Here is a 230686-nt window from a genome sequence, read left to right on the forward strand (position 1 = left end):
GACAACCACCTTCGCCCGCGGTGCGCGTCCTGGCTAGCCGGAATCGGACGGCGCGTCCGGGGAACGGGTCCGGGCCCCGCCCCGAGCGTCTCGGGCCGGGGCGCGGGGGACGACGGCAGGGCTCGGGGCACCCGGAGGGGTCCGGGCCCCGCCCCGAGCGTCTCGGCCGGGGCGCGGGGGACGACGGCAGGGCTCGGGGCACCCGGAGGGGTCCGGGCCCCGCCCCGAGCGTCTCGGGCCGGGGCGCGTGGGACATCGACCGGGCTCGGCGCACCCGGTGGGGCCGTCGCGCCCGCGTCCCCACGGGTACTCTCGACCGTCGTGCGCGTCTATTCCGGCATCCAGCCCACCGGTCGCAAGCACCTGGGCAACTACCTCGGCGCGATCCGCCACTACGTCACCGGGCAGGAGGAGGCCCAGGCGGCGGGGGACGAGTCGATCTTCTGCGTCGTCGACCTCCACGCCACGACGGTCGCCTACGACCCCGCGGAGCTCCGCGACCGGACGTACGACACGATCGCGCTGCTGATGGCCGCGGGCATCGACCCCGAGCGGTCGGTGCTCTACCGCCAGGGCGACGTGCCCGAGGTCCCCGAGCTGATGTGGCTCCTGACCGCGGTCACGGCCCACGGCGACCTCAACCGCATGCACCAGTTCAAGGAGAAGTCGGGCCAGCAGCGGGACCTCGTCTCCGCCGGGCTGTTCCTCTACCCGGTGCTCATGGCCGCCGACGTGCTCGCGTTCCGCGCCGATCGGATCCCCGTCGGCGACGACCAGCGCCAGCACGTCGAGCTCATGCGCGACATCGCGCTGCGGTTCAACGCCCGCTTCGGCGGCGGCGACCCGCAGGACCCGAGCAAGCCCGGCGAGCAGATCCTGACCGTGCCGGAGGGCACCTACCCGACGGTCGCGGCGCGGATCATGGACCTGCAGGCCCCCGAGAAGAAGATGTCGACGTCGTCGGGCTCCGTCGAGGGCACGCTGTACCTGCTCGACGACCCGAAGGCCGCGGAGAAGAAGCTCAAGCGCGCCGTCACGGACTCCGAGGACCCGCCCGTCATCCGCCGCGGCCCGGACAAGGCCGGGGTGTCGAACCTCATCGACATCCTCGCCGCCACCACGGACCGCACCCCGGACGAGGTCGAGGCCTCGCTCGTCGACGCCCGCGGCTACGGAGACCTGAAGAAGGCGGCCGCCGACGCCGTCACGACGATGCTCGCCCCGATCCAGGAGCGCTACCGCGCCCTGCGTGAGGACGAGGCCGCGATCGAGGACGCCCTGGCGACCGGCGCCGAGAAGGCGCGCGCCATCGCCCGCCCGGTGCTCGCCGACGTGCGCGAGGCGATGGGCGTGGGCCCGCGGCGCTGACCGGCCGCGACGACCGGGTCGGGCGCTAGCGTTCGACGGGTGCGTGCGACCGCCTACGTCGCGGGGCTCGAGCTCGACCTGGAGGTCTTCAGCGGGCCCTTCGACCTGCTGCTGACCCTGATCCTGAAGGAGGAGGTCGACCTGCTCGAGGTCGATCTCGCCGACGTCGTCCTGACGTATCTCGACCACCTCGAGGCGCGGGGCGAGCTCGACCTCGAGGTGGCCACGGAGTTCCTCGTCCTCATCGCGTCGCTGCTCGAGCTGAAGTCCCGGCTCCTGCTGCCGCGCGAGGACGAGGACGAGCTGGGCGACCTGCAGCCCGAGGAGGCCGCGGAGGAGCTCATGGAGCGCATGCTCCAGGCCCGCCGCTACCGCCACGCCGCCGAGCACCTGACGGACCGCCTGGGGCGCGAGGACGGCAAGCGCTTCCGCTCCGCGCCGCTTCCGAGGCACCTGCGGCGCTTCACGGAGGCCGACGCCGTCGCCGTGCACAGCGCCGCCCGCCTGGGCAAGGCCATCGGTGGACTGCTGCGGATGCCGCCCCGGGTCGACCTGCACCACGTGACCCTGCAGCGCGTGAGCCTGGCCGAGCGCCTCGCGCACGTGCGCTCCCTGCTGCGCCGCGGCAGCTTCACGTTCTCCGAGGCCGTGGGCGACGCCGACCGGACCACGGTGGCCGTCACCCTGTGGGCGCTGCTCGAGCTCTACAAGCAGGGGGAGGCGGACTGGACGCAGGACGAGCCGTTCGCCGAGATCCACGTGGCGGGCGTCGCCGCCGGCGCTCCCCGCTGGTCGGCGCGCGGCGACGTGGAGGCCGTCGCGTGAGCGGCCCGGAGCCGTTCGACGTCGACGGCACCGCCGACGAGCTGCCGGGACCGGACGTCCCCGGACCCGACGTCCCGGACCCCGACGCCCCGCTGCCGCCGGAGCAGTCGGGTCTGGCGTCCATGATCGAGTCGCTCCTGTTCCTCTCCTCGGAGCCCGTGCGTCTCGACGCCCTGGCGATCGCGTGCGACACGGGTCCGGAGGAGGTCGCCGCCGCGCTCCGCGAGCTGCGCCGCGTCTTCGCCCCGGGCCGCCGCGGGCTCCTGCTGCGCGAGGTCGGCGGCGGGTTCCTCCTGTCCTCCGCGCCCGAGACCGAGCCGGCGGCGCGTCGGCTGCTGACCGCGCCGCGCACCCCGCCGCTCACGCCGGCCCAGGCGGAGACGCTGGCGATCGTCGCGTACCTTCAGCCCGTGAGCCGACCGGAGATCACGCGGATCCGCGGCGTCGCGGCCGACTCGGCCTGCGCCACGCTGGTGGAGCGCGGCATGATCGAGGAGGCCGGGCGCTCGCAGTTCGGGGCGGTGCTCTACCGCACGACCGGGCTGTTCCTCAAGCTCTTCGGCCTCGACGGCCTGGGCGACCTGCCCGACACCGCGGCGTGGGATCCGACGCCGGAGGAGACGGCGACGCTCCGGGAGCGCCTGATGATCGCCGGCGACGCGCGCTCGGGCGCCGACGCCACCGCGGGCGACGATCCCGCCGCCCGGCCCGCGTTCGACCTCTCCGGGGCCGGCATGGTCGAGGGCGGCGATCCGCGTGACGCCGCACCGGATCGGTCGGCGGACGGCCCGGGCGACGCCCGGCCGTCCGAGGACTGATATCCCGTGCGGTGATGCCGCCCCGCCATCTCTTCGTCACGCGTGGCGACCTCACCGCGCTGCACTGCGACGCGTGGGTGCTGCCCACGGACCGGGAGGGCAACGTCACCGCCCCGTGGGTGCCGGCGCTCGAGGCGATGGGCCGGGGGCGCGCCGACGCCTACGGCGGACGGCTGGACGAGGCGGCCCGCGAGGACCTGCGCCGCGACGGCGCCACCGTCCTGCGGCGACCGTCGAGCACGGAGCCGGGGGTCGTGGCCTGCGACACCGCCGTGGCGCACGGCGACGTCGCCGCCTGCGCGGCCGCGGCGTCGACGGCGATCGCCCGGCTCGACGAGCTCGTGCGGTCGGCCGAGACCCACCCCACGGCCGTCATCGAGCAGCCGCGTGCGCGCCCGCTCGTGGCGCTGCCGACCGTCGGGGTGGGGGCGGGTGGCGGTCGTGACGTCCGCGGCGCGGTGCTCGCGGGCCAGATCGACGCCGCGTGGACGGCGCTGGCGGACGCGCCGGACGGCCCCGACGTCGTGCTCGTCTGCTTCGACCGCGGCCACTACGCCGCCGCGCAGCGCGCCCGCCGGGCCGCCGGCCTCGGCGGCCGGCTCCCCGCCCTGATCGGCGAGGAGCTCGACGGCCGGGTCCGCGCGCTGGCCCAGCACGCGCGCAACGGGCGGCTCGTGCCGTTCGTGGGCGCCGGCGTCAGCATGGGCGCCGGCCTGCCCTCGTGGGTCGGGCTGCTCGACGAGCTGATCGCCGAGGCCGGGATGGAGGCCGACCGCGCCGCGCTGGACCGCATCGACCTGCGGGACCGCGCGGCGCTGATCCAGAGCCGCCTGGGTGTGGGCGAGCTCGACCGCATCCTGCTCGAGCGGCTCACCGCGGCGTCGCACGTGGCGCTCCAGCACCAGCTGCTCGCGTCGCTCCCGGTGATGGAGGCCGCGACGACGAACTGGGACGACCTCTTCGAGCGCGCGTGGCGGGACGCGGGGGCGGGGCGCATCGCCCAGCTGCCCGAGGACGGCCAGGCCGGCGCGGACCACTGGATCGTCAAGCTGCACGGCACCGTCCGTGACGGCCGCCTGCACAACGTCGTCCTGACCCGCGACGACTACCTCCGGTTCGGAGCCGAGCGCAACGCGCTGGCCGGCGTCGTCCAGGCGCTGCTGCTCACCCGCCACATGCTCTTCGTCGGCTTCGGCCTGAGCGACGAGACGTTCCACCGCATCGCGCACGACGTGCGTCAGGTGCTCGACACCACCGCCCAGATGCGGGAGCGCGACGGCGCGTACGCCACGAGCCTCTCGCCGTCGCGGCACGCGGTCACCGCCGAGCTCTGGAAGGGCCAGCTCGACGTCGTCTCCACGCGCATGCCGGAGGACGGCGCCGGCCGGGCGGGCACCGCACCCGCCGCCCGCCGGCTCGAGGTCGCGCTCGACGCCCTCGGGATGCTCGCCGTCGACCCGCTCGGCCACCTGCTGGACCCGTCCTTCGACGGCGCCCTCACCCAGGACGAGCGGCTGCTCGCGGAGACGCTGCGCCGCTTCGCCCGCGACGCCGACCCGTTGCTCGAGGGCGCCGGCGCGACCGGCAGGGCGATCGGGCGCTGGCTCGAGCGGATGCGCGGCAGCTGAGCCCCGGGCCCCGGCCGGACCGCCCCGCCGCTCAGGTCACGAGCGCGGCGAGCAGCCAGCCCGCCGCCGCGGCCCCGATGAGCGCGGCGACTCGCAGGGCGAGCGGCCACGCCGACCACGGGGTCCGCATCCCCGGGGCGTCGCCCGCGCGACCGGGGTCCCGCGGACCGCGCCGGTCGCGCCGGCGGTCCTTCAGCCGCAGCACGAACCCCAGCACGATGGGCGAGAGGGCGAGCACGACGAAGACCCCGATCGCCAACGTCGTCGAGACGCCCTCGCCGCTTCCGAACGACAGCCCCAGCGGGACGAGGGCGGCTGCCGTGGGGCTCACGGGCCGCAGCCTATGGCGTCCGGCGGCGGACTCGCCCGAACGACGGCGCCTCGGTCCGGTGCGCCGCGCGGGGTCTGCGGGGGCACTCGGGTCTCGGCTTGGTCCTATTCCTGATCGGCCTTGTGGAATTCCGTCGAGGCATTCCCTAATATGCCGAATCTCGATCAGGCATTCGCCGCGACCGGGCTTCCGAGCCCTCTTCCAAGGCAGCAGACCATGCGCATACCTCCCCGACTCCTCGCGCCGACGGCGCTCCTGGCGACCGCGGTCCTCGCCGGCTGCGGCGGCGCGAGCGACAGCGTGGGCGGCGACGAGGTCGCGGCGAGCGACGGGAGCGGCGCGAAGCTCTCCCTCGTGGCCTACGCGGTGCCGAAGGTCGGCTTCGACAAGCAGGTCCCGGCGTTCCAGGGGACCGAGGCCGGCAAGGGCGTCACGTTCGCGCAGTCCTACGGCGCCTCGGGCGACCAGAGCCGCGCGGTCGAGCAGGGCCAGCCCGCCGACCTCGTGAACTTCTCGCTCGAGCCCGACGTCACGCGGCTCGTCGACTCCGGCCAGGTCGACCCCTCCTGGAACGAGAACGCCCACAAGGGGATCGTCTCGAGCTCCGTCGTCACGATCGTCGTCCGCAGGGGCAACCCGAAGGGCATCCGGGACTGGGACGACCTGCTGAAGCCCGGGGTCGAGGTCGTGACGCCGAACGTCTTCAGCTCGGGCTCGGCGAAGTGGAACCTGCTCGCCCCGTACGCCGACAAGAGCGACGGCGGGAAGGACAAGGCGGCGGGCCTGCAGTACGTCGGCGACCTGCTGAAGAACATCAAGACGCAGCCGAAGTCCGGCCGCGAGGCGACGCAGACGTTCCTCCAGGGGAAGGCCGACGCGCTGCTCTCCTACGAGAACGAGGCGCTGAACATCGAGGGGCAGGGCGAGGACGTCCAGCACGTCACGCCGCCGAAGACCCTGCGGATCGAGAACCCGTTCGCGATCCTGAAGACGTCGGAGCACCCGAAGGAGGCCAAGGCGTTCTCGGACTTCCTGTTCTCCGCCGAAGGCCAGCGGATCTGGGGCGAGGCCGGGTTCCGCCCCGTCGACCCCGAGGTCGCGAAGGAGTTCGCCGACAAGTACCCCGCGCCCGAGCGCCTCTTCACGGTCGCCGAGCTCGGCGGCTGGAAGGCGCTGAACGCGACGTTGTTCGAGCCCGACACGGGCGAGATCGCCAAGCTCTACGAGGCCTCGGGTGCCGCGACCGGCGACTGACGCGGTCGGCGGCGCCGGCGGCCCCGGGCCGTCGCTGCCGCCCTCCGCACCCGTCGCGCGCCGCCGCTCGCGGCGCGCCGTCGGTGGCGTCGGGCCCCTCGGGCTCGGCGTCGCCACGCTGTGGCTCAGCCTCATCGTCCTGCTGCCGCTGGCGGCCGTGCTCGTGTCCTCGCTCGAGGGTGGGCTCGCCGGATTCTGGGACGCGGTCTCCTCGCCTCCGGCCCAGCGGGCGCTGAAGCTGACGCTCACGGTCTCCGCGGTCGTCACGGTGATCAACGCGGTCATGGGGACCCTGATCGCGTGGGTGCTCGTCCGCGACGAGTTCCGGGGCAAGGCCATCGTCAACGCGCTGATCGACCTGCCCTTCGCGTTGCCGACGATCGTCGCGTCGATCGTGCTGCTCGCGCTCATCGGCGCCAACAGCCCGATCGGCCTCGACCTCGTCGCCACGCACTGGGCCATCGGCATCGCGCTGCTGTTCGTGACGCTGCCCTTCGTCGTGCGCAGCGTGCAGCCCGTGATGCTCGAGCTCGACCGCGACGCGGAGCAGGCCGCCGCCTCGCTGGGGGCGTCGAACGCCACGATCTTCCGGCGCATCGTGCTGCCGGCGCTGGCGCCCGCGCTGATCTCGGGCGCCGGCCTGGCGTTCGCCCGGGCGGTGGGGGAGTACGGGTCGGTCGTCCTGGTCTCGGGCAACACGCCCCGCAACCAGGTGGCGTCCCAGTACATCGCGGACCGCATCGAGACCGACCAGCCCGCGGCCGCCGCCGCGATGTCGGTGACGCTGCTCCTCATCACCTTCGCCGTGCTGCTCGTGCTGCGCGTCGTGGCGCACCGGAGGACGAGCCGTGAAGGTTGAGCGCGCACCCCGGATCGCGCTGCGGACGGTCGCCCTGGCGTACCTCTTCGTCCTCCTGCTCGTCCCCGTCGGGCTGATCCTCTTCCGCACGTTCGAGAACGGCATCGGCGCGTTCTGGGACCAGGTCACGACGCCCGCGTCGATCTCGGCGATGGCGCTGACGCTCGAGATCGTCGCGATCGTCGTACCCCTCAACGTCGTCTTCGGCATCTTCGTCGCGCTGGCGCTCGTCCGCGGGAGGTTCCGCGGCCGCGGGTTCATGCAGGCGATCGTCGACCTGCCCTTCGCGGTCTCGCCCGTCATCGTCGGCGTCTCGCTCGTCCTGCTCTGGGGCGTCAACGGCTGGTTCGGCGGGCTCGCCGAGGTCGGCATCCGCGTGATCTTCTCGCTGCCCGGCATGGTGCTCGCCACGCTCTTCGTGACGCTCCCCTTCGTGGTGCGCGAGGTCGAGCCGGTGCTGCACGAGATCGGCGACGAGCAGGAGCAGGCCGCGGCCACGCTCGGCGCGAACGGGTGGCAGACGTTCTGGCGGATCACCCTCCCGTCCATCCGCTGGGGCCTGGCCTACGGCGTCGTCCTCACCGTCGCCCGCGCGCTCGGCGAGTTCGGCGCGGTCTCCGTCGTCTCCAACGGCGTCTCGGGCCAGTCCGAGACGCTCACCCTCCTCGTCGCCAACCGCTTCGAGGACCTCAATCTGTTCGGCAGCTACGCCGCCGCGACGGTGCTCATGGGCTTCGCGCTCGTGGCGCTCGTCCTCATGACCGTCTTCGAGCGCAGGAGCACACGCGCATGATCGCCGCCCACGGCATCCACAAGCACTACGGGGACTTCCACGCGCTGCGGGACGTCTCCATCGAGATCCCCGACGGGTCGCTGACCGCCCTGCTGGGTCCCAGCGGCTCGGGCAAGTCGACGCTCCTGCGGGTGATCGCCGGGCTCGAGGCGCCCGACGAGGGCGTGATCGCGATCGCCGGCAACGACGTCACGCGCCTGGCGCCGCAGGGCCGGGGGATCGGGTTCGTCTTCCAGCACTACGCCGCGTTCAAGCACATGACGGTGCGCGACAACGTCGCGTTCGGCCTGAAGATCCGCAAGCGCCCGAAGGCGGAGATCGCGTCCCGCGTCGACGAGCTGCTCGAGATCGTCGGCCTCGCCGGCTACCAGGGGCGCTACCCGTCCCAGCTCTCCGGCGGCCAGCGCCAGCGGATGGCGCTCGCGCGCGCCCTGGCCGTCGAGCCGCGGGTGCTGCTCCTGGACGAGCCGTTCGGCGCGCTGGACGCGAAGGTCCGCGAGGACCTGCGCAAGTGGCTGCGCCGGCTGCACGACGAGGTCCACGTCACCACCGTCCTGGTCACCCACGACCAGGAGGAGGCGATGGACGTCGCCGACCGCATCGCCGTCATGAACGCCGGGCGTATCGAGCAGGTCGGCGCACCCCGCGATCTCTACGACGCGCCGGCGACGGAGTTCGTCATGTCGTTCCTCGGACCCACGGCCACGCTCGGTGGGCGGCTCGTCCGCCCGCACGACCTCGTGCTCTCGCGGGGTCCGGCCGAGGACGCCGTCCCCGTCACCGTCGAGCGGGTCGTCCACCTCGGCTTCGAGGTCCGCGTGGAGCTGCGCGACGGCGACGACGCCCAGCTCTCCGCCCAGACGACCCGGGCCGAGGCCGCGGCGCTCGACGTCGAGGCGGGCCAGAGCCTCTTCGTGCGCGCGGAGCGGCCGGCCGTCGCGGCCTGAGGGCCGGCCAAGGGATGGACGTTCGCCCGTACAACCGGCGAACGTCGGAAACGCTTTCCGGCGCCTTGTCCCGTGTATCGATACGTGGGACACTTCGGCCGTGCAGGGTATCGACATCCTCGTGGCGCTGGACCTCGCCGAACGTCGCACTGGCGACTGGACCGTCCGGGCCGTCGCTTCGGATCTCGGCGTGGCGCCGGCGACGGTGCAGCGTGCGGTGGTGCGGCTGACCGCGACGCCCGTGGTCGATGCGGTCACGCGACGGGTCAACACGACCGAGCTCGAGCGCCTTCTGGTCGACGCGGTCCGCTTCGTGTTCCCGGCGCAGCTCGGTGCAGAGACTCGAGGGGTGCCGACCGCATGGGGTGCCGCGCCGCTGAGCGGCGCGATCGCTTCCGGGGAATCGGCGATTCCCGTCTGGCCCTCGGCGACGGGGAGCGCCCGGGGTTTCGCGATCGAACCGCTCCACCGGGCGGCGGTCGCGCTCAGTCGCGATCGGCCCTCGATCTATGGGCGGCTGGTGCTCGTGGATGCCCTCAGGCTCGGTGACGCGCGGATCCGCGGAGTCGCCGGAGAGCTCCTTCGGAGCGACTTGACGCGGGTTCCGGTCTCGTGACTGACGGGATGCTCGACGCTGCGGCCGCGGCGCTCGGGCCCCTCGCAGCGGAGGTGGTGTTCGTCGGTGGGGCGACCGTCGGCGTGTGGATCACGGATGCCGCAGCGCCTCCGCCGCGCCCGACGCTTGACGTAGTCGTCGAGGTGGCCTCACGCGGTCGGTTTGCCGAGTTCGAGGAGCGGCTCCGCAACCAGGGGTTCTTCGAGGACCAGGACAGCGGCGTCATCTGCCGGTGGCAGCACGAAGCCTCGCCGCTGATCCTCGACGTGATGCGTCAGACCCCGAGATTCTCGGGTTCGCCAGCCGCTGGTACGGCATGGTAGTCCGCGATCCTCGACGCCACGAATTGCCCTCGGGCCGTTCCGTCGCGGTCGTCGCGCCCGCGTTGTTCCTCGCTACGAAGCTCGAGGCGTTCCGCGGAAGGGGAGGGGGCGACTTCTACGCCAGCCGCGACTTCGGCGATGTCGTGACACTCCTCGACGGTCGAGCCGAGACCGTGGAGGACGTCCTCGGGGCAACAGACGACCTCCGCGAGTACTGCGTCGAGCAACTCCGCACGCTGCTCGAGGACCGTCGCTTCGTGGACGGTATCTACGGCGCGCTCCGGGGCGACGCTGCGAGCCAGGCGCGGGCCGAGACCGTCGTGCTCCCCAGGGTGCGGGCAATGCCGACGTTTGATTCGCGACGTCGTCGTGACCCCTTCGATCGCTGGTTGCGGCGCCCGCTGCACCGCGGTCGCGTCGCGGATCGGGTCCTACCCGTGTCGCCCTCAGGCCAGCGCGACCTTCAGGCGGGCCATGCCCTCGCGGATCTCGTCCGGCGCGTGGGTGGTGAAAGAGAGGCGCAGCGTGCGCGGGTCCGGGGTCGTCGCGTAGAAGGGCGCGCCGGGCACGTAGGCGACCTGCTGCTCGATGGCACGGGGGAGGAGCGCGGTGGCGTCCCGGCCCTCCGGCAGGCGGACCCAGAGGAACATGCCGCCGTCGGGGCGGTTGAACGTCGAGCCCTCCGGCAGCGTGCTCGGCAGCGCCTCGAGCATCGCGTCGCGGCGCTCCCGGTAGACGTGGCGCAGCCGGCCGAGGTGCGCGTCGAGGTCGACGTGCGCGAGCCAGTGCGCCGTCGCCGCCTGGTCGACGGTCGACGAGTGCAGGTCCGCCGCCTGCTTCGCGATCGTGAGCGGGGTCCGCAGGCTCGGCGGGGTGCGGACCCAGCCGATCCGCAGCCCGGGCGCGGCGACCTTGGACAGCGTGGAGAGCGCCAGCGTGCGCTCCGCGGCACCGGGGATGGCGGCCAGCGGCGTCGACGGCTCGCCGGCGTAGCGCAGCTCGCCGTAGGGGTCGTCCTCGATCGCCCACAGGTTCGTGCGCTCCATGACCTCGGCCAGCGCCCGGCGGCGCTCCTCCGTCAGCGTGCGGCCCGTCGGGTTGTGGAACGTCGGGACGACGTAGAGCAGCTTGGGCCGGTGCTCGGCGACGAGGCGCTCGACGGCGTCGGGGTCGATGCCGTCCTCGTCGCACGGGACGGGGATCGGGATGGCGCCCGCGAGCTGGAACGCCTGGAGCGCCGCGAGGTAGCTCGGGTCCTCCACGAGCACGCGGTCGCCCGGCTCGAGGAAGACGGCGGCGATGAGCGTCAGCGCCTGCTGGGAGCCGCTCGTGATCAGCAGCTCCTCCGGCCCCGTCGGCAGCCCGCGGCGCGACAGCCGGTCGGCGACCCGCCGCCGCAGCTCGGGATCGCCCTCCGTCGTCGAGTACTGCAGGGAGCGGCCGGCGCGGCCCGGCGCGAGCACCGCCGCGAACGCTTCGCCCAGGCCCTCGTGGTCGAAGAGCTCCGGGGCCGGCAGGCCCCCCGCGAAGGACAGCACCCCCGGCTTCTCCGTCAGGGCCAGGATCTCGCGTACCGGCGAGCTCGCGACGCCGCGCAGGCGCGCGGCGACCGGAGCTGACGGACCGGGAGGCGAGAACGACATAGCGGCCCAGGATACGCGGCCGGAGGGCGCCCCGCCGCGCGACGTTTGGCCCGTACAACCGCCGCCGGGCTCAGGACCGGAAGAGGCCCTCGCCGACGAACCCGCCGCGGCGGATCCCGGGCGGGACGGCGAACAGGCCCGAGCCCGTGTGGCGGATGTACTCGTTCAGGGCGTCGCCGACGCCGAGCTTCTTCTGGATCGCCACGAACTGGCGCTCCGGGTCCTGCTGGAAGGCGATGAAGAACAGGCCCGCGTCGAGCTGCGCCGTGCGCGGGTCGATGCCGTCCGTGTAGGAGTAGCCGCGGCGCAGCAGGTGCTGGCCGTCGTTGACGGCAGGGGCGGCGAGGCGGATGTGGGCGTTCGGCGGGATCACCGTGACGCCGTCGCTGCCCTTGATGTCGAGGTCGACCGGGTCGAACTCCGCCTGCCCGGTGAGCGGGGCGCCGGAGACTTTGGACCGGCCGAAGACGGCCTCCTGGTCGCCCAGCCGGTCGCGGTCCCAGTTCTCGATGAGCATCCGGATGCGGCGGGCGACGAGGTAGGTGCCGCCGCGGAACCACGCCTGGGGCTCCTCGCGGCCGACCCACACGAAGCGGTCCATGCCCTTCGTGTCCTCGGCGCGCAGGTTGTTCGTGCCGTCCTTGAACCCGAAGAGGTTGCGCGGCGTGACCTGGCCGCGGGTCGTCGAGGACGTGCGGCCGAAGCCGAGCTGCATCCACCGCAACGCCGCCGTGCCCGAGGCGATGCGGGCCAGGTTGCGTACGGCGTGGAAGGCGACCTGGGGGTCGTTCGAGCACGCCTGCACGCAGAGGTCGCCGCCGGAGCGGTTCGGGTCGAGCTCATCGCCGGGCAGCGCGCCCAGCGGCTGCAGAGCGCTCGGGCGCTTCGCGGCCAGGCCGAAGCGGTCCTTCCCGTCCTGCTCGAAGACCGTGGGGCCGAACCCGATGGTGATGGTGAGCTGCGCCGGCGGCAGCCCCGCGGCCTCGCCCGTGTCCTGCGGCGGAACCTCCGGGTGGCCGGCGACGGCACCCGTGGGGCGCCCCGCGCACATGAGCTCGGCGGCGGCGGTCCACTCCCGCAGGAGCTCGCGCAGCATCGCCGGGCTCTCCGTGGTGAGGTCGAAGGCCCCGAACGCCAGGCGGTCCTGGGCAGGGGTCGCGATGCCCGCCTGGTGCTCCCCGTGGAAGGGCACCGCGCCCTTCGCGGCGCCGGCCGGCGCGCTCGCCTCGGCGTGCCCCGTCGCGTAGCCGGCCCCGCCGGCCGCCGCGAGCCCGAGCAGCCCGCCGCCCGCGAAGAGCGCGCGGCGGCGGGTCATCCCGCGGCCGCCGCGCTCCGTGCGCGCGTCCGGCGAGCTCTCCTCCGGCGTGCCGGCGCCGGCCTGCGGGGCGTCGTCGTGGCGCTCGGTCATGGGGCTACTCCAGCACCTTGCCCGCGACGAGGGACAGCGGGTCGGCCAGCGCGTTGATCTGCGTGGCGAACTGCTTGCGGTCCGCGTCCGTCAGCTCGTCGTAGAGGGCGAAGCCCAGCGGGGTGTCGCGCTTGTACTCGTCCAGGCCCTTCTGCACGTCGGCGAAGCGCGGCTCGATCTCGTCGACCAGCGCCTGCTCCTTGCGGGCCGCCAGGGCGGGCTTGAGCAGGTCGAACGCCTTCTTCGAGCCCTCGAGGTTGCCCTGGAAGTCCGAGAGGTCCGTGTGCGAGTAGCGATCCTCCTCGCCGGTGATCTTGCCGGCGGAGACCTCGTTGAGCAGCGTCACCGCGCCGTTGGCGAGCTGGGCGGCCTGCAGGTCGATGGAGCGGATTTTGCGGTCGAGCTCCTGCGTGTCGGCGACGAGCTGGTCGGCGAGCTCGGCCGTGCCCTTCGTGGTGTCCTTCGTCCACAGGATCTGCTCGATCTTGTGGAAGCCCGTCCACTCGTCGCCCTCGGCGACGTCGTTCACGCGGGCATCGATGCGCGGGTCGAGGTCGCCGAACGCCTCGGCGACGGGCTCGATCCGCTCGAACGGCATGCGGGCGGGGCCGAAGAGGTCCTTCGCCTTCTCCGTGTCGCCGGCCTTCAACGCCTTGGCGAAGCCCTTCGCCCGGGTGACGAGCAGGTCGGACTGCTCCTGGACGTAGGTGTCGTAGCCCTTCACGGCCTCCGTCAGCGCGGGGTCGGTCGGCTTCTCCGCCGTGACGGGCTTGCCGGTGACGGTGAGCTTGCCGGCCTTGCGGTCCAGGTCGCCGGGGACGGCGCAGTACACGACGTACTCGCCCGGGTCGAGCTGCAGGGAGAAGTCGCCCGAGAGGCCCGGGGTCAGGTTCTCGCGCTCGCCCAGGATGATGCCCTCGCTGTTCTTCAGCTCGACCTCGGTGGTCTTCGACGTGCCGTTGTTGACGGCCTCGAAGCGCACCTTGCCCGCCGGGGCGGTCATCGAGGCCGGCGTGCAACCGGCGTCAGTGAGCTCGACCTTCAGGTTCGTGGCGCCCGACCCGGAGCCGCCCTCGTCGTCTCCTCCGCACGCGGCGAGGCCCAGCGTGGCGGCGGCGGCCGCGGCGAGGGCGAGGGAGCGGGTGCCTGAACGGCGGGTGCTGCGGGTCATGCGGTGACCTCGTGGTCGGTGGCGGTGCCCGTGGGGGCAGAAGGGGTGGAGGGCGCCGACGGGGTGGTCGGCGTCGTGCTCGGCCGGCGGGCGGGCCAGAGGACGAACGCGAGCATGGGGATCGCGTAGACGAGCCACGCCGTGACCTCGGCGACGTTCGGGAACGGCTGCAGGCCCAGCAGGCCGGTGAGCAGGCCGGAGACCACGGAGTCGGCCTCGGGCTTGACGACGGCGCTCAGGTCGAGGACCTGGTGCTGGCCGAACGTGAACCAGCCGCCCGCGTTGCCCGTGTGCATCGCGCCGGCCAGCAGGCCCGCGGCGATGATCACGAGGAAGACCGCCGTGACGCGGAAGAAGCGCTGGAGGTTCAGGCGCACGCCGCCGCGGTAGATGCCCCAGCCGATGAGAACGGCGATCGCGACGCCGAGCAGCGCGCCGAACGAGGCCGCGGCGGTCGAGATCTGCGTCGACTCGGCCTGGAACGTCGCCAGGAGGAAGAACGCGGTCTCGACGCCCTCGCGAAAGACGGAGAGGAACGCCATGGCGATCAGGCCCCACGCGGAGCCGTTCGCCAGGGCGCCGGCGGTGCTCGCCCGCAGGTCGCGGCCCATGGAGCGGGCGTTGCGGCGCATCCACACGATCATCCCCGTGACCATCACGACGGCGATCAGGGCGACAGCCGTCTCGAGCTGCTCCTGCTGCTTCTGCGGCAGGTTCTCGTTGACGATCTGCAGGCCCGCGGCGATCGCGACGCAGACGGCGACGGCCGCGAGCACGCCGATCCACATGTACCGGAGCGCGTCGCGGCGGCCCTCCTGCACGAGGAACGCGGCGACGATCCCGACGATCAGCGAGGCCTCGACGCCCTCCCGTAGACCGATGACGAACTGGACGGTGGGGAGGGCGGCGAGCAGGGTCATGGAGGCGGCGTCGGCCGGGGTAGGGTCCCCTCACTCGACGCGTGGACGCTAGCAGGGTAAGGGCACCCGAATACCCGACCCGCGTACTCCGTTCGTCGAGGTGGCGCGCTGCCGCTCGCGAGGTGGCGCGCCGGCGCTCGGTGCGTGGCGCGCCGCCGCTCGCTTCGCGGCCTGCCGTCGCTCCGCGCGGACCTGCGGCCGGACCGTTCCGGCCCGCGCGGCGCTGCGGCGGCGGGGCGCGCCGGCCCGTCTGTCAGGCTCGCGGGCATGCCCGCCGGACCCCTGGAGCACGTCGACGCCTGCCTCTTCGACATGGACGGCGTCCTGACGGACACGGCCCGGATCCACTCCGCCGCGTGGAGGGAGACGTTCGACGCGTTCCTCGCCGCCCGGCCGGAGGCCGCGGGGGAGGACCACCGCCCGTTCTCCGACGACGACTACGCCGCGAACGTCGACGGGCTGCCGCGCGAGGACGGCGTGCGGAACTTCCTGGCCTCCCGCGGCGTGGCGCTCCCGGAGGGCACGCCGGAGGACGGGCCCGACGCGGGGACGGTCCACGGGCTCGGTCAGCGCAAGAACGCCCTGGTCGGCCGGCTCATCGACGAGGGTGGCGTCGTGGTGTACCCCGGGACCCTGGCGCTGCTCGACGTCCTGCGCGATCGCGGGACGCCGTGCGCCGTCGTCTCCTCCAGCGCGAACACGAAGCGGGTCCTGACCGCCGCCGGCGTGCTCGACCGCTTCTCCGCCGTGGTCGACGGGAGCACCCTGCAGGTGCGGGGCCTGAAGGGCAAGCCGGCGCCCGACACGTTCCTCGCCGCCGCGGCCGACCTCGGCGTGCCGCCCGACCGCGCCGCCGTCTTCGAGGACGCGCTCGCGGGCGTCGAGGCGGGCCGCGCCGGGGCGTTCGGACTCGTCGTCGGCGTCGACCGCGTCGGGCACGCCGACGCGCTGCGCGAGCACGGCGCCGACCTCGTCGTCGCCGACCTGCAGGAGCTCGCGTGATCGGTCACGACGTCTTCCCCGTCGAGCCCTGGGGGCTGCGGGAGCGTCGCCTGGACCTCGATCTGCTGAACGAGACGGAGTCGATCTTCGCCCTCGCCAACGGCCACCTCGGCCTGCGGGGCAACCTCGACGAGGGCGAGCCGCGCGGCCACAGCGGCACGTACCTCGGCGGCTTCTACGAGTCCTACCCCCTGAGCTACGGCGAGAAGGGCTACGGGTTCCCCGAGGACGGCCAGGCGGTCGTCGACGTCACGGACGGCAAGATCATCCGGATCCTCGTGGAGGACGAGCCGCTCGACGTCCACCGCGGGCGGCTCGAGGAGCACGAGCGCCACCTCGACTTCCGCACGGGCGTGCTCGAGCGGACGATGAAGTGGACGTCCGAGGCGGGCCGCTGCGTGCGGGTGCGCAGCCGCCGGATGGTCTCCTTCGCGCACCGCAGCGTCGCGGTGATCCGGTACGAGATCGAGTCCGGCGACGGCGAGCCCGTCCGCGTGGCGGTGCAGTCCAACCTGCTCGCCAACCAGCGGCAGCAGCAGCGGGGGAACGACGACCCCCGGAGCGCCGCCGAGCTCGGCGCGGTGCTCGAGGGGCGGCTGTCCACCCAGCACGACCTGCGCGTCGTCCTGGCGCACACCACGCGCGCCTCGCAGCTCTCGCTCGCGGCCGGCATGGACCACACGATCGAGGTCGACGACCACCCGACGACGCTCACGCAGATCGACGAGGACCTCGGCCGGGTCACGATCTCGGCGCGGCTCGAGCCGGGCAAGCCCCTCGTGCTCACGAAGTTCCTGGCGTACCACTGGTCCTCGCAGCAGTCCGTGGAGTGGCTGCGCGACCAGGTCGACGCGAGCCTGGAGAGCGCCATGGCCGAGGGCTTCGACGGCCTCGTCGCGTCGCAGCGGCGCATCCTGGACGACTGGTGGGAGGTCGGCGACGTCGAGCTCGAGGGCGACGAGGAGGTGCAGCAGGGCCTGCGCTACGCCCTCTTCCAGCTCCTGCAGGCCGGCGCACGCGCCGAGCGCCAGCCGATCCCCGCCAAGGGCCTGACGGGCGCGGGGTACGACGGGCACGCGTTCTGGGACACGGAGGGCTACGTGCTCCCCGTCCTGACCTACACGCGCCCGCGGCTCGTGCGCGACGCGCTGCGGTGGCGGCACGACACGCTGCCGCAGGCCCGGGAGCGCGCACGGCAGCTCGGGCTGCGCGGCGCGGCGTTCCCGTGGCGCACGATCCACGGCGAGGAGTGCTCGGGCTACTGGCCCGCGGGGACGGCGGCGTTCCACGTCAACGCCGGGATCGCCGACGCCGTCCGCCGCTACGGCAACGCGACGGGGGACGAGACCTTCGACCGCGAGGTCGGCGTCGAGCTGCTCGTCGAGACGGCCCGGCTGTGGGCGAGCCTGGGGCACCACGGTCCGGACGGGAGCTTCCGCATCGACGGCGTCACCGGGCCCGACGAGTACTCGGCGATCGTGGACGACAACGTCTACACGAACCTTATGGCGCAGCAGAACCTGCTCGTCGCCGCCGAGGCCACGGAGCGCCACCCCGACGTGGCGCGCGACCTCGGGGTGCGGCACGACGAGATCTCGGCGTGGCGGACGGCGGCGCACGCGATGCACGTCCCCTTCGACGAGCGGCTGGGCATCCACCCGCAGGACCAGGACTTCCTCCAGCACGCACGGTGGGACTTCGACGCGACGCCGCCCGACGCGTACCCGCTGCTGCTGTCCCACCCGTACTTCGCGCTCTACCGCACGCAGGTCGTCAAGCAGGCCGACCTCGTGCTCGCGATGTTCCGGCGCGGCGACGCGTTCACGCCCGAGCAGAAGCGGCGCAACTTCGAGTACTACGAGGGCGTGACGGTGCGCGACTCGTCGCTGTCGGCGTCCGTGCAGGCCGTGATGGCCGCCGAGGTCGGGCACCTCGAGCTCGCCCACGACTACCTGGCCGAGGCGGCGCTGACCGACCTGCGCGACCTGCGGGGCGACGTCGGCAACGGGGTCCACGTCGCCTCGCTCGCGGGCGCGCTGACGGCGGTCGTCAACGGCTTCGGCGGGCTGCGCGACCACGGTCACGGGCTCGAGTTCCGCCCGCGCCTGCCGGAGCACCTGCCGCGCCTGCGGTTCCCGATCGTGTGGCGGGGGCGGCGGCTCGTCGTCGAGGTGCGCCCGGGGGAGGCCGTCTACGCGCTCGACCCGGTCGCGGGTGCGGACGGGGCGGAGGACGGTGGTGCGCCGGTCGACGAGGGGATCGAGATCGCCCACTGGGGCGAGACCTTCACGGTGCGCGCCGGCCACGAGGAGCGGCGCGCCATCCCCGCCCCGCCCGAGGGCCTGCGCCGCCCGCTCCAACCGCACGGCCGGGAGCCGCGACGGCGGCTGGACGAGCTGCGCCGCGGCGCCTCGGGCCCCCGGGGCTAGGCCTCGGCGGGCGCGGCCGGACGGCGCCCGTCGTTTCCTCGCCGCAGGCCACGGGTACCCGAGAGGTATGCGCGTCGTCGTCACCGGGGCCACCGGCAACGTGGGGAGCGCCCTCCTCCGACTGCTGGGCGAGGAGCCGGAGGTGGAGGAGATCGTCGGGTTCGCCCGGCGCGTGCCGGACGTCGAGCTGCCGAAGGTCCGCTGGGTCGCGGGTGACGTCCTCGACCACGACCTCGTCGAGCTGTTCCGCGGCGCGGCGGCCGTCATCCACCTGGCGTGGCTGATCCAGCCGGCGCACGACCGCGAGCAGGTGCGTCGGGTCAACGTGGACGGCAGCGCCCGGGTGTTCGACGCCGTGGGCGAGGCGCGGGTGCCCACCCTGATCCACGCGTCGTCCCTCGGCGCCTACGGGCCGGGACCCTCGGACGACGAGGAGCGCCGGGTCGACGAGACGTGGCCGACCACGGGGATCCCCACGTCGTACTACTCCGTCGACAAGGTCGCCGCGGAGGAGCTGCTCTACGCGTTCGAGGAGCAGCACTCCGCCGTCCGCATCGTCCGGCTGCGCCCCGGGCTGATCTTCCAGCGCTCCGCCGCGCAGGAGATCCGCCGCTACTTCCTCGGGCCGTTCTGGCCGAGCCCGCTCGTCCGGCCCGGTCGCATGCCGATCGCGCCGGTACCCCAGGGGCTGCGGTTCCAGGTCGTCCACACGGACGACATCGCCGAGGCCTACCGCCTGGTCCTCGTGCACCCGAACGCGCGCGGCGCCTACAACGTGGCCGCCGACCCGCCCATCACGCCGAGCCGTCTGCGCGAGGTCCTGGGTGGCATTCCCGTCCCCGTGCCGCGCGGGCTGCTGCGCGCGGGTGCCGCGCTGTCGTGGCGTGGCCGCCTGCAGCCCGCGGCTCCCGGCTGGGTCGACATGGGCTACGAGTCGCCGCTCATGGACACCTCGCGCATCCGCGACCTGGGCTGGACGCCGAAGCACAGCGGCCCCGAGACGCTCTTCGAGCTGCTGGCCGGCCTGCGCGACCGCTCCGGCGGCGCGACCCCACCGCTGCGCGCCGACGCCGGCGGCCCGCTGCGCACGGGCGAGATCCGCTCGCGCGTCGGCGGGCGGCTGAACTAAGGGCCGGGCCCCGTCCCGAGCGTCGCGGGTTCGGGCCGCGTCGGACTGCGGCGAGGCTCGGGCCACCCGGTGAGAGGCCGGGCCCCGTCCCGAGCGTCGCGGGTTCGGGCCGCGTCGGACTGCGGCGAGGCTCGGGCCACCCGGTGAGGGGTCCGAGCTAGACCGCGGCGGCCGCGGCGACCGCGAGCTGGTCCGCGCGGTCGTTGAACGCCTTGTGGGCATGGGCGTCGCCGGTCTCGTGCCCGCGGACCCAGTGCCAGCGGACGGCGGCGTGGCGGCGGATCTCGTCGTCCAGGGCGGTGACGAGGTCCTGGTTCTTCACGGGCTGGCCCGAGGCCGTCTTCCAGCCCTTGCGCTTCCAGCCCTCGATCCACTGCGTCATCGAGTTGAGCATGAGCTGCGAGTCGGTGACGATGCAGACCGTCGAGCCGTCGGGCAGCGAGCGCAGACCCTCGAGGGCGGCCGTGAACTCCATGCGGTTGTTCGTCGTGTCGGGCTCGCCGCCGGAGAGCTCGACGGGCGGCAGGCCGCTCTCCGCGGGCGGCACGACGATCGCGGCCCAGCCGCCGGGGCCGGGGTTGCCCTTGCAGGCGCCGTCGGTCCAGATCAGCGTCTCGCCGGGGGCCTGCTCGACGGGGGTCTCGACGATCTTCTTGCGGGGTGCGCGGCGACGGGCGGGAGGCATCGGCGGGGGAGCATAACGCCGACGCCGGGGCGTACTCGGAACGCTCAGAGGAAGGCGTGGCCCTCGCCGCGGTAGCTCGGGACCTCGTCCACGACGCGGTCGCCGGCGACGAGGTGGACGCGGTCGAAGCGCTCGAAGAGCTCACCCGCCTTCGTGTGGCGCATCCACACCCGGTCGCCGATCGCCAGGCCGTCGGCGCCCGGGCCGATCAGCGGGGTCTGTGCCTCGCCTGCGCCCTCGAGCGGGGTCAGCGACAGCCCTGCGGGGTAGGTCGGGCGGGGCAGCCGATCCGAGCCCGCGGCACCCGAGGCCGCGTAGCCGCCGCCGAGCGCCGTGACGACACCCGGTCCCGGCCGGCGGACCACGGGCAGCGCGAAGAACGCCGCCGGCGTCGGCGTGAAGCGCGAGTACGTGTCGAAGAGCGCGGGTGCCACGAGCCCGGAGCCCGCGGCGACCTCGGTCACCGCCCGCTCGGACGAGGAGGTCTCGAGGCTGCCCGTCCCGCCGGCGTTGACGAACCGCAGGGGGCCCGCGACGTCCTCGACCGCCCGGACGGTCGCGGCCCGGCGGCGGCGGAGCTCGGCCGCGGAGAGCGCCTGCATCGCCCCGACGACCCGCCCGTAGGCCGAGCGGCCCGGGGGCCGGTCGCCCACGCCGGCGATCTGCGACTCGTAGCCCATGAGGCCCACGAGCTCGAGCGCCGGGCGCCGGACGACCTCGGCCGCGAGCGCCGCGACCTGCTCGGGCGTGTGCAGCGGGCTGCGGCGGGCGCCGAGCTGGATCCGCGCGCCGAGCAGCTCGAGGCCGGCGTCGAGCTCGATGCACACCTCGACGGGGTGTTCGGGCCGGGCACCGGCGGCCTCGATCGCGTCGAGGTGCGCCACGTCGTCGACCATCACGGCCACGTGCCGGCCGTCCTCCCGCGCGGCGAGCCGGCGCAGGGCGCCGCGGTCGACGGTGGGGTAGGCCACGACGAGGTCGTCGAAGCCCTCATCCGCGAGCCACAGCGCCTCGGACAGCGTGAGGCCGAGGATCCCCCGGAACGCCCGGTCCTCGTGGTCGAGGGCGCGGTGCAGCAGCGCCCGGACCCGGACGGACTTCGACGCCAGCCGGATCGGGGTGCCGCCCGCGCGGCGGACGAGGTCGGCGCGGTTGTGATCGAACGCGTCGAGGTCGACGACGGCGAAGGGGGCGTCGAGGTCTGCGGTCGCCCGCTCCAGGCGGGCGTGCTGGTCGGCCTGCGCGGGCGTGAGCTGGACGCCGGTGCCGCGGCGGCGGCCGGACCGGACCCCGTCGGCGCTCATGCGGCCACCGGGCCCAGGACGCGGTCGACGTAGGCGTTGGCGAACCGGCCCTCGGGGTCCAGCCGCGCGCGCACGGCGGCGAAGCGCTGCCAGCCCGGGTAGCGGGGCGCGAGCGTGTCGGCCGTCTGGAAGTGCCGCTTGCCCCAGTGCGGCCGCCCGCCGTGCTCGTCCGCGATCGCCTCGACGGCGCGGAAGTACGGGCCCCACTCCATGTCGCGGTACGTGTGGACGGCGAGGTAGGCGGTGTCGCGGCCGTGGGCGGGGGAGAGCAGCGCGTCGTCGCCGGCCACGAACCGCATCTCGATCGGGAAGTTCACGGCGAACCGTCCCCGGTCGATCGCCGCGAGGATCGCCCGCAGCGCCGGCTCGGCGGCGGCGCGCGGCAGGGCGTACTCCATCTCGACGAACGGGACGTGGCGGGGGCTGGCGAAGATCCGGTCGGAGCGGTCGGTGCGCACGCTCGTGCCGGCCAGCCGGGTGACGAGGCGGTTCAGGCGCGGGATCGCTCGCGGGACGGCGCGGCCGGCCTCGCTGAGCCCCGCCAGCGCGCCGGTCTCGAGCACGCCCTGGCGGAGCCAGCGGGAGAGCGCGCTCGGCGGCTGCGCCGGGCCGTCGACCACGGTGTTCGTGCGCGTCAGGGCGAGGGGCGCGTGGGGGAAGACGTAGGCCTCGAAGTGCCGGGCGGCCGCGTTGCGCTCGTCGAGGGTGGCCAGCACCTCGTCGACGGGCTCCGTCGTGTCGACGCCGTGGAGCACGTAGGCGGGGACCGCCTGCAGCGTCACCGCCGTGACGACGCCGAGCGCGCCGACGGAGACGCGGGCGGCCAGGAGGCCCTCGGGGTCGGCGACGGCGTCGAGCTCGACGACCTCGCCCGTCCCCGTCACGAGCTGCATCGCCCGCACCTGCGTCGAGATGTTGCCCAGCCCCGCACCGGTCCCGTGGGTGCCGGTGGCCAGCGCGCCGGCGAGGGTCTGCTCGTCGATGTCGCCGAGGTTCTCCATGCCCAGCCCGAGCGTGGCCAGGGCGGCGGAGAGCGCGTGGATCGTGATGCCCGCCTCCACGCGCACCAGGCCGGTCGCGGCGTCGGCGTGGAGGATCCGGTGCATGCCCGCCACGTCGATCATCACGTCGTCGGTCAGTGCCGCATCCGTGAAGGAATGACCGCTGCCGACGGCGCGGACGCCGAGCCCGTCGCGTGCCGCGGCGTGCACGGCGGAGGCGACCTCATCGACGCTGCGGGCGTGGACGATCCGCGCGGGCGCGCAGCGCTGCTCGCCCGACCAGTTGCGCCACGTGCCGGCCCGGACGGTGCTGCTGCTCATCGCGCTCCCCGCTGCTCCATCCGGCGACCGTACGCCGTCGCGGCCGCCGTATGAAACACCCGGCCCGCCGCCGATCCACATCATGCGCGTGCTGGATCGCGGGGGGCCGGGACGTCTCGGCCCTCGATGACGGCGACGAGCTCGGGGTGCCGGGCCTTCGTCTCGCGCAGCAGTTCGAGCACGGAGCGGACGAGCGGGCCGTCCTCGCCGACGCGCCAGCCCGCGGCGAGGACCGAGCGGGGCAGGCCCTCCACGCTGAGGTACGAGACGCCGGGGTGCGGGGTGAACCGGGCAGAGGCGGCGGGCGTGACCATGATCCCGACGCCCGCGGCGACGACGTCGATCTCCTCCGTGTGCGAGCTCGTGCGCATCGAGATCGGCGCGGGTCGGCCGCCGCGCAGCGCCTCGAGGGTCCAGTGCGCCTGCCAGCGGCGGTCCGGGCTGCGGCCGACCACGATGGGCTCGTCGAGCACGTCCTCCACCCGGACCCGCGCGCGGCTCGTCAGCGGATGGCCGGTCCGGACGGCCACGAGCAGCGGCTCGGAGAGCACGGCCTCGAGCTCCAGGCCGTCCCCGGAGAACGGCGGCCGGGTCAGCGCGACGTCGGCCCACCCCGAGACGAGCCCGGCGGACGGCTCGTCGAACCCGAACTCCCGCAGCTCGACGGCCACGTCAGGGTGCCGCTCGCGGATCGCGTCGAGCAGCGGCCCGGTGAGCTCGAGCGCCGCCCCGGGCTGGAACCCGATCCGCAGCACGCCGGCCTCGCCGCGGGAGAGCCGCCCGGCCCGGTCGACGCCGGCGTCGAGCACGGAGAGCGCGTGGCGGGCCGACTCGAGGAACGCCGCGCCGGCGGGGGTCAGCGTCACCCGCCGCGTGGTGCGGTCCAGGAGCTTGGCGTCCAGCCGGGTCTCGAGGTCGCGGATCTGCCGGCTCAGGGCCTGCTGGGCGACGAACAGCCGCGCGGCGGCGCGGGTGAAGTGCAGCTCCTCGGCGAGGACGACGAAGGCGCGCAGCTGGCGGGTCGAGAGATCCACAACAACGGCAGCGTAGATGACGGCGCACACCGTGTTGGCGCGGCGCCCACGGGCGGGCCTAGGGTCTCGCGAACCCGAGAGAGAGCCCGATGACCCCAGAGAGCACCGCCCGGCATGGACGCACCCGCTGGATCCCGGTCGTGGCGTTCGCCGCGGTGGCCGGCCTGAACCAGACGCTGTGGCTCACGTTCGCGCCGATCACCACGGTCAGCGCGGAGCACTACGGGGTGTCCGAGGGGGCGATCGGCTGGCTCGCGCAGATCTACCCGCTGCTCTACGTCGTCCTCGCGCTGCCCGCGGGCGTCGCGCTCGACCGCTGGTTCCGGCCTGCGCTCGCGTTCGGCACGGCGGTGACCGCCCTGGGGGCCGTGGTGCGGCTGGGCGGGGACACCTATGCGTGGGCCCTGGTCGGGCAGGTGCTGGCCGGGATCGCGCAGCCGTTCGTCCTCAACGCGGTCGGCAAGCTCGCCGGTGGCACGCTCAGCACCGCGGACCGGCCGGCGGGCATCGCCATCGGCTCGGCCGGGCTCGTGATCGGGCAGCTGCTCGGGTTGCTGCTGGGACCGCTGTTGGGCAGCGCCGAGAGCCTGACGACGCTGCTGGTGGTGCAGGCCGTGATGGCGTGCGTCGCGGCCGCCGGCCTGCTGCTCGTCCTCCGCCGGCCGGGCGCGGTGCGCGACGAGGGCGGCGCGGCCGTCGGGGCGCTGCGCACCGTGTGGTCGGACCGCCGGATCCGCCTGCTGGCGGCGCTCACCTTCGTCGGATTCGGCGTGTTCATCGCGCTGACGACCTGGCTGCAGGCGCTGCTGGAGCCCTTCGGCGTCTCGGACGACACCGCGGGGATCATGCTCGCCGCCATGCTGCTCGTCGGCGTGGGGGCCACCGCCGCGACGCCGCGGCTCGTGGTCGCGCCGGGCCGCGAGCGGGCGTTCCTCGGCGGGGTGCTCGCCGTGGCGGCGCTGGGGTGCGCCGTGCTGTCGACCGCCGCGGGCGTGGGCGCCGACGCGGCGGCGGTGGTGGTGGTCGGGGCGCTGCTGGCGGGCTCGCTGCCCGTCATCTTCGAGCTGACGGAGCGCCGCGCGGGGAGCCACGGGGGCAGCGCGGTGGCGCTGATGTGGCTGGCGGGCAACGTCGGCGGGCTGCTCGTCGCGGTGGTCGTGGGCGGGCTGCTCGACCACCGCACGACGGCGTTCCTCGTGCTCGGGGCCGTCGCGCTGGCGGGCGTGCCGCTGGCCCGTCGGTTGCGGGCGGACGCGGGCCCGGCGGCCTAGGCCACCGGGCCGAGGGTCCGGGGCCGGCCACCGGCTGCCGGCTGGCCGCCCCGGCTCCGGGGCGGGCTGGACCGGCTACCGGCCCCGGCTCCGGGACGGGCTGGACCGGCTACCGATTCCGGCCGCCTTCCCTGCCGCGGTCAGTCCGTCGGGCGCACCACGCCGGCCGAGCCACCGCCGCGGCGGACGGGCTCGGCGACGGCCTGCCAGCGACCCTTCGTGCCGCGCTCGAGTGCGGCGACGGCGCCGATCTCGGGATCGGGGGAGAACGTCTTCGGGGCCTCGACGAACTTGTGGCCGAGCGCCTCGAGGGGCGCGCGGTCGGCCGAGGTCAGGAACGACGGCTCAGCCTCCGTGGCGGCCGCGTTGCGCTGCGAGAGGCGCGGGGCCGCGACGGCGTCGGGCAGGCTCATCCCGCGATCGATCCGGTTGAACAGGGTCTGCAGGACGGTCGTGATGATCGTCGCGCCGCCGGGGCTGCCGACGGCGATCCACGGGCGGCCCTCCTTCAGCACGATCGTCGGGCTCATCGAGCTGCGCGGGCGCTTGCCCGGCGCCGGCAGGTTCGGGTCGGTCTGCGCGGTGAGGCCCGCGGCGGGCGCCGCGTCGAAGTCCGTCAGCTCGTTGTTCAGCAGGAACCCGCGCCCCGGGACGACGATGCCCGAGCCGCCGGTCTGCTCGATCGTGAGGGTGTAGGAGACGACGTTGCCCCAGCGGTCGGACGCGACGAGGTGGGTCGTCGACTCGCCCTCGCGGTCGGAGGCCCCGCCCTGCGGGGCGACGCTGCCGCACGTCGGCGAGTTCGGGTTGCCCGCCACCTGCGGGTGGCCGAGCACGCCGGTGGGCTTGATGAGGCACGCCCGGCTGCGCGCGTAGCCCTGCGAGACGAGTGCGCCGCGCGGGACCTTCACGAAGCGGTCGTCGCCGACCCAGCGGTTGCGGTCGGCGTAGGCCAGGCGGCTGGCCTCGAGGTAGCGGTGGGTGGCCTCCGCCCGGTCGCTCGGGGAGGGCCCGAGCGCCTCGATGATGTTCAGCGCCTCGGCGACCGCGATGCCGCCGGACGAGCTGGGCGGCATGCCGAGCACGTCGAGCCCGCGGAACGTGCTGCGCACCGCCCCGCGGCGGCGCACGGCGTAGCTCCGCAGGTCCTTCGTCGTCATCCCGCCCTTGAGCACGCGGCCCTTCCGGACCGGAGGCTTGCGGACGGTGCGCACGACGTCGCGCCCGATCGCGCCGCGGTAGAGCGCGCTCACGCCGTCGCGCGCCAGCGTGCGGTAGGTGCGGGCGAGGTCGGGGTTCTTCAGCCGGCGGCCGATCGGGGTGGGCTCGCCGCCCGGGAGGAACAGCTTGCGCGTGGAGGAGAAGCGGGCGAAGCGCTCCTGGTTCTGCATCGTCTGGTCGCGGAACGTCTTGTCGACGAGGAACCCGTCGCGGGCCAGGCGGGTGGCGGGGGCGAGGCTCGCGGCCAGCGACAACCGGCCGTAGCGCCGCGAGGCCTGCGCCCAGGTGGCGGGGGTGCCGGGGACGCCGACGGAGAGTCCGCTCGAGACGAGCTGGTCGAACGGGTACGGCTTGTCCGTCCTGGGGTTCACGAAGCCGGTGGGGCCGAGGGAGCGCGGGGCGGTCTCGCGGCCGTCGATCGTGACGGCGCGCTTCTGCTTCGCGTCCCACAGCACGAGGAAGCCGCCGCCGCCGATGCCCGCGGAGTACGGCTCGGTGACGCCGAGTGCGGCGGCGGTCGCGATGGCGGCGTCGACGGCGTTGCCGCCGCGCTTGAGGACGGCGAGCCCGGCCTTCGTGGCGTTCGCGTCGACGGAGGCGACGGCGCCGCCGGTGCCGGTCGCCGAGGCGGGGCGGTCGGCGAGCGCGGAGGGCGCGAGGACGGCGGAGGCGCTGAGGGCACCGACGACCGCCAGGGGGAGGAGCGTGCGTGGGGGGTGGGGGACCATCCCTGATCTCTTGCAGGTTCCGGCCCCGATGGCAAGACCCGGACGGTCGGAACCGGCCCAGGCGGGCCCCCTCCCTACTCGCGTTCGTCGTGGACGAGGCCCGCGAGGGTCTCCTCCGCCACGACCTGGGCGTCGTCGCCGTCGATGGTGCGGATGGCGATCGCACCGTCGGCCTCGACCGGGGTCTTCGTGGCGATGGTCGAGAGGGCGCCGATGGCGGCGTCGAGGCCGAGGAACTCCGCCCACCGGCGCGCGAGCGCGCGGTGGCGGCCGCGCTCCTCCTCGTCCAGCGTGTCCCAGTCGGCGCCGTAGGCCTGGGCGGCGAGGCGGGCGCCCCGCTCGGTCGCCTTCGCGAGCAGCTCGTGCTGGGTGCTCATGCGCGCGCTCCGTCGGTGCCGGTGGCCGTGTCCGCCGCCTCGCCCGTGCCCGAGGCCTCGGCGGTGTCCGCCCGCTCGTCGGGGCTGGCGTCGCCCGCGGCCGGCGCGTCGGCGCGGCAGCGGTAGATCAGCGTCTCGCCGTCCTCGGCGCCGTCGAGCTCGTAGAGGAGGTGGTCCGGGGCGTCCGGGCGGTCGATGTGCAGGCGGGCGAAGAACGCCTCGTCCGGACCGGGCATCTGCACGAACGGCAGGCGGTGGGCCAGGAGGTGCGTCTCACCGTCGAGCGGGCCGCCCACGAAACGCGCGTTGGTCGGTTCGGGCTGGATCACCCCAGGGATCGTGCCACGTCGGCCCCCGGCTCACGCCCCGACGGGCGACGGGCGGTGGGTCGCGTACGCCGCCCGACGGCGTGCGCGCCGCAGATGGGTGCGCGCGCAACCGGTTAACGCCGTGTCGTCCGTCCGTCCGGGCTCCTCAAGGTCCTGCAGCGTCGTCCGACCACCCGGGACGTCCACCCGACCCTCTTCAAGGACCCCTCCACCGTGCGTCTTCCCATAGCCGCCAAGCTGGCCGCCGCCTTCGCGGCCATCCTGGTCATCACCGCCGTCATCGGCATCTACGCGGTCAACCGCACCGCCGCGATGAGCGATGCCACCAGCCGCCTGAGCGACAACGTCGTGCCCGCGAGCACGCTCATCGGCAACGTAAAGGACAAGACCGGCGCGTACCGCCGCAACCAGATCCTCTACGTCGCCGGCCAGAGCGAGCAGAAGGAGCTCGACGAGAACACCGCCGACGTCACCGCGTTCGTCGCCGACTACCGGAAGAACCTGGCCAGTGGCGCGAGCGACACGCAGGCGATGAACGCGTTCGTGACCGCGTGGGCGACGTACCGCGACAAGACGAAGGGCATCGCGGACGTCCCGGAGAACGACATCGCCGGCGCGATGAACATCCTGGCGCAGGGCGAGGGCGACGCCGCCTGGGAGGCCCTGAAGGAGTCCATCGCCACCTGGGGCGAGGCGAACGCGAAGGTCGCCGACGCCGCCGAGGCCGAGGCCCGCGACACCGCGTCGACGACCCGCACGACGACGATCGTCCTGCTCATCGTCGGCATCCTCGTCGCCATCGTCCTCGCGACGCTGCTCGTCCGCTCCATCTCGCGCGGCCTCCGCAGCATCGTGGCGGCCGCCCGCGGCATCGCCGAGGGCGACGTGGAGCAGAACGTCGACCTGACGTCGAACGACGAGCTCGGCGACGCCGGCAAGGCGTTCGGCGGCATGGTCGAGTACCTGCAGGAGAGCGTCGTCGTCGCCGACCGCATCGCGGCGGGCGACGTGTCCGTCGACCACCAGCCGCGCTCGGAGCGCGATGCGCTGGGTCACGCCTTCGTCGGCATGACGGAGAGCCTCCGCAGCGCCCTGGGCGACGTCGCCGGCTCGGTCACGACGGTCAGCTCCGCGTCGCACGAGATGTCCAGCGCCGCCGACGAGGCCGGCCGCGCGGTTGGCGAGATCGCCGAGGCCATCGCGGACATCGCTCGCGGTGCCGAGACGCAGGCCACGTCGTTGGCCGAGACCCGCGAGCTCGTGGGCCAGGTCAGCCTCGACATCGACGAGTCGGCCAAGGCCGCCGAGCAGACCGCCCGCGCGGCGGACGACGCCAGCGCGATCGCCCACGAGGGCGTCGGCGCGGCCGAGGAGGCCACGGCCGCCATGCGGATCCTGCGCGACTCCTCCACGGAGGTCGCCACGGCCATCCGCGACCTCGGCGCGAAGTCGGACGAGATCGGCGGCATCGTCGAGACCATCACCGGCATCGCCGGGCAGACGAACCTCCTCGCGCTGAACGCCGCGATCGAGGCCGCCCGTGCCGGCGAGCAGGGCCGCGGGTTCGCGGTCGTCGCCGAGCAGGTGCGCAAGCTGGCCGAGGAGTCCCAGACGGCCGCCGCGCACATCTCGGAGCTCATCGGTCACATGCAGAGCGAGACCCACAAGGTCGTCGACGTCGTCGAGCGCACCGCCGAGCGCACCGCCGCCGGCGCCGACACCGTCGAGCACGCCCGCGCCGCCTTCGAGCGGATCGGCGCCTCGGTCGACGACATGGGCGTTCGCGTCCGCGAGATCGCGACGCTGACGGACCGGATCCACACGGGTGCCGCGAACGTCGACGAGCGCATCCGCGAGGTCGCGGAGCTGGCCACGAAGTCCTCCGCCGCCACGGAGGACGTCTCGGCCGCGACGGAGCAGACCTCGGCGTCGGCCCAGGAGATCGCCGCGTCGACCGACTCGCTGGCCACCACGGCCGACGAGGTCGCCGGCATCGTCGGGCGTTTCCGCCTGACGGCCTAGTCGCCCCGGCGAACCCCCGCAGGACCGAGGGGCGGCGCCGGTGGCGCCGCCCCTCCTGCGTTCGGGCGTCCTTGTGCGGCCCCGCCGGCGGCTGGCGCCTCAGGCGTCGTCGGACAGGCGGACGGCCGGCGGCGGCACGTGTCCGTCCACCCCGGGGACGACGGCGAACAGCCGGCCGGCCTGCGGCTGCCCCGCGAGCGCGTCGGCGTCGAGGCCCTTGCGCGAGGTCGTGACGTAGAGCGTGCGGGCGTCCGGCCCGCCCCACGCGGGACGGCTGGGCTGCGCGACCGGCAGCCGGATCTCGTCCAGGAGCGCGCCCTCGGGGGAGAAGCAGCGGACGGCCCCGCCGCCCCAGAAGGCGACCCACAGGTTGCCCGCGGCGTCGACGGTCATCCCGTCGGGATGCCCCTCCCGTCCCTGGGTGTCGACGGCGACGCGGCCGGCGCCGAGCTCGCCGGTTGCGGCGTCGTAGGCGTAGGCGCGGATCCGTCCCGTGGGGGTGTCCGTGAAGTACATCGTCGTGCCGTCCGGCGACCAGACCGGGCCGTTGGGCACGCTGAGGTCGTGCAGCACCGGCGTCGCGCGCCCGGGTCCGTCGAGCCGGTAGAGGGCGCCGACGGCCTCCTCCTCGGCGCGGTCCATCGTGCCGAACCAGACGCGCCCGGCGGGATCGGTGCCTGCATCGTTGGTCCGCAGGGCCACGGGGCCGGCGGGCGTGTCGACCACCTGCGCGACGCCGTCCTCCGGCAGTCCGACCGAGAGCACGGCCCGGCCGGCACCCACGAGCAGTCCGCCGCCCTCCTGCGGCACGGCGAAACCCACGTCGTCGGGCAGGCCGACGGTCGTCGTGGTGCCGTCCGGGGCGGTGCGGTGCACGCAGCGGCCGAGGATGTCGATCCACAGGAGCGTGCCGTCGGCGGCGTCCCAGACGGCACCCTCGCCGTGGTGGGCGCGGACGGTGCCGACGGGGGCGGGCTCGGTGCTCACGGCCATGGGAGCACGATAGGTGCTCGGCCGAACGGGCGGCCTCGAGCATTCCGGGGAGGAATGTGGCGGGGGCCAAGGAGTCGTGGTGGACTGCGGATCCGTGCGGGATGCTCCATCGGTGTCCGGAACGCTCGTCGCCGTCGCTCCCCACCCGTCCGCTGCGCCTGCCGCGACGGCGCCCACGGACGGTCCGCTCGCGCGGATCGGCCCGAACTGGTTCACGGCGGTGATGGGCACCGGCATCGTCGCCAACGCCGCCGAGCTCCTGCCGCACCGCACGCCGGCCCTGCACGACTTCGCGGTCGTCGTGTGGCTCGCCGCCGCGGCACTGCTCGCGGTTCTCGTCGTCGCCACGGCGCTGCACTGGGTGCGCTATCCGGCCGTGGCGCGTGGTCACCTCGCGGATCCCGCGATGGCCCCGCTCTACGGCGCCCCGCCCATGGCGCTCCTCACCGTCGGTGCCGGCAGCCTGCTCGTCGGCCGCGACGTCCTCGGGCCGGACGCGGCCGTCGTGGTCGCGTCGGTGCTGTGGGCGGCCGGAACGCTCGGCGGGGTGCTGTGCGCGGCCGTCGTGCCCTACCGGCTCTTCACCCGGGTCGGGTTCGGCGCGGGCGGTGCGCCCGCGACGTGGCTGCTCCCCGTCGTCCCGCCGATGGTGTCGGCCGCCACCGGCGCGGCGCTCGTGCCGCACGTGGCCGCGGGGCAGGGCCGAGAGGCGTTGCTGCTCGGCCTCTACGCGCTGTTCGGCGTAAGCCTCCTGGCCTCGCTCGTGACGATCGCGCTGGTGGTGCTGCGGCTGGTCGCCACGGGCGCGGGCGAGGCGCTCGCCGTTCCGTCGCTGTTCGTCGTCCTCGGCCCGCTCGGGCAGTCCGTCACCGCCGCGAACCTGCTGGGGGCCCAGGCGCACGGGGCGATCGGCGCGCCGTACGCCGGCGGACTCCAGGCGCTGGGCGTCGTCTACGGCGCTCCGGTCTGGGGCTTCGCGATGCTCTGGCTCGCGATCGCCGCCGCCGTCGTCCTGCGGGCGGCACGCGAGCACCTGCCGTTCTCACTGGGCTGGTGGAGCTTCACGTTCCCCGTGGGCACCGTCGTGACGGGCACCTCCGTGCTCGCCCGGGACGCGGGCCTCGCGCCGCTCTCGTGGGTCGCCGTGGCGCTGTTCGTGCTCCTGGTGGCCGCCTGGGCGACGGTCGCGGCGCGGACGGTCCACGGTGCGGCGCGGCGCGGGGGACTGCTGCGCGCGGCGTGAGCCGTGCAGGAGTCGCGACGGCCGGCGGCGCGGCGAGCGGCGTGCGCAGGCACCTCCGCCACGGCACCGCGGCCGGTCGCTCGGGATACCCTGCGCCCGTGAGCGAGCTCCCCGACGACGACCCGCTGCTGGGCGAGCCGGGGGGCGACTACGACCAGCGTCGGCCCCTGGACCAGCGGGACTTCACCCGCCGGACGCTCCTGGCCAACGAGCGCACGTACCTCGCGTGGTGGCGCACCGGCCTGACGACGCTGACGGTCGCCCTCGCCGGCGCGAGGGTCATCCCCGAGCTCTCGGACTCCGGCACGCGGTGGCCCTACACCGCACTGGGCGTCGTCTTCGCGCTCCTCGGCGTCCTCTGCATGGTCTACGCGGAGAAGCGCCGGCGCGACGTCGCCGCCGCCGTGCGTCGCGGCACGTTCGTCGACGCCGACGGGCGGCTCACGCTCGCGCTGAGTGCGGTCGGCGCGCTGGCGGGCGTCGCGACGGTGCTGCTGATCCTGCTCGACACCTAGCCGCCCGAGGGCGCGGCGGCGGCGACCCTAGTCGTCCACCCCGGCTGAAGGGTTTCGGCCCTCGGGCCGATTGGTACGGGCATCTCATGACTGACCAGGACCCATTCGACCTCGAGCGCTTCGTCGACGCACAAGACGCCGGCGACAACTACGAGCACGCCCTCCAGGAGCTCGGCGCGGGCCGCAAGGAGACCCACTGGATGTGGTTCGTCTTCCCGCAGATGAGGGGCCTCGGGCAGAGCGCCACCGCCCAGCGCTTCGGCATCGGGTCCCTCGAGGAGGCCGACGCGTACCTCCGCCACCCCATCCTCGGCACCCGCCTGCTGGAGTGCACCGACCTCGTCGCCCAGATCGAGGGCCGCACCGCCCGCGACATCTTCGGCTCCATGGACGAGATGAAGCTGCGCTCCTCCATGACGCTGTTCTCACGCGCCGACCCGAACGAGCCGCTGTTCCTGGCCGTGCTGGAGCGCTACTTCGACGGCGCCCCGGACCGCCCGACCGAGCTCCTGCTCAACGCCTGAGCGGGGGCGGGGGCGACCCCGTCGGCAGCCGCGTCGGCGTCCCCCGGGCGTCGACCGGAACGACGTGCCCCGGGGTGCGGGACGGTCGGCGCCGCCGCGACGGGCGCGACTCCGGCCCAGCCGTCCGCTGCGTCGGTGCTGCGCGCCGGTGTCCGCGGCGCCCTCAACGTCCGTTGTAGTGGCGACGGCCCCGAACGGCCAGACGCCGTCCAGAAGGATCCACCGACGCCGATCAACGGACTGTGATGGACATCACAACCGTTCTCGAGGGCCGGTACGCCGGCCTGCCGGACCCGTACAAGGTCGCGCTCTGCATCGAGGGCGGCGGCATGCGCGGGGTCGTCTCCGCCGGGATGGTGGCGGCGCTGCAGGACCTGGGCGCGGCCCGGCTGTTCGACCACGTCTACGGCTCCTCGGCCGGCGCGCTCAACGGGGCGTACCTGCTCGCCGGCCAGGCCGACGAGGGCTTGCCGATCTACTCCGAGATCCTGCCCGCGCGCCACTTCGTGTGGTGGCGGCGGTACCTGCGCGGCGGCCCGCTGCTCGACCTGGACGACCTGCTGGACGTCGTGATGGGCGAGCTGCGACCCCTCGACTGGTCCGCGCTGTCCCGCAGCCGCCCGACGTTCCACGCCCTGGCCTACGACATCGCCGCGCGCCGTAGCGTCGCCCTGCCGGACCCCCGCAGCCGCGACCAGCTCTTCGGCGCCCTGCGCGCCACCTGCCGGGTGCCGATCGTGGGCGGCCCGCCCGTGGAGCACGACGCCCACCGCTGGTGCGACCCCGCCCTGGACGAGCCCGTCCCGTGCCACACGCCCCTGTCGCACGGCGCCACCCACCTCGTCGTCCTGTCGACCCGCCCCGCGGCGACGCTCGCCCGGGCGCTCTCGCGGGCCCGCGCGGCGCAGGCGCGTGCCGCGGCCGCCCGCGCCGCCACCGCCCGCACGGCGGCCCTGCGCCGCCGGGTCGGCGATCGCCTGCTCACCCGGTGGGAGCCCGAGCTCGCGGGGGTGCCCCTGTCGAACGCCTCGGCCAACGAGCGCGAGACCTCCGTGCTCGCCGAGCTCGTGGCGTCGGGCCGGGCGCTCATCGTCGCCCCGGAGGGCGCGGTGGTCGGACGCCTCGAGATGGACCCGGAGCGGCTGCGGCGCGGGGCGGACCAGGGGCGGACCGCCGTGATGCGCAGCGCGCTCGCGACGCTGGGGTCGGGGCCGCGGCTCGGGATGGCCGAGCCGGCGCTCGCCGCGTAGGGCGCATCACCGTCGCGCCTCGACACGGCCGGGCCACGACCGTAGGCTGCCCGCGGAACCGACGGGGGCAGGGACGACATGGCCGGATCACGCACGCTCGCCACGCTGCAGGACGGAGGGGCGTTCTTCGAGTGCCCGCGGTGGCACGACGGTCGCTGGTGGGCCGTCGACTTCTACCGTCACGGCGTCTTCTCCTACGACGCGGACGGCACCGAGACGCTCGAGCTCGAGGTGCCCGCGCAGCCGTCCGGGCTCGGCTGGCTGCCCGACGGGGATCTGCTCGTCGTCTCCATGCGCGACCGGCGCGTGCTTCGCCGCGGTGCCGACGGCGCGGTGCGGACGCACGCCGAGCTGGGCGCCCTGGTGACGGGGCACCTCAACGACATGGTCGTGGACCGCGCGGGACGGGCGTACGTCGGCAACTTCGGCTTCGACCTCATGGGCGGTGCGGACCCTGCGCCGACGAACATCGTGCGCGTGGACCCCGACGGGACGGCGACCGTCGCCGCGGAGGGCCTGTCGTTCCCGAACGGCACCGTGATCACCGACGACGGCACCCTGATCGTCGCGGAGACCCTCGCCGGGCGCCTGACCGCCTTCACCGTCGGCGCCGACGGGGCGCTCACGGACCGGCGGGCCTTCGCCGACATCGGCCCGACCCCCGAGGGGGCCGTCGGCGCCGTCCTCGGGGGCCTGACCTTCGCGCCCGACGGCATCGCGCTCGACGCCGAGGGCCACGTGTGGGCGGCGGATGCCGTGGGTCGCCGAGCCTGCCGGGTAGCAGCGGGCGGCGAGGTCGTCGACGAGGTCGTCATGCCCGACGGCCTGGGCGTCTACGCCTGCGGCCTGGGCGGCGAGGACGGCCGGACCCTGGTGTGCTGCGCGGCTCCGGACTTCTACGAGCAGGCCCGCAGCGCGGCCCGGGAAGGCGTGCTGCTGACGACGACGGTCGACGTGCCCCACGCGGGCACGCCGTAGGACCGGGCACCCGCGCAGGCACGGGCGCCCGGTCCGCGAGCGCGCCGAACGGCGGCCACGCCCGGTCCGCTACCGCGTCAGGCGCACGCTCCGCCTCACGGTGCGGACGTTGCCGGCGGCGTCGACGACGCGGACGGTGAGCCTGGCGGTCACGGCGGTGCCCCTGCGCGCTGCCGTCCGGATGCGACGGAACGCGGCGGCGGCGACGGCCTTCCGACCCCTCGGCCGGACCGTCGGGGCGGCGCTCCCGCCGGCGGCGATCCGTGCGGTCGCGGTCGTGAGCGGAACCGTCCGGCGCTGGCCCGCGATCCGCACGCTGCCGCGCACCGTCACGACGACCCGCCCGGCGGCCGGGGCGCGGACGTTCGTGGCGATGGAGAGCCGCGTGCCCCCGAGCCGCTGACGCGCGCTGCCGGCGACGACCGCACGGGCCGCGGGAGCCACCCCGGGGGCGCCCGGGGGGCTCGGCGCCGGGCCGGGCACGAGCACCGGGGCCGGCACCTTCTCGGCGGTGGCGCCCGCTACCGGATCGCTGGGGGCCGGGGGAGGCGCCACGACTCCGCTGCCGCCCGGCAGCGGCGCCGGGACGCCGGCGACCGTGAGGGCCTGCGAGGCGCGCCCGAGGTTGCCCGCGGGGTCCGGCACGGAGACCTCCACCGCCCACGTCCCCGGGCCGACGGGGGTCGGCGTGGCGTTCCAGATGCCCGTCGACTGCACGAGCGCCGCGATCGTCTGGCCCGCGATCGCGACGGTGACGACGGTGCCGGCGGCGGCGTCGGAGGTCCCGGTGATCGTCGGCGTGGTGTCCGGCGTCGAGGCCGCGGCTCCGCCGTCGATCGTCACGCGCGGGGCGATGGTGTCGACGGTGAGGATCTGGGTGACGCTCGCCGTGTTGCCGGCCGGGTCCGCGACGGTCACGGCCACGCGGCGGGGGCCCTCGGCCTGCGGCGACGCGCGAGTCGACCAGGCGTGGTTCCCGTCGACGACGGGGAAGAGGGTCTCGTCGGCGAGGGCGACGGTCACCACGGTGTCGGCCGGGACGTCCGCGGTGCCCGACAGCCTGGGGGTCGCGTCGTTCGTGAGCGCGGCCGCACCACCGGTGATGCTCAGACCGGGGGCGATCGTGTCGACCACGAGCGCCTGGCTGGCGGTGCCGTCGTTGCCCGCGGGGTCGGTGACCGAGGCCACGACGGTCCGCGCACCGTCGGTGAGCGTTGCGGGCGTGACGTTCCATTCGCCGTCGGCGCGCACGACCGCCGTCAGCGCCTGCGTGCCGACGGCGACCCGCACGATGGAGCCGGCGGCCACGTCGCTCGTGCCCGAGATCGTCGGGGTCGGGTCGTTCGTCAGCACGGTCGGGCCGCCGTCGAGCGTCACGACGGGCAGCACCGTGTCGACGGTGAGGCTCTGCGTGGCCCTCGTGACGTTGCCCGCGCCGTCCGTGACCGTCGCGACGACGGCGTAGGTGCCGTTGGGGAGCAGGCCCGAGGTCGCGGACCACGCGCCGTCGACGGGGGTGGCCGCGAGGGTCTGACCGCCGACGGTCACGGTCACGGCGTCCGTGCCGGTCACGTCCGTCGTTCCGGTCACGGTGGGCGTGGTGTCCGTGGTGGTGGCGTTCGCCCCGCCGCCGAGCGTCACGACCGGGGGTGCGCCGTAGACCTCGTTCGCGTCGAGCGTGAGCGCCCCGCCCAGTGCCAGCGCCCGGCCGTTGACGACGGTGCTGTTGCCGACGCCGACGGCGTCGAGGGCCATGAGGGTGCCGGCGAACGCGGCGTTCGCGCCGACCGCGCCGGCGCCCTTGACCTGCCAGAACACCCGCGAGGCCCGCGCCCCGCCGGCCAGGACGACCTTGCTGCCGGCGGCCATCGCCAGCGCCCCGTTGACCTGGAAGACGAAGACGGCGTCGGGGTCGCCGCCGGCGTCGAGCGTGACCGTCGTGGTGTTCGACACCGCCTCGGGCACGGCGTGGAGGCCCGGCCCGATCGTCGTGCCCGCGAGTGCGCCGGCGAGCGGTGCGCCGCCGGTCCGGCCCGCGACCTCGGTGTACGCCGCGACGAGGTCGTCGTGGGCGGCGATCGCGGCGGCGTTGCCGACGTTCTTCGCCCCGGTGACGATCCCGGGCGGGAAGCCCGTCGGCTGCGCGTTGGCCTTCACGCCGAGGTCGCCCCGCAACGTGGTGTGCGGCGCACCCGGGGCGCTGACGGTGTTGCCGACGGACGCGCCGCTGAGGGCGGCGTAGGTGGACGCGGCGCCGAGGTCGACCATCTCGGGCGGTGCGGCGGACGCCGGGGCGGCGGCGCCGAGCCCGACGACGAGCACGACGCCGGTCAGACGCGCGAGTCGCCGGAGCGCCCGGGGGCCGGGGTGTCGTCGCGACCGGGGGGCCGCACGACGGGACAGGGAACGCAGCTCGGACACGGGGAAGTGCCTCCAGAGGGGGATGCTGGGGCTGTCCGAGCCCGGCGGGATTATGTGCTGTCACAAGAGTGGTCGACGGCTTCGCCGCGGACCATGAGCCCCCGGGGCGCGCGCGGACGGACGGCGGCCGGAGCACGCCCCGAACCGCATTCGCCGCCGGCTGCCGGCCCGCGCCGGCGCCTCGCCACCGGCCGATCCCCTACCGTGCCCCGCGATGCGCGCATGGTGGATCCGGGTGGCCGTGTTCGCCAGCGGGGTGGTGACGCTCGCCGTCGAGTTCCTCGGCCAGCGGATGCTCTCGCCGCGCTTCGGGGACACGATCGACGTCTGGGGCATCACGATCGCGGCGGTGCTCGTGGCGATCGCCGCCGGGACCGCCTTCGGAGGTCGTCTCGCCGACCGGGTCCCGCACGCCCGCGCGATCGGACCCGTGCTGCTGGTCTCCTGCGCCCTCCTCGCGGCGAGCGCGTTGCTGGGCCCGCCGGTCCTCGACTGGCTGAGCCCGCGGACGGGCGACCGCGTCGGAGCCCTGCTCGGGGCGCTCGTCGTGATCGTGCCCGGGTGCACCGCCCTCTCCCTCGTCACGCCGATGGCCGTCCGGGCGAGCGTCCGCGAGCAGCTCGTGGGACGGGCGGCCGGCGACCTCAGCGCGCTGGCGACGCTCGGCGCCGTGCTCGGCTCGCTCATCACCCCGTTCTGGCTCATCGGCCTGCTGCCGATCGAGACGCTGATGCTGCTGTGCGCGCTGCCCATCGGGCTGCTGGGCGTGCCCGCGCTCTCCCGCAGACCGGGTGCGGCGATCGCGGCCGTCGGAGCGCTCGCGGTCCTCGCGTTCGTCACCGCCCTGCCGACCGGGGGCACGGTCGAGCCTGGCGACCGGGATGCGATCGGCACGGTGCGGGCGGCCGTCGACAGCCGCCTGGCCCGCATCGTCGTCTCCGAGACCGACGACGGCAAGCGGGCCATGTACTTCGACCGCCCGCAGGTCGTGCAGTCCGTCGTCGATCCGCGGCGGCCGCAGGTCCCGGAGTCGGAGTACATCCGGGCCGCGACGACGCTGGTCTGTCCGCGACCGCCGCGCCGCGTCCTGGTGATCGGCCTGGGCGGCGGCGCGCTGCTCGAGCCGCTGCGGCGCCTCGTCCCCGGGGTGCGGATCGACGCCGTCGAGCTCGACGCGCAGGTCATCGCCCTGGCGCGCGAGTGGATGGGGGCCCGCGAGCGGCCGGGGGACCGGTTCGTCGAGGGCGACGGACGCCGCTACCTGCAGGGCACGAACCGCCGCTACGACCTGATCTACGTCGACGCGTTCTCCGGCGACCGCATGCCCGCCTCGCTGTCGACGACGGAGTTCACGCGCCTGGCCGCGTCGCGTCTGCGCCCGGGCGGCACCCTGGCCTTCAACGTGCTGACGACCCCCGGGGCGCCCTTGACGGACGCGCTCGCGGCCTCGACCCGCGCGAGCTTCGGCCAGGTCAGCGCCCAGGAGGCCTCGCCGCCCAACCGGCTGCAGAACACCCTGCTGCGCACGGGCCCGCCGCCGCAGCCGGCGTGCGTGGAACGCGTGCGGAGCACCCTGGGGCTGCCCGAGCTCCCGCTCGTCGCGCGGCCGCTGCGGGCGCACCCGCCGCTGACCGACGCGAACGCGCCGGTGGACGAGCTCGCGGGCCTCTGAGGGCCGTCGGGCTACCCGGGATCTGAGGGCCGGCGGACGTCCCCGGGGCGGGGAGCGATCGGGGCCGTCCCAGCCGCGGCGGAGCGATCGGCCCGGGGCAGGGCAGCCCCGGGAGGGCGGTCAGACCTTGCGGAACCGCGCGTCGGCGACGGAGTAGGCGGCGAAGCCGAGGAGCCCGACGGCCACGAGCCCCAGCAGCCACGGCCCGTACGAGGCCTGGGAGAGCTGGGCGAGCGCCCCGTCGAGCCCGATGGCCTCGTCGGCGTCGTACGAGACCGCGGCCTTGACCAGCCCGTAAGCCATGAGCCCGAAGACCACGGCGCGGGCCACGTGGCCGAACACGCCGAGGCCGGTGAAGACCTTCCTGACCTGCGGGCTCATCTGCTCGGTCTTGGACTTCTTCAGGAACTTCTTGAGGACGCCCTTGCGGGCCTGGTCGGCGGCCACGACGAAGAGGACGACCCCGGCGAGGCCGACGAGGATCGGTCCGCCCGTCCAATCGAGCACACCGCCGGTGGCGCCCTTCGGCGAGCCCGATCCCGTGCTGGCACCGGAGAGGATCTTGACCGCGGTGACGCAGAGGAGGGCGTAGGAGATGCCGCTGGCGGCACCCCCGATGCGCTCCTTCGTGTCGTCGGACTGCTCCGGACCGTGACCGAGGGCGGCACGCAGGAGCCGCCAGAACGCGTAGCCGGCCAGCCCGATCGCCATGGCGACGAGCAGCGCCTTCCCGAACGGCTGCGCGGCGATCTCCTTCAGGGCACCCTGCTGGTTCTCGGCCTCGCCGCCGCCGCTGCCGACGGCGAGCTTCACGGCCAGCACCCCGACGATGGCGTAGACCACGCCCCGCGCCACCAGCCCGGCCCGGGCGAGCACCTCGAACAGCGGGTGGCGGGCCACCTGCTCGCCGCCCTCCTGGGCGTCGTCGATCGGTGAGTCCGAGGTGCTGGTCATCGCGGTGCTTCCCCTGTGGCAGTGCACCTCCGCGCGGGACGCAGACGGACGACGCGTGAGGACCCTATCTGGGCGACCGGCGTGGCCCGTCGACCGCCCCGCTACGACGAGCGGGTGAAGGCGCGGCGCTTGGCCGGGTGGCTGTGGGCGATCTGGGCCATCAGGGCGTTGACCGTGACGACCCCGACGCCCGCAGCGATGTTCAGGTTGCCGAGCAGCCCGAGCGAGCGCTGGATGCGGGCGGCGGCGGGCGGGGTCTCCTGGGCGGGCTCGGTGCCCGTCTCCACGGGCACGGCGCCGTCGGGCCCCTGCTTGGCCAGCCGCGCACCCTGGACGGCGCTGAGCGTGCCCGTCAGGAGCGAGACGCCCATCAGCACGTCCTTGACCTGCGCCAGCGTCTGCTCCGTCGAGGTCAGGTTCGGGTCGGCGGTCTCGGTCAGCCGCGACGTGCCCCACCCGAACGCGGCCGCACCCAGGCCCGCGATGTTGATGGCGTTGTAGCCGTTCCAGGCCGCGTTGACGACCGCGCCGCGCTCGGAGTGCGCGGAGATGCGGGCCACGGACGGGTTGTGGGCGAACTTGCCGAACATGGCGCCGCCGAGCCAGGCGGCGAGCCCGACGTCGTGGGCGGCACGGGTGACGTAGGCAAGGGAATCGGGGACGATCATGGTCATGCGCTCCGGAGGCGAAGAGGGGTGGAGCCCGGTGGCTACCCGCTCGCCCGCAGGACAACCTTCGCGAGCACCGCGGGATTCGATCCGGTCGCGACGTGGCCTCCGCGACCCAGCGAGCCGGGACCCCGGGGTAGGGTCCGGGCATTCGCCTCTTCGGACCCTGGACCCGCCGGAGGAGCGTGCTGCTGGCGGCGACGACGCTGATCGCGGTGGCAGTGGCGGGCGTCGTCGTGCTCGTGACGTCGGGGACCCGCGAGCGAACGTTCGAGTTCGGGCACGTCGCGGCGATCGACGATCGCGTGTCGTCGAAGGTCACGGTGTCCGTTCCCGACCGTCACACGATCCGGGTGACGTTCGCCGACGCCCAATCCGCACCGCCGGAGGGCCGCCCGAACCTCCACACGTTCGGCGCGATCACGGAGATGTTCGTCACCGCGTCCGACGAGGGAGAGTGTCCCGGCCCGCCCGGGCGGCGGCTCTTCTCGTACCAGCGGTCGTGGGAGCCGGGAGAGCGCGTGGCGTACGACCAGACCACGGGCGGGGACCCTTCGTTCGCCTTCGGGTCCCGCTCCCGCGCGAACCTCTCCGCCGGAGCGCACGTGGACCTGCCGGTCCGCCAGGGCGTTCCCGATCACCTCTGCGTGGACCTGCTGGTGCGGGTCCTCTCCCCGCAGAGCGACGGTACCGAGGTCTACCGGAGCATCCGGGACCAGCCGTTGTGACGCCGCGCGGCCCCAGGGACGTCGCTCTCGCGGCTGGCGTGTCGTTCGTCCTCGCCGTCCTCGCCTTGCTGATCACGCAGGCCGGCGCGGCGCTGCTGATGCTCCCCGGCCTCGGTCTGACGGCGGCGGCCGGCATGGTCGGGACGACGGCGCGGCCGAGCATCGCACGCGTCGTGGCGCTCGCGGTCGGCGTGCTCGGGGCGGCGTCGTTGGCCACGTACGCCGGCCTCCTCTTGATCTTCGCCGGCTACGGGCCGGCGTCGCGGACCGCCGATGTCGTCTCCGCGGTGCTCGCGCTGGTCGGCGCCGGCGTCGTCGCCACCGCGTCCGCGTACGCGTGGCGGTGGGCCGGCCGCCGGGCGTCACAACCTGTCGCGGGTCGGGGCGCGCTCCTGGCGCCCGCCGCCGGCGTCTGGGCCGCCGTGGTCCTCGCCGTGGTCCTGACCGGCTAGACGTTCGCGTTGCTCAACGGTCCACCGCTCGGTCCGGCTCGGGGGACGAGCGGTGCGCCCCGCCCCGGAACGGCGAAAGCCCCGTCGTGGACGGGGCTTTCGGTGATGCCGGAGGAGGGACTTGAACCCCCGACACGCGGATTATGATTCCGCTGCTCTAACCGACTGAGCTACTCCGGCGGGGCGGCGGCGAAGTCTAGCGGGAGATCGCGCAGGACGTCCGCCGGAGGCCGCTTCGTCGCCGCGGAGGCCACCGCGCGCTGCAGTCCGTCGGCCGTGGCGGCGTCGAGATGGCGCACGATCCCGTGGCGCTTCGTGGCCAGGACGACGTCGAATGCAGCCAGCCCCGCGCGGCGCTGGAACGGGTTGCTGCGCGCCGCGACGAGCTGGGCCCGGCGGGGGAGGGCGAGCAGCGTGGTGCGGGCCAGGAGCTGGCTGCGGACGGCGATGGTGTCCGTCCCCAGGTGCCATCCCGCGCCGCGCCAGCGGCCGTCGCCGATCGCGGCTGCGACGAGCACCGGCAGGATGCCGGCGACCTTCCAGGCGTCGGGCAGCCAGATCACCGCCGCCGCGGCCGGCACGAGCGCCCACAGCACGGGCACGACCCAGTAGCGCCGTCGGGCGCGCGCGGGCGGGCCTTCGAGCTCGGCGTCGGGCCACGTCAGCTCGGGCAGGATCCGCGCCAACAGCGCGGGCAGCTCGCCCCGGCGGACGAGCGGCACGAGGGTGCGCATGGTGTCGCTGCCCCCGCGGTAGCCGGCGACCTCGACCTGGACGGTGGCGTAGCCCAGCGGCCGGCGCACCAGGCCCTCGACGATCCGCACCCCGTGGACGCGGTCGAGCGGGATCGTGCCGGTGCGTTCCGTCAGCAGGCCACGCCGCACCCGCAGACGACGATCGTCGCGCCGCACCGTGAACTCGGCGAACGCCAGGACGGTGCCGACCACCGCCAGTGCAGCGGCGAGCAGCAACGCGATCACGACGAGGACGAACACGGTCACGGCGTCGGCTCCCGTGACGACGTCCCCGGCCCGGTCCTTCAGGCCGCGCGGCAGGAGCTCTTCGAACTGGGTGAACAGGGAGACGACGACGACCGCGACGAGGGTGATCTGGGGGCCGGTCAGCGCGGCGATCACCAGCTCACGACCCGTGATGGCGTAGACGACCGATGCGTCGTCGGCCTCGCCGGTCGCGTCCGGCCACACGGGAGGACGAACCGCGGTACCGGCCGGTCCGGGAACGCCCCCCGCGTCCTGGTCGAGCGTCGACGGGGCGTCGGACGTCGCAGCTTCGAGGTCCGGGATCGCCCCGGCGGCAGGCGCGGCGGCGCTCGCGGCCCGGTCGTGGCCGAGGGCGGCTCGCAACCGCTCGGCCTCCTCCGTGCTCAGCGCGTCCAGGCGGAGCTCGGCCTCCTTGCCGCCCCCGGCGGTCTGCACCTCGAGCGAGACGAGCCCGAAGGCGCGCTGCACGATGCCGCGGGTCGTGTCGAGGGCTGAGATGCGGCTCGCGGGGACGACGCGCTCTGAGCGGTTGAACACGCCGCTGCGCAGGCGCAACGACCCGCCCGCGACGGCGTACCGGGTGGTGCGCCAGCGCAGGGTCAGCACGCCGAGTTCGAGCAGGACGATCGCGAACGCGGCGGGCACGGCCCACGCACGGAGGCCGACCCCGAGGGCGATGAACGCCGGGAGGAAGTTCTTCAGCTCGGCGATGCCCTTCGCCAGGATCCACGCCGGGTGCATCCGCCGCTCGCCCTCATCGGCTGCGCGACCGGGGTCCGCGGGCACGGGGCCTCCAGGCGCGGGGGGAGCCGTGTCGGGGCGCTCGAGGGACTCCCGCGCCGCGTCGGGCTCAGAGGTCATCGGGCACCCGGGCGAGCACGGAGACCTGCTGGCGGATCCGCTCCGCCTCGTCGCGGTCCAGCGCCGGGATCGTCACGGACCCCGCGGCGGTGTGGAGCTCGATCTCCGCGAGCCCGAGCCGGGTCGAGATCGGTCCACGGTGCAGGTCGACGTGCTGCACGCGCACCATCGGTACGACGGTGCGGGTGATCACGAGCAGGCCCTCCCGCAGGTCGACCTCCTCCTCGCCGATCGCGTACCACCAGATCCCGCGCCGCACGGGCGGGACGACGACCACGACGGCGAGCGCCGCCACCCACGCCGCGGCGACGACCGCCGCGGTGAGGGCGGACGACAGGTCCAGGAGGACCGCGGCCACCGTGGCGATCGTGGCCGCCGGCACCGCGTAGAGGGCGAGCTGGATCCGCCAGTAGGGCACTGCGCGTTCCGAGAGCTGTCGGCGGCCGTCGTCCGCCGGCAGGGGCGCCTCGTCACGGCCGGGCAGACGCGGGGCCACCGACGGGGCGCCGGGAACCGTGGGGTGCTCGGCCGGCGCGCGCGGCGGATCCGGGCGCGCGGGGACCGGCCCGGGGCCGGGCGGGGACGGGGACATGGGCCGCAGATTAGAGACGGCGTCGGCTAGCGTCCGCGGCGATGCCCGACGCCCCGGCCCCGACGCTGCCCTCGACCGCCGCCGACCCGCGGCTGCTGCTCGCGGTCCCGAACGTCAGCGAGGGTCGTGACGTCGCGACGATCGCCGCGATCGGTGGCGCGTACGACCGTGGCGGCGCCGCCCGGGCCCGGGTGCTCGACGTACACGCCGACCCGGACCACCACCGCACCGTGCACACGCTCGCGGGCGTCGCCGGGGCGCTTGCCGACGCGCTCCTGGCCGGGGCGGAGGAGGCGATCGCCCGTATCGACCTCGGCGCGCCGCGCGGCCTGCACCCGCACGTCGGCGCGCTCGACGTCTGCCCGGTGGTGCACCTCGACGACGCGCGGCGCGGCGCGGCGATCCTCGAGGCGCTCGCCGTCGCCGACGGGCTGGGCCGGCTCGGGCTGCCGGTGTTCCTCTACGGCGAGCTCGGGGAGGGACGAACACGCGCCGAGGTCCGTCGCGGCGGACCGGTCGAGGTCGCGCGGCGGATGGCGGCCGGCGAGCTCGTGCCGGACTTCGGCCCCGACCGCCCGCACCCGACGGCCGGCGCGGTGCTCGTCGCGGCCCGTCCGCCGCTGCTGGCGTTCAACGTCGAGCTCGCCGCCCCGGCAACGGTCGAGCACGCCCGCGCGATCGCCGCCGCGGTGCGCGAGGGTGGGAGCGACGGCCTGCCGGGCGTCCGCGCCATCGGGCTGGGCCTGGAGCACGCGGAGGGCCTGGCCGCTGGCGGCGTGCCCGTCGCACAGGTGTCCTGCAACGTCGAGGACCACCGCGCGGTGCCGCTGGCCGACCTCGTCCGCCGCATCGCGCTCCACGCCCCGGTCGCCGCCTGCGAGGTCGTGGGCCTGCCGCCGGAGGAGGCGTTCGCCGGGTTCCCCGAGGGCGTGCTCGTGCGCAACCGCCGGACGATCGAGGACGCCGTCGCGGGGGTCGCGGCGAGCTAGGCCGCCGGTCCCACGGGCCGCGGAGGCTCAGCCGCCGCGGAGGCGGTCGATCTCGTCCGGCACGTCGTCGCTCGGCCCGCCGGCCGTGGACGGGTCGTTCTGGATCGCCTCGGGGCTCGACGGGTCCTCGGCGTCGGTCGCCGTGTCGCCGCCCTCGCCCGAGGTGCCGCCGCCGGCGTCGCCGCCCTCCGTCTCCGGGTCCGGGTCGCGCGGGGGGACGTCGCCGGGGTGCTCGTCGTGCGGTTCGGTGTTCATGGTCCGGCGGCTACCCGGGCCGGCCGGAACGGATGCGCGCCGGCGACCCTCAGCTCCGGTTGAGCGCCCCGCGGCGCGGCGCCGGGCGCCCCACGAGCGCGACCTCGCCGGCCACCGTGCGGCGCATGAGCGCCCGGGTGCGGGCGGCGTCGCCGCCCGTCACGGCCAGCGCCCACATGAGCTTGACGGTCGCGGCGTGGCTCAGGACGCCGGGGAGGAAGTTGATGCCCGCGCCGGTCAGGGTCGGGAGGGAGGGGTAGTACGAGCCGGCGACGTCCGGGGCGGCGGACACGGTGCCGACGACGACGCCGCCGCGGGCGGTGACGAACTCGGCGAAGCGGGAGAGGGAGGAGTCGTCGTCGCCCGTCGGGCCCGTCGCGCAGGGGTAGAGTTCGGCGACCACGCCGAGCAGGCCGCCGGCCGCAACCGCGGCCTCGAGCGCCGCGAAGGGCAGGCCCGGGTGCACGCGCAGCTCGAGCACCCGCGCGTCGAAGCGGGCGACCGTCGGGTGACCGGCGGGGGCACCGTCGGCGTCGCGGGCGAAGCCCTCGCGGGCCAGCAGCGGCTGCGGCTCGGAGAACGGGACGAGCCGCGTGAGCCGGCCGTGCTCGACGGTCGCCACGGGGCCGCCGTTGGGCGAGACGAACGCGCGGCCCGACGCGCGCTCCTTGCGCACGCGGGTGCCGAGGTGCACCAGCGCCGAGCTCTCGGGGTCCCCGGCGAAGACGAGGTAGACGCCGCGGGGGAGGGTGCGCAGGGCGACGAGCGCGCTGCCCACGTTGTTGCGGGCGTCGCTCTCCGGGTCGTCCGGGGGCAGGTTGGAGCCGGTGAGGACGACGGGGATCTCGAGGTCCGCCAGCGCGAAGGACAGCGCCGCGGCGGTGTGGGCCATCGTGTCGGAGCCGTGGAGGATGCAGATGGCCTCCGCGCCGCGCGCGGCGAGCCGCCGGCAGGACGCCGCGATGGCCTCCCAGTCCGCTGGGCGGGCCTCCTCCGAATGCAGCTCGACGGGACGGGCCACCGTCAGCTGGTGCGCCCCGAAGGCGGCGAGCGGGCCGGCCAGCCAGCCGGGCATGCCGCCCGCGTTGGGGCCGCGGACGAGGCGGACCACGTCCGCGTCGCCGGGGGAGGTCGATCCGATCGTCCCCCCGGTCAGGACGAGTCCGAGGCGCTGTCGGAGCATCCCGTCCAACATACGCGAGCGCGCTGCGCGGACGGCGGCGCGCGGGCGCCGCTAGTCTGGACCGTCCAGATGGCCCGCCCGACGAAGCGCAAGACCAAGCACCGCGGCAACGCCGCGGGGATGATCGAGGCGCGGGGCGTGACCCACGCCCGCTCCGGGGGCTCGTCCGGAGCCCGCGGGGGCGGCCGCGTCGACCCGCGGATGCGCGAGCCGACGTGGAAGAGCGCCTTCATCCGTGCGGTCTTCGCGGCCGCGATCTTCGCCGTCGTGATGCTGCTCGTCCTGAAGGGCAAGCCGCTCAGCGTGCTCTTCACCGCGATCTTCCTCGTCGCGCTGTACACGCCGTTCGGCTTCTACTTCGACAGCTTCATCTACCGGCGCCGCCTGGCGAAGCTCGGCATCGCCGCGCCCGGGGCGAAGCCGTCGACGGGTTCCAAGCCGTCGGGCGGCTCGAAGGCGTCGGCCGGCTCCAAGACGCCGCCCGGCCCGAAGCCGCCGAAGTCCAAGCGCTGACCCGCACGCCACCCGCAATCGCCGGAGGGACCCCCATGGACGTCCGCATGTACACCGTCGGAGCCATCCAGGAGAACTGCTTCCTGGTCAGCCACGAGGGCGCGAAGGAGGCCGTGATCGTCGACCCCGGCGAGGAGGCCCCGAAGTTGCTCGCCGCGCTCGAGGAGCACGGCCTGACGCTCGCCGGGATCCTGGTCACCCACACGCACTTCGACCACATCGGCGCCGTCGCGGATCTGCACGACGCCACGGGCGCCGAGGTCTGGTGCCCCGCGGGCGAGGCCGAGACGCTGAAGGACCCCAACGCCGTGATGCGCTGGGAGGGCTTCGGTCCGTTCCGCGGCTACGAGGCCGAGCACCTCGTGAAGGGCGGCGACGTCGTCTCGCTCGCCGGGCTGGACTTCCAGGTCGTCTCGACGCCCGGCCACAGCCCGGACCACGTCACCTACGCGCTGCCGGACGAGGGCGTCCTCTTCTCGGGCGACGTGCTCTTCCAGGGCTCGGTCGGCCGCACCGATCTGCCGGGCGCCGACCACGACACGCTGATGCGGTCGATCAAGGAGCTGCTGGACCGCTTCGACGACGCGATCACCGTCTGCCCGGGTCACATGGGCCCGACGACCCTGGGCCAGGAGCGCCGCACGAACCCGTTCGTGCTCGACCTGCTGTCGAAGGGCAACGCGTGAGCTCCAAGGTCACCGCGCCGCGCGGCACCCACGACGTCCTCCCGGACGAGCAGGACCTGCGCCGCCGCGTCGAGGACGTCGCGCGCCTGGTGCTCGAGGGCGCCGGGTACCGGCGGATCGAGACGCCGATCTTCGAGGCCACGGAGCTCTTCGCCCGCGGCGTCGGGGCGTCGACGGACGTGGTCCAGAAGGAGATGTACACCTTCGACGACCGCGGCGAGCGCAGCCTGACGCTGCGTCCCGAGGGCACCGCCGGTGTCGTCCGCGCGTACCTCGAGCACGGCATGCACAAGCTGCCGCAGCCCGTGAAGCTCTGGTACTGGGGACCGTTCTTCCGCTACGAGCGCGCCCAGAAGGGCCGCCAGCGGCAGTTCTGGCAGCTCGGCATCGAGTCGCTCGGCTCGGACGACCCGTCCGTCGACGCCGAGGGCATCGTGCTGCTGCACCGGGTCCTCGCCGACCTGGGCGTGCCCGGCCCGCGGCTGCGCATCGGCTCGCTCGGCACCCCCGAGGGTCGCGAGGGCTACCGCCAGACGCTGGTGGCGTACCTCCGCGAGCACGAGGACCGGCTCTCGGACGAGGTCCGCGAGCGCATCGACCTCAACCCGCTGCGCGCCTTCGACTCCGACCACCCGGGCACGAAGGAGGTCATGGCGGGCGCCCCGCTGCTCCTCGACCACCTCGGCGAGGAGGACACCGCGCACTTCCACGAGGTCCGCGCGCTCCTCGACGGCGCGGGCGTGGCCTACGAGGTCGACCCGACCCTCGTGCGCGGCCTGGACTACTACTCGCGCACGCTCTTCGAGTTCACCTCGGACGCCCTCGGCGCCCAGTCCGGCGTGGGCGGCGGCGGACGCTACGACGGGCTGACCGCGCTCATCGGCGGGCCGGAGACGCCCGGCTTCGGCTGGGGCGCGGGCGTCGAGCGGATTCTGCTCGCCCAGGCCGAGGCGGCCGCCGACGGCGAGGACGAGCCGGCCGGCCTGGCCGGCGCCGACCTCTACGTCGCGTGGACGGAGGGCCAGCGCCACCCGGCGTTCCTGCTCGCCGACGCGGCCGCCCGCGAGGGCCTGGCCGTCCGCCTGGACCAGGCGCCGGGACGCGGCCTGAAGGGCCAGCTGCGCCGCGCCGAGAAGGCCGGGGCGCGCACCGTCGTCGTCGTCGACGAGGACGGCATCCGCATCGAGCGCTCCCCGGGCGGACGGGCCACGGGGCTGACCGCGGCCGACGCGCTCGCCGCGGCGCGGGTCTGACCCCGCGGCCACGCCGCCCGCCGCCGAACGCACCGCGGGGCCCTCTCGGGCCCCGCGGTCTCCTTCGGTGTCACTCTGGATCCGGTCGGGACCGGCTGGGCGCCGCGATGGGCGCCCACCCGGTCACCGGAGGCCTTACGGCGCCGGCGTGAGCGCCCGCAGGCGCCCGTCGCCGCCCGCCGGGTACTGCGCGGCGGTGATGACGCGGTTCAGGCCCCCCGAGGCGATGGGAGCGACGAGGTAGTCCTCCAGCGACTGCTGGTATCCGACGCCGATCGGCTCCACCGTCGGCTTGCGGAACGGGTAGCCGTCCCCGCCGTTGCCGCCCGCCCCACCGCGTGCGGTGAAGTCCGTCGTGGCGATGTTGACGGCCGGGGCACCGGTGACGACGGCGCCGTTCTCCACGATCTTCGTCCCGTTGTCCAGCGTGATCGTCCGAATGCGCTGGCCCGGGGTCGTGGCGACGCCGTCGGCGGTCGTCACCTGCGCCGTCCGCGAGACGTCGTACTCGACGTCCATGCCGCTCACGTGCCCGAAGCGCCCGTCCGCGGTCGGCAGCCGGGCGACGCTGAACTCCAGGATCTCCTTCAGCTGGGTCGCCGGGACGTTCGGCACGCGGCTGATGACGTTCGAGAACGGCAGGATCCGCAGCGTGTCGCCCTGGCTGATGTTGCCCGGCGCGATCGTCGCGTTGTTGCGGATGCCGCCGCCGTTGACGAGGCCCACGGTCCGCAGGGCGTTGGCCGCGATGACCCCGCGGCTGATCCCGTCGGCGACCGAGTAGCGGAACGCGTCCGCGACCAGGTTGCCGAGGTTGCTCTCCCGGAGCCGGATCGGGTCCGGGTTGTTGCCGGCCAGCGGCACCTCGCTCGTGCCGAGGATCGTGCGGTCGGCCTCGGCCGAAAACGCGACGAGGGGGTCCTCGATCGCGCGCTTCAGCGTGGGGTTCTGCGCGGCGACGTCGGCGTCGGTCGATGTTCCGGACACGCGGACGGGACCGCTGCGGGCGGCGTCCGTGCCGATGAGGTTGCCCTTCGCATCGAACGTCGCGGTCAGGCGCCCGACGTAGTTGTACTCGCCGGCGGTCGTCACGACCGGCACCTCGCGGCCGGTCTTGTCCGTGAGTCGCACCGGGTACGGCCCGACCGGGGTCGGGGCCCGAGGCGGGGCCGGCGGAGCGACGATCGGGACGAGCGGCGTGCCCTCGTTCGCCAGGAGGTCGTCGCCGCCGCCCGCGATCACGATGTCGACGTTCTCCAGGAGCGGGACCAGCGCCCGGTCGCTGGCGAGGCCCTGCAGGTGCGACGACAGGACGATCTTGTTGACGCCCGAGGCCTCGAGGCGCTTCGCCTCGGCGTTCACGACGTCGGCGACCTGGGCGTTGAACCGCACCCGGCCCGGGGACGCGATCGACGGCGTCTCCGGCGGGGTGATGCCGATGATGCCGATCCGCTCGCCGCCCTTCTCGACGACGGTCGAGTCGGCGATCTTCCCGGAGGCGCGCAGGGCCTGCAGGTCCGGCTCGTCCGTCATGTCGGTGTTGGCGGAGACGAACTGCGTGCGCGCCGTGCCGCCGATGTACTGCGCGAGGCGGGCCGGGCCGAAGTCGAATTCGTGGTTGCCGATCGTGGCGGCGTCGTAGCCGAGCAGGTCGAGCGCGAGCGAGTCGAACCACGAGCCCTGGTTGGCGTCCCACCGCGCGAACGACGCGCGCTGGTTCAGCCCGGCGAGGAAGTTGTCGCCGGAGGACACGAGCACCGTGCCCTTGTCCTCGGTGCCGGCCTTCTCGGCGTCGGACTGGAACGCGGACGCCTCGGAGCGCAGACGCCCGAGCACCGTCGCGAAGCGGCTGATCGTGCCGTAGCCGGCGGTGCTGTCGCCGGCCTTGTACTTGGACTCGCCGTCGTTGTTGTGCAGCAGCGTGAGGCGGAAGCTCTTCTCGACGGGCTTCGCCGGGACCTCGATCGGCGGGCCAGGCACCTGCACGGGCGGGCCGGGCACCTGCACCGGCGGGCCCGGGACGGGCACCGGCACGGGGACCTTCGGCCCCGCGACGAGGCGCGTGATCTGCACGAGCGTGCGTCCGCTGCAGTAGCGCGTGGTCACGCGCAGGGTGGTCTTCGTGGCGCTCGACCGGCGGGTCCGGATGCGCTTGGAGCTGCGCGAACTGCCGCAGGAGCGGGTGATGCTCTTGGGGCGCTTCAACGCGGCGCGGGTGGTCGCGGTGCGCTCGACGCGCGTGCTCTTGGCGCCCGACGTCACGACGACGTTGGCGCGGTCGGGGGCGGCCGGACGGGCCGATGCGGAGGGCACGGTGACGGCCGAGAGGCCGGCGGCGGCGACGAGCGACGCCGCGAGTGCGGTGCGTGACGGCCGACCGTGTCTGGGGGAGGGCAGCGGTGAGTTCACGGGGAACGCTTTCCTTCGGGAAGGGACCGCGCAGACGCTACGTCCGTCGGGCGCACCGCCGGTTACCGCGAAGTGACCCGTTCATGACGTTGCGGTTGCGGGCTGTCCGCGGCCCGCCCCCTCCTTCGACGTCGAGAGCGGGACCGCGAGGGCGAAGCCGAGCAGCGTCACTCGGGGGCAGCGGTTCGCGCCGACCCGTCCCTCTTGCCGGGCGCCCGGGTCGTGATGGAGACTCCCGTCGCGGTCACCGACGGCATGAACGGCCTCGCCGTACGACACGTGCTCGCGGGGGGGCGCAGGGCCTTCGTGAGCTCCGCCTCCGGTCGCTGCGGAGCGACCCGGAGGCCTTCGGCTCCACGTTCGCGGACGACGCCGCCCGGCCACCGGAGTGGTGGGCGGTCTGGGCCGCGTCGTCCGGGGAGGGGCAGGCGGAGCGCACCTTCGTCGCGGAGATCGGGTGGCGGTGGAGTGGCCTCGCCCTCGTCCGCACCGACGACGCGAAGCCCGGTGTGGCGGCGCTCAACGCGATGTGGGTGGCACCCGAGGCCCGCGGTCGCCGGGTCGCCCGGGCGCTGTGCGACGCGTGCGCTGCGTGGGCGGCCGGGGCGGGCTGTCGCACGGTCGTCCTCGAGGTCGTCGACGACAACGTCGCCGCCCGGCGAGCCTACGAGGCCGCCGGCTTCGTGGTCGTCGGACGGAGCACCTGGACGTCGGGTGGGCGGACGCTGGAGGAGCTCGTGATGAGCCGTGCGCTCCCGCCCCGGGAGGCGCCCGCGTCCGACACCGAAGGGGACGGCACCGCGGCCCGGCGGGCCGGACCACCGTAGCCGGGCCGCTCGCGTCGACCGTCGGCTTTCGAGTCGGGCCGCCGACCGCCGACCCTCCGGCGTCGACGGCAGGACCACGAGCGCGAACCCCGGCAGCGCGTCGCGCGGGGATGCGGGACCGCCGCGTTCCAGACCACGCCGGTACCGTTGGTCGCCATGTCTTCCCCGGAGTCGCGCACGCCCCCACCCGCCTCCGGTCCGTCGAACGAGCGGATCGCGGAGCTCGTCCGCGACACCGTCGGCGCCGCGCCGGTCCACGCCAACCGCTACCGCTCGACGTGGGCGGGGCTCGTCGGCGAGGACGCCGTCGGGCAAACGCCGCGCGTGGCCGGCTGGGTGCACCGCCGCCGCGACCACGGCGGCCTGATCTTCGTCGACCTGCGCGACCGCTCGGGCCTGCTGCAGGTCGTCTTCGACCCCGACACGTGCGGCCCCGAGGTCTTCGCCGCCGCGGAGCGCCTGCGCTCCGAGCACGTGGTCTCCGTGGCCGGCGAGCTCACCCTGCGTGGCGCGGAGCACGTGAACCCGAAGATGGTCACGGGCACCGTCGAGCTGCGCGCGGCCCAGCTCGACGTCCTGGCCGAGGCGGAGACGCCGCCCTTTGCCGTCGACGAGGACGGCCCGGTCGACGAGCTCCTGCGCCTGAAGCACCGCGTGATCGACCTGCGCCGCGAGCACAGCCGCGACGCGCTGCTCCTGCGCTCCCGCATCGTCCGCGCGATCCGCGACGCGATGGAGGAGGAGGGGTTCCTGGACATCGAGACCCCGTACCTCACGCGCTCGACACCCGAGGGCGCCCGCGACTTCCTCGTCCCCTCGCGCCTGCAGCCCGGCACGGTCTACGCGCTCCCGCAGTCGCCGCAGCTGTTCAAGCAGCTGTTCATGATCGCCGGCTTCGACCGCTACTTCCAGATCGTCCGCTGCTTCCGCGACGAGGACCTGCGCGCCGACCGCCAGCCCGAGTTCACGCAGCTCGACGCCGAGCTCTCCTTCGTGGACGAGGAGGACGTCATCGCGATCTTCGAGCGCGTGATGACCCGCGCGTTCGTCGCGGGCGGGCTCGACCTCGCCGCCGCCCCGTGGGAGCGCATGCCCTACGCCGAGGCGGTCCTCCGCTACGGCAACGACCGCCCCGACCGGCGCTTCGGGCTCGAGATCCAGGAGCTCTCCGAGGCGCTCTCCGGCACGGAGTTCAAGGTCTTCGCCGGCACGCTCGCCTCCGGCGGCGTCGTACGCGGCATCAACGCGGGCGGCCTGACCGTCCCGCGCAAGCAGCTCGACGAGCTCACGGACATCGCGAAGAAGGCCGGCGCCGGCGGACTCGTGTGGGGCTTCGTCGAGCCCGACGGCTCCTGGCGCTCGCCGATCGCGAAGTTCCTCACGCCGGAGGAGATCGAGTCGATCAAGTCGACGCTGGACGCCTCCCCGGGCGACCTCCTGCTGATCGTCGCCGACAAGGCCCCGGTGGCCGCGAACGTCCTCGGCGTCCTGCGCCTCGAGCTCGCCGACCGGTTCGGCCTGCGCGAGGACCGCAACGACGTCGTCTGGATCGTCGACTTCCCGATGTTCGAGGGCACCGCCGGCGACGGCACGAACCTCGGCGGCGGCCGCTGGGACGCGGTCCACCACCCGTTCACGCAGCCGTGCGCCCCGGGCGGCGCGCCGGTCTCGGCCGCCGACCTCGCCCCGGGCGGCGCGTTCAACAACGACGACACCACGCCGGGCGACCTGCACTCCCGCGCCTACGACCTCGTCGTGAACGGCTGGGAGGTCGGCGGCGGCTCCATCCGCATCAACCGCCCCGAGCAGCAGCGCGCGGTCCTCGACCTGCTGGGCTTCTCGGAGGAGGAGGCCGACGAGCAGTTCGGCTTCCTTCTCGAGGCGCTGAAGGCCGGCGCGCCGCCGCACGGCGGTATCGCGTTCGGCGTCGACCGCCTCGCTGCGCTGTGCGCGGGCCGCGACTCCCTGCGCGACGTCATCGCCTTCCCGAAGACCTCCTCCGGCGGCGACCCGCTCACCGGCGCCCCGGCTCCGGCCGAGACCAAGCAGCTCGCCGACCTGGGCCTGCGCTCGACGATCGAGCCGCCCGCGGGCGCGTAGGGTCACGCCATGAGCGAAGCGAACAACGTCTGGCGCGTGCAGATCGACGGGACGGAGCGCGAGATCGAGCTCGAGCACTCCTCCGTGACCGGCAAGCGCACGGTGATCGTCGACGGTGAGGTCGTCGACGAGACCCGCAAGTGGGGCTTCGGGAAGAACCAGTACGCGTTCGACCTGGACGGCCACCCCGCGCGGGTCACGATCGACGCGAAGTACGGTGGCTTCGCCTACGGCTCGCGACTGCACGTCGACAACCGCTACGTCGAGCCGCTGCGGTAGCGATTCGGGGAGGGCGGGGACCAGTCCGCGGGACTCCTCCCGACGCGCGGGCGCGCGGTCGTCAGCTCGTCGCCGTAAGGCCGGTGACCGGCTACGGCTGGGCCGGGCCGACGACGCGGCCCGTCGCATCCCGCCAAGTGAGGTCGACGCGTTCGAAGTCCGCAGCGCCGGCAGGGACTCGGAGGCTGGCGAAGTTGCCGCGTGCGCGCACTTCGGACGCGGCCGCTCCCGGAATGCGGAACTGGACCCGCCGGACGCTGTCGGGGACGACGGCCGAGACCTCAGGCGCAGAAGCGTCCCCCGTCGCATCAGGCCTCGACGCGGTGTCGGTCATCAGCATCCCGTGACGCAGAAGCGCGGCATGGCTGACCGTGAGGGACTGACCCGCGACCGCGACCTGCAAAGTCCAGCCGTCGGCACGCGCGAGGGGTCCGCTGTCACAGGCGTCGGCCGCGGCTGACGGTGACGTTCGGGTCGGGACGAGATAGACCCGCGTGCCCGACGGCGTGCGTCCGACGAACCGGCCCGCCGCGAGCGCCGGGCGGTCGGTGAGCGATGCGCGGACGCGGGGCGGAACGCGATCGCGGGAGCGGGCCGGTCGCCGTAGGACCGCGATGCCGTCCGAGAGGTCCGCCGGTGGGGCAGACCGCGTCGGTTGTGCTGGCGCCCGCGGGAGGCAGGCGCTCCGCTCCGGCGGACGCGGTGCGTCGCGTGGCGACGTCCTCTCGTCCCCGGGCGTCGCGATCACGGTCGCTGCGATGCCGCCGCCCACGGCGACCGCGCCGATGGCCACGGCGAGCCGCTTCCGCATCGCTTCGGTGCCCCTCAGGCGTCCGGCGCCGGCAGGCCGGCCAGCGCCCGGATGCCCGGGAAGAAGAGCTGCGAGATCCAGTCGACGAGCTCCTCCTCGCCGACCTCGCTGTTCTCTCGCCACCAGTAGGCGAGGCCCTCGAAGGTGCCGTTGAGCGCGTGGGCGAGGGCGGAGATGCGCCACTCCTCGAGCTCGACGCCGAGGCGCTCCACGGTCTCGCGCGTGAGCTCCGTGAGCAGTGCGCTCTGCTGGGCGCGGACGGCGAGGATCGGCTCGGCGCCCGGCTCGGGCCCGGCGGTGAGCAGCAGGTCCCAGCCGCCCTGCTCCTCGGCCACGAAGCGCAGGAACGCGATCGCGCCGACGCGGATGCGGGCCTCGGGCTCCGTCTCGGTCAGCGCGGCCCCCGCGACGACCTCGGACAGGGCGCGTCCGGCCCGCTCCACGCAGCGCAGGTAGAGGCTCTCCTTCGACCCGACGAGGTCGTAGATCACCGGCTTGGAGACGCCGACGCGCGAGGCGAGCTCGTCCATCGAGGCACCCCGGTAGCCGCGCTCGGCGAAGAGCCGCTCGGCGACCGCGAGCACCTGCTGCTCGCGGACCGCACGGGGGACGCGGCCGTGGGGGTAGTCATCGACGCCGGTCGGGACGACGGGCTCGGCGGTGGCGGGTTCGGGGGAGGACGTCATACGGCTACGACCATGATCGGGCATGGGGGTGACGTCACGCGCGCCGACGCGCCGCCGACCACCCCGCCGGGGGCCCCGGGTGGGTCGCCCCGTCAGGCTCGAGGGCGCGTGCCACGCAGCAGCAGCGCCGCTCCGATGATGCCGCTGGCGAGCGATCCGGCGAACACGCCGATCTTCGCGAGCTGCGCCAGCTCCGGGGTGTCGAACGCCAGGTCGGAGATGAACAGCGAGACGGTGAAGCCGATCCCGGCGAGCGCCCCGATACCGATCACGTGCACGGGACGGACCGCCGGGTCGAGGTGGCCGATCCCCAACCGGTCCACGAGCAGGGCGACCCCCGCGATCCCGACGGGCTTGCCGACGAGCAGGCCCACGAGGACGCCGAGCGCCACACCGCTCGACGCGGCGTCGCCGATGACCCCGCCCGTCAGGACGACCCCCGCGTTGGCCAGCGCGAAGAGCGGCACGATGACCAGCGCCGTGACGGGCTCGATGCGGTCCTTCAGGGCGTGCAGGACGTCCCGGCCGTTGAACGCCCGCGCGGGGGTGAGCAGGCCGAGCGCGACGCCGGCGATCGTGGCGTGGACGCCGGACTCGTGCATGCACAGCCAGACGAGCAGGCCGACGACGACGTAGACCGGGATCGCCCCGACCCGCGCCCGCTGCAGCCCGACGATCAGCAGGAGCCCGACGACCGCCGCCGCCAGCCAGCCGAAGGCGATGGCGTCGGTGTAGAAGACGGCGATCACGAGGACGGCGAGGATGTCGTCGACGACCGCGAGCGTCAGCAGGAACGTCTTGATGGCGGGCACGATCCGCGAGCCCAGGAGGGCGAGGACGCCGATCGCGAATGCGACGTCCGTGGCCATCGGGATGCCCCAGCCCGCGCCGCCGTCGCCGCCCCAGGTGAACGCGACGTAGACGAGGGCGGGCACCACCGCGCCGCCAAGGGCCGCGGCGATCGGCACCGCCGCGGCTCGCGGGTTCCGCAGCGACCCGGCGACGAACTCGTGCTTGACCTCGAGGCCGAGGACGAGGAAGAAGATCGCCATGAGACCGTCGTTGATCCAGTGGCGCAGGTCCTCCCGCAGGGAGAGGTCGCCGACGCCGATCGTCAGCTCGCGGCCCCACACGTCGGCGTAGCCGGAGCTGCTGAACGCGTTGACCCACACCACGGCGGCGATGACCGCCACGAGCAGCAGCGCGCCGCCGGTGATCGGCGATGAGAGCACGCGCCTCGACGTGGAGGGCACAGCGGGCTCGGGCGATCGCGTCACCGGTCCAGCGTTGCACGGGTCGTCCGCCCCCGACGCTGGTTGCCCGGGGTCGCTCGGCGGGGTCGGACCGCGCCAGCGTTCCGGCGGTCGCGACGCCCGCTCAGGCGTCGACGGCGTGCGCGTCGAGCAGGCCGTCGCCCGTGCCGCCGGCCGCGGGCAGCGCGGGGGCGGGGCGCAGCCAGCGACGCACGTGCTCGTAGACGCCCGCGTCGTGCAGGAGCGCGAAGTGGTCGAGGCCGCCGAGGATCACGACGTCGTCCTCCTCGAAGGCCAGGCGACGCTCGCCGCGGGCGCGGGAGGCCGCGCTCGACGGCGTCACGAGCAGGTCGCCGAGCACCTTGGCGGCGAGCCAGTGCTCCGGGTCGCGGCCCATCGTCACGCCGACCGCGTGGTGGCGCACGCCCTCCAGCAGCGGCACGGCGGTCCCGCGCTCGCCCCACGGCCAGCGATCGACGGCCAGGGGACGGTCCGTGTGGAGGATCGCGCCGTCGCGGAGGTCGAGGACGCCGTCGCTGCGCAGGTCGAGCAGGTCCGCGAAGAGCTTGGTCTCCGGCAGCAGCCCGGCGGCCCATGAGATCGTGGCGGAGGCCCGCTCGAGGTTGGCGCCGAGGTGCGGGGTGCCGAGCGTCACGACGTCGCCCAGCTCCTCCAGCCAACCGTGGCCGCTCTCGACGCCGGCCGCACACGCGCTGCGGCAGACGAGACCGCCCATGGAGTGCCCGATCAGCGCCAGGTCGCGGATGCCGCCCGGCCACGCGGCGGACAGCCGCTCGAGCAGGGTCGCCAGATCCTGCCCGTTGGCCGGGATCCGGCGGCCGCTGTTGTAGCGGATCGAGACGACGTCGTAGGCGAGGTCGCGGTGCAGGCGCCGGGCGTAGTAGGCGTCCTCGTCGCCGCCGGTCTCCCAAGCGGCGTCCGTCATGCAGAGCCCGTGGACGAGGACCGCCACGCGGCCGCTGGGGAGGGGGAAGGCGCGCCGCAGGGCGCCGGGTTCCAGCGTCAGGTCATGCCCCTTGACCCGCGCGGTCATCCGCAGCTCGAGCGGGCTGCCCTGCTCCGCGAAGCGAGCCCCGAACGCGCCGTTGAGCGCCCCGAGCACCGCGTCGCCGGCGGGTCGGTCCGCAAGGGAGCGGCCGTCGTCGGCGGGGTGGACGACCGTGGCGGCCTTCGCCAGGCCCCGCACGGCGGTCGTGCCGATGGTGCGCACGGCGGCGTAGACGCCGTCCGAGAGCCCGTCGTGCGCGCGGCCGACGAGGTCGGCCTCGCCGCCGGTGATGCCTGCGCGCTTCGTCGCGCCGAAGACCCGGCGGGCGACCGCCCGGTGCGTCGCCTGGACATGGTCCACCGTGCCGGCGAACGCGCGGCCGGCGGCGACGCCGACGGCCTCGAGGTCGTCGGGCCTCATCGAGAGAGGCGGTGCGTGGGGGAGGCGGAGAGGACCATCTGAGTGAACGATCGTACACCGACGGCCGGGGTCGCGCTACCCCCGCCCGCCCGGCCCCGCGACCCCGTCGGCCAGGTCGGCGAACCGCTCGCGCAGGTCGCGCTTGAGGATCTTGCCGCTGGCGTTCTTCGGCAAGGCGTCGAGCACACGGAACGCCTTGGGGACCTTGAACCCGGCGAGGCGCTCACGGCAGTGGGCGTGGAGGGTGGACTCATCGAGTTCCGCGCCCTCGCGGGGGACGACGATCGCCACGACGCACTCGATCCACTCGGGGTGCGGCAGGCCGACCACGGCGACCTCGGCGACGGCCTCGTGGGCGTAGATCGCCTCCTCGACCTCGCGGGAGGCGACGTTCTCGCCGCCCGTCTTGATCATGTCCTTGATGCGGTCGACGACGGTGATGAAGCCCTCGTCGTCCGCCACGCCGAGGTCGCCGGAGTGGAACCAGCCGCCCGAGAACGCGGCCGCGGTCTTGTCCGGGGCGTCGAGGTAGCCGTGGATGGCGTGCGGGGAGCGCAGGACGATCTCGCCGATCTCGCCCGCGGGCAGCTCGGAGCCGTTCGGGGCGGCGATCCGGGCCTCCACGTTCAGGGCGGCGCGCCCCGCCGATCCCGCCTTGCGCAGCTGATCCTCCGGCCGCAGCACGGTGGAGAGCGGCGCCATCTCGGTCTGGCCGTAGAAGTTCCACAGCCGCAGCTCGGGCCGCCGGCGGCTGAGCTCCTTCAGGACCTCAACGGGCATGATCGCCGCGCCGTAGTAGCCCTTGGTCAGCGTGGAGAGGTCGCGCGTGTCGAAGTCGGGGTGGCGCAGCAGGCCGATCCAGACCGTCGGGGGCGCGAAGAACATCGTCGCCCCGTGCTCCTCGATCGTCGCCAGCACCGTGGCGGGATCGGGCGCGGGCAGGATCACGCTCGTCATCCCGAGCTGGATCGCCGGGAGCAGGAACACGTGCTGCTGGGCGACGTGGAAGAGCGGCAGGGCGTGGACCTGCACGTCGTCGCCGCGCATCTCGCCGTCGACCATGCACGTGGAGTAGTTCGCGATCAGCGCCTCGTGGGAGAGGACGGCGCCCTTCGGCCGGGACTCCGTGCCCGAGGTGTACATGACCTGGGCGGGCGCGTCGGAGGCGACAAGGTGTTCGGGGGCACCCGGGTCGGCGTCGTCCGCGCCGCCCGCCAGCGCATCGAACGGCTCCCAGGCCTCGCGCGCGTCGTCGGCGTCGAGCACGGCGCGGACCTTCAGCCGGGCGTCGGCGTCGGCGACCTCGACCGCCTCGTCCGCCGCGGCCAGCAGCGCGTCCTGCGCGAGCAGGCCGACAGCGCCCGAGTGCTGCAGGACGTAGCCGACCTCGGCGCCGCCGAGCATGAAGTTGATCGGCACGAGGGTGGCGCCCGCCTTCGCGACGCCGAAGACCGCCTGCACGTAGGGGAGACCGTTGCGGGAGAGCAGCGCCACGCGGTCGCCGGTGCCGATGCCGCGCTCGTTCAGCGCGTGGGCGATGCGGTTCGCGTCGGCCTCGAGCTGCGCGAACGTCCGACGCCGCGGCTCGGCGACCCCGGCCTCGACCACGGCGACCTTGTCCGGGAACCGCCGCGCGGAGCGGTGCAGCAGGTCCGCCAGCGTCTGCCGGCGGGCGCGGGCGACGGTGCGCTGGAGGGAGGAGGAGGCGGCGGTCGTGGGGGCGTCGGTGTCGTGCATGGGGGCCTCGTGATCGCGGGGCGCGCGGGGGCGCGCCGGTGTGGTCCCGGCAGCCTCGCACGCGCGGCGGTCGCCTGTCGACGGTGTGGAGCCGGGCCGCTGCGGGCCCGCGATCCGTGGTCGGCAGACGGGCCAGGGGCCCCGGGTGAAGGGGGTTTGCGCGCGCCACCATGCCGTGTACCCTCCGGCGGAACCGCCCCTCCGGGCCCCGTCCCCCCCTGCACCAGGAGCTCCGCATGAACACCATGTCGACCAACAACCTGAACCTGCTGGGCGGGCTGCTCGCCATCGTCGGCGCGCTCGTGTTCATCGTGCTCGACCAGCCCATCGTGGCGGCCGTCCTGTTCGTGGGGTCGGCCGTGGTGTTCCTCCAGGCGATGCGCCAGGGCAAGCGCACCTGACGCCCCGCCGCACGGATCCGCCCGTGGGGGCGTGCCGGTCGGGGCGCCCGGGTACCCTCGGTCGGTGGCTGACTGGCGCTTCGAGGAGCACCTACGCACCCCCGTCGGGCGGGGAGACCTGCCCTCGGGCGGGCACGATGGCGTCGCCGGCGGCGCGGCGTGCGGTGACCTCGTCCGCGTCGTCGTCGCGGTGGAGGGCGACCGGATCGCCGGCGCGGGCTTCGTCGCCGAGGGCTGCGGTGCGCTGACGGTCTGCGGGTCGGTCGCCTGCGAGCTGCTCGACGGCGCCTCCGTGCGTGACGCCGCGCGGGTCTCCGTGGCCGCGGTGGCCGACGAGGTCGGTGGACTGCACCCCGGCAAGCTCCACGCGGCCGAGCTCGTCGTCGACGCGCTGCACCGGGCGCTCGGCGCCGCGGTCGCCGCCGACGCCGCGCCGCCCGAGGGCGAGGCCCGCGGCACGCTCGTGGCCATGAGCGGCGGGGTCGACTCCGCCGTCGCGGCCCTGAAGGCGGGTCCCGACGCGGTCGCCGTCACCCTCGAGCTGTGGCGCGACCCGGCAAACGACGCCGAGTCCTCCTGCTGCTCGCACTCCGCCGTCCGCCGGGCCCGCGACCTGGCGCACCGGATGGCCATGCCGCACCTCACCCTCGACCTGCGCGACGCGTTCCGCGACGGGGTCGTCACGCCTTGGATCGAGGATCACCGGAAGGGCCTGACGCCCAACCCGTGCGTGCGCTGCAACGGCAACGTCCGGCTCGACGCGATGCTCGGCCTCGCCGACCGCCTGGGCTGCGCGACGCTCACGACGGGGCACTACGCCCGCACGACGGAGGACGGCCTGCTGCGCCTGGCCGTCGACCCGGGCAAGGACCAGGCGTACATGCTCTCCGGCCTGCGGCCCTCGTCCATCGCCCGGATGCGGTTCCCGCTCGGCTCCCTGCTCAAGCCGCAGGTCCGCGCGTTGGCCGAGGAGGCCGGCCTCTCCGTCGCCCGCACCCCCGACTCGCAGGACCTCTGCTTCCTCGCCGGCACGGGTCGCTCCGCGTTCCTCGAGCGCCATGGCGGCCTCGTCGACCGCCCGGGCCCGGTGCACGACGCCGAGACGGGGGAGACCGTCGGCGAGCACCAGGGCGCCCACCTCTACACGCTCGGCCAGCGCCGCGGCCTGGGCGTCGCCGCCGGCGAGCCGCGCTACGTCGTGGCCACCGATGTCGAGACGAACGTCGTCACCGTCGGCCGCCGCGAGCGCCTGATGACCGACCGCGTCAGCCTCCGCGACGTCGTCCTGCACGTCGACCCGTGGCGCGTGGACGGCGTGAAGCTCCGCTACCGCCAGCAGCCCCGTCGCGCCGTCGTCCTCGAGTCGCCCGATCCGGGCGCCACGGGGCCGGGGACCGTGATGCTGGAGGAGCCGCTGCTCCAGGCCGCCCCGGGCCAGACGGCGATGCTGCTGCACGGCGACATCGTCGTGGGGACGGGCACCCTGGCGTAGCCTCGTGGGCCCGTCGCGAGCCGCGTCCGTGGTTGCTCGCGAGCGGTTCCGACGGCCTCAGTCCCTGGTCGCCCACCGTCCCTTCGCGCCGGGTTCGACGACGCGAAGGCCCCTCGCGTCAACGGTGAGGAGGCCTTCGTTGGCCGGCGTGAGCGGCAGCCGTTCGAACCGCTCGAACGTCCAGCGCATCACGTTGCGGCGCACGCGTCGCGCGGCCGGCTCCTCCGCCTGCGGGTCGGCGGGCAGCACCTGGGTCGACGTGACGCGCACCGGGACGAACGTCTCGGCGTCCACCAGGTACTCGTAGTCGACCGGCTGGATCGTGGTACCGCCGGAGTCGACGAACGAGGGTGCTCGTCCGACGAGGCGTGCGACGGGCCGGCCGTCCAGGTCCGTGAATCCCGCCGAGCGGAGCCGCCCCGAGTCCAGGAGCCCCCGGATGGCCGCGACGGGATCGCCGTCGGCACCGAACCCGTAGAGGTTGCGGGCATCGCGCCGGCGCGACCGCAACCACTTCGCGTGCTCCCGGGCGCCGACCGGCCGCACGAGCACGAAGTCGTCCCAGGAGTCGTGCATCCGCCATTCGTGCGGGCCCTGCGAGGTCTCGGACCGGCCGGTCCCGTCGGAGTTCTCGAGGTCGACGAACATGACCTGCCGTTCCCGCACGGGTGACTCCGCGGACCACGTCTCGGTGTCGCCCGTCAGCTGCCCCATGACCTCGACGTCGGCCAGGTTCGTCTTGCCGCGGTTCGGGCTCAGGTCTATCCGCCCGACGCGCGCCATGGAGATCCCGGACCCGTGCTCGTACCGCACCCGGGTGTGGAGGATGCCGCCCGTCGGGGATGCCGCGGCGCGGGCCGACGCGACGACGTCGACGGGCGAGCCTCCGAGACCGGGAAGCACGTCGGCGGCGACGAGCCCCACGGCGGCCGCGCCGGTGACGGCCAGGCCGCCGCGGACGAACGCGCGTCGTGTGGTGCCGCGGTTGCGAGAACGGAAGCCGTCGTCGGACACGGCGGCCGGGTTCGCGTGCAGCTCGGCCACCAGCGCGCGTCGGCGGTCCTCGCGCTCGTCGTCCGACGGGTGCAGGGCGGTGATGTCGATCGCGGGGCTCATGCGGAGGCCTCCGTGGTGGTCGGTCGGGCGGTCGGGCCTTCGGGGTCGGCCGCGAGCGCGGCGAGCTCCGGGGCGTCGCGCAGCCGGGCCCGCGCACGGGACAGGCGCGAGCGGACGGTGCCGACGGCGACGCCGAGCGCGGCCGCGGCCTCGGCGTAGGTCAGGTCGGAGAGGGCGACGAGCACGAGGGCCTCGCGCTCGTGCGGCGGCAGCCCGTCCAGTCGCTGGCGCACGTGGGCGAGTCGCTCGGCCGCCGCGAGTCGCTCGACGCTGTCGTCGTCGTGCGTCGGCCGGTCAGCCGTCGCACGACCGAGCCGGTCGACGGCCGCGCGGTGGCGGCGGCGGGACCGCCACTGGCCGTGGACGACGTTGCGTGCGATGCCGAGGAGCAGCGGGCGGGCGGTCTCCGTCGAAATGACGGTCCGCGCCCGGCACCGCCAGGCCTCGAGGAACACGAGCGACGTCAGGTCCTCTGCCACCGTGGGGTCGCCGGTGCGCCACAGGCAGTAGGACCGCACCGCACGGTCGTGACGCGCGTACAGCTCGCCGAACGCCTCGGCGTCACCGGCGACGGACCGGCGCCACAGCTGGGGATCGGACGGAGGCGGCATCTGGGACGTCATGACCGTAGCCCCCGAACCGGTTCCCGGCAGCGGTACGACCCGGGTCGACGGCGCCCGCCCGGCGCCGCCGTCCGACGATCGCGGGATGCCCGCGAGGCCGCCCTCAGCGCACGCGGAGCCGCGAGGTCAGGGTCTTCCTGCGGCCGTCGACGCCCACCGTGGTCGTCTTCAGCGTCAGCGTCCGGCCGCGGAGCTTCGCGAGCTGCGTCCGGCTCAGGCGCACCGTGAGTCGGCGGGTGCCGTTCCGGCCAGCCGTCGCGCGGATCGTCTTGAGCGTCGTGCCCCCACGGCGGACGACGACGGTGATCGGGGCCCGGGAGCGGAGGCCGGCGAAGCGGGCGACGACGCCCTTGCGCAGCGCGGCGACGGTGACGGAGCGCGCTAGCTTGAGCGTCGCCTTTGGGGCCTTCGGCGGCGCCGGCGCGGCCGGCGGGGCGGGCGGCCCCGGAGGCGTCAGGGGCGAGGGCGCCTCCGCGGGCCCGGGGAGGCCGACCAGGGGCGGGAGCACCACGAAGTCGACCGTGGTGGTGGTGACGTTGCCGGCGTGGTCCGTGGCCGTGGCCGTCAGCTCGTGGTGGCCCGCGCCCAGGGCGCCGGCCGGACCCGTAGCGGTCTCGCAGGTCGTCGACGCGACGCCGGAGCCCCGGGCCTCGTCGACGGCCGAGCACGTGATCTCGATCCGCTCGTCGAAGCCGTAGACGCCCCTGTTGCCACGGAAGGTGACGGTCGGGCCCGTGGTGTCGGGGACGACGGTGGCGGGGGAACCGGTCTCGCCGTCCGACGTGTACGCGCCGTTCCGGCCGCGGATGCTCAGTGCGGAGACGGTCGGCGGGGTGGGTGCCGTGTCGCCGAAGCCCGCGGCGTTGTCGAACGTCGTGCCCGCCCTCGCGGCGCCGAACGTGACACCCGTGACCTCGGCCCCGGTGGCGTCGAAGAGGTTGACCTGGTCGCCCTTGGCGCTGAGGCCGATGCCGCTGCCGGTGTAGCTGCCGATGCGGACGCCGGCCGGGCGGTCGGCCCCGAACCACGCGGCCGAGAACGCGGTGACTGTGGTGTCGTCGCCCTCGACGAAGACCGCGGACTCGCCCGGCCCGAGGGTGTCGACGCCGGTGAGCGCGACGGCCTTGCCGGCGGCGTTCGAGTCGTCGTCGACCTTCCAGCCGTCAAGGTCGAGCGGGAGCCGGCCGCGGTTCGTCAGCTCGAACCAGTCCGCCTTGTAGGTGCTGTTGTCGTTGCCCCAGGGGGCGATCTCCGTGATGGCCGGGCGCACGGGCGCGACGCCGGGGGAGCCCGTCTCGCCGCTCGCGACGAACGCCCCGTCGCGGCCCGCCGCGCTCAGCGTGCTGACCGTCGGCGGGGGCGTGGCCGCGTCGCCGAGGCCGGCGCCGTTGTCGAAGGTGATCCCCGGGGTGGCCGCCGCCAGGGCCACGCCCGTGACCTTCGCGCCGGTGGCGTCGAAGAGGTTGATCTGGTCGCCCTTGGCGCCGAAGCCGATCCCGCTGCCGCTGTAGGTGCCGACGCGCAGGCCCGCCGGCGGACGGCCGCCGAACCAGGCGCTCTTGAACGCGGTGACCGTGGCGTCGGTGCCCTCGACGAAGACCGCGGACTCGCCCGGGGCGAGCGAGCCGACGCCCTGTAGGGGGAGGGCCTTGTCGATCGTGTTCGAGTCATCGTCGACCCTCCAGCCCGCCAGGTCGACGGGGGCGGTGCCGGTGTTCGTGATCTCGAACCAGTCGGCCTTGTAGGTCGCGTTGTCGTTGCCCCACGACGCGGCTTCCGAGATCGTCACCGGCGGCGTCGCCACGGTCTCGTCCGGAACGTCGGTGACGAGGAGGGTGTAGGGCGCGCTGGTGGCGTCGGGCGTGGCACCGACACCCGGATCGTCCACAGCGACGCTCACGGTGCACGAGGCCTTCGTCTCGTGGTCCAGCCGCGTGCCGGCCTTGAGGTAGAGGCCCGTGCTGTCGACCTCGAAGGCCGCCGCGTCGGGGCCGGTGACCGTCAGGCCGTTCGAGCCCAGACCGTCGTCGGCCACGACGACGTCCGCGACCCGCAGCCGGCTCGCGACGCTGGTGTTCTCCGGGAGCGACGTCCTGGGGTTGGAGAGCGTCACCGCGGTCGGCGCCGCGTTCGGCGCGGAGGACGGCGCGTAGACCCAGAGCTGGGGCAGGCCGTCGCCTCCGCCGCCCTCGTTGACGACGAACAGCGTGCCGTCGTCGGCCATCGCGACACCCTCGTGCGTCTGGTCGGGGACGGAGAGCGGGTTGGCGGGGTCGCCGACGATGGTGAGCGTGCTGTCGATCGTCCCGGCGCGGTCGACCTCGACGACGCGTCCGGTCTCCTGCGAGATCACGAGCAGGTGGTCGCGGTCGGCGCCCGTGAGCGAGGCGACGTTGGCCAGCGCGTAGACGTCGGACAGGTCGGACGTGCCGACCTTCGCGGGGTCGAACAGGTCGGCCGGGTTCTGCGTGGTGGCGGAGCCGTTGGACGCCGTGCCGGCGACGAAGTCCACGGTGGTCGCGAAGATGCCGCGCGGGTCCTTCTCCTTGACCGCCACGAAGCCGCCGGTGACCGGGTCGTTCGTGATGCCCTCGATGCCGACGTTCGTCGTGGTCGTCGCGAGGACCACCGTCTCGGCGTCCGTCCGGCGGAGCGTGCCGCCGGCGACGTAGGTGAACCGGCTGACGGTGCGGGTGCGCTCCTCGGTGATCACGAGCCGGCCGTCGCCGATGGCGGCGATGCCCTCCGTGTCCTCGAACGCCCCCGGGGCGAGGGTCATCGAGTCCAGATGCTTCCCGGTCCGGCTGACGCGCACGACCGACGTGCCCTCGTCGCCCACGACGAAGAGCGAGTCCGTGGCCGCGTCGTAGGTGACTCCGGACGCCTCGCTGACCAGCTCGCTGCCCGCGGGCGCCGTCGTGGTCGCGGGGGTCGGGAGGTCGTAACGGCCGACCCGCTGGTACGTCGAGAGGTCGACGCCGTCGAGCGGCGCGGCCGCGGCGACCCCGGCCGCCGGACCGGCGACGGCGGCCACGACCGCGGCGGTGGCGAGCACGGCACGGCGGGCTGATCGCCGTCCGGATGTGGGGTGGGCTCCGGCGCGGGCGACGGTCATGCGGGTCCTTGGTCCGATGGTGCCGCGCCCGTTCGGGTGCGGCGCGCCGGGACGCTACGCGCGGGCGGTGCCGATCCTGTGAACGAGGTGGGAACCGTGGACGGGACCGCCGGGCCGCGCGCGGGCGACACGGCGACCGGGGCCGGGCCGCCCGACGGCACCAGGGCGACGGGGCCGAGCCGCCCAAGGCGCCGCGGTGACGGGCCGGCCCGCTACGCGTCCGCCAGCGGCAGCCGCAGGACGAACGTCGCGCCGCCGCCCGGGGTCGCCTGCACCATCACGGTGCCGCCGTGGACGGTCGCGACCTGACGCACGATCGCCAGCCCGAGGCCGCTGCCGTGCCGTCCGCGGGCGGTGTCGCCGCGACGGAACCGGTCGAAGATGCGCGCGCGGTCGGCCTCGGGCACCCCGGGTCCGTGGTCGACCACGGTGACGACGGCCTCGGTCGGGGGCGGGTCGACCGGGGCACGAGCGCCGGCGGACCAGAGCGTGCCGTCGTCGTGCCGTCCGTCGTCCGCGTCCTGCTCAGCCTCGGCCCCACGGGCCACTCCGGGCCCGGTCACCGCGGCCACGCGGACCTCGACGGTCCCGTCCCCGCCCGCCCCGTGCAGCGCGGCGTTGTTGACGAGGTTCTGCACCGCCCGCGCCAGGCGGTCGGGCCGGCCAGCGACGACGACGTGGCCGAGCTCCTCCGTGAAGCGGACCCCGCGGTGGTCGCGGCGCGCGCGGCCCACGCACTCGGCCACGAGGGCGTCGAGCGCGACGGGCTCGTCGGCCCCGCGGTCCGGCACGTCGCCGCGGGCGAGCTCGATGAGGTCGGTCACGAGCAACCCCAGGTCCTCGGCCTGGTCCCGCACGTCGCCGAGGATCCGGCGACGCTCGTCGGGCGGGAGGTGGTCGTCGTCCTCGAGCAGCACCTCGGCGTTGGTGCGCAGGCTCGTCACCGGGGTCCGCAGCTCGTGCGAGGCGTCCGCGACGAGGTTGCGCTGCTCCTCCATCGAGCGGTCGAGCTCCGCGCGCGACCGCTGCAGCCGCGAGAGCATGCCGTTGAAACGGCGGGTCAGCTCGCCGACCTCGTCCGGCGAGCCGACGGCCAGGCGGCGGTCGAGGTCGGCGGTGGCCTCGACGTGCGCCGCGGCCTCGGCAAGGTCGGTGACGGGGCGCAGCACCCGCCGCGCCGCGGCGCGCCCGAGCAGCGCGGCCGTCGCCACGACGACGAGGCCGACGAGCAGCAGCACGATCCACAGGGTCCGCAGCGCGCGGTCGACGCCGGCCATGGGCCGCGCGAACTGGATCGCCGCGATGTCGAGTCCCGCCCGGGCGTAGCGGACACGGGCGACCGTCGGGACGGGGACGGTGATCATCCGCAGGTGCGCCCCGTCGACCTCGACGTCGCGCGGGCCGACGGTCAGGCCGGCGGCCGAGGCGGCCCGGTCCGTGGCGGAGACCGGGAGGGCGACGTCGCCGCGCAGCGCCGCCGTGCCGTCCGCGGTGAGGACCTGGGCGTACTCGGCGGGCCCGCCCTCCCGCGGGGTCGGCACGCGCAGGCGCACCGATCCGCCGGTGTCGCCCGGGGCGGGGAAGAAGCCCTGGACGCGCCGGCCGATCCGCGCCCCGGGGCCGGAGGCGGCCGCCCGCGCCTGGGCGCGCAGCGCGTCGTCGACGTTGCCCCGCAGCACCGAGCGGGTCGTGAGCCACGCGGCGGTGCCGGAGGCCACGACGACCGCGAGCGCCACGAGCGCCACGGTCAGCGCCAACCGACGCCGCAGCGGCACCTACGGCTCCCGCAGCGCGTAGCCGACGCCGCGCACCGTGTGCAGCAGGCGCGGCTCGCCGCCCTCCTCCGTCTTGCGGCGCAGGTACCCGATGTAGACCCCCAGGGCGTTCGACGTGGCCCCGAGGTCGTAGCCCCACACGTGCTCGAAGAGCTGGGAGCGGCTCAGGACGACCCGCGGGTGGCGGAGGAACAGCTCCAGCAGCGAGAACTCCGTGCGGGTCAGCTCGATGAGCCGGTCGCCGCGGTGCACCTCGCGCGTGGCCGGGTCCAGGCGCAGGTCGGCGAAGGTCACGACGTCCTGGCCCTCGTCGTCCTCGCCCGGCGCCTCGGCGCGGCGCAGCAGCGCGCGGACGCGGGCGCGCAGCTCGCGCAGGGCGAACGGCTTGGAGAGGTAGTCGTCCGCCCCGGCGTCGAGGCCGTCGACGCGGTCGTCGATCCCGTCGCGGGCGGTGAGCATGAGGACCGGCACGCGATCGCCCGCGGCCCGCAGCCGGCGGCAGACCTCGAGGCCGTCCACCCGCGGCATCATCACGTCGAGGACGACGAGGTCGGGCGTGGTGCCCGCGAGCCGGTCGAGCGCCCGCTGCCCGTCCGTGGCGACGGCGACGTCGTGCCCGTCCAGCCGGAGCGCACGCTCGAGCGCGGTGACGAGTGCGGGTTCGTCGTCGACGACGAGGACCTGGGCCATGGGCCCAGGGTAGGGAGACAAGCTGGGAGCTTCCTGTGAACGGCCGAAGAGGGGACGAAGAGACGCCCCGGCCGCAGGCCGCGGTCCGACGGTCTGTCGTCCCGTGCCGGAGGGGCTCAGTCGCAGGGGCCGAAGACCCACTGGTCCGTCAGGCGGCGACCGCCCGGGACGTCGATCATCACCCGGATCGCCTGGCAGTACCGCCTGTGGTGCACGATGGGTCCGGCGTAGCGGGAGTACTTCCCGGCGTCGACCCCGCTGCACCCGACGCCCCGGAGCCGGTCCTTGGACGGGCCCGTGACGGACTCGCAGACCTGGAGCGACATGTAGTGCGGCGTCCCCCGGTACGCGACGGCGCGCAGCACGGTGCAGGAGCCGCCGCCCCGGTCCGCGTGGACCCACACGCGGCCGAGCAGGCGCCCGCGGGCCCGCACGGGCGTGGAGAAGCGGCCCTGCGCGGGGTCGGCGTTCTGGCAGACGGTCGAGGCCGCCGATGCGGCCGGAACTGTGGTGTCCGGCCCGAGAGCGACGACGAGCACGCCGGCCGTCGCGACGGTCGCCGCGGCGATCCGCAGGCGCGTGAGGGCGGGGCGGGCCGGGACGGCGGTGCGGCGGGTGAGCATGGGTTCGACGCTAGCCTCGCGAGGCGCCCCCGCCCAGGAGTTCTCACGGACCTCTCAGGCCGGAACGGCCGGGTCGCGCGTCACCCGTCCGCGTTTTCGGGACAATCGACACCGTGAGCACCACCCGTCCCGTCACGAGCGACGAGATCCGCGAGACCTTCCTGCGGTTCTTCGAGGAGCAGGGCAGCCGCCGGCTGGCGTCCGCCTCCCTCGTGCCCGCGCAGCACGACCCGTCCGTGATGCTCACGACGGCGGGCATGCACCCGCTCAAGCCGTACTTCCTCGGCGCCGACACGCCGCCGAGCAAGCGGCTCACCAGCTGCCAGAAGTGCTTCCGCACCCCCGACATCGACAACGTCGGCGTGACCGCGCGCCACCTGACGTTCTTCGAGATGCTCGGCAACTTCTCCATCGGCGACTACTTCAAGCGCGAGGCGATCGCCTACGCGTGGAAGCTCACGACGGAGGGCTTCGGGTTCGACCCGGAGAAGGTCTTCGTCACGGTCTTCGGCGGCGACGAGCAGCTCGGCCTGGGCGTCGACCAGGAGTCCATCGACTTCTGGCTCGAGGTCGGCGTGCCGCGCGAGCGCATCGTCGAGCTCGGCCGCGAGGACAACTTCTGGCAGGCCGGTCCGAACGGCCCCTGCGGCCCGTGCACCGAGCTCTACCTCGACCGCGGACCGGACTACGGCCCCGCCACGAAGCCGGGCGAGGACGAGTCCGACCGCTTCATGGAGTTCTGGAACCTCGTGCTCATGCAGTACGACCAGACGACGCACGAGGACGGCACCTCGACGCTCGTCCCGCTGCCCGCCAACTCCATCGACACCGGCATGGGCCTGAACCGGATGGCGATGCTCCTGCAGGGCAAGGAGACGATCTTCGAGACGGACCAGTTCGCGCCACTGATCGCGTTGGCCGAGGAGCTCTCGGGCAAGACCTACGAGTCGGGCGACGAGGCCGCGGACCGCGCGATGCGCATCCTCGCCGACCACACCCGCGGGATGACGTTCCTGATCTCGGACGGCGTCGTGCCGTCGAACGAGGAGCGCGGCTACGTGCTGCGCCGCATCATGCGCCGCGCCGTCGTCCAGGGCCGCCGGATCGGGATCGAGGGCGAGTTCCTCGGGCGCTTCCTCGACGTCGTGGTCGACACGATGGGGGAGGCCTACCCCGAGATCCGTCAGCGCCGCGAGGAGATCCGCACCTGGGTGACGTCCGAGGAGCAGGGCTTCGGCCGCACGCTCGCGGCCGGCACGCAGCTGCTCGACACGCTGCTGCAGCAGGGCACCGTCTCCGGCGAGGACGCGTTCCGCCTGCACGACACGTTCGGGTTCCCGGTCGAGCTGACGACGGAGATCGCCGCGGAGCGCGGCGTGGAGTGGACGGGCCAGGACGAGTTCGACCGCCTGATGACGGAGCAGCGCGAGCGCTCGAAGGCCGGCTCGCGCCGCGGCGACCACGGTGGCGCGGCCGCCGGCTCCATCGCCCAGCTCGTGGCGGACCAGCCGACGGAGTTCACGGGCTACGCCCACCTCGAGGAGCACACGACGGTCTCCGGCATCCTGGAACGCGACGGCAAGACGTACCTCAAGCTCGCCGAGTCGCCCTTCTACGCCGAGGGCGGCGGCCAGGTCTCGGACTCGGGCACGATCGTGCTCGAGGACGGCAGCGAGGCCGCGACCGTCGCGGGGGTCGTGCGCGCCGGCGACGACCAGGCGATCGTCGTGGAGCCGTCCGCGGGCGTCGGCGACGGCCGCATGAGCCAGGACGTCGCGTTCGAGCACGGCCAGCGCGTCGTCGCCCGCGTCGACCGGCGCGCCCGCCACGCCACGGAGTGCAACCACACCGCGACGCATCTGCTGCACGCCGCGCTCCGTGAGCGCCTCGGCGACCACGTCCACCAGGCCGGCTCGTCCGTCCGCCCGGACAAGCTGCGCTTCGACTTCAGCCACCCGAGCAAGCTCGACCCGGAGGACCTGCGCTGGGTCGAGGACCGCGTGAACGAGCAGATCCTGCTCAACCAGCGCGTGCGCGCCCTGACGATGCCGATCGACGAGGCCAAGGCGCTCGGCGCGATGGCGCTCTTCGGCGAGAAGTACGGCGACGTGGTGCGGATGGTCGAGATCGGCGACGGCTCCTTCTCCCGCGAGCTCTGCGGCGGCACGCACGTGCGGTCGACGGCCGAGATCGGCGTCTTCAAGATCACCGGTGAGGGCTCGAGCTCGGCCAACGTGCGGCGCATCGAGGCCATCACCGGCCCCGTCGCGATCGACCTGCTGCGCGAGCGCGACGGGCTGCTCGACGAGATCGCCGTCGCCGCGAAGGTCCCGGCGGCCCAGGTCGTCGAGCGGATCGCGAAGCTCCGCGAGCAGGCCAAGGGCGGCGCCACCGCGCTCCCCGTCGTCGACGAGGGCGCGCTGGCCGCCGAGGCCGTCACGATCGCCGACGTCCCCGTCGTCGTGGCGCGCGTCGAGGGCGTCTCGTCCAAGGACCTGCCGGCCGTCGCCGACCGGGTCAAGGGCAAGCTCGGCGGCCCCGGCGTCGTCGTCCTGGCCGCCCCGGGCGACGACAAGGTCGCGATCGTCGTGGCCGTCGGCCCGGAGATCGTCGAGCGCGGCGTGAAGGCGGGCGACATCGTCAAGGCCGCGGCCGGCGTGGTCGGCGGGGGCGGCGGCGGCAAGCCGACGATGGCCCAGGCCGGCGGCAAGGACCCGTCGAAGACCGACGAGGCGCTGCGCGTCGCCCACGACGCGATCGCCGCGGCGCTCGGGAGCTGAGCGCCTTGCGGGTGCTGGCCCTGGACCACGGGTCCGCCCGCACCGGCGTGGCGCTCAGCGACCCGTCGGGGACGATCGCCACGCCGCTCCCGGCGATCCTGCGCGTCGGCGCCCGCAAGGGCCGGCGCGAGCTGCACCGGCTGATCGTCGAGCGCGAGGTGGAGCGGATCGTCGTCGGGCTGCCGGTCGGCCTGCAGGGACACGACACGGACCAGACCCGCGAGGCGCGCGCGTTCGCGGCGACCCTGCAGGAGGCGGTCGGCCCGGAGATCCCCGTCGAGCTCTACGACGAGCGCTTCACGACCCGGATGGCCCAGGCCGCGGGCGGCGAGGCCGACGAGGACTCCCGCGCCGCCGCGGTGCTGCTCGAGGAGTGGCTCCGGCTCGACCGCCCGTAGCGGCCCCGCGGGGCGGGACTAGAGTCCGGCCGATGAAGACGATCGGCGTGCTCGGCGGGATGACCTGGGCATCCTCGCTCGCCTGGTACCGCACGGCGAACGAGTCGGTTCGGGAACGGCGGGGCGGGTTCCACTCCGCCCCGATCCTGCTCGACTCGCTGGACTTCGCCGAGATCGAGGCGCTCCAGGCGGCGGGTGACTGGGACGCGGCGGGCGAGCTGCTGGCCGCGCGCGCCGCGGCTCTGGAAGCCGCCGGCGCGGGCGTCATCGTCCTGTGCACGAACACCATGCACGTCGTCGCGGACCGGATCGAGGAGGCCATCTCGGTGCCCTTCGTCCACATCGCCGACGTCGCGGCCGAGGCCGTCACCGCCGCGGGCCTGACGACCGTCGGCCTGCTCGGAACGGCGTTCACCATGGAGCGACCGTTCTACCGGGACCGCCTCGCCCAGCACGGGTTGCGGACGCTCGTGCCGGACGAGGCCGACCGCGCCACGGTCCACGCCGTGATCTACGACGAGCTGGCGCAGGGCGTCCTCGACGACGGCTCGCGCCGGCGGTTCCGGGAGATCATGGAGCGGCTGGTCGAGCAGGGCGCGGAGGGCATCGTCCTCGGGTGCACCGAGATCGAGCTCCTGGTGACGGCCGAGGACTCGCCGGTGCCCGTGTTCCCGACGACCGCGCTCCACGTCGAGGCGGCGCTCGACGTGGCCGTCGGCCACGCCCCCTGAGCCGACGGTGCGGTCCCGCCGGGCCCTCGTCGTCGCCGCAACGGTGGCGAGCGCGCGCGCCGGCGGCCGAGCCGCGCCGGCCCCTGGCCGCCGCGGCGGAAGCCCCGCGCGGGTCGGCGTCGCGCACGCGTCGGGCGGCTCGACTAGCGTTGGGTCCGATGCCCTCGACGGACGAAGAGGCGCGGTGAGCCCCCGGGGGCGCCGCGACAGCGGCTCGCGCTCGGAGGACGATCGCCAGCGCGCGCGCCTGGAGCGCGAGCAGCGCCGGGCTCGGCGCGAGGGTCGGCCGATCCCGCGCACGCTCGACGACCTGGATCCGACGGCGGGCCTGACCGGCGACCACGCCGCGCTCGAAGGGTCCTTCGGACTCCCCGGTGGACCCGTCGGCGACGACGCCCCGGCGGCGCCGGACGCCCCGGCGACGCCGGACGCCACTTCGGCGCCGCACGCCCCGGCCCCACAGGCCCCGGCCCCGGAAGCGCCCGCGCCCGGCGCGGCGCCGAACGCGCCGGTCCCGCGGCCCGAGCGGCCCCCCGCGGCCTTCCGGTCCGCTGCGGCGCCCGCCGAGCCCGCCGAGCCCGCCGAGCCCGCCGAGCCCGCGAGCCCGAGTGCTTCCCGTCCCGGGCCCGCGGAGCCCGCCCGCCCGAGCGCTCCCCGTCCCGAGCCGGTGGCGCCCGCGCCGGCCACGCCCGACGCCACCCAGCCGTGGTGGGCGACGGCGGCGCAGGACATGCCTCCGGGACCCGCGGCACCGCCGGCAGCCCCGCCGCGTGTCGCACCACCGGTCGCACCGCCGAGCCCCGAGCCGCCGGTCGATGCGTCGCGCCCCGAGCCGCCGGCGGCGCCGTCGCGTCCCGAACCGTCTCCGAGCCCGCCGCAGCCGACGGCGCCCGAGCCGGCACCGCGGGCCGGTCGCCCGTCGCCGCGGGAGACCCCGCCGCCGGCCGCGTCCGAGCCCGTCCCGCCACGCGGCGGGGGCGGCCCGCCTGAGCGCACGGTCGACGAGTGGTTCCCCGACGAGACCGGCGACCACACCGCCGACCGCACCGGGGGCTTCGCCGATGAGCACACCGGGGAGCACGCCGCGCTGGGCGGCGGCAGCGCCCCGCCGCCGCTCGTGCCGCTCAAGCCCGCGGGTCCCGTGCCGCGCGCCGGGGTCACGCCCGCCACGGTGCAGGCGCGCACCGCGCCGGCCCGCCGCGGCGTCTCCCGCATCGCGGCGGTGCTCGTGCTCGTGCCGATCGTGCTCGCGCTCGTCGGCGCCTACCTGCTCTTCCAGCCCGGCAAGGGCGGGGGCGACGGTACGGTGCAGGTCAAGATCCCCGAGGGCTCCTCCGTCGGCGACATCGGGACGCTGCTGCAGGAGAAGGGCGTCATCGCCAACCCGGTGGCGTTCACGATCCGGGCCCGGATCTCCGGGGCCGGCGCCAACCTCAAGGCCGGCACGCTCAAGCTCAAGAAGGACATGTCCTACGGCGCCGCCCTGACGGCGCTCCAGCAGGACCCGCTGCCGCCGTCGGTCGTCTCCGTGGGCCTGCCCGAGGGTCTGTCCCGCCGCGAGGCGTCGCCGGTCGTCAAGAAGGCCGGCCTGAAGGGGAGCTACCTCAGCGCGAGCGCCAAGAGCCCGGGCTTCGACCCGCAGGACTACGGCCAGCCGCGCTCGCGCAGCGGGCTCGAGGGCTTCCTGTTCCCCGCCACGTACGAGCTGCCGAAGGGCGGCGCGACGGCCAAGGCACTCGTCGCCAAGCAGGTCGACGCCTTCGCGGAGAACATCCGCCAGGTCGACTTCGACCGGGCCAAGCGCGCCAAGCTCAGCCGCTACGACGTGCTGATCATCGCCTCGATGATCGAGCGCGAGGTGCGCGTCCCGTCCGAGCGCAAGCTCGTCGCCGCCGTCATCTGGAACCGCCTGAAGGACGGCACGGCCCTGGGCATCGACGCGACCACGCGCTACGCGGTGCGCAACTGGTCGCGGCCGCTCACGCAGAGCGAGATCGACCGCGACACGCCGTACGACACCCGGCGCAAGGTCGGCCTGCCGCCCACGCCGATCGGCTCGCCCGGCCTCGCCGCGATCAAGGCGGCCGCCGACCCGGCGAAGGTCTCGTACCGCTGGTACGTCGTCCGGCCGTGTGGTGGCGGGCGCCACAGCTTCGCCAGCACCTCGGCCAAGTTCGACCAGGACGTCGCCGCCTACGTCGCCGCCCAGCGGCGCGCGAAGGGCGACCCGTCGGACCCGGACGCCCCCGGCTGCAAGTGACCCCGCCCGCCCATCCGCGGGCGGGGACGCCGCCGGACGGCGCGCCGTCCGCGCAGGGCGGCGTGCCGTCCGGGCCGTCGGCCGCGGCGCAGGACCCGGGCCGCCGCTGGCGGCTCGGGGTGTTCGGCTGGCCCGTCCGCCACAGCCGCTCCCCGGCGATGCACGGGGCCGCGCTGCGCGAGCTCGGCCTGACGGGCTGGACCTACGGCGCGCTGCCCGTGCCGCCAGAGCGCCTGCCCGAGGCGCTCGGCGCGCTGCCGGGCGCGGGCTTCGCCGGGGCCAACGTCACGATCCCGCACAAGCACGCCGCGCTCGCCGCGGCGCACGTCGCCACCCCGGCCGCGGCCGCGATCGGGGCGGCCAACACGCTCACGCTGCTCCCCGACGGCACGCTCGAGGCCGACAACACGGACGCCCCGGGGCTGCTCGACGCGATCGACGCGCCGCTGCGGGGCCGGACGGCGCTCGTCCTGGGCGCCGGCGGCAGCGCCCGCGCGTGCGTGTGGGCGCTGCGCGAGGCCGGCTGCGCCCGCGTGGCGGTGTGGAATCGCACCGCCGCCCGGGCCGACGAGCTCGCCGCCGACCTCGGGGTCGACGCCACCACGGGCGCCGCCGGGGCGGACGTGCTCGTGAACTGCACGGCGCTCGGCCTGCACGACGCGGACCCCGCCGCGACCTTCGACGCGCTGCCGCTGGACGCCCCGGACCTCGCCGCGTACGGCACGGTGGTCGACCTCGTCTACCGCTGCGGCGGCACGCCGCTGCTGCACGCCGCCGAGACGGCCGGTGCCCGCACCGTCGACGGGCTCGCGATCCTCGTCGCCCAGGGCGCGCGCAGCCTCGAGCGGTGGACGGGCCGTCCCGCACCGCGGCGCGTCATGGACGACGCCGTGCGCGCCGGCGGCTGACGGCACGGCACAACGGAGCCCCCGTACGCGGGGCCACGGACCCCGGTGCTACGGCTGTACACCTCTCGGACGAGTGTCCACGCGCCAACAGGCATCGGCCGATCGGCCGATAGCGAGGACACGCGGGGACGTCCCCACCCGGCGGACCGAACGATCCACCACCGGAGGCATCCACATGCTGTCCTTCTTCAAGAACCTGCGCGTCGCGCAACGGTTGGCGCTTGCCTTCGGCGCGCTCATCGTCGCCATCGCGGCCGTCGCCGCCATCGGCATCACGAGCCTCAACACCGTCAAGGGCGACACCGAGGACATCGGGGAGCACAACCTTCCGGCGCTCCAGGCCGCGGTGAACTACAACGCCGCCACGCAGGCCGTCATCCGCCTCGTCGCCGACCACCTCTACGTGCAGGACGGGGACGCGAAGGCCGAGGCCGAGACGGCCGAGGTCATCGAGACCGTGGTCGGCCTGCGCAACGCCTCGAGCGCCACGCTCAAGCGCGAGCTCGCCGGCACGGACGCCGCCAAGCCGCTCGCCGACCTGCTGGCCCTCGAGCCCGACTTCGACCGCGCCCGCAACGAGGCCATCACGCGCTCCACGCGGGAGACGGCCGCCGGCGTCGAGGACCGCTCCGGCTCGCGCGACATCTACACGGAGACGATCTCCCCGTCCGGTGCCGCGATCAACGAGGCCGTGACGAAGGTCACCGGCCTGGTCAGCGCCACCGCGGAGCGCAACGTCGACAACGCTGCCGGCTCCGCCTCGTCGGCCGTCCGCACGATGCTCATCGTCGCCGTCATCGCCGCCATCGTCGCGATCGGCCTGGCCGTGCTCACCATCCGCAGCATCACGAAGCCGGTGGCCGGGATGGTCCAGCGCCTGCGCTCGCTGAACGACCACTGCCTGCGCCTCCTGAACGACGGCATGGCCGCGATCGCCGGCGGCGACCTCACGAAGGAGGCGACGGTCGCGACCACGAAGATCGAGGTCGAGTCCAAGGACGAGCTGGGCCAGCTGTCGGAGACCTTCAACGACATGCTCGACAAGGCGCACGGCACGATCCACTCCTACAACGAGATGCGCGGCCAGCTCTCCGACCTCGTGGGTGACCTCTCGATCTCCGCCGGCACGGTCAACACCGCCTCGCAGCAGCTGACCTCCACGTCCGAGGAGACCTCGCGCGCCGTCGCCGAGATCGCCTCGGCCATCGCGGACGTCGCCACGGGCGCCGAGTCGCAGGTCCAGCAGGTCGAGTCCGTCCGGGGCGCCATGGAGGAGACCGTCGAGGCCCTCGGCACGCAGGGTCGCTCCGCCGAGGAGGCCGCCGGGGTCGCCGAGGGCGCGCGTCAGACCGCCGAGCGCGGCCTCGAGGCCGTCGCCTCCGCCGACGCCGCCATGCGCTCCGTGCAGAGCAACTCCCAGGAGACGGCCACGGCCATCTCCGGCCTGTCCGAGCGCTCGCAGCGCATCGGCGACTTCGTCGACACCATCACGGGCATCGCCGGGCAGACGAACCTCCTGGCGCTGAACGCGGCGATCGAGGCCGCCCGCGCCGGCGAGCAGGGGCGCGGCTTCGCGGTCGTCGCCGAACAGGTCCGCAAGCTGGCCGAGGAGTCCCAGGAGGCCGCCACCACGATCTCCGGCCTCGTCGACGAGATCCAGACGGAGATGACCCGGACGATCTCGGTCGTCGAGGACGGCGTCCGTCGCACGCAGGACGGCACCGTCACGGTCGCCGAGGCCCGCACGGCCTTCGAGGCCATCGGCGCCGCGGTCGACGACATGAGCACGCGCATCGCGGCCGTCGCGGCCGCCGGCCAGGAGGTCGTCGCCAGCTCGGAGCGCGTCGCCAGCGACATGTCGCACGTGGCGTCCGTCGCGGAGACGTCGTCCGCCACCGCCGAGCAGGTCTCGGCCTCCACGGAGGAGACCTCGGCCTCGGCCCAGCAGATCAGCGCCTCGGCGCACGAGCTGGCCACGACGGCGCAGGTGCTCGACGGGCTCGTCGCCCGCTTCCGCACCACGGCCGCCTGATCGCCCGCCGGCCCGCCCGCCCTCGTGGCGCGCGGGTCGGTCGACGACCCTCGTTCGGTCCGGACCCCGGTCCCGCATCGTCGCCCGGCCCCGCCGGCGCGATAAGCGGACCGGGGTCCAGTTGTTGGTGGGCGTGCGCTACGCTCCGCCCACGATGGAACTCGGAATCGCCACCTTCGCCGACGTCGGCAAGGACCCCTCGACCGGCCGGCTGATCACGCCGGAGCAGCGCCTCTCCGACCTCCTGGAGGAGGCGGAGCTCGCGGAGCAGGTGGGCCTCGACGTCTTCGGGCTCGGCGAGCACCACCGCCCGGACTACGCCGCGTCCGCGCCGGCCGTCGCGCTGGCCGCGATCGCCGCCCGCACGGAGCGCATCCGCCTGACCAGCGCGGTCACCGTCCTCTCCTCGGACGATCCGGTCCGCGTCTTCCAGCAGTTCTCGACGCTCGACCTGCTCTCGCACGGCCGCGCCGAGATCATGGCCGGCCGCGGCAGCTTCACGGAGTCGTTCCCGCTCTTCGGGCAGGACCTGAAGGACTACGACGACCTCTACGAGGAGAAGCTCGGCCTGCTGCTGCAGCTGCGGGAGTCCGAGCACGTCACGTGGTCCGGCCGGCACCGCGCGCCGCTCGAGAACGCCGGCGTCTACCCGCGGCCGGTCCAGGACCCGCTGCCCGTGTGGGTCGCCGTCGGCGGCACGCCGCAGTCCGTCGCCCGCGCCGGCCTGCTCGGCCTGCCGCTCACGATCGCGATCCTCTCGGGCGGCTTCGAGCGCTACGTGCCGCTCATCGACCTGTACCACCAGGCCCTCGAGCACGCGGGACACGACCGCTCGGTCGGGCGCGTCGGGATCAACACCCACACGTGGATCGCGCCGACGTCGAAGGGGGCCGCCGACGAGCTCTGGCCCGCCTACGCGCCGATGATGAACCGCATCGGCCGCGAGCGGGGCTGGCCGCCCATGACCCGCGAGGCGTTCGACGCGCAGCGCTCGGGCCTGAACGCCCTGGGCGTCGGCTCGCCGGAGGAGCTGACGGCGAAGATCCTCCACGCCCACGAGCTGTTCGGCAACGACCGCTACATCGGCCAGTTCTCGCTCGGCGGCATGCCGCACGCGCAGGTGCTCGGGGCGATCGAGCTGTTCGGCACCGAGGTCGCCCCGGCGGTGCGGGCCGAGGTCGCCCGCCGCACGGCGCCCGCGGCCGGCTGAGGCGGCGGACGGGACGGGCGGCACGGCAGGCGTCCGGACCGAGCCGGGTCACGCGGACTCGCGCGGACGGGCGCCGCCGGCCGCCGGCCGGCGGCGGGCAGGAGCCGGGGGGACGCCCGTGCTCCACCCGGAGCAGACGGCCGTCGCAACCTCCGCCGCGAAGGAGATCCTGTCGTGGACCTCCGTCACGTACGATGCCCCGGATCGACGGGTCAGGTCGCCGGGCATCGTGCCCGACGGCAACCCTCACGACTCGTCCCGATAACAGGAGAACCGGTGCGTACACCGACACTTGGGGCCCTCGCCTCCACCGCCGTGCTGGCCTTGGCCGTCACGGGCTGCGGCAGCGACGACAGCGACACGAAGAGCACGGCTGCGGGCGGGTCGGGCGAGACGACCGCCGCCGCCACGGTCGACCAGGCCATCGCTGACCAGGTCCCCGCGGAGATCAAGTCCAAGGGCACGCTGAAGGTCGGCTCCGACCCGACGTACGCGCCGAACGAGTTCCTGGACGAGGACGGCAAGACCATCATCGGCATGGACCCCGACCTCGGCAAGGCGATCGCCGACGTCATGGGCCTGAAGGTCGAGTTCGAGAAGGCCGGCTTCGACGCGATCCTCCCGGGCCTCGCCTCGAACAAGTACGACCTCGGCATCTCGTCCTTCACGGACACGAAGGAGCGGGAGCAGGAGTTCGACTTCGTCACGTACTTCCGCGCCGGCACGTCGTTCTTCGTCAAGGCGGAGGGCGGCCCGAACGTCACGAAGCTGACCGAGCTCTGCGGCCACAAGGTCGCCGTGCAGAAGGGCACGACGCAGCAGGACGAGGCCCAGGCCCAGGCCAAGGAGTGCGGCTCGGGCAAGCTCGACGTGCAGGTCTATCCGGACCAGAACGGCGCGAACCAGGCGCTGATCTCCGGCCGCGCCGACGTCGGCATGGCCGACTCGCCGATCGCCGCCTACCAGGTCAAGCAGACCGAGGGCCAGTTCAAGCTGAGCGGCGAGCCGTACGGCACCGCCCCCTACGGCATCGCGCTGCCGAAGGGGTCCGAGCTGGCGCCGGCCATCCAGGCCGCGCTGAAGAAGCTCATCGAGAACGGCGAGTACACCAAGATCCTCGGCAAGTGGGGTGTCGAGTCCGGCGCCATCACGGAGCCGGAGATCAACGGCGCCGAGAGCTGAGCGACCCCGCGTGACCGGAACCCAGGGATCCGGGGACGGCGCGACCGCGCCCTCCCACGGGTCCTCCGACATCAAAGCCGTCCCGGTCCGCAGGCCGGGGCGGTGGGTGGCCGCGGCCATCCTGGTGGTCCTCGCCGCGAACACGGTCTGGTCGCTCGCCACGAACGACCGCCTCCGCTGGAACGTCGTCGGCGACTTCCTCTTCGACGACCGCATCATCGACGGCCTGATCCTCACGATCGAGCTGACCGTCATCGCGATGATCGTCGGCGTCGTGCTCGGGATCGTCCTGGCCGTCATGCGGCTCTCGGACAACCCGCTGCTCCGGGGCATCAGCTGGTTCTACATCTGGCTCCTGCGCGGGACGCCGATCCTCGTCCAGATCCTCTTCTGGAACTTCATCGCGTCGATCTACCCCGAGATCTCGTTCGGCGTGCCGTTCGGCGGGCCCGACCTGATCAGCGGCGACGCGAACGACCTCATCACCCCGCTCGTGGCCGCGAGCCTGGCGCTCGCGCTGAACGAGGCGGCGTACATGGCCGAGATCGTCCGTGCCGGCGTCCTGTCGGTCGACGAGGGCCAGAGCGAGGCCGCCGAGGCGCTGGGCATGACGAAGCTCCAGACGCTGCGCCGGATCGTCCTGCCGCAGGCGATGCGCGTCATCGTGCCGCCGACGGGCAACGAGACGATCGCGATGCTCAAGACGACCTCCCTCGTCTCCGTCATCGCGGTCTCCGAGCTGCTCTACGCGTCGCAGCTCATCTACGCGGTGAACTACCGCCAGATCCCGTTGCTGCTCGTGACGGTCATCTGGTACCTGGCGATCACGTCCATCCTCTACGTGGTGCAGTACTACCTCGAGCGCCGGTTCGGCCGCGGGCACAGCCGTGAGCTGCCGCCCACGCCGATCGGGCGGCTGAAGGCGATGCTGTCGATCAAGCACGTGAAACCGCCGATCCCGGTGGCGGAGCGCAACGCCGGAGGGGGCTCCGCATGAGCACGGCGACGGACACGAGGAACGACCCGGCCGCGGCGGACGGCGTCCCGATGGTCTCGGCCGACGGGGTGCGCAAGCGCTTCGGTGCGGTCGAGGTCCTGAAGGGCATCACCCTCGAGGTGGGGCGCGGCGAGGTCGTCGTCCTGCTGGGGCCCTCCGGCTCGGGCAAGTCGACGTTCCTGCGCTGCATCAACCACCTCGAGGTGGTCAACGGCGGTCGGCTGACCGTCGAGGGCGAGCTCGTGGGTTACCGCGAGCACGGCGGGAAGCTGCACGAGCTGCCGGAGAAGGAGGTCGTGCGCAAGCGTGCGGAGATCGGGATGGTCTTCCAGCGCTTCAACCTCTTCCCGCACAAGACGGCGCTGCAGAACATCACCGAGGCGCCGGTGCTCGTGAGGGGCACCAAGCGCAAGGACGCCGAGGCGCGGGGCCGCGAGCTGCTCGAGCGGGTCGGGCTGGGGGACCGCTGCGATGCGTACCCCACCCAGCTCTCCGGCGGGCAGCAGCAGCGCGTGGCGATCGCCCGCGCGCTGGCGATGGACCCGAAGCTCATGCTGTTCGACGAGCCGACGTCCGCGCTGGACCCCGAGCTCGTCGGCGACGTGCTCGACGTCATGCGCGACCTGGCGAAGGCCGGCATGACGATGGTCGTCGTGACGCACGAGATCGGGTTCGCCCGCGAGGTCGCCGACCGCGTCGTCTTCATGGACGACGGGGTCGTGGTCGAGGCCGGGCCGCCGAGCGAGGTGCTCGACGCCCCGCAGCACGAGCGCACGAAGGCGTTCCTCTCGAAGGTCCTCTAGCGGCGTGCCCCCTCGGGGGCGTGCCGCGGGGCCGGCGCCGCGAGGGCGCCGGGAGGACGAACGCTCCGGGCACCGCCCGGGGCGTTCGTCGTGGTGGCCGGGTACGGCGGGGGCCGCGCCAGGCCGCGAACGCCGCTCCTGCGCGACGCGACCGCCGGACCGTCTAGGCTCGTGTTCAGCGTCTGCGTTCCCGCAGCGCGTAGGTCGTTCGGTCCCTCCGGAGGTCCCATGCGTCACGACCCGATCAATGCCTCGAGCCGCGGCTCCGTCCCCTCGAGGGACGACACCCGGCGCCCGCGCCGCGCGGCCACCAGGCGTCCGACGCCGGTGGATCTCGGCATCCCCGTGGCGGCCACGGAGGACCAGGGCGAGGCCCTCGCCGGCGAGGTCCTCGACCCGGACCGCACCGAGCCGATCGTCTGCCTGTCGACGCGCGCGGGGGAGGACCGGCCCGCCTTCGACCACCACGCCGTCCGCAAGGCCGTCGGGCGCGACGCGCTGATCCGCGCGGTGCGCACCGGCCCGGCCACCCGCTACCTGTCCCAGCTGCTGCCGCCGCAGCTCGGCGTGTTCGGCGGCGCCGCGCGCATCTGGTGGCCCGGCGTCGACGCCGACGCCGACCCGCGCGACCACCCGCTCGTGCTCGACCGCATGGGGCGCTACGGCCCGCGGGCGATCGAGGCGCTGGCGGAGCGCTTCGCCGAGGGGCCGCCCGCGCGCGCCCCGAAGCACGGGGGGAAGCTCGTCGCGCTGCCCGGCGGCGCGACGGAGGACCGGGAGCGCCGGCCCCGCGCGGAGCCCGAGCCGCTCGCCACCCCGCCCGTGACCCCGAACCGCGACCAGCAGCTGCTGCTCGGGGCGCTCGACCAGGCCCGCGACGAGATCCGAGGGCTGCGGCAGAAGCTGGCCGAGGCCCGCCTCGACGCGATGACCCCGGGAGCCCGCGCGGCCGCTCGCCCGGCCGAGCCCGAGGACCACGAGCCGCGGTTCGACACCGCGCCGCGCGCCGCGCGGCCGGACCAGGTCGCCGACCTGGCGATCCCGGTGGCCGTCCACCGCGACCGCACGCGGGCCCACCACCTCGAGATCATGGCCGCGTGGCTGGCCCGCGACCACGACACGGGGCGCCGCGAGCGGCCGCTCGGTGCGCTGGCCCTGGGCGAGGGCTACCTGGCCTCGGTGGACGCCCAGCGCCACCGCGTCTCGCCGGCGACGCTCGCGACGACGGCCGCGCGCATCGCGTCCGGCAAGCAGGGCGAGGCCGACGACCTCGACGTGCGCGCGTGGGTCGACGAGCACGGCGACCAGGAGTTCCGCGAGGAGGACGGCGCCCCCTGCTGGTCCTGCGCCGTGCCCGGGGCCTCCGGCGACCTGCGCCTGCGGTGGTGGACGCGCGACGACGGCGCCGTCGAGCTGCGCGACGTGGTCTGAGCCCGCGCGCGGCCGGCCCACGCGGCCGGCCGCCTAGCGCTCCGCGACGACCTTGCGGTCCGGGCCGACCCGGAGCCGCAGGTCGCCGTCGAGGAGCGCGAAGATGTCCTTGCCCACCACGTCGCCGCGCCAGCCGTTCAGCGTGCGGACGTCGGGCAGCTCGGCGCCGTCGCGCCACGCGGCGATGATCCGCTGCAGGTCCGAGCGGTTCGCGAGCAGCTCGTAGGCCAGCTCCTCCTGGTTGGCGCGGGTGCGCACCAGGGTCTCCGTCAGGGCGACGAGCTCGGGGTCGACGGGCTCCTGGCGGGCGGGGCGGTCGCGCTCGACCGGGATCGGCTCGCGGTCGCGGCCCTCGGCGATCGCGCGCAGCAGGCGGTCGCCGCGGCGGTGCAGCGTCGCCTCGTTCACGCCGCGGATCTGCTGGAGCCGCTCGCGGTCCCGGGGGCGGCGCTTGGCGAGCTCGACGAGCGTCTGGTCCTGCAGCACGGTCGACGGGGGACGGTTGGCGTCCTCCGCCTCCTTCTCCCGCCACTCCACGAGCCGGAGGGCGACCGCGCGCTGGGCGGGGTCGAGCCCGTCGATGCGGGGCAGGCGGGGGAAGAGCAGATCCGGCTCGCGGCTGTCGGTGACCTCCTCGAGGTACCGGCACTCCTCGAGCGCCCAGTCCAGGCGGCCCAGGTCGACGAGCCGGTTCTGGATCGCGACGGACAGCTGCAGCAGGTGCTGGACGTCCTCGGCGGCGTAGCGCTTCTGCTCCTCGCTGAGCGGCCGCTGCTCCCAGCGCGTGAAGCTGGCGGACTTCTCGAGCTTGACCTTCAGGACCTCGCGCAGCAGGGCGTCGTAGCCCATCTGGGAGCGCAGCCCCGCGAAGCCGGCGGCGAGCTGCGTGTCGAAGACCCCGCGCACCTCGGTGTTCCACGTGCGCTTGAGCAGCGCGACGTCCTGACGCGCGGCGTGGAGGACGATCTCGATCTTCGGATCGGCCAGCACCTCGGCCAGCGGCGTCGGGTCGAACTCGTCCGCGATCGGGTCGAGCAGCTCGATCCGGATGCCGCCGGACGGCGTGTCGACCGCGACCTGCGCGAGACACAGGAGGGGGCGGTAGCGCCCCTCGCCGACGAACTCGGTGTCGATGCCGAGGCGTCCGTGCTCGCGGGCGGCCTCGGCCAGTTCGCGGACGACGGTGTCTGTGGAGCTCGGCACGGGTGGCCGCAGCCTATCCGCGAGCGGGGACGGCGCGCCGCGACGCGCGGGCGCTCAGCGCCGGGGCGGCCGCGACGAGCCGGACCGTCGTCCGGTGCGCCGCGCGTCGGCGTGCGGGTGACGCTCGTGCGCGTCGCCGCTGCCGGTCGTGCCCGCGCCGGTGCCGGTCGTGCCCGCGCCGGGGGCGGGGTCGGCCGGCACGTCCTCCGCCGGGCCCGCCGGGCGCGGCGCGATGTCGCCCGCGCGCTCGGCGCGGTCGAGGATCTCGTCCGACGCCTCGTCGGGCCACACGCCGTACTTGTCGAGGAACGCCCGGGCGTCCATCTCGTCGTCGCGGTCCTTCTCGCCCTGCAGGCCCATCCGGTGGATGCGGTTGGAGACCACGACGCCGAGGCCGCCGCCGAGCATGAGCGCGAAGCCCTCGACGCCGACGATGTCGGGGCTGATGAGGAGCATCGCCGCCCCGACCACGAAGATCAGGAAGGGGAGCCAGAAGCGGACGATCTTGACCGGCGTGAACACGTGGTCTGAGTGTCCCACGTTCGCCTCGGGCAAACCCGGCCGGCGGGCGTCCTGCCAGCCGGCGGTGCCGAGGGACTTCAGGCGATCGGACCGGCCACCGGGTCCCAGCGCAGCGGCCGGGCGTCGCGCAGCAGCGCGGCGTCGAACCGCACGACGAGCTCAGCGAGCGTCGGGCGCTCGCCCGGTGCGCACAGCCCGATGCTGGCCGCCAGCGCGGAGCGCACCCCGACCGCGTCCTCGCCCAGGGCGAGGCGGTCCGCCAGCGTGACGGCACCGTCGCGCTTGGCCAGCCGGCGGCCGTCCGGGCCGAGGACGAGCGGCACGTGCAGGTACCCCGGCGGGGCGACGCCCAGCGCCCGCGCGAGCCACGCCTGGCGCGGGGCGCTCGACGCCAGGTCGTCGCCGCGGACGACCTCGCCGATCCCCTGCCAGGCGTCGTCGACCACGACGGCGAGGTTGTAGGCGTGCGTGCCGTCGCCGCGGCGGACGACGAAGTCGTCGACGACGCCGGTGATCTCGCCCAGCGCGGCGTCCGCGACGGTGATCCGCTCCGCACCGCCACGGACCCGCAGCGCAGCGGGCCGGCCGCGCTCCTCGTGGGCGCGTCGCGCCGCCTCGTCCAGGTGGGCGCAGGTGCCGGGGTAGGCGCCCTCAGGGGCGTCGCCGTGCGGGGCGCCCGCGGCCTCGCGGATCTCGGCGCGGGTGCACCAGCAGGGGTAGACGAGGCCGCGCGCCTCGAGCTGCTCGATCGCCCACGCGTACGCGGCGCCGCGGTCGGACTGCCGGACGACACCTCCGTCCCAGTCGAGCCCGAGCGCGGCCAGGTCGGCGAGCTGCGAGCGCTCGTGCTCCGGGCGGCTGCGGCCGCGGTCGAGGTCCTCCACGCGCAGGAGGAACCGTCCCCCGCGGCTCCGGGCCCGCAGCCACGCGATCAGCGCGGTGCGGAGGTTGCCGAGGTGCAGCGTCCCGGTCGGACTGGGCGCGAACCGGCCGTCGGGCGGGGCCATGGGGCGAGCGTATCGGGGCGGCGCGGCGCAGCCGGGTCCGACGCGTGCGTATGCTCGGCCGCGATGGAGTCGAGCCAGTTCAGCAAGCGCGGGGCCCAGGCCCGGGGCCTCGACGAGGCCCCCGCGCCCGTCGACGACGCCCACCGCGAGTGCTGGGTCTGCCGGAGCACGGGCAAGCTCGTCTCGAACGCGGACGGCGTCCAGCACGAGGTCGTGTGCGCCTGGTGCGAGGGCACGAAGGCGACGATCGCCGGGCACGACGCCCAGCTCAAGCCGTCCGAGACGCCGCGCGAGAAGACGCCGGAGGAGATGGCCGAGGCGCAGGAGCGCGCGAAGGCCATGCTCGCCAAGCGCGGCGGGGCGAAGAAGGCCACGGGCGCGAAGGCCACCGGGACGAAGGCCGCACCGAAGAAGGCCGCCGCGAAGAAGCCGGCGCGCAAGACCGCCGCGAAGAAGACCACGGCGAAGAAGGCCACGCCGCCGCCGAACACCCCGATCCCGCGACCGATCACGCGCAAGACGGTGCAGAACCCGTCAGGCGACGCCTGAGCGCCCTGCCCCGGCGGTAGGCCGGGGCCGGTGACTCAGACGGGCCGCGGCTCGTCCTCGGGGACGGCCTCGGGCCGCTCTTCGCGCGAGCCCCCGCCCTGTCCGGCGCCGGGCTCACGCGCCGGCCGCACCACGATGCGCAGGACGGACTTGCCGGTCTCCTGCACCTTCAGGTCGTAGGTGCCCTCGGTCGTCGCGGTGAAGACGACGGGCATCGGCAGGTCCGGCCCGATGTTCTCGTGCACGCCCAGCGGATCGATGACGACCCGGCCGGCCTCGGGCAGCGTGACCGTGAGGTTGACCGTGTCGCCGACGTTCACGGTCAGCGGCCCCTTCCGCGGCACCTTCGCCTCGACCGTCCGCCCCTCGGTGAGCGACCGGGAGTCCGGCAGCGCGTCCGTTCCCGTCAGTGCCCGGTCGTCGTCCCGCGGCGCGGTCGTCGACGCGGCGATCGCGGCGAGCAGGCCGACGACGAGCGCGACGAGGAAGACGAGACGAACGGCCGGCATGACCCTGGATGATCGCTGATCCCGGGAGCCCGTGGTGCATGCCGCCCCCGTGCGCCCCGCGTGGAGGTCGGACGGCGGAGCACGGGCGGCACCACGGCCGGGGGAGGGTCCGGCCCCGGCGTCGACCGACTACCCCACCACCACCCGGTTGCGCCCGCTCCGCTTCGCGGCGTAGAGCGCCTGATCCGCGCGGCTCACCAGTGCGCTGGCCGTCTCGCCACCGTCCCAGGTGGCCACGCCGAACGAGCAGGTGACGGGCTGGCCGATGCCGGTGCGCAGGCGGTCGACGACGCCGGCCGCGACCGCGGTGTCCACGCCGGGGAGCAGGAGGAGGAACTCCTCACCGCCGTAGCGACCGACGGTGTCGTGGCCGCGCAGCTCGGCCTTCCAGGTGGCGGAGAGGGCCGCGAGCAGCCGGTCGCCCTCGGGGTGGCCGTGGGCGTCGTTGTAGGCCTTGAAGTGGTCGACGTCGACCATCGCGATGCTGAGCGGGGCGCCGGTGCGGGCCGCCCGGGCGACACTGGCGTCCAGGGACTCGTCGAGCGCGCGGCGGTTGGGCAGGCCCGTGAGGCCGTCGATCAGTGCCTGCTCCGTCAGGCGGGCGACGAGGTCGGCGCGCTCGATGGCGACGGCGGCCTCGGCGGCCAGGAGGGTGGCGATGGACCGCACGCGCCCGTCGGGCATCCCGATGCGGCTGCGCCACGCGACGACGAGCACGCCGATGGGGCGCTCGTCGAGGAGGACGGGCTCGAAGAGAGCGGAGACGGCGCCAGTGCTCTCGACGGACGCCTGGTCGACGCGGCCGGCGGTGCGCAGGTCGCCGACGAAGCGCTGCTGGCCCGACGCGAGGACGGAGGCGCAGACGGAGCCGCTGGCGGCGATGCTGACGCGGACGGGCGCGTCCTCGCCCCAGGCGGCGCGGACGACGAGCGAGCCGTCGCCGTCGGGTTCGAGCACCATCGCGAAGTCGCACCCGACGAGCTCGCGCGTGGCCCGGCAGACGGTCGTGCGGGCGTCGCCGCGACGCCCGATGTCGCGGGAGACGCGGGCGATCACGCGCAGGTCCGAGACGAGCTCGGCGCGGCGCTTCTGCCGCCCGCTGTCGACGGTGACGATGAGCAGCAGCGTCGACATGCCGAGGGTCAGCAGCGCCGCCAGGGCCGAGGTGCTGAGCGCGACGCCCGAACCGGTCGCCACGTGCTCAGGATCGACGGAGGCGCCGGCGAGCCCGGCGTAGTGCATCGCGGCGACGGTGCCGCCGAGGACCACGGACGCGATCAGGCGGCGCCTGCCCGTCCAGCCCGTGCGGTGCGAGACGATCGCCGAGACGACCGCCATCGCGGTGCTCGCGCCGAGCAGCGCGACCACCAGGGAGGCGACGAGCCCGACGGGGTGCACGTGGGTGCGGCCGGCGCCCTGGACGGCCGCCATGCCGACGTCGTGCATCGCCGCAAGGGCGACGGCGAGGACCGCTCCGGAGGCCAGCACCCGGCGGACGGACACCACCCGGTGGGTCACCAGCGCAAGGGCGATCGCCGCGCCGGCCGAGGCGAGCACGGCGGACAGGACGACGAGCTCGAGCCGGTAGGAGGAGCCGCTCGAGGTCTGCGAGACGACGGTCTCGAGGAAGTGCATCGCCCACGCGCCGCCGCCCATGGCGACGCCGGCGACCGTCAGCAGCCCGCGCCGGGGGCCGTCCGGGAACCGCAGGGTCCGGCCGGCGAGCTCGAACGCGAGGAACGCCGTGACGATCGCCACGACGACGGAGACGGACGCGACCGCCGGGTCGATCGCGGTCGGTATGTGGTGGGCGTGCGCTCCGCCCCCCGTGGACATGGTGGGTGGATCGGCGCCCCCCGGGGTCCGCTTGAGGACTGACCCCCGGCGGGGGACGAATGGCCCTGCCGCAGGCCTGCGCGGGCCGGTTTCCTCCCGCTACCGCCGGGGTAGTCCGAAGGCATGGCCAAGAAGCGCAAGAAGGGCGACAAGGTCTCCTGGAAGTTCGGGGGCAACGAGGCGAAGGGCAAGGTCGTCGAGCGGTTCACCGAGAAGGTGACGAAGAAGATCAAGGGCAAGAAGATCACCCGCAACGCGACGAAGGAGAACCCGGCCTACCTCGTCAAGACGAAGGACGGCAAGAAGGCGCTGAAGTCCGGGAAGCAGCTCAGGAAGCGGTGAGCCGTCACCGGCTGGGCTTCGCCGTCAAGGTGCTCGGCGACGGCGGGCTGCCGTCGCACGACACCCGCCGCTGGCAGTCCGGCCCGCACCTGCGCCACTCGCTCGAGATGTTCGGCGCGATCCTCGACCGCCTCGAGCGCGACGACGTGCGCATGTACCGCCTGCCGACGCAGCTGGCGCCCTACGCGACGTTCCCCGACCACCCGGAGTTCCACGACCAGGTGTCCGAGTGTGCCGAGGAGCTCGCGGCCGTCGGCGCGCGGGCGCGCGACCTCGGCGTGCGGCTCTCGTCCCATCCCGGGCAGTACACGGTCCTGAACTCGGAGAACCCCGACACCCAGCGGGCCGCGGCGGCGGAGCTCGAGGTCCAGGGCGCGTTGTTCGACGCGATGGGCCTGGGTCCCGAGGCCGTGGTGATCCTCCACGTCGGCGGCGGCGCCGGGGGGAAGGAGGCCGCGCGCGAGCGGTTCGCCGAGGGCTTCGGCCTGCTCTCGGAGACCGCCCGGCGACGGCTCGTGATCGAGAACGACGACCGCTCCTTCGGGGTGGTCGACGTGCTGCCTCTGGCGCAGGAGATCGGCCGGCCGATCGTCTTCGACGTGCTGCACCACCACTGCTACGACCCGGAGGGCCTGACGGTCGGCGACGCGCTCGGGGTCGCGATGGGCACCTGGCCGGCGGGCGTGCGGCCCAAGATCCACTACTCCTCGCCGCGCACCGCGCTGGGGGAGAAGGAGCGGAAGGTCGGCCGCCGGATCGAGCGCAGCCCGGTCGTTCCGCAGCTGCGGGCGCACGCCGACACGGTCGACCCGATCGGGTTCGAGGAGCTGCTCCGCGGGCCGCTGGGTCGGCAGGACGTCGACATCATGCTCGAGGCGAAGGGGAAGGACCTGGCGCTGAAGACGCTGCGCGACCACCTCGTGGGCCGCGGGTTCGGCTGGGAGCACGGCGAGCTCGTCGTCTGAGGCGGGGCGTGGGGCGCCCGGCCGCGGTGCCCGCCGGTGCGGGCTCCGGGCGCGGATCGGAACGGGATCGGCACAGCGCGCCGGCCACGGGGCACGGGCCGCTGCGTAGCGTCGGGCTCCCGTCCCCGGCCGCGCCCCCGATGCTCCTCACCCTCACCGCACTCGCCGGCCTCGCGGCCGGTCTCCTGCTCGCCCTCGCCCTCGACGTGGAGGTCGTCCTGGGCGTCGTCCTCGTCGCGGCGCTCGTGCCCATCACGGTCGTCGACCTGCGCGAGCGCCGGATCCCGAACGCGGTCACGCTTCCCGCGGCCGTCGCGGCGATCGGTGTGGGCACGCTGCTGGACCCGGCCGGCGAGCCCGGCCGGCTCGCCTCGGGCGCCGGCGCCGCGCTGTTCCTGCTCGTCCCGGCGCTCGTCCGGCCGGACGGCATGGGGATGGGCGACGTCAAGCTCGCCGGGGTGCTCGGGCTGTGCCTGGGTCCTCCCGCCGCCGTCGCGATGCTCGTGGCCCTGCTCACCGGCGTGCTCGCCGGGGTCGTCCTAGCCGTCCGCGCCGGCGTCGGTCGGGCCCGCCGCGCCACGATCCCGTTCGGGCCGTACCTCGCGCTCGGCGGCGTCGTCGCGCTCCTGGCCGGCCAGCCGGTGGTGGACGGGTACCTCGCGGCGTTCTGACCCGGGCCGGGCCCTCGCGGGTCCGGCCCGTAGAATCCGCCGCCATGGCCCTGACCCTCTCCACTGCAGGCGAATCTCACGGCCCGGGCCTCACCGCCCTGGTGGAGGGGCTACCGGCCGGGCTCGAGCTCGACCGCGACGCGATGAACCGCGACATGGCGCGCCGCCAGCTCGGCTTCGGCCGCGGCGGCCGCATGAAGATCGAGACGGACACGGCCGAGGTCCGCTCCGGCGTGCGCCACGGCCGCACGCTCGGCGGCCCCGTCGCCCTCTGGGTCGTCAACCGCGACTACCAGAACTGGGAGGAGCGGATGAACCCCTGGCCGGTCGAGGCCGAGGTCCCGCCCGTCCACATGCCGCGCCCCGGGCACGCCGACATGGTCGGTGCCTGGAAGTACGGCCACGACGACGTCCGCAACATCCTCGAGCGCGCCTCGGCCCGCGAGACGGCCGCCCGCGTCGCCGGGGGCACGCTCGCCAAGGCGTTCCTGCGCGCGCTCGGCGTCGAGATCCGCTCGCACGTGACCCAGATCGGTCCGGTCCACGCCCCGGTGCCCGCGGCACCGCTGACCCTGGCCGATTTCGAGGGCATCGACGACGACCCGGTCCGCACGCTCGACGCCGCGACCTCGAAGGCGATGGTCCAGCACATCACGGTGCAGCGGAAGGCCAACGAGTCCATCGGCGGTTGCTACGAGGTCCTGACCTTCGGGCTGCACCCGGGGATCGGCTCGCACGTCTCCTGGCAGGAGCGCCTCGACGGCCGCCTGGCCCAGGCGATCTGCTCCATCCAGGCGCACAAGGGGGTGGAGTTCGGCGACGGCTTCAAGCTCGCCGAGACCCCCGGCTCGCTGGCGCAGGACGAGATCTTCGGGCACGACGACGTGGCCGAGGGCGACGAGCCCACGGGCGCCGTCCGCCGCCGCACGCACCACGCCGGCGGCCTCGAGGGCGGCATGACGACCGGGCAGACGCTCACCGTCCGCGCCGCCGTCAAGCCGATCCCGACGATCACGAAGCCGCTGCGCTCGGTCGACCTCTCGACGGGCGAGCCCGCCAAGGCGCTCCGCGAGCGCACGGACAACTGCGTCGTCCCCGCCGCCGGCGTCGTCGGCGAGGCCATGATCGCCATGGTCCTCGCCTCGGCGTACCGCGAGAAGTTCGGCGGCGACCACATCGACGACGTCAAGGCCGCCGTCGCCGCGTACGAGCAGCGCATCGGCTGGACCCGGTAGCCCGCCGGGCCACCGCGCACGCTCCCATGGCACGCACCCCCGCCATCGTCCTCATCGGGTTCATGGGGGCCGGCAAGACGACCGGCGCCCGGATGATCGCCAGCGCCCTGCGCGCCCGGACCATCGACACGGACAAGCGGATCGAGAAGGACGTCGGGATGACGATCCCGCAGTACTTCGGCCGCCACGGCGAGGCCGCGTTCCGCGAGATCGAGGAGCGCATCACCCTCGAGGTCCTCGACGCCGCCGACGGCGCGGTCGTCTCGCTGGGCGGCGGGACGCTCGCCTCGGAGAAGGTCCGCGAGGCCCTGCGCGAGCACACCGTCGTGCTGCTGCACGTGAGCCTGCCGACGGCGTGGCGGCGGGCCAAGCGCTCGAGCCGCCCGCTCGCGAAGGACCGGGAGGCGTTCGAGGCGCGCTACCACGAGCGCCAGGCGATCTACGAGCAGGTCGCCGACGTGATCCTGCCCGAGGTCGACCGGCAGCTGCTCAAGCCGGCGATCCCCGTCATCCGGTCCGCCCGCGACGCTCGCGGCGCGCAGCTGCTGTGGGCCCACACGGACTCGGGCGGCTACCCCGTCTGGTTCCGGCCCGGGCTGCTCCGCGACCTGCCGCCGTGGCCGCTGCCCGACAGCTCGCGGCGGATCGCGATCACGGACGAGCACGTCGCCGAGCACCACGCCGGCCGCCTGCCCGGACTGGCGGGACTGATCGAGTTCCCCCCGGGCGAGGAGCACAAGACGCTCGCCACCTGCGAGCGCGTGTGGGGCGCCCTGATCGCCCAGGGCGCGACGCGGGCGGACCACGTCGTCGCGGTCGGCGGCGGGGTCGTGGGCGACCTGGCGGGCTTCGTCGCCTCGACGTTCCAGCGCGGAATCCCCGTCGTGCAGGTGCCCACGACGCTCGTCGCCCAGGTCGACTCGGCCTACGGCGGCAAGACCGGCGTCGACCTGCCCTCCGCGAAGAACTACGTCGGCGCCTACCACCAGCCCGCCGCGGTGATGGTCGACCCCGACGTGCTCGAGACGCTGCCCCGCGAGGAGCTCGCCGCGGGCTACGCCGAGGTCGTCAAGACGGCGCTCATCGCCGGCGGCGCGCTCTGGGAGCACGTCGCCTCGGGCGCACCCGTCGACCCGCTGACCGTCATGCGCTGCGCCCGCACGAAGCTGCAGGTCGTCGCGGACGACGAGCGCGACGGCGGCCGGCGCCAGGTCCTGAACCTCGGCCACACCGTCGGTCACGCGATCGAGACGGTGACGGACTACCGCCGCTACCGCCACGGCGAGGCCGTCGGCCTGGGCCTGCTGGCCGCGCTGCGCCTCTCGGGCCAGGACGCGCTGCGGGACCAGGTCGCGGCGCTCCTGAACAACGCCGGCCTGCCGACGACGATGGACCCCGCGATCGACGTCGACGTCGTCCAGGAGGCGACGACGCGCGACAAGAAGCGCCTGGGCTCCGCGCCCGTCCCCTTCGTCGTCGTCCGCGAGCCGGGCGACGTGCGCTACGGGCAGCAGCTCGCGGCGAAGGATGTCCGCGGCGCCATCGCCGAGCTCGCGGGCTGAGGGGCCCCGCACGCAGTGCGGGGCCCCCGTGCGTCCAGGCGGTCGTCCGCGTGCGAGCGGCCCGCGTCCGTGCCGTGCGAGGATCACGGGATGCGCCGCTTCCGTGTCGCCGTGGTCCACGGCGTCAACCTCGATCAGCTCGGCCGCCGGGATCCGAAGCACTACGGCGGGCTCACGTTCCGCGAGCTCGAGCGGCAGATCGACGAGTGGGCGACGGAGTTCGACCTCACGCCCCGGTTCTTCCAGACCAACCACGAGGGCGCGCTCGTGGAGTACCTGCACCGGGCCGAGGGCCTGGTCGACGGCATCATCATCAACGCCGGCGCGTGGACGCACTACTCCTGGGCGCTGCGCGACGCGCTCGAGATCGCGAAGGTGCCGACGGTCGAGGTCCACCTCTCGGCGGTTCACGAGCGCGAGGCGTTCCGGCGCACCTCCGTCTTCGAGGGCCTCTGCCTCGACGTCGTCGCGGGCAAGGGCCCCGACGGCTACCACGACGCGCTCTCCACCCTGCACGCGCACCTGCTCGAGGTCGCCCCCGCCCGCGTCCCGGCCACGGGCACGCGCACGGAGGAGAACCTCTCGAGCCCGGAGACCCCGCAGATCACCGACCCGGAGTCCGAGGATCACGATCCCCTGGACGACCGGCTGAACGTCACGACGTCGACGAACGAGATCGACGGCAACATCGGAAACGAGCCCCCCAGCCCCGTATGAGCACCACCGACACCAGCACCCGCGGCGACCGCCTGGCGGCGCTCCTGAAGGACAAGAAGCTCGACGCCCTCGTCGTCACGAACCTGCACGACATCCGCTGGCTGACCGGCTTCACGGGCTCGAACGCCGTCGTGATCGTCGGCCAGGACAGCGACGGCGAGCCGATCCGCCGCTTCGTCACGGACTTCCGGTACATCACGCAGGCGAAGGAGCAGGTCCCCGACCCGTGGCAGCGGATCGACGGCGGCCGCGACCTCGGCGGCGCCGGCCTCGCCGCGCACCTCCCGCACGGGGTCAAGCGCGTCGGGTTCGACGACGCGCAGCTCACCGTCGCGGCCCACCGCCGGCTGAAGAACGCGGTCGAGATCGGCCAGGAGCTCGTGCCCGCCCAGGGGCTCGTCGCCGGGCTGCGCGCCGTGAAGGACGCCGACGAGCTCGCCGCAATCCGGGCGGCCGTGGAGCTCGCCGACGCCGCGTTCGTCGAGGTCATCCTCGAAGGCGGCGTCGTCGGCCGCACGGAGAAGGAGGTCGGGCTGCGACTCGAGACCCGCATGCGCGAGCTCGGGGCGTCCGGGAGCTCGTTCGATCCCATCATCGCGGCCGGCGCGGCCGGCGCCCTGCCGCACGCGATGCCGCGGGACGAGGTCATCCCGGCGGGCGTGCTGCTCACGGTCGACTGGGGCTGCGTGCTCGACGGCTACTGCTCCGACTGCACCCGCACCGTCGCCACCGGAACCGTCGACGACGAGGCCCGCGGCGTCTACGCGCTCGTGCTCGACGCCCAGAAGCAGTCCCTCGCCGCGGTCCGCGCCGGCGCGGAGGCCCGCGGGGTCGACGCCGTCGCGCGCGGCATCATCGCGACGGGCGGTCACGGCGACCACTTCGGCCACGGCCTCGGCCACGGCGTGGGCCTCGAGGTCCACGAGGCCCCGACCCTGAGCCCGCGCGGCCAGGGCACCCTCCGCGCGGGCGAGATCGTCACGGTCGAGCCGGGCATCTACGTCCCGGGCCGCCTCGGCGTCCGCATCGAGGACCTCGCCGCGGTGACGGAGGACGGCACCGACGTCTACACGAGCGTCTCGAAGGACCTCATCGAGGTGAGCTGAGGGCCCGGCCGGCGGGCCGACGGCGGGCGGGCCCACCGACCGGGCCCGTCCGCGGACGTTCGCGTCCTCACCGTCGGACGAGCGGGCCCCCGACCCGGTCCGCCACCCCGGAACGGAGAACGAGCGTCTCGTACAGCACGGTCCCCGGGGGGAACCCCGGCCGCGGGTCGTCGCCCTGCAGGACGGTGGTGGTGCGGTCGACGGTGGTCCGCTTCGGCGGCACGCCCGGGGGGACGGGGCCGGGCGCCGAGGCGACGACCGTCTGCTCACCGAGCCGCCGGTAGGTGCGAGCGTCGAGGAGCAGAACCTGGCGCTCCCACGTTCCGGGCTCCTGGTAGCTCAGGCGGGTCACCCGGCGACCGAGACGATCCGTGCCGGGGGCGTCGAGCGTCACCCCGGGAAGCGTGGCCAGCGCGCGGTAGAGGCCCGCGGTCAGCGGCCCGGGCAGCGGAGCGCCGCGCAGCGCGTCGTTGATGGCCACCCACAGCTCGCCGTTCGGGGAGCGCCCCTGACCGGCGGTCGCCCGTCGCAGTCGTCGCACGATCGCGGCGGGCTGCGTCGGGTAGTCCCGGAGCTCGGCGGGGCTCAGCTCCTCGCCGCCCAGGGACGTCTTCGTGCGTCCCAGCGGGGTCCGGATGCTCCCGTCCGCGAGCCGGTCACCCGGAACGGTCTGCGTGGCCGTCGGAGGGCGACCGTCGGCGCGCAGCTCGCCCGGGTCCACCGTGAGCGTCGGCGGCAGGGCGCCCGGGCGGGTCTCGTCCAGCGTCCGCTGCGTCGCGACCCCACGTCGCGCGGCGCTCTGCCACCTGCGCGTCCGCTTGAGCTGGAAGAACGCGGACCGTCGCGCGGAGGCACCTGAGGCGACCGCGTCGTAGACGCCGTGGACCGTGAGCTCGTCCGTGTAGGCGAACTGCTCCGCCCGGGGCAGCCGGGTGGCCCCCTCGGCCCGGGCGACGGCGGCCGCACGGGTCAGGACGCCCGCGGCGGTGGCCTCCGACGGGCCGAGGCCACCGGACCCGGACCACGGGGCGACGACGACGGCAGCGCCGACCGCGAGGGCGGTGATCAGCGCAGCGACGGGCGGACCGACCCGGCGCACTGCCCGGCGACGCGCGCCCGTGGGCCGGACGCCGCGTGTCCCGTCGGCCTCCGCCGCCCGGAACGCCCGGGCCATCTCGGCGCCGAGCTCGTCGAGGATCGGCAGGTCGAGGAGGTCGTGCTGGTCAGACATGCTCGGGCGTGTCCTGGGGGAGGAGGTGGTCGCGGAGGGTGCGCAGGCCGCGGGAGACGCGGGCGCGGACGACCTGCTCCGTCACGCCGAGCGTGCGGGCGATCGTGGCGTAGTCGTGCTCGTCGACCACGCGCAGGCGGAGGGCGACGCGCTGGTCGTCGGGCAGGGTGGCGAGGCGTTCGGCGACCTGCCCACGCAGGAGCGAGGTCGTCGCGAGCCGTTCGACGCGGTCGTACTCGTCGTCGTCGAGCGGGCGCCGCGTGACGTCGAGGCGCCGGACCGCCGCCTGCTCCGCGCCGCCGCGGCGGAGGCCGTCGAGCAGCAGCCGCCGGGCGACCGTGAACAGCCACGCGCGTGCTGCTCCGGGCGCCTCGTCGCCGTGCAGGTCCGCACGGCGCTCGAAGGCCCGAGCGAACGTCTCCGCCACGAGGTCGACGGCCACCTCCGGGCTCAGCGTCCGCCGGGCGAAGTAGCGCAGCAGCTCGGGGGCGTGGGCGGCGTAGAGCCGGGAGATGTCGTCGCCGGTCAACGCCACGTCATGGCCCCGTCCTGGTGAAGGGCAGTGTCCTGGTCACACCGGGAGAACGCACGACGGCCACGCGGTGTGACCGACGGGCCGCGTCGTGCGCCGCCTCAGTCCGCGGCGGGGACGGCGTCCCCGGCCCCGGGCGCCGTCGCCGGCCGCGTGCGGAGGGCACCGGCCGCCACGACCAGGGCCATGAGCACGACGAGCGCGCCGAAGACCCGGAACGTCGGCAGCAGGCCCCAGGAGGAGACGACGACGCCGGCGGCGAGCGCCGGCACGGAGAGCGAGCTGTAGGCGACGAGGTAGAAGGCCGACATCGTCTCCGCCCGGTGCAGCGGTGGGATGACCGCGGTCAGGGACCGCAACGCCCCGAGGTACGCCCCGCCCCAGCCGAGCCCCGTCAGCACGGTCGCAGCGAGGAACGCGGGGGCGGAGTCGAGGGAGAGCGCGCCCACGACGGTCGCCATCCCGATGGCGAGGAACAGGGAGCCGACGGCCGTGAGCTTCCACGGCACGGTGCGCTGGAACAGGATCTGCGAGACGGCGCCGGCGCCGCTGAGCGCGAGCAGCGTGATCCCGCCCGCGACCCGGTTGTCCGTGTGCAGCTCGATCGCGGCGAGCTGCGGTCCGAGCGACATGAAGAGCCCGCCGATGGACCACGACGCCAGGACCCCGAGGGCCGAGAGCAGGAAGACGCCCCGGATCTCGCGCGGGACGTGCGGCTTCTGGAACCGCAACGAGAGCCGGCGGCGCGCCGTCACGGGCTCGGGCATCAGGATCGCGCCGGTCAGCAGGATCGCGAAGATGACGAGCAGGACGACGTAGGGCGTGCGCTGCGGCAGGGGCGCGTACTGGACGAGGACGGACGACAGGAAGGCGCCGCACCCCATGCCGACCGAGCTGCCGATGCCGTTGGCGAGCCCGGCCCCGTGGCTGTCGCGGCGGGGGTGCAGGTCCAGCAGCGCGGCCCCGGCCGAGCCCAACGCCACGCCGGTGGCGAGCCCCTGCAGCAGGCGGGCGACGAAGAGCCACACGACGGAGGTCGCGAGCAGGAAGAGGACGGTCGAGAAGAGCAGGACGGAGAGCGCGCCGACGAGGACGGGGCGCCGGCCGACGTCGTCCGAGATCCGTCCCGCCACGAGCAACGCCGCCAGGACGCCGAACGCGTAGACGGCGAAGACGGCGGTGAGGACGAACGACGAGAACCCCCACTCCTCGCGGTACAGCGCGTAGATCGGGGAGGGCGTCACCGACGCGAAGAGCGCCAGGCCGATGACCGCAGCGACGAGCCAGTAGGCCGCCGTCGGCGGCAGGGTGCGCCGGTCACGAGGGGCGGCGGGGGCGGGGGTCATGGCGGTGCGGTCCGTCGGCGGTGGGGTTCCGAAGTTCCAAAGTCTTGGAACAACCGGTGTCGTAGCATAAGGCCATGGCCGTCCCCCCGAGCACCGGCGCCCCGCCCGTCGACGCGCCTCGGGCCGCGCCCGTCGTCGTCCCCGCCCGCGAGACGATCCGGCACCCGCCGAAGGAGGCGCTGGACCTGTCGCAGATCCTGCGGACGGTCGGGGATCCGCTGCGCCTGAGCATCGTGCGCATGCTCGCGGACGGCCGGGAGATGCTCTGCGGCCCGCTCGGCGAAGCCCTGGGTCTGCCGAAGTCGACGGGCTCGTACCACCTGCGGCTGCTGCGCGAGGCCGGCGTCACGCGCACCCGCCAGGAGGGGACGCTGCGCTACGTGTCGCTCCGGCGCGACGACCTCGAGGACCGGTTCCCGGGGCTCGTCGACGTGCTCACCGGCGCGCAGTAGCTCCCCGCGGCGCCCCACGCGCGGCGTTGCGTGCGCCGTGACCGACGCGCGAGCCCCACCGGTCGTACACTGGGATCGCGCATGATCTCCACGAACCAGCTCAAGAACGGCAATCACATCGAGGTCGACGGCGTCGTCTTCAAGGTCCTGGAGACCCAGCACGTCAAGCCGGGCAAGGGCGCGGCGTTCGTCCGTTCCAAGCTCCGCCGCGCCAGCGACGGCAACGTCATCGACAAGACGTTCCGCGCGGGGGAGAAGTTCCGCTCGGTGCACACCGAGGCGCGCACCATGCAGTACCTCTACGAGGACGGCACGAGCGCCCACTTCATGGACACCCAGTCCTACGAGCAGCTCGAGGTCCCGCTGGACTCCGTGCGCTCCGCGCTGCGCTTCGTCCGCGCGAACGACGAGGTCCAGATCCTCTTCATCGACGATCAGCCCTCCGACGTGCAGCTGCCCTCCTCCGTGGAGCTCGAGGTCACGTTCACCGAGCCCGGCCTCCGTGGCGACACCGCGTCGGGCGGCGGCGACAAGCCGGCGACGCTCGAGACCGGCGCCGAGATCCGCGTCCCGCTGTTCGTCAACATCGGCGACCGCGTGAAGGTCCAGACGGAGTCCGGCGACTACATGTCCCGCGCGTAGGGCGGACGACATGTCCCGCAGGAGCGACCAGCGGCGCGAAGCCGTCTTCACCGTCTACCAGCACGACCTGACCGGACGGCCGCTCCACGACCTCTTCGAGCGCGACGCCGCGCTCTTCACCCGCTCGCTGGCGCACGCCACGACGGACCACCAGGCCGAGTTCGACGAGCTCATCGGCAAGCACGCCAAGGGCTGGAGCATCGATCGCATCAACCCGCTCGAGCGCTCCATCATGCGCGTGGCGCTGCTCGAGATGCTGCACCCCGACGTCGTCCCGGCCGACAAGCCGATCCCGCCCGAGGGCGCGATCTCGCAGGCCGTCGACACCGCGAAGACGTTCTGCGACGCCGACGCGCCGAAGTTCGTCAACGGCATCCTCAACGCGATCCTCGAAGAGCGCGGCCTCGGCCGCTCCTGAGGAGGACGGGCGCCCGGGTCTCGAGCCCCTGGGGCTCGCGGCGCCGCGGGGCACCGGCGTGTCCACCGGACGCATCACGACTCCGCCGGACCCCGGGCCGATCCTGCACACTGGAGGGGTGAGCGACCCGCACGCCGACCGCGACCTGCAGATCCAGATCGCCCGCCTCGAGCACGCGCTCGGACGGGTGGCGGACGAGGGAGCGGAGCCCGACGACCAGGTCGTCGCGGCCGAGCAGGTCGCCCAGATCGCCGCGGACGCGGGCGGCACCTTCGACCGCCTCGTGCGCGAGAGCGGCGGCCGATGAGCCCCGCCGGCTACCCGGACGACCTGCGGTCGACCGTCGACGCCTACCTCGCCGAGCTGCGGTTCCCCGCGCGCAGCCCCGCGGTGGGCGGGCTGGAGGAGGCCATGCGCTACTCCCTGCTGGCCGGCGGCAAGCGCATCCGTCCGGTGCTCGCCCTCGCGACCGCGCGAGCGCTGGGCGTGGAGGAGCGTGCGGCCCTGCCCCTGGCGGCGGCCATCGAGCTCATCCACACCTACTCGCTCATCCACGACGACCTCCCCGCGATGGACGACGACGACCTGCGCCGTGGCCGTCCGACGTGCCACGTGGCCTACGGCGAGGACGTCGCGATCCTGGCGGGCGACGCGCTCTACGCCGAGGCGTTCCACCACCTCCTGACGGCCGGCACCCGCGAGGGCCTGCCTGCGAACCGCCTGCTGCGCGCCGCCGCCGAGCTCGCCGACGCCACGGGCGTCGACGGCATGGTCGGTGGGCAGTACCTCGACGTGACCGCGGAGAAGGCGCTCGAGGGCGTCGACGGCGAGCCGCCCGCGGACGACGACCGCACGGCGGACGACCTGCGCGTGCTGCACGAGCTCAAGACGGGCCGGCTGATCGGCGCGTCCGTCGGCTGCGTGCTGCAGCTCGCCGGGGTCGACGACGACCGCGCCGACGCGCTGCGGGCCTTCGCGGCCGACCTCGGCGTGCTCTTCCAGATCGTCGACGACATCCTCGACGTGACGGGCACGGACCAGGCGCTCGGCAAGCCGCAGGGGTCGGACGAACGTCACGGCAAGCGCACGTACGTGACCGAGTACGGTCTGGAGGGGGCGCGCGAGATGGCGTCGCGCCACCACGACGCCGCATCCACGGCCCTCCGTTCCGCCGTACCGTCAGGGGCGGAGGATCTCCACACCCTCACCGCCTTCATCCACACGAGGACGAACTGACACCGTGACCCGGCTGCTGGATCGCATCGACCGCCCGCAGGACCTGCACGGCCTCTCCGAGGAGGAGCTGCAGCGCGTCGCGCAGGAGGTGCGCGAGCACATCATCGACACGGTCGGCGAGATCGGTGGGCACTTCGGCGCCAACCTCGGCACGTGCGAGATCGCCGTCGCGCTGCACTCGCTGCTCGACTCCCCCCACGACAAGATCCTCTGGGACGTCGGGCACCAGTCCTACCCGCACAAGATCCTCACGGGTCGCCGGGACGAGCTGCCCACGATCCGCAAGTACGGCGGGATGACCCCGTTCTGCTCCATCGAGGAGTCCGAGCACGACATCATGGGCGCGGGCCACGCGTCCACGTCGATCGGCTACGGCGTCGGCCTGCGCGAGGGCATGCGGCTGCGCGAGGCCAACTCGGACGGCGCGGAGAAGCCCGGCAAGGTCGTCGCGGTCATCGGCGACGGCTCCATGACGGGTGGCGTCGCCTTCGAGGCCGCCCACCAGGCCGGCGGCCTCGGCACCCCGCTCGTGGTGATCCTGAACGACAACGGGATGTCGATCTCGCCGAACGTCGGCGCGCTCTCCCGCTACTTCCAGGGCGTCCGCCTGCACCCCAAGCTCTGGCACGGCCGCGAGAAGGTCGAGGAGCGCCTCACGGACCTCCCCGCCGGCCTCGGCGGCCTCGTCGAGCGCGTCGGCCCGACGATCAAGGGCTCCATGAAGCTCCTGAACGCCCAGGGCGAGCTCTGGGAGTCGCTGGACTGGGCCTACGTCGGCGTCGTCGACGGCCACGACGTCGCGGACCTGCGCACCGCGCTGCGCCAGGCGTTCAAGGCCGACCGGCCCGTCGTCGTCCACGTCAAGACGATCAAGGGCAAGGGCTTCGCGCCCGCCGAGGAGGGCGGGCTGGAGGGCATGGAGAAGTGGCACGCCGCCAAGCCCGGCTCCATCGTCGCCCGCGCGCCCGCGCCGAAGGTCGCCGTCGACCCCGACGCGCCGCCGAAGCCGCCGGCCTACACCCAGGTCTTCGGCGAGCGGATGATCGAGGAGGTCCGCCGCGACCGCCGCGTCGTCGGCATCACGGCCGCGATGAACACCGGGACGGGCCTGAACCTCCTGCAGGTCGCGGAGCCCGAGCACTACTTCGACGTCGGGATCGCCGAGCAGCAGGCGCTGCTGTTCGCGTCCGGTCTTGCCCTCGAGGGCCTGAAGCCGGTCGCGGCGATCTACTCCACGTTCCTCCAGCGGGCGTACGACCAGATCGTCCACGACGTCTGCCTGCAAGGGCTTGATGTCGTCCTCGCGATGGACCGCGCCGGCCTCGTCGGCGACGACGGCCCGACGCACCACGGCGTCTTCGACATCGCCTACCTGCGGCACCTGCCCAACATCGTGCTGGCGGCGCCCCGCGACGAGGCGCAGCTCGTGCACCTGCTGCACACCGGCATCGACCACCCCGGCCCCTTTGCCCTGCGCTACCCGCGCGGCGAGGGCCAGGGCGTGCCGCTGCCAGGTGCCGCCTCCGTGCTCCCGATCGGCCGCGGCGAGGTCCTGCGCCAGGGCGACCGCGTCGCGATCCTGGGCTACGGCTCCGGCGTCGGGATCGGCCTCGAGGCCGCCGCGCTTCTGCACGAGTCGGGCATCGAGGCGACCGTCGCCGACGCCCGCTACGCCAAGCCGATCGACGTGGAGCTCGTCCGCGATCTGGCGGCGCACCACGAGCTGCTGGTCACCGTCGAGGAAGGCGTGCTGCAGGGCGGCTTCGGCTCCGCGGTCTGGGAGGCCGGCGAGGAGCACGGCGTGGACTGGGGTGCCTGCCGGATCCTGCGCGTCGGCATGCCCGACCGCTACGTCACCCACGGCGCGCCCAATCTCCTGCACGCCGAGGTCGGCTACACGGGCAAGGACGTCGCCGGCCGCATCGGCGCCGCGCTCGGCGTCGATCTGCCCGTCCGCGCCTAGCCCGCCACCCGCGGCCGTAGGGGCGCCTGCACGAGGCGCCCCCGGCGCGCCTCGGCGGGCCGGGCCGGGCCCAGTCGGTACGGTGTGGCCCGCATGACCAAGGTCCGCCTCGACACGCTCCTGCACCAGCGCGGGCTCTACCCGTCGCGCTCGGCGGCCGCCGCCGCGGTGCTCGCGGGCGCCGTGCAGCTCGGCGGACCGGGGGCCAACCCGCACGCCCGGCCGCTCAAGCCCGGGCTGCAGGTCGACGGCGACGTCGAGGTGCAGACCGCCCAGGCCGCGAAGTACGTCTCGCGCGGCGGCACGAAGCTCGAGAACGCGCTGGACGGCCTCGGCATCGACGTCACGGGCCGCCACGGCCTCGACATCGGCGCGTCGACGGGCGGGTTCACGGACTGCCTGCTGCAACGCGGTGCCGTGGCGGTCGCCGCCGTGGACGTCGCGTACGGCGAGCTCGCGTGGTCCGTCCGCAACGACGAGCGCGTCACCGTGATCGAGCGCCAGAACGCCCGCGAGCTCACGCCCGACCTGCTGCCCTTCGCGCCCGACCTCGTCGTGGCCGACGTCTCCTTCATCTCCCTCACGAAGCTGCTGCCGGCGCTTGCGGGCGTCGTCGCCCCCGAGTTCGACGCGCTGCTCATGGTCAAGCCGCAGTTCGAGCTCGGCAAGGGCCGCGTGGGACGCGGCGGCGTGGTCCGCGAGGCGTCCCTGCGGCGCGAGGCCGTCCGCACCGTCGCCGGCGCCGCGCGGGACGTCGGGTGGTCGGTCATCGCCGCCGCGAGCTCGGGCCTGCCCGGCCCGAAGGGCAACCGCGAGACGTTCCTGCACCTGGCCGAGGCCGGGCGGGTGGGCGTCGACGATCTCGACGCCCTCGCGCTCGCCGCCGAGCCGGAGGAGCAGGCATGAGCGGCGGGGACCGCCGGGCGCGTACCGCCGCGGTGCTCACCCACGGCCGCCCGGCCCAGTCGGCCGACGCCCTCCGGGCGCTCCTCAAGGTCGCGGGCGAGACGGGGACGGAGCTGCACTTCGACGCCGAGGAGGCGGGGAAGCACGACGTGCGCTCGCGCGACGGCATCGTGGTCTCCGATCGCTACAAGAGCGACTGCGACGTCTGCATCGTCCTCGGCGGCGACGGCACGATCCTCAAGGGCCTGCGCCGGCAGATCTGGACGGGCGTGCCCGTCTACGCGGTGAACCTGGGCGAGATCGGGTTCCTCGCCACCGTCGACCCGGAGGACCAGGAGGCGGGTCTGCGCCGTGCGTTCGCCGGCGACTTCGAGGTCCTCGGCCTGCCGGCGCTCGAGATCACGTTGCCCGACGGCGCCTCGTACTCCGCGATCAACGACGTGAGCGTGAACCGCCGCTCCGGCGACCGCGTGGCCTCCCTGCGCTACCGGATCGACGGGGAGAACGCGGGCCACGTGCGCTGCGACGGCCTGGTGGTCGCGACCCCGGCGGGATCCACGGGCTACAACCTCGCCAACGGCGGACCGGTGCTCGCCTGGGGCGTCGAGGGCTTCGCGGTCTCGTTCATCGCCCCGCACACCCTCTCGGCGCGCGCGCTCGTCGTCTCGCCCGACGGGGAGCTCGAGGTCCACAACGGCTCGACGGACCCCGTGGAGCTCGGCGTCGACGGTCGCCCGCGGGGCGAGCTCCCCGCCGGCGCCTCGCTGCGCGTCCACTTCCGCCGCGAGGCCGCGCTGCTGGCCCAGGAGGCCGGCGCGAGCTTCTACCGCCGCCTGCGGGAGAAGTTCGGCCGCCTCGCGGGCTGAGGCCCGCCCGGGGCCGCGCTGGGCCCGGGGGCGGCGGACCCGGTCCCCGCCGCGGCACGCCGCGGCTCCCCACGCCCCGCGACGGTCGTGCCGTCCCGGCTACGGCGTGCGCGCGAACCGTGCCGGTCCTGCTCCGGTACGACCCCGCCCGGCGATCCGTCCGCGGGCGGTGCGAACCTGTGTTCGTGCTCCTCGAGCTGCGCGTCGAGAACCTCCTCCTCATCGAACGGGCGGAGCTGGACCTGGTCCCCGGACTGAACGTCGTCACGGGCGAGACCGGTGCGGGCAAGACCGTGCTGGCCCACGCCCTGGACCTGCTGCTGGGCGCGAAGCCGCGGACGGGCATCGTGCGCCCCGGCGCCCCGGAGGCGTGGGTCGAAGGGGTCTTCTCCATCCCGGAGGGCCTCCCGGCCGAGATCGCCGAGCGCCTGCCCGCGGACGCCGAGGAGCTCGTCCTGGCGCGCAAGGTGACCGCCGAGGGCCGCTCACGCGCGTTCGTCGGCGGCCGCTCCGCCACCGCCGCGGACCTGCGCGAGGTCGGCGCCGTGCTCCTGGCCTTCCACGGCCAGCACGAGGCGCGTCGCCTGCTCTCCCCGGCGGCGCAGCTCGGCCTGCTCGACGGGTTCTGCGAGGCGCAGAAGGCCGGTCACCTCGACCGTCGAGACGCGCACGCCTCCGCCCACGCGGCCGAGCGCGACGCCCGCCGCCGGCTCGACGAGCTGCGCGAGGCCGCCGGTGCCCGCGAGCGCGAGCTCGACCTCCTGCGCTTCGAGCTGCAGGAGATCGACGAGGTCGATCCGGCCGTGGAGGAGCAGGAGGAGCTCATGGCCGCCCGCGAGCGGCTCCGGCACGTGGAGGCGCTGCGTGGTGCGGCGTTCGTGGCCAGCCAGGCCGTGGGCTCCGACGACGGCGGCGCCGGCGCGGGCCTGGCCGCGGGGGAGGGCGCGCTCGACGCCGTCGCCGGGGTCGACCCGGAGCTCGACGTGCTCGCCGCGCGGATGAGCTCCCTGCGGATCGAGGCCGACGATCTCGCGGCCGAGCTGGCCCGCCACCTCGAGCGCCTCGACGCCGACCCCGCCGAGCTCGAGCGCATCGAGGAGCGGCTGCAGGCGATCTCGCGGCTCGAGCGCAAGCACGGCGGCTCCGTCGCCGCGGTCCTCGACCACGCCGAGCACTGCCGGCACCGGCTGGCCGAGCTCGAGGACGTCGAGGGCGCGACCGCCGCGGCGCAGGCCGACATGGCCGAGGCCGCCGCCCGTCGGGAGAAGCTCGCCGGGCAGCTCACGAAGACGCGCGCGAAGGCCGCGCCCGCCCTGGCCAAGGCCGTGGTGGAGCGCCTGGCGAACCTGGCGATGCCCGCGGCACGGCTCGAGGTGCGTCTCGAGGCGCGGGAGCCCGGGCCCACCGGCGCCGACCACTGCGAGTTCATCCTGGCGCCGAACCCGGGTGTGCCGGCCGCCCCGGTGCGTGACGCCGCCTCGGGCGGCGAGCTCTCCCGCGTGATGCTGGCGCTGCTGGCCGTCGCGGGCTCGGGCACGGAGGCCACCCAGGTCTTCGACGAGATCGACGCCGGCGTCGGCGGTCAGACGGGCCGGGCCGTCGGGGAGCAGCTGCGGACCCTGGGCCAGGACGGCCAGGTCCTCTGCATCACCCACCTTCCGCAGATCGCTGCGCTGGCCGACCGCCACTTCGCGATCGAGAAGGACACGGACCGCGAGCCGGCCCGCACGGTCGTGCGCCGCCTGGACGACCCGGAGGTCGTCGGCGAGCTCGTCCGGATGCTGGGTGGCGAGGACGGCGACGAGGGCGCCCGCCGCCACGCGGAGGAGCTCCGCAGCGCGGCCTGAGCGGGCTCAGGGGCTCGGCGTCGCCGCGACGCACGGGAACCGCCGTCCCGGCGGGCCGCTACCCGCGCCGGGCTCGCCTGGCCGTCCCGCGGGGGCGGCACTACATGTCGTGGTGGTGGTGCGCGCCGCCGTCGTTCGTCCGCCCGTGGAAGCCGGTGGGCACGCCCCCGAGGCGACGCAGCGTGCGACGGGACAGCGGGGCGCCCGGGTCGCCGCGGAACCGGGCCGGCAGGCTCCAGCAGCTCGCCGGTCGGCCCCGGAGGCCGCGCGCGATGCGGCGGTCCTCCGCCGCCTGACGCGCGCGGGTCACCGGGACGTCGGTGCTCGTGTGGCCCGGTCGGTGACGCAGGTACATGCGGCCGTAGGGAGCGGCATCGTCCAGCACCTGGCGCGGGCGCGAGAACCAGCAGGGCAGCAGCCGCGACTGGCGCTCGGCGAGGCGCGCGGCCTGGGTCGCGGGCGTCGAGAGCGTCGCGACGCCGGCGACCCGGTTCTCCTCGATCCGGAGGCCGACGGCCGCGAGCACGGCGGCCGGGTCCGCCCGGACGCGGGTCACGATCCTGTGGGCACTCCAGCCCCGGGTCCGCAGGGCGTCGTAGTGCCCCCGCCGCACGCCGGACGTCCGGATGACGATCGACTCGACACCGGCGCCGTGGAAGACGTGGAACAGCACGTGCTGGGCGAGGTGCCCGCTCACGAGCATCAGCCGCGTGCGGCGCTCCATCTCGATCCGCCGCGCGCGGGGCGCGTCGGCGGCCCACGCCGTGAGACGCCGGACGAGCGTCTCGACGCCCACTCCGCGGTCCCGCGCGAGCTGGGCGATCGTGTGGTGGTCGTTGTAGAGGAAGGCCTCGAGCTGGCCGGGGGCGAGCCGCAGCTCCCGGGCGAGCTCGTCCTCGTCGAACGGCGCCCAGTGCTGCATCGCCCACGGCTCGGCGACGAGCAGGCCGTGGCGGGCCGACCCCGGCATGGGCGCGTCGTGCGCTCGGGCGTGCGGGACGGCCAAGGCGACGACGAGTCCGCACCAGGCCGTCGCGAGAGCGACGGCCAGGAGGCGACGGACGAGGGGGAAGAGGGCTCCGCGCGGGCGCGCGGAGCCCCCGGGAGACACACGCACGGGACTCACGGGGCGAGAGCCTACGGTGTGCGGCGTACGGCGCGCCGACCGGGCGGCGCGCCGGAGCGGGGCTCAGCCCTTCGGGGCGGCCTGCGTGTCGAGGTCCAGCGCGGCGGAGTTGATGCACCAGCGCTGGCCGCCGGGACCGGGGCCGTCGGGGAAGACGTGGCCGAGGTGGCCGCCGCACTTGGCGCACTTGCACTCGATGCGGACCATCCCGTAGGCGCGATCCTCGTGGAGGCTCACGTTCTCCGCCATGACCGGATCCGTGAAGCTCGGCCAGCCCGTGCCGGAGTCGAACTTCGTGTCGCTCGCGAAGAGCTCGTTGCCGCACGCGGCGCAGCGGTACGTGCCGTCGTCCTTCGTGTCCCAGTACTTGCCGGAGAACGCCGGCTCCGTGCCGCACTGACGCAGCACGGCGTACTGCTCGGGCGTCAGCTCCTGCTGCCAGTCCTGCTCGCCCTTGACCTCGACGGCCGGCGTGGTGGGGGTGGGATTCGTGCTGTCCGACATGGGTCTGCCAGATCTCCAGGCTCGGAGGTGGACGGTCGTGGACGCCCCGGTCGCGGCCGGGAACGACCACCTCCATGGTCGCAGGTCGACCGCCCCGTCCCGTCACCACGGGCCTCGCGCGCGGCGCGCGTCCGCGCCCGCGCGAGCCGGCACGCGGGTCGGGTGCGATCGCCCCGCGAGGGTGCCGGTCTGCACGGAGCGCGTCCGGGGTACCCGCTACCGTTGACGTCGGCCTGTGAGGGGTCTGGCGTCCGCCGCGCCCGCGCCTCGCGGTGCCCGCTTCCCGCAGACTTCAGGTGAGGATCCCGCCGTGCCAGACCGTTCCCCGACCAAGTACGTGTTCGTCACGGGTGGTGTCGTCTCCTCGCTCGGCAAGGGCATCGCCGCCGCCTCGATCGGCCGGCTGCTCGTCGCCCGCGGCCTGACGGTGTCGCTGCAGAAGCTCGACCCGTACATCAACGTCGACCCCGGCACGATGTCGCCGTACCAGCACGGCGAGGTCTTCGTGACGGAGGACGGGGCCGAGACGGACCTCGACCTCGGCCACTACGAGCGGTTCACGAACACGAACACCTCGAAGGCGTCCAACGTCACCACGGGCGGCATCTACGACACGGTCATCCGGCGCGAGCGTCGCGGTGACTACCTGGGCGGCACCGTCCAGGTCGTCCCGCACATCACGAACGAGATCAAGAACCGGATCAAGCTCGCGGGCGAGAGCTCCGACGTCGACGTCGTGATCTGCGAGATCGGCGGCACCGTCGGCGACATCGAGTCGCTGCCGTTCCTCGAGGCCATCCGCCAGTTCCCGGTCGACGTCGGCCGCCGCAACTGCATGTACATCCACCTCACGCTGGTGCCGTACATCAAGCACGCGGGTGAGCTGAAGACGAAGCCCACACAGCACTCCGTGAACGAGCTGCGCCGCATCGGTCTGCAGCCGGACATGCTCATCTGCCGCTCCGAGGCCGTCCTCTCGAAGGACATCCGCTCGAAGATCGCCCTGGGCACCGCGCTGCCCGACGACATGGTCATCTCGGGCAAGGACGTGAACGACGTCTACGAGATCCCGCTCTGGTACCGCGAGGAGCACGTCGACGAGCGGGTCCTGGACCACTTCGGCATCGACGCCCCCGCGCCCGACACGAGCGCCTGGGAGGAGGTCGTCCGCCGTGTGCACGCCGCCACCGACCGCACCCGCATCGCCGTCGTCGGCAAGTACGTCAAGCTCGAGGACGCCTACAAGTCCGTCGTCGAGGCGCTGAAGCACGCCGGCGCGTGGGACGGCACCGCGATCGAGATCGACTGGGTCGACTCGGAGCACCTCGAGACGGAGCAGGCCGCGATCGACCGCCTCGCCGGCGCCGACGGCATCCTCGTCCCCGGCGGCTTCGGCGGCCGCGGCATCGAGGGCAAGATCCTCGCCTGCAAGGTCGCTCGCGAGCAGCGCATCCCGTACCTGGGCATCTGCCTGGGCATGCAGATCGCGGTGGCCGAGTTCGCCCGCCACGTGGCCGGCATGCCGGGTGCGAACTCCACGGAGTTCGACGCGGAGACGGAGTGGCCCGTCATCGACCTCCTGCCGGAGCAGAAGGAGGTCCGCGACCTCGGTGGCACGATGCGCCTGGGTGCCGACCCGATCAAGCTGCAGCCCGGCACGCGGATCCGCGAGATGTACGCGGAGGAGACGGTCTACGAGCGGCACCGCCACCGCTACGAGGTGTCGATCACGCTGCGCAAGAAGCTCGAGGGCGCGGGCCTCGTCGTCGGGGGCACGTCGCCGGACGGCCGCCTCGTCGAGGCGATCGAGCTGCCGGAGCACCCGTTCTTCGTCGCGGCGCAGGCGCACCCGGAGTTCAAGAGCCGCCCCGAGCGTCCCTCGCCGATCTTCCAGGGCTTCGTCTCCACCGCGCACCGTCGCGCGCTGGACCGCCAGGCGTCGGCCGCCGAGACGGCGCCGGTCGACGGCGTCGTCGTGCGCTGAGCCGCACCACCCGGATGCGTGCGCTCGTGACGCACCCCCGCCCGTGATCGCCGCGCAGCTCTTCGGCGACGAGGACGGGGGCACGAGCGCCGCGGAGCGCGAGCGGCTCGCCGAGCTGTTCTCGCGCCTCTGCGCCGCCCCGAGCCCCACGGGCCGTGAACGCGCCTGCGCCGACCTCGTGACCGGCGTCCTGCGCGGCGCCGGGCTGTCGGTGACGGAGGACGACGCCGCCGACGCCGTGGGAGGCGACGCGGGCAACCTGCTCTGCCGGATCCCCGGGCGGCCGTCCACGGCGCACGGCGCGCCGTCCGTCCTGCTGTGCGCGCACCTCGACACCGTCCCGGTCGCGGGCCGCATCGCCCCCGAGCTGTCCGACGGGGTGTGGCGTGACGCGCTGGGCGGGGTCCTGGGCGCGGACAACAAGGCCACGGTGGCCGCGCTGCTCGTGCTCGCCGAGCGCCTCGCCGGTCATCCGCCGGCGACGGACGTCGAGCTGCTGTTCACCGTGGCCGAGGAGACGCAGCTGCAGGGCGCCCAGGCCGTCGACACCGCGGCGCTCACCTCGCGCGTCGGGTTCGTGATCGACCACCCGTCGCCGCTCGGCGGGATCGTCATGGCGGCGCCCGGGCACGTCCGGTTCGAGGCCCACTACCGCGGCCGGGCCGCCCACGCCGGGATCGCGCCGGAGCACGGCCGCAGCGCGGTGCGCGCCGCCGCGCGGGGCGTCGTCGCCCTGCCGCAGGGGCGCGTGGGCGGGGGGGCGACGGTGAACGTGGGGCACATGACGGGCGGCACGCCCGTGACGAACGTCGTCCCCGACGTCGCACTCGTCCTCGGCGAGATCCGGGCGCTGGACGAGGACGTCCTGACGGCCCTGGTCGGCGACGTCGAGGCGCTGCTGCACGACGCCGCACACGTCGACGGCGAGTCCGTCGACCTGGACCTGATCCTGGAGCGCCGGTTCTCGCCCTACCGGCACGCCCCGGCCGCGGAGGCGCTGGCTCTCGCGCACGACGCGCTCGCGCGCATCGGCGTGGGACCGCGGCCGTTCGCCGACGGCGGCGGGAGCGACGCGAACGTCCTCAACGCCCGTGGCGTCGCCACCGTGAACCTGGCGGGCGGCAACGAGGCCGCCCACGAGCCGGGGGAGCGGATCGCGGCGTCGGCGCTCGAGTCCACGCTCGACCTGGTGCTGGCCCTCGTCGAGGCCCACGGCGCGGCGACCCCCGCCGGCTGACCCCCGCGGCGGCCGCCCCCGCCCGCCGTCTGCAAGGGTGCCGGGGAGTCCGCACCGCCCCCGCAGGAGGAGTTCCATGACCGAGCCGTCGAGCACCCACGAGCAACGCACCTTCGAGCGGATCGGCGGTGAGGTCCTCCACGAGGGACGGGTCGTGACGCTCGTCGAGGATCGGTTCCGCTTCGCCGACGGCGCCGAGGTGGGGCGCGAGATCGTGCGGACCACGGGCGCGGTGGGGATGCTCGTCCACGACGGCACCCATCTGATCCTCACCCGTCAGCCGCGCGAGGCGATCGGCGACCCCGACAGCCTCGAGATCCCCGCCGGTCGGCTCGACAAGGACGGCGAGGAGCCGCTGGACACCGCGAAGCGCGAGCTGGCCGAGGAGGTCGGGTTCGCGGCGGAGCACTGGCAGCCGATCGTCCGGTTCCAGCCCTCCGTCGGCATCCTCTCGGAGACGGTGCACCTGTTCTGCGCCCACGGTCTCTCGAAGGAGGAGGCCGACAGCGGCGAGGACGAGCGGATCGAGCTCGTCCGCTGGCCCGTTGACGACCTCGACGGCGCGATCGCGGCCGTGTCGGACGCGAAGACCCTCATCGCCCTGCTGTGGGCCAAGGCCAACGGCCTGCCGGGCGCCTGACCCCGGGGTCCGTCAGACGGCGGCCGGGATCGCGGCACGGGGTCGCGGTCAGGCGGCGGCCGCGTCCCGCGCGGGGTCTCGCGGCCGGGGTGCGGCCGGACCCGCGCGAGGTCGGTCAGGCCGCGGCGGCCACCCGCACGGCGGCGGGGCCGAGGCCCGCGTCCGGCACGAGCGTCGGCGCGGCGGAGCTCGTCGCCACGGCCGCGTTCCAGCGGGCCAGCTCGCCCGCGCGGTTCGTGATGATCCCGTCCACGCCGGCAGCGCGCATCGTGGTCCAGGCGGCGGGATCGTCGACGGTCCACGGGACGACGGCCAGTCCCGCGGCCTGCAGGTCGCCGACGACGTCCGGCCGGGGCGCCAGGGCGTCCCAGTCCGGGTTGTAGGCCACGACGCCCAGCTCGCGGGCGACCGCCACCGGGTCGGCGTCGAGGGTGCGGCGCAGGAGGGCGAGGCGCAGCTCCGGGGCCAGGTCCCGGGCGTGGATGAGCGTGTCCTCGTCGAAGCTCTGCAGCACGGTCCGGTCGAGCATCCCGGCCTCGCGCAGCTCGGCGACGTAGCGGGCGACCGCCGCGCGCGTCTGCGGGCGCTTGACCTCGAGCAGCAGGCGGGCGCCGCGGGCGGCCGACAGACGCAGCGCTGCGGTCAGCCGCGGCACGCGCTGACCGGCGAAGGCGGGGGAGAACCACGAGCCCGCGTCCAGGCCGTCGACGTGGTGGGACACGTGCTCGCGCAGCGCGCCGGTGCCGTCCGTCGTGCGGTCGAGCGTCGCGTCGTGCAGCACGTAGGGCACGCCGTCGGCGCTCGTGTCGACGTCGATCTCGACGAGGTCGGCGCTCGACGCCGCGGCGATGGCGGCCAAGGTGTTCTCCGGCGCGAGCGACGACTGGCCGCGGTGCGCGATCACGCGCGGGGCCGGCCGGTCGGCCGGCGGGGCGGCGACGACGGCCGGCGCGAACTGCGGGGCGACGGTGAGCTGAGCGGGGGCCACGGTGCTCCTCGGGAAGAGGGAGAGCGGGGAGTCGACGCGACCCGAAGGGCCACGAGAAGCACGCTAGGAGCAGGGGAGATGCCCGATGTAGCCGTCGGGTGACCGTCACGTGACCCTCGTGTGACCCCGACGCGGTCTCGCGCACCGTCCGTTGCAGACGGCGCACGCCCCCTTGCACCGCGCAGGGACCGCCCGGCCGCCGCGCAATCCGCCTCCCGTCCATGCAGCCACTCGCCGCGACCGCACCGCCCCGTACCGCCTCCGGGCTGGTGCTCGACTTCCTGGCGTACCTCGAGTTCGAGCGGGGGCTCTCGCGCAACACGCTCGACGCGTACCGCTCCGACCTCGGGCAGTTCCTCGCCTTCATGGAGGGCCGGGGGCGCGGCGTGCTCGAGGCCACGGGCGACGACATCACGGCGTTCCTGGACGGCCTCGCCTCCGGGGGTGTCGCCGCGGACGGCAGCCCGAAGCGCCCAGCGGCGGCGGCGACGATCCAGCGCAAGGCGGCCTGCCTGCGCTCCTTCTACCGCCACGTGCGCCGCGAGGGCCTGCTCGACGCGGACCCCACCGCCGACGTGCGCGGCCCCCGCAAGCGCGAGCAGCTGCCGAAGGTCCTGACCCGGGCCGAGGTCGCCAAGCTCCTGGCCATGCCCGGGCGCGACGGCGACGCCGAGCCGATCACCCTGCGCGACCGCGCGATCCTCGAGCTCATGTACGCCTGTGGACTGCGCGCGAGCGAGGCGACCGGCCTCGACGTGGGCGACGTCGACCTCGAGGACCACATGCTCCGGGCCCGCGGCAAGGGCAGCAAGGAGCGGATGGTCCCCGTGGGCCGGCGCGCGATCGACGCCCTCGTGCGGTATCTGCGGGACGCCCGCGGCACCATGGTGGGCGGCGGCAGCGAGCGGGCGCTGTTCGTCAACGCCCGCGGCGGGCGTCTGAGCCGCCAGGGCCTCTACAAGATCGTCCAGCGCCACGCCAAGACGGCCGGCCTGGACGACCGCATGAGCCCACACACGCTGCGCCACAGCTTCGCGACGCACCTGCTGGCCGGCGGCTGCGACCTGCGCACGCTGCAGGAGATGCTCGGCCACGCCGACATCGCGACGACGCAGATGTACACGCACCTCTCCGCGCAGCGCCTTCAGGACGTCTACCGCGACGCCCACCCGCGCGCCCAGCACGGCTGACCGCGACACGGCGCGACACGGCCGGGCGGCACCCGCCGGCCCCGCCGACCGACCGCCCCGCAGCGGGCGACGCGCGCCGTCGCGTACCGTCGAAGGGGATGCCGGAACTGCCCGAGGTCGAGACGATCACCCGTCAGCTCGCGCCGCACCTCGAAGGGCGCACGCTCATGGGGGTCGAGATCCTCGACCCCCGGTGGTGCGTCCCCGACGACGCTGCGGCGACGGAGACCACGCTGACCGGCCGGCGGGTGGAGCGCCTGGAGCGCCGGGGCAAGCACATGGTCTGGCGCACGGACGCGGGCACGCTGCTGCTGCACCTGCGGATGACCGGCACGCTGCTGGTCGGCGCCGATCCCGACGTGCCCTACCAGCGCGTGGTGCTCGTGCTCGACGACGACACGGTCGTGCGCTTCTGCGACCCGCGCCGGTTCGGCACGGGCCGGTTCTTCGCGGACGACCGCGAGGCCGACGCGTACCTCGACGCGCGCCTGGGCCCCGAGCCGCTCGGCCCCGACTTCGACGGCCCGGCGCTGCGGGCCGCGATCCGCGGGCGCCGCGCGCCCATCAAGGCGTTGCTGCTCGACCAGGGGGTGGTCGCGGGCGTCGGGAACATCTACGCCGACGAAGCGCTGTTCCACGCCCGCGTGCACCCCCAGCGCCCCGGGGGCCAGCTCACGGGGCCGCAGTGCGCGGCGCTCGTCGAAGGCGTGCGGCTGTCGCTGCGGGCGGGGATCGCCTCGGGCGGGGCCACGATCGACGACTTCCGCCACGTCGACGGCGTGGAGGGCTGGTTCCAGAACGACTTCAGCGTCCACCGACGCGCCGGGCTGCCGTGCCCGGAGTGCGGCACGCCCGTGACCAAGCGCGTCGTCGCGGGACGAGGGACCTACAGCTGCGACCGCTGCCAACCGCGCCCGAGGGCCCGGCGAGCGGTCGCCCGGCCGCGCTGAGGCGGCCGCGGGGCGGGGGACGGCCGGGGCCGCCCCGCCCGGGAGGCGCTAGGCGCCGACGAGCTCGGAGAGGCGGCCGGAGCGGTCCGCCGCGTTCAGCTCGTCGAACCCGCCGACGAGCTGCTCGTCGATCAGGATCTGCGGGAACGTCATCATGCCCGTCTTCTGCGCGAGCTCCGCGCGCGTCTCCGGGTCGCGGCCGAGGTTGATCTCCTCGTAGGGCAGGCCCCGCTTGTCCAAGAGCGCCTTGGCGCGGACGCAGTAGGGGCAGGCGTTCGTGGTGTAGACCGTGATCGAACTCATGACGTGACCAAGTACCCAGGATGGGGGTGTCGTCCTCGGGCCTCTGTGCAGCCGGCCGAAGGACCGTGTACTTCAGAAAGTATAGTAGTGCGGTGAGCGGCAGTCGCGTCAGCACGGAGGCCGTCGTGCTGCGCTCCATGCGGTACGGCGAGGCGGACCGCATCCTCCACGCGATCACGCCCGAGCACGGCCGCATAGGGGCCGTCGCCCGCGGTGCGCGCAAGCCGAAGAGCAAGCTCGGCGGGCGGCTGGAGCCCCTCTCCGTGGTCCGGCTCGACCTGCTCAAGGGCCGCAGCGACCTGCACACCGTCGTCGGGGCGGACACGGTCGCGGTCCACCACCGGATCCTCACGAGTCACGCCGCGCTGACCCACGCCCAGCGGGCCTGCCACGTCGTGGACCGCACCGCCGCGGAGGACGAGCCGGCCGAGCGGGTCTTCGGGCTCCTGCGCACGCTCCTGGCCCTCCTCGACGCCCGACCGGACGCCGCCCACGAGGGCCTGCAGCTCGCCTTCCGGCTCAAGCTGCTCTACGCCCTGGGCCTGCAGCCGGCGCTCGGCGCCTGCGTTCGCTGCGGCGCGACGGAGGGCCTCGTCGCCTTCGACGCCCAGGCCGGCGGCGTGGTGTGCGCCAGCCACCAGGGCGGGGCCCCAGGGATCGACGCCACGGCGCTCGGCGCGATGGTCGACGCGCTCGGCGTGCCGCTGTCCGAGGCCCCGCGGATCGACGCACGGCCGGCCCGACAGATCCACCGCGCGATCGAGGGGCTGGCCGTCCACCACCTCGGCGTCGACCTGCGTCCGCGCGACGAGTGACGGCCGCCCCGGTCCCGACAGCCGCCCCTGCGACAATCGACGGGCATGTCCGCCGCCGTCCCCGCACCGACGTCCCGCCTCGGTGATCCGCACGCCCGGCGGCGCGCCTTCGAGGAATCGTTCCTCGCCCCGGGTGCCGCCCGCACGTGGCCCGCGGACCGCGCCGCCGACGAGCGCGACGACCCGCTCCGCACGCCGCTGCAGCGCGACCGCGACCGCGTCGTGCACTCCAAGGCGTTCCGCCGCCTGAAGCACAAGACCCAGGTCTTCCTCGCGCCGGAGGGCGACCACTACCGCACGCGGCTGACCCACACGCTCGAGGTCACGGGGATCGCGCGGACCGTGGCGCGCGCGCTCGACCTCAACGAGGACCTCGTCGAGGCGATCGGCCTGGCCCACGACCTCGGCCACGCGCCCTTCGGCCACATCGGCGAGGAGGCGCTCGACGCCTGCCTGCGTCCGCACGGCCGCCACTTCCACCACTGGGAGCACTCCGTCCGGATCGTCACGGTGCTCGAGGACGCCCCGAGCGCCGTCCGCGAGGTCGGCGGCCGGGCGCTGAACCTCTGCGGCGACGTCGTCGACGGGATCGCCGGGCACTCGGGGCGCTCGCCGATGCCGGACACGCTCGAGGGCCGGATCGTCCGCATCGTCGACCGCATCGCCTACCTCAATCACGACATCGACGACGCCATCCGTGCCGGCGTGCTGCGCGAGCGCGACCTCCCGGGCGCGCCGATCGCCGAGCTGGGCGCCACGCCGTCGCGGCGGATCGACCGGCTGGTCCAGGATCTCGTGACGACGTCGCGGGAGACGGGGGACATCGCGCAGGGGGCGGCCGCCGGCGAGGCGATGGACGCCCTGCGCACCTGGATGTTCGAGCACGTGTACCTGGCCCCCGACGCCCAGGCGGAGCACCGCAAGGCGCATGCCCTGGTGCGGCGGCTGTTCGAGCATCACCTCGAGACGGCGAGCGCCGAGGAGGCCCCGGGTCCGGCCGCGGCCCGCCTGCCGCTGTCCATCACGGACGGCGGCTGGGACCAGTACCACGTGCAGCGCGACCCCGATCCGAACGCCGACGCGCTGCAGCGCGCGACGGACTGGGTCGCCGGCATGACCGACCGCTACGCCCTGCGGGCCTACGCGGACCTCGTGGTCCCGCGGGTCCACGCGGGGTAGCGCGGAGGAGGGACCGGCCATGCCGATGTACGCGCGGGAGGACCTCGACCGCATCCGGGACACCACCGACTTCGTCGCGCTCGTCGAGCAGCGGGTCGAGCTCGAGCGCGCCGGCGGCGGCAACTTCAAGTGCCTCTGCCCGTTCCACGACGAGCGCTCGCCGTCCATGTCGATCAAGGCGGACGACAAGCTCTTCCACTGCTTCGGCTGCCAGGAGGGGGGCGACCTCTTCCGCTGGGTCGAGCTGACGGAGGGCGTGGACTTCACCGGCGCCGTCGAGCTGCTCGCCGACCGCGCGGGCATCCAGCTCAAGACGGAGGAGGAGGACCCGGAGACGGCCGCGCGGCGCAAGCGCGAGCGGCGCCTGCTCGAGCTCCTGGACCGCACGAACCGCTTCTACGAGCGTCAGCTGTGGGACTCGGCCGAGGGCGCGCAGGCCCGGGCGGAGCTGCAGCGCCGCGGCCTGGACCCCGACCTGCTGCGCGAGTTCCGCGTGGGCTACGCCCCGTCGGCCTGGGACCGCGTCCTCGTGGGGTCGCGCCACGCGGGCTACACCGAGGACGAGATGGTGGCCGCCGGCGTCGTCATGCGGGCGCGCGACAACCCGGGCCGGCTCTACGACCGCTTCCGGCGGCGCATCACGTTCCCGCTGGCGGACCGGCGCGGCCGGATCATGGGCTTCGGCGCCCGCGCGATCGGGGCCGACCAGAAGCCGAAGTACGTCAACTCCTCCGACGGCCCCGTCTACCACAAGGGCCGCCACCTCTTCGCGGCCCACGTCGCCCGCAAGCAGGCGGCGCGGACGGGCGAGGTCATCCTGTGCGAGGGCTACACCGACGTCATCGCGCTGCACCAGAGCGGGCTGACGAACGCCGTCGGCCTGATGGGCACCGCGCTCACGCCGGAGCAGATCGGGGCGCTGGGCAAGCTCGCGCCCTCCGTGATCCTCGCGCTCGACGCGGACCGCGCCGGCCGCGAGGCGATGCTCCGCGCGGCGCAGCTCGCCGCCGGCTCCGGGCTGAAGATGCGGGTCGTCCTGCTGCCCGACGGCATGGACCCGGCCGACCTGCTCGCCAAGCGCGGGCCGGAGGCCGTGAAGAACGCCTTCGCCGAGCCGATGGCGCTCGGCCGGTTCCACGTCGGCCACGTGCTCGCCCAGTCCGACCTCTCCGACGCCGAGGGCAAGGACAAGGCGATCGACGACCTGCGCCCCGTCTTCGCCGGGCTGCCCCCGGGCGTCCTGCGGATGGAGCTGCTCAACGAGGCCGCCAAAAAGCTGCGCCTGGACCCGACCGTCCTCGGCTCGCTGATCGACCACCCGCCGGCGACGCCGGTACCGGTCGGACGGGGCGGCGGCGCGCGCGGCGGCGGTCCGGGGTCCGGCCGTGGCGGCGCGGGCGGCGGACGCGGAGGCCAGGGTCCGGGAGGCCGCGGGGGCGGGGGACCGCGGTACGAGGGCGGCTCGGGCCACGGCGGTTCGGGCGCGGGGGGCTCGTCCTCCGGCGGCGGGTCGTACGGCGGGTCCTCGCCGGCAGGCGGTTCCGGTTCCGGCGCCGCCTCGTCCTCCGGCGGCTCGCGGTCCACCGGTGGCGGTGGCTCCTACGGAGCTGGCGGAGGCTCCTACGGCGGCGGTTCGTCCTCCGGCGGCTCCTCGTCGAGTGGCGGGCGCGACGGTCGCCGGCCCGGTCCTCCGCGGCCGCAGGGGCCGGTCGCGCGCGCCGTGCCGAGCGCCGGCGGGCTGGAGGACGTCGCCCGCGTGGAGCTCTCGTTCCTCGCCGAGTGCCTGGCGGCGGGACCCGAGGCCGCGGACCTGCTCGACGACACCCGGATCCGCACGCAGATGATCAACGACGCGCACCGCACCGCGGCGATCGCGCTGCGCGAGGCCCTGCGCTCCGGGCAGCCGCCGGCCGCCGGCGACGACTCGGCGCGCATGGTGCTCGACCTCATCCGCCGCATGGCCGCCGGGGTGCAGCACCCGTCCTGCGCGGCGGCGGAGCTGGCCGGGCTGCGCCTCGAGCTCGGCGTGGTCACCGAGGCGCTGCGGTCCGGCCGGGGGTTCGAGCCCGGCGCGTCCCCCCAGGCCCTCGTGCTCCGCCGGCTCGAGCTGCAGCGGCGCATCGACCAGGGGCTCGGCGAGCTCATGAAGGGCCCGCGCCGCACCGCCTGAGGCGTCGACGCGCTGGGGAGGCCGTCGCCGTCGCGCGTCCCGGCGCCCCGCGGTCGGTCCGGCGCTACCCTCGGGACATGGAGCGGACAACGGTGTCGCGGCGGGTGCGGGCGAGCCTCGGGCTGCCGTACGCGCTGGCCGTCCAGGCGTGGCCGACGGGCCCGCGGTGGCGCGGCGCCGCCGTCGCACTGGCGCCCTTCGTCGTCGTGATGGCGCTCGTGGTCCTGTGGCTGCTCGGCGTCGTCGCGCTCTCGACCCTCGGCGTCTTTGGGCTCGACATCGTGAACATGGAGGGCAGCCTCCACTACGTCCGCGACACGGTCGTCTTCGTGATCGCGGGCGCGGTCACGGCACTCCTGTGGGTCCTCCTCGTCGCCGTCGGCCGGACCGCGGCCGAGGGTCGCCGGGACGGTTTGGCCCGTCGCTGAACGCATTGTGCCCCGGGCGCGATCGGGGTCTCCGATCACCGTCGAACAGCCGTCCGGGCGCCCCTGCTCCGGCGTCGCCACCGGCCGATCACGAGGGGGTCATCCCTCGCCGACCGCGGTCGGCCGACCCTGAGGTTCCCCCATGCGGATCAGCCCGCTCCTCATCACCGCGGCCCTCGCGCTCGCGGTCCCCGCCACGGCGGCGGCCGCGCCGCCGGCCACCAACCCCAACGGCAAGCCGAACCCCGGTGCGGCCAACCTGGCCCAGAAGGGCGAGAAGCCCGAGAAGGCGGAGAAGCCCGACAAGCCGGCGAAGCCCGAGAAGGGCAAGGTCCCGGCCCCGAGCCCGGCACCGGCGCCCGCGCCGGCTCCCGCGCCGGCCGTTCCCGCCGAGCCGACGACGCCCGAGGCCCCGGCCCCGGCCCCGGCACCCGAGCCCGCGGAGCCCGAAGGCACCGTCGGCACGACCACCGTCCGCGTCGTCGGTCCGACCGCGTCCGCGGCGGCGAAGGCGAAGGCCTACGGGCCCTACTGCCGGGCCGAGAGCCGCAAGCGCGTCGCGGGCACGCGGAACACCCCCTTCAGCCTCTGCGTGACGGCCCTCGCGCGCGTGGCCAAGAACGACGCCGCCCCCGGTCAGGCGTGCCGCGCCCTCAGCCGCAAGAAGGCCCCCGGCACCGCCGGCAGCCCGTTCAGCCTGTGCGTCAAGGCCGCGAAGAAGCTGCGCACGCCGGCGCCGGTCCCGACGACGCCCGAGGATCCCGCGACGACGCCGGAGCCCCCGGTCGCCGAGCCGGAGCCCACGACGCCCGACGAGCCCGTGAACACGCCGGAGACCCCGGCGGAGTAGCCGTCACCACCCGCGGGGCCGGCCCCGCGGCCACCCGCCGCGCCGGCCCCGTGCGGCCCGCCGGGCCGCACGTCCGTCGGGCGTCGGGGCACCCATGCAGCCCCCGTCGGACCGCCCGTGTTACGGGCCACTCGGCGCGGGGGAGGGCCGCGCGTAGACTCGCCCCATGGCCTCCGCGCGTCCGCTGCAGGTCCTCGTCGCCGGAGGTGGCATCGCCACCCTCGAGCTGCTGCTGGCGCTGCGCGCCGCGGCCGGTCCGGCCGTCGCGGTGACGGTGCTCTCACCGGCCGCCGAGCTGGTGCACCGACCCGAGGCGGTCGGGGAGCCGTTCGGCCGCGTCCCGCGCCGCTACGACCTGGCTGAGATCGTCGCCGGGCTCGGCGGTCGGCTCCGCCCCGGCGCGCTCCGCTCCGTCGATCCCGACGCGCGCGAGGTCGTCCTCGCGGACGGGCACCGCCTCGGCTACGAGACGCTCGTCGTTGCCGTCGGCACGCGGACCGCGCAGGCCGTCCCCGGAGCGACGTCCTTCCGCCCCGGCGGCACCGGTGACACGGCGGACGTCGTCCGCGAGATCGAGGACGGCCGGGCCTCCCGGGTGGCGTTCGTCGCTCCCGCGGGGGCGTGGGCGCTCCCGGCGTACGAGCTGGCCCTGCACACGGCGGGGCGCGTCCACGAGGCCGGCGTCCGGACCCCGGGCGCCGTCTCCCTCGTCACGGCCGAGCCCGCGCCGCTCGCCGTCCTCCGCGGGGCCGCCAGCGACGCCGTCGCCCGCCGCCTCGAGGCCGCCGGCGTGGTCGTGTACGCCGGCCGCGAGGTGACGACGTGGACCGACGGGACCCTGACGCTCGGACCCGACGCGACGACCGTGCCCGCCGACCGGGTCGTGGCGCTGCCCGTCCCCACCGGCCCGGGGGTCGAGGGCCTGCCGATGCGCGCGGGCTTCGTGCGGGTCGACGAGCGGTTCGCCGTCCCGGGCGCCCCGGGCGTCTTCGCCATCGGCGACGCCGCGGACTATCCGGTCAAGCAGGGCGGGCTCGCGACGCAGGAGGCCGACGTCGTCGCCTCGACGCTGGCCCGGCAAGCGGGGGCCGACGTCCCGGAGCGGCCGTTCCGCGCTCGCGTCCGGGCGGTGCTGTGGACGGGCGCCGCGGCGTTGTACCTCTCCGCCGACCTCGACGACGGCGAGCCGGTGGCGTCGGACGCCGCGGAGCGCGCCCCGTGGTGGCCGCCGGAGAAGGTCGCGGGGGCGCACCTGGCGCCGTTCCTGCTCGACGTGGACGAGGTCGGGGTGGAGCGCGCCGTCGCCCGGGCCGACGAGCGGCGGGCCCACCCGGCGACCGGGGCGCTCCTGGCGACCCCCGATCGCGAGGGCATCCTCCCGCTCGACCGCGAGGCCTGAGCGGCGGGTCAGCGGAAGCGGACGGCCACCGGCAGCGACCGGGACCCGCTGCGCAGGCGGTAGGTCCCGCGCGGCATGGCCCGCACGACGCGGATACGCCCGAGCGTCCCCCGGGCGTAGGTCCGTCCCCGGCGGGTGAGCCGTACCGTGGCGCCGGCGCGCCATCCGGGGGCGACGCACCGGATCCGCCGGGCGCCGCGTGCGCCGCGGACGGTGCAGCGCGCGCGGAGGGCCGTCGGGCCGGGGGACGCCGGGCGGGGCGCCGCGGCCGGGATCGGCGGGACCGGGCTGCCGGACGGCGGAACGGGCGCAATCCCCGGGGTGCTGCCCGCCGGCGTCTCGTCCGGCGTCCCCGGAATCCCGGCGGCCGGAAGCTCCGGGTCGACGGCGGGGGCCGGGTGGGTGCGCCGGTACTCGGCGTTCCAGGCGACGAGCCCGCCCGGGTCGTTCGTGATGATCCCGTCGATCCCCAGGTCCCGCATCGCCGCCCACTCGTTCGGGTCGTCGACGGTGAAGGGGACGGTGGCGATGCCGGCCGCGGACAGGGCCGCGATCGCGGCAGGGCGGCTCTTCAGGGCGTTCCAGCTCGGCAGGTAGGCGACGGCACCGACGGCCCGCACCGCGGCGACCGGGTCGGCGTCGACCGTGTTGCGCAGCAGCGCCAGGGCGATCTCGGGAGCGAGCTCGTGGGCGTCGCGCAGCCCCTGCTCCTCGAAGCTCTGGATGACCGTCCGTTCGGCCATCCCGCTCGCGCGAATCTCGGCCACCACCCGCGCCACCTGCTCGCGGGTGTGCGAGCCCTTGAGTTCGATCACGAGGTCGCTCGGCCCCCGGTGGACGGTGTCGAGGAGCGCCGTCAGCCGCGGGAGGCGCTCGCCGGCGTAGGCGGCGCCGAACCACGACCCCGCGTCGAGCCCGTCGAGCGTCGTGGAGGCCGTGCTGCGGACGAACCCGAACCCGTTGCTCGTGCGGCTCAGCGACGCGTCGTGCAGGACGAAGGGCACGCCGTCGGAGCTCGGCTGCGTGTCGCCCTCGACGAACTCCGCGCCCGCGCTCGTGGCCAGGTGGGCGGCCGCCAGGGTGTTCTCCGGTGCGAGCTTGGAGTAGCCGCGGTGCGCCACCACGGCGGGCGTCGCCCACGGGGCGTCGGGGCGCACGAGCTGCGGGGCGCCCGACGCGGCGACGGGGGCCGCGGCGCAGATCGCCCCGGCCAAGATCCAAGGTGCGAGGACGTGACGTGGGCGGCGGCGGGCAGGCACTACCCGAGGGTAGGTCGCGCCGTCCTCCCCGCGGTGACCTGCGGGTGAACGGCGCCGTCGGGGAGCGTCCCGCCGGAACGAGAAACGCCCAGCGAAGGCTGGGCGCGGCGTTCAGGCTCCGGGGGTGGGACTCGAACCCACAACCCTTCGATTAACAGTCGAATGCTCTGCCATTGAGCTACCCCGGAACGCTCGGGGGATCGTACGCGATCGGACGAGAACGCGGCGGCTCGCCGTCCAGAACGCTCGGCGAAGGTCCGATCAAGTTCCGCCCGCCGCGAACGACTCGACGAGCGGCGCGCCGCGGTCGCAGCCGTCGCCCGCGGCCACCCAGGCGGCGATCTCGCCCGCGCGGGCCGCGTAGGACGGGTCGGAGATGGCGGTCAGGACGGCGGCCCGCAGCGCCCGGGAGCCGGCGAGGCGACGGGGGAGGCGCAGGCCGGCACCCGACCAGGCCAGGCGGGCGGCGTTCTCGTACATGTCGCCGGCGGCGGGGATGGCGACGACCGGCTTGCCGGCCGACAGCGCGCGCAGCAGCGTGCCGTGCCCGGCGTGGCAGACCACGACGTCGGCCAGCGGCATGACCTGGGAGTACGACATCCACGGCACCAGGAGCGCGTTGTCCGGGACCTCGACCGGGCGCAGGCGCGCCGCGGCCGCCTCGCTCGTGCGGTTCTGGGCGGCGAGGACCCGGACGGGGGCGTCGGCGAGGCCCTCGAGCGTGGCCCGCAGCAGGAGCCCGGTCGGGTCCTGCGAGGTGGAGGGGGCGACCACGACGAGCGGTGCATCGCCGGGCGGCAGCTCGACGGGCTCGGCGGGCGGCTCCCACACGAAGGGGCCGACCGTGTGGGCCCCCCGCAGCGCGGCACGGCGCGGGTAGGCGAGCTGCGGGACCGAGCCGATGAGCGCCAGGTCCTCGGAGATGCCCCCGTGGAACCGGCTGACGGGCGGGAGTCCGACGTCGTCCCGGACCTCGTTGAGCTCGGTCCGGCCGAGCTCGAGCGAGCGGTCGACGAGTTCGCCGACCTTCCGCCACAGCTCGCGGCCCAGCCGCGTCCGGGCCGGCCGGGCGCCGGAGGAGAACGGCGGCCAGCCGTGCTCCGTGCGCGGGTCGACGTGGGGGACGAGGGTGGCGACCGGCACGCCGCGGAGCTCGCCGGCGAGCCCTGGGCCGAGCGTCAGGATGTCGTGGACGACCGCGTCGGGACGGACCTCGTCGACCAGGGGCAGGGTGTCCGTCGTCGCCCGCCGGACCGCCTCGTAGGGGGTCAGCGGCTCCTGCCCGAGCTGCGGGAACGTCGGGTACTCCGGCGAGGCGGCGAAGCGCATCCCGCCGGCCTCGACGTCGTCCTGCCAGCGGATCCAGCTCTGGACCCACACGTCGTGGCCTCGGGCGGCGAGACGCCGCCCGAGAGCCATGATGGGAAACGCGTGCCCTGGGTCGCCGAAGGCCCCGAGGAGGAACCGGCTCACACCGCCTCGGCGGCGGCCGCGAGCTCACGCAGCTGGGCGATGCGCCCATCGCGCGTCGTCGTCGCCGGCGTGACGATGAGCGTGTCGACGCCCGCCGCCTCGAACGCCCGCAGCCGCTCCGTCACGTGCTCGCGCGTGCCGACGAGGTTGATGGCGTCCAGGAGCTCGTGCGGGATCGCGGCCATCGCCTCGGCCCGCTTGCCCTCGAGGAAGAGGTCCTGGACCTCCTTCGCGGCGTCCTCGAACCCGTAGCGGCTGACGGCCGCGTTGTAGAAGTTCTTCTCGCGCGAGCCCATGCCGCCGACGTAGAGCGCCGCGACGCCGCGCATCATGCTCTCGGCGGCCTGCCCCGGGTCCTCGCCGATGTGGAAGTTCGTGCTCGGGCACACCTTCACGTCGGAGCGCTGGCGGCCGGAGGTCTCGATGCCCTCCCACAGGGAGCCGAGCGCGACGTCGGCGTGCTCGGGGGAGAACATCATGGGCAGCAGGCCGTCGCCGATCTCGCCGACGAGCCGGGTGTTGTTCGGGCCGATCGCCGCGATGTAGATCGGGATGGACTCCTGGACCGGGGCGATCGTGAGCTTGAGCGCCTTGCCGGGGCCGTCGGGCAGCGGCAGCTCGATGGTCTCGCCGTGGAACTCGAGGCGCTCGCGGGCGAGCGCCTTGCGCACGACGGCCACGTACTCGCGGGTGCGCTTGAGCTGCTTGCCGAAGCGCTGGCCGTGCCAGCCCTCGGCCACCTGGGGGCCGGACGAGCCGATGCCGAGGATGAAGCGGCCGTCGGAGAGGTTGTCCAGCGTCGCCGCGGTCATCGCTGTCATCGCGGCCGAGCGGGCCGGCATCTGCATGATCGCCGAGCCCAGCTTGATCGTCGACGTCTGCCCCGCGAGCCAGCCCAGGATCGTGACGGCGTCCGAGCCGTACGCCTCGGCGGCGAACACGGAGTCGTAGCCGAGCCGCTCGGCCTCCTGGACGATGTCGAGCTGGTCCTGGCGCGTCAGGCCGAGGCCCCAGTAGCCGAGTTGGATGCCGAGCTTCATCTGCAATCTCCCGTTCAGCGGGGCGTCCGCCGTTGCGTTCTCCGGCGCCCGTTCCTACGGTGGGTCGGCCGCCGTGGCGCACTCTATTCCAGGGCGCCCGTTCCGCCGACCTCAGGAACGCACCGTGTCTCGCAAGACCGTCATCCAGGATCTCCGCCGCACCATCGACTGCCTGCCGCTCGCGACGCGCGTCGCGATGCTGGAGGGCGTGCGCGAGGAGACGATCATCGTCGGCGCGTACACCGACGGCACGGGCGGCGTCTGCCCGATGCTCGCCGCGCACCGTCACGGCGGGCGCACGAGCTTCCTGCAGTTCGCGCGCACGTGGGACGCGTTCGCGAAGGCCCCGGCCCGGGGCTCGCGGCCCGCGAAGGAGCGGGAGCTGCGGATCCTGGAGCGCCACCTCGAGGCGAGCATCGCCGCGAGCGAGGGCGAGGTGACGGGGGGTGAGCTGGCCGAGGCCATCGCCGAGCACCGGACGCTCGTCGCCCGGTCCCGCGCCGCCCAGCCGACGCCGGAGCCCGGAGAGTCGCGCCGCCGGACGGCCAAGCCGAACCGGGGCGCGCCCCGTCTGCCGGGCTGGATACGGCCCATCGGCTCCGTGGCGGAGTACGAGGCCGTGCTCGAGCAGGTGGACCGCCAGCGCATCCGCCTGGGGCTCGTCGGCGACACCGCGGGCCCGGCGCCGCGCGATGCCGCCGAGTCGCGGCAGGCGCGTGAGGACCACGGGGTCAGCACGCCCGAACCGGCGCGTCGCTGAGCAGCGCCGCAGCGCACACCGCGGCCCTCGTCGGCAGCACGAACGCGTCGCGCCGGTGCACCAGGCCGTCCGCGGCGAGGTCGCGGACCGCGCGGCCACACGGCTCGTCGTGCTCGGCGACCGCCCGCGCGAGCTCGCCCTCGGTCAGCCACGCCGGATAGAGGCGGAGCAGGTGCTCGAGGAGGGCGGCCCGCAGGCGGCGGTCGGCGTCGGCGGGATCGGGACGGTGGTGGAGCGAGGCAGCGGACATGGCTCGAAGGGAACGCGGGACAGGGTGACGAACATACGTTCGCCCTCGGTCGGCCAGCGCCCCACGGGCCGCGTTCGACGCAGGTCCGGCACGGATCGCGGAGATCTGGCACGAACCGCGGAGGCCCGGCAAGAACGGTCCCGCTCTGTGCGCGGCGCGGCGCATGCCCACGGCGCGCGTCGGTCCCCCCGCTCGCGCCTCGGCGCGGACGCGCTAGAGCCCGGCGAGCATCTCGGAGAGGGGGCTGTCCAGTCCGCGGGCGAGCTTCACGAGGTTTTTGAACGACGGGTTGCGCTCACCGCGCTCGACCTGGCCCACGTAGGTCCAGTGGATGCCGGCGTCGGCGGCCACCCGCTCCTGCGTCTTGCCGGCGGCTGCACGGAGCTCCCGGACGCGGGCGCCCAGGGCGACGAGCTCGGGGTCTTTGGGTGGCCGGGCGTTCTCGCCGGTCGAGGTCGGGCTGTCGGGCATCCGTCGCGCCCATCTGCCCACGCCACAGACGATGCATCCAGAGGCGAAGCGTATAGCGCGCTTGCGTCTAGCGACGATTCGTATAGTCTGCGTACGGTGTGTGGAGGAGGCCAGTCGCCATGGGCGGCACCGGATACGCAAAGCGTGTTCCGCCGGGCGGACGGCTCGTCGCCTCGCGCGCCCGAGGCCCCGGGCGATCCGTTGGGGGCGGCGGTGCGGCGAGCGGAGGACGCGGTGGCGGTCGCCCGGTTGCGCGTGGCCGAGCACGGGCGCCGCACCACGCAGGAGGCCCGCGCCGCAGCCGGGCGCCTGGAGGCGGCTGCTCGCGTGCGAGCGCTGGACCAGGCCGCGACGCTCGCTCGCGATCTGCGGTCTGTGGTGCAGGCAGCAATGGGAATTCGGGGTGGGGGCGTCGTCGTGCCGGTCGGCACGGTCTGCGTCCGGAGGCACGCGGAGCCCACCGCGGCGGTGTTCGTGCCCCTGCTCGTGTCGACGGGGTGCGGGGGCGGCGCCCGGATCGTCGCCGGTGAGGACGCGATGCCGACCGTGGTCACGCTCGCTGCCGCAATCGCCGCACCGGCCTCGGCGGACCCGCTCGTCGTCGTCAACCCGAGGCGCCGGGTCCTGCCCGCCGCCCTCCGTGCGCTGCCCGGCCTGTGCGAGGTGCGCGACGGGCGCGGTCTGCTCGGCGCGGCGGGGCGACTGCCCGCGGGACGGGGGCGGTTGGTCGTCCTCGACCACCCGCACGACCTCGGGCTCGCTGGTCGCCGGCTCGTCCAAGGGGCCGGTGTCGATTCCCGGTTCCGCGCGCTGCTCGTTCACCATGCGGCAGACGCACCCGACGTGGACCTCGAGCACCGGCGCCTGCGCGTCACCCGCGACGCGGTACCTCAGCCGACGGCCGGCTGCGAGCTGTGGCCGGCCCGCGGCGGCTGGCGGTGGTCGGCTCACCCGCGACTCCGCGTGGTGCTGCCCGACGGCCCGGCTGAGAGAGGGAGTGGTCCCCAGCCGGAACCGCCCGGGGCGTCATGGGAGAGGGCCCCGGCAACAGGCCGAGCGTCGGCCGAGGAGCCGGACCTGGCCGAGTACGAGCGTCTGCTGGAGTGCTTGGCGGAGGTTGCGGTCGAGCTTGATGCGACCTTCGCGACCGCGCGACGCAACGAGCGCGACGCACTCGATCGGGCGGCCGCGATGCGGCGCAGGATGCTCGACGCCATCGACGTCGAGGCACGCGCGATCGACCTCCTCCTGCGGCGGGTCGGAGGTGCCCGGTCGCCACCCGCTGGCGGCTTCGGCGACCCGGGAATGCCGTGTACAGCGGCTCCGCGGCGGAATCCCACGGCGGCGACGGATCTGACGCCGCTCCGCGCGGCGAGGGCGGCGCTGGCCCGTGCCATCGATACGGCCATGCACACACGAGGGGACTGATCGACGTGCGATTCTCCCGGGCACATGAAGCGTCCATCCCTTGCCGTCGTCCTCGTGGCGCTCGGACTCCTCGCCCCCGTCGCGACCCTCGCGGGGCCAGCTGCGGCCGGCCAGCTGCCGTCGGCCCCGGCGCAGCTTGCTCTGTCGGGCGGCAGCCCCGCTTCGACCGTCCCGGCGGCGGTCAAGGTCGATCGCTGCGCCGTCCGGTCGAAGACGGTGGCCCGGCTCAAGAAGCGGTACAAGACCGCGACCACCAAGCGAGGCAAGGCGCGGACGCAGCGGCTCCTCGGCGCAGCGCGGCGGTCGCTGAAGCGGTGTCGCTCCCGAAAGCCGGCCCCGGAGACCACGCCGGCGCCGAGCCCGGCCCCCAGCCCGGCGCCCTCGCCCGGCGCCAGCCCTGCGCCGCCGCCCCCGCCGGCTGCCCCGCCCGCGCCGCCCCCGGCGCCGGAGTCGCTTCGCCTGACGGTGAACGACGGGCCCGGCGGGACGTTCGCGTCGACGGCGACGCTCACGATCGCCGTCACGGGCCTGGCCGACCCGCCAGCCGGCAGCTTCTATCGCATTTCACTCCGGTCGCCCTCGGAGCTTCGCGGTCGGCCGCCGACGGGATGCGAACGGTCGAAGGACGTCGACGTGCGCGGTGCGAATGGTGCCGCGGCCACGTGGTCGCCGAACCCCAAGTGGTGCACGAGCACGACGGGCAGCGCCGTGGGTCGTGTGGTCGTGTGGTGGGGTCCTGAGGGGGCGCAGCTCGACCTCGCGTCCAACGTGGCCGCCGAAGCCGCCATCACCGTGGTCGATGGAGGGGCGCGGTAGCGTTCGGCGGTACGCGCCCGTCCGTCGGTGCAGCCGGCTGGACGGATGGGGGGCGCCGCGGGGCACCGTTCGTGATGGGCCGGGCGGGACTCGAACCCGCATCGGACGAATTATGAGTTCGCGGCTCTGACCATTGAGCTACCGGCCCGACGGCCCTCGCGGGCGCGCCGGGTGGGAAGCCTGCCAGAGGCGGGGGCGGACGGGCGTCTCGCCACATCCGCCAGCTCGTGGGAAGGAATCGGGGCGGGCCGGACGAACCTGTCATCGCCCATGAAGCGCACGTCCTCCTCTTCCCCGACGGCACTCGCCCCGATCGTCGATCACCAGACGCTCACGGAGTACATCCAGTCGCGATTCGACGATTTCTCACGGTCCCAGAAGGACGTGGCCCAGTACATCGTCGATCATCTCGACGAGGTGGCCTTCCAGACGGCCGAGGAGCTGGCGCGGCGGGCGAACACGTCCAGCTCCACGGTCGTGCGGTTCAGCCAGGCCCTCGGCTTCCACGGCTTCCCCGACCTGCAGGACGCGGCGCGCGACGAGTACCGTCGCCGGGTCGAGGCCCGGGGTACCGGCGGTGCCGGGAGCGAGACCGAGCCGCTGTTCGGGCTCGACCAGAGCCCGGGTGAGGCCTCGATCGCGGCCGACCACCTCGCGGTGGAGGAGACCGCCCGGCGCGTCTCCCGCTCGGTCCTCGAGGCGGCGGTGAACGACATCGGCAAGGCCGACCGCGTGATCATCGTGGCCGCCGACCAGGTCGCCTACTTCGGCACGTACTTCCGGCACCTGCTGATGCTGCTCGGGATCCCGACCGACATCGTGGCCAGCCACGCACAGGAGGGCCGCGCCCGCCTGGCGCGCCTCGACGAGAACGCCGTGCTGATCGGCATCACCGCCGGCCGCGCGCACCCGCTCGTCGTCCGCTCCCTGCAGCTCGCGCGCCACCGCCGCGCGAAGACGATCGCGATCACCGACGCGACCCTCTCCGAGGCTGCGAAGCTCGCGCAGCACAGCCTCTTCTACTCGAGCAACAGCCCGTCCTTCGTGCGCTCGCACGTCGCACTGCTCTCCCTCCTGCAGGCGATGGCGCAGGGCGTCTACGCCAACGACGGCGCCCGCGCCGACCGCATCCGCGCCTACCGCCTGAAGTAGGGGCGTACGCGGCGTACGCCCGACCGGTCCACCAGGCGACGGAACGACGCCCGGGCCGGGGGCGGCGCTCTGCGAGAATCGTCGCGATGCGCGACGAATCAACACCCCGTGTGAAGACCGGCCTGGCGGAGATGCTCCGCGGGGGCGTCATCATGGACGTCATCGACCCGGAGCAGGCGAAGATCGCCGAGGCCGCGGGCGCGACGGCGGTCATGGCGCTCGAGCGCGTCCCCTCCGACATCCGCCGCGACGGGGGCGTCGCCCGGATGAGCGACCCGCAGATGATCGTCGAGATCCAGGCGGCCGTCTCCATCCCGGTGATGGCGAAGGCCCGCATCGGCCACTTCGTCGAGGCGCAGGTGCTCCAGGCGCTCGAGGTGGACTACATCGACGAGTCCGAGGTCCTCACGCCCGCCGACGAGGCCAACCACATCGACAAGTGGGAGTTCGAGGTCCCGTTCGTCTGCGGCGCCACGAACCTGGGCGAGGCCCTGCGCCGCATCGCCGAGGGCGCGTGCATGATCCGCTCCAAGGGCGAGGCCGGCACCGGCGACGTCGTCGAGGCCGTCCGTCACATCCGCTCCATCCGCGGCGACATCAAGCGGCTCGCGGGCATGGACGGCGGCGAGCTCGCCACGGCGGCGAAGAACCACCAGGCCCCGCTCGAGCTCGTGCGCTGGGTCGCCGCGCACGGCAAGCTGCCCGTGCCGCTGTTCTCCGCCGGCGGCATCGCGACGCCGGCCGACGCCGCGCTGATGATGCAGCTCGGTGCCGAGTCGGTCTTCGTCGGCTCCGGCATCTTCAAGTCCGAGGACCCGCAGCGCCGGGCCGAGCGCGTCGTGATGGCGACGACGCACTTCCGGGACCCCGTCAAGGTCATGGAGGCCTCGAAGGGCCTCGGTCGCGCGATGGACAGCCTCGAGGCCCGCAAGCTCGGCGAGGACCAGCTCCTCGCCAGCCGCGGGTGGTAGCGCCCACCGTCGGCGTCCTGGCCCTGCAGGGCGGTGTGCTCGAGCACGCCGCCCACCTGCGGGCGCACGGCGCGGAGGTCCGCGAGGTCCGCACGCCCGAGGGCCTCGAGGGCCTCGACGCCCTGGTCCTGCCCGGGGGCGAGAGCACCACGATGACCCTGGGCATCCGCCGCGAGGGGCTCGAGGACCCCCTGCGCGACTTCGCCGCGTCCGGGCGGCCCGTCATGGCGACCTGCGCCGGGCTGATCCTGCTGGACCGCGAGCACCTCGACGTGCTGCCGATCCTCTGCGAGCGCAACGCGTTCGGCCGGCAGATCCGCTCCTTCGAGGGAGAACTCGACGTTGCCGGCGTCGAGGGCGGACCGCACCGCGGCGTCTTCATCCGCGCCCCGAAGGTCGTCGAGGTGCAGCCGCCCGTCGAGGTGACGGCGCGCGTGGACGACGCCGTCGTGGGGGTGCGCTCCGGCGCCATCGAGGGCTATGCCTTCCACCCCGAGCTGACGGACGACGGTCGGATCCACGACGCGTTCGTCACCCGGGTACGGGCCGCCCGCGAGGCCTAGCCACGCGGGAGCGGGCCTCCGGCACCGCGGCGGCTACGGCAGGGGCGGGATGGCCCGGGGGTCATCCGGCACGGTGGGGATCGTCGGACGCGGTACGGACGGCGCGCCCCCGTCGCGCTCGCCGCTGAAGGCGCCGGCGGCGACGAGCGCGACGATCGCGACCGCGAGCAGCAGCAGCGCCGGCACGCCGAGCTGGCGGACGACGGCGCTCTGGAGCACACCCTGCGACGGTCGGGCGACCACGGGCACGGCGCCGGCCGACGGAGTCGGCGGTGCTCCGACGGCCAGCGCGGCCGCGTCCCCGATCGGCGTGGGCGCGCCCTCGGCCGGCACCGGGGCGTCGCCGGGGGCGCCCGACACCGTGGCCGTCGGCCCGCGCCCATGGCTGGCGTCCGTCCGGGCGAGCGTCCGCCGGCGCCGCCGACGGGGCGGGGCCGGGCGGCGCTCGGGCCGCGGCAGCCCGGGGTGGGGCACGAGGTAGCCCAGCGACTCGGGGCCGGAGGGATCCTCCGGGGGGCCCGGGGGGCCCGGGGGGCCCGGGGGAACGGGGCCTGCCGCCGCCGGCCCGGCACCGTTGGCTGCGGGTGCGGGCTCCGGGTCGGCGCCGTCGGCCGCCCCGTCGGCCGGCCGACGGGTCTCGGCGTCCGCGTCGAGGAGCGGCAGCGTCGGTGGGGCGGGAATGGCGGTGCGCCGGACGGCCGCGTCGGGGCCGGCGGGCGCGGTGGGGGCTGCCGCGAGGGCCATGGCGGTGGCGATGACGCCGACCTCGGTGCCGGTCAGCGGCGCCTGGTGGTCGCGGGCGTAGCCGCGCTCGGCGCGGTCGAAGCCGGCGGCGAGCTCGCGGGCGGCGGGGGAGTCGCGGAGGAGAGCGTCCAGGCGGGCCTCGTCGTCGGGGTCCAGGCGGCCGGTGTGACGGGCGACGAGGAAGTGCGCCACCGCGTCCGGCGCGTCGCCGGCCGGCAGTCCCCGACCGGCGTGCCGGGTCGCCGCGGAGCGCGTGGCGGACAGCAGGGCGCGGCCGACGGCGTCGTCGTCCTGGTGGGGCGAAGCGAGACGCACCCGCAGGGCGGCGAAGGCCTCGCCGGCGCCGCGCAGGGCGCGCTCCGGGGTCGTGACCTCGTCGAGGTAGGCCACGACGCGGCCGCCGTGCCGGGCGACGAACGCGGCCGTCGAGACGGGGTCGCCGGCGGGAGGCAGGGCGACGGGCGGGGTCACGGGCGCACCGGCGACGGCGATGGACGATCCCGCGGGATCAGCGGCCGGCGGGGGTCGCGGGGCGAGGACGGCGGACCACGGCGACCATCTAAGCACGTGCACCACCGCGCGCTCCGGCCGTCCTACCGGCGGTCGCGGGCGGTGCCCCCGGGCCCGGGGCGCGGGGCGTGACGCAGGCGGGGGCCGGCCGCCGGGCGGACCGGCGGCCGCGTCCCTGCGGTCCTAGCCGCGGATGAGGCCGAGGACCTCGTCGCGCCGGCGCTCCATGTCCTCCACGGACACGAGCGACTCGAGGCAGAGGCGCAGAAGCGGCTCGGTGTTGGACTTGCGCACGTTGAAGTGCCAGTCGTCGTAGTCCACCGAGACGCCGTCGACGTGGGTGATCGTCGCGCCCTGGGCGGCGTAGCGCTCCTCGATCTCGGCCATCCGCGCGTCGGCGTCCTCGACCGTCGAGTTGATCTCGCCCGAGATGAAGTACCGCTCGTGGAAGCGCCCGACGAGGGAGGAGAGCTTCTCGCCCGTCACGGACAGCAGCTCGAGGATCAGGAGCGCCGGGAGGGTGCCGGAGTCGGCGTTCGAGAACTTCTCGAAGTAGTAGTGGCCCGAGACCTCGCCGCCGAAGATCGCGCCCTCCTGCGGCATCCGCGTCTTGAAGAACGCGTGGCCGACCCGGTTGATCAGCGCGCGGCCACCGGCGGCCTCGACCACGTCGGCCACGGCGCGGGAGGCGCGGCAGTCGTAGAGGATCGCCGGGGCGTCGTTGCCGCCCTCACGGGCCTTCTGCACGAGCGACTCGGCGAGCAGGGCGGTGAGGAAGTCGCCGTCGACGAAGCGGCCCTCGTCGTCGATGAAGAAGCAGCGGTCCGCGTCGCCGTCCCACGCGATCCCCAGGTCCGCGCCGGTCTCGCGGACCTTGTCGATGATGAACTGGCGGTTCTCCGGCAGGAGCGGGTTGGGCTCGTGGTCGGGGAAGTTGCCGTCCGGCGTCCAGTACGTCTCGACGAGGTCGAGGCCCAGGTGCTTCAGGATCGGCCCGATCATCGGACCCGCCATGCCGTTGCCGCCGTCGACGACGACCTTCAGCGGCTTGATCTTCGCCGGGTCGATGAACTCGATGGCGGACTGCTGGAAGGCGTCGTAGACGTCCTCCTCGAGCACCAGGCCCGGGGTCTCCGCGCCCGGGCGGTCGGGGTCCGTCTCCTCGCTCTGGGCGAGGTCGCGGATCTCGCCGATGCCGCGCTCGCCGGAGAGCGCGAGGGCGCCCTTCTCCACGAGCTTCGCGCCCGTGTAGGCCTTCGGGTTGTGCGAGGCGGTGCACATCAGGCCGCCGTCGAGGCCGCGCGTGCCGACGAGCCAGTAGAGCATCTCGGACCCGACCTGCCCGATGTCGGTGACGGCCGCGCCCTCGAGCACGATGCCGTCGCGGTAGGCCCGCAGGAGCTCGGGGGCGGAGAGGCGCATGTCGCGACCCACGGCGACGTGGACGTCGGTCACGTCCTTGCCGGAGAGGTCGGCGATGACCCGCGCGAACGCGCGCCCGATGCGGTGCGCGACGGCGGCGTCGATCTCCTCGCCCGCGATCCCGCGGACGTCGTAGGCCTTGAAGATTCCGCTCGGGACGCTCATCGCGCGCATCCTACGTCGCGCCGCGCCCCACCCGCGTGAAGACGGTGTGCGCGCCCGCGGACGCGGTGGGTGTCCAGCGCGTGTCCACCCGGCCTGGGTGCGGTCTGGACGCGCGTAGGGGTCCAGCGAGGTCAAGACCGAGGCCGTTTGGCCGATGACGGCCCCAGGGGAGAGATTCCCCCAACAACAACTGGTGGGTGCCGGCTGGAACCGACACCCACCGCCGTCCGAACCACGAACGGTCCTCGGGGGTGCTGCAACACCCGCGGGGGTCGGACTCAGGAGAGAGAGCTCCCGTTGTCCGCCCACCACCCTAGCCGCGCTTGGGCGCGCGCCGCTGCGGCTTGCGCCGCCGTGGCCGCGTCCGCGACCGTGCTGCCCGCCGGGGCCCAGGCCGCGGGGCCCGCCCATGCCCGCGGGGCGGTCGTCGTCGGGCAACCCGCACCGGGACCGCTGACGTCCGCGCCGGCCGCCGGCCCGGATGCCCCGATCGTCTGCGTCGTCGACGGCGGCGTGCAGGACGGGCCCGCGACGAGCGGCCGCGTCGTCGCCCGTTCGAGCGTCACGGACGCCCCGGGCCTCGAGGACGCCTCGGTCGCCCACGGCACCCTCGTGGCCGAGGCGGCGCTCGCCGTCTGGCCGCAGGCCCGCATCGCGTCCGTCCGCGCGACGACGAACGGCCTGAGCGAGATCCGCCACCAGATCGCGGCGGTCGACCGCTGCGGCGAGCTCGGCGCCAGCGTCATCAACATCTCCATCGGCGGCCCACACCCCGGTCCGGCGTGGGAGGGCCTCATGCGCGAGGCCGTCGGCCGCGCCGTGGCCCAGGGCCGCGACGTGGTGGTGGCCGCGGGCAACACGCCCGGACCCCCGGTCTACCCGGCCGTCTCGCTGGGCGACCTCGCCGTGGTCGTCGACGCGGTCGACGCGTCCGGCGCCCGCTGCCCGTTCGCGTCGACCGGCCCGCAGGTGACGGTCGGCGCGCAGGCCTGTCCGACCTGGCTGCCCTCCGGCGGCCCGGGGCAGTTCGCCCCCGTGAGCGGCTCCTCCGTCGCCGCCCCCCAGGTCGCCGCGATGCTCGCGGCCCTGCGCACGTACGCCCCGGGCCTCGACGCCGCGGGGCGCCGGGCGGCGCTGACGGGCCTGCCGGGCGGCGTGCTCGACCAGGCCGAGGTGCTGCGCCGCGTCGGCCGCGCCGACCTGCTGCCGGCCCCGCCCCGGCCCGTCCTGCGCCTCGATGCCGTCCAGCAGCCGGTGACGATGCCGACCATCCCGTCGCCGACCCTCCGCGTGCGGTGGGGCGGCCGCGGCGCCACGGTGTCCGTCCGCCGCTCGCCGGTCGGGATCCGGCTGACCGTCCGTGGCGGCCGGCGCCCCGTGTCGGCCCGCGCGAACCGCGTGCTCGTGCCCCGCCGGCTGTTGCACGGCCGGCGGGCGCTGTCCGTCGTCGTCGCCGACCGTACGGGCGCGACCGTCCTGCGGCAGCGGGTGCCGGTCCCGTCGCGGAGCCGCTGAGCGCCCCGCCGCCCCGTTGCGGCCGGGGCGGTCCGCCGGGAACGGCCCCGTAGACTCGCCGCCGATGGCGCAGCCGATCACCCGCGAGTTCCTCTCCGACGTGCTCGCGGTGGTCCCGACGCCCGATCCGGTCGTCGCGTTCGGGGTCCTGCAGGCCGAGCCGGACCCGGACGGCGACCTGCGCCGGTTCTTCCCCGGCCGCCCGTTCGTCGGGACCGACCTGCGTCCCGGGCCCGGCGTCGACCGCGTCGAGGACCTGCAGGCGCTGCGGATCGCGGACGGCCGGGTCGGTACGGCGGTCTGCCTCGACACCCTCGAGCACTGCGCCGACCCCGTCACCGCCGTGCGTGAGCTCCACCGGGTCCTGCGCCCCCGCGGCGGCGTCTGCCTCCTCTCGTGCGGGGTGCGGTTCGGGACCCCGGGCCGTTCCGACGACCGCCTCCGCTTCACGCCGGAGGGCTTCCGGGGGCTGCTCGCGCCGTTCGACGACGTCTGGGTCCAGGGCGTCGGTGACCCCGGGAACCCCAGCCGGGCCTTCGCCGTCGGGATCCGTGGCGGCTCCCTCGACGTCCTGCGGGAGCGGGGCCTGCCGCGGCTGCAGGCGGACCAGCGCGCGTGGGAGCAGACCCGGGGCGCCGTCCGCGTGGGCCCTGTGCGCCACCCGCCGCGTCAGCTCGCGCGGGAGCTCGGCCGCGAGGGCATCCGGCGGCTGCACCGCCGGCTGCACCGCCGGCTGCGCGGCCGCCGCTGACCGGACCGGTCCTTCCTACGTCGGGTAGGGTCGGCCGCGCGGGCGCCGGACGGCGCCCGGGACCCCGGAGCACCCATGCCCGACGCCACCGCCCCGCCCCGTCTCGCCCTCGGCTCGCCGCTCACCCTGCCGGGCGGGCAGGCCCTGCCCAACCGACTGGCGAAGTCGGCCCTGAGCGAGCAGCTCGGCGACCGCCGCAACGCGCCGACGCCGCAGCTCGTCCGCCTATACCGCCGGTGGGCGCAGGGTGGCGCTGGCCTGCTCGTGACGGGCAACGTGATGGTCGACCGCCGCCAGCTCGGCGAGCCGCGGAACGTCGTGGTCGAGGACGACCGCCACGCCGGGCTGCTGAGCGCGTGGGCGGACGCCGCGAGTTCGGGCGGCGGCCAGGCGTGGGCGCAGGTCAACCACCCCGGGCGCCAGGCGCTGTGGCTCGCCGGCTCCGCCCGGCCCGTCGCCCCGAGCGCGGTGGCCCCGAGGATCCCCGGCTACGTCACGCCGCGGGCGCTGACGCCGGACGAGATCCGGGACCTCATCGGCCGCTTCGCGCGTACGGCGCAGGTGCTGAGCCATGCCGGCTTCGCGGGCATCCAGCTCCACGCCGCCCACGGGTACCTCGTCTCGCAGTTCCTCTCGCCGCTGGCCAACGTTCGCGACGACGAGTGGGGCGGCGACGCCGAGCGCCGCCGTCGGTTCGTGCTCGAGGTCGTCCGCGCGATCCGCGGCGCCGTCAAGCCGGGCACCGCCGTGGCGATCAAGCTCAACTCGGCCGACTTCCAGCGCGGCGGGTTCGACGAGGACGAGTCCATGGCCGTCCTCGAGGCGCTCGCCGGCGAGGACCTCGACCTCATCGAGGTCTCGGGCGGCACGTACGAGCGCCCGGCGATGATGGAGGGCGACCGGGGCGCGAAGGCCTCGACCGTCCAGCGCGAGGCGTACTTCCTGAGCTACGCCGAGCGCCTGCGGGAGCGGGTGCCGGACACGCCGCTGATGGTGACGGGCGGGTTCCGCACCGCGGCGGCGATGGCCGACGCCGTGAGCACCGGCGCCTGCGACATCGTCGGGCTGGGTCGGCCCCTCGCGGTCGACCCCGACGCGCCGAAGGGCCTGCTGGACGGCACCGTCGAGCGGGTCGTGGTCGGCGAGCGGCGGATCGGCGTGCCCAAGCTCGACAGCGCCGTCGACCTGTACTGGCACACCCGCCAGCTGCGCCACATGGGCGCCGGCCGCGAGCCGCGGACGGACGAGGGCGCCTGGCGCGCCGCCGCCGGCCTGCTGCTCGAGAACGGCTGGGGCGCGATGCGCCGCCGCCGCGGCGGTTGAGCCCGCACCGCACGAATCGTCCGCGGGCCTGCGTCCGGCCTGCGATCCTGAGCGCGCCGGGCGACCGGCGAGCACCCGAGAACCCCAACGAGGAGTCCCCACATGACCCAACGCGCCGCCATCGTCACCGGAGCCTCGAGCGGCATCGGCCTCGCCATCGCCCGCGTGCTGGGGGAGGAGGGCTACGCCCTCACCCTCGCCGCCCGCCGGCCGGAGAAGCTCGAGACCGCCGCCAACGAGCTGCGCGAGGAGGGCTTCACCGTCCACCACGTCGCCGCGAAGCTGCAGGACGAGGACGAGGTGAAGCGCGTCGTCGCGGAGCACCGCGAGCGGTACGGCCGGCTCGACGTCCTCGTCAACAACGCGGGCGTCGGCATCGGCGCCCCCGTCGCCGAGATCCAGACGAAGTACCTCGACATGCAGCTCGGCGTGAACCTGCGCTCGACGATGCTCTTCTACCGCGAGGCGATGGACCTGCTGCGCGAGGCGGGCCGCGAGCACCAGAGCGCGCTCGTCGTCAACACCGCGTCGATCACCGCGAAGTTCGGCGAGGCGTGGCTCTCCGTCTACGCCGCCACGAAGGCCGGCGTCGTGAACTGGACGGAGTCCATGCACCGCGAGCTCTCGGCCGAGGGCATCAAGTCCACGGCGCTCTGCCCGGGCTTCGTCGACACGCCGATGACGGACTTCGCGAAGGAGAGCGTCGAGGCCACCTCGATGATGACCCCCGCCGACATCGCGGAGTCCGTGCGGTTCCTGCTCAAGGTCTCCCCGGCGTGCTGCGTCCCGGAGATCCAGTTCGTCCGCCCCGGCGAGCGCATGATGTAGGGAGAGGGGGCCGGGCCCCGTCCCGAGCGTCTCGGGCCGAACCGCACAGGACTGCGGCGGGGCTCGGGCCACCCGGGAGGGGCCCGGGGGGCCATAGACTCGCCGGCGTGCCGGACCTCGCACCGCCCCCCGAACTGCCCGTCGTGATCCTCTGCGGGGGGCGCGGGACGCGCCTGGGGGCCGGGCAGACGCTGCCGAAGCCGCTCGTCGAGGTCGGCGGCCGGCCGATCGTCGAGCACATCGTCGGGCTCTACGCCGCGCAGGGCCAGCGTCGGTTCCTGCTCGCCGCGGGCTGGCACGCCGACCTGCTGTCCGCCGCCGTCGACGCCATCACGTGGCCGGACGGCGTGACGGTCTCGTGCGTCGACACGGGGGAGGACACGGAGACGGGCGGCCGCGTCCTCGCCCTCCGCGAGCGCCTGGACGGCGAACCGTTCCACCTCACCTACGGCGACGGCCTGGCCGACGTGCGCCTGGCCGAGCTCGAGGACGCCCACCGGCGCGGGGGCCGGGCGGCGACGATCACCGTCGTCCGTCCCGAGCTGCAGTTCGGGATCGTCGAGTTGGCCGGGGACGGCGAGGTGCAGGGGTTCCGCGAGAAGCCGCGGTCCATGCACTGGATCAACGGCGGGTTCATGCGGCTGGAGCCCGACGTCTTCGACGTGCTCACGGAGGACACCGCCCTCGAGCGCGAGCCGTTCGAGCGGCTCGCCGCCGCCGGGCGCCTGCACAGCCACCGCCACGACGGCTTCTGGGCGTGCATGGACACCTACAAGGACGCGCGCCGCCTGAACGACCTGTGGGAGGCCGGCGAGGCGCCCTGGTCCGCCGTCTCCGCGGGCGCCCGTTGAGGCCGGTGCCGCCCGCGGGCGGGGGCGGCGACGTGGCAGGATGCCCGCCGATGACGGTCTTCGGGGAGTCCATGCGCGGTCGGTCGGCCTTCGTCACCGGGGCCTACGGCATGCTCGGCGCGTGGCTCGTCAAGGCCCTCCTCGAGCGCGGCGCCGCCGTCACGGTGCTGCGCCGCGACGAGGTGCCCGCCTCGATGCTCGCGCTGGAGGGCCTCGAGGCCCGCTGCACCGTCGTGCGCGGCGACCTGCTCGACCCCGGCCTGATGGAGCGGGCCATCGGCGAGCACGAGTGCGACACCGTCTTCCACCTCGCGGCGCAGACCATCGTCGGCACCGCCCGCCGCTCGCCCGTGCCGACGTTCGAGGCGAACGTCCGCGGCACGTGGCTGCTCATGGACGCCTGCCGCACCCAAGGCGTCCGCCGGGTCGTCGTCGCCGCGTCCGACAAGGCCTACGGCACGCACGACACGCTGCCCTACACGGAGGACATGCCGCTGCAGCCGCGGTTCCCGTACGACGTCTCGAAGGCCGCGACCGACCTCATCGCCCGCTCCTACTGGCACACCTACGGGGTGCCGGTGGCGACGACGCGCCTGGCCAACATCTACGGCGGCGGCGACCTCAACCGCTCGCGGCTGCTGCCCGAGGCGATCGCCGCGGTCCTGCGCGGGCGCGCCCCGGTCATCCGCTCGGACGGCTCGCCCGAGCGCGACTTCCTCTACGTCGAGGATGCGGTCGACGCGTACCTCGCGATCTGCGACGCGCTCGACGCCGACGAGGGCCTGGAGTCCGGCGCGGCCCCGCAGGCGCGGGGCGAGGCGTTCAACGCCGGCGGCGGCCGCCCGCACAGCGTCCGCTCCGTCATCGACGCCGTCGTCCGCGTGTCCGGCGTGGCGCTGCAGCCCGACGTCCGCGGCACGGGCGTCCCGTCCGCCGAGATCGACCGGCAGTACGTCGACGGCAGCAAGCTCACGCAGGCGACGGGCTGGTCGCCGCGGGTGGACCTCGACGACGGCATCGCCCGCACCATCGCCTGGTACCGCGCGCACCCGGACGCGATCGCGGCCTGACCGCCCGCGGGCCCCCGCCCGACTGCGTCGCGGTGCTCCGCCGCCGCGGACGCCCCGGCCCTCGCTACCCTGGATCCATGTCCGGGCACTCCAAATGGGCCAGCATCAAGCACAAGAAGGCGATCGTCGACTCACGCCGCGGCCAGGCGTTCACGAAGCTGAGCCGGCACATCACCATCGCGGCGAAGGAGGGCGGCGGTGACATCGTCGGCAACCCGGCCCTCGCCCTGGCCGTCCAGAAGGCCAAGGACGCGTCCATGCCCAAGGACAACATCCAGCGGGCGATCGACAAGGGCACCGGCGCCGGCGCAGACGCAGCGTCCTACGAGAACGTGATGTACGAGGGCTACGGCCCCGGCGGCGTGGCCGTGCTGGTCGAGGCCCTGACGGACAACCGCAACCGCACCGGCGCCGACGTGCGCCACCTCTTCTCGAAGTCCGGGGGGAGCCTCGGCGAGCCCGGCTCCGTCGCGTACCTCTTCGACAAGAAGGGCGTCGTCGTGGTCGACGGCGAGAAGCACGGCGAGGACGACCTGATGGTCGCGGTCGAGGCCGGCGCCGACGACATCGAGGAGGACGACGGCACCTTCGAGATCATCACGGAGCCCACAGCCCTCACCGCCGTGCGCGAGGCGCTGGACGCCGCCGGCATCGAGTACGAGAGCGCCCAGCAGGTCTACCGCCCGACGGTCCGCACGCCGCTGGACGAGGAGGCCGCGGAGAAGCTCTCCAAGCTCATCGACTCCCTCGACGAGCACGACGACGTCTCCGAGGTCCACGCGAACTTCGACGTCTCCGACGACGTCCTCGAGCGCGTCTTCGGCTGAATGCCGACCCCCGACCCGGGCGCCGTCCCGGACGGCACCGGGCGGGGAGACCTCGCGGGCCTGCGGGTCCTCGCGATCTCGAGCCTGTACCCGCCGCACCACCTCGGCGGGTACGAGCTCCTCCACCGCGAGGTCGACGAGGAGCTGCGCGCCCGCGGGATCGACCTGCGGGTGCTCGCCACGGACCATGAGGAGCCCGACGCCCGGCACCGCGGGTCGGTCGAGCCGCCCGACGTCCACCGCGAGCTGCGCTCGTACTGGCGCGACCACGCCTTCCCGCGCATGACGCCCGGCGCCGTCCTGGCCCTCGAGCGTCACAACCACCGCGTGCTGCACCGGCACCTCGAGGAGCACCGGCCCGACGTCGTCGCCTTCTGGGCGATGGGGGGCATGAGCCTCTCCCTGCTCGGTGCCGTGCGCACCGCGGGGCTGCCGGCCGTGCACGTCGTCCACGACCGCTGGCCCGTGTTCGGTCCGCAGTTCGACCGCTTCGCCCGCGGGATCCGCCCGCTCGGGCCGGCGCGTGGCGCGCTGGCGCGGCGGCTCGGCAGCGACCGGCCCCGGCGCCCGGAGGGCACCGTGCTCGTCACCGCCGCCGCGCTCGCCGACGAGCTGCGCCGGGTCCGCGCCGTCCCCGCGGACGCCCGCGTGGTGCCCGTCGGCGTCGACGTGCCGGACGAGCTTCCGCCGGCGCCCCTGTGGCGCGGGCGCCTGCTCGGCCTGGGGCGGCTCGACCCGCGCTCGGGCGCCGACCGGGTGATCGCCGCGGCGGCGGTGCTCGGACCGGCGTTCCGCATGACGCTCGCGGGCGAGGCGGAGCCGGCCGTCGCCCGCGCGCTGCGGGAGCGGGCCGACGAGTCCGGCGTCGGGCCACGGCTCACCCTCTCGGGCCGGGTCGATCCGGCCGCGCTGCGCGACCTGCTCGAGGGCCACGACGTCGCGATCTTCCCCTCGACGCTGCCCGGCGGGACGGGCCTCGCGGTCCTGCACGCGATGGCCCACGGCGTTCCCGTGATCGCCGCGGACGTCGACGGCTACCCCGCGGCGCTCCGTGACGGCCGGGACGCGCTCCTCGTGCCGCCCGGGGACACCGACGCCCTCGCCGCGACCGTCCGCCGGCTCCAGACGGACCCCGAGCTGCGCAGCCGGCTGCGCGACGGGGGCCGCGCGACCGCGCTCCTGCACGACGCCGGACGCTTCCGCCGCGACGTCGCCGACGCGATCGTGGACGCCGCACACCGGCGCGCGGGCGGATGACCCCGCGCCCGATCCCGGTCGACACGAACAGCTGTTCGTGGGAAGGCGTCCGGCCCTCCGCGCAGAATGGCGGTGTGGTGACCGTCCTCGGCATCGATCCCGGCCTGGCCAACACCGGCTACGGCGTCGTCCAACGACGCGGTGGCGGCATGGTCGCGCTCGACGGCGGCGTCATCGCGACGGCCGCCGGCACCGAGCTCGGCGAGCGCCTCCAGCGCATCCACGACGCGGTCTGCCAGCTCATCGACCACCACCGACCCGTGGCGCTGGCGATGGAGTCCCTGTACTTCGGCAAGAACGTGTCGAGTGCGCTCGTCGTCGGCCAGGCGCGCGGCGTCGTGCTGCTCGCGGCCGCCCAGCGCGGCGTGGTCTGCCTCGACTACACGCCGCAGCAGATCAAGGGCGCGGTCTGCGGCTCGGGCAGCGCCGACAAGGCGCAGGTCCAGCGCATGGTGCAGGCGCTCCTGCGGCTGGCCGAGCCGCCGCGGCCCGACCACGCCGCCGACGCGCTGGCCGCCGCCATCTGCCACGCCAACCACGCGCCGTTCCGCGCGGCGGTCCCGGCGTGATCGCCCTCCTGCGGGGCGCCGTCCACGAGCACCGGGCGGACAGCGTCGTGCTGCTGACCTCGGGCGGCGTCGGGTACGTCCTGAACTGCTCGAACACCACCCTCGCCGCCCTGCCGCCCGCGGGGGAGGAGGTCACGCTGCTCTGCCACCTCGCCGTGCGCGAGGACGCCATGACCCTCTTCGGCTTCGGCTCCGAGCCCGAGCGCGATCTCTTCCACCTGCTGCTGACCGTGCAGGCCGTCGGCCCGAAGCTCGCGCTGGCCGTGCTGTCGATGGGCGGCCCGGACGACGTCGCGACGAGCATCGCCGGCGGCGACGCCAAGCGGCTCCAGGGGGTCCCCGGCGTCGGCAAGCGCACCGCCGAGCGCATCGTCTCCGAGCTGCAGGACAAGCTCGCGGGCCGCGCCCCGGTCGGCACCACGGGCACGGGCAAGGCGGCGCGCTCCGTCGTCACCGCCACGCCCACGGACGAGGCCCGCGACGGCCTGCTCGGCCTGGGCCTGGCCCCGGACGAGGTCGACACGCTGCTGGCCGTCGCCCACGGCGAGACGGCCGCCGAGATCATCGCCGACGCCCTGCGGCGGTCCCGCCGGTGAGCGCCTGGGGCCGCGGCCGGCGCCCGGGCGACGGGGACGAGCCGCGCGAGGAGCACGAGCCCGACCCGATCGGCCACCCCTTCGGCTCCGGCATCCGCACCCCCGACGCGGGCGACGCCGACGCCGGCCGGCTCCCGGAGCCCGCCCTGCTCTCCGGCGAGGAGGAGGCCGAGGACCTCTCGCTGCGTCCGCGCAGCCTCGACGAGTTCGTCGGCCAGCGGCACGTCGCCGAGCAGCTCGCGATCGCCGTCGACGCGGCCCGCGGCCGCGGCGACGCGCTCGAGCACGTGCTCCTCGCGGGCCCCCCGGGCCTCGGCAAGACCTCCCTGGCGCGCATCCTGGCGGAGGAGATGAACGCGCCCTTCGTGCCGACCGCCGGCCCGTCCTTGGAGCGCAAGGCCGACGTCGCCGCGCTCCTGACGGCGCTCGAGCCCGGCAGCGTCTTCTTCGTCGACGAGCTGCACCGGCTGCCGAAGGCGCTGGAGGAGACGCTCTACCCGGCGATGGAGGACCGGCAGCTGCCGGTGACGATCGGCCAGGGCATCGGGGCACGGGTCGTCACGCTCGACCTGCCGCCCTTCACGCTCGTCGGCGCCACCACCCGCGCGGGCCTGCTGTCCCGCCCGCTGCGCGACCGCTTCGGCCTGCAGCAGCGGCTCGAGCCCTACGGGCTGGACGACCTGGTGTCGATCGTCCACCGCTCCGCCGGCCTTCTGGGTCTCGAGGTCGAGGACGACGGCGCCCGCATGGTCGCCCGCCGCGCCCGCGGCACGCCGCGCGTGGCCAACCGCCTGCTGCGCCGCGTGCGCGACTACGTCGAGGTGCGCACCGGCGGCACGGTGACGGGCGAGGCGGCGGCCGCGGCGCTCGACCTGCTCGGCGTCGACGCGCTGGGCCTCGACCGGCTCGACCGCGAGATCCTGCGCTGCATCTGCGCGATGTTCGCCGGCGGGCCCGTGGGCCTCGCCACGCTGTCGGCGGCGGTGGGCGAGGAGGCCGACACGATCGAGGACGTGTACGAGCCCTACCTGCTGCAGCAGGGCCTGTTGCAGCGCACACCGCGGGGCCGTACGGCCACCCCGCTGGCGTTCGAGCACCTGGGGCTCGAGGCTCCAGGCCCCTGAACGACGCCTGAAGGAGAGCTCAGTACCCGCTGCTCCGGGGACGCACGCGTTCCTGTCTCCGGACCGACGTCACAGGGCCGCGGCTCGATCCGTCCGGTCGACGGGTACGCTTGCCGTCGCGCTATGACCGATCGTCGCCGCAACTCCTTCATCCTGCTGTTCGTCGCAGCGCTCGTCATCGCGTCGGTGTACGTGTTGGTGAGCAAGCCGACGCAGAGGGGCCTAGACCTCCAGGGTGGCGTTCAGCTCATCTACCAGGTGAGCCCGACCTCGGGCGAGGCCGTCACGGACGACGCGATCCAGCGCACGATCGACGTGATGCAGGACCGCGTCAACGCCTTCGGCGTCGGCGAGGCCGAGATCCAGAAGTCCGGCACGGACCAGATCGTGGTCTCCCTGCCGGCGATCACGAACACGGCCGAGGCCGAGCGCCGCGTCGGCACGACCGCCGAGCTGCGCTTCTACGACTGGGAAGCGGTCGTCGTCGGCGAGAACGGCAAGACGGATCCGACCGACCCGGAGGTCACCGGCACCGGCACCGGCGTCGGCGGCGCCGAGCGCGGCAGCACCATCGCGCTCACGAAGTACGAAGCGATCATGCGGGCGAAGGACCTGCAGCCGACGGACAACCCGCCCGGCACCCTTCCGCCGCTCGGCGACCAGTGGTTCCTGGTCAACGACAAGCAGAAGAAGGTCCTGAACGCCTCCCCGGGTACGACGGTCGAGGACCTGAAGGCCGACCGCAAGCTCGCGCCGCTGCTCACCGCCGACAAGGAGCCGCGTCCCGGCGAGCGCTTCGTGAAGGTGCCCAAGGGCTACCGGGTCATCCAGGCCGCGGCCGACGTGAACCAGGCCGGCGAGTCGATTCCCGCCGGCGACAAGTGGTTCGTCATCCGTGACCGTCCGGCGCTGCAGGGCAAGGACATCAAGGACCCGGCCCAGAGCGTCTCGCAGACGCCTGGCGGCGGCCCGATCGTCACGTTCGACTTCACGAGCGAGGGCCGCAAGAAGTGGAAGGACACGACGGCCGAGATCGCCCGTCGCGGCGCCGACAACTGCCTGCCGCAGCAGGGGGAGACCCGCCAGCAGCGCGGGATCCGCTGCAACAACCACTTCACGATCGTTCTCGACCAGCAGGCGGTCTCGTCGCCGACGATCGACTTCGAGGACAACCCGGACGGCATCGGCGGCGCCGGCGGCTCGCAGATCGAGGGCTCCTTCACCTTCCAGCAGGCCAAGAACCTGGCCGACCTCCTGAAGTCCGGCTCGCTGCCGCTGCGCCTCGACGTCATCTCCTCTCAGCAGGTCTCCGCGACCCTGGGCCAGGAGGCGCTGAACGAGGGCCTGCTGGCCGGCGTCGTCGGCTTCGGCATCGTCGCGCTGTTCCTCGTCGGCTTCTACCGCTTCCTCGGCGTCATCGCCGTCATCGGCCTCGGCGTCTACACGGTCTTCTTCCTGGCGATCGTGAAGATGGTGCCGATCGTCCTGACGCTGCCGGGCATCGCCGGTCTGATCCTCACGATCGCCGTCGCGGCCGACGCGAACATCGTCATCTTCGAGCGCGTCAAGGACGAGCTGCAGGACGGGAGATCCGTTCCGCGAGCCATCAAGGACGGCTACCGCAAGGGCCTCTCGGCGATCATCGACGGCAACGTCATCACGTTCCTCGTCGCGTTCGTCCTGTTCCTCGTCGCGACCGCCGGCGTGAAGGGCTTCGCCTTCAACCTCGGCATCGGCGTCATCGTGTCGATGTTCACCGCGGTGCTGCTGACGCAGGCCATCCTCGGCCTCGCGTCGCGCTCGCCGCTCATCACGCACCCGGCCATGCTCGGCGCGCGCTCGCGCAAGCCGTTCTGGCACCGCTTCGACTTCGTCGGCGCGTCCCGCTGGTTCTTCGCGGCCTCGGGCATCATCCTGGCCATCGGCGCGTTCGCCATCGGCGGCAAGGGCCTGAACTTCGGCATCGACTTCGAGTCGGGCACGCAGATCACCGCGACCGCCCGCGAGGGGACCACCGTCGAGGACGTCCGCGAGGCGCTCGCGCCCGCCGGCCAGAGCCGCGCCGAGATCACGTCCGTGACGCCCCGTGGCGAGGCCGCACGTCAGGGCGCGAGCTTCCAGATCCAGACCGAGGCGCTCTCGCCGGACCAGGAGCGGCAGGTCAACGTCGCACTCGAGCGCGGCGTCGGCGTGTCGCCGGACCAGATCAACTCGAACACCGTCGGGCCGACGTTCGGCGAGACCGTCGCCAAGACGGCGGTGATCGCGCTCATCGCGTCCTTCGTGCTGATCGCGTTCGTCATCTGGTTCCGGTTCGGGCTGCGGTACACGATCCCGATCCTGATCGCGGTGATCCACGACCTCTTGATCACGGCGGGCATCTACGCCCTGACCGGGGCGGAGGTCACGGCATCGACCGTGGCGGCCCTGCTGACGATCATCGGCTACTCGCTCTACGACACGATCATCGTGTTCGACCGCATCCGCGAGAACCTCAAGCGGCTCCCGTCGGCGGCGTTCAGCCAGATCGTCAACCGCTCGATGAGCGAGGTGCTCGGCCGGTCGCTGATCACGTCCTTCTCCGTCGGCCTGCCGACGCTGGCGCTGATGCTGTTCGGCGGCGAGACGCTGCAGGACTTCGCGCTGGCGATGCTGATCGGCACGATCTCCGGCGCCTACTCGTCGGTGTTCATCGCCGCCCCGGTGCTCACGGAGTGGATGGAGCGCGTCCCCGCGTTCCGCAACCGCCGCGCCCGGCTGAAGGCCGCCAACGGCGGCGTCCTCCCGCCGTACCCCGAGCGGGGCACGCGTGAGGTCGACCCGGAGTCGCGCAAGCGCCCGATCTCGCGCATCACCGAGCCCGACGTCGCCGGTCAGCCCGTCTCGAAGAGCGAGTTCGACCAGATGGTCCAGGAGCTCGGCATCGACACCTCGCCGGGGGCGACGCTCCGCGCGGACGCCCCGGCGCCCGGCACGGTGCCGCAGCCGAAGCGGCCGGGCAAGGCCAAGCGCGAGCCCGAGCCCGAGCCCGAGGCGGCGCCGGATCCCGACGCACCCGTGCAGCGGGCGGCCGATCTCTCACCGGAGGAAGTCACGTTCCGGGACGAGCCCGGGCGCTCCGGCAAGGGCAAGCGGAAGGGCTCCCGATGATGTCCATGACGAACAGCCCCGCCCCGCGCGGGACGACGGAGGTCTGACATGGCGATCCTGGTGTGGATCCTCATCTCCCTGGCGATCTGGCACTTCACGATCTTCGTGCCCGACCGCTTCGTCGGCGGCATCGTCGGCGCGTTCGCCGTCGCGATGATCGGCGGAGTCCTCGGCGGCATCGTGCTGTCCGGCTTCTCCATGCCGTCCCGCGAGGCGACGGACATCGTCACCGTGCTGATCGGTATCCCGGGCACGCTGGTCGCGCTGGCGCTGCTCTGGCTCGTCGGCTCGCGCCGCGAGTCCGCCGCCGCGCAGCAGGCCTAGCGGGGCGCGCACCGGGGCGGCGGCACTGCCGTCCGCCCCGCGGCCTACCCTCGATGGGTGGCCGTGCGCTTCGACATCCCCCCGGCACCCGCGGCCGAGGTCGCCGCCCTGCGCGATGCGCTCGGGGTGGGCCAGATCTGCGCCGAGGTCCTCGTCCGCCGCGGCTTCTCCGATCCGGAGTCCGCGCGGCACTTCCTCGCCGCCGACGAGCACCCGCCGCTCTCCGCCTTCGCCGGCCTGGACGAGGCCGCGGCGGTCGTGCTGCGCCACGCCCGCTCGGGCTCGCGGATCGTCGTCCACGGCGACTACGACTGCGACGGCGTCTGCGCCACGTCCGTCCTCGTCCGTGCGCTCCGGCAGGTCGGTGCCGAGGTGTCCTGGTTCCTGCCGCACCGCGTGAAGGACGGCTACGGGCTCAACGCCCACACGGTGCGCCGGCTGGCGGCCGAGGGCACGGGTCTGGTCATCACCGTGGACTGCGGGATCACCTCGGTCGACGAGGCCGCGCTGGCCACGGAGCTCGGCCTCGACCTCGTCGTGACGGATCACCACCGGCCGCGCGCCGACGGCGTGCTCCCCGACGTGCCGATCGTCCACCCCGGCGACGGCCGCTACCCCTACCCGCAGCTCTGCGGGGCGGCCGTCGCGTGGCGCCTCGCCGGCGCGCTGCTCCAGGCCGCGGGGCACGACGCCCAGGACGCCGACGTCGACCTGGACCTCGTCGCGCTGGCGACGGTCGCCGACGTCGTTCCGCTCACGGGCGAGAACCGCTGGATCGTCCGCCAGGGCCTGCAGGCGATCGCCGACTCCCGTCGTCCGGGCCTGCGCGCGCTGCTCGACGTCTCGTCGACGTCGCCGGCCGACATCGACGCGACGTCGGTCGCGTTCCGCCTCGCCCCGCGGGTCAACGCGGCCGGCCGGATCGGCCACGCCGACGTCGGCGTCGAGCTCTTCCTCACGGGCGACGAGACCGAGGCGCGCCGCCTGGCCGACCGCCTGGACAAGGCCAACCTCGACCGCCGTGAGATCGAGCGGCGGATCCTGGACGAGGCCGAGGCGCAGGCGAAGTCCCAGGGCGAGCAGCCCGCCTACGTCCTGGCCGGCGACGACTGGCACCCCGGCGTGGTCGGCATCGTCGCCTCGCGGATCGTGGAGCGCTTCGGCCGCCCCGCGATCCTCCTCGGCCGCAACGGCGAGGAGCTGACGGGCTCCGCGCGCTCCGTGCCCGGCTTCGACCTGCTCGCCGGCCTCGACGCCTGCGCGGAGCACCTGCTGCGCCACGGCGGCCACCGCGCCGCCGCCGGCCTGGCGCTGAAGCCGGAGGACCTCGACGTCTTCACCCGCGCCCTGCGCGCCTACGCCGCGCAGCACCTCGACGAGGACGCCCTGGTGCAGGTCGAGAAGGTCGACGCGGTCGTCGGCGGCAGCCAGCTCGGTATGGACCTCGCCCACGAGCTCTCCGCCCTGGGCCCCTTCGGCGAGGGCAATCCCGAGCCCGTGCTGCTCGTGCCCTCGGGCCGCCCCGAGGGCGTTCGGCCGCTCGGGGCCGCCGGCGCGCACCTGGCCTTCACGCTGCGCTCGGGCGCCGTCCGCGTCGCCGCGGTCGCCTTCGGACGCGACCGGATGCCGGCGCACCCCGACGGCCCGCAGATGCCGATCGCGGGCACCTACGTGCTCGAACGCCACGCCTTCCGCGGCAACGTCACCCCGCGCCTGCGGGTGCGCGAGCTCGTGCTCCCGGCGCCCGAGCCCATCGACCGCCTCGACGGCGACTGCGCCGACGCCGCGCTCGCGGTGCTCGACGCCCCCGACGCGCTGCCGGCGGCCACCGCCGTCGCACGCGGATGGCGCGCGAGCTTCGAGGACCGCTCCGGGTCGGGGGCCGCGGCGGCCGTCGCCGCGCTCGTCGGCACGGGGGAGCCCGTCACGGTCGTCGTCGCCGACGCCGAGCGGCGGATCGGGCCGCTGCGGCGGATCGTCGGCGGGTTCTCGCTCACGGACTGGTGGAGCGTGGCGCGCACGCCGCGGTCGCTCGACGGGACCGCCCACCTCGTGGCGCTCGACCCGCCGAGCGACCCGGCGCACCTCGCGGGGCTCGACGACCTCACGGGCGTCCGACGCTGGAGGGCATGGGGAGACCCTGAGCTACGATTCACCGTAGATGCGCTCCAACGCGAACACGACCTGCGGACCGGCGCCTCGACGCTGTACCGCCGCATCCGCAGCGAAGGCCCCACGTCCGTCGGGGCCCTCTCGGACCCGGACCTCTGCGGCTGGTGGCTCGGCCTCCTGCTCCGCGTCCTCGAGGAGTCGGGTGCGGTCGTCGTCGATCGCGCCGAGCGCGTGGTCGCCCTGGGCGACGGCCCCGTCCGGCCGCTGGACGACGGGCCTACCGCTCGCGCATGGACCGCTCGCGGCCGGGAGCGTCACGCATGGCTGACGGGAGAAGCCCCGCGGCCGGTGCCGGCTCGGTGAGCAGCCCTCCGCGCGAGGCCGGGACCCAGGGGGCCACCGCTGCCGGCGTCGAGGCGACGCAGGGCCGCGTGCCCGTGCAGGACGAGCGCTCCCGGGACCGCATCGGCCTCTCCACGGAGGACGCCCAGACCGTCGCCGACGGCGGCGCGCCGCCGCAGCCCGTGCCCGACGCCGCCACGGCCGCGCAGGCCGGCGCGCCGGACGAGGCGCTGACCGCGGAGGAGCTGTCGCTCCGCGCCGACCTGCACGCCGTCATCGCGGAGCACGCGGAGGAGGACCGCGCGGCGATCGACATCGAGCGGGTCGACGACGCGTTCCGGTTCTCCTGCCTCCACCACCGCGAGCAGCGGCGCAAGTCGGGGGAGCCGTTCATCGCCCACCCCGTCGAGGTCGCGAAGATCTGCGCGGGCATGCACCTCGACACCGACGCGGTGGTCGCGGCGCTCCTGCACGACACGGTCGAGGACACGGCGGCCGAGCTCGAGGAGATCGAGGCCCGCTACGGCTCGAGCGTGCGGCTGCTCGTCGACGGCGTCACGAAGCTCGACGGCATCCAGTTCACCTCGCGCGACGAGGCGCAGGCCGAGAACTACCGCAAGATGGTCGTCGCGATGGCGGCGGATGTCCGCGTCATCCTCATCAAGCTCGCCGACCGGCTGCACAACGCCCGTACGCTGCAGGCGCACAAGCGGCCGAAGCAGCTCGAGATCGCGAAGGAGACCCTCGAGGTCTACGCGCCGATCGCCCACCGCCTCGGTATCCACGCGATCAAGTGGGAGCTCGAGGACCTGGCGTTCGCGACGCTGCACCCGCGCAAGTACCAGGAGATCAAGGGCCTGGTCAACCAGCAGCGTGGTGAGCGCGAGAGCTACGTCGCCAAGGCCGGCGAGTACCTGCGCGGCGAGCTGGAGGGCGTCGGCATCGAGGCCGAGATCTCCGGCCGGGCGAAGCACTTCTACTCGATCTACCAGAAGATGACCCGCAAGGGTCGCGAGTTCAACGAGATCTACGACCTGACCGCGATGCGCGTCGTCGTCGATTCGGTGAACGACTGCTACGGCGCCATCGGCGTCATCCACTCCCTGTGGAAGCCGCTGCCGCGACGGTTCAAGGACTTCGTCGCGATGCCGAAGGCCAACATGTACCAGTCGCTGCACACGACGGTCGTGGGTCCCGAGGGCCAGCCGCTCGAGATCCAGATCCGCACGCACGACATGCAGCGGACGGCCGAGTTCGGCGTCGCGGCGCACTGGATCTACAAGCAGCGCGCGCCGCAGGACCCGGCCACGGCCGGGGTGGGCACCGACGACGCCGCGCAGTCGCTGCGCGAGGCGAAGACCGACGGCGACAAGTTCACGTGGCTGCGGGCCATGCTGGACACCTCGCGGGACAACGACGACCCGCAGGAGTTCATGGACGACCTGAAGGTCGCCCTGTTCGAGGACGAGGTCTACGTCTTCACCCCGAAGGGCGACGTGAAGTCGCTCTCCCGCGGCGCCACCCCGGTCGACTTCGCCTACGAGGTCCACACGGACGTCGGCCACCGCTGCGTCGGCGCGAAGGTCAACGGCAAGATCGTCCCGCTGAGCTACACGCTGCGCTCGGGCGACATCGTCGACATCCTCACCGCCAACCGCGAGCGCGGTCCGTCCCGCGACTGGCTGACACTGGCGCAGACCAGCCGCGCCCGGTCGAAGATCAAGGCGTGGTTCAAGGCCGCCGGCCGCGAGGACTCCGAGCACCTGGGCCGCGAGCTGCTGCAGGAGCAGCTGCGCAAGGCCGGGCTGCCCGCCCAGCGCCTCGTCGGCTCGCCGCTGTTGGCCGACGTCATCAAGGAGATGGGCTACCGGAAGGGCGACGACTTCTACATCGCCCTGGGCGGCGGCAAGGTCTCGCCGCACGTCGTCGTCAACAAGGTGATGAAGCACCTCAAGGAGGGGGAGGCCGCCGACGACGAGCCCGCCGGCCCCGTCGAGGCACTCCTTCGCCCGGACGTGGTCCGCCGCCAGCCCACGGGGTCCGCCAAGAGCTACGGCGTGTCCGTCGACGGCGTCGGCGACGTCATGCTGCGCATGGCGAAGTGCTGCCGTCCCGTGCCGGGCGACCCGATCGTGGGGTACGTCTCGCTCGGCCGCGGCATCACGATCCACCGCGATGACTGTCAGAACGCCCAGCAGCTGCGCAAGGACCCGGAGCGGTTCGTGCCGGTCGACTGGGCCGGCCAGCACCAGCAGTCGTTCAAGGTCGAGATCCAGGTTGACGGCTACGACCGCCACCGCCTGCTCGAGGACCTCACGCGGGTCTTCGCCGAGGCGGGCGTGAACATCGTCTCCGCCGTCTGTTCGACGACCCCGCCCATGGTCCGCAACCGCTTCGTGGTGGAGGTCGGCGACACGAAGGTGCTGCGCACGACGATCAACCGCCTGCGCAACACGGACTCCGTCTTCGACGCGTTCCGCATCACCCCGTCGGTCTGACCGACGGTGGCCGCCCGCCGGCCGTGTGCGGGCCGGGCGGGCCGGTCCGCCCCTGACCGGGGCAGCCGCCTACGGCGTCGCGGGGCGGGCGCGACGGCGTCGCGGCTCGCCGGTCCTCAGACGACGACGAGCAGCCCGCCGGGGCTGACGCCGACCTCGGCGCGCTCGATGCCGCCGACGTAGTCCCCGTCGACCTGGAAGGGGAGGGGGCGGCCGTCGGTCGAGCGCAGGACGGCGCTCGTCAGCCCCTGCACCGCGTCGACGGCGCGGTGGCCTCCCAGGTCCATCGGCGTGATCAGCGCGCGCATCGTGACGCCCGGCATGACCGTCGGGCGGGTGTGGCGCAGGACGGCACCCGAGAGGTGGCCGGAGTGCAGGTCCTCGCCGTGCAGCAGCCGCACGGGGCGGCGGGAGAAGAACGTGAACTCCGGGGCGTTCTGGAAGATCGCGGTGACGCCGTGCAGCTCGCGACCGTCGGGCAGCTCGAGCACGAGCTGCGGCGGGTCCTTCACGTAGTGCTTCAGGAACGTCGAGACGGCGGACGTGGCGTAGTACCACGGTCCCAGGCGCGCCTTGAGCGTCGGGCGCTGGTCGACGCGGTCGACGACGCTGGCGTCCAGGCCGACGCCGGCGGAGAACGTGAACCAGCGGTCGCCGATGCGGCCGAGGTCGACGGGGGTCGTCTCCCAGCGGTCGGCGAGGGAGAGCACGTGCTCCGTCGCGTCGACGATCTCGCCCGGCATGCCGATCAGGCGGTGGAAGACGTTCGTCGCGCCGCCCGGGAGCGGCATGAGCGGGACGCCGGTGCCGGCCAGCCCGTTGGCCGCCTCGTTCACGGTGCCGTCGCCGCCAAGCGTCACGACGGCGTCGACCCCGTCCGCGGCGGCCTGGCGGGCCAGCTCGATGGCGTGGCGGGGACCCTCCGTGTCGACGGGCTCGACCTCGTAGCGGTGGCTCAGCGCGTGGACGACGAGGGAGCGCAGGCGGGGCGACGTCGTCGTCGCGTTCGGGTTGACCACGACCGCCAGACGGCGACGCTTCGGGGAGGTGAGGGCCGAGGCGTCGGGGGCAGGGGCGGATGAGGGCACGAGACCCACCAACACCGCCGGGGCCGCCGCGTTACGCGCACGGGGCGAAGTACCATCCGCCGCCGTGAGTGCCCCCGCGGATCCCGTCCTCCAGCGCATCTCCCGGTTCTGGGACGCCCGCGCCCGCGAGGACGCGCTGCGCTACTCCGTCCCGGGGGGGCCCCGGCAGGATCCCGACGGCTTCGAGGACCAGGGCGAGGCCGTCCTGGCGGCCCTGACCAAGCAGGTCGGCTACGTCGTCGACGGCGCCGGCGTGGCGATCGACCTGGGCTGCGGCGCCGGGCGCCTGACGCCCGCCCTGGCCGCCCGCGCGGAGACCGTGGTGGCGTGCGACGTCTCGCCCCGCATGGTCGACGCCGCGCGCGCCCGCATCGGCGCCACGCCGGGGGTCGACTTCCGCGTCGCCCACGCGGCCGACCTGCGCGGCATCGGCCCGGGGGAGGCCGACACGGTCCTCGCCCTCGGCGTGCTCCCGCACCTGCCGACCGTCGAGCTCGTGGAGGACGCCATCGCCGAGCTCGGCCGCGTCCTGCGCCCCGGCGGCACCGCGCTCTTCGACGTCCGCTCGGCCCCGGCGCCGCTCATGCTCCCGGGCGAGGACGCGCTGCCCGCCTACGTCGCCGACCATCCGCTGTGGCGCGGCGCGCTCCTGGACCTGGAGACCCTCGCGGCGATCGCCCAGGAGGAGCAGCTCGTCATCGAGCGCATCGCGGGCTCCGAGGGCGCCCGCAGCGTCGTGCTGGCCTCCCGCGAGGCGTTCTAGCGCGGACGCGGCGTCGAGCGCCCGCGGTCTCGCATCCCCAGGCCGCGGGACCGTGCCGGGTGGCCGGCGCCCGGTGGTGACCGGGGCCCCGGCCCCTACAGCAGGTCGTTGCGGCGGAACCACCAGACCATGGTCCCGAGCAGCGCGAGCATCACGCCGATCAGGAGGTAGAACGGGTGGCTCTCGCCCTCGCCCGGCACCCGCACGTTCATCCCCCAGATGGACGCGAGCAGCGTCAGCGGCAGGACGATGACGGTGATCGCCGTCAGGACCTTCAGCGAGTCGCTCTGCGCGTGCGCGAGCACGGACTCGTTCGAGCCCTCGAGCGCCTCCGCGACCTCCTTGAAGTTCTCCAGGGTGTCCCAGACGCGCTCGGAGGCGTCGTTGATGTCGTCGAAGTACAGCTCCTGGTCCTCGACGAGGTACCGGCGCGCCGCGTTGAGGTCCTTCAGCGCCGTCCGCTGCGGGCGGACGATCTTGCGGAAGTTGATGATCTCCTGCTTGACGTTGGAGATGTCGCGGACGATCTCCTTCGAGCGGCCCTCGAAGATGTCCTCCTCGAGCTGCTCGAGCTTGTTCCCGATCTTGCGCAGCATCGGGAACGACGCGTCCACGCACTCGTCGACGATGCGGTAGAGCAGGTAGCCCGGGCCGCGGGAGAAGTGCCGCTCGCGCTCGTCCTCGCGGCCCTCGACGCGGCTGAAGAGGTAGTCGATCGTCCGCAGCGGGCGGTTGGGGATCGTCAGGACGAAGTCCGGGCCGACGAAGACGTCGAGCTCGAGCGCGTTGAGCCGGCCGACGGTCTTGTCGTAGTGCGGGAAGTGCAGGACGACGAAGAGGTACTCGTCGTAGACGTCGACCTTGGGGCGCTGGTTGCGGGACGTGACGTCCTCGTAGTCCAGCGCGTGGAAGTCGAAGTGCTCCTGCACCCACGCGATCTCGGCGCGCCCGGCGCGGCCGAGGTTGATCCACCGGAGTCCGTGGGACTCGACGATGTCGATCTGGGGAGCGTCGGGCTCGTCCTGCCCGACGGAGGGGGACTCAGTCGGCCTGGTGCCGAACCCGAAGCGCGGTCGCGGAAACGCGGGCATCGGGACTGAGGGGTTCGTCGTCGAGGGGCAGCACGACGACCCAGTCTACCCGCCGACACAAGGGCGCTTGCTGCCGCCCCGTGAATCTTGATCGGACGCCCGTCTACGGCGCAGAGCGAAATCCCGGCCAACCGCAGGTATTTCGGGCGTCCCCTTGCTACTGTTCGCCGCGCAGCACCGATCAACACATCCAGAGGGGGGGAGGGACTGGCCCTGCGAACCCCCGGCAACCACCGCGAAATCGCCGACGCGGAGAGGTGCCAATTCCAGAGAGATGTGTGGCTGGACCAGTACGGACCTCCGCCACACCCTTTCGGCGGAGGACCGACCCGGAGTTCCAGCATGCCTGCCAGTTCCCTGACCTGTCGCGAGTGCGGCAGCACGTACCCGCTCGAGGCCCACTTCGTCTGCTCGAAGTGCTTCGGCCCGCTCGAGGTCAAGTACGACGAGCACCCCTCGAAGGGCGACCCCGAGGCGATCCGCCGCCGCATCCAGGCGGGCCCCGCCACGATCTGGCGCTACGCCGACTTCCTCCCGCTCGAGCGCGTCCCGACGCTGGCCGCCTCGGGCCCCGGCGACACGATCGGCCTGGACGGCCTGCCCGCCGGCCACACGCCGCTCGTACGCGCCGACCGTCTCGCCGCCGAGCTCGGCCTGCGCGAGGTGTGGGTCAAGAACGACGCCGCCAACCCGACGCACTCCTTCAAGGACCGCGTCGTGGCCGTCGCCGCCGCTCGCGCGAAGGAGCTCGGCTTCACGACGCTCGCCTGCGCCTCCACCGGCAACCTCGCCAACGCGGTGGCCGCCGCCGGCGCCGCGCTCGGCATGCCCGTCTACGTGTTCATCCCGGCCGACCTCGAGGAGCAGAAGATCCTCGCGACCGGCGTCTACGGCGCGACCGTCGTGACCGTCCGCGGCAACTACGACGACGTCAACCGGCTCTGCACCGAGATCGCCGGCGAGCGTCCCGACTGGGCGTTCGTGAACGTCAACATGCGCCCCTACTACGCCGAGGGCTCGAAGACCGTGGCCTTCGAGATCGCGGAGCAGCTCGGCTGGCAGACGCCGGACCGCATCGTCGCCCCGATCGCGTCGGGTTCGCTGTTCACGAAGATCGGCAAGGGCTTCCAGGAGTGGAAGGACCTGGGCGTGCTCGGTGAGGACCAGGAGCTGCCGATCATGAGCGGCGCCCAGGCCGCCGGGTGCAACCCCGTCGCCCACGCCTTCGAGCAGGGCCACGACGTCTGCCGACCGGTCAAGCCGAACACGATCGCCAAGTCGCTGGCGATCGGCAACCCCGCCGACGGTCCCTACGCGATCGAGCTGGCCCGCAAGACCCGTGGCACGATCAGCGAGGTCACGGACGACGAGATCCGGGGCGGCATCGCCCTGCTCGCCCGGACGACCGGCATCTTCACGGAGACCGCCGGCGGCGTCACCACGGCAACGCTGAAGAAGCTCGCCGACGCCGGGCAGATCGGCAAGGACGAGCGCGTGGTCCTCGTGATCACGGGCGAGGGCCTGAAGACGCTCGACGCGGTCCGCGGCACCTTCGAGTGCCGGGAGATCGCGCCGAGCTTCGACGAGTTCGAAGCGACTGCGGAGCACCGCGAGGAGGTGACGGTCTGATGGCCGAGGTCACGTTCAAGATCCCGACCCAGCTGCGCGCCGCCACCGGCGGCGAGGGCAAGGTCAAGGCCGAGGGCGCCACGGTCGAGGCGGCGCTCGAGAGCCTGTTCACGGCCCACCCCGAGCTGCGCTCGAGCCTGGTCGACGCCCAGGGCGACCTGCGGCGGTTCGTCAACGTCTACCTCGACGGCGAGGACATCCGCTTCGGCGACGGCCTCGGCACCGCGCTGAGCGACCGCCAGGAGCTGCAGATCCTCCCGGCCGTCGCCGGCGGCCGCTAGGCGCGGACTCGGGGCGGCGGCCCCGCGGGACCGCACCCCACGAGCGACGGCGGGCCGCTGGCCCGCCGTTCGTCGTTCCGGGGGCGGCGGTACCCGTCGCGGGGCCGGTGCGTCAGTCGCCGGCTGCGCCGGCCAGGACGTTTCGCCGTGCCGGCTCGCGCTTCGGGGTGCGCCGGTGGGCCCAGGCGATCGCGGGCTTTTCGAGCACGTGCCAGCTGGCGACCGCCAGCACGGTGCTGACGCCGAGCACGGCGACGATCGCGCCGAGCGGGTCGGTCGGGAACCGGTCCATGCCCCGCAGGGTCCAGATCACGGGGTAGTGGGCGATGTAGAGCCCGAAGGAGAGCGTGCCGTACCACTGCAGCGGGCCGCGGGCGAACACCACCGCACCGGGCAGGCGGCCGGTCGCGACGGCGGCGATGATCAGCGCGAACCCCAGGCTGGCGGGCGTGTCGACCACGGCCATCCGCAGCTGCGGCGACCCCCAGTCGCGGACGATCGCCGTCGCCTCCAGGCCGACGAGCGCGACGCCGAGGGCCGCGAGCGCGACGGTGACCGCCGTGCGTCGCACCTGGCGGCCGTACGTGAGTACCGCCACGAGCATCCCGGCCCCGAACGGGGCCAGGCGCGCCGGCAGGGTGTCGCGGGCGGTGCGGTCCAGGTTGTTGATGAGCGCGTGGCCGAGGATCGCCGTGCCCACCACGACCAGGACGACGCACACCGCGGCGAGCAGGGCCCGCCGGCGCGCCGGCGTCGCCAGCCGGCGGGTGACGGGGGCGAGCAGCAGCGTGAGGAGCGGCACCGCCACGTAGAACGTGACCTCGACGGCGATCGTCCACATCGGCGGGTTGAGGACCTTGACAGTGGCCAGGTCGTAGTTCTGCTGGAACGTCAGGAACGTCGGGAGCACCGACCACGGCTGGGCGTAGGCCGGGAACCGCATGAGGACAAGGAACGCGAGGACGATGCCGACCCAGTAGGCCGGCCCGATCCGTGCGACGCGCCGCAGCGCGTAGACGCCGATCCGCGGGAGAGGGCGGCCGTCGATCATCGCCGCGGCGAAGGGGCGGAAGATGAGGAACGCCGAGAGCACGAAGAACATCGGCATGCCCAGCCGCAGCTGGCCCATGACGAGGTCGAGCGGGGTACCGCGGTCGACGAGCCGGTCGCCCACGACGTACATCCAGGTGTGGAGCAGCACGATCCCGACCGCGGCGGCGCCGCGCATGCCGTCCAGCGCGTCCAGGCGCGGCCGCGCGGCGGCTGAGCCGGGGGTGGCGGGGCGCTCCGGCGGCGGGGCCGGCTTGCTCGTGTCGGGAAGGGGTGTTCGCACGGGGGAGGCGATGCTTCGAGGCTTTCAGTGCCCGGTTCACCGAACCTAAACGCGCTCGATGGGTCGTCGCAGTGCGGTCCGGGTGGCCGCAGGGTGCGCGACGGGGCCGGTCTGGAAGGATCGCAGCGTGCGCGACGTGACGATCCGTGGGGACATGATCCGGCTGGGCCAGCTCCTCAAGCTCGCCGGCGTCGTCGATTCGGGCGGCGAGGCGAAGCAGCTGCTCGCGGCCGGACTCGTGACGGTCAACGGCGAGGAGGAGGTCCGCCGCGGGCGGCAGCTGCACGACGGCGACCTCGTGGCCGCCGAGGGCGACGAGGTCCGGATCGTCGCGGACGACTGAGCGTCCCGCCTGCCGCGGCGCTCGGCGCCCGCCGGCCGCGACCCGCGCCGGTCGTCGAGGTTCGCCGCCGGCCTGTCCGTCCAGTCTTCGCTGCAAATCGCGGGTTTCCGTCCGGGGCCGCGGATAGCGTCGACCCATGTCGACCTCCGGCGCCGCCGACCCGCACTGGGTGGCCAGCGACCTGCTCGAGCACGCCCGGCGGCTGACGGCCTTCGCGGCCCAGCCGCCCGGACCGTCGCGCTCGACCGACCGGGTCGTCGACGGGGTGCGCCAGTTGCACGCCTCGTGCGTGCGGCTCGAGACCCAGCCCGTCGCCGGGCGCGCCCGGGCCCGCGACCGCGCCCGGCTGTCCGAGGCGTTCGACGGCCTGGCCTGCGCCTCGGACGACCTCGCGGCGATCGTCCTCCTGCGCTGCACCGACCCGGAGAGCGCTGCGCCGGACCACGCTCCGGACCTGCCGGCGCTCCTCGAGCGGGTGGCCGAGCGGCACGACCGCGTCGTCGCGCTGCTGGGTCGGGCGGGCATCCGCCGCACGTCGATGTCCTGACGGGCCCCGTCGGCGAGCGTTCGTCGTCCACATGAGACGAGCATGAGAGCCGACCGCGGGACCGGGGGCGGAGACCATAGGTTGCAGGGAGGACGGTCGGTGCCCCCGGCCGTTCGATCCCCCCACGTGGTGCGGCCCCCGCCGCGCCCAGCACCGAGAGGTTCCGCACGATGCGCATCGCCCCAGTCGTCCTCGCCGCCACCGCCGTCATGGCCGTGCCGGCCACCGCCCAGGCGGCCACGAGCAAGCCCGCCGCGTCGACCGGCCTGGCGGGGAGCATCACCCCGCAGGGCGCCACGCTCACCGGCGTCGTCGACCCCAACGGCCTGAACACGGCCTACTTGTTCGAGTACGGCAAGACCACGAAGTACGGCGCCCGGACGGCCCGCACGATTGCCGGCAACGGCGTCACGAAGGTCGCCGCCACGGGCGGCGTCGCGGGCCTCCAGCCGGCGACGACCTACCACTACCGGATCCTCGCCAGCAACGCCAAGGGCGTCGTCCGCGGCGCCGACCGCACGTTCAAGACGCCGAAGCAGCCGCTCGGCTTCTCCGTCGCGGTCAACCCGAACCCGCTGAGCTTCGGCGGCCCGACCACCGTCGGCGGCACCCTCGGCGGCACCGGCAACGGCAACCGGCAGATCCAGCTCCAGGCCAACCCGTGGCCGTACACCTCGGGCTTCGCCCCGGTCGGCAACGTCCAGGTGACCTCGGCCACGGGCACCTTCGCCTTCCCGCTGCTCGGCCAGACGATCAACACGCAGTACCGCGTCGCCACCACCGGCAAGGACCCCGTGCTCAGCCCGGTCCTGACCTCCGAGGTCGGCGTCGCCGTGACCACGACGGTGAAGCGGAGCGTCCGCAAGGGCCGCACCCTGCGCTTCTCCGGCCGCGTGCGCCCGGCCCGCGTCGGCGACCAGATCGGCGTGCAGCGCCTCTCGGGCGGCGACAACTGGGTCACGCTGAAGGGCTCCCGCACCCGCGCCGGCACCGCCGAGTTCGCCCGCTACGCCACCCGCGTGCGCATCCGCCGCAGCGGCTCCTACCGCGTCTTCGTGCGCGTGGCCGACGGCAGCCTGAAGTCCCTGCCGGGGTCGTCGGTCGAGATCAAGGCCCGCCGGCGCTAGGGCGGGGTGGGGAGGACGGTCTCGCGGCCGTCCTCCGTCCTTCGTGTCCCGCCCACGGCCGAACGCCGCAGGCGGGGCGGCATGCCCCGACGCCTCCTCGGGTAACCACGGTCGTTCGCGCCCGTCCGGCGAGGGGTCCCGCCGCGTCCGTCCCGCGCCTGTACGGTCGTCGGATGGAACGAGACAGCACCGACGCCCGCGCGGCCGAGATCCAGCAGCGGATCGAGACCTGGGTCCAGCACGCGGTGTCCGGCGCCGACGCGACGGGCACCGTGGGTGCGGACGCCACGGCGTCGCGGGCGATCAGTCTGCCCGGCGCCCCCGGCGAGACGGTGCCCGAGGAGTGGAACGTGGCCGTGGAGCTGCGCTTCTCCGGCGCCGACGAGGCCGAGGCCCGCCGCCTGCTCGAGGGCTTCTCCGGCGCCACCGCCACCGTGACCCTCGAGAGCCGCGAGGCCGCCGAGATCACCTGGCCGGACACGAGCGACACGAAGCTCAAGGCCGACGGCGACGACCTCGTCGGCGACGTGACGGTCTCCTTCGGCATCCCGTGGCCCCACGCGGGCGACACAGCCGTCCCGGCGATGTAGGACGACGCCCGGGTACACGCCCCCCCGGCTGGCGCGGTTCCCCCGGGTGGGCCCTGGGTAGCGTGCCCGCATGGCCGACGACGAGATCGTGAACGTGCTGCGCGAGGTCGAGCGCAGCCAGGCCCGGGTGCCCGACACCCCGGAGGGGTTCGTCCGCATCCTCCGCGACGGCGTCCTGACCCTTGATCCCGAGGAGGTCGACGCCTGGGTGCACTCGGTCGGCGGCCGGATCGAGTCCGAGCCGCTCGCGGCCCCGCCACTCGTGAACGAGGCCGACGGCGTGACGCCGGAGGTCAAGGCGCCCGAGGTGGTGGAGTACTACCTGGTTCCAGAGGGAGCGCTGGGCGAGAGCTGAGGTGGCCTGGGGGCGTGTGGGTGCCGGGACCGCCTCGGTACCCGGCCAGACCCGTCCGCGGCGCGATCTACGCTGCCGCGCAGATGCCCAGCTTTCCTCGCGGCCTCCGCGCCGCCGTGTCCGCCACCGCCAAAGCCCACCCGCAGATCGCGGTTGACCGGGGGTACGCGGCTGTCGCGCCCGGCCTCGCTGACGAGGAGACCGCGGCGTGGCTCGACGACGCCCTCCGGAGCGGCGTGATCGCGCCCCTCGACGCACCGGACGAGCGCGACGGCACCCCGGAGCGCAGCGCGCCCCTCCTCCGGATCCCGCGGGAGTGGGCCGAGCGGATGACGGACGACGAGATCCGGACGTGGGTCCGGGAGGAAGGCAAGCCGGACGGGCGCTACCCGGACCACGTCGTCATCCGGCAGGAGGACATCCCCGATGCGCACGAGGAGGACATCCGGGCCTTCCTTCTCGATCGCCACGCTGCGTGGGAGCCCTTGGACGCCGCGAAGGCCGAGGCGTTCACGAAGGACACCCGCCCGGGGGAGGAGCTGCCGGCCATGGCCGACGAGCCCCTGGGCTTCTGGGTTCTCCCGGCGGCGCTGGACCGGTAGGGCCCCGCTGATCCCGCGGGCGCGGGGCGGTTGGCGGACGGGTCGACGGTGGGCCACGCGCTCGCCGTCATCCCTCTGAAACGAAGAAACCCAGTCGCAGACTGGGTTTCTGTAGCGCGCCCGGCAAGATTCGAACTTGCGACTTTCTGCTCCGGAGGCAGACACTCTATCCACTGAGCTACGGGCGCTCGGGCCGACCGGAGTCGATCCGTGCCGGAGTGTAGCGAGCCTGCCGGAGCCGTGGAGGGGCGGGCGCAGGGACTAGGCTCGGGCGCGTGAACCTCGAGGTCCTCTTCGTCGGCACGGGCGGCTCGGCGCCGACCGCCCGCCGCGGGCTGCCCGCCCTGCTCGTGCGCCGCGGCGGCGAGCACGTGCTCATCGACTGCGGGGAGGGCACCCAGCGCCAACTCATGCGGTCGAGCGGCCTGGTCGAGCTCGACCTCGTGCTGATCACGCACCTGCACGCGGACCACTGGCTCGGCCTGCCCGGGCTGCTGAAGACCTTCGACCTGCGCGACCGCACCGCGCCGCTCACGGTCGCCGGGCCCGTCGGCACCCTGGCCGCCATCGAAGGCCTGTTCCGCCTGGCCGGCGGCGTGCGCTACCCGCTGCAGGTCGTCGAGCTCGAGGACGGCGACGTCCTCCCGCGCGACGGCTGGCACGTCGAGGCGATCGGGGTCCAGCACCGCACGACCGCCAACGGCTACGCGCTGAAGGAGGACGACCGCCCCGGGCGCTTCGACCCGGACCGCGCTCGCGAGCTCGGCGTCACGGATCCGCCCGACTTCGGCCGCCTCCAGCGCGGCGAGACGGTCGGGGACGTCACCCCGGACCAGGTGATGGGGGAGAAGCGCTACGGCCGGCGGATCGTCGTCTCGGGCGACACCCGCCCGTGCGACGCGCTGCGCGAGGCCGCGTGGCGCTGCGACCTGCTCGTGCACGAGGCGACGTTCACCGACGAGCACCGCGACCGCGCGCGCAAGACGGGGCACAGCACCGCCCGGCAGGCCGCCACGCTCGGAGCCGACGCCGACGTCGGGCTGCTCGCGCTCGTCCACCTCTCCGCCCGCCACCGGCCGAAGGAGGCGCTGGCCGAGGCGAAGGAGGCGTTCGAGCACGTCGTCCTCCCGCGCGACTTCGACCTCATCGACGTCCCCTTCCCGGAGCGCGGCGATCCGGTCCTGCACCCGGGCGGCGGCCGGCAGCCGCGGCACGACGGCGCGCCGGGCGTCACGCCGGCCTCGGCGCTCGACGACCCGGAAGGCGACGCGGAGGACGAGGCGCTGTCCGGGTCCGCCGAAGACGGTCCCGCCGCCGGAGACGGTGCTAGCCTCCCGTCCGCTCGTTAAGCCGGTCCAGAGAGGCCGGGACGACCAACCACCTATGAGCTTCGAGACCACCGTCCTGGACGGCTCCGACATGGCGCGCACGCTTGCGCGCATCGCCCACGAGATCGTCGAGGGCCATCCGGACCCCGACTCGCTCGTCCTCGTCGGCATCCACACCCGCGGAGCGGTCCTCGGCCGCCGGCTGCAGGAGCGGCTGAACGCGCTGCTCGACCGCGAGGTCCCGCTCGGCGACATCGACATCGCCTTCTACCGCGACGACCTCGACAGCCGCGGCGACACGCTGCTCGTCCGCGACGAGAACGGCCCCGTCATCCACGCCACGCACCTCGACGGCATCCCGCTCGAGGGGCGCTCCGTCGTCCTGGTCGACGACGTGCTCTTCACGGGCCGCACGATCCGCGCGGCCATCGAGGCGGTCTTCGACTACGGCCGCCCCGGCCGGGTGCAGCTCGCCGTCCTCGTCGACCGCGGCCACCGCGAGCTGCCGATCCGCGCGGACTACGTCGGCAAGAACCTGCCGACGTCGATCGCCGAGCGCGTCAACGTGCGCGTGGAGGAGACGGACGGCCGCGACGAGGTCGCCATCGAGCGGCGCCTGCCGCCGGCCCCGGACGACGATCCGCAGGGCCCGACCGAGCCGGAGGACCGCGCCGCATGAAGCACCTGCTGTCGATCGAGGACCTCGACCGCGCCGCCATCGAGCGGCTCTGCGACCGCGCGGCGAGCTTCGCCGAGGTCGCCGACCGGCCGATCAAGAAGGTGCCCGCCCTGCGCGGCCGCACCGTCCTGAACCTCTTCTACGAGTCCTCGACGCGCACCCGCTCGAGCTTCGAGCTCGCGGCCAAGCGGCTCTCCGCCGACGTCGTGAACTTCGCGGCCAGCGGTTCGTCGGTCGAGAAGGGCGAGTCACTGCGCGACACCGTCCAGACCCTCGCCGCCCACCAGCCGCACGCCATCGTCATCCGGACCCCGTGGGCCGGGGCGTCCAAGCTCATCACCCAGTGGACGGACGCCGCGATCGTCAACGCCGGCGACGGGCAGCACGAGCACCCCACGCAGGCGCTGCTCGACGTCTACACGCTGCGCGACCGCCTCGGCTCGCTCGACGGGTTGAACGTGTGGATCGTCGGCGACGTCCGCCACTCGCGCGTCGCCCGCTCGCTCGTCCTCGCGCTGCAGACGATGGGCGCCACCGTCACGGTCGCCGGCCCGCCGACGCTCGTGCCGCAGGACATCGCCGTCCTCGGCTGCCAGGTCCGCTACTCCCTCGACGAGCTGCCGCAGGCCGACGTCGTCTACGCGCTGCGGATGCAGAACGAGCGCATGAAGCAGGCCTACGTGCCCTCCCTGCGCGAGTACGCGGCGAACTACCAGATCGACTCCCGCCGCCTGGGCGCCCGCCAGCTGCTGATGCACCCCGGACCGGTCAACCGCGGCGTCGAGCTCGCCGGCGACGTCGTCGACGGCCCGCGCTCGCTCATCCTGGACCAGGTCCGCGCCGGCGTGCTCGTGCGGATGGCCGTCCTCTACGAGGTCCTCGCGTCCGGCGGCGGCCCCAGCACCCCCGCGAGCGGCCCCGGCCGCGGCCGGGGAACCGATCACCCCAACCCGGAGCTGCACCCCGCATGAGCCTCGACCCCCTCGTCCGGGCACCGGCCCAGGACGCCGACGTCCTGCTGCGCCGCGTCCACGTGCTCGACCCGCGGGCCGGCATCGACGCCCCCCACGACGTGCTCGTCCGCGCCGGACAGGTCGCCGAGATCGGCGCCCCCGGCACGCTCGAGGCGCCCGCAGGCACGGAGGAGGTCGACGGCGAGGGCAAGCACCTCTTCCCCGGCTTCGTCGACCCGCACGTGCACCTGCGCACCCCGGGCCAGGAGCACAAGGAGGACCTCGAGACGGGCACGCGCTCCGCGGCCGCCGGCGGGTACTGCGCCGTCGTCGCGATGCCGAACACGTCGCCCGTCGTCGACTCCAGCTCGCTGCTCGGCTCCCTGCGCGACCTCGCCTCGCGCCTGGCCCGCATCCCCGTCGGCTTCACCGCGGCGATCACCCTGGGGCTCGAGGGCCAGCACCTGACGGAGATGGCCGAGCTGCGCCAGGCCGGCGCGGTCGGGTTCACCGACGACGGCCGCCCCGTCACCGACGCCGGCGTGCTGCGCAAGGCCCTGCAGTACCAGCGCCTCTGCGGTGGCGTGATCGCCCTGCACGAGGAGGACCCGGCGCTCTCCGCCGGCGGCTCCATGCGCGAGGGCAGCGTCTCGGCGCGCCTGGGCATCGCCGGCGTCCCGTGGCTCTCGGAGTCCACGATGGTCGCCCGCGACGCCGCGATCGCCGGCTACGAGGACGGGCGCCTGCACTTCCAGCACCTCTCCTGCGTCGCCTCCGTCGACGCGCTCCGCGACGCGAAGGCCCGCGGGTTCAAGGTCTCCGGCGAGGCCTCGCCGCACCACCTCTGCCTGACGCACGAGGCGGTCCGCGACCTCGACACCTCCATGAAGATGAACCCGCCCTTGGGGTTCGAGGAGGACCGGCAGGCCCTCATCGAGGGCGTCCGCGACGGCACGATCGAGACGATCGCCACGGACCACGCCCCGCACGCGCGGGACGAGAAGGAGATGCCCTTCGAGCAGGCGCCCATGGGCACCACTGGCCTGGAGAGCGCCTTCGCGGCGGTCTACTCCGAGCTCGTGCGTCCCGGCGTCCTGCCGCTGGACATCGTCGTCGACCGTCTCATCGGCGGCGCGGCGCTCATGGGCCTGCCCACCCCGACCGTCGCGGTCGGCGAGCGCGCCAACCTCTGCCTGGTCGACCTCGAGCGCGCGTGGACCGTCGGCGAGCACGGCTACGAGAGCAAGTCCGGCAACTGCTGCTTCCACGGACGCCGGTTCCACGGCCGCGTCCTCATGACCCTCGCCGACGGCGTCGTCGCGTACCGCGAGCGCAGCTTCGCGGTCCACGCCGCATGACCGCCGGCCTCCAGGGACCCCCGACCACGGTGCCGACCGCATGACCGAACCCGCCGCCCTCGCCGGGCTCAACCCCGACCGCACCGCGCTGGTCGTCGTCGACCTGCAGGAGGCGTTCCGCCCCGCCATCGACGGCTTCGACCGCGTGCTGGAGCGCAGCATCCGCGCCGTGAAGGGCGCCGCCGTCCTCGGGCTGCCCGTGCTCGTCACGGAGCAGTACCCGAAGGGGCTGGGGGAGACCGTCCCCGAGCTCGTCGCCGCGCTGCCCGAGGACACGCCGCGGCTGGAGAAGACCGTCTTCTCCGCCGCCCGCGCCGAGGGCTTCCACCTCAAGGGCCGCGACCAGGTCGTGCTCGTCGGCATCGAGGCGCACGTCTGCGTCCAGGGCACCGCGCTGGACCTGCTGCGCCAAGGCCTCGCCGTCCACGTCGCCGGCGACGCCGTCGGCTCGCGTAGCGCGGAGGACCGCGAGGCCGGCCTGACGCGCGTCTCCCGCGCCGGCGCGCTGATCGGCACGACGGAGAGCATCCTGCTCGAGCTCACCGGCGACGCCCGCGCACCCCACTTCAAGGCGATCCAGGAGCTGATCCGATGACGACCGCACCCCAGGGCCCGGCCGAGGCCTACCTCCTCCTCGAGGACGGCACGCGCTTCGACGGGGTCTCCGTCGGTGCCGCACTGCCGGCCGACGGCGGCGACGCCGCGGGCGGCACGCGCTCCACCGGCGAGGTCGTGTTCACGACGGGCATGTCCGGCTACCAGGAGTCCGTCACGGACCCGTCCTTCGCCGGCCAGCTCGTCGTCTTCACCTACCCGCACATCGGCAACTACGGCGTCAACGCGGCGGCGATGGAGTCCGACCGGGTTCACGCCCGCGCCGTGGTCATGCGCGACGCGGTCGACGCCTCCGACGCCCCGCGCGCCGAGCAGGGCTGGCTCTCGTGGCTGGCCGAGCAGGGGATCCCCGCGATCTCCGGCGTCGACACCCGCGCGCTCGTCCGCCACATCCGGGACAAGGGCGCGATGCGCGGCGGCGTCTTCTCGGGCGACGTCCCCCAGGAGACGGCCGAGGGCCGCATCCAGGCCGAGCCGCCGATGCACGGGCAGGACCTCGCCTCGACCGTCACGCCGCAGGCCGCCCACGTCGTCGGCGAGGCCGAGAACGCCGACGGTCCGCTCGTCGCCGCGATCGACACGGGCATCAAGCGCTCCATCATCGACGAGCTCGTGAAGCGCGGCGCCCGCGTGCGCCTGCACCCGCTCTCCGACGGCCCCGAGGCCGTGTTGCAGGGCGACGTCGCCGCGGTCTTCCTCGCCAACGGCCCGGGCGACCCGGGCGCTGTGGAGCACGTCGTCGACACGATTCGCGGCGTCCTCGGGCAGAAGCCGGTCTTCGGCATCTGCATGGGCCACCAGTTGCTCTGCCGCGCCGTCGGGCTGCAGACGTTCAAGATGCCCTTCGGCCACCGCGGGGGCAACCACCCCGTGAAGGACCTCACGACGGGCCGCGTCGAGATCACGTCGCAGAATCACGGCTTCGCGGTCCAGACGCCCGACGGCACCGGCCGCATCGAGACGGACGAGCCCGTGCGCTGGGAGACGGACTTCGGCGCCGCCGAGCTCTCCCACCTCAACCTCTACGACCGCACGGTCGAGGGGCTGGTGCTGCCCGAGGCCAACGCCTCCACGGTGCAGTACCACCCCGAGGCGGCGCCGGGCCCCAACGACGCGGGCTACCTCTTCGACCGCTTCCTCGACGCGATCCGCGCCGACGGCGACCAGGCGTCGCTCGTGGGCGTCAACCGCCAGACGGGCGAGGCCGCCGCGGCCCGCGCCGGCGCTACCGCCACCGACGGCGCCACCGCCACCCCCGACCACGAGGCTGACGCCTGATGCCGCGCCGCACCGACATCCGCCGGATCATGATCCTGGGCTCCGGCCCGATCGTCATCGGGCAGGCCGCCGAGTTCGACTACTCCGGGGCGCAGGCCTGCAAGGTGCTGCGCGAGGACGGCTTCGAGGTCGTCCTGGTCAACTCGAACCCGGCCACGATCATGACCGACCCGGAGTTCGCCGAGCGGACGTACGTGGAGCCGCTGCTCCCCGGCCCGGTCGCGAAGATCATCGAGAAGGAGCGCCCCGACGCGCTGCTCCCGACCCTGGGCGGCCAGACGGCCCTGAACCTGGCCAAGGCGCTGCACGAGGACGGCACGCTCGAGAAGTTCGGCGTCGAGCTCATCGGCGCCAACTACGACGCGATCAACTGCGCCGAGGACCGCGACCTCTTCGCGCAGGCGATGGCGAAGGCCGGGCTGAAGATGCCCGCCTCGCTCATCGTGCGCGGCAAGGAAGGCGACGCCGCCGACGGCGCCAAGATCGCCGCGAGCGAGATCGACCGGCAGATCGACGAGGCGCTCACGATCACCGGCCTGCCCGCGATCGTCCGCCCGGCGTTCACGCTCGGCGGCCGCGGCGGCGGGATCGCCCGCACCGAGGACGAGTTCCGCTCGATCATCCGCGGCGGCATCGACGCCTCGCCGATCGGCCAGGTGCTCGTCGACCAGTCCGTCATCGGCTGGGGCGAGTACGAGCTCGAGGTCATGCGCGACAACGGCGACAACGTCGTGATCGTCTGCTCCATCGAGAACATCGACCCGATGGGCGTCCACACCGGCGACTCCGTCACGGTCGCCCCGCAGCAGACGCTGACGGACCGCCTCTACCAGCAGCTCCGCGACCAGGCGATCACGGTCATCCGCGCCGTGGGCGTGGAGACGGGCGGCTCGAACGTGCAGTTCGCGGTCAACCCGGAGACGGAGGAGATCCTCATCATCGAGATGAACCCCCGCGTCTCCCGCTCCTCCGCCCTGGCGTCGAAGGCGACGGGCTTCCCGATCGCGAAGATCGCCGCCCGCCTGGCCGTCGGCTACCGCCTGGACGAGATCACGAACGACATCACCCGCGCGACGCCGGCCGCGTTCGAGCCGACGATCGACTACGTCGTCGTGAAGTGGCCGCGGTTCGCGTTCGAGAAGTTCCCGGGCGTCGACGAGACGCTCTCGACCCACATGAAGTCCGTCGGCGAGGCGATGGCCATGGGCCGCACCTTCGGCCAGGCGTTCGTGAAGGCCATGCGCTCCCGCGAGCTCGACAGCCCGGTGCGGCTGGGCGAGAACGAGACCGCCGCCGACCTCGTCGACCGCCTGCGCGAGCCGCGGACGGAGCGCTACGACGTGCTGCTCGAGGCCGTCCGCCGCGGCGCCACGGACGAGGAGCTCCACGAGGCCACGGGCATCGACCGCTGGTACCTCGCGCAGTTCCGGCGCATCGCGCTGGGCGAGGATCCGACGCCGGGGGACGACGCCGGGCTCGTCCGCACCTTCAAGGCCGTGGACACCTGCGCGGCGGAGTTCGCCGCGGAGACGCCCTACTTCTACTCGGGCTGGGAGCGGCCGGACGGGGACGGCAACGCCCGCCACGAGGTCCGCCTCGCGGAGCCGCCCAACCGCTCCGTGGTCATCCTGGGCGCCGGGCCCAACCGCATCGGCCAGGGCATCGAGTTCGACTACTGCTGCGTGCACGCCGCGATGACGGTCCGGGGGGCCGGCCGCGACGCGGTGATGATCAACTGCAACCCCGAGACGGTCTCGACGGACTACGACACGTCTGACCGCCTCTACTTCGAGCCGCTCACGCTCGAGGACGTCCTCGGCGTGCTCGAGGTCGAGAACCAGGCGGGGACGCTCGACGGCGTGATCGTCCAGTTCGGCGGCCAGACGCCGCTGCGTCTGGCGCAGGGCCTGCAGGACGCCGGCGTGACGATCCTCGGCACGAGCGTCGAGGCCATCGACCGGGCCGAGGATCGCGCGGCGTTCGGCGACGTCCTGGCCAAGCTCGGCTACGAGGCGCCGCCGTACGCGACGGCCCGCGACCTCGACGGCGCCCTGAACGCCGCGGACCAGGTCGGCTTCCCGCTGCTCGTCCGCCCCTCCTACGTGCTCGGCGGCCGCGCGATGGAGATCGTCTACGACGTCGCCGGCCTGACGGACTACCTGCGCCGCGAGGCGGACCTCACCGCGGGCAAGGACATCTTCCTCGACCGCTTCCTCGAGAACGCGATCGAGGTCGACGTCGACGCGCTCTGCGACGGCGACACGGTCTGGGTCGGCGGCATCATGCAGCACGTCGAGGAGGCCGGCATCCACTCCGGCGACTCGGCCTGCGCGCTGCCGCCGTTCTCGCTGCCCGACGCCATGATCGAGCGGATCCGCGAGTGGACCCGCGGCATCGCGCTCGAGCTCGGCGTCCGCGGCCTGATCAACATCCAGTTCGCCGTCCACGGGGACCGCCTCTACGTCATCGAGGCCAACCCGCGCGCGTCCCGCACGGTCCCGTTCGTCTCGAAGGCGATCGGTGTGCCGCTGGCCAAGATGGCCGCGCGCATCATGCTCGGCGAGACGATCGCCGATTTGCCGCTCCCCGCCGAGGCCGGCGGCGCCGGCTCCCTCGGCCACGTCGCCGTGAAGGAAGCCGTGCTGCCGTTCGACCGCTTCGTCGGCTCGGACGCGCTGCTGGGCCCGGAGATGCGCTCGACGGGCGAGGTCATGGGCGTGGCCCACGACTTCCCCTCGGCCTTCGCGAAGGCCTCGGCCGCCGCCGGCTCGCCGCTGCCCGCGGAGGGGACGGTCTTCGTCTCCGTCACCGACAGCGACAAGGCCGAGGCCCTCGAGGTCGCCCGGATGTTCCACGAGCAGGGCTTCGCGCTGCTGGCGACCGCCGGCACGCAGCAGGCCCTGGCCGACGCGGGCCTGCCCTGCGAGCGCACCGGCAAGCTGCAGGACGCCGCGAACGGCGGCCCGGGCACCGCGGTCTCCGCCATCGAGGCGGGGAACGTCGCCCTCGTCATCAACACCCCGACGGGCTCGGGCGCCCGCACGGACGGCTACGAGATCCGCCGCGCGGCGATCACCGCCGGCGTGCCGTGCCTGACGACCGTGGCCGCCGGACGCGCCGCGGCGCTGGCGATCGCCTCGGCCCGCGAGGGGGAGCCCAGCGTCATCGCGCTGCAGGAGCTGAACGCGTGATGAACGCCGCCGACCCCGCCACCTCCCTGGCGGGGGTGGCGCTCGAGCACCCGCTCATCAACGCGGCCGGGACGGCGAAGTCGCGCGACGACGTCGCCCGGCTGGCCCGCTCCCCGGTCGCGGCGGTCACCGTGGGGTCCATCACCCTGCAGCCGCGCGACGGCAACGGGGGAGAGGTCTACGCGACCCGCCCGGGCCACGCCGTCAACGCCCTGGGCATGCCCAACCGCGGCGCGGACTTCTACCGGGACGAGCTCCCGCGCATGGCCGAGCTGACCCGCGCGGCCGGCAAGCCGCTCATCGTCTCGGTCGCCGGCTTCTCCCCGGAGGAGTACGGCGCGCTGGCGCACCTGGCCGCCGACGCGGGGGCCGACCTCGTCGAGCTCAACCTCGGCTGCCCCAACGTCTGGGACGACGGGCACCAGCACCGCATCGCGTCCTTCGACCCCGAGCTCGTCGCCGCCTCGGTGGCCGCAGCCGCCGGCGCCTCGGTCCCCATCGGCGCCAAGCTCTCCCCGCTCGCGGACCCGATCCAGCTCGCCGAGGTCGCCGCCGCGCTCGCCGCGTCGGCCGCGCGCTTCGTCGTCGCGTGCAACACCTTTCCCAACGGGCTCGCCCTCGGGACGGATGGTCGACCCGCGCTCGACGTCGGATTCGGGGGCGTCTCGGGCGCCGCGATGAAGCCGATCGCCCTGGGGCAGGTCGCACAACTCCGTGCAGCGCTCCCCCCGGAGGTCGACCTGGTCGGCTGCGGGGGCGTTCGGCACGGGGACGACATCCGGGACCTCGGACACGCCGGGGCGGCTGCCGTGGGCCTGGCAACGGCGTATTGGGACGCGGGGGAGGACCCCGGCGTCTTCGGGAATCTGCTCGCGGGGTGGCTCGGCTGAGGCCGCAGGAGGCCTTTCGCGCCGCTCATCTGCTAACCGCGAAACGGCGCAACACTCGACGTCCTGAGCCTAAGCTGAACCTCGACTCGAGGTCGAGGTGAGTTGGGCGCCGGGGCCCGCGCCGGGGTCGGCGGCCGGGTAGACTCGCCCCGCGATGTCGACCGCCGCCAACGCCCCGTCCAAGTCCTCGGCCACGCCAGAGCGGTCCCTGAACCAGCGCATGGATGCGCTGCAGCGGGCCAACGAGGTGCGGTCGCAGCGCGCGGCGCTCAAGCGGGATCTGAAGTCCGGTCGGCAGTCCATCGACCGCCTCCTCATGGACCCGCCGGAGTGGCTCGAGACGGCGAAGGTCGTCGACATGCTGCTCGCCGTGCCGAAGTACGGCCGCGTCCGCGCCGGCAAGATCCTGGGGCAGTGCCGCATCTCGGCCTCCAAGACGATCGGCGGCCTGACCCCGCGTCAGCGCGCCGAGCTCGTCGAGGCGCTGCGCAGCCCGCGCGGCTGAGTCGGGGACCCGTGGCACGCGTCTTCGTCATCACCGGCCCCTCCGGGGTCGGGAAGGGCACTCTCATCCGCCGGCTGCGCGAGACGCTGCCGGAGCTCCGTCTCAGCGTCTCCGCGACGACGCGCCCGCCCCGCGAGGGCGAGGAGCACGGTCGCGACTACTGGTTCCTCGACGACGCCGAGTTCGCCCGCCGCGTCGGCGAGGGCGACTTCGTCGAGCACGCCGAGTACGCCGGCCGCCGCTACGGCACGCTGCGCGAAGAGCTCGACCGGCACCTCGGCGAGGGCGCGCCCGTCGTCCTCGAGATCGAGGTCCAGGGCGCCCGCCAGATCCGCGAGACGATGCCCGAGGCCGTCCAGGTCTTCGTCGTCCCGCCCTCCTTCGAGGTGCTCCAGCAGCGCCTCGAGACGCGCGGGACCGACGGCGCCGACACGATCGCCCGGCGCCTCGAGGTCTCCCGCACCGAGCTCGAGAGCCAGCACGAGTTCGACCATCGGATCGTCAACGACGACCTCGAGGCCACGGTCGACGAGCTCGTCGGGATCGTCCGCGCACAGCTCGACGGCGCCGCCGCCCAGGCCTGATCCGGCACCGTCCGGCCGCGGAACGCGCGCCGGACCACCGCACGCGCCGGCGTCCACCGCGGTCGGTGCCGTACCCCGTCCGCCGGGAGGGACCCCCGTCGCGCTACACTCGTCGGTGTGATCTCTCCGCGTATGGACCAGCTGCTGGCGAACGTCGACTCGAACTACGCGTCGGTCCTCGTCGCCGCCAAGCGGGCCCGGCAGATCAACGCGTACTACCACAACCTCGGTGAGGGCGCGTTCGACGAGTTCCCGCCCCCGATGGTCGAGACGGCGTCGAAGAACTACCTGACGATCGCCCTCGAAGAGGTCGCGGCCGGCAAGATCACCTACCGCTACCGGTAGGGGAGCGCCGCCCCCGCGGGCGGCGCGCAGCAGGACCGAAGCACCAGGACGCCGCCCCGAGCGGCGTTCGTCGTTCCGGGACGTTCTGGAAGACTCCGGCCGATGGCACGGCTGCTCCTCGGCGTCACCGGCGGCATCGCCGCCTTCAAGGCGGTCCAGCTCGTCCGCCTGGCCACCGCGGCGGGCCACGCCGCGCGGGTGATCCAGACGCCCACCTCGCAGCGCTTCGTCGCCCCCGAGACGTTCCGGGCGATCACGGGCGCCCCCGTCCTCACGGACGAGTTCGAGCCCGACCCGCTGCGCGGCGCGTTCCCGGGCGACCCGCTGCCGACGCACGCCGCGATCAGCCACCTGGCACTCGTCGAGAACGCCGACGCCTTCCTCATCGCCCCGGCGACGGCGAACGCGATCGCCGCCCTGGCGACGGGTCGCGCCGACTCGCTCATCGGCTCCGCCTACCTCGCCGCGGAGTGTCCGGTGCTCCTGGCCCCGGCCATGAACCACCGCATGTGGCACCACGCCGCGACCCGGCGCAACGTCGCCCAGGTCGTCGCCGACGGCGTCACGCTGATCGCCCCCGGCAGCGGCCGGCTCGCGTCGAAGGGCGAGAGCGGCGACGGCCGCCTGGCCGAGCCGGACGAGCTGCTGGCCGCCGTCGAATCCGCGCTCTCGGGTGCCAGGGCCTCCGGGGGTGACCTCGCCGGCCTGCACGTCCTGGTCTCCGCCGGGGGCACCCGCGAGCCGATCGACGCGGTCCGCTTCGTGGGCAACCGCTCCTCGGGCCGCATGGGCTACGCCGTGGCCGCCCGCGCTGCCGCCCGCGGCGCCGAGGTCACGGTCGTCGCGGCGAACGTCGCGTTGCCCGACCCGCCCGGCTGCACCGTCGTGCGGGTCAGCACCGGCGAGGAGCTGCGCCGCGCGTGCGGGGCCGCCTTCGACGCCGCCGACGTCCTGGTGATGGCCGCCGCGGTCTCGGACTTCCGCCCGGTCGCCCCGGCCGGCGGCAAGATCAAGAAGGAGGGCCGCGCCGGGATGACGATCGAGCTGGAGGCCACGGCCGACGTGCTCGCCGAGCTCTCCGCCGCCCGGCGCCCCGGTCAGACCCTCGTCGGCTTCGCGGCCGAGCACGGGGACGGCGCCCTCGAGCACGCCCGCGGCAAGCTGACCCGGAAGGGCCTCGACGCCGTCGTCCTCAACGACGTCTCCCAGCCCGGCATCGCCTTCGACGCCACGGAGAACGCGGTGACGATCGTGACCGCGGGGGAGGACCGTCAGGTCGCGCGCGCCCCGAAGGACCAGGTCGCCGACGCGATCCTGGACCGGGTCCTCGAGCTGCGCTGAGAACCCGGCGGGCCGGGGGCCAGGGCCCGGGACGGGGTGGCCTCGGCCGCGCCCCGCGCCCACTCTGAATATGCACATCTCTCTTGTCATATTCAGAGTGGACGGCGGGAGGCCCGGCGCCTCCCGCGCGGCGGGCATGTCTCGGCGGTTTGCGACACTCGTTGGATGTCGTCCGCCGACGCGTTCGAGCTGTACCGCTCCGGGCTCACCCTGCTCGAGCGGGGAGACCACCACGCCGCCGCCCTGCCGCTGCGGCGGGCCCGCGACCTCGAGCCGTCGACCGGGATGGTCCGCGAGGCGCTCGGGCGGGCCCTGTTCGGCGCGCGGCAGTTCGGGGACGCGGCCGACGAGTTCGGCGCGCTCGTCGAGCTCGAGCCCATGAACGCCTACGCGCAGTTCTGCCTCGGCCGCTCGCTCCAGCTCATGGGCCGCCACCGCGAGGCGCGGCCGCCGCTGACGATGGCCGCGCTGCTCAAGCCCGACCGTGCGGACTACCGGGTCTACCGGGACCGCACCATCGCTGTCCTGGACCGCGACGAGCCAGAGGCCGCGGCCGAGGCCGACGCCGCACGGGCCCTGCGGGCGGAGCAGGTCCGCGCGCAGCTGCCGCCGCGCGACGACGCCTGAGGACCCGCCGGCGGGCAGCCGCGCGTCAAGCGGCCGGCGGTGGCCAGACCGCGCCGGCGCGGGCGTCCTCCGCGGCCTCCAGCAGCCGGCCCAGGAGCTCGTCGACCCGCGCCTCCGTGGCCGCCTCGAGGGGGAGCTCACCCTGGACCCAGACCGCGCCGAACGACGAGCTCGCGTAGCGGACGAGGAGCAGGTCGCGGCGGTTGTGGTGCAGGAGCCACGCCGGATCGATGGCCCCGGGCGGCGCGACCTCGGCCTGGACGCGGAGCAGGCCGGTCGCGGCGCGCAGGCCGACGTGCAGGGGCCAGCCGGCGCACGGCACGGTGACGCCCCACTCGCCCGGCGCGGGCCGGTGCACGCGCAGCCCCAGAGCCTCCAGGGCGTCGTCGACGCCCGTCCGGGCCTCGACTCCAGAACCTTCCTGCATGCGGCGATGGTACGATGAACACGTGGTGTCTCCGGGCACCGCTCCGCAGCAACCTTTGAAGTGGGCACGGAGCCCGCTTTTTTTATGGCCGAACCCGTCATGACCGCCTCCATCCAGCAGAACGTCGAAGACCGACTCCGGGACTCCGAGCCCGAGGTCGAGGTCCTGTTGGCCGAGGTCGTCGGCGGGGGCACGCTCCGCGTGCTCATCGACCATCCGGACGGCGTGACCCTGGACCTCTGCGTCCAGGTGACCCACGCCCTGACCGACCTGCGGGAGCAGTACGCCGTCGAGGTGTCCTCCCCGGGTCGGGACCGTCCGCTGGTCAAGCCGGAGCACTTCCGGCGGTTCGTCGGTCGCCGTGTCCGCGTCCGGACCCGCGAGCCGCTCGCGGTCGCCGGTGCGGACGACGGGTCGGTCGAGCCGCGCAAGTCGTTCACCGGCGAGCTCGTCGGAGCGGATGACGCCGCAGTAACCCTGGCGGCCGACGGGGGCGTCGTGACGATCCCGTACGAGCTGATCCATCGCAGCAACCTCGTCGAGGAGTAGGAGCGAGATGTCCCGCGAGATCGTAGAGGCGATGCGTGCCCTGGCGCGCGAGAAGAACATCCCCGAGGAGCGGCTCATCGCCGCCCTCGAGGACGCACTTCTGTCCGCCTACAAGAAGCAGCCCGACGCGGCGAAGTACGCCCGCGTCGAGCTCGACACCGAGAACGGTGAGTACCGGGTCATCGAGCTCCTCGTGCCCGAGATGCTCGAGGCCGGCCTGATCGTCGAGACCATCGACGAGCAGAGCTACGAGGACCCCGAGACGGGCGAGTGGATCGAGCCGACCGAGATCGAGATCCCGGCCGAGAAGCTCGCCGAGCACACGGACGAGATCCCCGAGAGGGACGTCACGCCCGACGACTTCGGCCGCATCGCCGCGCAGACCGCCAAGCAGGTCATCCTGCAGCGGATCCGCGAGGCCGAGCGCGACATGATGTACGACGAGTTCGCCGATCGCGTCGGCGAGATGGTCACGGGCATCGTCCAGCAGTCGGACAACCGCTACACGCTGCTGCAGCTCCGCGACCGCGTCGAGGCACTGCTGCCGCGCTCCGAGCAGGTCTTCGGCGAGCGCTACGACCACAACCAGCGCCTGAAGGCGGTGATCAAGGAGGTCTCGCAGTCCGCGAAGGGCCCGTCGATCATCGTCTCGCGCCGCGATCCCGAGGTCATCCGCGCGCTCTTCGAGCTCGAGGTCCCCGAGATCGCCGACGGCCTGGTCGAGATCACCGGCGTCGCCCGCGAGCCGGGCTACCGCTCGAAGATCGCCGTCGTCTCGCACGCCTCCGGCGTCGACCCCGTCGGCGCGTGCGTCGGCCCCCGCGGCTCCCGCGTGCGCATGGTCGTCTCGGAGCTCAAGGGCGAGAAGATCGACATCATCCCCTTCAACGACGAGCCCGGGCGCTTCATCGCCAAGGCGCTGTCGCCCGCGCAGGTGCGCGAGGTCTTCATCGACGACGAGCTCCGCCAGGCGACCGTCATCGTTCCCGACGAGGACCTGACGAAGGCGATCGGCCGCGAGGGTCAGAACGTGCGGCTCGCCGCGCGCCTGACCGGGTGGCGGATCGACATCAAGAAGGCCAGCGACGCACTCGCACAGGCCGCGGCACCCTCGGGTGACGTGGGCGACGAGGGCGAGGAGGAGCCGATCGGTGACGGCCGCTGCTCCGCGATCATGACGTCCGGGCGCCGCTGCCCGAACGCCGCGCTGCCCGGTTCCATCTTCTGCGGTCTGCCGATGCACCAGGCGCTGGTGCGCTTCGGTGCGGTCGAGGTCGCCCTCCTCGAGGACCTCCCGGAGGACGAGCTCGACGCGCTCGCCGATCCGGACAAGTCCCAGGAGGACGTCCAGGACATCGTGACCCGGGCCGAGGAGGCGTACGCCGAGCGCGTCGCCGCCGAGGGCCCGATCGTCCCGGTGGACGACGACGGCACGCCCGCGGAGCCGGTGGAGCTCGAGAACGAGGCCCCGGACGACCTGGTCGACGATGGCAACATCGGCGAGCAGATCGACGAGGACACGGAGTCCGCCGTGCTCGACGCGGACGAGGACGGCCCGACGGCGCCCGAAGGCGACGAGGCCGAGACCGGGGCGGAGGACGTCCCGTCGACGTAGACGGACGTCACCCCGAGCGGCGGTGCGTCGGCTGCGGCCGGCGCGCCCCCCAGGCGGAGCTCCTCCGCCTGGCGGTGTCCCATGATCGGGTCGTCCCCGATCAGGAGCGCCGGCTCCCAGGACGAGGCGCGTACGTGTGCTCCAGCACGTGCGCGGAAGAGGCCGTGAAGCGCCGCGCTTTCCAGCGCGCCTACCGACGGCCCATCAGCATCGACCCCGACTTTCTACACTCTTTTATTTGATGGCGAAGAAGCGCGTTCACGAGATCGCCAAAGCCCATGGCCTGCCGAGCAAGACGGTCCTCGATGCCCTCCAGGCCGGAGGGCACGACATCGCGACTGCCTCCTCCAGCGTGGACGAAGGCGTTGCGACCCGACTGATCCAGGCCAAGGGTGCCGAGCTCAAGAGCTCGGCCACGGCAGAAGCGGCCGCCGGCACCCCGGCGAAGCCCGACACGACCGGCGCGTCCGCGCCGGCGACCACCGCCGGGGCAGACGCCCCGGCCCGACCCCAGGCGCCCGCCGCCCGCCCCGCGCGGCCGGCCGCGCCCGGCGACGCCCGTCCCGCGCGTCCGGCTCCGGCCGGCGCGCGTCCCGTGCGTCCCGCCGCCCCGGGCCAGCGCCCGGCCGCTCCGGCCGGTGGACGCCCCGTGCGTCCCGCCGCCCCCGGTCAGCGCCCGGCCGCCCCGGCCGGTGGACGCCCCGTGCGTCCCGCCGCCCCCGGTCAGCGCCCCGCCGCCCCGGCGGGTCAGCGTCCCGCTGCGCCCGCGGGCCAGCGCCCGGCCGCCCCGGCAGGTCAGCGTCCCGCTGCGCCCGCCGGTCAGCGCCCGGCCGCCCCGGCCGCCCAGCGTCCCGCCGCCCCCGGTGGTCCGCGTCCCGTGGCGCCGGCTGCCGGTCGCCCCGTGCGTCCCGGCGAGCCCGGCCGTCCGGCGCGTCCCGCCGCTCCCGGCGCGGGTCAGCCCGGGCGCCCCGTGCGTCCCGGTGACCGTCCGCAGCGTCCGGGCGAGGCGCGTCCCGCGCCGCGTCAGGCGCCGGGTGGCCGCGCCGCCCCGGGTGGTCTCACCCCCGGTGCCGGTCCCCGCGTGATCCAGCCGCCGGCCCCGACGCCGAAGCCGGCGGCCCCGCCGCAGCGGCAGAACCCCGTCGGCCAGCGCCCCGCTCCCGCGGGTCAGCGCCCCGCGGGCGGCGGTCGCCCCGGCGGCCCCGGCCAGGGTCAGGGCCGTCCGGCCGGCCCCGGTGGGCAGCGTCCCGCCGGTCCGGGTGGGCAGCGTCCGGCCGGCCCCGGTGGGCAGCGTCCCGCCGCTCCCGGCGGTCGTCCGCCCCAGGGCGGTCGTCCCAACCGCGATGCTCCGCAGCGTCCCGCTCCGCGCGGTGATGCTCCGGCACGCCCCGACGGCCCGCCGCGCCCGCTGGGCCCCCGGCCCGTCGCCGCGGGTCCGGGCACCGGTCGCCCGTTGCCCCCGGGCCCCCGTCCCGCTCCCGGCTCGACGCCGCCCGCCGGTCCCGGCCGGCGCCCGCCGCGCCGTGCCGCGAAGGAGACCCCGCCGCCGCCGCCCACGCGCGACCTGCGGACGAAGAAGCCCGCGCTGCCGAAGGGTCCGCCCACGCTGGGCGAGAAGCCCGAGGCCGGCGCCGGTCCCAAGATCATCGCCCTGCCCGACCCGGCGTCGACGCGTCCGAAGGCCGCCGGCGCCGCCGGTGCCGCGGGCAAGCGCCGCGTCGTCATCGACCAGCCGGGTGGCCCGCGCCGTCCGGGCGTCGGTGGCGGTCCCCCGAACCGGCGTCCGCGCCGGCGTCGTCGCCGCCAGAGCATCGAGGAGGCTCTCGCTCCGCTGAACCGCGGCGAGCAGGGCCGCACCGTCGACGTCCCCCGGATCAACTCCGGGTCGACGGTGAAGGACGTCGCCGAGTACCTCGGCGTCCCGATCCCCGAGATGATCAAGAAGCTCATGCTCATGGGCGAGATGGCGACGCTCACGCAGACGTTGCCGGACGAGACCATCGAGCTGCTCGCGGCCGAGTTCGAGCGCGAGATCGTGATCGTCAAGGCCAGCGACGAGGAGGACGAGACCCCGGTCTTCGACGACTCCGAGGCCGAGATGGTCCAGCGGCCCCCGGTCGTCACGATCATGGGTCACGTCGACCACGGCAAGACCTCGCTGCTGGACAAGCTGCGCGAGGCCTCCGTGGCCGAGGGCGAGGCCGGCGGCATCACGCAGCACATCGGTGCCTACCAGGTGCACCACGGCGAGGACACCATCACGTTCCTCGACACCCCGGGCCACGCGGCGTTCACCGCCATGCGTGCCCGCGGTGCACGGCTGACGGACATCGCCGTGATCGTGGTCGCCGCCGACGACGGCGTGAAGCCGCAGACGCAGGAGGCCATCGACCACGCCCGCGCGGCCGACGTGCCGATCATCGTCGCGATCAACAAGATCGACAAGCCCGGCGCCGACCCGGTGCGCGTGCGCACCGAGATGGCGACGATCGGCCTCAACCCGGCCGAGTGGGGCGGCGACACCGAGTTCGTCGACGTCTCCGCGAAGACGGGCGAGGGCCTGGAGAACCTGCTCGACACGATCAACGTCGTCGCCGAGATCCAGGAGCTCTCCGCCAACGCGGACACCGAGGCCTCCGGCGTCGTCATCGAGGCGAAGCTCGACGTCGGTCGCGGTCCCGTCGCGACGATCCTGATCCAGCGCGGCACCCTCGAGGTCGGCGACCCGATCGTCTCGGGCGCGCAGTGGGGCAAGGTCCGCGCGCTCATCGACTACACCGGTGAGCGGATCGAGGTCGCCGGCGTCGGTGACCCCGTCCTCGTCCTCGGGTTCAACGGCGTGCCGAACGCCGGTGACTCCGCGATGGTCGTGGACACGGAGAAGACGGCACGCGTCAAGGCCGAGGAGCGCGAGACGCGCCTCAAGGCCGAAGCCATCGCCCGTCGCTCCGGTCGCAAGTTCTCCCTCGAGGACGTGTTCAAGCGGTCCCAGAGCTCCGAGGAGCAGAAGGGCCTGCAGCTCATCCTCAAGGCCGACGTCGCGGGCTCGCTCGAGGCGTTCGAGGACGAGATCGCGAAGCTCCCGCAGAGCGAGGTCTACGTCGACATCGTGCTGTCGGGCGTCGGTGGCATCACCGAGTCCGACGTCATGCTGGCGGCGGCGTCCCAGGCCGTGATCATCGGCTTCGGGACCGACACGGTGGGCAACGCCCGCCGCGTGGCGGACCACGAGGGCGTCGAGATCCGCACCTACGAGATCATCTACCGCGCGCTCGAGGACCTCCGCGACGCGATGGAGGGGATGCTCGACAAGGACGAGGTCGAGGAGACCGTCGGCACCGCCGAGGTGCGGCAGATCTTCCGCGCCTCCAAGGTCGGCACGATCGCCGGTTCCTACGTCACGGACGGCAAGGTCCGGCGCAACGGCCTGGTCCGCGTCATCCGCGACGGCGAGATCATCGAGACGACGAAGATCGAGAGCCTCAAGCGGTTCAACGAGGACGCTCGCGAGGTGGCTGCCGGGTACGAGTGCGGCATCGTGCTGCGCGACTTCGAGCAGCTGCGCGAGGGCGACATCCTCGAGACGTACGAGAAGCGCCGGGTCGATCGCGAGCTGAAGTGAGCAAGCCCGACCGCATGCGGCGGGTGGACGAGGCCGTCCGCGAGGTCCTCGGCGACGTGCTCCAGCACGGCGAGCTGAAGGACCCGCGGATCGGGTTCGCCACCATCACCGGCGTGCGGACGAGCACCGATCTCAGCCACGCGACGGTGCTCGTCTCGGTGCTGCAGATCGGGGACCAGGAGCACGGCGCGGACGACACCCTCGCCGGGCTCCGGTCCGCGGTCGGATACCTGCAGCGGCGCGTCGGGCAGGAGCTGGGGCTCAAGCACACCCCGGTCCTGAAGTTCGAGCTCGACACGACGATCGACCGCGCGATGCGGATCCAGGAGATCCTGGACGACCCGCCGCCGCCCGCCGTCCCCGACGAGGAGGACGCGGAGCAGGGCGACGACGCGCCGGCGAGCGCGGGCGACGCCCAGCCGGGCGAGGACGAACCCCCGACCCGGGGCGATGCTCCTCGATGAGCACCGCGGACGTCCAGCGCGACGCGCGTGACACCGTCCTGCACATCCTGCGGACGGAGCAGCGCTTCGTCACCGTGACCCACGAGCATCCCGACGGCGACGCCATCGGGTCGCTCGTGGCCGCCACGCGCCTGCTGCAGGCGATGGGCAAGGACGTCGTCGCGGTCGTCGCCCCGGGGGACCTCCCGCTCTCGCGGGAGTACCTCGCCCTGGCGACGGTCGACCTGGTCACCGCGATCCCCGAGGACCTGGCGGACCGCACCGCCGTCTTCCTGGACTGCGGGACGCTCGACCGCATGCCCGTCGGTCCGATCCGGACCGATGCGCAGCGGATCGTCAACATCGACCACCACCACGACAACACGCGCTTCGGCGACGTGGACTTCGTGGACTCCGTCGCCTCGAGCACCGTGGAGATCCTCTGGGGGATGTTCCACGACCTCGACGTGCCCCTGGACCTGGACAGCGCGAAGGCGCTGTACGTCGGCCTCGTGACCGACACCGGGCAGTTCATGTACGAGAACACGGGGGAGAGCGCGCACCGCATGGCCGCCGACCTGCTCCATGCGGGCGTTGACCCCTTCCCCGTCTACCGCACGCTCTACGAGGGCGTGCCGTGGGCGAAGCTCGCGCTGCTGGGCCGCGCCATCGAGCGCGTCCGCCGCGAGGAGGACGGCCAGCTGACGTTCACGCTCGTCCGCCGCGCCGACTACGAGGCGACGGGGGCGGAGGACACCGACTCCGAGGGCATCATCGACCACCTGCGGGCCGTGTCCGGCACCCGCCTGGCCGCCGTCGCCCGCGAGGTCGTCGCCGATCCCGGTGACGGTCCCGGCGTGCGCACGAAGGTGTCCCTGCGGTCGTCCGGCAGCGGCATCGACGTCTCCGCGATCGCCCGCGCCGGCGGTGGGGGCGGGCATCCGCAGGCCGCCGGGTTCACGACGGACATGGGGGAGGAGGAGCTCGTGCAGTTCCTCCGCTCCCGCCTCCGCGACGCCCGGTGACCGCGCTGCCCGGCGGGCGCGCCGACACCCCGGGGACGGGCGACGCGCCCCGCGACGCCCCCGGCGCGCCGAACGCCCCCACAACTCCGAGCACCCCCACGACTCCGAGCATCCGCGCGGCGCGGGAGGAGCCCGCCCCGGGCGCGGCGATCCCGGACGGGGCGTTGCTCATCGACAAGCCCGCCGGCATGACGAGCCACGACGTCGTCCAACGGGTCCGTCGGGCGCTCGGCGGGCGCAAGGGACGTCGGGTCGGCCACTCGGGGACCCTGGACCCGTTCGCGACGGGGCTGCTCGTGATCCTCATCGGCCGGGCGACCCGCCTGCAGGGCCACGTGATGGGCCTCGACAAGACGTACGAGACCGTCGCCCGCCTCGGCGCGACGTCGACCACGGGCGACCCGGAGGGCGAGATCACGGTGACGGGGCGTGTCCCTCCCGACCCGCCGCACCTGCCGACGGGCACGGTCACCCAGGTGCCCCCGGCGTACTCCGCGATCCGGATCGACGGGGAGCGCGCGTACAAGCGGGCCCGGCGCGGCGAGGAGGTCGTCGTGCCGGCGCGCGAGGTGCAGGTGCACGCCTTCGAGCAGACCGCGCGGGACGGCGACGACACGGCGGCCTTCCGGATCCACTGCTCCTCGGGTACGTACGTCCGGACCCTCGTCGCCGACCTCGGCGACGCCTACTGCCTGGAGCTCCGGCGCACGGCGATCGGCGGGTTCGACGTGGGCGACGCGCAGGCGCCCGACACGGATCCCGCCCAGTGGCGCGTCCTGCCCCTGGTGGACCTGCTGCGCGCCGTGGTGCCGACGGTCGAGCTGTCGGAGGACGAGGCCCGCCGCGCCGGCTTCGGCCAGCGCATGGAGCTCGCCTCGGTCCCGGACGCCGAGGCGTTCGGGCTCGTGCACGACGGCGAGGCGATCGCCATCGCCCGCCGCGAGCCGGACGGTCGGATCCATCCCGTCGTAGGCTTCCGGGCGTGACCGCGCGCATCACGCCCCTGGCGGACGTCCAGCGACGGCCGAGGACGGTGGCCCTGGGCACCTTCGACGGCGTGCACCTCGGGCACCGCGAGGTGCTGTGCGGGGCCGACGCCGTCGTCACCTTCGACCCGCACCCCATGAGCGTGCTCGCGCCGGGCCGCGTGCCCCCGCAGCTGACCACGATGGCCCGACGCGCGCAGCTCATCGGCGGCCTCGGCATCGACGAGCTCGTCCTGGTGCCGTTCGACCAGGACACCGCGCGCCAGAGCGCGGAGGACTTCGTCGACGAGGTCCTCGTCGGCCGGCTGGACGCGCGCGGCTTGCGCGTCGGCGAGAACTTCCGCTTCGGGCGTGACGCCCGGGGCACCGCGGCGATGCTCGCCGCGGACCCCCGCTTCGAGACCACGGTGGTCCCCGTGCTGCGCCGCGACGGCGACACGGTCAGCTCGACCCGCGTCCGCGAGCTCGTCGCCCGCGGCGCCGTCGACGAGGCCGCCGAGCTCCTCGGCAGCCCCTTCGCGCTCGCAGGAGAGGTCGAGCACGGCGAGAAGCGCGGACGGGAGCTCGGGTACCCCACCGCCAACCTCACGCCCCCTGAGGGGCACGCACTGCCCGCACACGGGGTCTACGCCTGCCGGGCGAACCTCGCCGACGGCAGCGTGCGCGCCGCTGCGGTCTCCATCGGCATCCGGCCGCAGTTCGAGTCGGTGCTCGGCGTGCTCGTCGAGGCCTACCTGCTCGACTTCGAGGGCGACCTCTACGGGCAGGAGCTCGAGCTGGAGTTCCTGCAGCGCCTCCGCGGCGAGCAGCGCTTCGACGGCATCGAGGAGCTCATCGCCCAGATCGAGCGCGACGTCGACGAGACCCGTCGCATCGCAGGGACCTGAGCGGGCCTCGCCCCGAGCGTCTCGGGTCCGGCGGTCTCGAACCGCGTCGCGGCTCCGGGCACCCGTGGCCTGACCGGGGAAGCGGTCGTTCTGCAGGCGATCCTGCTAAGTTCTCCGGTCGAATGACGTCGCTCACGCAGGAACGCAAGCAGGAGATCGTCGCCCGATTCGGCGAGTCCGAGACCGACACGGGCTCCACGAAGGTGCAGGTCGCGCTGCTCACCGAGCGGATCAACGATCTGACGGAGCACCTCCGGCACCACCAGAAGGACCACCACTCGCGTCGTGGCCTCCTGATGCTCGTCGGCCAGCGCCGTCGTCTCCTCGACTACATGCGCCGGAACGACCTCGACGGCTACCGCGCCCTCATCAAGGAGCTCGGGCTGCGCAAGTAGCCCGGTGCCGGCGCCCGCCGGCTCCTCCTGGTCCTCCGGGACCCCGTCCTATCGACCGGCCCTTGGCCGGTCGTTCGCGTTTCGGGCCCGCGGCGTTCTACCATCCGCCGCATGGCCATCATCGCCCCCGGCACCGCGGTCCCCGAGATCGTCCTCAAGCGTGAGGACGGCAGCGACTTCACGCAGGCCGACCTGCAGGGCCGCACGACGGTCCTCGTCTTCTACCCGTTCGCCTTCAGCGGTGTCTGCACGGACCAGCTGCAGGTGTACGAGGAGCTGCTGCCCGAGCTCGCCGAGAAGGACGCCGTCATGTACGCGGTGTCCACGGACGCCTCGCCGTCGCAGACCGCGTTCCGCGAGAAGCTCGGCGTGACGATCGAGCAGCTCTCGGACTTCGAGCCCAAGGGCACCGCGTCCCGCGCGCTGGGCGCGTACTTCGAGCCGGGCGGCATGACCAACCGCGCGCTCGTCGTCGTCGCCCCGGACGGCACCGTCGCCTGGAGCTACGAGGGCGCGAACCCGGGCGAGCTTCCCGGTCCGGACAAGGTCCGCGAGGGCGTCGCCGCCGTCGCCGCCTGAGCGACGCGCGATCCGCGTGGCCGTGAGCGCGGATCCCGGGGCGCGCGGCCCGCACGTCGCCGGCCCGCCGGACGGGCCCCACGTCGTCCTGTGGGGCGACGTCACCTGCCCCCGCTGCCAGCAGGCGGTCCCGCGGCTGCGGTCCGCGCCCGTCTGCCTGGAGTGGCGGCACCTCGTCCTGCGGGCCCGTGGTCCGCGGCCGCGCGCGCTCGCCGGCGCGCTCGAGGCCGCAGCGGCCCAGGGGGCCTTCTGGCCCGTGCTCGATGCGCTCGTCGCCCAGCCCGGCCGCACGGAGGACCCCGACCTGTGGGCGCTCGCCGAACGCCTGGGTCTCGACGTGGCCCGCTTCGACACGGACCGTCGGGGAGACGCGGCGGCCGCCCGGATCGCGGCAGACCTGCGCGACGGCCTCGCCGCCGGTGCGAGCGGCACCCCGGCGATCCTCGTCCCCGGCCGGCCGCTGGACCACGGCGTGCCGGACGACGCCTGGGTCGCGGCACTCCTGGCCGAGCGGGGCTGAGCGGGCCCGCGACGAACGGACCGCCGCGGCAGGAGGGGGCGGCGCGCGTGGACGGACCGGCGGGTCAGGCCCTGCGGGCCGGGCGGCGCAGCCGGACCAGCCCGAGCACCGCCAGCACCGCGACGGCGACGCCCGGGAAGAGCAGCAGCCACGCGGCGCCGCCCGGCGCGCCGTCGAGCGGGGCGTCCGCAGCGGCCGACGGCAGGTCGCTCGGCAGGGGCGCCGTCGCGAAATTCTCCTCCGCCTCGTACGGGTAGTCCTCCGACGAGCGGAACAGCCGGTCCGAGACGCCCTGGGCGAACGTCACGTCGCGCGTGATCGACGCCGGATCCTCGCCGACCATGCCCAGCCGGGTGAGGTAGCCGCCGCCGACGAGCTCGCGGACGGGGGCGGGGAGCGGCGGACGCAGGGCCGCGACCCAGCCGGCGTGGTAGGTGTCGAAGCCCTTCGCGGTGACGCGGTGCTGCCCCGCGACGTAGAGGTCGACGGAGACGGGCCGCGTGGCCACGGACGAGAGCCGCAGCGGGTAGACGAGCCTGCGGGCCGGGAAGGAGACGGCCAGCGGGCGCAGCGCGCGCACGTCGGTGCTGCCGGCCCGCGCGAGCCGGACGGCGACGAACGCCCAGCGCCGGCGCACGTAGTCCCGCAGGATCGGGGCGGCGGCGCGCGGGGTGGCGTAGCCGTTGCGGGTCAGCCACGCCCGCAGCTCGCCGGCGTCGCCCGCGCGCAGCCGCGTGACGTCGTAGCCGCCGACGGTCTCGCGGGAGAGCACCCGTACCTCGCCGGCCGGGGCGCCGGGGGCTCGGTCGCCGTCGCCGTCCTCCTCGGCGTCGTCCGGCGAGGGCAGCGGCGCCGTGGCCCGCTCGAGGCGGCGGAAGACGTCGGCCTGGTCGGGCCGCACGACGTCCACCGTCGGGGTCGCCGGCACCGGCAGCACGACGGCCGGGCGGGCGTCGGAGGCCTTCGGGGCGAGGTCGAGCGAGAGGACCATCCGCTCACGACCGCCCTCGAGCGACAGCAGCGCGCGCTCGGCCGTGACCCGCGCGTCGAGGGCGACGCCGCAGGCGCAGGCGCCGGCCGGCCGGGCCGCGGACAGGCCCGAGGCGAGCGCCAGGACGAGCACCACGGGCGCAGGGATCAGGCGGGCGAGGGGGCGCGGCACGGCGGCCGATCCTAGCCGTCCGGCGGGCCGATCCGCCCTGCACGTCGACGGGTTCCGCTAGGCTGCGCGGAGTTCGGAAAGACGAGAATCACAGCAGGCGCGCCAGGTCCGATGGGCGCGCAGACGAGGAACACATATGAGTCACGACGACGTGACGACGGTGTCCGTGGAGATCTCCGGCCAGGAGATCACCTTCGAGACCGGCAAGCTTGCCAAGCAGGCTTCCGGCGCGGTGACCGTCCGACAGGGCGACACGATCGTGCTGTGCACGGCCGCCATGGGCCGACTGAAGGACTTCGACTTCCTCCCGCTGACGGTGGACGTCGAGGAGCGCTCCTACGCCGCGGGCAAGATCCCCGGCTCCTTCTTCAAGCGCGAGGGTCGCGCCGGTGAGAAGGCGACGCTGACCGCCCGCATGATCGACCGGCCGATCCGGCCGCTCCTGCCGAAGAACTGGCGGTACGAGACGCAGGTCGTCGCGCTGCCGATCTCGGTCGACCACGAGCACCCCTACGACATCCTGGCGATGAACGGGGCCTCCGCGGCCCTGACGATCTCGTCGATCCCGCTGCCCGAGCCGATCGGCGCCGTGCGCATCGGCAAGATCAACGGCACGATCGTGGTCAACCCGCCCGAGCCCTCGCTGCTCAACGACGGCGAGAGCGACCTCGACCTGATCGTGGCCGGCACCGCGGACGCGATCCTCATGGTCGAGGCCGGCGCGAACGTCATCCCCGAGGCCGAGATCCTCGACGCGCTCGACATCGCCCACGGCGAGATCAAGAAGCTCGTCGCCGCGCAGCTCGAGCTCCGCGAGAAGGTCGGCAAGCCGAAGGTCGAGCACGAGGCCCCCTCGCTCGACGAGAAGCTGCTCGCCAAGATCAAGAAGTCCCACGGGAAGAAGATCGAGAAGGCGACGCAGACCGTCGACAAGCTCGCCCGCGAGGACGACACGAACGCCGCCAAGCAGGCCGCCTTCGACGCGAACGTCTCCGAGGACGACGACGCGGAGCACAAGAAGGCCGTCAAGGCCGTCGTGGACGCGCTCGAGAAGGCCGCGATCCGCGACCGCATCGCCGTGCAGAAGGTCCGCCCGGACGGCCGCGAGGCCACCGAGATCCGCCAGATCTCGATCGAGACCGGCACCGCCCCGCGCACCCACGGCTCCGCGCTCTTCACGCGCGGCCAGACGCAGGCGCTGTCCGTCGTCTCGCTCGGCACGCTGAAGGAGGAGATGCGGCTCGACACCCTCGGCCTCGAGACGAACCGCTACTACTGGCACCACTACAACTTCCCGCCGTTCTCCGTCGGCGAGGCGGGTCGCCTGGGCGGCCCGAAGCGGCGCGATATCGGTCACGGCGCGCTCGCCGAGCGCGCCCTGATCCCGGTCGTGCCGAACATCGAGGACTTCCCCTACACGATTCGCGTCGTGTCCGACATCCTCGAGTCCAACGGCTCCAGCTCCATGGCGTCGGTCTGCGGCTCCTCCCTGTCGCTGATGGCGGCCGGCGTGCCGATCAAGGCCCCCGTCGCGGGCATCGCGATGGGCCTGATCAAGGAGGGCGACGACTACATCGTCCTCACCGACATCGCCGGCGTCGAGGACCACCTCGGCGACATGGACTTCAAGGTCGCCGGTACGGAGGAGGGCATCACCGCCCTCCAGATGGACATCAAGATCACGGGCGTCACGTTCGAGATCCTGCGCGACGCCCTGGCCCAGGCCAAGGACGCCCGCCTCGAGATCCTCGGCAAGATGAAGGCCGTCATCGACGGCCCGAACACCGAGCTCTCGCTCTACGCGCCGCGGATCCTGTCGACGAAGGTCGACACGGAGAAGATCGGCATGATCATCGGCAAGGGCGGCGAGACGATCCGCGGGCTCCAGGAGGAGTTCGAGGCCCAGATCGACATCTCCGACGACGGCACGATCAACGTCTACAGCTCGTCCGGGGCCAAGGGTGACGCGCTCATCGAGCGCATCAACTCCATGACCCGCGACGTGGCGCTGGGCGACGAGTTCGAGGGCAAGGTCGTCAAGACCACGACCTTCGGCGCGTTCGTCGAGCTCATCAAGGGCACGGACGGCCTGCTGCACATCTCCAACGTCGCGCCGGGCAAGCGCGTGGAGACGGTGGAGGAGGTCCTGAAGCAGGGCGACATCATCAAGGTGCGCGTCGCCGAGCTCGACCGCGAGCGCGGCCGCGTCGGCCTGCGCCTCTCGGACGACCCCGAGATCGCCGGCAAGACGGCGGAGGAGCTCAAGGAGCTCAAGAAGTCCGGCGGCGCCCCGCGCGGCAACGGCGATCGTCCGCCGCGCCGCGAGGGCGGCGGCGACCGCCCGCCGCGCCGTGAGCGCGAGGGCGGCGGCGAGGGCGGCGGCGACCGTCCGCCGCGCCGTCGCGAGCGCTCCGGCGGCCGGGACTAGTCCCATCGCCACCGTGCCCGGACACCCTGCGGCGACGGAGTCGCCGCAGGGGCACCTCATCACCAGGCTGCCGTCCGGCGTGACGGTGGTGTCTGAGCCGATGGCGTCGGCGTTGTCCGTCGCCCTCGGCGTGTGGGTCCGCACCGGGGCCCGCCACGAGCGGGACTCCGAGGCGGGCCGCGCGCACCTGCTGGAGCACATGCTGTTCCGCGGGACGAAGCACTTCGGGTCGCAGGAGATCGACGAGCGCTTCGACGCGCTCGGCGGCGACCTCAACGCGGCGACGAGCCGCGACGAGACCGCCGTGGTCGCCCGCGTGCTCGCGGACGAGCTCGACGGCGCGTTCCCGATGCTCGGCGAGATGGTCTCCGCCCCGCTGCTGCGGGACGAGGACCTCGCGCTCGAGCGCCGGATCGTGCTCGAGGAGATCTCGATGATCGACGACGACCCGGAGGAGCTCGTCTTCGAGCTGCTGCCGCAGGCCGTCTTCGGCACCCACCCGCTCGGCCGTCCCGTCATCGGGACGCCCGAGGTCGTGGGCGGCACGGATGGCGACACGATGCGGGCGTTCCACGCCGGCCGGTACCGCCCGGACCGCATCGTCGTGGCCGCCGCGGGCGCCGTGGACCACGAGCGCCTGGTCGCGCTGGCGGAGACCGCGGTCCCGCTCGGTGGCGGCGGGGTCCCCGAGGACACCACCGACCCGGGCGTGGCCCCGCCGACCGCGCCCCGCGTCGTCTTCCGCGCCCGCGCGACGGAGCAGGTCCAGGTCACGGTGGCCGGCCGCGGGCCGGGCATGGGCGACGACCGGCGCTTCGCGCTGCGCGTGCTCGACACGATCCTGGGCGGCACGCCGTCCTCGCGCCTGTTCCGCGCGGTCCGCGAGGACCGCGGCCTGGCCTACGCGGTGTCGACGTTCGACGACCAGCACCGCGGCGGCGGGATGGCCGGGGTCTACCTCGGCACCCGCGCGGACAACCTCGCCGAGGCGCTGCAGATCGTGGCGGTCGAGCTCGACCGCATCCGCCGCGACCTCGTCGACGACGACGAGCTGCACCGCGCGAAGCAGAACGCCCGCGCGCGGCTGCTCCTGGGCCTCGAGTCCACGCAGTCGCGGATGCACGTCCTGGGCCGCGCCGTGCTGCACGGCCTGGACCTGCGGACGCCGGAGCAGGTGGCGGCGTCGATCGACGCCGTCACCGCCGAGGACGTCCGCGACCTCGCCCGCGAGCTCTACGACCCGGCCGGTCTCTCCGCCGCCGGCGTCGGCCCGGACGAGGACGCGTTCCGCGCGGCCCTCGCACCGGTCGCCTCGCACCTGCCGACGGCCTAGAGAGAGAACCCGGGCCCCGGCCCGGGCTTCTCGGGCCGGAGGCGCGGCGGACGTCGTCGCGGCCCGGTCCACCCGAAACGGCGCCTCGGGCCCCGGCCCGGCCTTCTCGGGTCGGAGGCGCGGCGGACGTCGTCGCGGCCCGCGGGCCTGCGACCATGGGCGGATGAGCAGCGAGATCCGGGTGGCGGTGGCCGGAGCGGCCGGGCGCATGGGCGCCACGGTCTGCGCGGCCGTGGAGGCGGCGGACGGCCTCGTCCTCACGGGGCGCGCCGACCCGGCGCTGGACACCCCGCTCTCGGCGGTGCTGCCCGACGCCGACATCGTCGTCGACTTCACCCGCCCGGACCAGGTCGTGCAGAACGCGCTGGAGTGCCTCGAAGCCGGCGTGCACGTCGTCATCGGCACCTCGGGCTTCGACCTCTCCGCGCTCGAGGGCAAGACGGGCGCCAACGTGTTCTTCGGCCCGAACTTCGCGATCGGCGCCGTGCTCATGATGCGGTTCGCCACCGAGGCTGCCCGCCACATGGACCGGGCGGAGATCATCGAGCTGCACCACGACAAGAAGCTCGACGCGCCGTCGGGCACCGCCGCCCACACCGCGCGCCTGATGGAGGACGCGACGGGCACCGCCCCGCCGATCCACTCCGTGCGGCTGCCGGGGCTCGTCGCGCACCAGGAGGTCATCCTCGGGGGGACGGGCGAGACGCTCACGATCCGCCACGACTCCCTCGACCGCTCGTCCTTCATGCCGGGCGTCGTGCTCGCGGTGCGCCGCGTCGCGAGCCTGTCGTCGTCGCCGACCGTCGGGCTCGACAAGCTGCTGTTCGAGGACTGACCCGTGGAGCTCCGCGACGCCACGCCGGACGACGCCCAGGCCCTCGCCGGGCTGGTGCTCGCCGTGGCGCACCACGCCTACGCCGACCTGGAGCCCATGCGGGTCCACGCGCTCGAGCCCGAGGACGAGGCGGCGGAGTGGCGGGCGCGGCTGGAGGGCTCCGTGGCGCACGTCGTCCGGATCGGGTCCGTCGGCGGCCGCACCGTCGCCGCCTCGTGCTGGCGGCTCCCGGAGGCCGCACCGGACGGCCCCGCGGCGGCCGGCACCCTGACGCACCTCATGGTCCATCCGGCGGCGCAGAACGCGGGCGTCGGCAGCGTGCTGCTGGGCGACGCGGAGGACACGCTGCGCTCCCGGGGCGTCACGGCCGCACGGTTGTCCCTGCACCGGGACGCGTGGTGGGCCGAGCGCTTCCTCTCGTCCCGCGGCTGGCAGCGCGACGAGGAGCACCCGGCCGACGACGCGACGTCCGAGCGCTGGAGGCGGTCCCTGTGACCACCACGGACCGCACCGTGCCCGTCCGCGTGGCGGGCATCGCCGACCTCGGCAACATCGTGCGCCTGGTCGAGTCGGCCTACCGTGGCGAAGGAAGCCGCGCCGGCTGGACGACGGAGGCGGACCTCCTCGCGGGCCAGCGCACCGACCCGGACATGGTTCGCGCCCTGCTCGTCAGCGCCCACGACGCCATCCTGGTCGCCGGCGACGGCACGGAAGTGCTCGGGTGCTGCACCGTCAGCGTCCGAGAGGGCCGCGTCGGATTCGGGATGTTCGCCGTCCGCCCGGGTACGCAGGGCGGCGGCCTCGGCCGCTTGCTCCTCGGCGAGGCCGAGCGCTACGCTCGCGAGCGCTGGGCGGCGACGCAGCTCGAGATGACCGTCATCGCTCAGCGGGCGGAGCTCATCGCCTGGTACGAGCGTCGCGGCTACGTCCGCACGGGGGAGACCCGGGAGTTCCCCTACGGCGATGAACGCTTCGGCCGCCCGTTGCGCGATGACCTGTACCTCGTCGTCCTCGAGAAGCAGCTGGGCTGACCGCCTAGCGCGTCGCGTGCTCCAGGGCCTCGCGGATGCGGTCCGGGAGCGCCGTGTAGCGGGTGGCGCCGTCGACGCGGCCGAGGGCCTGGCGGACGGCGGCGCGGTCGCCGACCATGACGCAGGCCTTCTCGGCGCGGGTGACGGCGGTGTAGAGCAGGTTGCGGGTGAGCATGTGGCGGTGCTCCGTCACGACCGGGACGACGGCCACGGGGATGCTCGAGCCCTGCGCCTTGTGGACCGTGCAGGCGTAGGCCAGGTCCCAGGTGTCCAGCCGGATCAGGGGCAGCCGCACGGTGCGGCCGTCGTCCATCGCCAGCAGTGCGTCGTCGCCGTCGACGCGGACGAGCATGCCCAGCTCGCCGTTCATGACCTCGGCCTCGTGGTCGTTGCGGGTCTGCATGACGCGATCGCCCTCGCGCAGCGCCGAGCCCTTCGCGACGCGCCCACCGGGGTTGAGGATCTCGCGCATCCGGGCGTTGAGCGCCTCGACGCCGCACGCGCCGCGACGCTGCGGGGCCAGGACCTGCACGCCGCCGACCGCGGGCACGTCGTAGTGCGCGGGCAGCCGCCGGGTGGCCAGCGAGACGACCTCGTCCGCCGCGGTCAGCGCGTCGGAGCGATCGATGAAGAAGAAGTCGCGGACGTCGTCCGGGCCGGGCTGGGTGATCGGCGGCTCGCCGCGGTTCATCGCGTGGGCCGTGCGCACGATGAGCGAGCGCTCGGCCTGGCGGAAGATGCGCGACAGGCGTACCGCCGGCACCCGCTGCGACTCCAGGAGGTCCTGCAGCACGCGGCCGGGGCCCACGGGGGCGAGCTGGTCGACGTCGCCGACGAGCAGCACGTGGGTGCTCGGGCCGACGGCGCGCAGGAGCGCGACCGCCAGGTCGAGCGGCAGCATCGACGCCTCGTCGACGACGAGCATCCCGCCGTCGGGGATCGGATCGTCCTCGTCGTGCTGGAAGCCGTCGCCCGGGACGAACCCGAGCAGGCGGTGGATCGTCGTCGCCCGCGCGCCCGTCGCCTCGGCCAGCCGGCGCGCGGCCTTGCCCGTCGGCGCGCACAGCAGCACGGAGGAGCCGGCGTCCTTCAGCACCTGCACCAGCGCGCGCATCGTCTGCGTCTTGCCGGTGCCGGGGCCACCCGTGAGGATGGACAGGCGCCGACCGCAGGCCTGGCGCACCGCCTCCCACTGCTCCGCGCTGGGAAGAGGATTCCCGCCCGCTCCGCCCGTGCCGCCCGTGCCGTCCTCCGTGGGCGGCTCGGCCGGCACGTCGATGCCGAGGACGGGGTCGTCCGTCGACATCCGCGCCACGATCGTCGCCAGCAACGCCTCGTCCTCGTCGAGCTCGAGGCTCGCCACGCGGCCCTCGCGGTCGACGACGGCGTGGTCGTCGATGAGCTCCTTCAGCGCGAGCGCGACCCCCGGGGCCAGCGCGTCGACCGTGGACCACGGGGCGTCACGGCCCGCGAGCAGGCGGGTCGTGCGACGCACGAGCTCGTCGTGGGGGAGGTGGCAGTGGCCGTCGTCCTCCGAGAGGGCGAGGGCGTGGACCACCGCGGCGCGCTTGCGGTCGTCCGAGGCCGGGTCCTCGCCGAGCGCGAGGGCGATCGCGTCGGCGGTGGGGAACCCGATGCCGCTGCGCGACGTCAGGCGGTAGGGGTCGGCGCGGAGCAGGTCCACGTCCGGGTCGTCGCCCAGCGCCCGGATGACGCGGCCGATCGTGGCGGCGTCGAGCCCGTGGCGCTCGAGCAGCAGCCGGACGGCGCGTGGGCCCGCCTCGGCACGCCAGGCCTCGACCGCGTCCGCCAGCTTCTCGCCCGTCAGGCCCTTCACGCGGCGCAGCACGTCGCGCGGGTTGTCGTCCAGCCGCTCCAGCAGCTCGGCCCCGAAGCGCTCGATCAGGGCGTCGGCCGCACGCGGGCCGACGCCCGGCACGCGCTGAAGCACCCGCGAGACCGCCTCGTCGTCCGTCGGCGCGACGCTCTGCAGGCGCTGGACGCGGAACCGCTCCCCGTGCTTGGGGTGCTGCTGGCGCTGGCCCGTGGCGAGCACGCGGTCGCCCGCGTCGAGGTGGCCGACCGGCCCGACGACGACGTGGTGGCCGCCGGGGGCACCGTCCGCGTCCGTCGCCATGGCGTCGATGACGGCGAAGGCCCCGTCGTCGCTGCGGTAGCGGACGCCGGCGACCTCGAGCTCCAGCGTCTCCTCCTCGCGATGATCGGGCACCCACCGAAGGTACCGGCCGTCCCGGGCGATACGCCCCCGGCGACGCTTTCGGCACACGCCGGCGGGGCCGGCGCACCATCGTCAGGGGCGGCGCGCGCCCCGCGTCACCAGACCGCGGCCACCTGCTCGCCGGCGAGCACGAGCCCGATGCCCATCATCATCAGGCCGGACGCCCGGGTGACGACCGTCGCGGCGGTGGGGCGGGCGCGGAGGACCGCGCGTGCGCCGGTGCCCACCACGGAGCACACGGCCACGCAGGTGGCGTTGTGCAGCGTGCCCAGCGCGAGGATCTGGACACCGACGGGCCATGAGGCGTCCGTGTCGACGAACTGGGGCAGCAGGGCGAGGAAGGTGAGCAGGACCTTCGGGTTGAGCGCGCTGACCCCGAACCCCCGGGCGGCCTCGCCGACCGGCGAGCTCGCCACGGGCCCGTCGTCGGCGGCGGCGAGGACGGGCGCTGGGCCCGTGAGCGCCCGGACCCCGAGCCACAGCAGGTACGCCGCACCGACGACGCTCAGCACCGCCAGTGCCGAGGACGACCCCGCCACGATCGCCGCCACGCCCGCAGCCGCGACGACGGTGTGGAGCAGGTAGCCGGCGGACACGCCCGCCATGGCCGGAGCGATCGACCGGTGCTTCAGCCCGGCGGCGATGGCGTACGCCCAGTCCGCCCCGGGAAGCATCGCCAGCAGGAACGAGACCACCCAGAAGGTGCCGACCGCCTCGAGGCTCAAGCCCGGGCTCGCGGGCTCGCCCGAACCGTCTGCATGCAGCAAAGGTACGCCGTGCCGTCCCGCGGCCGCCGGACGGCGTCGCCTCGCCGCGCCGGCACCACTCGCGCCCGGCCACCCGGCGGACATGCGACGGCCCGCTCTGGGAGGATCTGTCGGGTGTCCGCCCTCGGGACGATCATCACCGCCATCGTCACGCCGTTCGACGATCAGTACCGCGTGGACGAGGACGCCTTCGTCCGCGAGCTGCATCACTGCGCCGCGCACGGCTCGGACGGCTTCGTCGTCGCCGGCTCCACCGGCGAGGGATCGACCCTCTCCGAGGACGAGCACCTGGCCCTGGCCGAGCTCGCCATCCGCGAGAAGCCGGCGGGCACGTCGATCATCGTCAACGCCGGCGCCAACGACACCCGGACGTCGCTGCACCTGACGGAGCGGGCGACGGAGCTGGGTGCCGACGGCACCCTGAACGTCGTCGGGTACTACAACCGCCCGAACCGCCGCGGGATCGTGCAGCACTACCGGGCGGTCGCCGCGGCGACCGACAAGCCGATCGTGCTCTACAACATCCCGTCGCGCACGACGATCGACATGGACAACGACCTGCTGGCCGAGCTGGCGCAGATCGAGCACATCGACGCCGTCAAGCAGGCCAACAACGCGAACCTCGCGCTCGTGGACGGCCTGGACGTCTACGCCGGCAACGACGACATCCTGGCCCGCACGCTCGACATGGGCGGCGCCGGCGGCATCTGCGTCGCCTCGCACCTCGTCGGGAACGAGCTGCGCGAGATGGTCGACGGCAGCCCGGAGCGTCGCGCCGAGATCGACGAGCGCCTTCAGCCGCTCTACCGCGTGCTCGGCGTCACGACGAACCCGATCCCGATCAAGGCGGCCCTCGAGCTCGTCGGCCGCCCGGCCGGCGGCCTGCGGCTGCCCATGGTCGAGGCGGACGACGACGAGCGCGCGCAGGTGCGCGGCGTGCTCGCCGACCTGGGTCTCCTGCCCTAGATGTCCTCCCGGACCGTCACGGGCCTGACGGTCCGGACCCGCAGCACCGTCCAATTACCGGAGCCTCCTCCCCGCTCAGCGCGGAGACGGCCACAGACGCTCGCGGCAACCGGCCGCGACGCACGGACGGACCAAAAGGACCCCATATGACCGGAAACACCCCGGCGCCCGGCACCCTTCGCGTGCTGCCCCTCGGCGGCCTCGGCGAAATCGGCAAGAACATGACCGTCGTCGAGTACAACGGCAAGATCGTCGTGATCGACGTCGGCGTGCGCTTCCCGACGGCCGAGCAGGTCGGCATCGACCTCGTCCTCCCGGACTTCTCCTACCTCAAGGACCGGGCGCAGGACATCGAGGCCATCGTCATCACGCACGGCCACGAGGACCACATCGGCGCCCTGCCGTTCGTGCTCAAGCAGCTCGGCGGCGCCCGCCACGCGCCGAAGATCCTCGGCCTCCCGCTCACCATGGCGATGGCCAAGAGCAAGCTCGAGGAGCACCGCCTGCGCGAGGTGCCGCTCACGGACGTCAAGCCGGGCCAGAAGGTCAAGGTCGGCACGTTCGAGCTGGAGTTCATCCACACGACGCACTCCATCCCGGACACCGCGGCCGTCGCCGTGAAGTCCGAGCTCGGCACCCTGCTGTTCACGGCGGACTACAAGTTCGACCAGACCCCGGTCGACGGCCCGCCGGCCGACTTCCTGCGCTTCTCCCGCTTCGGCAGCGAGAACCTCCTGATGCTGCTGGGAGACTCGACGAACGTCGACCGTCCCGGCTGGTCGCCGTCGGAGTCGCTCGTCGGCCCGGCCCTGGAGGCCGCCTTCGCGCCGCTGCGCGGCCGCATCATCGTCACGTCCTTCGCGTCGAACCTGCACCGCGTGCAGCAGGTCATCGACGCCGCGGTGAAGCTCAACCGCAAGGTCTGCCTGCTCGGGCGGTCGATGAAGAAGAACACGAACATCGCCCGCACCCTCGGCATCCTCCAGATCCCGGAGGGCGTCCTCGTGCAGCCGCGGGAGCTCGAGAGCCTGCCCGACCACCGCGTGCTCGTGATGTCGACGGGCTCCCAGGGCGAGCCGCTCGCCGCGTTGCGCCGCATGGCGTTCCGCGACCACCCGCAGATCCGCATCCACGAGGGCGACACCGTCGTCTTCTCCGCGACGCCGATCCCGGGCAACGAGCGCGCTGTGAACGAGACGATCGACAAGCTCTACCAGGCCGGCGCGAACGTCATCACGCACAAGGACGCGCCGATCCACGCGTCCGGCCACGGCTACCAGGAGGAGATGAAGATGATGCTCAACCTGACGAAGCCGAAGTACGTCATGCCGATGCACGGCGACTACCAGCGCCTGCGCCTGCACAAGAAGATCGCGGTCTCCGTCGGCGTGAAGGCCGACAACGTCTTCTGCGCGGAGAACGGCCTGCCGGTCGAGATCGACAAGCGCGGCGCCCGCTTCGGCAAGCCCGTGCAGTCCGGCGTCATGTACGTCGACGGGACCGACATCGGCGCCACCGCCGACGCCGCCCTGCGCGACCGTCGCTCCCTGTCGGCGGACGGCCTGTTCGTGGTCGTCGCGACGATCGGCGACGACGACGGCAAGTCCGTCGCCGAGCCCGAGCTGATCTTCCGCGGCGTGCCGTTCAAGCACGACGAGAAGTTCCTCACGGCCGTGCGCGAGCAGGTCGACGCCTCCGTCGACCGCGCCGCGGCCGACAAGATCCACGACCTGGACGAGATCCAGCGGATCCTGCACGACGACATCGCGCAGCTCGTCTGGGAGCGCATGAAGCGCCGCCCGGTCGTGATGCCGGTCGTCGTCGCCGTCTAGCCACCCGCACGCGGGCGGGCGCCCCGCGGCGCCCGTCGTGCGGTGTTGCAGGGCACCAGAGCCGCCTGGACGGCGGAGGACCCGCCGCCCCGCGCTACGCGGAGACGGCCGGCGCGGGCGCGCCCACCGCCGGCCCGGACCGGAGGTCGTCGCGCCGCTCGGCGTCGGCCCGCGCGTCCGTGACGGCCTGGGCCAGGTCGTCCAGGCCGTCGAGCAGGCGCTGCAGCATGGCCTCCTCGTCCCGGCGGATGGTGGCCGCGAGCGTCGCGGTCGTCGTGTCGCCGGCGTCACGCGCGACCCGCTCCAGCGTCGCGTAGGTGGCGATCTCGTAGGCCTCGGCGGCGCAGGCGTCACGCGCGTCGCGCAGCACCCGCTCCTCGCTTCCGGCCCCACGGACGAGGTCGATCGGCGTGCGCGAGAACGCGAGCAGCTGACCGGCCACGCCCTGCACGAGCCCGAGCCCGGCGCGGACGACGCCGGCGTCCTCGCCGCCCTCCAGGCGGGCCAGCCGCTCGCGGACCCGGGTGGCGTGGGAGCGCGTCTCCTCCAGGTGCGCCTCGAGCGCCGTGCGGTGCGGTCCGCGCGGGGTGGCGGCGATCTGGGACTGCAGGGTGCGGACGAGCTCGAGCTCGAGTTCGTGGGCCTCGCGGAGGTACTGGGCGACGGGGGCGTCGGAGCGGCTCATGGCATGCCTCGGAACGGGGGAGACGGGGGCGGCGCCGGCATCCCCGGCGACCTCGCCCCTTCCCTACCCGGCGGTAGGGCGCGGAAACCGCGTCAGTCGTCGGAGGGCCCGGCGCCGCCGAGCCGCTCCGCGGCGCTCGTCCCGCCCGACGGACCGCGGCCCGTGCCCCGTAGGCGCCGCCGGATCCCCAGTGGCGACCGGCGCGGGCCGCCGGATCCGGCGGGGACACCCGCGTCCGGGCTGCCGCCGTCGGGAGCATCCGGGTCCGCGCCCGCGGCCGCGCCGTCCGGCCCGTCGGCGTCGTCGCTCTGCGCCTCGGAGGCGGGGACGTGGGCGGCCACCCGCACGACGAAGCGGGCGCCCGTGTCGGACTCGGGGTGGGTCGCCTCGACGCGCACGTCGCCGCCGTGGCGCTGCGCCGCGGCGCGCACGATCGCGAGGCCGATGCCGGTGGAGCCCGCCGACTCGCCGCCGCGGCGGACGAACCGGTCGAAGATGCGCGGCCGCAGGTCGGGCGGCACGCCGGGACCGTCGTCCTCCACCACGAGCTCGGCGACGGCCCCGTGGCGGCGGAGCAGCACGCGGATCTCCGTGCCCTCCGGTGTGTGGCGCAGAGCGTTGCCGACGAGGTTGGCGACCATCCGGACGAGCTCGTCGCGGATGCCGTCGAGGGTCACCGACTCGAGGTCGAGGTCGATCTCGTGGCCCCCGAGCTGCGGCTCGAGCTCGTCCACGGCCTCGAGGATCGCCCGGTCCAGGTCGACGGGCTCGCGGGCGCCCTCGCGGCTCGCGTCCATCCGGGCCAGGAGCAGCAGGTCGGCCACGAGCCGGCGCATGCGGCGCGAGGAGCGCAGGGCGGACTCGGCCGCCTCGCGGTCGTCGCCCTCCGTCGACAGCGCCAGCAGCTCGAGGTTCGCCTGCACCGCGGTCAGCGGCGTGCGCAACTCGTGCGAGGCGTCGGCGATGAACTCGCGCTGGCGCTGGAGCGTGCCGTCGACCGTCGCCTGCGCCGCGGACAGCTCGTCGAGCATGTCCTGCAGCGTGCCGGCGAGCTCGGCGATCTCGTCGTTGACCGGCGAGGTCGGCATCTTCGCGTCGAGGTTGCGGGTGCGGGCGATCTGCCGGGCGGTGCTCGTCATCCGGCGCACGGGCCGCATCGCGCGGGTGGCCAGCGCCAGGCCGGCGACGAGGGCCAGCCAGGTGCCGCCGAAGACGCCGAGGGCCAGGGCGATCCACACCCGGCGGGTCGTGCGCTCGACGGCGTCGAAGGACCGGCCGATGCGCACGGCGACGGGCACCGTGTAGCGGAAGTTCGGGTCCGAGGCCCGGAAGACCTGGTTCTCGAACGGGTTGCCTGTCGAGGGCGACGGGGGGAGCTGGACGCCGAGTTCCGTCACCGTCTTCCCGGACTCCGCGTCCCGCAGGGGGACCTCGAATTCCTGCATCGCGACCCGGATGTCGCCGAAGCGGGTGCGGCCCGACCGCGGCCGCCCGATGTCCACGCGCGGGTTCGAGCTGTCCAGCAGGGTGTACTCGTTGCCGTTCAGCGCCCACACCGCGATCACGGTCCCGCGTTCGCTCGCGAGGGAGCGGATTGGCGTGTAGAGGACGGGCTCCTTCGTCGCCTCGTCGAGCCGGATGTCGAGCTGGTCGCGGAGCGTGCCGAAGCGCGCAGCGGTCTGCGTCTCGAAGTCGCCCTCGATCCGCTCCGTCGTGACGCTGCCGACCGCCACGGCGAAGAGCAGCAGGATGACGCCGGTCAGCGTGGCCGAGACGACGGCGAGCCGCCACCGGATCGGCAGCCGGTCGAGCCCGCGCAGCGGCCACGCGCGCGCGCTCTGGTAGCCGTCCGGCACGGGGGTGGGTCAGCGCCCTTCGCGCAGCACGTAGCCCGCACCGCGGATGGTGTGGACGAGGCGCGGCTCGCCGCCCTCCTCGAGCTTGCGGCGCACGTTCGAGATGAAGACCTCGATCGTGTTGGTCGACGCGAGCGGGTCGTAGCCCCAGACCTCTTCCAGCAGGCGCTGGCGCGGCACCACGAGCTTCTCGTTGCGCATGAGGTACTCCAGCAGCTCGAACTCGCGCTGGGTCAGCTCGATGTGGCGCTCGCCGCGGAAGACCTCGTGGGTGGCCGGGTTCAGCGTGAGGTCGGCGCAGACCAGGGCGGCCTCGCCGCGCGGGGGCCGGCGCCGGAGCAGCGCGCGGATGCGGGCGAGGAGCTCGTCGCGCTCGAACGGCTTGACGAGGTAGTCGTCCGCACCGGAGTCCAGGCCCTCCACGCGGTGCTCGACCGCGTCGCGCGCCGTGAGGATGAGGATCGGCACGTCGTCGGACTCGCGCAGGTGGCCGGCGACGGAGATGCCGTCCATGTCCGGCAGCCCCAGGTCGAGGATGACGAGGTCCGGCATGTACGTCCGGGCCTCGGAGAGGGCGCTCTGCCCGTCGCGCGCGATGCGGGTCTCGTAGTCCTCGAGCCGCAGGGTGCGGCCGAGGACGCCGGCGATCTCCTCGTCGTCCTCCACGATCAGCACGCGGGCGGTCCGCCCCGATGAATCCATGGGCCGATCCTAGCCGGGGAGGCTTCACGGCTCCTCAACGCGAGCGTCGCGCCGGGGTTGACGCGGGGGCCCGCAGCGGCGACGATCGGGCGCACCCCGCCCACCCCACCGCCGGGGCGGCGCGCGAACGCTCGTCGGAGAACTCCCAGGGTCGAACGCTCAGGTGCGCGGTTTCACGGGCGTTCCGAACGCAATCGCACACAAAAACCCGCGATCGATCGCGGCGGAGTATGTTGCTCTCCGATGGGGACGAGGGCATCGCTGCTGATCACCTGCCTGGTGGACACGCTCTTCCCGGACGTCGGCCGCGCATCGGTGACGATCCTGGAGCGCGTCGGCGTCGCCGTCGACGTCCCGCTCGAGCAGACCTGCTGCGGTCAGATGCACCAGAACGCCGGGCACCCGAAGGACGCCACGCGGCTCATGCGCCGCACGATCGAGGCGTTCAAGGACGCCGACGTCGTCGTCTCGCCGTCTCCCTCCTGCGCCGCGCAGGTCGTCGAGCACTACCCGCACCTGGCCGACCGCACGGGCGACCCGGGTCTGATCCGCGAGGCGCGCGACCTCGCCGCCCGCACGCGCGACCTCTCGACGTACCTCGTCGAGGACCTCGGGCTCGAGGACGTCGACGCCCCGGCGTTCCCGCACTCCGTCACGTACCACCCGACGTGCCACGGCCTGCGCCTGCTGGGGATCGGCGACCGCCCGCAACGCCTGCTGCGCAACGTGCCCGGCATCGAGCTGCGCGACCTGCCCCAGGCGACGAGCTGCTGCGGCTTCGGCGGCACCTTCGCCGTCACGAACGCCGACGTCTCGACCGCGATGATGAGCGACAAGCTGCGCGCGGTGCAGGACACGGGCGCCGAGATCCTCACCGCCGCCGACTCGTCCTGCCTCATGCACATGGGCGGCGGGCTCTCGCGCCAGCGCGCGGGCGTGCGACCGCTGCACTACGCCGAGATCCTCGCGGGGGTCGCGCGATGAGCGCCCGCTGGCCCGAGACGCCCGTCGACTTCCCGAAGGCGGCCCACGAGACGCTGAAGGACAGCCAGCTGCGGTCGAACCTCGGGCACGCCACCACGGCGATCCGCGCCAAGCGCGAGGACGTGGTCTCCGAGGTCGACGACTGGGAGTCCCTGCGCGACGAGGGCGCCGCCGCCCGCGACCGGTCCCTGCGCCGGCTGGACGAGATGCTCGTCCGCCTGGAGGAGTCCGTCACCGCTGCGGGCGGGCACGTCCACTGGGCCGCCGACAAGGAGAGCGCCCAGCGCCTCGTGGTCGACCTCGTCAAGGCCACCGGCTCGGACGAGGTCATCAAGGTCAAGTCGCTGCTGACGGACGAGCTCGAGCTCAACCCGGCGCTGCAGGACGCGGGCATCCACGCTCAGGAGACCGACCTCGCCGAGCTCATCGTGCAGCTCGGAGGCGACCGCCAGAGCCACATCCTCGTCCCGGCGATCCACCGCAACCGCCGCGAGATCCGGGACATCTTCCGCAGGGAGCTGCCCGGGGCCGAGGACGTCTCGGACGACCCTGCAGCGCTGGCCGAAGCCGCGCGACGTCACCTGCGCGAGCAGTTCCTGCGCGTGCCCGTGGCGATCTCGGGCGCGAACGCCGCGGTCGCGGAGACCGGCACGGTCGCCGTCGTCGAGTCCGAGGGCAACGGGCGCATGTGCCTGACGATGCCGAAGACCCTGATCACGGTCATGGGCATCGAGAAGGTGCTGGAGCGGTGGGAGGACCTCGGCACGATCATGCGCCTGCTGCCGCGCTCTTCCACCGGCGAGCGCATGAACCCCTACACGTCGCTGTGGACCGGCGTGACGCCCGACGACGGCCCGGAGGAGTTCCACCTCGTCCTCGTCGACGCGGGGCGCACGAACGCGCTGGCCGATCCCGTCGGCCGCGACACGCTGCGCTGCATCCGCTGCTCCGCCTGCCTCAACGTGTGCCCGGTCTACGAGCGCACGGGCGGCCAGGCGTACGAGTCGATCTACCCCGGCCCGATCGGCGCGATCCTCACGCCGCAGCTGCAGGGCCTCGACACGGCCCCGACGCTTCCGTGGGCCTCGAGCCTCTGCGGCGCGTGCTACGAGGTCTGCCCGGTCAAGATCGACATCCCGAAGATCCTCGTGCACCTGCGCGGGCGCGTGACCGCCGAGACGAACGCGTCGGGCAAGGGGCACCACGCCGGCGCCGAGCGCCTGGCCATGCGCAGCGTCGCGCGCGTCATGGACAGCCGCCGCGCCTACGAGGCGGCCCAGAAGGCCGGCCGGCTCGGGCTCTCCCTGATGAACAACGGCCGCGGCGCCCGCGGTGCGCTGCCGGGACTCTCGGGCTGGACCGGGTCCCGCGACCTTCCCGATCCCGAGCGCTCCTTCCGCGACTGGTGGCGCGAGCGCGAGGCCGGCGAGCTCGAGCAGGGCCCGGACGCGCCCGCGCTCCCGCAGGCCGCGCAGGACCCGGCTGCCCGCAGCGGCGCCGCCATGCCCGGCACCCCCGGCCCCGAAGACGCCCTGCCCACGGACGTCCCGCGCCTGCACGGCGAGGATCGGGCATGAGCGGCCGCGACGAGGTCCTCGCGCGCGTGCGCGCGGCTCTGCGGACCGCCGAGCGCTCCGCCTCGGAGCACGAGCTCGAGCCCCCGCCGGCGTACGCCCCGCGCGTGCGGCCCGCGACCGACCCGCACGAGCTCGCCGACCGCTTCGCCGAGCGCGTTGCGGACTACCGGGCCACGGTCGTGCGGACGGACGAGGCCGGGGTGGCCGAGGCCGTCAGCGCCGCGCTGGCGGACCTGGAGCCCGCCACCGTCGCCGCGCCGGCGGGCCTGCCGGACGCCTGGCGTCCCGCAGGGGCCCGCGACGGCGGTGCCCTGGACCACGCGGAGCTCCAGACGATCGGGGCGATCGTGACGGCCTGCCGGACCGGGATCGCCGAGACCGGCACGATCGTGCTCGACCACGGACCCGATCAGGGACCCCGGCGGCTCACGCTCGTGCCCGACCGGCACGTCTGCGTCGTGCGCGCGGAGCAGATCGTCGACGACGTCGACGACGGTTTCGTGGCGTTGCGACCGGAGACGGGGGAGGGCGCGGCCCACGCGCCGCCCCTCACGTTCGTCTCCGGCCCGTCCGCGACGAGCGACATCGAACTGCAGCGCGTCGAGGGCGTGCACGGCCCGCGGACGCTCGTGGTGGTCCTGGTGCAGCCGGGAGCACCGCCGGGCTGAGCCCCGTGGTCGATCGACCGCAGCCGCGGTCGGTCGGAATGGACGCTCGTCGGTGCCCCACGGGGTGCCTCCGAGCATGCGTAACCCCTGTTCTCAACGGGGTTTGCACCAGGACGCACGAACTCTTCGTATGTGCGTCTTGACACAGACAACTTGATCTGGTCTGATCGTTTTTGCGCGAACCCGCGCATTTGGAGGGGAAGGGACCGTCGTCATGGCAAGAACCAACCGCAAAGCACCGGACGATCGCCTGAGGCTGGCCGAGGGCCGTCGCGAGGCGATCCTCGAACTCCTCCAGGCGCAACGGGCCGTGACCGTCGGCGAGATCGAGGAGCGCTTCGGCATCTCCCCGATGACCGCGCGCCGCGACCTCGCCGAGCTCGAGCGTCAAGGCCAGGCCCGCCGCACGCACGGCGGCGCCGTCCTGCCGTCGACGAGCAGCCACGAGGACTCCTTCTCCGCCCGCATGGCGACGGCCACCGCCGCCAAGCGGATCCTCGCCCAGGCCGCGGCCGCGACGGTGGAGGACGGCGAGGCGCTGTTCCTCGACTCGTCCACGACCGCGTACCACCTGGCCGAGGTCCTGATCCGCGAGGACCGGCCCGTCACCGTGGTGACGAACTCGCTGCCGATCGTCGACCTCATCGCGAGCAACGCCCGCGAGACGATCGAGCTGATCGTCGCCGGCGGCCAGCTGCGCCGCATCTCCCGTTCCTTCGTCGGCCCGGTCGCCGTCGAGTCGCTCAAGCGGCACTGGACCGACCGCGCCTTCCTCTCCGTCAAGGGCATCGCGCCCGACGGCACGCTGACCGACGCCGACCCGCTCGAGGCGGAGGTCAAGCGCACCATGATCGGCCAGGCCGGCACGGCGACCCTGCTCGTCGACGGCGGCAAGCTCGACCGCCGCGGCCTGTCCGTCATCGGCCCGGTCACCGACTGCGAGGACGTGCTCGTCGCCGGTCTGGGCCAGAACTCCGAGCTGCTCGCCGCCATCGACGTCCCGGGCGTGACCGTCCGGCGTCTGGATCGCGGCGACGACCCGTCGGCCGAGGAGGCCACTGCATGAGCACCCCGTCCACCACGACGCCGATCGTCGCCCTCGACGGGGCGAGCCGCTCCTTCGGCGCGGTGCACGCCCTGAAGAACGCCTCGCTGCCGCTGCGCGGCGGCGAGGTCCGCGCCCTCATGGGCGAGAACGGCGCCGGCAAGTCGACGCTGGTCAAGATCCTGACCGGCGTCGACCGCCCGAACTCCGGCCAGGTCCTGGTCGACGGCGAGCCCGTCGTCTTCCACTCCACCGCCGACAGCCGCGACGCCGGCGTCGCGGTGATCCTGCAGGAGCCGACGCTCTTCCCCGACCTCTCCGTCGCGGAGAACGTCGTCATGGGCCGGCACCCCAAGCGCTCCTTCGGCCGCATCGACCGTCCGGGCATGAAGAAGATGGTCCAGGAGATCCTGGACCGGCTCGGCGTCGACCTCGATCCGGACCGCCCCGTCCAGGGCCTCTCGATCGCCGACCAGCAGATCGTCGAGATCGCGAAGGCGATGAGCTTCGACGCGCGCGTCCTGATCATGGACGAGCCGACCGCCGCCCTCTCGGGCCGCGAGGTCGAGCGCCTCTTCGGCGTCGTGCGCGCCCTCCAGGAGCGCGGTGCCGCGGTGCTGTTCATCTCCCACCGCCTCGAGGAGGTCTACGACATCGCCACGGTCGTGACCGTCATGCGCGACGGCGAGGTCGTCCACGACGGCCCGCTCTCCGAGCTCCCCGAGGACGAGCTCGTCCGCCGCATGGTCGGCCGCGACGTCAACCAGCTCTTCCCGAAGACCGAGGCCAAGGTCGGCGAGCTCCTGCTCGACGTCCAGGGGCTGTCCCGCGAGGGCGTCTTCTACGACGTGGACCTGCAGGTCAAGGCGGGCGAGATCGTCGCCCTCGCCGGCCTCGTCGGCGCCGGCCGCTCCGAGGTCGCCCAGGCGATCTTCGGCGTGGACCACGCCACCGAGGGCCGCGTCTCCATGAACGGCCAGGAGCTCCCGCTCGGCAAGCCGACGGCGTCCGTCGCGGCCGGCATGGCGCTCGTCCCCGAGGACCGCCGCCAGCAGGGCCTGGTGATGGAGATGTCCATCGGCCACAACTCCACGCTCGCCCGCCTGGGGGAGATGCGCAAGAACGGCCTGCTCTCCCCGAAGAAGGAGCGCGACGAGGCCACGCAGTGGGCCAAGCGCCTGCAGCTGAAGTACGGCCGCCTGACCGACCCGGTCGGCACGCTCTCGGGCGGCAACCAGCAGAAGGTCGTGCTCGCCAAGTGGCTGAGCACGAAGCCGCGGCTCCTCATCATCGACGAGCCCACCCGCGGCATCGACGTCGGCACGAAGGCCGAGGTCCACCGCATCATCAACGACCTGGCGAGCGAGGGGCTCGGCGTCCTGATGGTCTCGAGCGAGCTTCCCGAGGTCCTCGGGATGGCCGACCGCGTCCTCGTCATGCACGAGGGCCGGATCACCGCCGAGCTGTCCCGCGCCGAGGCCAACGAGGAGCGCGTCGTCCGCGCCGCCACCGGCCGCGCGGCGGTCGCCGAGGAGATCGCATGAGCACCCCTGTCAGCACGCCGGCGCCCGCGGGCTCCGGCGCCTCCCCGTCCGGCGCGCCCGTCGACGAGCCCCGCCGCTCCGGCGGCCGGCGCGTCGTCGACAAGCTGATCCGCGCCCGCGAGCTGGGCCTGATCGTCGTCCTGGCGGCGATCGTCCTGATCACCGGGATCCTCGAGCCGGCGTTCTGGAACGCCGACAGCCTGTCGGACACCGTCCTGAACGTGGCGATCATCGCCGTGATGACGGCGGGGATGACGCTCGTCATCGTCACCCGCAACATCGACCTCTCCGTCGGCTCGATCCTCGCGCTGTCCGCGTTCCTTTGCGGTGACCTGCTCGCGAAGAACCCCGACATGCCGTGGATCGTCGGCGTGCTGCTGGCCGTCGTCATCGGCGCGGCCTGCGGCCTGCTCAACGGCGTGCTCGTCACCTGGGGGCGCGTACCCGCCCTCGTGGTGACCCTCGGCACCATGTACGCCCTGCGCGGCGTCGCCTTCCTCGTGACGGGCGGCCGGCAGATCAACGCCCAGGACCTGCCGGACTCGTTCCTCAAGCTCGGCTCGGGCTCCGTGCTCGGCGTCCCGACGCTGATCCTCGTCGCGCTCGTCGTGATCATCATCTTCTGGTTCGTCACGCGCGACTTCGCGTGGGGCCGTCAGCTCTACGCGATCGGCTCCAGCGGCCGCTCCGGCGGCCACGCCGCGAAGCTCGCCGGCCTCAAGTCCGACCGCCGCGTCACGCAGGCGTTCGTCATCTCCGGCGCGCTGGCCGGCCTGGGCGGCGCGATGTTCGCGGCCCGCTACGGCACGGTCGACGCGACCGCCGGCCAGGGCTACGAGCTGCGTGTCATCGGCGCGGCCGTCGTCGGCGGCGTCGCCATCGCCGGCGGCTCGGGCTCCGTGCTCGGCGCCGCCATCGGGGCGGTCGTGCTCGGCACGATCCAGACCGCCCTCATCGTCCTGAAGATCGACGACTTCTGGCAGCAGGCCGCCGTGGGTGCCCTGATCCTCGTCGCGATCGCCCTGGACCGCCTGATCGCCAACCAGAGCGAGGCGCTGCTCCGTCAGCGCTCCGCCCGCCGGAGGACCGCAGCATGAGCACGATGACCTCTACGCCGTCCGGGACGGCCCCTGACCGGACGCCCGACGCGCCCAAGACCACGGCCGGCGAGTCGCCCGTGAAGGCGTTCCTCGGCCGCTGGGAGACGCTGATCCTGGCGCTCATCGTCGTCGTCTTCCTCGTCGGCCAGGCCATCTCGACGGAGTTCCTGACCGGGGACTCCCTGACCTCCGGCACCGCCGACTTCGCGGAGTACGCGCTGCTCGCGCTGCCCTTGACGCTGATCATCGCCACGGGCGAGATCGACCTGTCCGTCGCGTCGATCCTCGCGCTCTCGAGCGCCGTCATGGGATCGCTGTGGAACGCGGGGCTCCCGATGGAGGCGATCATCCCGATCTGCTTCGTCGTCGGCGCGGTCTGCGGGGCGTTCAACGGGTGGCTCGTGACCGGGCTGGGGCTGCCGAGCCTCGCGGTCACGATCGGCACGCTCGCGCTCTTCCGTGGCCTGGCGTTCGTCGTCCTCGGCGACGAGTCGGTCACCTCCTTCCCGGCGGCGTACACGGACTGGGGCTTCGGCAACTTCGCCGGCACGCCCGTCCCGAACCCGATCGTGCTGTTCCTCGTCCTCGCGGTGCTCTTCGCCCTCGTGCTGCACCGCACCCCGCTCGGCCGCTCGATCTTCGCGATCGGCGCCAACAAGGAAGCCGCGCGGTTCAGCGGCCTGCGGGTGGACCGGATCCAGTTCCGTCTCTTCGTCCTCAGCGGCGTCATCGCCGCACTGGCGGGGATCATCCTGACGCTCCGCAACTCGACCGCCGCCGGCAACGTGGGCGAGGGCTTCGAGCTCACGGCCATCGCCGCGGTCGTCCTGGGCGGCGTCTCGATCTTCGGCGGCACCGGCACGATCGGCGGGGTCCTCCTCGCCCTGATCCTGCTCGCCGGGATCCAGAAGGCGCTGAACCTCGATCCGGACATCAGCACGTACTGGGTCCAGATCGTCACCGGAATCTTGCTCGTCGGCTCCGTCCTGGGGCCGAATATCGCTGCACGTGTCCGAGAGGCACGCCGCATCAACACCCGCGGAGCACGGCCCACTCGGCCCGGCCGTCCTGCGGAAGCTCAGACCGGGCCGGGAGGAGAGGGGAACACGAATGCGTGATTCACGCTGGGGAAGGTTCCTGGCCCTGCTGTTCGCAGTGGTGCTGGGTGCTGCCGTCATCACGGGCTGCGGCTCGACGAAGGACGACAGCAACGAGGGCAGCGGCGGGTCCGCGGCCTCGGGCGAGACCAAGGCTGACGCCGGTGCCGCCATCAAGAAGGGGCTCAACGTCGTCGTGATGCCCAAGCAGCTCGGCAACCCGTACGAGGAGCTCGAGAACAAGGGCACCGTCGCGGCCATCGAGGAGACGGGCGGCAGCGCCAAGATCCAGGGTCCGACCGACGCGTCCGCGTCGTCGCAGGTCTCGCTGCTGCGCTCCATTACGCAGCAGAAGCCCGACGCCATCGTGCTCGCGGCCAACGACCCGAACGCCATCGCTCCGGTCCTCAAGCAGGCCATGCAGCGCGGCGTCAAGGTCGTGACGCAGGACTCCGACGCCGCGAAGGACGCGCGTCAGATCTTCATCAACCAGGCGACGACGCAGTCCATCGGCGTCCAGCTGGCGAAGCAGGCCAAGGAGACCGCCGGTCCCGACGGCGGCGAGGTCGCGGTGCTGTCGGCCACGGCCAACGCGCCGAACCAGAACGCCTGGATCAAGATCATGCAGGACGAGCTCAAGAAGCCCGGCTACGAGAACATCAAGGTCGTCAAGGTCGCCTACGGCGACGACGACGACCAGAAGTCGTTCCAGCAGGCCCAGGGCCTCCTGCGCGCCTACCCGAAGCTGAAGTCCATCGTCTCCCCGACGACGGTCGGCATCGCGGCCGCCGCGCGCTACGTGTCGTCCAAGCCCGCCTACAAGGGCAAGGTCGCGGTCACGGGTCTCGGCACGCCGAACCAGATGTCGAAGTTCGTCAAGGACGGCACCGTGCAGCAGTTCGCCCTCTGGAACCCGGAGGACGTCGGCTACCTGGGTGGCTGGGCCGCCGCGGCGCTCGCCTCGGGCCAGATCACCGGCAAGGAAGGCGAGACCTTCAAGGCCGGCAAGCTCGGCGACAAGACGATCGGCGCCGACGGCGAGATCGTCCTCGGGCCGCCGACGACGTTCACCAAGGACAACATCGACGACTTCGACTTCTAGGCCGCAAGGCCACGCTCCCCGCGCCTGAGCGGGGAGCGCGAAGTCGCACCGTCGGACCGGGGGACGGGCGCACCAGCGCGCCCGTCCGCCGGACCCATCTTTTCCGGACACAGGACCTCATGAGCACGACCCCCCGCAACGCGAACACCGCAGTGAACGGCGCGCACCTCGCCGCCACCCCGACGGCCCCCGGCCGCATGGGCCTCTGATGGAACGCGTCTGCTTCCTGCTCCAGGTCAAGGCCGATCGCCTCGACGAGTACAAGGCGCGTCACGCCGACGTGTGGCCCGAGATGCTCGACGCCCTCGTCGCCTCCGGCTACCGCAACTACTCCATCTTCCTGCGCCCCGACGGGCTGCTCGTGGGCTACTTCGAGTGCGACGACTACGCCGCCGTCGACGCCGCGATGCAGTCGACCGAGGTCAACGCGCGCTGGCAGGCCGAGATGGCCGACTTCATGACCCTGCCCGAGGGCGCGCGCCCCGACACGGGCCTCCTGCGCCTCGAGGAGGTGTTCCACGTTGGCTAGCACCCCCGTCTACGCGGCGATCGACTTCGGCGCCTCCAGCGGCCGCGTCCTCGCCGGCCGCTACGACGGCGAGCGCGTGACGCTCACCGAGGCGGCGCGGTTCCCCAACCGCCCCGTCGACCTGCCCGACGGCCGCCACTGGGACCTGCTCGGCCTGTACGCGCAGGCGCTCGAGGGCCTGCACGCCGCCGATGGCGGAGGGCTGCACCAGCTCGCCGGCGTCGGCGTCGACACCTGGGCCGTCGACTACGGCCTGCTCGACCGCCAGGGCCGGCTGCTCGGCCTGCCGTACCACTACCGCGACGGCCGCACCGACGGCATGGTCGAGCGCAGCTTCGCCCGCGTCTCCCGCGAGGAGCAGTACGCGACGGCCGGCATCCAGACCATGCCGATCAACACGGTCTTCCAGCTCGAGGCCGAGCGCGGCTCCGCCGCCATGGAGGCCGCCGACCGGATCGCCCTGATCCCGGACCTGCTGGCCCACTGGCTCGGCGGCGAGCTCGTCAACGAGGCCACGAACGCCTCGTCGACCGGCCTGCTCGACGCCCGCACCGGCACGTGGGCGCACGAGCTCATCGGGCGCCTCGGCCTGCCCGGCGTGCTCTTCGGCCCCACGGTCGAGGCCGGCACGACGATCGGCCGCCTGCGCCCGGGCCTCGGGCTCGGGGACGCGGCCGTCCACGCCGTCGGCTCCCACGACACGGCGTCGGCCTTCGCCGCCGCGCCCGTCACGAGTCCGGACGCCGCGATCCTGTCCTCCGGCACGTGGTCGCTGCTGGGCCTCGAGCTCGACGCGCCCGTCCTGTCCGACGCCGCCCGCGAGGCGAACCTCACGAACGAGCGCGGCGTCGACGGCACGATCCGCCTGCTGAAGAACGTGATGGGGCTGTGGCTCGAGCAGGAGCTCTCGCGGACGTGGAACATCCACGCCGCCGAGCTGCAGCGCCTGGCCGGCGAGGCCGACCCCGACGTCCCGGTGCTCGACATCGACCACGCGGACTTCCTCGCCCCGACGGACCTGCCCGCGCTCATCGCCGAGCACTGCCGCCGGACGGACCAGACGCCGCCCGCCACGAAGGGCGAGACCGTCCGCACCATCTTCGTCTCCCTCGCCTGCCGGTACCGCTGGGTGCTCGAGCAGCTCGAGGCCGTCTCCGGGCGGACCATCCGGACCATCCACGTCGTCGGCGGCGGCGTGCGCAACGAGCTGCTCTGCCGGCTCACCGCCGACGTCACCGGCCGCACCGTCCTCGCCGGGCCCGTCGAGGGCACCGGCATGGGCAACGTGCTCGTGCAGCTGCGCGCCGCCGGCGAGCTGGGCTCCCTGCAGGAGCTGCGCCAGCTCGCCGCCGCCTCCGCGCGACCCCGGGCCTACGAGCCCGCCCCGGACCGCGCCGCGGCCGAGGACCTCTACCGCCGTTTCCTGACCGTGAGCGGCCTGACCGCCGCCGCGGCCGCCTGACCCCCGACCGAGGAACACCACCCATGACCGACTACGAGCACCTCGCCGGACGACTGCGCGACCAGGGGGTCGACGTCGACGCCGTCCAGCGCCGCCTCTCCGCGCTGCAGGTCGAGGTCCCGTCCTGGGGCTTCGGCGACGCCGGCACGCGCTTCGCCACCTTCCAGCAGCCCGGCCGCCCGCGCACCGTCTTCGAGCGCATCGACGACGCCGCCGAGGTCCACCGGCTCTCCGGCACCGCGAACTCCGTCGCGCTCCACATCCCGTGGGACGCCGTCGAGGACTACGCCGAGCTCGGCGCCTACATCAAGAGCAAGGGCCTGGGCACCGGCCCGATCAACCCGAACCTCTTCCAGGACCCGGACTACAAGCTCGGCTCCGTCACGAACCCGGACGAGAAGATCCGCGCGAAGGCGACGGCCCACCTCGTCGAGTGCGGCGAGATCGCCGTCGCGACCGGCTCTGGCGCGCTCTCCCTGTGGTTCGCCGACGGCACGAACTACGCCGGCCAGGACGACCTGCTCGAGCGGCGCCAGCGCATGCTCGCCAGCCTCCAGGAGCTCCACAAGTCCACCCAGGCCGGCGGCACGGAGCTGCTCGTGGAGTACAAGCTCTACGAGCCCGCGTTCTACGCCACGGACCTGGCCGACTGGGGCTCCGCTGCGCTCATGTGCCGCGAGATCGGCGAGCGCGCGAAGGTGCTCGTCGACCTGGGCCACCACGCCCAGGGCGTGAACATCGAGCAGATCGTCGCGATCCTCGCGTCCTACGGCCTGCTCGGCGGCTTCCACACGAACGACCGCCGCTACGGCGACGACGACCTGATCACGGGCTCCGTCAACCCGTTCGCGCTCTTCTGCATCTTCGTGGAGCTCGCGGCCCTGCCCGAGCTGCCGCGGATCACGCTCGACCAGTCGCACAACATCGAGTCGAAGGTCGAGGCCGTCCTGCGCTCGGTCGTCAACATCCAGGAGGCCTACGCCAAGGCCCTCCTGGTCGACCGCGTCAAGCTCCGCGAGCTGCAGCAGACGGGCGACGTCAACGGCGCCTACGGCCTGCTGGCCGACGCGTTCGCGCACGACGTCCGCCCGCTGACCGCCGCGGTCCGTGAGGGCCTGGGCGCGTCCGTCGACCCCGTCGGCGACCTGCGCTCCGGCGGCTACATGCAGAAGCTCTACGACGAGCGCGGCGCCGAGGCCGGCGTCGCCGGGGGCTGGGGCCGATGAGCGTCCCCGTCACCCGCCCGCAGCACCACGCCGGCGGCGTCCGCCGCCCGGCGGCCGACGCCGCCGCCCGCACCACCACTTCCGTCACCACGACCTGCCGCAGCCGGCAGGAGGCACAGCGATGAGCACCACCGTCCCCCTGGTCAACCTGGCCGACGACCTCTGGCCGTCGGAAGGCGTCCCGTCCGACCCGCTCGGGCAGGTCGTTCTTGCGTCGCACCTGCTCGGCGCCAACCGCGCCGTGGCCAACATCGGCGGCGGCAACACGTCCGCCAAGGGCACCACCACGGACCACACGGGCCGTGAGGTCCGTGCGATGTGGGTCAAGGGCTCCGGCTCCGACCTCGCGACGATGACCGAGAAGAACTTCACCGGCCTCAAGCTCGACGAGCTGCTGCCGCTGATGGATCGCCCGGACATGAGCGACGAGGAGATGGTGGCCTACGTCGGCCGCTCCATGCTCGACCCGACGATGCCGCGCGGCTCCATCGAGACGCTGCTGCACGCCTTCATCCCGGCGGACCACGTCCACCACACGCACCCCGACGGCATCAACGTCATCGCGGGCGCGAAGAACGGCGAGGCGCTCATCCAGGAGTGCTTCGGCGACCGCGCGCTGTGGATCCCCTACATCCGCCCGGGCTTCCTGCTCGCGAAGCAGATCGGTGAGGCCGTCCGCGACAACCCGCAGGCCGAGCTCGTCGTCCTGGCCAAGCACGGCCTGGTCGTCTGGGGCGACACAGCCGAGGACACCTACCGCCGCACGCTCTCGATCATCAACGAGGGCGCGCAGTTCATGAACGAGCGCGCCGGGGGTGAGCCGCGCTTCGGCGGCACCGCCGACGCCGCCTCGTCCATCACGGACGAGACGCGCACCGCGGTCCTCGACCAGATCCTCCCGACGCTCCGTGGCGCCGTGTCGAGCGAGCGCTCGAAGGTGCTGCTCGTCGACCAGTCCGCCCCGGCGATGGAGTTCGTCTCCAGCAACCGCATCGCGGACCTCGTCACGGTCGGCGCCGCGTGCCCGGACCACCTGGTCCACACGAAGATGCTGCCGATGTTCGTGCCGTTCGATCCGTCCTCCGAGGACGCGACGGTGCTCGTCGACCGCGTGAAGGAGCGGGCCGAGGGCTACCGCGAGCAGTACCGCGCGTACCACGCGGCCAACGCCGAGAACCCCGACGTCCGCATGCCGGGCCAGACGTCCGGCCCCGTGCCGATCGGTGACGTCGACCCGCGCGTCGTGCTGATCCAGCACGTCGGTCTCGTCGGCGTGGGCACCACGCCGAAGGCCGCGTCGATGTCCCGCGACCTGTACCACCGCGCCATCGAGGTCATGGCCGGCGCCGACGCCGTCGACGAGTTCGTCTCGCTCACGGCCGAGGAGTCCTTCGCCGTCGAGTACTGGCCGCTCGAGCTCTACAAGCTCTCCCTGGCGCCCAAGCCCGGCGAGCTGCAGGGCAAGGTCGCGTTCGTGACCGGCGCCGGCGGCGGCATCGGCCGCGCGATCTCGGCCCGTCTGAAGGCGGCCGGCGCGGTCATCGCCGGCTTCGACCTCGACGCCGACGGGGCCCAGGAGGCCTCGGGCACCGACGGCATCGGGATCGGCGGCGACGTCACGTCCGAGGAGTCCGTCCAGAACGCGTACCGCGAGGCCGTCCGGAAGTTCGGCGGCGTCGACATCCTCGTCTCCAACGCGGGCATCGCGTCGAGTTCGGCGATCGAGGACACGACGCTCGAGGAGTGGGAGCGCAACCACCGCATCCTCGGCACGGGCTACTTCCTCGTGTCGAAGGAGGCCTTCCGGATCATGCGCGAGCAGGACACGGGCGGCTCCGTGATCTTCATCTCGTCGAAGAACTCGCTCGTGGCCGGCAAGAACGCCTCGGCGTACTCCTCCGCGAAGGCCGCCGAGCTGCACCTGGCGCGCTGCCTGGCCGAGGAGGGCGGCGCCGACGGCATCCGCGTCAACACGGTCAACCCGGACGCCGTACTGCGCGGGTCGAAGATCTGGCAGGGCAACTGGCGCGAGGAGCGGGCCGCGAACTACGGCCTGAGCCCCGACGAGCTCGAGGAGCACTACCGCCAGCGCAACACGCTGAAGGTCCTGATCCTCCCGGAGGACATCGCCGAGTCGACCCTGCACTTCGCCTCCGAGGCGCGGTCGGGCAAGTCGACGGGCAACATCCTCAACGTCGACGGCGGCGTGCCCGGCGCCTACACGCGCTAGGACGTCCCGTCAGCGGCCGCCCCCGGGCGGCCGCGCGGCACCCGGGCCCGGGGAGCGCGAGTGCGTTCCCCGGGCCCGTCGTCGTCCGGGGGGAGGATCGGGACCGTCCGCGGCGAAGCGGCTGGGTGAGCATGAGCACCCGCCCTCGTACCCCTGCCCGCAACGCCGCCGCGGCGAAGAAGCCCTCCGGGTCGCGGAAGGCGGACCCCCGCGCGCCCAAGGCGCGAGCGGGGGCGCTCGACGCGCACGGCCCGGGCCTCGGCCTCACGCAGCGCCAGTTCGACCAGATCGGGCTGGGCCTGCTCGCCCTGGCGGTCTTCCTCTTCTTCCTGATGTACCTCGGCTCGTGGGGTGGGGCGGTCGGCGACGCCCTCGTCAACGGCCTGCGCAGCCTCCTCGGGCAGGTCGCGTATCTCACGCCGCCGCTCGTGGCGGCCACCGGCCTGCTGCTCGTCCTGCGCCCCCTGCTGCCGGCGCTCCGGCCCTTCCGCTTCGGCGGCGTCCTGCTCGTCCTCGCGATCGAGCTCATGCTCGCCACGGGCACGTTCGGGCTCGGCGGCGGCGGGGGTCGCGAGGCCCTGTGGTCCTCCGACGTCGTCCGCGACCGCGGTGGACTGCTCGGCGACGCGATGTACTGGGGCGTCTCCAGCCTGCTCGGCGCGATCGGCGCGCACGTCATCGGCGTGACCATGCTGGTCGCGGGCGTCCTGCTGCTGACGGGCGCGTCGATCGCGTCCATCGTCTCCCGCACGGGCGAGGGCCTGCGGCAGACCACGACGGCCTTCCGCCGCGTCCCGGACGAGACGCACCCGGGGGACCGGGACGACGACGTCCTCGAGATCCCCGTCCTGCCCCGCCGCCGCGCGAAGGCCGACGCCGAGCCGAAGGACGACGACCGGCCCCGGCCCACGCCGCCGGCCGGCCGCGGTGCCCGCAAGCCCGAGCCTGTCGCCCTGCCGGGCCAGCCCGAGGACGACGCCGACCACGCCGCCCCGGAGTTCCCCGCGCTGCCGCCCCGCCGGCGGTCCGCGCCGCCGGAGCCCACGGGGGAGGAGGAGATCGCCGCGTCGCGCGGCGAGGCCGTGCAGGCCTCCCGCGGCGAGGGCGTCTCCGCGTCCCGCGGCCCCGGCACGAAGCCCCGTCCGGAGCTCGACGGCGCGCTGCGCTACCCCGACCTCTTCGGCGCGGGCGGCGAGGCGCGGCTCGACCTCGGCGTGCCCACGCACGACCCCGCGCCCGACGAGGCCGCGGACGAGTCCGCCGTGCCCCTCCGCCCGGCCCCGTCCGCAGCCGGAGCGGCCGCCGCGCCGACGGCCGAGCACGACGCCGTCGAGCCCGACGCCGCGGGCGACGAGACGCTCGACCCGCCCACGGTCGTGACGCCCCCGCGCATCCTGCGCTCCGCCGCCGGCGGTACGCCCCGCTCCGAGGTCCGCGTCCCCGCGCCCCGGACGGAGGAGGCCGCCCCCGACGAGCTCGACGACGAGCCGACGACCGAGGACGCCCGCCCCTCGCTGGCCGAGCTGCGATCGCGTCAGCCGATGGCCGGGGACAACGAGGCCCCCGAGGACGGCTACGTCCTGCCCGACCCGGAGCTCCTGAAGGTCTCGAACGCCGAGCAGCTGCGCCCGGACACCGCCGGCCAGGCGGAGACGGCACACGCGCTGATCGAGGCGCTCGCGCACTTCAAGGTCGACGCGAAGGTCATCGGCACCATCGCCGGCCCGCACATCACCCGCTACGAGCTGCGCCTGGCGCCCGGCATCAAGATGTCGAAGGTCGCCCAGCTCAAGGACGACCTCGCCTACGCGCTGGCCGCCACGGACATCCGCATCCTCGCGCCCGTCCCCGGCAAGACCGCCGTCGGCGTCGAGGTGCCGAACAAGCGCCGCCGGATCGTGCACCTCGGCGACGTCTACGGCGACCCGCCGGAGGACGCGACGCCGCTGACGGTGTGGCTGGGCAAGGACGTCTCGGGCGCCCCGATCTACGCCGACCTGGCGAAGATGCCGCACCTGCTCGTCGCCGGCACCACCGGCGCCGGCAAGTCCGGGGCGGTCAACGCGATGCTCAGCTCGATCCTGCTGCACGCCACGCCGGACGACGTGCGCCTGGTGCTCGTCGACCCCAAGCAGGTCGAGCTCAACCACTACGAGGCGATCCCGCACCTGCTCACGCCGGTGATCACGAGCCCGAAGATGGCGGCCAATGCGCTGCAGAACCTCGTGCGCGAGATGGAGTGGCGCTACGGCGTCATGAGCGTGAAGAAGACGCGCTCGCTCATCGAGCTCAACAAGGTGCGCATCGCGGAGGGCGACGAGCCGCTGCCCTACATCCTCTGCGTGATCGACGAGCTCGCCGACCTGATGATGGTCGCTCCGGCCGACGTCGAGGACGCGATCATCCGCATCGCCCAGAAGGCGCGTGCCGTCGGCATCCACCTCGTGCTCGCCACGCAGTCCCCGCGCGTGGACGTCATCACGGGCATGATCAAGGCGAACGTCCCGTCCCGGATCGCGTTCTCCGTGTCGTCCCAGACGGACTCGCGCGTCATCCTCGACCAGAACGGCGCCGAGTCGCTGCTGGGTCGCGGCGACATGCTCTTCAACCCCGTCGGCTCCTCGCGGCTCACCCGCATCCAGGGCGCCTACATCGACGAGGAGGAGATCGCCGCCCTCACATCGCACTGGGCCAAGCAGGGCGAGCCCGAGTGGCGCGACGACCTGCTCGAGGCCGTCGACGACGACGCGCCGGAGGACCCGGAGGGCGACGACCCCAACGACGCCGACGAGGACCCGCTGCTCGCCGACGCGATCGAGATGGTCGTGGAGATGGGCGCGGCGTCGACCTCCGGGCTCCAGCGCCGCCTGCGGGTCGGCTACACCCGCGCCGGTCGCCTCGTGGACATGATGGAGCGCCGCGGCATCGTCTCGGGCTTCGAGGGCTCGAAGGCGCGCCAGGTGCTCGTCAATCCGATGGACCTGCCGCGGATCCTCGCCGCGCTGCGCGGCACGACCGCCACGGAGGGCGTCGAGGACCCGGACGCGGGCGAGCCCGACGGCCCGCACGCGCCCCCCACGGACGACGCTTCGGACGACCGGACGGGCGAGCACGTCGTGCTCGGTCCGGGCGGGGAATAGCGTCGAGGCCCCCGGCCGATAGCCTTCCGCTCAATGGCAGAGATCGGCGCCACCCTGCGCGAAGCCCGGATGCGCGCAGGCATCGACATCGCCGAGGTCGAGTCCCGCACGAAGATCCGGGCCAAGTACCTCCGCGCCCTCGAGAACGAGGAGTGGAGCCTGCTGCCCGGGACCACCTTCGTGAAGAGCTTCCTCCGCACCTACGCGGAGGCGCTCGGCCTCGACGCCAAGCTCCTGGTGGAGGAGTACAAGTTCCGCCACGAGCCGTACGAGAGCGGCGGCGGGGCGACGGCACGAGGCCGCAAGGGCGGCTCTCGCCGCGGCGGCGGCGGCGCGTTCGGGCCGCCCAAGCGCACGAACGTCCTGCCGATCCTGCTGCTGCTCGTGCTCGTCGCCGGCGCCATCTTCGCGGTCTACCGGCTCTCCCAGGGCGAGGACACCCCGGCGACGCCGACGGCCACGACGACCGAGGCCCCGCGCCAGGAGCGGGCGTCCGAGGCCGACGCGCGCCAGGAGCGCGCGGCCGCGGCCGTCATCACCCTGCGCGTCACCGCGGGCTCGGAGGAGGGCGCCACCGTCTGCGTGAACGACGCCCGCGGCCGGCGGGTCATCGACGGCCAGCAGCTCGAGCCGAAGCGCCGCACGAAGCCGGTCCGCTCGCGGAGCTTCAAGGTCGCGATCGACTCGGACCAGGCCCGCGTGACCGTCGGCGGCAAGCGCCAGCGGCTCAAGGCCGACAGCCGTGGGATCGTCGCCTACGAGATCACGAAGGGCAGCCGGAAGCGGCTCGCCCGCGCCGACCGACCCTCCTGCTCGCGATGAGCGCCCCGCGCGCCGTCGTCGTCATCACCGGCACCGAGGTACTCGGCGGCTGGGTGGCGGACAAGAACGGCCCCTGGCTGGCGCAGCGACTGGGCGAGCTGGGCGTCGTCCACGTCTCGACGGTCGTCGTCGGCGACCGCCCCGAGGACCTGGTGACGGCGCTCTCGAACGCGCGCGACCGCGGGGTCGAGCTCGTGATCACCTCGGGCGGCCTCGGCCCGACCGAGGACGACCTCACCACCCGCGTGGTCGCGGAGTTCACGCGCCGCACGCTCGCGCTCGACGAGGCGCTCGAGGGCCGCATCTGGTCCGTGCTCGAGCCGATGTCGAAGCGCTGGCCGGGCGTCGACCAGGCCGCGGTGCGCGAGGCGAACCGCAAGCAGGCGCTCGTGCCGGCCGGCGCCACGGTGCTCGAGCCGATCGGCACCGCGCCCGGCCTCATCGTCCCACCGCCCGAGGGCGAGGGCGGCCCGACGATCGTGGTGCTCCCCGGCCCGCCCAGCGAGCTGCAGGCCATGTGGCGCGCCACCGTCGACCTGCCCGAGCTGCACGCCGCGATCCCCGGCGCCGAGCGCCTGCAGGGGTCGGTGCTGCGGCTCTTCGGCATCCCGGAGTCCGACCTCGCCGGCACGATGCGCGCCGCCCGCGAGGAGGGCATCGCCATCGACGACCTCGAGATCACGACGTGCATGCGCCGCGGCGAGATCGAGATCGTCAACCGCTGGCCCGCCGAGGCCGACGCCACCGGTCGCGCGTTCGAGGCGTTCGTCGCCGACCGCCACGGCGACGCGCTGTTCTCCGCCGACGGCCGCACGATCGACCAGCTCGTCCTGGACGGACTGCGCGAGCGCTCGTGGACCGTGGGGACCGCCGAGTCCTGCACGGGCGGCCTGCTCGCCGGGCGCCTGACGGATCTGCCGGGATCGTCCGCCGTCGTAGCCGGGGGCATCGTCTCGTACGCCAACGCGGTGAAGGAGTCGGCGCTCGGCGTGCCTCGCGAGATGCTCGAGGCGCACGGCGCCGTCTCCGCCGAGGTCGCCCGGGCGATGGCGGAGGGTGCGCTCGAGGCCCTGGGCGTCGCCGTCGCGCTGTCGACGACCGGCGTGGCCGGCCCGGGCGGCGGCTCGGAGGAGAAGCCCGTCGGCACCGTCTTCGTCGCGGTGCTCGCGCGGGACGGCGGCCTCGTCCGCCGCCTGCGGATCCCGGGCGACCGCGCCGCCGTGCGCGACCGCACGACGACCGCCGCGCTGCACCTGCTGCGCCGCGTGCTCGCCGGCGAGCGCGACGCGGCCTGACGGCCGTCGGGGCGCGGGTTTTCGGCGCGTCGCCGTCGCCGTTTCGGCACGCCGACCCCCTCGGTCCGTGACACGAACATGCGTACGGTTCGGTTCCGTCCGCACCCCCGCGGACAATGGTTATCCGCTCCCGACGTAGAGGTAGAAGGACATGGCTCCCAAGGAGACCGAGGCGACGGCGAAGGCCCGCGACGCCGCCCTGCAGGGCGCCCTGCAGCAGATCGAACGGCAGTACGGCAAGGGCACCGTGATGCGCATGGGTGAGGAAGGCGCGCACTCGCGCGTCGACGTCATCCCGACGGGCGCGCTGTCGCTCGACCTGGCGCTCGGCGTCGGTGGCGTCCCGCGTGGCCGCGTGATCGAGATCTTCGGCCCGGAGTCCTCCGGTAAGACGACGCTCGTCTACCACATCCTCGCCGAGGCCCAGAAGAAGGGCGGCGTCTGCGCGTTCATCGACGTGGAGCACGCCATGGACCCGATCTACGCCCAGAAGATCGGCCTGGACATCGACGAGCTGCTCGTCTCCCAGCCCGACTACGGCGAGCAGGCGCTCGAGATCGCGGACATGCTCGTCCGCTCCGGCGCCGTCGACGTCGTGGCCCTCGACTCCGTGGCGGCACTGACGCCGCGGGCCGAGCTCGAGGGTCAGATGGGCGACCAGACCGTCGGTCTGCAGGCGCGGATGATGAGCCAGGCGATGCGCAAGCTCACCGGCAACCTGAACCGCACGAACACGCTCTGCATCTTCACGAACCAGATCCGCGAGAAGGTCGGCGTGATGTTCGGCTCGCCGGAGACGCAGCCGGGTGGTCGCGCGCTGAAGTTCTACAGCTCGCAGCGCCTCGACATCCGCCGCATCGAGACCATCAAGGACGGCACGGACGCGGTCGCCAACCGCGTGCGCGTCAAGGTCGTGAAGAACAAGGTCGCCCCGCCCTTCAAGCAGGCGGAGTTCGACATCGAGTTCGGCAAGGGCATCTCCACGTCGGGCTGCCTGATCGACCTCGGCATCGAGCACGGCGTCGTTCAGAAGTCCGGCTCGTTCTTCTCCTTCAACGGGGAGCGGCTCGCGCAGGGCCGCACGAACGCGAAGGCGCACCTGGACGAGAACCAGGACATCGCGGACGAGATCGAGCGCCAGATCTACGAGAAGCTCGACATGGCGCCGCCCGGCGGCGAGGCGCCCTCTGCGGCCGGCATCAAGGCCGCTGCGGCGGCCAAGGCCGCCGAGGAGCCCGCGACCGCCATCGCGTGAGCGGGGACGGGGAGGAGCGCGCCGCCCGCCGACCGGTGGGCGATGCCCCGCACGCGTCCGGCACGCCGGACGACGAGCCCCCGCTCGCGGACCTGACCGCGGGCGGACCCTCCCCGCTGGAGGACCTCGGCGCCCCTTGGGAGGGGCCGGCGCCGGGGTCCCCACTGGCGGACCTCACCGGCGACGCCCGCAGTGGCGCCACCGACGAGCACGCGGCACCGGCCGTCGGCGACGACTGGTCGCCGGCGGCTCCGTTGCCCGCCGATGACGCGTCGGCGGCCGACGGAGCCGCGACGCCCGACGAGACCGGCGCCGACTGGGCGCCGCTGCCCGATCTCGGGCGGCGCCCGCGGTCCGGTCGGTCGCGGCGCCGCAGTCGCTCCGGGGACGCGGCGTCCCCGCGCGGCCAGCGGCGCGTGCGCGACGCGGAGCTCTCGGCCGCGCAGGCTCCGGGCGACGACGCGCACGACGACACCACCACGGGCGCACCCGGTGCGGGCGACGTGACTCGTCCGGCGGCGCCCGGGGCATCCGTGTCGGACGGGCACGACGCTGCGCCCGACGACGCTGCACCGGTCCGGGGCGACGGGCTGCCGCCCGGGGCGTTGGGTGCGGGGGCGGCGGGAACCGGGCTCGGCCTGTTCGGTGGCGGCGAGGCGGGGGACATCATCCCGTCGCCGCCCGCCGATGTCCGACCCGGCCGGCGCAAGGGCCGCCGGCGCGGCAAGCGCGGGGGCGGGGACCCGGACGCCGACGGCGCGGCGGAAGGGGCGGAGGAGGCGCCCGAGCGTCCGCTGACCGCCGAGGAGCGGCTGCAGCACGCCCTGACGCTCGCCTACCGGCACCTGAGCAAGCGCGACCGCACGGTGTCCGAGGTGCGCGCGCACCTGGAGAAGCGCGAGATCGACGAGACCTCGATCGTCGGGGCGCTGAAGGAGCTCACCGACTTCGGCTACGTCGACGACGAGCGCTACGCCACGCGGTTCGTCGAGGACAAGCGCCGCCTGGAGGGTTGGGGGCACCTGCGGATCGAGCAGGGGCTCCGCAAGACCGGGATCCCGCGGGAGGTCGCGGACCGCGCCCTCGCCGAGGACCCGCTGCGGAACGACGAGGACGAGCTCGCCGTCGAGGCGCTCGAACAGCGCCTGGCGGGACGGCCGCTCGAGGACGACCGTGCCCGGCAGAAGGCCCTGCGGCTGCTCGCCACGAAGGGCTACGCGCTCGAGACCGCCTACGCCGCGGTGCGGACCTACGAGCGCCGCTGCGTCGAGCGCGCCGACGACTGACTCCGCGTCGAGCGCTACCCTCCGTCGCTCCGTATGAGCACCGTCACGCCCTCCAAGCGGTACCACGTCACCACCTTCGGGTGCCAGATGAACGAGCACGACTCCGAGCGCATGAAGGGCATGCTCGAGTCGCTGGGCTACGCCGAGGCGCCCGTCGCCGACGAGGCCGACCTCATCCTCTTCAACACGTGCTCCATCCGGGAGTCCGCGGACTCGCGGTTCGTGGCGCACCTCGGCCACGCCAAGCGCATGAAGAAGGAGCGCCCCGGCGTGGTCGTCGGCGTGGGCGGCTGCTGGGCGCAGTCCGTGAAGGACGAGGTCTTCCAGCGGTTCCCGTTCGTCGACGTGGCGTTCGGCCCGGGACAGATCAACAAGCTCGCCGAGTTCCTCACCGCGGACGAGCTGACCGCGCAGGGCTACTTCGAGTTCGAGGGCTTCCCGGCGCACCTGCCCACGAAGCGCGACCGCGACTTCCAGGCGTGGGTGCAGATCGCCGTCGGGTGCAACCTCAAGTGCTCGTACTGCATCGTCCCCTCGACGCGCGGGCGCGAGTCGTCGCGGCCGTTCGAGCAGCTCGTCGCCGAGGTCGAGCGCCTCGCCGCCGACGGCGTGCGCGAGGTGACGCTGCTGGGCCAGAACGTCAACGCCTACGGCCGCGACCTGCGCACGACGGACCCGCTGCCCGAGGCGCTCGTCCCGTTCCACGAGGCCGCGAAGCGCCCGACCGGCCGCATCGTCGCCGTCGACGGCGCCGCGGACGCCGCCGGATCCTCGGCCGGGCGCCCCCGTCCGCGCACGTTCGCCGAGCTGCTCACGGCCGTCGC

General features: G+C 74.2%; 210 protein-coding genes, 4 tRNA genes, 1 pseudogene and 1 riboswitch (1 of these 216 cut by a window edge). Of the genes and pseudogenes, 151 read left to right on the plus strand and 64 right to left on the minus strand.

The features are described 5' to 3' along the window. Window positions 1-321: 321 nt before the first annotated feature. Genes trpS through F593_RS23970 form a run of 4 tightly spaced genes read left to right on the plus strand, consistent with a single transcriptional unit; the run spans window position 322 to window position 4639 of the window. Complete coding sequence (trpS, locus tag F593_RS0109745; RefSeq protein WP_022928564.1) at window positions 322-1368, plus strand: tryptophan--tRNA ligase; 1047 nt, start codon at window positions 322-324, stop codon at window positions 1366-1368. Between the two features lie 39 nt (window positions 1369-1407). Further along, a complete protein-coding gene (locus tag F593_RS0109750; protein ID WP_022928565.1) occupies window positions 1408-2193 on the plus strand; it encodes a segregation and condensation protein A in 786 nt (261 codons plus the stop codon). Next, window positions 2190-3011: an SMC-Scp complex subunit ScpB gene (gene scpB, locus F593_RS23965; RefSeq protein WP_022928566.1), complete on the plus strand. Its 822-nt coding sequence runs from the start codon at window positions 2190-2192 to the stop codon at window positions 3009-3011. The genes F593_RS0109750 and scpB overlap by 4 nt, the downstream gene beginning before the upstream one ends. 14 nt (window positions 3012-3025) lie before the next feature. After that, on the plus strand, window positions 3026-4639 hold the full coding sequence (locus tag F593_RS23970) for an SIR2 family NAD-dependent protein deacylase (RefSeq protein WP_022928567.1): 1614 nt from the start codon (window positions 3026-3028) through the stop codon (window positions 4637-4639). 31 nt (window positions 4640-4670) lie between these two features. Here the strand turns inward: F593_RS23970 and F593_RS0109765 are convergent, their stop codons facing one another. After that, window positions 4671-4970, minus strand: coding sequence for a hypothetical protein (locus tag F593_RS0109765; protein ID WP_022928568.1), 300 nt, complete (start codon window positions 4968-4970; stop codon window positions 4671-4673). Window positions 4971-5186: 216 nt separating this feature from the next. Between F593_RS0109765 and F593_RS0109770 the strand changes: the two genes are divergently transcribed. The 6 genes from F593_RS0109770 to F593_RS29850 all read left to right on the plus strand — a co-directional run bounded on the left by F593_RS0109770 (window position 5187) and on the right by F593_RS29850 (window position 9762). Continuing rightward, window positions 5187-6224, plus strand: coding sequence for a sulfate ABC transporter substrate-binding protein (locus F593_RS0109770; protein WP_022928569.1), 1038 nt, complete (start codon window positions 5187-5189; stop codon window positions 6222-6224). After that, on the plus strand, window positions 6205-7083 hold the full coding sequence (gene cysT, locus F593_RS0109775; protein WP_022928570.1) for a sulfate ABC transporter permease subunit CysT: 879 nt from the start codon (window positions 6205-6207) through the stop codon (window positions 7081-7083). The genes F593_RS0109770 and cysT overlap by 20 nt, the downstream gene beginning before the upstream one ends. Then, on the plus strand, window positions 7073-7876 hold the full coding sequence (gene cysW, locus F593_RS0109780; RefSeq protein ID WP_022928571.1) for a sulfate ABC transporter permease subunit CysW: 804 nt from the start codon (window positions 7073-7075) through the stop codon (window positions 7874-7876). The genes cysT and cysW overlap by 11 nt, the downstream gene beginning before the upstream one ends. Beyond that, a complete protein-coding gene (locus F593_RS0109785; RefSeq protein ID WP_022928572.1) occupies window positions 7873-8823 on the plus strand; it encodes a sulfate/molybdate ABC transporter ATP-binding protein in 951 nt (316 codons plus the stop codon). The genes cysW and F593_RS0109785 overlap by 4 nt, the downstream gene beginning before the upstream one ends. 100 nt (window positions 8824-8923) lie before the next feature. After that, window positions 8924-9439: a hypothetical protein gene (locus F593_RS23975; protein ID WP_022928573.1), complete on the plus strand. Its 516-nt coding sequence runs from the start codon at window positions 8924-8926 to the stop codon at window positions 9437-9439. 8 nt (window positions 9440-9447) lie between these two features. Beyond that, window positions 9448-9762 (plus strand): hypothetical protein, encoded by a 315-nt coding sequence (locus F593_RS29850; protein ID WP_157251706.1) that lies wholly within the window; start codon window positions 9448-9450, stop codon window positions 9760-9762. Between the two features lie 446 nt (window positions 9763-10208). Here the strand turns inward: F593_RS29850 and F593_RS0109800 are convergent, their stop codons facing one another. The 4 genes from F593_RS0109800 to efeU all read right to left on the minus strand — a co-directional run bounded on the left by F593_RS0109800 (window position 10209) and on the right by efeU (window position 14904). After that, on the minus strand, window positions 10209-11405 hold the full coding sequence (locus F593_RS0109800; RefSeq protein WP_022928574.1) for an aminotransferase-like domain-containing protein: 1197 nt from the start codon (window positions 11403-11405) through the stop codon (window positions 10209-10211). Between the two features lie 70 nt (window positions 11406-11475). Then, complete coding sequence (efeB, locus tag F593_RS0109805; protein WP_051160489.1) at window positions 11476-12813, minus strand: iron uptake transporter deferrochelatase/peroxidase subunit; 1338 nt, start codon at window positions 12811-12813, stop codon at window positions 11476-11478. 4 nt (window positions 12814-12817) lie between these two features. After that, on the minus strand, window positions 12818-13984 hold the full coding sequence (gene efeO / locus F593_RS0109810; protein WP_022928576.1) for an iron uptake system protein EfeO: 1167 nt from the start codon (window positions 13982-13984) through the stop codon (window positions 12818-12820). After that, the gene (efeU, locus tag F593_RS23985; RefSeq protein WP_022928577.1) at window positions 13981-14904 is read right to left on the minus strand and encodes an iron uptake transporter permease EfeU; all 924 of its coding nucleotides are present in this window, start codon (window positions 14902-14904) and stop codon (window positions 13981-13983) included. Before efeU ends, efeO begins: the two co-directional genes overlap by 4 nt. Before the next feature lie 267 nt (window positions 14905-15171). Between efeU and F593_RS0109820 the strand changes: the two genes are divergently transcribed. From F593_RS0109820 to F593_RS0109830, 3 genes are all read left to right on the plus strand, one after another. Beyond that, window positions 15172-15906, plus strand: a complete 735-nt coding sequence (locus F593_RS0109820; protein ID WP_022928578.1) for a beta-phosphoglucomutase family hydrolase — start codon at window positions 15172-15174, stop codon at window positions 15904-15906. Then, window positions 15903-18335 carry a glycoside hydrolase family 65 protein gene (locus F593_RS23990; RefSeq protein ID WP_022928579.1) on the plus strand — a complete coding sequence of 811 codons (2433 nt, stop codon included), beginning with the start codon at window positions 15903-15905 and terminating at the stop codon, window positions 18333-18335. Before F593_RS0109820 ends, F593_RS23990 begins: the two co-directional genes overlap by 4 nt. 67 nt (window positions 18336-18402) lie before the next feature. Next, a complete protein-coding gene (locus F593_RS0109830) occupies window positions 18403-19464 on the plus strand; it encodes an NAD-dependent epimerase/dehydratase family protein (protein ID WP_022928580.1) in 1062 nt (353 codons plus the stop codon). A gap of 157 nt (window positions 19465-19621) precedes the next feature. Here the strand turns inward: F593_RS0109830 and F593_RS0109835 are convergent, their stop codons facing one another. From F593_RS0109835 to F593_RS23995, 4 genes are all read right to left on the minus strand, one after another. Then, the gene (locus F593_RS0109835; RefSeq protein WP_022928581.1) at window positions 19622-20149 is read right to left on the minus strand and encodes a ribonuclease H family protein; all 528 of its coding nucleotides are present in this window, start codon (window positions 20147-20149) and stop codon (window positions 19622-19624) included. Window positions 20150-20193: 44 nt separating this feature from the next. Beyond that, window positions 20194-21453 carry an alanine racemase gene (locus tag F593_RS0109840; RefSeq protein WP_022928582.1) on the minus strand — a complete coding sequence of 420 codons (1260 nt, stop codon included), beginning with the start codon at window positions 21451-21453 and terminating at the stop codon, window positions 20194-20196. After that, on the minus strand, window positions 21450-22775 hold the full coding sequence (locus F593_RS0109845; protein ID WP_022928583.1) for a D-arabinono-1,4-lactone oxidase: 1326 nt from the start codon (window positions 22773-22775) through the stop codon (window positions 21450-21452). Before F593_RS0109845 ends, F593_RS0109840 begins: the two co-directional genes overlap by 4 nt. Before the next feature lie 80 nt (window positions 22776-22855). Further along, on the minus strand, window positions 22856-23809 hold the full coding sequence (locus F593_RS23995) for a LysR family transcriptional regulator (protein WP_022928584.1): 954 nt from the start codon (window positions 23807-23809) through the stop codon (window positions 22856-22858). An 89-nt stretch (window positions 23810-23898) separates the two neighbouring features. Between F593_RS23995 and F593_RS24000 the strand changes: the two genes are divergently transcribed. After that, window positions 23899-25080 carry an MFS transporter gene (locus tag F593_RS24000; RefSeq protein WP_022928585.1) on the plus strand — a complete coding sequence of 394 codons (1182 nt, stop codon included), beginning with the start codon at window positions 23899-23901 and terminating at the stop codon, window positions 25078-25080. 140 nt (window positions 25081-25220) lie between these two features. Here F593_RS24000 and ggt read toward each other — a convergent pair whose 3' ends face one another. The 3 genes from ggt to F593_RS0109870 form a co-directional block, all read right to left on the minus strand. Beyond that, a complete protein-coding gene (gene ggt / locus F593_RS0109860; RefSeq protein ID WP_022928586.1) occupies window positions 25221-27029 on the minus strand; it encodes a gamma-glutamyltransferase in 1809 nt (602 codons plus the stop codon). 74 nt (window positions 27030-27103) lie between these two features. Beyond that, window positions 27104-27406: a hypothetical protein gene (locus tag F593_RS0109865; RefSeq protein ID WP_022928587.1), complete on the minus strand. Its 303-nt coding sequence runs from the start codon at window positions 27404-27406 to the stop codon at window positions 27104-27106. Beyond that, complete coding sequence (locus F593_RS0109870) at window positions 27403-27735, minus strand: hypothetical protein (RefSeq protein ID WP_022928588.1); 333 nt, start codon at window positions 27733-27735, stop codon at window positions 27403-27405. The genes F593_RS0109865 and F593_RS0109870 overlap by 4 nt, the downstream gene beginning before the upstream one ends. A 213-nt stretch (window positions 27736-27948) precedes the next feature. Here F593_RS0109870 and F593_RS28100 point away from each other — a divergent pair, with 213 nt between their 5' ends. Then, a complete protein-coding gene (locus F593_RS28100) occupies window positions 27949-29757 on the plus strand; it encodes a methyl-accepting chemotaxis protein (protein WP_022928589.1) in 1809 nt (602 codons plus the stop codon). 99 nt (window positions 29758-29856) lie between these two features. On the opposite strand, the gene F593_RS0109880 is transcribed toward F593_RS28100, so the two are convergent. Continuing rightward, window positions 29857-30750, minus strand: a complete 894-nt coding sequence (locus F593_RS0109880) for an SMP-30/gluconolactonase/LRE family protein (RefSeq protein ID WP_022928590.1) — start codon at window positions 30748-30750, stop codon at window positions 29857-29859. Window positions 30751-30862: 112 nt separating this feature from the next. Between F593_RS0109880 and F593_RS24010 the strand changes: the two genes are divergently transcribed. The 5 genes from F593_RS24010 to F593_RS0109905 all read left to right on the plus strand — a co-directional run bounded on the left by F593_RS24010 (window position 30863) and on the right by F593_RS0109905 (window position 35260). Then, a complete protein-coding gene (locus F593_RS24010; protein WP_022928591.1) occupies window positions 30863-31993 on the plus strand; it encodes a TDT family transporter in 1131 nt (376 codons plus the stop codon). Between the two features lie 98 nt (window positions 31994-32091). Continuing rightward, a complete protein-coding gene (locus F593_RS28105) occupies window positions 32092-32508 on the plus strand; it encodes a YidH family protein (protein ID WP_022928592.1) in 417 nt (138 codons plus the stop codon). 86 nt (window positions 32509-32594) lie between these two features. Then, window positions 32595-33032 (plus strand): DUF1810 domain-containing protein, encoded by a 438-nt coding sequence (locus F593_RS0109895; protein ID WP_022928593.1) that lies wholly within the window; start codon window positions 32595-32597, stop codon window positions 33030-33032. Window positions 33033-33277: 245 nt separating this feature from the next. Next, on the plus strand, window positions 33278-34282 hold the full coding sequence (locus F593_RS28110; protein ID WP_022928594.1) for a patatin-like phospholipase family protein: 1005 nt from the start codon (window positions 33278-33280) through the stop codon (window positions 34280-34282). Window positions 34283-34360: 78 nt separating this feature from the next. Then, entirely contained in the window at window positions 34361-35260 is a 900-nt protein-coding gene (locus F593_RS0109905; protein WP_022928595.1) for an SMP-30/gluconolactonase/LRE family protein, read from the plus strand. A gap of 69 nt (window positions 35261-35329) precedes the next feature. On the opposite strand, the gene F593_RS28115 is transcribed toward F593_RS0109905, so the two are convergent. Continuing rightward, window positions 35330-37582, minus strand: a complete 2253-nt coding sequence (locus F593_RS28115; RefSeq protein WP_022928596.1) for an Ig-like domain-containing protein — start codon at window positions 37580-37582, stop codon at window positions 35330-35332. Between the two features lie 313 nt (window positions 37583-37895). Here F593_RS28115 and F593_RS0109915 point away from each other — a divergent pair, with 313 nt between their 5' ends. Beyond that, complete coding sequence (locus tag F593_RS0109915) at window positions 37896-39353, plus strand: fused MFS/spermidine synthase (protein ID WP_022928597.1); 1458 nt, start codon at window positions 37896-37898, stop codon at window positions 39351-39353. Between the two features lie 120 nt (window positions 39354-39473). Here F593_RS0109915 and F593_RS29855 read toward each other — a convergent pair whose 3' ends face one another. Together F593_RS29855 and F593_RS24030 are read right to left on the minus strand one after the other, a co-directional pair. Continuing rightward, the gene (locus F593_RS29855; protein ID WP_022928598.1) at window positions 39474-40307 is read right to left on the minus strand and encodes a DUF1206 domain-containing protein; all 834 of its coding nucleotides are present in this window, start codon (window positions 40305-40307) and stop codon (window positions 39474-39476) included. A gap of 101 nt (window positions 40308-40408) precedes the next feature. Continuing rightward, complete coding sequence (locus F593_RS24030) at window positions 40409-40981, minus strand: hypothetical protein (RefSeq protein WP_022928599.1); 573 nt, start codon at window positions 40979-40981, stop codon at window positions 40409-40411. A 179-nt stretch (window positions 40982-41160) separates the two neighbouring features. Between F593_RS24030 and F593_RS0109930 the strand changes: the two genes are divergently transcribed. Both F593_RS0109930 and F593_RS0109935 read left to right on the plus strand, forming a co-directional pair. After that, entirely contained in the window at window positions 41161-41703 is a 543-nt protein-coding gene (locus F593_RS0109930; protein WP_022928600.1) for a hypothetical protein, read from the plus strand. A 38-nt stretch (window positions 41704-41741) separates the two neighbouring features. Further along, window positions 41742-42155: a hypothetical protein gene (locus F593_RS0109935; RefSeq protein ID WP_033206877.1), complete on the plus strand. Its 414-nt coding sequence runs from the start codon at window positions 41742-41744 to the stop codon at window positions 42153-42155. Window positions 42156-42261: 106 nt separating this feature from the next. Here the strand turns inward: F593_RS0109935 and F593_RS0109940 are convergent. The 3 genes from F593_RS0109940 to F593_RS0109950 form a co-directional block, all read right to left on the minus strand. Further along, window positions 42262-42335 (minus strand) — tRNA-Met (locus F593_RS0109940). Continuing rightward, complete coding sequence (locus F593_RS29280) at window positions 42326-44017, minus strand: PH domain-containing protein (RefSeq protein WP_084629848.1); 1692 nt, start codon at window positions 44015-44017, stop codon at window positions 42326-42328. Before F593_RS29280 ends, F593_RS0109940 begins: the two co-directional genes overlap by 10 nt. Further along, window positions 44007-44609 (minus strand): PH domain-containing protein, encoded by a 603-nt coding sequence (locus F593_RS0109950; protein ID WP_022928602.1) that lies wholly within the window; start codon window positions 44607-44609, stop codon window positions 44007-44009. Before F593_RS0109950 ends, F593_RS29280 begins: the two co-directional genes overlap by 11 nt. Window positions 44610-44650: 41 nt before the next feature. Between F593_RS0109950 and F593_RS24045 the strand changes: the two genes are divergently transcribed. Next, a complete protein-coding gene (locus F593_RS24045; RefSeq protein WP_022928603.1) occupies window positions 44651-45598 on the plus strand; it encodes a glutamate formiminotransferase in 948 nt (315 codons plus the stop codon). Window positions 45599-45625: 27 nt separating this feature from the next. On the opposite strand, the gene F593_RS0109960 is transcribed toward F593_RS24045, so the two are convergent. Both F593_RS0109960 and F593_RS0109965 read right to left on the minus strand, forming a co-directional pair. After that, the gene (locus F593_RS0109960; protein WP_022928604.1) at window positions 45626-45853 is read right to left on the minus strand and encodes a hypothetical protein; all 228 of its coding nucleotides are present in this window, start codon (window positions 45851-45853) and stop codon (window positions 45626-45628) included. A 49-nt stretch (window positions 45854-45902) separates the two neighbouring features. Then, window positions 45903-47036: an asparaginase domain-containing protein gene (locus F593_RS0109965; protein WP_022928605.1), complete on the minus strand. Its 1134-nt coding sequence runs from the start codon at window positions 47034-47036 to the stop codon at window positions 45903-45905. A 69-nt stretch (window positions 47037-47105) separates the two neighbouring features. On the opposite strand from F593_RS0109965, the gene F593_RS28120 reads away from it, so the two are divergent. The 3 genes from F593_RS28120 to hisS are packed head-to-tail and all read left to right on the plus strand — an operon-like array spanning window position 47106 to window position 49488. Beyond that, the gene (locus F593_RS28120; RefSeq protein ID WP_022928606.1) at window positions 47106-47549 is read left to right on the plus strand and encodes a hypothetical protein; all 444 of its coding nucleotides are present in this window, start codon (window positions 47106-47108) and stop codon (window positions 47547-47549) included. A gap of 35 nt (window positions 47550-47584) precedes the next feature. Beyond that, window positions 47585-48235, plus strand: a complete 651-nt coding sequence (locus F593_RS0109970; protein WP_022928607.1) for an MBL fold metallo-hydrolase — start codon at window positions 47585-47587, stop codon at window positions 48233-48235. Further along, complete coding sequence (gene hisS, locus F593_RS24050) at window positions 48232-49488, plus strand: histidine--tRNA ligase (protein ID WP_022928608.1); 1257 nt, start codon at window positions 48232-48234, stop codon at window positions 49486-49488. The genes F593_RS0109970 and hisS overlap by 4 nt, the downstream gene beginning before the upstream one ends. Window positions 49489-49623: 135 nt before the next feature. Here the strand turns inward: hisS and F593_RS24055 are convergent, their stop codons facing one another. Next, window positions 49624-51801, minus strand: coding sequence for a bifunctional metallophosphatase/5'-nucleotidase (locus F593_RS24055; RefSeq protein ID WP_157251711.1), 2178 nt, complete (start codon window positions 51799-51801; stop codon window positions 49624-49626). Between the two features lie 179 nt (window positions 51802-51980). Here F593_RS24055 and F593_RS29285 point away from each other — a divergent pair, with 179 nt between their 5' ends. The 3 genes from F593_RS29285 (at window position 51981) to F593_RS0109995 (ending at window position 55103) form a co-directional block, all read left to right on the plus strand. Next, window positions 51981-52724, plus strand: a complete 744-nt coding sequence (locus F593_RS29285; protein WP_022928610.1) for a GNAT family N-acetyltransferase — start codon at window positions 51981-51983, stop codon at window positions 52722-52724. Window positions 52725-52880: 156 nt separating this feature from the next. Beyond that, window positions 52881-54824 carry an aspartate--tRNA ligase gene (gene aspS / locus F593_RS24065; RefSeq protein ID WP_022928611.1) on the plus strand — a complete coding sequence of 648 codons (1944 nt, stop codon included), beginning with the start codon at window positions 52881-52883 and terminating at the stop codon, window positions 54822-54824. Between the two features lie 9 nt (window positions 54825-54833). Then, window positions 54834-55103: a hypothetical protein gene (locus F593_RS0109995; RefSeq protein ID WP_022928612.1), complete on the plus strand. Its 270-nt coding sequence runs from the start codon at window positions 54834-54836 to the stop codon at window positions 55101-55103. An 825-nt stretch (window positions 55104-55928) separates the two neighbouring features. Here F593_RS0109995 and F593_RS24070 read toward each other — a convergent pair. The 4 genes from F593_RS24070 to F593_RS0110020 form a co-directional block, all read right to left on the minus strand. Beyond that, window positions 55929-56600 carry a TetR/AcrR family transcriptional regulator gene (locus F593_RS24070; RefSeq protein WP_022928614.1) on the minus strand — a complete coding sequence of 224 codons (672 nt, stop codon included), beginning with the start codon at window positions 56598-56600 and terminating at the stop codon, window positions 55929-55931. Window positions 56601-56692: 92 nt separating this feature from the next. Beyond that, window positions 56693-57832, minus strand: coding sequence for a Na+/H+ antiporter NhaA (nhaA, locus tag F593_RS0110010; protein WP_022928615.1), 1140 nt, complete (start codon window positions 57830-57832; stop codon window positions 56693-56695). Window positions 57833-57977: 145 nt separating this feature from the next. Beyond that, window positions 57978-59282: an esterase/lipase family protein gene (locus F593_RS24075; protein WP_022928616.1), complete on the minus strand. Its 1305-nt coding sequence runs from the start codon at window positions 59280-59282 to the stop codon at window positions 57978-57980. Between the two features lie 75 nt (window positions 59283-59357). Beyond that, entirely contained in the window at window positions 59358-61019 is a 1662-nt protein-coding gene (locus F593_RS0110020; RefSeq protein WP_022928617.1) for a fatty acyl-CoA synthetase, read from the minus strand. A 236-nt stretch (window positions 61020-61255) separates the two neighbouring features. On the opposite strand from F593_RS0110020, the gene F593_RS29860 reads away from it, so the two are divergent. Beyond that, window positions 61256-61420: a hypothetical protein gene (locus F593_RS29860; protein WP_157251714.1), complete on the plus strand. Its 165-nt coding sequence runs from the start codon at window positions 61256-61258 to the stop codon at window positions 61418-61420. 64 nt (window positions 61421-61484) lie between these two features. After that, window positions 61485-62912 (plus strand): tRNA 2-thiouridine(34) synthase MnmA, encoded by a 1428-nt coding sequence (mnmA, locus tag F593_RS24080; RefSeq protein WP_022928619.1) that lies wholly within the window; start codon window positions 61485-61487, stop codon window positions 62910-62912. Window positions 62913-62969: 57 nt separating this feature from the next. Here the strand turns inward: mnmA and F593_RS0110035 are convergent, their stop codons facing one another. The 6 genes from F593_RS0110035 to F593_RS0110060 form a co-directional block, all read right to left on the minus strand. After that, a complete protein-coding gene (locus F593_RS0110035) occupies window positions 62970-64028 on the minus strand; it encodes a hypothetical protein (RefSeq protein ID WP_022928620.1) in 1059 nt (352 codons plus the stop codon). Next, a complete protein-coding gene (locus F593_RS24085) occupies window positions 64025-64639 on the minus strand; it encodes an RNA polymerase sigma factor (RefSeq protein WP_169449181.1) in 615 nt (204 codons plus the stop codon). Before F593_RS24085 ends, F593_RS0110035 begins: the two co-directional genes overlap by 4 nt. Window positions 64640-64754: 115 nt before the next feature. Then, entirely contained in the window at window positions 64755-67706 is a 2952-nt protein-coding gene (locus F593_RS24090; RefSeq protein ID WP_022928622.1) for an SdiA-regulated domain-containing protein, read from the minus strand. A gap of 272 nt (window positions 67707-67978) precedes the next feature. Next, window positions 67979-69541, minus strand: coding sequence for a sensor histidine kinase (locus tag F593_RS0110050; RefSeq protein WP_022928623.1), 1563 nt, complete (start codon window positions 69539-69541; stop codon window positions 67979-67981). Continuing rightward, window positions 69542-70231, minus strand: coding sequence for a response regulator transcription factor (locus F593_RS0110055; protein ID WP_022928624.1), 690 nt, complete (start codon window positions 70229-70231; stop codon window positions 69542-69544). A 116-nt stretch (window positions 70232-70347) separates the two neighbouring features. After that, on the minus strand, window positions 70348-70854 hold the full coding sequence (locus F593_RS0110060) for a hypothetical protein (protein WP_022928625.1): 507 nt from the start codon (window positions 70852-70854) through the stop codon (window positions 70348-70350). 113 nt (window positions 70855-70967) lie between these two features. On the opposite strand from F593_RS0110060, the gene alaS reads away from it, so the two are divergent. The 11 genes from alaS to F593_RS0110115 all read left to right on the plus strand — a co-directional run bounded on the left by alaS (window position 70968) and on the right by F593_RS0110115 (window position 85586). Then, window positions 70968-73634 carry an alanine--tRNA ligase gene (gene alaS, locus F593_RS0110065; protein ID WP_022928626.1) on the plus strand — a complete coding sequence of 889 codons (2667 nt, stop codon included), beginning with the start codon at window positions 70968-70970 and terminating at the stop codon, window positions 73632-73634. Between the two features lie 11 nt (window positions 73635-73645). After that, a complete protein-coding gene (gene ruvX / locus F593_RS0110070) occupies window positions 73646-74032 on the plus strand; it encodes a Holliday junction resolvase RuvX (RefSeq protein WP_022928627.1) in 387 nt (128 codons plus the stop codon). A gap of 32 nt (window positions 74033-74064) precedes the next feature. Next, window positions 74065-74763, plus strand: a complete 699-nt coding sequence (locus F593_RS0110075; protein WP_022928628.1) for an aspartate/glutamate racemase family protein — start codon at window positions 74065-74067, stop codon at window positions 74761-74763. A gap of 1117 nt (window positions 74764-75880) precedes the next feature. Continuing rightward, a complete protein-coding gene (mltG, locus tag F593_RS30340; protein ID WP_169449182.1) occupies window positions 75881-77023 on the plus strand; it encodes an endolytic transglycosylase MltG in 1143 nt (380 codons plus the stop codon). Window positions 77024-77085: 62 nt separating this feature from the next. Next, entirely contained in the window at window positions 77086-77931 is an 846-nt protein-coding gene (locus F593_RS0110085) for a shikimate dehydrogenase family protein (RefSeq protein WP_028721585.1), read from the plus strand. A 175-nt stretch (window positions 77932-78106) separates the two neighbouring features. Further along, entirely contained in the window at window positions 78107-79963 is a 1857-nt protein-coding gene (locus tag F593_RS28130; RefSeq protein ID WP_022928631.1) for a methyl-accepting chemotaxis protein, read from the plus strand. Between the two features lie 154 nt (window positions 79964-80117). Continuing rightward, the gene (locus F593_RS0110095) at window positions 80118-81173 is read left to right on the plus strand and encodes an LLM class flavin-dependent oxidoreductase (RefSeq protein ID WP_022928632.1); all 1056 of its coding nucleotides are present in this window, start codon (window positions 80118-80120) and stop codon (window positions 81171-81173) included. Window positions 81174-81449: 276 nt separating this feature from the next. Continuing rightward, on the plus strand, window positions 81450-82355 hold the full coding sequence (locus tag F593_RS0110100; protein ID WP_022928633.1) for an ABC transporter substrate-binding protein: 906 nt from the start codon (window positions 81450-81452) through the stop codon (window positions 82353-82355). Between the two features lie 10 nt (window positions 82356-82365). Then, a complete protein-coding gene (locus F593_RS24100) occupies window positions 82366-83352 on the plus strand; it encodes an amino acid ABC transporter permease (protein WP_022928634.1) in 987 nt (328 codons plus the stop codon). A 50-nt stretch (window positions 83353-83402) separates the two neighbouring features. After that, on the plus strand, window positions 83403-84155 hold the full coding sequence (locus tag F593_RS0110110; RefSeq protein WP_028721586.1) for an amino acid ABC transporter ATP-binding protein: 753 nt from the start codon (window positions 83403-83405) through the stop codon (window positions 84153-84155). Window positions 84156-84482: 327 nt separating this feature from the next. Further along, a complete protein-coding gene (locus tag F593_RS0110115) occupies window positions 84483-85586 on the plus strand; it encodes a hypothetical protein (RefSeq protein WP_022928636.1) in 1104 nt (367 codons plus the stop codon). 33 nt (window positions 85587-85619) lie between these two features. Here F593_RS0110115 and F593_RS0110120 read toward each other — a convergent pair whose 3' ends face one another. The 3 genes from F593_RS0110120 to gluQRS form a co-directional block, all read right to left on the minus strand. Beyond that, window positions 85620-86789: a ribonuclease D gene (locus tag F593_RS0110120; protein WP_022928637.1), complete on the minus strand. Its 1170-nt coding sequence runs from the start codon at window positions 86787-86789 to the stop codon at window positions 85620-85622. Between the two features lie 54 nt (window positions 86790-86843). Next, window positions 86844-87311, minus strand: a complete 468-nt coding sequence (locus tag F593_RS30820) for a hypothetical protein (RefSeq protein ID WP_022928638.1) — start codon at window positions 87309-87311, stop codon at window positions 86844-86846. A 77-nt stretch (window positions 87312-87388) separates the two neighbouring features. Next, the gene (gene gluQRS / locus F593_RS0110130; protein WP_022928639.1) at window positions 87389-88318 is read right to left on the minus strand and encodes a tRNA glutamyl-Q(34) synthetase GluQRS; all 930 of its coding nucleotides are present in this window, start codon (window positions 88316-88318) and stop codon (window positions 87389-87391) included. Window positions 88319-88381: 63 nt separating this feature from the next. Between gluQRS and F593_RS28135 the strand changes: the two genes are divergently transcribed. Then, a complete protein-coding gene (locus F593_RS28135) occupies window positions 88382-88867 on the plus strand; it encodes a hypothetical protein (protein ID WP_028721587.1) in 486 nt (161 codons plus the stop codon). A 35-nt stretch (window positions 88868-88902) separates the two neighbouring features. Here F593_RS28135 and F593_RS0110140 read toward each other — a convergent pair whose 3' ends face one another. Both F593_RS0110140 and F593_RS28140 read right to left on the minus strand, forming a co-directional pair. Then, window positions 88903-89376: a hypothetical protein gene (locus F593_RS0110140; protein WP_022928640.1), complete on the minus strand. Its 474-nt coding sequence runs from the start codon at window positions 89374-89376 to the stop codon at window positions 88903-88905. A gap of 129 nt (window positions 89377-89505) precedes the next feature. Beyond that, complete coding sequence (locus tag F593_RS28140; RefSeq protein WP_022928641.1) at window positions 89506-91212, minus strand: sensor domain-containing diguanylate cyclase; 1707 nt, start codon at window positions 91210-91212, stop codon at window positions 89506-89508. A gap of 123 nt (window positions 91213-91335) precedes the next feature. Here F593_RS28140 and F593_RS0110150 point away from each other — a divergent pair, with 123 nt between their 5' ends. The 7 genes from F593_RS0110150 to F593_RS0110180 all read left to right on the plus strand — a co-directional run bounded on the left by F593_RS0110150 (window position 91336) and on the right by F593_RS0110180 (window position 97810). Further along, window positions 91336-91554: a hypervirulence associated TUDOR domain-containing protein gene (locus F593_RS0110150; RefSeq protein WP_022928642.1), complete on the plus strand. Its 219-nt coding sequence runs from the start codon at window positions 91336-91338 to the stop codon at window positions 91552-91554. Beyond that, on the plus strand, window positions 91551-92519 hold the full coding sequence (uvsE, locus tag F593_RS24115; protein WP_022928643.1) for a UV DNA damage repair endonuclease UvsE: 969 nt from the start codon (window positions 91551-91553) through the stop codon (window positions 92517-92519). The genes F593_RS0110150 and uvsE overlap by 4 nt, the downstream gene beginning before the upstream one ends. Window positions 92520-92659: 140 nt before the next feature. Continuing rightward, window positions 92660-93190 carry a prepilin peptidase gene (locus F593_RS24120; RefSeq protein ID WP_022928644.1) on the plus strand — a complete coding sequence of 177 codons (531 nt, stop codon included), beginning with the start codon at window positions 92660-92662 and terminating at the stop codon, window positions 93188-93190. Window positions 93191-93234: 44 nt separating this feature from the next. Beyond that, window positions 93235-94425 (plus strand): chorismate synthase, encoded by a 1191-nt coding sequence (gene aroC, locus F593_RS24125; protein ID WP_022928645.1) that lies wholly within the window; start codon window positions 93235-93237, stop codon window positions 94423-94425. Window positions 94426-94451: 26 nt separating this feature from the next. After that, window positions 94452-95987 (plus strand): bifunctional shikimate kinase/3-dehydroquinate synthase, encoded by a 1536-nt coding sequence (locus F593_RS0110170; protein ID WP_022928646.1) that lies wholly within the window; start codon window positions 94452-94454, stop codon window positions 95985-95987. A gap of 90 nt (window positions 95988-96077) precedes the next feature. Continuing rightward, complete coding sequence (locus F593_RS24130) at window positions 96078-96704, plus strand: type II 3-dehydroquinate dehydratase (RefSeq protein WP_022928647.1); 627 nt, start codon at window positions 96078-96080, stop codon at window positions 96702-96704. Further along, window positions 96701-97810, plus strand: coding sequence for a M24 family metallopeptidase (locus F593_RS0110180; protein WP_022928648.1), 1110 nt, complete (start codon window positions 96701-96703; stop codon window positions 97808-97810). Before F593_RS24130 ends, F593_RS0110180 begins: the two co-directional genes overlap by 4 nt. A gap of 67 nt (window positions 97811-97877) precedes the next feature. Here F593_RS0110180 and F593_RS0110185 read toward each other — a convergent pair whose 3' ends face one another. The 3 genes from F593_RS0110185 to F593_RS0110195 all read right to left on the minus strand — a co-directional run bounded on the left by F593_RS0110185 (window position 97878) and on the right by F593_RS0110195 (window position 100919). Further along, the gene (locus tag F593_RS0110185; protein ID WP_022928649.1) at window positions 97878-99041 is read right to left on the minus strand and encodes a CU044_5270 family protein; all 1164 of its coding nucleotides are present in this window, start codon (window positions 99039-99041) and stop codon (window positions 97878-97880) included. Then, entirely contained in the window at window positions 99034-99576 is a 543-nt protein-coding gene (locus F593_RS24135; protein WP_022928650.1) for an RNA polymerase sigma factor, read from the minus strand. The genes F593_RS0110185 and F593_RS24135 overlap by 8 nt, the downstream gene beginning before the upstream one ends. Before the next feature lie 98 nt (window positions 99577-99674). Continuing rightward, on the minus strand, window positions 99675-100919 hold the full coding sequence (locus tag F593_RS0110195; protein WP_022928651.1) for an MFS transporter: 1245 nt from the start codon (window positions 100917-100919) through the stop codon (window positions 99675-99677). A 74-nt stretch (window positions 100920-100993) separates the two neighbouring features. Here F593_RS0110195 and F593_RS0110200 point away from each other — a divergent pair, with 74 nt between their 5' ends. From F593_RS0110200 to recN, 9 genes are all read left to right on the plus strand, one after another. Continuing rightward, the gene (locus tag F593_RS0110200; RefSeq protein WP_022928652.1) at window positions 100994-101371 is read left to right on the plus strand and encodes an ArsR/SmtB family transcription factor; all 378 of its coding nucleotides are present in this window, start codon (window positions 100994-100996) and stop codon (window positions 101369-101371) included. Between the two features lie 81 nt (window positions 101372-101452). Beyond that, a complete protein-coding gene (gene efp / locus F593_RS0110205) occupies window positions 101453-102013 on the plus strand; it encodes an elongation factor P (protein WP_022928653.1) in 561 nt (186 codons plus the stop codon). Window positions 102014-102023: 10 nt separating this feature from the next. After that, window positions 102024-102431, plus strand: a complete 408-nt coding sequence (locus F593_RS0110210; protein ID WP_022928654.1) for a transcription antitermination protein NusB — start codon at window positions 102024-102026, stop codon at window positions 102429-102431. 118 nt (window positions 102432-102549) lie between these two features. Further along, window positions 102550-102738 carry a hypothetical protein gene (locus F593_RS0110215; protein WP_022928655.1) on the plus strand — a complete coding sequence of 63 codons (189 nt, stop codon included), beginning with the start codon at window positions 102550-102552 and terminating at the stop codon, window positions 102736-102738. Beyond that, a complete protein-coding gene (locus F593_RS0110220; protein WP_022928656.1) occupies window positions 102735-103667 on the plus strand; it encodes a polyprenyl synthetase family protein in 933 nt (310 codons plus the stop codon). The genes F593_RS0110215 and F593_RS0110220 overlap by 4 nt, the downstream gene beginning before the upstream one ends. A 4-nt stretch (window positions 103668-103671) precedes the next feature. Next, window positions 103672-105630 carry a 1-deoxy-D-xylulose-5-phosphate synthase gene (gene dxs, locus F593_RS0110225; protein ID WP_022928657.1) on the plus strand — a complete coding sequence of 653 codons (1959 nt, stop codon included), beginning with the start codon at window positions 103672-103674 and terminating at the stop codon, window positions 105628-105630. Between the two features lie 93 nt (window positions 105631-105723). Then, the gene (locus F593_RS24140; RefSeq protein ID WP_022928658.1) at window positions 105724-106536 is read left to right on the plus strand and encodes a TlyA family RNA methyltransferase; all 813 of its coding nucleotides are present in this window, start codon (window positions 105724-105726) and stop codon (window positions 106534-106536) included. After that, window positions 106533-107402, plus strand: a complete 870-nt coding sequence (locus F593_RS0110235; protein ID WP_022928659.1) for an NAD(+)/NADH kinase — start codon at window positions 106533-106535, stop codon at window positions 107400-107402. The genes F593_RS24140 and F593_RS0110235 overlap by 4 nt, the downstream gene beginning before the upstream one ends. A 185-nt stretch (window positions 107403-107587) precedes the next feature. After that, on the plus strand, window positions 107588-109249 hold the full coding sequence (gene recN, locus F593_RS0110240) for a DNA repair protein RecN (protein ID WP_028721589.1): 1662 nt from the start codon (window positions 107588-107590) through the stop codon (window positions 109247-109249). A 100-nt stretch (window positions 109250-109349) separates the two neighbouring features. Here the strand turns inward: recN and F593_RS0110245 are convergent, their stop codons facing one another. Together F593_RS0110245 and msrB are read right to left on the minus strand one after the other, a co-directional pair. Then, entirely contained in the window at window positions 109350-110375 is a 1026-nt protein-coding gene (locus F593_RS0110245; protein ID WP_157251716.1) for a hypothetical protein, read from the minus strand. A 63-nt stretch (window positions 110376-110438) separates the two neighbouring features. Then, window positions 110439-110879: a peptide-methionine (R)-S-oxide reductase MsrB gene (msrB, locus tag F593_RS0110250; protein WP_022928662.1), complete on the minus strand. Its 441-nt coding sequence runs from the start codon at window positions 110877-110879 to the stop codon at window positions 110439-110441. A 310-nt stretch (window positions 110880-111189) separates the two neighbouring features. Between msrB and F593_RS0110255 the strand changes: the two genes are divergently transcribed. The 3 genes from F593_RS0110255 (at window position 111190) to F593_RS0110265 (ending at window position 114740) form a co-directional block, all read left to right on the plus strand. Further along, window positions 111190-112863 (plus strand): CTP synthase, encoded by a 1674-nt coding sequence (locus tag F593_RS0110255; protein WP_022928663.1) that lies wholly within the window; start codon window positions 111190-111192, stop codon window positions 112861-112863. Between the two features lie 43 nt (window positions 112864-112906). Further along, the gene (locus F593_RS0110260) at window positions 112907-114100 is read left to right on the plus strand and encodes a M20/M25/M40 family metallo-hydrolase (protein WP_022928664.1); all 1194 of its coding nucleotides are present in this window, start codon (window positions 112907-112909) and stop codon (window positions 114098-114100) included. A 76-nt stretch (window positions 114101-114176) separates the two neighbouring features. After that, window positions 114177-114740, plus strand: coding sequence for an NUDIX hydrolase (locus F593_RS0110265; protein ID WP_022928665.1), 564 nt, complete (start codon window positions 114177-114179; stop codon window positions 114738-114740). A 115-nt stretch (window positions 114741-114855) separates the two neighbouring features. On the opposite strand, the gene F593_RS24145 is transcribed toward F593_RS0110265, so the two are convergent. Further along, window positions 114856-115728: a glycerophosphodiester phosphodiesterase gene (locus F593_RS24145; protein WP_051160491.1), complete on the minus strand. Its 873-nt coding sequence runs from the start codon at window positions 115726-115728 to the stop codon at window positions 114856-114858. 221 nt (window positions 115729-115949) lie between these two features. Between F593_RS24145 and xerD the strand changes: the two genes are divergently transcribed. Beyond that, entirely contained in the window at window positions 115950-116918 is a 969-nt protein-coding gene (xerD, locus tag F593_RS0110275; protein ID WP_022928666.1) for a site-specific tyrosine recombinase XerD, read from the plus strand. Window positions 116919-117016: 98 nt separating this feature from the next. Next, the gene (gene mutM, locus F593_RS0110280) at window positions 117017-117868 is read left to right on the plus strand and encodes a bifunctional DNA-formamidopyrimidine glycosylase/DNA-(apurinic or apyrimidinic site) lyase (protein ID WP_022928667.1); all 852 of its coding nucleotides are present in this window, start codon (window positions 117017-117019) and stop codon (window positions 117866-117868) included. Between the two features lie 48 nt (window positions 117869-117916). Here the strand turns inward: mutM and grxC are convergent, their stop codons facing one another. Next, on the minus strand, window positions 117917-118171 hold the full coding sequence (gene grxC / locus F593_RS0110285; RefSeq protein WP_022928668.1) for a glutaredoxin 3: 255 nt from the start codon (window positions 118169-118171) through the stop codon (window positions 117917-117919). Window positions 118172-118263: 92 nt separating this feature from the next. On the opposite strand from grxC, the gene recO reads away from it, so the two are divergent. The 6 genes from recO (at window position 118264) to F593_RS0110315 (ending at window position 125012) form a co-directional block, all read left to right on the plus strand. Continuing rightward, window positions 118264-118986 (plus strand): DNA repair protein RecO, encoded by a 723-nt coding sequence (gene recO / locus F593_RS28145; RefSeq protein ID WP_022928669.1) that lies wholly within the window; start codon window positions 118264-118266, stop codon window positions 118984-118986. A gap of 45 nt (window positions 118987-119031) precedes the next feature. Next, on the plus strand, window positions 119032-120165 hold the full coding sequence (dgt, locus tag F593_RS0110295) for a dGTP triphosphohydrolase (RefSeq protein ID WP_022928670.1): 1134 nt from the start codon (window positions 119032-119034) through the stop codon (window positions 120163-120165). A 19-nt stretch (window positions 120166-120184) separates the two neighbouring features. Next, window positions 120185-122335: a DNA primase gene (dnaG, locus tag F593_RS0110300; protein ID WP_022928671.1), complete on the plus strand. Its 2151-nt coding sequence runs from the start codon at window positions 120185-120187 to the stop codon at window positions 122333-122335. Between the two features lie 77 nt (window positions 122336-122412). Continuing rightward, the gene (locus F593_RS0110305; protein WP_022928672.1) at window positions 122413-122763 is read left to right on the plus strand and encodes a hypothetical protein; all 351 of its coding nucleotides are present in this window, start codon (window positions 122413-122415) and stop codon (window positions 122761-122763) included. Between the two features lie 142 nt (window positions 122764-122905). After that, the gene (locus F593_RS29865) at window positions 122906-123613 is read left to right on the plus strand and encodes a hypothetical protein (RefSeq protein WP_022928673.1); all 708 of its coding nucleotides are present in this window, start codon (window positions 122906-122908) and stop codon (window positions 123611-123613) included. Between the two features lie 166 nt (window positions 123614-123779). Beyond that, on the plus strand, window positions 123780-125012 hold the full coding sequence (locus F593_RS0110315; protein ID WP_022928674.1) for an FAD-dependent oxidoreductase: 1233 nt from the start codon (window positions 123780-123782) through the stop codon (window positions 125010-125012). Window positions 125013-125020: 8 nt separating this feature from the next. Here the strand turns inward: F593_RS0110315 and F593_RS24155 are convergent, their stop codons facing one another. The 4 genes from F593_RS24155 to F593_RS0110335 form a co-directional block, all read right to left on the minus strand. Next, on the minus strand, window positions 125021-126271 hold the full coding sequence (locus tag F593_RS24155) for a glycerophosphodiester phosphodiesterase (RefSeq protein WP_084629863.1): 1251 nt from the start codon (window positions 126269-126271) through the stop codon (window positions 125021-125023). Window positions 126272-126387: 116 nt separating this feature from the next. Then, a tRNA-Asn gene (locus tag F593_RS0110325) sits at window positions 126388-126459 on the minus strand. Between the two features lie 73 nt (window positions 126460-126532). Next, window positions 126533-127690, minus strand: coding sequence for a glycosyltransferase (locus F593_RS0110330; RefSeq protein WP_084629865.1), 1158 nt, complete (start codon window positions 127688-127690; stop codon window positions 126533-126535). A 50-nt stretch (window positions 127691-127740) separates the two neighbouring features. Then, entirely contained in the window at window positions 127741-128784 is a 1044-nt protein-coding gene (locus F593_RS0110335) for an LLM class F420-dependent oxidoreductase (protein WP_022928677.1), read from the minus strand. A gap of 124 nt (window positions 128785-128908) precedes the next feature. Here F593_RS0110335 and F593_RS24160 point away from each other — a divergent pair, with 124 nt between their 5' ends. Beyond that, window positions 128909-129544, plus strand: coding sequence for a hypothetical protein (locus tag F593_RS24160; RefSeq protein WP_022928678.1), 636 nt, complete (start codon window positions 128909-128911; stop codon window positions 129542-129544). Here the strand turns inward: F593_RS24160 and F593_RS0110345 are convergent. Together F593_RS0110345 and F593_RS0110350 are read right to left on the minus strand one after the other, a co-directional pair. Beyond that, complete coding sequence (locus tag F593_RS0110345) at window positions 129516-129794, minus strand: hypothetical protein (protein ID WP_022928679.1); 279 nt, start codon at window positions 129792-129794, stop codon at window positions 129516-129518. The two genes, F593_RS24160 and F593_RS0110345, sit on opposite strands and share 29 nt — an antisense overlap. Before the next feature lie 213 nt (window positions 129795-130007). Beyond that, a complete protein-coding gene (locus F593_RS0110350) occupies window positions 130008-130265 on the minus strand; it encodes a helix-turn-helix domain-containing protein (protein ID WP_022928680.1) in 258 nt (85 codons plus the stop codon). Window positions 130266-130409: 144 nt separating this feature from the next. On the opposite strand from F593_RS0110350, the gene F593_RS0110355 reads away from it, so the two are divergent. Together F593_RS0110355 and F593_RS0110360 are read left to right on the plus strand one after the other, a co-directional pair. Continuing rightward, window positions 130410-131693, plus strand: coding sequence for a hypothetical protein (locus F593_RS0110355; protein ID WP_022928681.1), 1284 nt, complete (start codon window positions 130410-130412; stop codon window positions 131691-131693). A 24-nt stretch (window positions 131694-131717) separates the two neighbouring features. Further along, entirely contained in the window at window positions 131718-132509 is a 792-nt protein-coding gene (locus F593_RS0110360) for a hypothetical protein (protein ID WP_022928682.1), read from the plus strand. 75 nt (window positions 132510-132584) lie between these two features. Here F593_RS0110360 and F593_RS0110365 read toward each other — a convergent pair. Next, window positions 132585-132657 (minus strand) — tRNA-Ile (locus tag F593_RS0110365). A gap of 122 nt (window positions 132658-132779) precedes the next feature. Here F593_RS0110365 and F593_RS0110370 point away from each other — a divergent pair. The 3 genes from F593_RS0110370 (at window position 132780) to pdxT (ending at window position 135195) form a co-directional block, all read left to right on the plus strand. After that, window positions 132780-133661 carry a MurR/RpiR family transcriptional regulator gene (locus tag F593_RS0110370; protein ID WP_022928683.1) on the plus strand — a complete coding sequence of 294 codons (882 nt, stop codon included), beginning with the start codon at window positions 132780-132782 and terminating at the stop codon, window positions 133659-133661. An 86-nt stretch (window positions 133662-133747) separates the two neighbouring features. Next, window positions 133748-134632 (plus strand): pyridoxal 5'-phosphate synthase lyase subunit PdxS, encoded by an 885-nt coding sequence (pdxS, locus tag F593_RS0110375; RefSeq protein WP_022928684.1) that lies wholly within the window; start codon window positions 133748-133750, stop codon window positions 134630-134632. Further along, window positions 134626-135195, plus strand: a complete 570-nt coding sequence (gene pdxT, locus F593_RS0110380; protein ID WP_022928685.1) for a pyridoxal 5'-phosphate synthase glutaminase subunit PdxT — start codon at window positions 134626-134628, stop codon at window positions 135193-135195. Before pdxS ends, pdxT begins: the two co-directional genes overlap by 7 nt. A gap of 33 nt (window positions 135196-135228) precedes the next feature. Here pdxT and F593_RS0110385 read toward each other — a convergent pair whose 3' ends face one another. Further along, entirely contained in the window at window positions 135229-136410 is a 1182-nt protein-coding gene (locus F593_RS0110385; protein WP_022928686.1) for a hypothetical protein, read from the minus strand. Window positions 136411-136632: 222 nt separating this feature from the next. Continuing rightward, entirely contained in the window at window positions 136633-138036 is a 1404-nt protein-coding gene (locus F593_RS0110390) for a phosphomannomutase/phosphoglucomutase (RefSeq protein ID WP_022928687.1), read from the minus strand. Window positions 138037-138390: 354 nt separating this feature from the next. Here F593_RS0110390 and F593_RS0110395 point away from each other — a divergent pair, with 354 nt between their 5' ends. The 15 genes from F593_RS0110395 to F593_RS24180 all read left to right on the plus strand — a co-directional run bounded on the left by F593_RS0110395 (window position 138391) and on the right by F593_RS24180 (window position 157173). Then, window positions 138391-139551 carry a S8 family peptidase gene (locus F593_RS0110395; RefSeq protein WP_022928688.1) on the plus strand — a complete coding sequence of 387 codons (1161 nt, stop codon included), beginning with the start codon at window positions 138391-138393 and terminating at the stop codon, window positions 139549-139551. 64 nt (window positions 139552-139615) lie between these two features. Then, entirely contained in the window at window positions 139616-140302 is a 687-nt protein-coding gene (locus F593_RS28150) for a methyltransferase domain-containing protein (protein WP_022928689.1), read from the plus strand. Window positions 140303-140377: 75 nt separating this feature from the next. Then, window positions 140378-141625, plus strand: a complete 1248-nt coding sequence (locus tag F593_RS0110405) for an NADH:flavin oxidoreductase/NADH oxidase family protein (RefSeq protein WP_022928690.1) — start codon at window positions 140378-140380, stop codon at window positions 141623-141625. Window positions 141626-141727: 102 nt separating this feature from the next. Continuing rightward, window positions 141728-142453, plus strand: a complete 726-nt coding sequence (locus tag F593_RS0110410; RefSeq protein WP_022928691.1) for an SDR family NAD(P)-dependent oxidoreductase — start codon at window positions 141728-141730, stop codon at window positions 142451-142453. Window positions 142454-142560: 107 nt separating this feature from the next. After that, entirely contained in the window at window positions 142561-143304 is a 744-nt protein-coding gene (locus tag F593_RS0110415; protein ID WP_022928692.1) for a sugar phosphate nucleotidyltransferase, read from the plus strand. Window positions 143305-143354: 50 nt separating this feature from the next. Next, complete coding sequence (locus F593_RS0110420; protein ID WP_022928693.1) at window positions 143355-144374, plus strand: NAD-dependent epimerase/dehydratase family protein; 1020 nt, start codon at window positions 143355-143357, stop codon at window positions 144372-144374. A gap of 77 nt (window positions 144375-144451) precedes the next feature. Further along, the gene (locus tag F593_RS0110425; protein WP_022928694.1) at window positions 144452-145201 is read left to right on the plus strand and encodes a YebC/PmpR family DNA-binding transcriptional regulator; all 750 of its coding nucleotides are present in this window, start codon (window positions 144452-144454) and stop codon (window positions 145199-145201) included. Then, window positions 145202-146458, plus strand: a complete 1257-nt coding sequence (locus F593_RS24170; protein WP_022928695.1) for a glycosyltransferase — start codon at window positions 145202-145204, stop codon at window positions 146456-146458. A gap of 77 nt (window positions 146459-146535) precedes the next feature. Beyond that, window positions 146536-147027, plus strand: a complete 492-nt coding sequence (gene ruvC / locus F593_RS0110435) for a crossover junction endodeoxyribonuclease RuvC (RefSeq protein WP_028721598.1) — start codon at window positions 146536-146538, stop codon at window positions 147025-147027. Then, window positions 147024-147623 carry a Holliday junction branch migration protein RuvA gene (ruvA, locus tag F593_RS0110440; protein WP_022928697.1) on the plus strand — a complete coding sequence of 200 codons (600 nt, stop codon included), beginning with the start codon at window positions 147024-147026 and terminating at the stop codon, window positions 147621-147623. Before ruvC ends, ruvA begins: the two co-directional genes overlap by 4 nt. Window positions 147624-147769: 146 nt before the next feature. Continuing rightward, entirely contained in the window at window positions 147770-148747 is a 978-nt protein-coding gene (gene ruvB / locus F593_RS0110445) for a Holliday junction branch migration DNA helicase RuvB (RefSeq protein WP_028721599.1), read from the plus strand. Window positions 148748-148870: 123 nt separating this feature from the next. Next, window positions 148871-151897 carry a protein translocase subunit SecDF gene (locus F593_RS0110450; RefSeq protein ID WP_022928699.1) on the plus strand — a complete coding sequence of 1009 codons (3027 nt, stop codon included), beginning with the start codon at window positions 148871-148873 and terminating at the stop codon, window positions 151895-151897. 48 nt (window positions 151898-151945) lie between these two features. Continuing rightward, a complete protein-coding gene (locus tag F593_RS0110455; RefSeq protein ID WP_022928700.1) occupies window positions 151946-152221 on the plus strand; it encodes a hypothetical protein in 276 nt (91 codons plus the stop codon). A gap of 57 nt (window positions 152222-152278) precedes the next feature. Further along, complete coding sequence (gene recJ, locus F593_RS28155; protein ID WP_022928701.1) at window positions 152279-154696, plus strand: single-stranded-DNA-specific exonuclease RecJ; 2418 nt, start codon at window positions 152279-152281, stop codon at window positions 154694-154696. Then, the gene (locus F593_RS24180) at window positions 154693-157173 is read left to right on the plus strand and encodes a RelA/SpoT family protein (protein ID WP_022928702.1); all 2481 of its coding nucleotides are present in this window, start codon (window positions 154693-154695) and stop codon (window positions 157171-157173) included. Before recJ ends, F593_RS24180 begins: the two co-directional genes overlap by 4 nt. Window positions 157174-157289: 116 nt before the next feature. Here F593_RS24180 and F593_RS28160 read toward each other — a convergent pair whose 3' ends face one another. Next, window positions 157290-158261, minus strand: coding sequence for a diacylglycerol/lipid kinase family protein (locus F593_RS28160; protein ID WP_022928703.1), 972 nt, complete (start codon window positions 158259-158261; stop codon window positions 157290-157292). Between the two features lie 64 nt (window positions 158262-158325). On the opposite strand from F593_RS28160, the gene F593_RS28165 reads away from it, so the two are divergent. Next, window positions 158326-159024: a class I SAM-dependent methyltransferase gene (locus tag F593_RS28165; protein ID WP_022928704.1), complete on the plus strand. Its 699-nt coding sequence runs from the start codon at window positions 158326-158328 to the stop codon at window positions 159022-159024. Between the two features lie 95 nt (window positions 159025-159119). Here the strand turns inward: F593_RS28165 and F593_RS0110485 are convergent, their stop codons facing one another. After that, window positions 159120-160115 (minus strand): magnesium transporter CorA family protein, encoded by a 996-nt coding sequence (locus F593_RS0110485; protein WP_022928705.1) that lies wholly within the window; start codon window positions 160113-160115, stop codon window positions 159120-159122. A 183-nt stretch (window positions 160116-160298) separates the two neighbouring features. Next, window positions 160299-160396: riboswitch (SAM riboswitch) on the plus strand. A gap of 61 nt (window positions 160397-160457) precedes the next feature. Between F593_RS0110485 and thrC the strand changes: the two genes are divergently transcribed. Both thrC and F593_RS0110495 read left to right on the plus strand, forming a co-directional pair. Continuing rightward, on the plus strand, window positions 160458-161744 hold the full coding sequence (gene thrC, locus F593_RS0110490; RefSeq protein WP_022928706.1) for a threonine synthase: 1287 nt from the start codon (window positions 160458-160460) through the stop codon (window positions 161742-161744). Beyond that, window positions 161744-162025: a ubiquitin-like small modifier protein 1 gene (locus F593_RS0110495; RefSeq protein ID WP_022928707.1), complete on the plus strand. Its 282-nt coding sequence runs from the start codon at window positions 161744-161746 to the stop codon at window positions 162023-162025. Before thrC ends, F593_RS0110495 begins: the two co-directional genes overlap by 1 nt. A 112-nt stretch (window positions 162026-162137) precedes the next feature. Here the strand turns inward: F593_RS0110495 and F593_RS0110500 are convergent, their stop codons facing one another. Further along, window positions 162138-163358: an acyltransferase family protein gene (locus tag F593_RS0110500; RefSeq protein WP_022928708.1), complete on the minus strand. Its 1221-nt coding sequence runs from the start codon at window positions 163356-163358 to the stop codon at window positions 162138-162140. A 127-nt stretch (window positions 163359-163485) separates the two neighbouring features. Here F593_RS0110500 and F593_RS0110505 point away from each other — a divergent pair, with 127 nt between their 5' ends. From F593_RS0110505 to F593_RS0110530, 6 genes are all read left to right on the plus strand, one after another. Next, complete coding sequence (locus tag F593_RS0110505; RefSeq protein ID WP_022928709.1) at window positions 163486-163701, plus strand: RNA-binding S4 domain-containing protein; 216 nt, start codon at window positions 163486-163488, stop codon at window positions 163699-163701. A 136-nt stretch (window positions 163702-163837) separates the two neighbouring features. Then, entirely contained in the window at window positions 163838-164248 is a 411-nt protein-coding gene (locus tag F593_RS0110510) for a hypothetical protein (protein ID WP_022928710.1), read from the plus strand. A 170-nt stretch (window positions 164249-164418) separates the two neighbouring features. Further along, complete coding sequence (locus F593_RS0110515) at window positions 164419-165375, plus strand: alkaline phosphatase D family protein (protein WP_022928711.1); 957 nt, start codon at window positions 164419-164421, stop codon at window positions 165373-165375. Window positions 165376-165548: 173 nt separating this feature from the next. Continuing rightward, window positions 165549-165965 (plus strand): hypothetical protein, encoded by a 417-nt coding sequence (locus tag F593_RS0110520; protein ID WP_022928712.1) that lies wholly within the window; start codon window positions 165549-165551, stop codon window positions 165963-165965. Between the two features lie 70 nt (window positions 165966-166035). Further along, window positions 166036-166320, plus strand: coding sequence for a hypothetical protein (locus tag F593_RS0110525; RefSeq protein ID WP_022928713.1), 285 nt, complete (start codon window positions 166036-166038; stop codon window positions 166318-166320). A gap of 83 nt (window positions 166321-166403) precedes the next feature. Next, window positions 166404-166922 (plus strand): hypothetical protein, encoded by a 519-nt coding sequence (locus F593_RS0110530; protein WP_022928714.1) that lies wholly within the window; start codon window positions 166404-166406, stop codon window positions 166920-166922. Between the two features lie 115 nt (window positions 166923-167037). Here the strand turns inward: F593_RS0110530 and F593_RS0110535 are convergent. Beyond that, window positions 167038-167110 (minus strand) — tRNA-Arg (locus F593_RS0110535). Window positions 167111-167197: 87 nt separating this feature from the next. On the opposite strand from F593_RS0110535, the gene F593_RS0110540 reads away from it, so the two are divergent. The 13 genes from F593_RS0110540 to F593_RS24210 all read left to right on the plus strand — a co-directional run bounded on the left by F593_RS0110540 (window position 167198) and on the right by F593_RS24210 (window position 180616). Next, complete coding sequence (locus tag F593_RS0110540; RefSeq protein ID WP_022928715.1) at window positions 167198-168271, plus strand: ribonuclease Z; 1074 nt, start codon at window positions 167198-167200, stop codon at window positions 168269-168271. Between the two features lie 34 nt (window positions 168272-168305). Beyond that, the gene (pyrR, locus tag F593_RS24195) at window positions 168306-168929 is read left to right on the plus strand and encodes a bifunctional pyr operon transcriptional regulator/uracil phosphoribosyltransferase PyrR (RefSeq protein ID WP_022928716.1); all 624 of its coding nucleotides are present in this window, start codon (window positions 168306-168308) and stop codon (window positions 168927-168929) included. Then, window positions 168926-169900 (plus strand): aspartate carbamoyltransferase catalytic subunit, encoded by a 975-nt coding sequence (locus F593_RS24200; protein WP_022928717.1) that lies wholly within the window; start codon window positions 168926-168928, stop codon window positions 169898-169900. The genes pyrR and F593_RS24200 overlap by 4 nt, the downstream gene beginning before the upstream one ends. Next, window positions 169897-171240 (plus strand): dihydroorotase, encoded by a 1344-nt coding sequence (locus F593_RS0110555; RefSeq protein ID WP_022928718.1) that lies wholly within the window; start codon window positions 169897-169899, stop codon window positions 171238-171240. The genes F593_RS24200 and F593_RS0110555 overlap by 4 nt, the downstream gene beginning before the upstream one ends. 40 nt (window positions 171241-171280) lie before the next feature. Further along, window positions 171281-171835 carry a hydrolase gene (locus F593_RS0110560; protein WP_022928719.1) on the plus strand — a complete coding sequence of 185 codons (555 nt, stop codon included), beginning with the start codon at window positions 171281-171283 and terminating at the stop codon, window positions 171833-171835. Then, entirely contained in the window at window positions 171832-173133 is a 1302-nt protein-coding gene (gene carA, locus F593_RS24205) for a glutamine-hydrolyzing carbamoyl-phosphate synthase small subunit (RefSeq protein ID WP_022928720.1), read from the plus strand. Before F593_RS0110560 ends, carA begins: the two co-directional genes overlap by 4 nt. Next, window positions 173133-176324 (plus strand): carbamoyl-phosphate synthase large subunit, encoded by a 3192-nt coding sequence (gene carB, locus F593_RS0110570; RefSeq protein ID WP_022928721.1) that lies wholly within the window; start codon window positions 173133-173135, stop codon window positions 176322-176324. The genes carA and carB overlap by 1 nt, the downstream gene beginning before the upstream one ends. Continuing rightward, complete coding sequence (locus F593_RS0110575) at window positions 176324-177214, plus strand: tRNA-dihydrouridine synthase (RefSeq protein ID WP_022928722.1); 891 nt, start codon at window positions 176324-176326, stop codon at window positions 177212-177214. The genes carB and F593_RS0110575 overlap by 1 nt, the downstream gene beginning before the upstream one ends. A gap of 154 nt (window positions 177215-177368) precedes the next feature. Then, entirely contained in the window at window positions 177369-177719 is a 351-nt protein-coding gene (mihF, locus tag F593_RS0110580) for an integration host factor, actinobacterial type (RefSeq protein WP_022928723.1), read from the plus strand. 11 nt (window positions 177720-177730) lie between these two features. After that, complete coding sequence (gene gmk / locus F593_RS0110585) at window positions 177731-178303, plus strand: guanylate kinase (protein ID WP_022928724.1); 573 nt, start codon at window positions 177731-177733, stop codon at window positions 178301-178303. A 132-nt stretch (window positions 178304-178435) separates the two neighbouring features. Next, window positions 178436-178648: a DNA-directed RNA polymerase subunit omega gene (gene rpoZ, locus F593_RS0110590; protein WP_022928725.1), complete on the plus strand. Its 213-nt coding sequence runs from the start codon at window positions 178436-178438 to the stop codon at window positions 178646-178648. A gap of 102 nt (window positions 178649-178750) precedes the next feature. Next, entirely contained in the window at window positions 178751-179989 is a 1239-nt protein-coding gene (coaBC, locus tag F593_RS0110595) for a bifunctional phosphopantothenoylcysteine decarboxylase/phosphopantothenate--cysteine ligase CoaBC (RefSeq protein ID WP_022928726.1), read from the plus strand. A gap of 165 nt (window positions 179990-180154) precedes the next feature. Beyond that, complete coding sequence (locus F593_RS24210) at window positions 180155-180616, plus strand: hypothetical protein (RefSeq protein WP_022928727.1); 462 nt, start codon at window positions 180155-180157, stop codon at window positions 180614-180616. A gap of 25 nt (window positions 180617-180641) precedes the next feature. Here the strand turns inward: F593_RS24210 and F593_RS0110605 are convergent, their stop codons facing one another. Next, complete coding sequence (locus tag F593_RS0110605; RefSeq protein WP_022928728.1) at window positions 180642-181043, minus strand: hypothetical protein; 402 nt, start codon at window positions 181041-181043, stop codon at window positions 180642-180644. A 99-nt stretch (window positions 181044-181142) separates the two neighbouring features. On the opposite strand from F593_RS0110605, the gene F593_RS0110610 reads away from it, so the two are divergent. The 11 genes and pseudogenes from F593_RS0110610 to F593_RS0110655 all read left to right on the plus strand — a co-directional run bounded on the left by F593_RS0110610 (window position 181143) and on the right by F593_RS0110655 (window position 191664). Continuing rightward, a complete protein-coding gene (locus F593_RS0110610; RefSeq protein WP_245540795.1) occupies window positions 181143-181592 on the plus strand; it encodes a ribosome maturation factor RimP in 450 nt (149 codons plus the stop codon). 7 nt (window positions 181593-181599) lie between these two features. Continuing rightward, the gene (gene nusA / locus F593_RS24215) at window positions 181600-183207 is read left to right on the plus strand and encodes a transcription termination factor NusA (protein WP_022928730.1); all 1608 of its coding nucleotides are present in this window, start codon (window positions 181600-181602) and stop codon (window positions 183205-183207) included. Between the two features lie 29 nt (window positions 183208-183236). After that, window positions 183237-183449: pseudogene (locus F593_RS31195) on the plus strand (YlxR family protein); the annotation flags it as partial. Between the two features lie 1211 nt (window positions 183450-184660). Then, entirely contained in the window at window positions 184661-186829 is a 2169-nt protein-coding gene (gene infB / locus F593_RS30825; protein WP_022928731.1) for a translation initiation factor IF-2, read from the plus strand. Beyond that, window positions 186826-187293, plus strand: coding sequence for a 30S ribosome-binding factor RbfA (gene rbfA, locus F593_RS24225; protein ID WP_022928732.1), 468 nt, complete (start codon window positions 186826-186828; stop codon window positions 187291-187293). Before infB ends, rbfA begins: the two co-directional genes overlap by 4 nt. After that, the gene (locus F593_RS0110630) at window positions 187290-188297 is read left to right on the plus strand and encodes a DHH family phosphoesterase (protein ID WP_022928733.1); all 1008 of its coding nucleotides are present in this window, start codon (window positions 187290-187292) and stop codon (window positions 188295-188297) included. Before rbfA ends, F593_RS0110630 begins: the two co-directional genes overlap by 4 nt. After that, window positions 188294-189283, plus strand: a complete 990-nt coding sequence (truB, locus tag F593_RS24230; protein WP_022928734.1) for a tRNA pseudouridine(55) synthase TruB — start codon at window positions 188294-188296, stop codon at window positions 189281-189283. The genes F593_RS0110630 and truB overlap by 4 nt, the downstream gene beginning before the upstream one ends. Further along, on the plus strand, window positions 189280-190170 hold the full coding sequence (locus tag F593_RS0110640) for a bifunctional riboflavin kinase/FAD synthetase (protein ID WP_022928735.1): 891 nt from the start codon (window positions 189280-189282) through the stop codon (window positions 190168-190170). Before truB ends, F593_RS0110640 begins: the two co-directional genes overlap by 4 nt. A gap of 122 nt (window positions 190171-190292) precedes the next feature. After that, the gene (gene rpsO, locus F593_RS0110645; RefSeq protein WP_022928736.1) at window positions 190293-190565 is read left to right on the plus strand and encodes a 30S ribosomal protein S15; all 273 of its coding nucleotides are present in this window, start codon (window positions 190293-190295) and stop codon (window positions 190563-190565) included. 111 nt (window positions 190566-190676) lie between these two features. After that, the gene (locus tag F593_RS0110650) at window positions 190677-191144 is read left to right on the plus strand and encodes a redoxin domain-containing protein (RefSeq protein ID WP_022928737.1); all 468 of its coding nucleotides are present in this window, start codon (window positions 190677-190679) and stop codon (window positions 191142-191144) included. Window positions 191145-191166: 22 nt separating this feature from the next. Further along, the gene (locus F593_RS0110655) at window positions 191167-191664 is read left to right on the plus strand and encodes a DsbA family protein (protein ID WP_169449184.1); all 498 of its coding nucleotides are present in this window, start codon (window positions 191167-191169) and stop codon (window positions 191662-191664) included. Window positions 191665-191728: 64 nt separating this feature from the next. Here F593_RS0110655 and F593_RS0110660 read toward each other — a convergent pair whose 3' ends face one another. Beyond that, complete coding sequence (locus F593_RS0110660) at window positions 191729-192826, minus strand: DUF2330 domain-containing protein (RefSeq protein WP_022928739.1); 1098 nt, start codon at window positions 192824-192826, stop codon at window positions 191729-191731. Window positions 192827-192962: 136 nt separating this feature from the next. On the opposite strand from F593_RS0110660, the gene F593_RS0110665 reads away from it, so the two are divergent. From F593_RS0110665 to F593_RS0110685, 5 genes are all read left to right on the plus strand, one after another. Continuing rightward, complete coding sequence (locus F593_RS0110665) at window positions 192963-195254, plus strand: polyribonucleotide nucleotidyltransferase (protein ID WP_022928740.1); 2292 nt, start codon at window positions 192963-192965, stop codon at window positions 195252-195254. Between the two features lie 13 nt (window positions 195255-195267). Further along, window positions 195268-196587 carry a M16 family metallopeptidase gene (locus F593_RS24235; RefSeq protein WP_157251718.1) on the plus strand — a complete coding sequence of 440 codons (1320 nt, stop codon included), beginning with the start codon at window positions 195268-195270 and terminating at the stop codon, window positions 196585-196587. A 163-nt stretch (window positions 196588-196750) separates the two neighbouring features. After that, entirely contained in the window at window positions 196751-197422 is a 672-nt protein-coding gene (locus F593_RS0110675; protein WP_022928742.1) for a 4-hydroxy-tetrahydrodipicolinate reductase, read from the plus strand. A 3-nt stretch (window positions 197423-197425) separates the two neighbouring features. Continuing rightward, entirely contained in the window at window positions 197426-197917 is a 492-nt protein-coding gene (locus F593_RS0110680) for a GNAT family N-acetyltransferase (RefSeq protein ID WP_022928743.1), read from the plus strand. After that, window positions 197914-198453 (plus strand): GNAT family N-acetyltransferase, encoded by a 540-nt coding sequence (locus F593_RS0110685; RefSeq protein ID WP_022928744.1) that lies wholly within the window; start codon window positions 197914-197916, stop codon window positions 198451-198453. Before F593_RS0110680 ends, F593_RS0110685 begins: the two co-directional genes overlap by 4 nt. A 4-nt stretch (window positions 198454-198457) precedes the next feature. On the opposite strand, the gene recD2 is transcribed toward F593_RS0110685, so the two are convergent. Together recD2 and F593_RS0110695 are read right to left on the minus strand one after the other, a co-directional pair. Further along, a complete protein-coding gene (gene recD2, locus F593_RS24240) occupies window positions 198458-200683 on the minus strand; it encodes an SF1B family DNA helicase RecD2 (RefSeq protein ID WP_022928745.1) in 2226 nt (741 codons plus the stop codon). 104 nt (window positions 200684-200787) lie between these two features. After that, complete coding sequence (locus F593_RS0110695) at window positions 200788-201417, minus strand: LysE family translocator (RefSeq protein WP_022928746.1); 630 nt, start codon at window positions 201415-201417, stop codon at window positions 200788-200790. A 156-nt stretch (window positions 201418-201573) separates the two neighbouring features. On the opposite strand from F593_RS0110695, the gene dapA reads away from it, so the two are divergent. Together dapA and F593_RS0110705 are read left to right on the plus strand one after the other, a co-directional pair. Beyond that, window positions 201574-202425, plus strand: a complete 852-nt coding sequence (gene dapA, locus F593_RS0110700; RefSeq protein ID WP_022928747.1) for a 4-hydroxy-tetrahydrodipicolinate synthase — start codon at window positions 201574-201576, stop codon at window positions 202423-202425. A gap of 146 nt (window positions 202426-202571) precedes the next feature. Further along, on the plus strand, window positions 202572-204257 hold the full coding sequence (locus F593_RS0110705; protein ID WP_033206893.1) for a ribonuclease J: 1686 nt from the start codon (window positions 202572-202574) through the stop codon (window positions 204255-204257). Between the two features lie 94 nt (window positions 204258-204351). Here the strand turns inward: F593_RS0110705 and F593_RS0110710 are convergent, their stop codons facing one another. The 3 genes from F593_RS0110710 to F593_RS0110720 form a co-directional block, all read right to left on the minus strand. Further along, entirely contained in the window at window positions 204352-204942 is a 591-nt protein-coding gene (locus F593_RS0110710) for a DUF892 family protein (RefSeq protein ID WP_022928749.1), read from the minus strand. 92 nt (window positions 204943-205034) lie between these two features. After that, window positions 205035-206798, minus strand: coding sequence for a sensor histidine kinase (locus F593_RS28170; protein ID WP_022928750.1), 1764 nt, complete (start codon window positions 206796-206798; stop codon window positions 205035-205037). 9 nt (window positions 206799-206807) lie between these two features. Beyond that, the gene (locus F593_RS0110720) at window positions 206808-207500 is read right to left on the minus strand and encodes a response regulator transcription factor (protein ID WP_022928751.1); all 693 of its coding nucleotides are present in this window, start codon (window positions 207498-207500) and stop codon (window positions 206808-206810) included. A 243-nt stretch (window positions 207501-207743) separates the two neighbouring features. Between F593_RS0110720 and F593_RS0110725 the strand changes: the two genes are divergently transcribed. The 19 genes from F593_RS0110725 to F593_RS0110815 form a co-directional block, all read left to right on the plus strand. Next, on the plus strand, window positions 207744-208484 hold the full coding sequence (locus F593_RS0110725; RefSeq protein ID WP_022928752.1) for a (Fe-S)-binding protein: 741 nt from the start codon (window positions 207744-207746) through the stop codon (window positions 208482-208484). Beyond that, window positions 208481-210061 carry a lactate utilization protein B gene (locus F593_RS24250; protein WP_022928753.1) on the plus strand — a complete coding sequence of 527 codons (1581 nt, stop codon included), beginning with the start codon at window positions 208481-208483 and terminating at the stop codon, window positions 210059-210061. Before F593_RS0110725 ends, F593_RS24250 begins: the two co-directional genes overlap by 4 nt. Continuing rightward, window positions 210058-210729, plus strand: coding sequence for a LutC/YkgG family protein (locus F593_RS0110735; protein WP_022928754.1), 672 nt, complete (start codon window positions 210058-210060; stop codon window positions 210727-210729). Before F593_RS24250 ends, F593_RS0110735 begins: the two co-directional genes overlap by 4 nt. A 214-nt stretch (window positions 210730-210943) precedes the next feature. Then, window positions 210944-211795: a DeoR/GlpR family DNA-binding transcription regulator gene (locus F593_RS24255; protein ID WP_022928755.1), complete on the plus strand. Its 852-nt coding sequence runs from the start codon at window positions 210944-210946 to the stop codon at window positions 211793-211795. Beyond that, a complete protein-coding gene (locus F593_RS0110745) occupies window positions 211792-213318 on the plus strand; it encodes a sugar ABC transporter ATP-binding protein (RefSeq protein ID WP_022928756.1) in 1527 nt (508 codons plus the stop codon). The genes F593_RS24255 and F593_RS0110745 overlap by 4 nt, the downstream gene beginning before the upstream one ends. After that, window positions 213315-214415 carry an ABC transporter permease gene (locus F593_RS0110750; RefSeq protein WP_022928757.1) on the plus strand — a complete coding sequence of 367 codons (1101 nt, stop codon included), beginning with the start codon at window positions 213315-213317 and terminating at the stop codon, window positions 214413-214415. The genes F593_RS0110745 and F593_RS0110750 overlap by 4 nt, the downstream gene beginning before the upstream one ends. After that, window positions 214412-215536 carry an ABC transporter permease gene (locus F593_RS24260; RefSeq protein WP_022928758.1) on the plus strand — a complete coding sequence of 375 codons (1125 nt, stop codon included), beginning with the start codon at window positions 214412-214414 and terminating at the stop codon, window positions 215534-215536. Before F593_RS0110750 ends, F593_RS24260 begins: the two co-directional genes overlap by 4 nt. Further along, on the plus strand, window positions 215529-216617 hold the full coding sequence (rhaS, locus tag F593_RS0110760) for a rhamnose ABC transporter substrate-binding protein (RefSeq protein WP_028721603.1): 1089 nt from the start codon (window positions 215529-215531) through the stop codon (window positions 216615-216617). The genes F593_RS24260 and rhaS overlap by 8 nt, the downstream gene beginning before the upstream one ends. 208 nt (window positions 216618-216825) lie before the next feature. Then, complete coding sequence (locus F593_RS0110770) at window positions 216826-217146, plus strand: L-rhamnose mutarotase (RefSeq protein WP_022928761.1); 321 nt, start codon at window positions 216826-216828, stop codon at window positions 217144-217146. Then, window positions 217139-218608 (plus strand): rhamnulokinase, encoded by a 1470-nt coding sequence (locus F593_RS24265; protein WP_022928762.1) that lies wholly within the window; start codon window positions 217139-217141, stop codon window positions 218606-218608. The genes F593_RS0110770 and F593_RS24265 overlap by 8 nt, the downstream gene beginning before the upstream one ends. Before the next feature lie 23 nt (window positions 218609-218631). Then, complete coding sequence (locus F593_RS0110780) at window positions 218632-219834, plus strand: sugar isomerase (protein WP_022928763.1); 1203 nt, start codon at window positions 218632-218634, stop codon at window positions 219832-219834. Continuing rightward, a complete protein-coding gene (locus tag F593_RS31075; protein WP_281166655.1) occupies window positions 219831-219959 on the plus strand; it encodes a hypothetical protein in 129 nt (42 codons plus the stop codon). Before F593_RS0110780 ends, F593_RS31075 begins: the two co-directional genes overlap by 4 nt. Next, a complete protein-coding gene (gene rhaD / locus F593_RS0110785; protein WP_022928764.1) occupies window positions 219956-222064 on the plus strand; it encodes a bifunctional rhamnulose-1-phosphate aldolase/short-chain dehydrogenase in 2109 nt (702 codons plus the stop codon). The genes F593_RS31075 and rhaD overlap by 4 nt, the downstream gene beginning before the upstream one ends. Before the next feature lie 131 nt (window positions 222065-222195). Beyond that, window positions 222196-225204 (plus strand): DNA translocase FtsK, encoded by a 3009-nt coding sequence (locus F593_RS0110790; protein WP_022928765.1) that lies wholly within the window; start codon window positions 222196-222198, stop codon window positions 225202-225204. 33 nt (window positions 225205-225237) lie between these two features. Further along, window positions 225238-226026, plus strand: coding sequence for a helix-turn-helix domain-containing protein (locus tag F593_RS28175; protein WP_022928766.1), 789 nt, complete (start codon window positions 225238-225240; stop codon window positions 226024-226026). Beyond that, window positions 226023-227321 carry a competence/damage-inducible protein A gene (locus F593_RS0110800; RefSeq protein ID WP_022928767.1) on the plus strand — a complete coding sequence of 433 codons (1299 nt, stop codon included), beginning with the start codon at window positions 226023-226025 and terminating at the stop codon, window positions 227319-227321. The genes F593_RS28175 and F593_RS0110800 overlap by 4 nt, the downstream gene beginning before the upstream one ends. A 151-nt stretch (window positions 227322-227472) precedes the next feature. Then, complete coding sequence (recA, locus tag F593_RS24275; RefSeq protein WP_022928768.1) at window positions 227473-228576, plus strand: recombinase RecA; 1104 nt, start codon at window positions 227473-227475, stop codon at window positions 228574-228576. Further along, a complete protein-coding gene (locus F593_RS0110810; protein ID WP_022928769.1) occupies window positions 228573-229862 on the plus strand; it encodes a regulatory protein RecX in 1290 nt (429 codons plus the stop codon). The genes recA and F593_RS0110810 overlap by 4 nt, the downstream gene beginning before the upstream one ends. Window positions 229863-229895: 33 nt before the next feature. After that, window positions 229896-230686, plus strand: partial view of a MiaB/RimO family radical SAM methylthiotransferase gene (locus F593_RS0110815; RefSeq protein ID WP_022928770.1) — the 5' portion only. Its footprint extends 667 nt past the window's final position; only the first 791 of its 1458 coding nucleotides appear in the window; it begins with the start codon at window positions 229896-229898; the stop codon falls past the right edge of the window.

It is taken from the genome of Patulibacter americanus DSM 16676, assembly GCF_000420025.1.
Classification (GTDB): Bacteria; Actinomycetota; Thermoleophilia; order Solirubrobacterales; family Solirubrobacteraceae; genus Patulibacter; species Patulibacter americanus.

Bases quoted from the DNA above. Each gene is read 5' to 3' on its own strand.
- F593_RS0110780 (WP_022928763.1), top strand. From the start codon at position 218,632: ATGACCGACTACGAGCACCTCGCCGGACGACTGCGCGACCAGGGGGTC.
- F593_RS0110530 (WP_022928714.1), top strand. From the start codon at position 166,404: ATGCCCAGCTTTCCTCGCGGCCTCCGCGCCGCCGTGTCCGCCACCGCC.
- F593_RS28120 (WP_022928606.1), top strand. From the start codon at position 47,106: ATGGCCCGCCCGACGAAGCGCAAGACCAAGCACCGCGGCAACGCCGCG.
- F593_RS0110020 (WP_022928617.1), bottom strand. From the start codon at position 61,019: ATGCACGACACCGACGCCCCCACGACCGCCGCCTCCTCCTCCCTCCAG.
- pyrR (WP_022928716.1), top strand. From the start codon at position 168,306: ATGAGCTTCGAGACCACCGTCCTGGACGGCTCCGACATGGCGCGCACG.
- F593_RS0110315 (WP_022928674.1), top strand. From the start codon at position 123,780: ATGGCCTCCGCGCGTCCGCTGCAGGTCCTCGTCGCCGGAGGTGGCATC.
- F593_RS0110745 (WP_022928756.1), top strand. From the start codon at position 211,792: ATGAGCACCCCGTCCACCACGACGCCGATCGTCGCCCTCGACGGGGCG.
- F593_RS0110790 (WP_022928765.1), top strand. From the start codon at position 222,196: ATGAGCACCCGCCCTCGTACCCCTGCCCGCAACGCCGCCGCGGCGAAG.
- rpsO (WP_022928736.1), top strand. From the start codon at position 190,293: ATGACGTCGCTCACGCAGGAACGCAAGCAGGAGATCGTCGCCCGATTC.
- F593_RS0109895 (WP_022928593.1), top strand. From the start codon at position 32,595: ATGACTGACCAGGACCCATTCGACCTCGAGCGCTTCGTCGACGCACAA.
- F593_RS0110305 (WP_022928672.1), top strand. From the start codon at position 122,413: ATGGAGCGGACAACGGTGTCGCGGCGGGTGCGGGCGAGCCTCGGGCTG.
- F593_RS24140 (WP_022928658.1), top strand. From the start codon at position 105,724: ATGACCAAGGTCCGCCTCGACACGCTCCTGCACCAGCGCGGGCTCTAC.
- efp (WP_022928653.1), top strand. From the start codon at position 101,453: ATGATCTCCACGAACCAGCTCAAGAACGGCAATCACATCGAGGTCGAC.
- F593_RS0110110 (WP_028721586.1), top strand. From the start codon at position 83,403: ATGGTCTCGGCCGACGGGGTGCGCAAGCGCTTCGGTGCGGTCGAGGTC.
- msrB (WP_022928662.1), bottom strand. From the start codon at position 110,879: ATGTCGGACAGCACGAATCCCACCCCCACCACGCCGGCCGTCGAGGTC.
- efeB (WP_051160489.1), bottom strand. From the start codon at position 12,813: ATGACCGAGCGCCACGACGACGCCCCGCAGGCCGGCGCCGGCACGCCG.
- F593_RS24120 (WP_022928644.1), top strand. From the start codon at position 92,660: ATGCTCCTCACCCTCACCGCACTCGCCGGCCTCGCGGCCGGTCTCCTG.
- F593_RS0109845 (WP_022928583.1), bottom strand. From the start codon at position 22,775: ATGAGCAGCAGCACCGTCCGGGCCGGCACGTGGCGCAACTGGTCGGGC.
- aspS (WP_022928611.1), top strand. From the start codon at position 52,881: ATGTCTTCCCCGGAGTCGCGCACGCCCCCACCCGCCTCCGGTCCGTCG.
- F593_RS28135 (WP_028721587.1), top strand. From the start codon at position 88,382: ATGGAGTCGAGCCAGTTCAGCAAGCGCGGGGCCCAGGCCCGGGGCCTC.
- F593_RS0110035 (WP_022928620.1), bottom strand. From the start codon at position 64,028: ATGAGCCCCGCGATCGACATCACCGCCCTGCACCCGTCGGACGACGAG.
- coaBC (WP_022928726.1), top strand. From the start codon at position 178,751: ATGGCACGGCTGCTCCTCGGCGTCACCGGCGGCATCGCCGCCTTCAAG.
- F593_RS0109915 (WP_022928597.1), top strand. From the start codon at position 37,896: ATGCGCGCATGGTGGATCCGGGTGGCCGTGTTCGCCAGCGGGGTGGTG.
- nusA (WP_022928730.1), top strand. From the start codon at position 181,600: ATGTCCCGCGAGATCGTAGAGGCGATGCGTGCCCTGGCGCGCGAGAAG.
- F593_RS28110 (WP_022928594.1), top strand. From the start codon at position 33,278: ATGGACATCACAACCGTTCTCGAGGGCCGGTACGCCGGCCTGCCGGAC.
- F593_RS0110360 (WP_022928682.1), top strand. From the start codon at position 131,718: ATGAAGCGTCCATCCCTTGCCGTCGTCCTCGTGGCGCTCGGACTCCTC.
- F593_RS24070 (WP_022928614.1), bottom strand. From the start codon at position 56,600: ATGACGTCCTCCCCCGAACCCGCCACCGCCGAGCCCGTCGTCCCGACC.
- F593_RS0110170 (WP_022928646.1), top strand. From the start codon at position 94,452: ATGGCACGCACCCCCGCCATCGTCCTCATCGGGTTCATGGGGGCCGGC.
- F593_RS0110520 (WP_022928712.1), top strand. From the start codon at position 165,549: ATGGAACGAGACAGCACCGACGCCCGCGCGGCCGAGATCCAGCAGCGG.
- F593_RS24085 (WP_169449181.1), bottom strand. From the start codon at position 64,639: ATGCCGCCTCCGTCCGATCCCCAGCTGTGGCGCCGGTCCGTCGCCGGT.
- F593_RS0110630 (WP_022928733.1), top strand. From the start codon at position 187,290: ATGAGCACCGCGGACGTCCAGCGCGACGCGCGTGACACCGTCCTGCAC.
- F593_RS24030 (WP_022928599.1), bottom strand. From the start codon at position 40,981: ATGACCATGATCGTCCCCGATTCCCTTGCCTACGTCACCCGTGCCGCC.
- F593_RS0110770 (WP_022928761.1), top strand. From the start codon at position 216,826: ATGGAACGCGTCTGCTTCCTGCTCCAGGTCAAGGCCGATCGCCTCGAC.
- F593_RS0110195 (WP_022928651.1), bottom strand. From the start codon at position 100,919: ATGACCCCCGCCCCCGCCGCCCCTCGTGACCGGCGCACCCTGCCGCCG.
- F593_RS28140 (WP_022928641.1), bottom strand. From the start codon at position 91,212: ATGTCCACGGGGGGCGGAGCGCACGCCCACCACATACCGACCGCGATC.
- carA (WP_022928720.1), top strand. From the start codon at position 171,832: ATGACGACCGCACCCCAGGGCCCGGCCGAGGCCTACCTCCTCCTCGAG.
- F593_RS0109800 (WP_022928574.1), bottom strand. From the start codon at position 11,405: ATGTCGTTCTCGCCTCCCGGTCCGTCAGCTCCGGTCGCCGCGCGCCTG.
- dnaG (WP_022928671.1), top strand. From the start codon at position 120,185: ATGCCGATGTACGCGCGGGAGGACCTCGACCGCATCCGGGACACCACC.
- F593_RS29285 (WP_022928610.1), top strand. From the start codon at position 51,981: ATGACGTTGCGGTTGCGGGCTGTCCGCGGCCCGCCCCCTCCTTCGACG.
- F593_RS0110800 (WP_022928767.1), top strand. From the start codon at position 226,023: ATGAGCGCCCCGCGCGCCGTCGTCGTCATCACCGGCACCGAGGTACTC.
- mihF (WP_022928723.1), top strand. From the start codon at position 177,369: ATGTCGACCGCCGCCAACGCCCCGTCCAAGTCCTCGGCCACGCCAGAG.
- F593_RS0110525 (WP_022928713.1), top strand. From the start codon at position 166,036: ATGGCCGACGACGAGATCGTGAACGTGCTGCGCGAGGTCGAGCGCAGC.
- F593_RS0110610 (WP_245540795.1), top strand. From the start codon at position 181,143: ATGACCGCCTCCATCCAGCAGAACGTCGAAGACCGACTCCGGGACTCC.
- F593_RS29855 (WP_022928598.1), bottom strand. From the start codon at position 40,307: ATGACCAGCACCTCGGACTCACCGATCGACGACGCCCAGGAGGGCGGC.
- F593_RS0109950 (WP_022928602.1), bottom strand. From the start codon at position 44,609: ATGTCCCCGTCCCCGCCCGGCCCCGGGCCGGTCCCCGCGCGCCCGGAT.
- F593_RS29280 (WP_084629848.1), bottom strand. From the start codon at position 44,017: ATGACCTCTGAGCCCGACGCGGCGCGGGAGTCCCTCGAGCGCCCCGAC.
- dgt (WP_022928670.1), top strand. From the start codon at position 119,032: ATGTCCGCCGCCGTCCCCGCACCGACGTCCCGCCTCGGTGATCCGCAC.
- F593_RS31075 (WP_281166655.1), top strand. From the start codon at position 219,831: ATGAGCGTCCCCGTCACCCGCCCGCAGCACCACGCCGGCGGCGTCCGC.
- F593_RS0110720 (WP_022928751.1), bottom strand. From the start codon at position 207,500: ATGGATTCATCGGGGCGGACCGCCCGCGTGCTGATCGTGGAGGACGAC.
- F593_RS0110185 (WP_022928649.1), bottom strand. From the start codon at position 99,041: ATGTCTGACCAGCACGACCTCCTCGACCTGCCGATCCTCGACGAGCTC.
- F593_RS24260 (WP_022928758.1), top strand. From the start codon at position 214,412: ATGAGCACGATGACCTCTACGCCGTCCGGGACGGCCCCTGACCGGACG.
- F593_RS0110210 (WP_022928654.1), top strand. From the start codon at position 102,024: ATGTCCCGCAGGAGCGACCAGCGGCGCGAAGCCGTCTTCACCGTCTAC.
- efeU (WP_022928577.1), bottom strand. From the start codon at position 14,904: ATGACCCTGCTCGCCGCCCTCCCCACCGTCCAGTTCGTCATCGGTCTA.
- F593_RS0110495 (WP_022928707.1), top strand. From the start codon at position 161,744: ATGGCCGAGGTCACGTTCAAGATCCCGACCCAGCTGCGCGCCGCCACC.
- rhaS (WP_028721603.1), top strand. From the start codon at position 215,529: ATGCGTGATTCACGCTGGGGAAGGTTCCTGGCCCTGCTGTTCGCAGTG.
- F593_RS0110350 (WP_022928680.1), bottom strand. From the start codon at position 130,265: ATGCCCGACAGCCCGACCTCGACCGGCGAGAACGCCCGGCCACCCAAA.
- F593_RS28150 (WP_022928689.1), top strand. From the start codon at position 139,616: ATGGCGCAGCCGATCACCCGCGAGTTCCTCTCCGACGTGCTCGCGGTG.
- mutM (WP_022928667.1), top strand. From the start codon at position 117,017: ATGCCGGAACTGCCCGAGGTCGAGACGATCACCCGTCAGCTCGCGCCG.
- F593_RS0110420 (WP_022928693.1), top strand. From the start codon at position 143,355: ATGACGGTCTTCGGGGAGTCCATGCGCGGTCGGTCGGCCTTCGTCACC.
- F593_RS0110370 (WP_022928683.1), top strand. From the start codon at position 132,780: ATGAAGCGCACGTCCTCCTCTTCCCCGACGGCACTCGCCCCGATCGTC.
- F593_RS0109840 (WP_022928582.1), bottom strand. From the start codon at position 21,453: ATGAGCGCCGACGGGGTCCGGTCCGGCCGCCGCCGCGGCACCGGCGTC.
- F593_RS0110425 (WP_022928694.1), top strand. From the start codon at position 144,452: ATGTCCGGGCACTCCAAATGGGCCAGCATCAAGCACAAGAAGGCGATC.
- F593_RS0110075 (WP_022928628.1), top strand. From the start codon at position 74,065: ATGAAGACGATCGGCGTGCTCGGCGGGATGACCTGGGCATCCTCGCTC.
- F593_RS0110060 (WP_022928625.1), bottom strand. From the start codon at position 70,854: ATGCTCACCCGCCGCACCGCCGTCCCGGCCCGCCCCGCCCTCACGCGC.
- F593_RS0110265 (WP_022928665.1), top strand. From the start codon at position 114,177: ATGACCGAGCCGTCGAGCACCCACGAGCAACGCACCTTCGAGCGGATC.
- F593_RS0109830 (WP_022928580.1), top strand. From the start codon at position 18,403: ATGCGCGTCGTCGTCACCGGGGCCACCGGCAACGTGGGGAGCGCCCTC.
- rhaD (WP_022928764.1), top strand. From the start codon at position 219,956: ATGAGCACCACCGTCCCCCTGGTCAACCTGGCCGACGACCTCTGGCCG.
- F593_RS24210 (WP_022928727.1), top strand. From the start codon at position 180,155: ATGTCGTCCGCCGACGCGTTCGAGCTGTACCGCTCCGGGCTCACCCTG.
- F593_RS0110235 (WP_022928659.1), top strand. From the start codon at position 106,533: ATGAGCGGCGGGGACCGCCGGGCGCGTACCGCCGCGGTGCTCACCCAC.
- F593_RS0110725 (WP_022928752.1), top strand. From the start codon at position 207,744: ATGGGGACGAGGGCATCGCTGCTGATCACCTGCCTGGTGGACACGCTC.
- F593_RS0110485 (WP_022928705.1), bottom strand. From the start codon at position 160,115: ATGCCCGCGTTTCCGCGACCGCGCTTCGGGTTCGGCACCAGGCCGACT.
- F593_RS0110705 (WP_033206893.1), top strand. From the start codon at position 202,572: ATGACCGGAAACACCCCGGCGCCCGGCACCCTTCGCGTGCTGCCCCTC.
- F593_RS0110410 (WP_022928691.1), top strand. From the start codon at position 141,728: ATGACCCAACGCGCCGCCATCGTCACCGGAGCCTCGAGCGGCATCGGC.
- F593_RS24250 (WP_022928753.1), top strand. From the start codon at position 208,481: ATGAGCGCCCGCTGGCCCGAGACGCCCGTCGACTTCCCGAAGGCGGCC.
- xerD (WP_022928666.1), top strand. From the start codon at position 115,950: ATGCAGCCACTCGCCGCGACCGCACCGCCCCGTACCGCCTCCGGGCTG.
- F593_RS0110510 (WP_022928710.1), top strand. From the start codon at position 163,838: ATGTCGACCTCCGGCGCCGCCGACCCGCACTGGGTGGCCAGCGACCTG.
- F593_RS0109835 (WP_022928581.1), bottom strand. From the start codon at position 20,149: ATGCCTCCCGCCCGTCGCCGCGCACCCCGCAAGAAGATCGTCGAGACC.
- ggt (WP_022928586.1), bottom strand. From the start codon at position 27,029: ATGGTCCCCCACCCCCCACGCACGCTCCTCCCCCTGGCGGTCGTCGGT.
- thrC (WP_022928706.1), top strand. From the start codon at position 160,458: ATGCCTGCCAGTTCCCTGACCTGTCGCGAGTGCGGCAGCACGTACCCG.
- F593_RS24000 (WP_022928585.1), top strand. From the start codon at position 23,899: ATGACCCCAGAGAGCACCGCCCGGCATGGACGCACCCGCTGGATCCCG.
- F593_RS0109905 (WP_022928595.1), top strand. From the start codon at position 34,361: ATGGCCGGATCACGCACGCTCGCCACGCTGCAGGACGGAGGGGCGTTC.
- F593_RS0109785 (WP_022928572.1), top strand. From the start codon at position 7,873: ATGATCGCCGCCCACGGCATCCACAAGCACTACGGGGACTTCCACGCG.
- F593_RS0110710 (WP_022928749.1), bottom strand. From the start codon at position 204,942: ATGAGCCGCTCCGACGCCCCCGTCGCCCAGTACCTCCGCGAGGCCCAC.
- F593_RS0110555 (WP_022928718.1), top strand. From the start codon at position 169,897: ATGAGCCTCGACCCCCTCGTCCGGGCACCGGCCCAGGACGCCGACGTC.
- F593_RS0109770 (WP_022928569.1), top strand. From the start codon at position 5,187: ATGCGCATACCTCCCCGACTCCTCGCGCCGACGGCGCTCCTGGCGACC.
- F593_RS0109965 (WP_022928605.1), bottom strand. From the start codon at position 47,036: ATGCTCCGACAGCGCCTCGGACTCGTCCTGACCGGGGGGACGATCGGA.
- F593_RS0110150 (WP_022928642.1), top strand. From the start codon at position 91,336: ATGGCCAAGAAGCGCAAGAAGGGCGACAAGGTCTCCTGGAAGTTCGGG.
- recA (WP_022928768.1), top strand. From the start codon at position 227,473: ATGGCTCCCAAGGAGACCGAGGCGACGGCGAAGGCCCGCGACGCCGCC.
- F593_RS24200 (WP_022928717.1), top strand. From the start codon at position 168,926: ATGAAGCACCTGCTGTCGATCGAGGACCTCGACCGCGCCGCCATCGAG.
- F593_RS0110220 (WP_022928656.1), top strand. From the start codon at position 102,735: ATGAGCCCCGCCGGCTACCCGGACGACCTGCGGTCGACCGTCGACGCC.
- F593_RS0109995 (WP_022928612.1), top strand. From the start codon at position 54,834: ATGAGCGAAGCGAACAACGTCTGGCGCGTGCAGATCGACGGGACGGAG.
- F593_RS0110095 (WP_022928632.1), top strand. From the start codon at position 80,118: ATGGAACTCGGAATCGCCACCTTCGCCGACGTCGGCAAGGACCCCTCG.
- F593_RS0110560 (WP_022928719.1), top strand. From the start codon at position 171,281: ATGACCGAACCCGCCGCCCTCGCCGGGCTCAACCCCGACCGCACCGCG.
- F593_RS0109865 (WP_022928587.1), bottom strand. From the start codon at position 27,406: ATGAGCACCCAGCACGAGCTGCTCGCGAAGGCGACCGAGCGGGGCGCC.
- pdxS (WP_022928684.1), top strand. From the start codon at position 133,748: ATGCGCGACGAATCAACACCCCGTGTGAAGACCGGCCTGGCGGAGATG.
- F593_RS0110605 (WP_022928728.1), bottom strand. From the start codon at position 181,043: ATGCAGGAAGGTTCTGGAGTCGAGGCCCGGACGGGCGTCGACGACGCC.
- F593_RS24075 (WP_022928616.1), bottom strand. From the start codon at position 59,282: ATGAGGCCCGACGACCTCGAGGCCGTCGGCGTCGCCGCCGGCCGCGCG.
- F593_RS28130 (WP_022928631.1), top strand. From the start codon at position 78,107: ATGCTGTCCTTCTTCAAGAACCTGCGCGTCGCGCAACGGTTGGCGCTT.
- F593_RS0110330 (WP_084629865.1), bottom strand. From the start codon at position 127,690: ATGGCTCTCGGGCGGCGTCTCGCCGCCCGAGGCCACGACGTGTGGGTC.
- efeO (WP_022928576.1), bottom strand. From the start codon at position 13,984: ATGACCCGCAGCACCCGCCGTTCAGGCACCCGCTCCCTCGCCCTCGCC.
- F593_RS0110140 (WP_022928640.1), bottom strand. From the start codon at position 89,376: ATGCCGGCCGTTCGTCTCGTCTTCCTCGTCGCGCTCGTCGTCGGCCTG.
- F593_RS0110735 (WP_022928754.1), top strand. From the start codon at position 210,058: ATGAGCGGCCGCGACGAGGTCCTCGCGCGCGTGCGCGCGGCTCTGCGG.
- F593_RS0110750 (WP_022928757.1), top strand. From the start codon at position 213,315: ATGAGCACCCCTGTCAGCACGCCGGCGCCCGCGGGCTCCGGCGCCTCC.
- F593_RS0110405 (WP_022928690.1), top strand. From the start codon at position 140,378: ATGCCCGACGCCACCGCCCCGCCCCGTCTCGCCCTCGGCTCGCCGCTC.
- F593_RS0110515 (WP_022928711.1), top strand. From the start codon at position 164,419: ATGCGCATCGCCCCAGTCGTCCTCGCCGCCACCGCCGTCATGGCCGTG.
- F593_RS0110335 (WP_022928677.1), bottom strand. From the start codon at position 128,784: ATGAAGCTCGGCATCCAACTCGGCTACTGGGGCCTCGGCCTGACGCGC.
- F593_RS29865 (WP_022928673.1), top strand. From the start codon at position 122,906: ATGCGGATCAGCCCGCTCCTCATCACCGCGGCCCTCGCGCTCGCGGTC.
- aroC (WP_022928645.1), top strand. From the start codon at position 93,235: ATGGCCCTGACCCTCTCCACTGCAGGCGAATCTCACGGCCCGGGCCTC.
- F593_RS24255 (WP_022928755.1), top strand. From the start codon at position 210,944: ATGGCAAGAACCAACCGCAAAGCACCGGACGATCGCCTGAGGCTGGCC.
- F593_RS28175 (WP_022928766.1), top strand. From the start codon at position 225,238: ATGGCAGAGATCGGCGCCACCCTGCGCGAAGCCCGGATGCGCGCAGGC.
- F593_RS0110650 (WP_022928737.1), top strand. From the start codon at position 190,677: ATGGCCATCATCGCCCCCGGCACCGCGGTCCCCGAGATCGTCCTCAAG.
- F593_RS24170 (WP_022928695.1), top strand. From the start codon at position 145,202: ATGCCGACCCCCGACCCGGGCGCCGTCCCGGACGGCACCGGGCGGGGA.
- F593_RS29850 (WP_157251706.1), top strand. From the start codon at position 9,448: ATGCTCGACGCTGCGGCCGCGGCGCTCGGGCCCCTCGCAGCGGAGGTG.
- carB (WP_022928721.1), top strand. From the start codon at position 173,133: ATGCCGCGCCGCACCGACATCCGCCGGATCATGATCCTGGGCTCCGGC.
- F593_RS0109960 (WP_022928604.1), bottom strand. From the start codon at position 45,853: ATGAACACCGAACCGCACGACGAGCACCCCGGCGACGTCCCCCCGCGC.
- F593_RS0110345 (WP_022928679.1), bottom strand. From the start codon at position 129,794: ATGTCCGCTGCCTCGCTCCACCACCGTCCCGATCCCGCCGACGCCGAC.
- F593_RS0110450 (WP_022928699.1), top strand. From the start codon at position 148,871: ATGACCGATCGTCGCCGCAACTCCTTCATCCTGCTGTTCGTCGCAGCG.
- F593_RS0110390 (WP_022928687.1), bottom strand. From the start codon at position 138,036: ATGAGCGTCCCGAGCGGAATCTTCAAGGCCTACGACGTCCGCGGGATC.
- F593_RS24130 (WP_022928647.1), top strand. From the start codon at position 96,078: ATGCGCCGCTTCCGTGTCGCCGTGGTCCACGGCGTCAACCTCGATCAG.
- F593_RS0110055 (WP_022928624.1), bottom strand. From the start codon at position 70,231: ATGGCCCAGGTCCTCGTCGTCGACGACGAACCCGCACTCGTCACCGCG.
- F593_RS0109880 (WP_022928590.1), bottom strand. From the start codon at position 30,750: ATGGCCGTGAGCACCGAGCCCGCCCCCGTCGGCACCGTCCGCGCCCAC.
- F593_RS0110575 (WP_022928722.1), top strand. From the start codon at position 176,324: ATGAACGCCGCCGACCCCGCCACCTCCCTGGCGGGGGTGGCGCTCGAG.
- F593_RS0110665 (WP_022928740.1), top strand. From the start codon at position 192,963: ATGAGTCACGACGACGTGACGACGGTGTCCGTGGAGATCTCCGGCCAG.
- F593_RS29860 (WP_157251714.1), top strand. From the start codon at position 61,256: ATGAACACCATGTCGACCAACAACCTGAACCTGCTGGGCGGGCTGCTC.
- rpoZ (WP_022928725.1), top strand. From the start codon at position 178,436: ATGGACCAGCTGCTGGCGAACGTCGACTCGAACTACGCGTCGGTCCTC.
- F593_RS0109820 (WP_022928578.1), top strand. From the start codon at position 15,172: ATGCCCGCCGGACCCCTGGAGCACGTCGACGCCTGCCTCTTCGACATG.
- F593_RS0110180 (WP_022928648.1), top strand. From the start codon at position 96,701: ATGAGCACCACCGACACCAGCACCCGCGGCGACCGCCTGGCGGCGCTC.
- F593_RS0110455 (WP_022928700.1), top strand. From the start codon at position 151,946: ATGGCGATCCTGGTGTGGATCCTCATCTCCCTGGCGATCTGGCACTTC.
- F593_RS23970 (WP_022928567.1), top strand. From the start codon at position 3,026: ATGCCGCCCCGCCATCTCTTCGTCACGCGTGGCGACCTCACCGCGCTG.
- F593_RS0110200 (WP_022928652.1), top strand. From the start codon at position 100,994: ATGGCCGTCCCCCCGAGCACCGGCGCCCCGCCCGTCGACGCGCCTCGG.
- F593_RS0110675 (WP_022928742.1), top strand. From the start codon at position 196,751: ATGAGCAGCGAGATCCGGGTGGCGGTGGCCGGAGCGGCCGGGCGCATG.
- F593_RS0109970 (WP_022928607.1), top strand. From the start codon at position 47,585: ATGGACGTCCGCATGTACACCGTCGGAGCCATCCAGGAGAACTGCTTC.
- F593_RS24045 (WP_022928603.1), top strand. From the start codon at position 44,651: ATGCCCGACGCCCCGGCCCCGACGCTGCCCTCGACCGCCGCCGACCCG.
- grxC (WP_022928668.1), bottom strand. From the start codon at position 118,171: ATGAGTTCGATCACGGTCTACACCACGAACGCCTGCCCCTACTGCGTC.
- gluQRS (WP_022928639.1), bottom strand. From the start codon at position 88,318: ATGGCCCCGCCCGACGGCCGGTTCGCGCCCAGTCCGACCGGGACGCTG.